This window comes from Streptomyces sp. NPDC004838 (assembly GCF_053600955.1).
Genome location: NZ_JBSGAW010000002.1, coordinates 1 through 226,613 on the forward strand (window position 1 = coordinate 1; position 226,613 = coordinate 226,613).

Below are 226,613 nucleotides of genomic sequence, written 5' to 3' on the forward strand. Positions count from 1 at the left end.
GACGAGGGCGGCCGACTCCCGGCACCGGCAGTCCGTTCAGCAGCCGACCGAGCTGCCGGGTGACGGCCGATCGGCCGTCAGACACACCACCGGGAACGCGGATCACAAGGGCGTACCGGGAAGGCGCACCCGCAGGCCCGCACGGCCATCCCGCGATGCGCGACGAGACGCGCGGCGCGCCCGAGGGACGGCGCGCCGGGAGCCGCCGCTACGCCTCCTCGCCCAGCATCCGCCTGAGCAGATCCCGCAGCACCCTCCGCTCCTCCTCCGACAACTGCGCCAGCGGCTCCCGCGCGAAGCTCATCGAGTCCCGCAGTCTCCGTGCCGTGCTCGCCCCCTCCTCCGTGGGTGCGGCGAGCTTCACCCGCCGGTCGTGCGGGTCCGGCCGCCGCTCCACCAGGCCGCGGACCTCCAGCCGGTCCACGATGCCCGTGACGTTCGACGGCTCGCACTTCAGCTTCTGCGCCACCTGGCGCATCGGCATCGGCTCCAGAACGAGCAGCCCGAGCACCCTGGCCTGTGCTCCGGTCAGGGAGTGCTGGGCCGCGGCCTCCTCGTACTCCGCGTAGTAACGCGCCACCATGGCCCCGATCAACTCCACGACTTCGAGGGTCAGGGGGTCCTTGATTCGTTGAGTGGCCATGGCGTCCAGCGTACTCCGGTACTTGACAGTCTGAAATATTAAGGAGCAATATTATTTCAGATAGTGAAATGAATTGCCGGTGAAGCGGCTCTGACCGTGACGTACTCACTCACAGGAGGCAGCACCGCATGTCCGCACTTCCCCCCAGCAGCCGTGAATGGCACCTCGTGGCCCGTCCGCACGGCTGGCCCGAGGCGGAGGACGTCGCCCTGCGCGAGGTCCCGGTGGCCCAGCCGGGCGAGGGCCGCGTCCTCGTCCGCAATCTGCACTTCTCGGTCGACCCGTATATGCGCGGGCGGATGAACGACGTGAAGTCGTACACCCCGCCGTACCGGCTCGATCAGCCCATGCGCGGCGGCGCGGTCGGCGAGGTCGTCGCCTCCCGCGCCGAGGGCTTCGCCGTCGGCGACCATGTGCTGCACGACCTCGGCTGGCGCGAGTACGCGGAAGTGGACGCCGCGGACGCCGTCAGGGTCGACGCCTCGCTCGCTCCGCTCTCCGCCTACCTCGGCGTCCTGGGCATGCCGGGTCTCACGGCGTACGCCGGTCTCTTCGAGGTCGGCTCCTTCAAGGAGGGCGACGCGGTCTTCGTCTCCGGCGCGGCCGGAGCCGTCGGGAGCCTGGTCGGCCAGTTCGCCAGGATCAAGGGCGCCTCCCGTGTCATCGGCTCGGCGGGCTCCGACGAGAAGGTCGCCCGTCTCACCGCGGAGTACGGCTTCAACGCGGCCTTCAACTACAAGAGCGGACCCGTGGCGGAGCAGTTGCGGAGGGCGGCCCCCGACGGCATCGACGTCTACTTCGACAACGTCGGCGGCGACCATCTGGAGGCCGCGATCTCCTCCCTCAACCTCCACGGCCGCGCCGTCCTCTGCGGTGCCATCGCCCAGTACAACGACACCGAGCCCGCCCCCGGTCCGCGCAACCTCTTCCTCGCCATCGTCAAGCGGCTGCGACTCGAGGGCATGCTCGTCTCCGACCATCAGGACCTGCGGGAGCAGTTCGTCCGGGACGTCGTCGGCTGGATCGCCTCCGGAGAGCTGAAGTACGAGGAGACGGTGGTCCACGGCGTCGAGCACGGCTTCGACGCGTTCATCGGCATGCTTCACGGCCAGAACACCGGGAAGATGATCGTCACGCTCGCCCAGTAGGCGTACCGCTCCCCGGACTTGGGCGTGTACGTCGATCGCGTACGGCGACCGAGCGACCGCGCGCGGGCATGCCGAAGGCCGCACCCCGTACGAACACGGGGTGCGGCCTTCGGGTTCACCGGCTCAGCGAACCGCCTGTTCGGCGACCTACTGGTTCAGCGGCCGGCTCATCGATTGAGCAACGCCCGCGCCACCTGCGCGAACGCCCCCTTCGGGTGGTTGCGGAACAGCGGCTCCGTACCGATGAGCACCACCGGCACACCCGTCGCCGACGTACCGCTGACGATCGACGGCTTGCCCGCCGCGTCCGCCGGACCGCCCGTGCCGCCGGCGTTCGCCCGCCAGTGGCCCGACACCAGCGGGTTGCCGGTGGCGTACGACTGGTCGGCCTTCACACCCGCGCCCAGACCGGTGAACCACACCGGCGAGTAGACGAAGGAGTGCGTCGCCGCGCCGCCCGTGATCGGGCCGCCCGCGTTGCTCACCCGCACCACGCCGTTGGCGTCGCCGTTGCCCGCGACCGCCGTGGCCGCGAGCAGACCGGCCGCGCTGTTGAACGTCGCACCGCCCGTGCCACGGCCGACCACGCCGACACCGCTCGCCCGGAAGGCGTCACGCGCCGCCGGAGTGAGCTGCGCATAGCTCAGCCCGGTCGAGACGAACAGCACATCGACCGTGGACCAGTCGAAGCCCGCGTTGAGGATCGCGGTCGACACCGGCACCACGTCGAAGCCCATCTCGCGCAGCGAGAACTGCTCGCCCGCGTTCCCCGCCGCCGCCACCCGCGTCTTCTTCAGCGGAGCGACACCGCGGTCCTTCGTCGCCGAGAAGGCCACGCCGAACCGGTCCGCGAGCACGGCCGCCGCCTTGCGCGCCGAACCCGGCACGATCGCCGCGCCGTCGTCCGTACGCCGCACCTGGACGCCCTGCGCGAGCAGGGAGTTCAGCGCCGCCAGCTCCTTCGGGTCGTCGAGCCGCAGCTTCAGGTCACCGAACGGAGACACCCAGCCGGTACCCGCGGCCGCTTTGACCGGACGGCTCAGCACCCGAAGGTCACCGCCGGTGGCCTTCTCCACGGTCGCGCCCCACAGCCGGCCCAGGCTCCAGCCCGAGATGTCGTACATGGCCGTGAAGTCGGCGCTGATGTCCCGGCCGTCGGCCAGGAGCACATTGGCGATACCGCGCTTCGGCTGCTTCATGTCGACGACATACGAACCGGGCGCGTACACCTTTCCGCCCAGCTTGAACGGCAGGATCGCCCGCTCGACCCGAATGTCGTTGGCGATCAGGTGGTCCACCAGCCGGCCCGCGGCGGTGGCGCTGCGCTGACCGGGGCCCACCGGGATGACGTACGCCCGCGGGAAGGTGGTCGTGTACACGTCCTCGGGACCGATTCCGGGCACGCCCGGCACGGTCTCCTCGGAGATCGGACGCTGCGCCTCGCCCGCCGCGCCGCGGCGGAACGTCTCGATCTGGTCGGCGATCATCCCCGCGCGGTTGGCGTCGGTGTAGTCGAGGGTCGCGCGCATCGCCGCGCCCGCGATCGCCGTGTTGATCGCGGACCGCCTGCGCAGCTCCTCGACGGGCAGGGTGTCGTACGACCGGTTGTTGACCGTCATCGGGAACTCGATGGTGTGCGAGGCCACCGCGCCCTGGAACGGCATGTACTGCGGGGTGAAGATCGGAGGCCAGTCGTCCCAGCCCTCCGCCTGGTCGCGGAAGGGGATCTCGGCGGGCCGCACCCCGTCCTTCTCGAAGGTGTAGCCGAGCCCGTTGACGGCCTTCTCCATGCCGAGCGCGTTCGCGTAGGCGTTCTTCAGGAAGAGGTCGTACTCGTAGTTCTCGCCGTGCGGCGGGGTCGTGGGCTCGATCAGCGTGCCGTTGACGTAGCCGTGCAGATCGAGCATCATCGCGGGCTGCTTGTCGATGGCGATCTGCCGCATGGCGCGGGTCTCGGGCTGCGACGCGGTGATGAAGTCGCGGTTCAGGTCGAAGCCGTTGGAGTTGGCGCGGGTTCCGGCGATACGGCCGTCGGGGTTGGCCGTGACGTTCAGGTAGATGCGGTTCTTCGCCAACAGCCCGGCCGTCTTGGCGTCCTTGGCCTTCGCCAGCTCCTCGATGAGCTTGAGGGCCGCGTCCGTGCCCTCCCACTCATTGCCGTGGATGTTGTTGTTGATGAAGATCGGCGTCTTGTACTTCGCCTTGATGCTCTTGTCACGTGCCGCGGAGGCGGGGGAGTTCTCTATTCGCTCCCTCATACGCTCCTGCTCGCGGGCCTCGCTGGAGCTCTCCGGCGCGGTGACGGTGACGAGATACAGGTCGTGCCCGGCCGCGGACTTCCCGTGCACCTCCACACTGACCCGGCTGCCGAGCTGCTGAAGCTCGTTCAGCCGCGGGGCTATGGAGTGGTACGGGATGAGGCCGAGCTTGATCGACTTGTCGGCCTCATTGACAGGAGGCGCCTTCAGGGCCGTACGGCGAGGGTAGCCGTCCGTCCTGTGGGACGACGGAGCGTGCCGCTCCAGGGCGTTGCGCGCGGAAGAGAGCGGGGACTTGGAAAGCGCCGAGTCGGTCGGGCCTTCGTCGCGTACGGGATCCGGGTTGCCGCGGCCGGGTGCAGCGGCCGGACCGCCCGGCTGCCCTGGCAGCGCGACCGCGGGCACGGGTGCGAGGAGTACGGCGGCGGCTAGTGCGGCGGTGGTGACCAGAACGGGTCTGGGAATGCCCATGCGTAGATGCCTCCGGGGATCGGGGGTCGACTGACGTCCCAGGCGACGGGTGCCGAGTGACGGGTGGTGCATGAGGTGTCACACGAGCCACGAGTCACGAGTTACGACAATCGGTACGCAGGGGTCTACCGGTTCAACTCTGTAACAATCAAGGGGTATACAGCACGTATCTGGATCGGAATCGTCCGTTCGGCGCCCGGCGGGCCCCGGATAGGGTGGCGCCATGCGTGATCTCGCGGTGGGCTTCGGCTACTTGATGAGGGGCCAGCGCTGGGTCGTGGGCCATGGCCGCTGGTTCGGCTTCGGGCTGCTTCCGGGCCTGCTGACCATGGTGTTGTACGTGGGCGCGCTGATCGGTCTCGGCTACGGCGCGGACGATCTGGTGACCTGGGCGACCTCCTCGTTCGCCGACGGGTGGCCCTCGCCGTGGCTCGGTCTCTTCCGCGGTGTGCTGACCGCCCTGGTCCTCGCCTTCGGGCTCTTCGTCGCGGTGGTCACCTTCACCGCCGTCACCCTGCTGATCGGCCAGCCGTTCTACGAGTCGCTCTCCGAACAGGTCGAACGGAGCGAGGGCGGCCGGGTGCCGCGGTCGGGGCTGCCGCTCTGGCGCGAACTGTGGATCTCCGCACGCGACTCCCTGCGGGTCGTCGCCCGCGTGGTGTTCTACGGGATCGTTCTCTTCCTCCTCGGTTTCATCCCGGTCGTCGGCCAGACCGTCATCCCGGTCATCGGCGTCTGCGTCTCCGGCTTCTTCCTCGCCGAGGAGCTGACCGCCGTGGCCCTCCAGCGCCGTGGCGTCGAACTGAGGGAGCGGCTGGTGCTGCTGAGGGGCCGAAGGACGCTCGTCCTCGGTTTCGGCGTACCGCTGGCGCTCGCGTTCATCGTGCCGTTCGTCGCGGTCCTCCTGATGCCGGGGGCGGTGGCGGGCGCGACCCTGATGGTGCGGGATCTGGCACCGGTCCAGGAGGAACCCGCGCCCGACGACGCGAAGGGGCACCACGGCCCGTCGGCGCCCGGCCCCGCGTACCCGCCGGGTCCCGTTTACCCGCCGGGTCCCGCGCCCGGAATGCCGGGAGCGCCCGGAACGCCCGGATCCGCGGCCGGTCCCGGACCCGGCCCGTACGACTTCCGCCGGTCCTGAGCAGCGGGCCGGTTCCCGCACCGAGGTGCCGTCGGGTTCCACGGCGTCCGGCCGTGCGCGGTCACGCGTGATCCGGCGGCACGCGGTGCGACGGTGCGAGGTCCGGTGGCACGCGGCTACATGCGCTCCGGCAGTGGGAGGTCCGCGACCGCGAGGCCGGGCGTCTCCCGGCCCGCCGTGACGATCAGCGCCCCGTCCGGACCCCAGATCCCGCTGTCGCCGAGGCACTCCCCGACATCGTTGACGCCCGTCGTGTTGGCGAGTGCCACATACAGTCCGTTCTCCCGTGCCCGCGCCGGATAGACCGCCTCGAACGAGTCGTTGCCGTCGTCCAGCACCGAGCTGGCCAGATACACGGCACAGCCGTCCGCGCGGGCGCGCTCGGCCACGGCCGGGAACCGGTTGTCGTAGCAGACGGCCAGCGCGAAGCCCACGCCGTCGAGCCGGAAGCGCCCGTCGCGCGTGCCCGCCTCGAAGAGGTCCAGCTCCCTCCCGTGCAGACGCACCTTGTCGTACCGGGCGACGAGGCCGCCGTCGGGCCCGATGACCAGCGAGGCGATGGCGGGCCGCCCGCCCCCCGGCCGTACCGCGGAGTTCGCGACCGCGGCGTTGACCACGGCGGCGGTCCCGGTCTCCCGGCACGCTTCGCGCACCGGGTCCAGCCGCGGATCGTCCTCCGTGATCACCAGGGCCGGATCCCCGGCGATCCGGGCGGGGTCGTACCCCGTCAGCGCCAGCTCGGCGAAGACGACCAGCCGCGCGCCCCGCCCGGACGCGGTACGGATCAGCTCCCGCACGGTCCGGACATTGGCCCCGACATCGCCGGGCACGGGCGTGAACTGCGCTGTCGCTATCCTCATGCCTTCATCGTCACGCATCGGGGCTGTCCCAGAACCCGGCGGCCCCCGGGCGGCCGCCGGTCACTCCGGCGGCTTCGCCGCCGTGACGTTCCGGTAGGCGATCTCCGCGAGGCGGCCCTGTCCCGCCTTGCTCGGGTGGAACCAGTCCCAGCGGCTCAGCGCATCGGCGTCGAACCGGTAGTCGAACACCGCCCCGCCGTCGTGCCGGCAGCGCGGATCCTTCCCGCACACGTCCTTCAGCACCGCGTTGTACGCCATGACGCGCTCATGCACCAGGTCGCGCCGCGCCTGCGCCGTGGCGCTCAGATCCTCGGCGTCGTTCAGCATCGTGGCGCAGATGCCCAGCTTCCAGATCTGCCGGCTCAGGGGATTGTCCCGCCCGGTCGACCAGAGTTGTTTCAGATCCGGCACGCTCGACACGTACACCTGGGCCTTCGGCGCGGTTCGCCTCAGCTCCCGCATGGCGCCGGTGAAGGACTCCCGGAAGTCCTCCACCGGCGTCATCAGGTCGGTGGAATCCGCGCAGGCGTCGTTCGCGCCGACCATCACCGTCACCAGTTCGGGTTCTCTGGCCGCCGCCTTGGTCATCTGCGCGGGGAGATCGGCGACCTCGGCCCCGGTGCGCGCGTAGTTCCAGGCGCGCTCGGCCAGGGCCGCGGGCTCGCCGAGCAGCCGTAGGGCCAGGCTCCGTACCTTTTCGTCGGTGCCCGTCGCCCAGGACGCCTCGGGGCAGTCGGAGAGCAGCACACAGGTGTCGAAACCGCGGGTGATGGAGTCACCCACCGCGGCGATCGAGTCCGGGCTGCGGTCCCAGACGATGGCGGGAGGCTGCTTCCGCGCGGGAGCGCCCTTGGTCTGAATGTCCGACGGCGACGACTCACATCCTGTGAGTACGCCCGTCGCCAGGAGTACGGCGGCCGTGGTCACGGCCGTCGCGACGGTGTGGGCCCGCCGTGGGCGGACGGCCCCGTACCTCCGGTGCCTCTCGTGCCTCGTGCGCGTCTCGCGCATCCCCGAATCCCCTCCGCGTCGACTGCCCCCGAGGTCCTGCCGAGTGAAAGCTTGGTGAGTACAGCCCTCGGGACCGACATTACGTCACCCCGTGGCCGCCTACGCACGGTAGCTTTTCCCCGTCGGCCCAGACGCGTCGTGCCCGTTGGATCCGGTAAATTACATCACGTCACATACTGTCCCTTTTGCGGAGATTCACTCCTGATGATGTTTACTGAGACCGCTGGGAAGGCGATCCTCGTCCCACACTGGAGGTCCCGGTGACGACACGCGGTGTTCTTTACGTCCACTCCGCTCCTCGCGCGCTGTGCCCGCACGTCGAATGGGCGGTCGGGGGAGTGCTCGGAGTACGGGTTCAGCTCGACTGGATCCGGCAGCCCGCGTCCCCGGGCACCTGGAGAGCCGAGTTCTCCTGGCGGGGCGAGGCGGGCGCCGCGTCCAAGCTCGCCTCCGCCCTGCGCGGCTGGCAGCTCCTCCGGTTCGAGGTCACCGCGGAACCCTGCGCCACGGCGGAGGGTGAGCGCTACAGCGCCACGCCCGACCTCGGCATCTTCCACGCGGTGACCGGAATGCACGGCGACATCCTGATCCCGGAGGACCGGCTGAGGGCGGCGCTCGCGCGCTCCGTCCAGGGCGAGACCGACCTGGAGGCGGAGATCGCCAAACTGCTGGGCAAGCCCTGGGACGACGAACTGGAGCCCTTCCGCTACGCGGGCGAGGGCGCGCCGGTCCGCTGGCTCCATCAGGTGGTCTGACCGGCCCGTACGGACGTACCACCGGGCGAACCCGGTCCGCGTACGGCGGTCGGGCCCAGACGCCCCCGTACCGCGGCACCGGCCGGACCGGCCCGCCCGCGGCGGCCCTCCGGCAGGGCCTCGGGCGCTCGTCGCTCGCACGCCGGGCGGTCCGCTTCCACGCGGTTCAGCCGGTTCTGTCCCCTTCCGGGGGTCGGCCCGGCGAGACCAGCCCCGTCTCATAGGCGAGCACGACGGCCTGGGCACGGTCGCGCAGCGTGAGCTTGGCGAAGATCCGGGCCACATGCGTCTTCACGGTCGCCTCACTCAGTGTCAGCTCCCCGGCCAGCTCACTGTTGGACAGACCGCGGCCCATCAGCGTCAGCACCTCACGCTCACGGGGCGTCAACACGGCGAGATCCCGGTGCACCGCCGGCTCGGCCTCCGGGCGGTCCGCGAATCTCTCCACGAGCCGCCGGGTGATCTGCGGGGCCAGCAGCGCGTCACCCGTGTCGACGAGGCGCACCGCCCGCGCGAGATGCTCGGGTGTCACGTCCTTGAGGAGGAAGCCGCTGGCCCCGATGGACAGGGCCGCGTAGACATAGCGGTCGAGGTCGAAGGTGGTCAGCATCAGCACCCGGCACCGGGGAAGCCCGGCCAGAATGTGCCGGGTGGCCTCCAGGCCGTCCATGTTCGGCATCCGGATGTCCATGAGCACCACATCCGGCCGCAGCGCCAGCGCCGCCGTGACCGCCTCGGCCCCATCGGCGGCCTCTCCCGCCACCTCGATGCCGCGCGCGGTCAGAATGAGCCGGAACCCCGTGCGCACCAGCGCCTGGTCGTCGGCGATGAGGACACGGGGGCTCGGCTCGCCGCCTTCCCGTGTCGTGGGGCCACTGCTGTCTTCCCGTGACGTCGGGCCGCTGCCGTCCCCCCGCGTCGGGTCGCCGGTTCCGCCCGGCGTCGGCTCGGCGGCGCTCATGGCCGGTCCAGGGGAATGCGCGCGCGTACGCGGTATCCGCCGCCGAGGCGGCGGCGGGCGTCGAGATGCCCGCCGTAGACCGCGACCCGCTCCCGGAGCCCCAGCAGCCCGCGCCCCGCGCCGTCACCGGCCTCCGGCCGCCTCGGGCCGGCGTCGCCCCCGGTCAGGACGCTCGGGCCGCTGTTCAGCACCTCCACCCGCAGGGAGTGGTCGGCGTACCGCACGGTCACCTCGGCCGTCCGCCCGTCGCCGTGCTTGAGCGCGTTCGTCAGCGCCTCCTGCACGATCCGGTACGCGGTCACATCGATCCCGGCCGGCAGCGGACGCGGCTCTCCGGCGATCCGTACCTCCACGGGCAGCCCGGCGAAGGCCACCCGGTCGATCAGGGAACTCAGTCGGCTCAGACTCGGCTGCGGCGACAGCCCGGCCTCCTCCTGGTCACCGGCGACCTCCTCGCCGCTCTGCGAGGGCGCCAGCAGCCCCAGCAGATGGCGCAGTTCCGTCATCGTGTCCCGGCCGGCCTTCTCCACCGCGGCCAGCGCCGTCGCCGCCTCGTCCGGCATCGTCTCCAGCACCTCGCGGGCCGCGCCCGCCTGCACCACCATCAGGCTCACGTTGTGGCTGACGATGTCGTGCAGCTCCCGCGCGATCCGCGACCGTTCCGCGTCGACGGCCTGACGCGCCGCGCTCTCCCGCTCCTTCTCCAGCAACCAGCCCCGCTCCTCGATCGCCGTACGGTGCAGCCGCCGCGCCCGTACCAGCGCCAGAGCGAGCCGGCCCATGGCGGCAACCACCGCCACCGCCACCAGCGCCACGACCAGCAAGAGCGTCCCGGAACTCCCCACCCGCACACTCTCCCAGCCCCCGCCGCGAACCGCATCGTCCCCCCGATGCACGGCCGTACATCCCGGGGATGACCCGGCCGCCGCATTGCATCTCCCGGCCGATGCCCGGCCGGGCCGCCGCGTCTAACGTCCCTGCCATGACCAGTGAAGACCGCACCGGAGTGGTGGACGACAACGGCGGCACGGGAGATGTGGTGGTGCGCCTCGACGGCGTACGGAAGGAGTACGGCGACGCTCTCGCGCTCGACGATGTGACCCTGGAGATCCGGGCCGGCGAGGCGGTCGCCGTGATGGGCCCCTCCGGGTGCGGCAAGTCCACCCTGCTGAACATGATCGCCGGACTCGACCGCCCGACGGCCGGGAGCGTGACCGTACACGGCGAGGAGCTGAGCCGGCTGAACGAGACCGGTCTCGCCCTCTTCCGCCGCCGCCGCATCGGCATGATCTTCCAGTTCTTCAACCTCATCGACGATCTGCCGGCGCTGGACAACGTCGCGCTGGCCGCCCAGCTCACCGGAGCGTCCGCCTCCCAGGCCCGCCGCCGCGCCCTCGAACTCCTCGGCGAACTCGGCGTCGCCGACCGCAGGAACGCCTACCCCGCCGTGCTCAGCGGAGGCGAACGCCAACGGGTCGCCGCCGCACGCGCCCTGATGAACCGCCCCGCCCTCCTGCTCGCCGACGAACCGACCGGCGCCCTCGACAGCCTCGCGGGGGAACAGGTGATGGACCTCCTGCTCGACCTCAACCAGATCGGCCAGACCCTGCTTCTCGTCACCCACGACGAACGCATGGCCACCCGGTGCGCGAGCCGCGTGATCCACTTCGCCGACGGCAGGGTCGTCGACGAGCGCAGCCTGGAGGGAATCGCGTGAGCGCCGTATGGGGGGCGGCGCGCGCGGCCATCCGCAGGCGCAGGCTGCAGACGTTCGTCATCACCCTGGTCGTGTTCTCGTCCACGATCTCGGCCGTGGTCGCCCTCGGCCTGCTGGAAGCGGTCTCCGCGCCCTTCGACCGCGCCTTCGCCGACCAGCGCGGCGCGCACTCCGTGGCCGTCTTCGACCGGGCGAAGACAGCGGACGGGCGACTCGCGCGGACGGCCGAGCGCGAAGAGGTCGAAGCCGCCGCCGGTCCCTTCGACCAGGCCACCGTCACCATCCCCGAACTCGGGCGGGAAGAGGCCCCCGGCGTCATGCCCGGACCGGTCATCCTGGTCGGCCGGGCCGATCCGGGCGGTGAGGTGGACCGGGTACGGCTGAGCCACGGCCGCTGGGCCACCGGGCCGGGCGAGGTCGTCCTGAACCCCCGGGGGTTCGTCTCCGACCAGAGCCTGGGCACGAGGATCGACCTCGTGGGAGGGCCCACACTCACCGTCGTGGGATTCGCCTCCAGCCTCAGCGAGTCCGCCGAGGGCTGGGTCACGCCCGACCAGATCAGAGCCCTGAAACCGACCGCGTCCGTGATGCTGTACCGCTTCCACGACGCGGCGACGGACCACGACGTCCGCGAGGGCATGGCCGCCGTCACGGCGGACCTCCCGGCCCGCTCCCTGCTCGGCTCCACCTCGTATCTCACGATCAAGGAGGAAGTCGGCCGCAACGCGTCCGTCTATCTCCCCTTCCTCACCGGGTTCGGCGTCCTCGGCCTGGTCGTGGCGATCCTCATCGTCGCCAATGTGGTCAGCGGCGCGATCGTCGCGGGCTTCCGCACCATCGGGGTCCTCAAGGCCCTCGGCTTCACCCCCAACCAGGTCGTCGTCGTCCATCTCATGATGGTCGTCGCCCCCGCCGCACTCGGCTGCGCCCTCGGCACCGCCGTCGGGGGCCTCGCGTCGGGACCCCTGCTGGAAGAGCTGTTCACCAGCATGGAGAGCGAGAGACTCGTCGTGGGCGTCAGCCCCTGGGTGTACATCGTGACCCTGCTGGGCATGCCCGCGGTCGTCGCTCTGGCGGCGCTCGCGCCCGCCATGCGCGCTCACGGTCTCTCCGTGGCTCAGGCGATCAGCGCGGGCAGCGCACCGCGCTCCGGTCGAGGCCGTCGTGTCCAGCGTCGGCTCGCGGGCACCCGGCTGCCGCGCGCGGTCAGCCTCGGCCTCGGGATGCCCTTCGCACGCCCCGGCCGGACGCTCATGACGCTGGCGGCCGTCGTCCTCGGCGTCGCGACGGTGACGCTGGCGACGGGTCTGTCCCGCACGGTGACCGAGTACGGGGAGGCTTCGGCCCGGGTGGGCCACGTGGACACCGTCGTCTACCTACTCCCTCCCGGCCCCGGTGGGCCGACGGGGCCCCGGCGCGGCGACGCCGAGACGGAAGCGCTGCTGAAGTCCCTGCCGGGCGCGGTCGAGGTGACCGCCGACGCCTGGATCGAACTCCATATCGCCGGATCCCAGCAGCGCGTCCAGGGGCAGTTCTACCGGGGGGACTTCGACAGCAACGGCGAGACGATCGTCGAGGGCCGCCAGTTGAAGCGCGCGGGCGAGATCGTCGCGTCCCCCCGCTTCCTCCAACAGCGCGATCTCTCCGTGGGGGACCGCCTCACCCTCGCGCTCAACGGCAGACAGACCACCGTGACGATCGTCGGCAAGACGATGGACGGCGACGCCGACCGATTCCAGTCCGACTGGTCGACCCTGACCCTCCTGGCCCCGAACCAACGGCCCAACCAGTACGAGATCCGGCTCGCCGCCGGCACGGACGTGCTCGCGTACAACGCGTCCGTACGCAAGGCCGACCCCGGACTCCATGTCGTGCCGATCTCCGTCGGGGGCTCCGAAACGGTCCTCATCATCGGCGTCGCGTCGTTCCTCACGCTCCTGCTGACCACCGTCGCCGCGCTCGGCGTCTTCAACACCGTCGCCCTCAACACCCGTGAACGCCGCCGTGATCTGGGCATGCTGAAGTCCATCGGTATGACGCCACGTCAGGTGAGCGTGATGGTCGTGACCTCCATGGCCGCGCTCGGCACGCTCGGCGGACTCCTGGGCGTCCCCGTCGGCATCGCCCTCCACAGACTCGTCGTCCCCGCGATGACCGACGCCGCCGGCATCTCCCTGCCGCGCTATATGACCGACGACTGGTCCGTCGCGCTCCTCGGGCTCCTCGCGCTGGCGGGTGTCACGATCGCGGTCCTGGGCGCGGTGCTGCCGGCGAGGTCGGCGGCGAGGCTGACGATCGCGAAGGTCCTCCACAACGAGTAGCGCCCCCGGCGCCGACGCGCCGGAGAACGCGGAAGGCGGCGCCACCGGACGAACCGGTGGCGCCGCCTGGCGCTGTGGCCGGAGGAACCGGTGGCGCCGCCTGGCGCTGTGGCCGGACGGTCTGCGGAGCAGACCGGGCCGTCACACCGAGCGGAACGCCAGCACCACGTTGTGGCCGCCGAAACCGAACGAGTTGTTGATCGCGGCGATCGTGCCCTCGGGCAGCGCTCGCGGCTCGCCGCGGACGATGTCGGCGTCGATCTCCTCGTCGAGGTCGTCGACGTTGATCGTCGGCGGCGCGGTCCGGTGGTACAGCGCCAGCACCGTCGCCACCGTCTCGATACCGCCCGCGCCACCGAGCAGATGACCCGTCATCGACTTGGTCGCCGACACGGCCACATGGTCGAGATCGTCACCCAGGACCTGCCGCAGCGCCTTGACCTCGGCGATGTCACCCAGCGGCGTCGACGTCGCGTGCGCGTTGAGGTGGACGATCTGCTCGGGCTTGAGGTCCGTCGAGTCCAGCAGATTGCGCATCGCGGCGGCGATGCCGCGGCCCGTCGGCTCGGGCTGCGCGATGTGGTGGGCGTCCGCCGAGAGACCCTGGCCCAGGACCTCGCAGTACACCCGCGCCCCGCGCTTCGCCGCGTGCTCCGCGGACTCCAGCACCACGACGCCCGCGCCCTCGCCGAGGACGAAGCCGTCACGGGCCTTGTCGTAGGGCCGGGACGCCTTCTCGGGCTCGTCGTTGTTCTTCGACATGGCCATCATGTTGGCGAACGCGGCCACCGGCAGCGGGTGGATCGCCGCCTCGGTGCCGCCGGCGACGACGACATCGGCACGGCCGGTGCGAATCATCTCAACGGCGTAACCGATCGCCTCCGCGCCGGACGCGCACGCCGAGACCGGAGTGTGCACGCCGGCCTGGGCGTTCACCTCCAGACCCACATTGGCGGACGGGCCGTTCGGCATGAGCATGGGCACGGTGTGCGGGGAGACCCGGCGCGGGCCCTTCTCCTTCAGTACGTCGAACTGGTCCAGCAGCGTCGTCACGCCGCCGATGCCGGACGCGATCACCGTTCCCAGCCGGGTCGGTGCGACGGGGCCTTCCTCGTCCGCCGGGCCGGTGTAACCCGCGTCGGCCCACGCCTCCCGCGCCGCGATCAGCGCGAACTGGGCCGAGCGGTCCAGCTTGCGGGCGACCGGGCGCGGCAGGACCTCACCGGGGTCGACGGCCGCGGGCGCGGCGATACGGACCGAGAGTTCGGCGAAACGCTCACCTTCGAGGAGCTTGGCGCCCGAGCGCCCGGCGAGCAGACCCTCCCAGGTCGATGCGCTGTCGCCACCCAACGGTGTGGTTGCGCCGATACCGGTGACGACCACGGTGCGATTGGTCGAGTTCACAGGAATTCTTTCTCCACGTGTAGGGGGTGCTGAATGTTCACGACGCCACCGCGGGGTGGCGACAAGCGCGCCCGGACTCCGGGCTCATCGCATCGCGACCGCTTTTACTTGGCGACCTGGTGCTTCGCGATGTAGTCCGCGGCGTCACCGACGGTCTTGAGGTTCTTGACGTCCTCGTCGGGGATCTTGACGTCGAAGCGCTCTTCGGCGGCGACGACGACCTCGACCATGGACAGGGAGTCGACGTCCAGATCGTCGGTGAAGGACTTGTCCAGCTGGACGTCCTCGACCGGGATGCCGGCGATCTCGTTCACGATCTCCGCGAGACCTTCGACGATCTCTTCCTGCGTGGCGGCCATGTGGCGCTCCTTCGATTCTGTATCAGAGGGTGTGGCGTCCGGAGTCTCCGGCTGCCGGTCCGGAAGATCCGGTTGCCTAGGGGAGGGTAACGACCGTGGCTGCGTAGACGAGACCCGCCCCGAAGCCGATGACGAGCGCCGTGTCGCCGCTCTTGGCCTGACCGGTCGCCAGAAGCCGCTCCATCGCGAGCGGGATCGAGGCGGCCGAGGTGTTGCCGGTGGTCTCCACATCACGGGCGACCGTGACATGCTCCGGCAGTTTCAGGGTCTTCACCATCGAATCGATGATCCGCATATTGGCCTGGTGCGGGATGAAGACGTCCAGGTCGTCCGTGGTGATCCCGGCCGCGTCCAGCGCCTGCTGGGCGACCTTCGCCATCTCGAACACGGCCCAGCGGAAGACCGCTTGGCCCTCCTGGGTGATCGCGGGGAACTTCTCGACCGTGCCGTCGCGGTAATCCGTCCACGGCACGGTCTGCTTGATGGTCTCGGACTTGTCGCCCTCCGAGCCCCAGACGGTCGGGCCGATGTGCGGCTCCTTCGCGGGGCCCACGACGACCGCGCCCGCGCCGTCACCGAAGAGGAAGGCCGTCGCGCGGTCCTCCAGATCGGTCAGATCGCTGAGCCGTTCCACGCCGATGACCAGCACGTACTCCGCCGAGCCGTCGACGACCATGCCCTTGGCGAGGGTGAGTCCGTAGCCGAAGCCCGCGCATCCGGCCGAGATGTCGAACGCCGCCGGCTTGACCGCGCCGATCGCGTCCGCGATCTCGGTGGCGACCGCCGGGGTCTGCTGGAAGTGCGACACGGTGGCGACGATCACGCCGCCGATCTGCTGCGGGGTGATCCCCGCGTCCGCGATCGCCTTGCCCGACGCCTCGACGGACATCGCGCTCACGGTCTCATCGGGCGAGGCCCAGTGACGGGTGGCGATGCCCGAACGGGAGCGGATCCACTCGTCGGACGAGTCGATCGTCTCCAGGATCACGTCGTTCGGCACGACACGGGTCGGACGGTAGCCGCCGACACCCATGATGCGCGCGTAGGGAGCACCCTTGCCGGGCTTGAGCTTCGCCATCTCTACGACTCTCCTTGTCCCTGCTCGTCAGGCTGGTGAGTGAGCGGTGTGCTCGGCGATGAGCGCGCGGGCCGCTTCGAGGTCGTCCGGGGTCTTGAGCGCGAGGGTCTTCACACCCGGCAGCGCCCGCTTGGCGAGACCGGTGAGGGTTCCGCCGGGGCAGACCTCGATGAGCGCCGTGACGCCCCGCGCCGTGAACGTCTCCATGCACAGGTCCCAGCGGACCGGATTGGCCACCTGGCCGACGAGCCGCGCGATGACCTCCTCGCCGCCGGTGACGACCGAACCGTCCTTGTTCGAGACGTACGCGACGGAGGGGTCGGCGACCGTGAGGGACGCGGCGGCCTCGTCGAGCGCCGCGACCGCGGGCGCCATGTGGTGCGTGTGGAACGCGCCCGCCACCTTCAGCGCGATGACGCGCGCCTTCTCCGGCCGGTTCGCGGCGAGCGCGGCGAGCTGCTCCGCGGTGCCCGCGGCGACGATCTGGCCGGCGCCGTTCACATTCGCCGGGGTCAGCCCGAGCCCTTCCAGATGGCCCACGACCTGGTCGGGGTCGCCGCCCAGGACGGCCGACATCCCGGTCTCGGTGACGGCCGCGGCCTCGGCCATCGCCAGGCCGCGCGTCCGGACGAATCCGAGCGCCGCGGCCTCGTCGAGGACGCCCGCGAACACGGCGGCGGTGATCTCACCGACGCTGTGACCCGCTACCGCGCCGGGCGCGATGTCCGCGATGCCGCCGAGCGCGGACGCGGACAGCAGACCGGCGGCCACCAGCAGCGGCTGGGCCACGGCCGTGTCCCGGATCTCGTCCGCGTCGGCCTTCGTGCCGTAGTGGGCGAGGTCGAGTCCGATGGCGTCGGACCAGGCCGCGACGCGGTCGGCGGCGCCGGGAAGGTCGAGCCAGGGGGTCAGGAAGCCGGGCGTCTGAGCGCCTTGGCCGGGAGCGACGAGTACGAGCACCCTCACACTCTCTCTTGTATGCGGTCCCCGACGCCCGTGGGGACAGGGACGAAGAACCGTTGGGCTAATTGTTGGTGTCCGACAAAAGTTTAGGACTGTTGATCTCCGTCGGCCAGACGCCCGAGAATGAGGGCGATTCGCAGCGTAAAGGCCGAACGCACATCGGAGGGTGACCATCCGGTGACGTCAGTCACACGTCGCAGCCGGTAGCGCACGGTGTTGGGGTGGACGAAGAGCATTCGCGCCGCGCCTTCGAGACTGCTGGCCTGTTCCAGATAGACACTGAGAGTTTCCAGAAGCGCCGAGCCCGCTTCTTCCAGTGGTCTGTAGATCTCCTCCACCAACTGCTCCCTGGCGGAGGGATCGGACGCGATGGCCCGTTCCGGAAGCAGATCGTCCGCGAGTACCGGGCGTGGCGCGTCCTGCCAGGCGGAACACGCCTTCAGCCCCGCCGCGGCGGCCTGCGCGGATCGGGTCGCCGCCAGCAGATCGGGCACGACGGGACCCGCGACGACCGGTCCGGCCGCATAGGGGCCGATCAGCGCCTTCGCGACCTGGAGCGGATTGTCGCTGCCGCCCGCGATGACGACCAGCCGGTCGCCGAGCACGCCCGTGAGCACCTGGAGCTTGGCGTGGCGGGCGGCGCGCCGGATCGCCTCCACCGTCAGCTCGCTGTCCCCGTCGGGCGCGGTGCCGAGGATGACGCACACATGATCGGGCGAGTTCCAGCCCAGCGCGGCGGCGCGGGACACGGCCCCCTCGTCGGCCTCGCCCGACAGCACCGCGTTCACCACGAGCGACTCCAGCCGGGCGTCCCACGCGCCACGGGCCTCGGCGGCCTGCGCGTACACCTGGGCGGTCGCGAAGGCGATCTCCCGCGCGTAGACGAGCAGCGCCTCCCGCAGCACCGATTCGTCGCCGGGCGCGGCGACCTCCTCGATCGCCGACTCCATGACCTCGATGGTCGTACGGACCATCTCCACGGTCTGCCGCAGGGTGATCGCACGGGTCAGCTCACGGGGAGCCGTGCCGAAGACATCGGTCGAGATCGCCTGCGGGGTCTCCGGGTGCCGGAACCACTCGGTGAACGCGGCGATGCCGGCCTGGGCGACCAGACCGATCCACGACCGGTTCTCCGGTGGCATCGCCCGGTACCAGGGCAGTGACTCGTCCATGCGCGCGATGGCGTTCGCGGCGAGGCGGCCGGATGACTGCTCCAGTCGTCTCAGGGTCGCGTGGTGCGGGTGGGCGTCGTTCGCTGCTGGTTCGGGCACGAAGACAAGACTGCCTTATCAGGAGCCCGTAACCCATTGCCGGGGTTCGCCGCCACGTCACAGGCGCGATCCGGGGCCCGGCGGCGGGCCCAAGCCTCAGCGGGCCCGAGGGCGCGAAGTCGCCCCCGGTGCCGCCCGGACCGGCCCCCGGCAGAGCCGCCGACGCGACCGCCCGCGCTACCGTGGAGCGCGTGACAGACGTACGCCGCTCACGGGACCGCTACCCCGGCGGGGATCCCGACGGCGGGATCCAGACCTCGCACGCCTTCTCGTTCGGACGGCACTACGACCCGGACAACCTCCGCTTCGGCGCGCTGCTGGCCTGCAACGAGGAGCGACTCCGACCCGGAGCCGGGTTCGCCGAACATCCGCACAGCCACACGGAGATCGTCACCTGGGTGGTGGAGGGCGAGCTGACGCACCGGGACTCCGCGGGGCACGCCACCCTCGTCCGGCCGGGAGACGTCCAGCGGCTCAGCGCCGCCGACGGCGTACGGCACGTCGAGCGCAACGACGGGGACGTGCCGCTCGTGTTCGTGCAGATGTGGCTCGCGCCGTTGCAACCCGGCGGCGACCCCTCGTACGAGATCGTCCGCGGCATCGCCGACGCGACCCCGTACGCCCTCCCGGAGGCCGGCGCGATGCTGCACATCCGCCGGCTCGGGCCCGGGGAGTGCACCGGGGTGCCGGACGCGAAGGCCGCGTACGTCCATGTCGTACGGGGTGGAGTACGGCTCGGCGACGACGTGCTGGAGCCGGGCGACTCGGCGCGGATCACCGACGGCGAGGGGCTGCGGCTGACGGCGTCGGCGACCGGCGCCGCCGAGGTGCTGATCTGGGAGATGTCAGGCTGAGCGGGGGGCCTGGGACAGCGCGGGGCCTTGGACAGCGCGGGGGCCTAGGACAGTTCGGCGAGGACCGCGTCCGTGAAGGGCGGCCACGCCTCGATCGCCCAGGGGCCGAAGTCCCGGTCCGTGAGGACCACGCACGCCGCGCCCGCGTCCGGGTCGACCCACAGGAACGTCCCCGACTGGCCGAAGTGCCCGAAGGTGCGCGGCGAGGACGAAGCCCCGGTCCAGTGCGGCGACTTGGAGTCACGGATCTCGAAGCCGAGCCCCCAGTCGTTCGGCGTCTGGCGACCGTAGCCGGGCAGCAGACCCGCGAGACCGGGATGGACGACCGTCATCGCGTCGAGGACGGTGCGCGGGTCCAGCAGCTGTGGCGACTGCACCTCGGCCGCGAACCGCACCAGATCGTCCACCGTCGACACCGCGTCCTTCGCGGCGGAGCCCTCCAGCGCCGTCGCCGTCATACCGAGCGGCTCCAGCACGGCCTGGTGCAGATACTCGTCGAAGGGGATCTCCGTCGCCTTGGCGACATGGTCCGCGAGCACCTCGAACCCGGCGTTCGAGTAGATCCGCCGGGTGCCCGGTCCGGCGCTGACGCGGTGCTCGTCGAAGGCGAGCCCCGAGGTGTGGGCGAGCAGATGACGGACCGTGGACCCCTCGGGCCCGGCCGGCTCGTCGAGTTCGACCGCGCCCTCCTCGTAGGCGACGAGCACCGCGTACGCCGAGAGGGGCTTGGTGACGGAGGCGAGGGGAAAACGCCGGGCGAGCGGCCCGCGCGCGCCGGCGAGGGTGCCGTCCGCTCGTACGACGGCCGCCGCGGCCGTCGGCACGGGCCAGTTGTCGATCATCGCCAGGCTCTGCAGGAAGGACATGCTCCCGAGCCTATGCGACGCCACCTGCCGTCTTGAGGGTGAGGCGCATCGCGGGGTCCGGGGTCCGTACGAAGCCCAGCGACGCGTACAGCGGCTCACCGTCCGGAGAGGCCCGCAGATCGACCCTCGTCACCCCGCGCTCCCGGAACCAGCCGAGCAGCGCCCCCATACAGGCGCGGGAGTGACCCCGGCGGCGCGCGCCCGGGTCGGTGGCCACGCTGAAGACATAGCCGCAGCGGCCGTCGACAGAGCCGGGGCCGCCGAGCCGGTGCTCGATCGTGCCGATCGCGCAGGCGGCGAGCCCACCCGGCCGCTCCACCACGAAGGCGGCCAGGTCACCCGCCGGATCGCCGAGCCGGGGCCGCAGACCGGCGGCGACGGGGGCCTGCCAGGAGGTGTCCGGATCGGGGAGCGTATGCAGCGAGTCCAGCATCACCGCCCGCAGCCGGATCAGTTCCTCGGCGTCCTCGGGCGTGGCACGGCGTACGGCGCTCATGCCCCCGGAGGGTAGACAACCAGCGCCGGGAGGAGCCACCCGATTCCACTTGCCTGGAGTGCACTCCAAGGTTCTAGCGTGGAGGACATGACGCTGATCCGGAGCACCTCCGCCGAGAAGGATCTCTGCGCACCGGAACGCCCCGCGCACCCGCGAACCGAAGGGCACGACCGCTACACGATCAGCGAGGTCGCCGCCTGGACCGGGCTCTCCGCGCACACCCTGCGCTGGTACGAACGCATCGGGCTGATGCCCCATGTCGACAGGTCGCACACCGGGCAGCGGCGCTTCACCAACCGCGACCTGGACTGGCTCGCCTTCGTCGGCAAGCTGCGGCTCACCGGGATGCCGGTCGCGGACATGGTCCGCTACGCCGAGCTGGTACGGGAGGGCGACCACACCATCGAGGCACGGCGCGAACTGCTGGTGCGCACGCGGGGAGACGTCCTCGCCCGTATCGCGGAACTCCACGGCACCCTCGCGGTGCTGGACCACAAGATCGAGCGCTACGCCGATCACACCACCTACACAGCCGCCCGGCGGGCGCTGGAGAGGGACTGACCTCTGATGACCGACAGCAAGATCGCACAGGTGCGCCTCGGGACCGAAGGGCCGCTGGTCGGCGTGCAGGGCCTGGGCTGCATGGGCATGAGCGAGTTCTACGGGGAGACGGACGAAGCGGCCGCGCGCGAGACCCTGGACGCGGCGCTGGAGGCCGGTGTCACGCTCTTCGACACGGCCGACGTGTACGGGCGGGGGGCGAACGAGCGATTCCTCGCGCCGTTCATCGGCAAGCACCGCGACGAGATCACGATCGCGACGAAGTTCGCCATCGACCGGACCGACGACCGGCACCGGGTCGTGCGCAACGACCCGGCGTACATCCGCCGGTCCGTGGACGCGAGCCTCGAACGGCTGGGCATCGAGACCATTGATCTCTACTACATGCACCGGCGCGATCCGGCCGTGCCGCTGGCCGAGTCCGTCGGGGCGATGGCGGAGCTGGTCACGGCGGGCAAGGTGCGCCACCTGGGGCTGAGCGAGGTCACCGGGGCCGAGCTGCGCGAGGCGCACGCCGTGCACCCGATCGCCGCCCTCCAGTCCGAGTGGTCGCTGTTCAGCCGGGACGTGGAGCGGAGCGCGGTGGGGGCCGCGGCCGAGCTGGGCGTCGCCCTCGTCCCGTACTCACCCCTCGGGCGCGGCTTTCTGACCGGCGCGTTCGCGGACGCGGCGAAGGAACTGCCGCAGGGCGACTTCCGGACCACCCAGCCGCGCTTCACCGGCGACAACGCCCGGACGAACGCCGCGCTGCTGGAGCCCGTGCGCGCGATCGCCGAGGCGCACGGCGCGACCCTCGGCCAGATCGCGCTCGCCTGGGTGCAGCAGCAGGCGCGGGTCCACTCGCTGACGGTGGTGCCCATTCCCGGCACCCGCAAGGCGAGCCGGCTGCGGGAGAACGCCGCCGCGACCCGGCTGACGCTCACCGCCGCCGAACTGGCCCTGCTGGAGCCGATCGCCGGGGAGGTGGCGGGGGCCAGGTACCCGGACATGTCGTCGACGGCGGCGGCACGCGAGTAGAACGCACGCGAGCGGAACACACGTGAGCGGAACGCGCGCGGGTAGAAGGCGACGGGTGGAAGGCGCGGGACGGGACGCACCGCGTAGCAGGCGCGGGGTGGAAGGCGCTGGGTAGAAGCACCGGGGCAGAACGCACGAGCCCGGAACGCGCGATCGCTGAACACAGGGGAGAGCACGGGGGCACACGGGAGAGCACGGGGCGCGGGCGTCCGGGCGGAATTGAACCGGCGGAACGAACCGGCGGAACGTTCCTCCCGGTTCACGCCAGACCCAGGGCGTAGGCCGCGAAGCCCGCCGCGAGCAGTCCGGCGACCGCCCGTGCCCGTGGACCCGTACGCCAGGGGGCCTCGAAGCGGCGCGCGTACCGTCCGATGAGGACGAGCAGCCCGGCGAAGAGCGGTAGCCACGCGATCCGCGCGAGGATCCACCCCACCGTGTCGGGGGCGGTGGTCAGACCGGGGACCGTGCCGAAGTACGCCCCCGGTACGGCCGCCGCCAGCATCGCCGTCTGGTGCCAGCACAGGATGGTCATCGCGGAGAGGTTCACGACGACCACCGGGGCCCAGAGCGCGGGCCGCTCGAGGAGCCGGGCGAGACGATCGCGCAGCAGGATCGCGGCGCCGCTCTGCGCGGCGGCGAGGGCGAGGACCAGGAGGGAAGGGGGATGGGAGTTCGTCCGGCTCTCACCGGGGACGCCCACCATCGACGCCGGGTAGTGGAACACGAGGAGGAGCACCGCGAACAGGGCCGTACCGCCGATGAGCAGGACACGGGCATGCCGCCTGGTGATCTTTCCCTCGCCCCACGCGACGCCGAGCTGATACGCGAAGAGCCAGCCCGGAAGGATGTTCAGCAGGCTGAGCCCGGACGGCATGGCGTCGGCGTACGGGCCGTAGCGCAGCAGGTCGACCACCGCGACCGAGCCGATGAGGGGCGCGGCCGCCCAGGCCCCGAGGCGATCGGCGGCGCGGACGCAGTACGGGGTCAGCGCGGTGACGACGGTGTACACGCCGACGAACCAGAGCGGCTGGATCACCAGCGTCGATCCGGTGCGCAGGGTGGTGCCCGGCACGCCCAGCGCGTACAGCACGGGGATCAGCACCGCCCAGACGGCGGTGACGCCGAGCACCGGGCGGCCCAGGCGGGCGACGCGCTGCCGAAGCCACAGGGCGGTGGTGCCCCGGTGGCGGCGGAAGGAGAGAACGGAGGCGTACCCGCCGACGAGGAAGAAGATCCCGAGCATCTGGAGCACCCAGCTGACCGGTGCGAAGAAGCCGAAGGCGGAGAGCGGGCTGGCGTTGCGGAGCGCGCCGTCCGAGCCGAGGTCGAAGCCGCCGAGGAGCCAGTGCCCGAGCGGAACGGCGAGCAGGGCGAGGGCGCGGAGCCCGTCGACGGCACGGTCGCGGTGGGCGGGGGTCTCCGCCTCGATCCTGTCCCTCAGCCTCATCGGGCCACCTCCCCACGGGCGATGGCGGCGAACGCGGCGAGCGAGTCGGTGCCGGGGGCGAGATAGCCGGTGTGTCCGGCGGCGCGCTCGGCCGGGACGCGGCGCGCGCCGAAACGGGCGTCGGCCGGGTCGTTGCCGTGGCCGAGCCCCAGCAGCCGCACGTTCGGCACCTTGGAGATCCAGTCCGACGGGTCCTTGGCGGCCCAGACGCGGGCGTCGGTCCCCAGGTCGGCGGCCGAGTCGGCGCGCATGCCGGGGGAGCCGAACACGACGATGTCGCCGGCCTGGGCCTCGTCGGCGGCGAGCCCGCAGACGACTGAGCCGTAGCTGTGACAGAACAGGCTCGGCGCGTCCTTCCCGACGGCCGTGAGCCCTTCGGTGAACCGCGCGAGCCGGACGGCCCCCGCCTCGGCGAGGTCCCCCGTGGCGGCGTCCAGCCCGACGCCGACCGGGGTCGTGTATCCCGTCCACGCGATGACGGCGGTCCCCTCGCCCGCGGCGGCGCGCAGGGACTTCGCCATGCCGGCGGGTGTGCCGTAGGGGTCGCGGTCCCGGTCGAAGGAGTGCGCGTCGATGTCCGATCCGGGGACGACCACGGCCACCCGGCGGGCGCGCTCCAGATCCCCGTACACCTCGACGACCTGTCCGCGCCCTCGCGGGTCGAAGGCGAGGATCTGCCGTCCGGGCCGGGCCAGCCGCTCGTGGGAAGTGCCCCGCAGGGCGAGGGAGTTGGCCTGGTAGCGCAGCCGGACGGGTACGCCGTCGAGATTCCCGACGACGAGCGGGTGCCGCCGCACGAGATACTCGCGCTCCGCGCTCTCCAGCCCGCCGAAGAACGCGGCGACCCGCTCCGGCCGGGCGGTCTCCGGGTCGGGCAGCGCCCGACCGAGACCCCGGTCCTCGTTCCACGCGGCGGTGCCGGGCGGTGGCCCGGTGACCGGGCGCTGAGCGTTCCCGGCCGCCCACCCGGTCGTCCCGGTCACCACCGTCGTGGCGAGTGCCACCCCCACGAGGGTCCTCTTGTACCGCCGCATGTCCCTGCCCTTCTCCGCGCCCTGGTCCGAGGGCAGGAAGGTAGGAAGCCGACGTACCGGCGCACATCACGCCGGGGAGCCAAGTGGGACGTACGACCGGGGTAGGGGGTGGGGCGACCGCGGTAGGGGGTGAGCAAGTCCCTCCGGCGCGGGCGGCTGTCCTTTTCGGTACGGGCTTGGGTGCCCGTGCCGTACGGGCCTTCGGCGGCGTCGGCCCGCGTGACGGGGGGCGACCGGGCCCCGCCTCTCCCCGGCGCGGCTCGGCGGCTTGGCCACACGGCGGTTCGGCGGTTCGGCGGGCTCGGCGGGCTCGGCGGCGAACCGAAGGCCCGCCGGACGCCTACACCTGACGGCCGCTCACGCCGTACCCGGCCGTACCAGCCCCGACTCGTACGCGAAGATCACCGCCTGGGCCCGGTCCCGCAGCTCCAGTTTGGCCAGCACTCGGCCGATATGGGTCTTCACGGTCTGCTCCGCGACGACCAGCCGCTCCGCGATCTCCTGGTTGGACAGCCCGCGCGCGATCAGCTCCAGCACTTCGGTCTCCCTCGGCGTCAGACCCGCCAGCCGCAGCGAGGGATCCTTCCGGGGAGCCGGTCGCTGCGCCGCGAACTCCGCGATGAGACGGCGGGTCACCGAGGGAGCCAGCAGCGCCTCGCCCGCCGCGACCACCCGGACCGCCGCGATCAGATCCGACGGAGGCGCGTCCTTCAGCAGAAAGCCCGACGCGCCCGCGCGGAGCGCCTCGTACACATAGTCGTCCACGTCGAACGTGGTCAGCATCAGCACCTTCGGGATGTGCACGACCCCGGCCGGGGGCTGAAGGATCGCCCGCGCGGCGGCCAGACCGTCCATCTCGGGCATGCGCACATCCATCAGGACCACATCCGGATGCGTGGAGCGCGAGACCTCCACACCCGCGCGCCCGTCCGGCGCCTCGCCGACCACGTCGATGTCGGACTGGGCCGCCAGCAGCGCGGCGAACCCCGCCCGCACCATGGCCTGGTCGTCGACGATGATCACACGGATCGTCACCCGGCATCCTCCGAGGTCATGGGTGCGGCGAGCGGCAGACGCGCGGCCACCCGGAAGCCGCCGTCCGGCAGCGGACCGGTGTCCAGCGTGCCGCCGTTCAACCGTACGCGCTCCCGCATCCCGACCAGCCCGTGGCCCGTACCCGACGTCTCCAGGGGCGCAGCCGCCGCGTCTGCGGGGCCGTTGACCACCAGCACCGTCAGATCCGTTCCGTCCGAGACCACGGACACCCGTGTGAGCGCGCCCGGCGCGTGCCGCATCACATTCGACAGCGCCTCCTGAACGATCCGGTACGCCGACAGGTTCACCGCCTGCGGCACCGCACCCGGATCCACGCTCAGCGACAGCTCGGCGGGGACCCCCGCCCGTACCGTCGCCTCCACCAACTGCTGCACCCGCGAGAGCCCCGGCTGCGGGGTCAGCTCCCCGTCCGCGCCCTCGCTCCTCAGCACCGCCAGCAGCCGTCGCATCTCCGTGAGCGACTCCCGAGCGCTCGCCGCGATCGCCCCGAACTCCTCGCGTGCCGTGTCGGGCAGGCCCTCGATCCGGTACGGCGCCGAGTCCGCCTGCACCGTGATCACGGACATATGGTGGGCGACGACATCGTGCAGCTCACGGGCGATCCGGGTCCGCTCCTCCAGCAGGGTGCGCTGGGCCCGTTCCGTCTCGCTGATGGTCTCCTGGGCCGCCAGCCGCCGCTGCGCCTCCCCGCGCTCCCGCAGCGCGCCGGTGAGCACCAGCACCACGCCGCTCAGGACGAGCATCACCACCCAGGTGCCGTCGCTCATATCCGACCGGAGCAGTTCGAACAGCACGCCCGCCGCGCCCGTCAGCAACCAGACCGCCACCAACGCGCGGCGCGACTCCCGCAGTCCGAGGAGGGCCATCAGGATCGCGTAGCCGACGATGACCGCCGGTGGCCACGGCCAGGCCAGCCCGGCCGTCCTGTCCGCGGTCAACAGGGCCGCCGCACCCAGCACATCGGCCGTGAACACGATCCACCAGGCTTGCAGCGGACGTACCAGCGCGAGCAGCAGCGGAGCCGTCTGTCCGATGGCGAGCGCCCCGGCGAGCGGGCCGTTCAGCTGGTAGCCCTCGGTCAGCAGGGAGACGGTGACCGGCAGCAGCACACAGACAGCCGCGAACACGACGACGAACGGCGCCCGCCGCAGCCACGGTTTCGCGGCCGAGGCGAGAAGCGGGGTGGGGGGATGGGACGGCGTGCGGATCGAGTCCGCGAGGAGCCGCAGCTGCTCACGGGCGGAGTGCCGCAACGAGGGCTGGGGCGAGTGCCGGGGCGGGGGCTGGTTCGACGGCCGCGGTGGGCGCTGCGGTGACTGGGGCATGGCACCGCCAGCGTAGGCAACGCGGCGGGACGGCGGCGTCATACTCCGGGGTGGTGGGCATGTCATACCGGGGTACGACGGGTCCGCCGCACCGGGTGCCGGTCCGCCGCACCGATTCCGTATGACACCGCCGTACGGATTCCCCGGTACGTCTCCATACGGCACACGGCCGTGCGGTTTCCGTACGACACCGCCGTACGGACGCCGTAAACGCCGTACGGAAACCGGCGCCGCGGTCCTCACGTCCTCACGGTCCTTACAGCTCCGCGAGCAGCTCCGCCTTCTTGGAGCTGAACTCGTCGTCCGTGACGAGCCCCGCCTGATGCAGCTCGCCGAGGTGACGTATCCGTTCCGCGATGTCCGCCGGGTCGCGCCGCCCCGCCCTCAGCGCCGGCACCGGGGCCGCGGCCGACTTCTGTACGGACGCCAGCACGGCGGCGGCGAAGGGCAGGGACTCATGGACGGGCCCGTTCCGCAGGCCGAAGAGGACCGAGGCCGGATCCTTGTCGATCCGTTCGGGCCGGGCGTCGGACTCCGAGCGCCGCAGCAGCCGCAGATAGCCGTCGAGGGCCTCGGGCGTTCGCCATTCGACGCCGCTCAGCTCGTCCACCGCGAAACTCTGGTCGCCCGCCTTCCACTTGGCGGAGGACGCGCCCGTCCACGACCAGCGGAAGTCGACGCGCCTGCCGTCGAAGGACGCCTTGCCGTCGTACGCCTTGAAGGTCATCGGCGCCCTGGGGGCGGCCACGGCGTAACGCGTGGCGGGGCGGTCGGCGTCCGGGCGCAGCACGGCCCGCAGTTCGTCGCGGTAGTACTCGGCGAGGGTCTCCCGGCCGGCGGGGAGCACCAGCCGGTAGGGATCGCTCTCCTCCTTCAGCTGCCCCGCCGCCGCGTCCATCAGAGGATCCGCGCCGGACCTGGGTGCCGCGTGCAGCACGACGGTCCCCCGCTTGCCCGGGGAGAGTGTCACCGACGCCAACGCCTCGTGAGGGATGCGGCGTTCGCGGAGCGCCTGGAACAGCTTCGGTGTGCGGTGCCCCCGTTCGAAGCGGATGAGCACGGAGTCGGACTCGAACTCCCATGTGGCTTGAATTCCGGCCAGTACATCACCCATGCACATCATCGTAGGGGGCTCGAGCCCGCACGTCGCCCCTTGGCGCAAACCCCGGTTCATGAAGTTCTACGCGCGTCAGGCCCTTGCTTCTCCGGAAATGTCGCTGTGGCACAGGTCGTCCTCGCTCGCGCAGCTCACTCCGTCGTAGGCTCCGACGCCTATCTCCGCGAAGTTGACGAGACTCTCCGTTCCTGGCTCGAAATAGCCGGTGTGGCCGATAGCGCCCGCTGCGGACATCACCCGCGCCCCGAACCCGGGGGACACCGGGTCCTCGCCGTGCCCGAGGCCGCCGACCTCCAGATGCGGTACGTCCTCGATCCAGTCGTCATGGTCGCGCATCGCCCAGACGCGGGCGCGGGCGCGGAGCGCGGCGACGTTCTCGGCGCGCATCCCGGGGCTGCCCGCGACCGCGATGTCGGTCACCCGCTCGGTGAGCCGACGCGCGGCGACCCCGCACACCACGGAGCCGTAACTGTGGCAGATCAGAGCAATCTTGGACGTTCCGGGCAGTGCTTCGGTGAGTGCGGCCAGCCGGACCGAGCCGCTCTCCGCGAGCCTGCCCATGGCCGAGTCCATCCCGATCCCGGCGGGCGCGGTGTAGTCGGCCCAGGCGATGACGGCGGTACGGGTGCGGGGTGAGGCGGCCCGTTCGGCGGCGTACAGGGACTGGGCCATGCCGGCGGGCGCGCTGTACTGGCGGGTCGAGCGCTGGAAGGTGAGCAGATTGGAGTCGACGCCGGGGACGATCACGGAGACGCGTTCGGCGCGATCGAGGTCCCCGAACACCTCCGCGACCTTGCCGGAGCCGGCCGGGTCGAACGCGAGGATCTGCCGCTCCGGGCTCATCAGCGCCTTGAACCGGTCGATGCGCCGGACGGCCTCATGGCGGCCGGCCGCGCTGAGCGCGGTGACGGCCGCCCGCCCGCGCTCCCGCCCCAGGGCGCGGGCGAGCGCCGTGCGGTTGGCGCGGTAACGCAGGGCGACCGGTGCGCCGTTGAGGTTGCCGACGACCAGCGGGAAGCGGTCCGCGAGGTCGGCGCGGTGGTAGCCGCCGATGGAGGCGAAGAACGCGGCAATCCGTTGTGGCGGAGCATCGGTCCGCGGTAGCGGCAGACTGCCGATGCGGGCACTCCGCCAGCCCGCCGACTCGGCGTCGAGCGGACCGCCGGGGCCGTTGTCGTGCCGGACCGCCGTCCATCCGGTCGTCGCCAGCATGACGAACACGACCGCCAGCGCGAGTAGGGCGCGCCAAGCGGTGGTCGTGGGGGACGAGTCGGAGGGGGTCACTGCGGAACAGCCTAGGAGAAGGGGGTGGGGGCTCGTGGGGACCGTGAGGCAGATCACGTGTTCAGAGGGTGTGATCGGGGAAGGTGCTGCGGCGCTTGAGTACGCCGACCGGGTGCCTCCCGTTTCCGCTTCCGCTGTCGCCCCACCCTGGTCCGGCCACCTCTCGGGGCCCGCTCCCTCGTGCCCGCGGCTCAACCGCCGTTGGGATCGGGCGTGTTGGCGGGTCGCGGAGCCGTTCGGGCCTGTACGGCGTCCAGGGGTGGACGCACCTGCGGTGAGGGGGGATGGCGCGGGTCGCGCGTGACTCGATTGGCCGACCGGTCCGGCGTGTTGGCGGGCCGCCGAGCCGTTCGAGCCCGCTCGGGGTTCGACCTCGGACGCCGGTCGCCGCAGTCGGACGCCGGCCGCTACCGTCGGTCGCTGCCGTTGGACGTCGGTCGCCGCCGTTGGGTACCGGTCGCTACCGCGACCCCCGCCAGTCGCCCGCCAGCGCCGGCCTCACATGCTCCAGATAGGTCGCCGTGAGATCCCGGATCGCCTGCGTGCTGTAGTCGTCGCCCTGGCCCCACACCCGTCCCGCCACCCGCATCACCCCGGCGAACGCGGCCACCGCCACCCGTGGGCGCGGATCCTTGTCGATGTCGAGGCCCTCACGGTCGGCGATGAGCCGGGCGATCGCCTCCTCCACCTCCGTGGCGCGGCGCAGATGGGCCGCCAGCAACGCCGGAGTGCTCTCGATCACCATGTACGTACGCATATGGAGCTCGACCGGCACGATCTCCTCGATCGCCTCGCCGATGCTGTCCCACGCCGCGAGCACCCCGTTCCGCATCGCGTCGAACGGGCCTTCCGCCGCGGGCCGTTCGCGTACCGCCGCCACGAACTGGGACTCGATCAGCGTCTGGACGGCGAAGGCGGCCTCCTCCTTGCTGGCGAAGTACCGGAAGAAGGTGCGCTGCGACACCTCCGCCGCTTCCGCGATCTCGTCGACGGTCGTCTGCTCGAAGCCCTTGGTGGTGAACAGCTCCAGCGCCGCGCGGGCCAGCGCGTCGCGGGTCCGCTGTTTCTTCCGTTCCCGCAGTCCGGCGGCCGGCTCGACCGTCACTTCATGGCCTCACTTCATGGCTCCTGGCGGTGCTTTCGCCGCGTCGATCAAGCTCAGCGTACCTGTGAGCCAGATGACAGTTACCGACTAGTGAAATGGTTTGTCAACTGTCAGCGTCTGACTTTAATCTCTTCCGCATGACTAGTCAGACCACCATCGACAAATCGCCGAGGGACCCTCAGGACTCCCCCCCGGCCACGGCCAAAGGGCTTCGCGGCCACCCCTGGCTGACGCTCTTCGCCGTGGCCATCGGCGTGATGATGGTCGCGCTGGACGGCACCATCGTCGCGATCGCCAACCCCGTGATCGCGAGCGACCTCGGGGCCACCTTCGCCGACGTCCAATGGATCACCAACGGGTACTTCCTCGCGCTCGCCGTCACCCTGATCACCGCGGGCAAGCTCGGTGACCGGTTCGGCCACCGGCAGACCTTCCTCATAGGAATCGTCGGCTTCGCCGCGGCCTCCGCCGCCATCGGCCTCTCCGACAGCATCGCCATGGTGATCACCTTCCGGGTGGCCCAGGGTCTGTTCGGCGCGCTGCTGATGCCCGCCGCGCTGGGCCTGCTGCGCGCGACCTTCCCCGCCGAGAAACTGAACATGGCGATCGGTATCTGGGGCATGGTCATCGGCGCCTCCACCGCGGGCGGCCCGATCCTCGGCGGCCTGCTGGTCGAGCACGTCAGCTGGCAGTCGGTCTTCTTCATCAACGTGCCGGTCGGCATCATCGCGGTCGTCCTCGGTGTGATCATCCTCAAGGACCACCGCGCCGAGAACGCGCCGAGGTCCTTCGACATCCCCGGCATCGTGCTGCTCTCGGCGGCCATGTTCTGCCTGGTGTGGGCGCTCATCAAGGCCCCCGAGTGGGGCTGGGGCGACGGCAAGACCTGGGGCTTCATCGCCGTCGCACTCGTCTGCTTCGGGCTCTTCGCGTTCTGGGAGAGCAAGGTCGATGAGCCGCTCATCCCCATGAAGCTCTTCCGTTCCGTGCCGCTTTCGGCCGGTGTGGTCCTGATGGTCCTGATGGCGATCGCCTTCATGGGCGGTCTGTTCTTCGTCACCTTCTACCTTCAGAACGTGCACGGCATGAGCCCGGTCGACGCCGGACTCCACCTCCTCCCGCTCACCGGCATGATGATCGTCGGCTCCCCGCTCGCGGGTCTGATGATCACCAAGTTCGGTCCGCGGATCCCGCTGGCCGGCGGTATGACGCTCACGGCACTCGCCATGTTCGGCATGTCGACCCTGACCACCGGCACCAGCAGCCCTGTGATGTCGATCTGGTTCGCCCTCCTCGGACTCGGTCTCGCGCCGGTCATGGTCGGCGCGACCGAGGTCATCGTCGGCAACGCCCCGATGGAGCTGTCCGGCGTCGCCGGCGGTCTCCAGCAGGCCGCCATGCAGATCGGCGGCGCGCTCGGTACGGCGGTGCTCGGCGCGGTCATGGCCTCCAAGGTCGACAGCGACCTCGCGGGCAACTGGGCCAAGGCCCAACTCCCCCCGCTCGAAGGGGAGCAGCTGGACAAGGCCGCCGAAGCCGTTCAGGTCGGCGTGCCCCCTGTCGCGGAGGGCACGCCCCCGGAGATCGCCGCGAAGATCGCGGATGTCGCGCACGACACCTTCATCTCCGGCATGGGGATGGCCTGTCTGGTCGCCGCGGGCGTCGCGGTCGTGGCCATCTTCGTCGCCATGCTCACCAAGCGCGGCGAGAACGCCGAGGCGGGCGCGGGCGCGGCCCACATCTGAGCCGCCCGTGTCACGGGCCGGGCTCGCCCGGCCCTCACAACTCCGTCCGAAAGCCCCACCGGAACCGCGTCACCGTCCGGTGGGGCTTCCGGCTGTCGGGGCCAACCGTGCCCCGACAGCCACCGGCACATCCACGCCGGGGGAGGGTCAGCGTTCCACCGTGCTCGCAGCGGGCACGGACGCCGTCCCGCCCGGCGCCGGAGGCCCGCCCGAGGGCCCATCCGGGGACGGGGACGGGGACGGGGACGGGGACGGAGACGGGACCGGCACAGGGCCGGGGTCAGGGGTCGGGCCGGAACCGGGCGCCGGGAGCCGGCCCTCGGGGGAGAGCGCCGCCACCTGCTCCCGCAGCGCCTTCACCTCCGCCGTCAGAGCCTCCAGCAGGGCCGTCTGCCGTGCCTCCACCACGTCGTCCCGTTCGAACCGCGCGATGAACCAGGCCGCGATGTTGGCGGTCACCACACCCAGCAGCGCGATGCCTGAGATCATCAGCCCGACCGCGAGCATCCGGCCGAGTCCGGTGGTCGGCGCGTGGTCGCCGTACCCGACCGTCGTCATGGTCGTGAAGGACCACCACACCGCGTCCCCGAGGGTCTTGATGTTCCCGTCCGGCGCGTCCCGCTCGACATGGAGCACGGCCAGCGAGCCGAACATCATCAGCCCCACCACCGAGCCCCCGACATAGGTCGTGAGCGTGATCTGCGGAGCCATCCGGGCCCGCCGGCCCACCAGGAGCAGGGTCGCGAGGATCCGCAGCAGCCGCAGCGGCTGAATCAGCGGCAGGATCACCGCGAGCAGATCCAGCGGGTGTCTGCGGACGAACAGCCACTTGCCGGGGGCCAGCGTCAGCCGTACGAGGTAGTCGGCCGCGAAGGAGCCCCACACCACCCATTCGGTGATCGCGCAGAGCCGGTGCACCCACCGGTCCGCGCCGGGGGCCACGATCGGGACGGCGTACGCCACGCCGAACGCCACCGCGAGCACGAGCAGCGGCATCCGCAGCCGCTCTTCCCACCGGATCTGTGCCGTTCCCTCTTTCATGCCGTGCATCGTAGAGACGCCGAAGGGCGGCGGAACCCCCGCAGGAGTCCCGCCGCCCCTCACCGGCCCCTCCGGCCGGACACCCGTCCGACCGGGGAACCGGGCCGTACTCGTGCCGCGCCAGCGGCTTCATACCGACACTGCCGTACACCGAACACCGGACACCGCCGCCCGGCGACGCTCTCCGGCGACGCGCTCAGGCCACAGAGCCCGTCGCGGCACGCACAGCGCTCACCGCACTACGCGTCGCCGCCCGCCGGACCCGGATCCGCCGCGGCCACATCGAGCAGCTGATACCGGTCCACGGCCTGCTTCAGCACCGAACGGTCGACCTTGCCCTCGCGGGCCAGCTCCGTCAGCACCGCCAGCACGATCGACTCCGCGTCGATGTGGAAGAAGCGGCGGGCCGCGCCCCGCGTGTCCGCGAAGCCGAAGCCGTCCGCGCCCAGCGAGGTGTACGTGCCGGGCACCCAGCGCGAGATCTGGTCCGGGACCGAGCGCATCCAGTCGGAGACGGCCACGAACGGCCCCTCGGCCGTGCCGAGCTTCCGGGTGACATACGGAACGCGCTGCTCCTCCTCCGGGTGCAGCAGGTTGTACCGCTCCACCTCGACGGCCTCACGGCGCAGCTCGTTCCAGGACGTCGCCGACCAGACGTCGGCTCGTACGTTCCACTCCTCGGCGAGGATCCGCTGCGCCTCGACCGCCCACGGCACCGCGACACCGGACGCCATGATCTGCGCCGGGATCGCGCCCGCCTCGGCCGCCTTGTAGCGGTGGATGCCCTGGAGGATGCCCTCCACGTCGACGTCCGCTGGCTCCGCCGGGTGCTGGATCGGCTCGTTGTAGACGGTCAGGTAGTAGAAGACGTCCGGGCTCTCGCCGGGGCGGGCCTCTCCGTACATCCGGCGCAGACCGTCCTTGACGATATGCGCGATCTCGAAGCCGAAGGCGGGGTCGTACGCCACACAGCCCGGGTTCGTGGAGGCGAGCAGCTGCGAGTGGCCGTCCGCGTGCTGAAGGCCCTCGCCGGTCAGTGTCGTACGGCCGGCGGTCGCGCCCAGCACGAAGCCGCGCGCGAGTTGGTCGGCCATCTGCCAGAACTGGTCGCCGGTGCGCTGGAAGCCGAACATCGAGTAGAAGACGTACACCGGGATCAGCGGCTCGCCGTGGGTGGCGTACGCCGAGCCCGCGGCGACCAGAGAGGCCGTGCAGCCGGCCTCGGAGATGCCGTCGTGCAGCATCTGGCCGGTCGGCGACTCCTTGTAGGCGAGGAGCAGCTCCCGGTCCACCGACTCGTACTGCTGGCCGAGCGGGTTGTAGATCTTCGCGCTCGGGAAGAACGAGTCCATGCCGAAGGTGCGGTACTCGTCCGGGGCGATCAGCACGAACCGCTTGCCGATCTCCTTGTCCCGCATCAGGTCCTTGAGCAGCCGGACGAACGCCATCGTCGTGGCGATCGACTGCTGGCCGGAGCCCTTGCGGACCGCCGCGTAGGTCTTCTCCTCCGGCAGCGTCAGCGGCTTCGCGCGCACGACGCGGGTCGGCACATAGCCGCCCAGCGCCCTGCGGCGGTCGTGCATGTACTGGATCTCCTCCGAGTCGCGGCCCGGGTGGTAGTACGGCGGGAGGCCGCCTTCGAGCTGCGCGTCGGAGATCGGGATGTGGAGGCGGTCGCGGAAGCCCTTGAGGTCGTCGACCGTCAGCTTCTTCATCTGGTGGGTCGCGTTGCGGCCCTCGAAGTTCGGCCCGAGCGTCCAGCCCTTGACGGTCTGGGCGAGGACGACGGTCGGCTGGCCCTTGTGCTGCTTGGCCGCCTGGAACGCCGCGTACACCTTGCGGTGGTCGTGACCGCCGCGCCCCAGATGCAGGATCTGCTCGTCGGTCATGTTCTCGACCATGGCGCGCAGCCGCTGGTCGCCGCCGAAGAAGTGCTCGCGGATGTACGCGCCGGTCTCGGTGGCGTACGTCTGGAACTGGCCGTCCGGAGTGGTGTTCAGCTTGTTCACCAGCAGGCCGGAACGGTCCTGCGCCAGCAGCGGGTCCCAGGAGCGGTCCCAGACCAGTTTGATGACGTTCCAGCCGGCGCCGCGGAACTGGGACTCCAGCTCCTGGATGATCTTGCCGTTGCCGCGGACCGGGCCGTCGAGGCGCTGGAGGTTGCAGTTGACGACGAAGGTCAGGTTGTCCAGGCCCTCACGGGCGGCGATGGAGAGCTGTCCGAGGGACTCGGGCTCGTCCATCTCGCCGTCGCCGAGGAACGCCCACACATGCGAGGCGGAGGTGTCGGCGATGCCGCGCGCCTGGATGTAGCGGTTCATCCGCGCCTGGTAGATCGCGCCGAGCGGGCCGAGGCCCATCGAGACGGTCGGGAACTCCCAGAAGTCCGGCATCAGCCGGGGGTGGGGATAGGACGAGAGCCCGTAGGGGGCCTTCGACTTCTCCTGGCGGAAGGCGTCGAGCTGTGTTTCGCTGAGACGGTCGAGCAGAAACGCTCGGGCGTAGATTCCGGGCGAGGCATGGCCCTGGAAGAAGATCTGGTCGCCGCCGTCACCGCCGTCCTTGCCGCGGAAGAAGTGGTTGAAGCCCACGTCGTAGAGGGAGGCGGAGGAGGCGAAGGTGGCGATGTGGCCGCCGACGCCGATGCCGGGGCGCTGGGCGCGGGAGACCATCACCGCGGCGTTCCAGCGGGTCGCGTTGAGGACCTTGCGCTCGATCTCCTCGTTGCCGGGGAAGAAGGGCTCGTCCTTGGTCGCGATCGTGTTCACGTAATCCGTGCTGCGCATCTCGGGCACGGCCACGCGCTTCTCGCGGGCCCGCTCGATGAGGCGGAGCATCAGATAACGGGCCCGCTCCCGGCCCCTCTGGTCGACGGCGGCGTCGAGTGAGTCCAGCCACTCCTTGGTCTCTTCGGGATCGAAGTCCGGGACCTGGCTGGGAAGGCCGCCAATGATGATCGGGTTGCGATCTGATCCGGAAGCCACGCTGTTCCTTCACTGTTCGGAGACTTCGAAGTCCGGAGAGTCCGAAGCGCTCTTGGGGGAGTTACCGGGGCGGTGCCGCACCGCCTCCATCGTGTACCGCGGGGCGGGAAACGTCATCTCTACCGATAGGTAACCCGTGATCTCGCTGACATCCCCTCTCTGCCCCATGACAGGGTGGGCCAAATCGCAACCTTACGCCCAAGCCGGTAAGGAGTTCCGTTCGGGTGTTCGGCCCTGAAGGGTGTGGCGAGTGGACGTAAAGTGGCAAAAGCGGCCGAATGGCGAGTCGGGCGGTCCGAGTCCCGTTGGAACGTGTCAGGGGTTGCGGCGAGACGGACGCAAACGTCACCGTTTCGGCGGTCTGGACGGCCGGGTACTTGCGCGATCCGCCCGGCCCGTGTGGACTACGGCCAACGCCGCGCGTACGCGCGCGGCAGCAGCATCTACCGAACATGATCAGGAGGCAAGCCGTGAGCGCGACCGCGGACCACGCGGAGGAGCGGACCAACCCGGCGGCGAGGCTGGGGTTCGAGCCCGGACAGGTGGTCCAGGAGATCGGCTATGACGATGACGCCGACCAGGATCTCCGCGAGGGCATCGAGTCCGTCATCGGCCAGGATCTGGTGGACGAGGAGTACGACGACGTCGCCGACGTCGTCATCCTCTGGTTCAGGGACGAGGACGGGGACCTGACGGATTCCCTGGTGGATGCCATCGGCCTCCTCGACGAAGGCGGCGTGATCTGGCTGCTGACCCCGAAGACCGGCCGGGACGGCTATGTCGAGCCGAGCGACATCAGCGAGGCCGCTCAGACCGCTGGACTCTCGCAGACCAAGAGCATCAACGCCGCCAAGGAGTGGTCGGGCAGCAGACTGGTGGCCCCCAAGCGCTGAGCAGAACCGGGCGGCACGCCCGGTCAGGGCCCTCCGGATCCCGCCGGACTCCCGGCCCGGATCCGACAGCAGGGCTTACGGCCCCCTCCGACCCATGTCGGAGGGGGTCTCTGCGTAGGGTGGACCCATCACCCGAACGGGGTTCGGCGATCTCGCGGAGCCTCTTCGGGCCGGGTGGTACGGCGCGACGGCGAGAGCGCGGCTCGGCGAGCCGGGCGTCCCCGCACTGTCTCCGTATCCCCGTCCCCTTACATCCCCGTACATCTGTCCCCTACATCTACAGAACCGCGAATCCGCGGAACCGCGACTGCGAAGGGATCCACCCGCATGGCGATCGAGGCCGGCGCCAAGGCCCCCGAATTCGAGCTCAAGGACAACCACGGGCGGACCGTGAAGCTCGCCGACTACCGCGGCGAGAAGAACGTGGTGCTCCTCTTCTATCCGTTCGCCTTCACCGGCGTCTGCACGGGCGAGCTGTGCGCCCTGCGCGACGAGCTGCCGGCGTTCGTCAACGACGACACCCAGCTCCTCGCCGTCTCCAACGACTCCGTCCACACCCTGCGCGTCTTCGCCGAGCAGGAGGGCCTGGAGTACCCGCTGCTCTCCGACTTCTGGCCGCACGGCGAGGTGTCGCGGGCGTACGGCGTCTTCGACGAGGAGAAGGGCTGCGCGGTACGCGGCACCTTCATCATCGACAAGGAAGGCGTCGTCCGCTGGACCGTCGTCAACGCCCTCCCCGACGCGCGTGACCTCAACGATTACGTCAAGGCGCTGGAAACTCTCTGACGTATTTCCGACGTGTCGGTGTCGTGCGGGCGAACTCTTCCCTCGTGATCACGGGCGCGTCCGGGATACATCGGGCGACGTCCCGCGCCGAAGTCTGTTTTGCGCGGGAACCGGTCACTAGGATCCACTCGTTGATCCGACACGAAAGCACGACGGGGGCGCTGCCCCTGAAAACCAATGGAGGGACTCGTGGGAGTCAGCCTCAGCAAGGGCGGCAACGTCTCGCTGACCAAGGCCGCACCCGGCTTGACCGCCGTTCTCGTGGGCCTGGGCTGGGACGTCCGTACCACCACCGGTACGGACTTCGACCTGGACGCCAGCGCTCTGCTGACCAACGCCGAGGGCAAGGTCACCAACGACGGCAATTTCGTCTTCTTCAACAACCTCAAGAGCCCCGACGGCTCCGTCGAGCACACCGGTGACAACCTCACCGGTGAGGGCGAGGGCGACGACGAGGCGATCAAGGTCAATCTGGCCGCGGTCCCGGCGGATGTCGACAAGATCGTGTTCCCGGTCTCGATCTATGAGGCCGAGAGCCGCCAGCAGTCCTTCGGCCAGGTGCGCAACGCGTTCATCCGCGTGGTCAACCAGGCCGACAACAACGAACTCGCCCGCTACGACCTGAGCGAGGACGCCTCGACCGAGACCGCGATGGTCTTCGGCGAGCTGTACCGCAACGGGGCGGAGTGGAAGTTCCGCGCCATCGGCCAGGGTTACGCCTCGGGGCTGCGCGGCATCGCGCAGGACTTCGGCGTCAACGTCTGAGCCGGCACCACTCCGTCCGGCGCCGCACTCCCGAGTGCGGCGCCGGACGTGCCTGTGCGGCTCACGGGGCATGCGCCGCCGCGCATGCGGGCGCATGGGCGAATCCGTTCGAAGGCATGGGACGTCCCGCACCGGGCAGTCTGTGCAAGCGCACCGGACCCGCCACGCCGGGCGGCCGATGCGACACATCGTCATCAGGGGAGGACCACATCATGGGCGTCACGCTCGCCAAGGGAGGCAACGTCTCCCTCTCGAAGGCCGCGCCGAACCTCACGAAGGTGCTGGTAGGGCTCGGCTGGGACGCGCGCTCCACCACCGGAGCCGACTTCGACCTCGACGCGAGTGCGCTGCTCTGCAACAGCGGGCGCGTCCTGGGAGACGAGTACTTCGTCTTCTACAACAATCTCAAGAGCCCCGAGGGCTCCGTCGAGCACACCGGTGACAACCTCACCGGCGAGGGCGACGGCGACGACGAGTCGCTGCTGGTGGACCTCCCCCTGGTTCCGGCCAATGTCGAGAAGATCGTCTTCCCGGTCTCCATTCATGAGGCCGAGAACCGGGGTCAGACGTTCGGCCAGGTCAGCAATGCCTTCATCCGCGTGGTCAACCAGGCGGACGGCCAGGAACTGGCTCGCTACGACCTGAGCGAGGACGCCTCGACCGAGACCGCGATGATCTTCGGCGAGCTGTACCGGTACGGCGGCGAGTGGAAGTTCCGTGCAGTAGGCCAGGGGTACGCGTCGGGTCTGAGGGGCATCGCTCTAGACTTCGGGGTCAATGTTTCGTAAAGCCGCGCACTGAGCGGGGGAAAGCCCGTCATCCGTGCGCGGGGTGAACCTCCCCACGGACTGCCCGGGGGGAATCGGGGGACCCCCACTTACACGATTGGGTAGCAGGTGGTTCTGAAAACCTTCGGCTGGTCGTTCGCGGTCACCGCGCTCGGCTTGGTCGCGGCGGTCTTCTACGGGGGGTGGACCGGCTTCGGGATCGTGGCGATCCTGTCCATCCTGGAGATCTCGCTCTCGTTCGACAACGCGGTGGTCAACGCCGGAATCCTGAAGAAGATGAGCCCGTTCTGGCAGCGGATCTTCCTCACGATCGGCATTCTCATCGCCGTCTTCGGCATGCGGCTGGTCTTCCCCGTCGTCATCGTCGCCGTCAGCGCGAGCCTCGGCCCCATCGAGGCCGTTGAGCTGGCGTTCAACGACGAGGCCAGGTACGAGCAGCTCGTCACCGATGCCCATGCGTCGATCGCCGCGTTCGGCGGTATGTTCCTGCTCATGATCTTCCTCGACTTCATCTTCGAGGACAGGGAGATCAAGTGGCTCGCCTGGCTGGAACGCCCGCTCGCCAAGCTGGGCAAGGTCGACATGCTGTCGGTCTGCATCGCCCTGATCATCCTGCTGGTCAGCGCCCTGTACCTCGCCCCCGAGGCCCACACCCACTCCGGAGCCCAGGACAAGACCGAAACGGTCCTGCTCTCCGGCGTCGCCGGTCTGATCACCTATCTCCTCGTCGGCGGACTCTCCGGCTACTTCGAGAACAAGCTCGAAGAGGACGAGGAACGTGAGCACGAGGCCGAGGAAGCGGCCAGGAAGAGCGGCAAGCAGGTCTCCGTCGTCGCCGTCGCGGGCAAGGCCGCCTTCTTCATGTTCCTCTACCTGGAGGTCCTGGACGCGTCCTTCTCCTTCGACGGGGTCATCGGCGCCTTCGCCATCACCAACGAGATCGTGCTCATGGCGCTCGGCCTCGGCATCGGCGCGATGTACGTCCGGTCGCTCACCGTCTATCTGGTCCGCCAGGGCACCCTGGACGACTACGTCTATCTGGAGCACGGCGCGCACTACGCCATCGGCGCGCTCGCCGCGATCCTGCTGATCACCATCCGGTTCGAGATCAACGAGCTCATCACCGGTTTCGTCGGCGTCTTCCTGATCGGCTGGTCCTTCTGGTCCTCGGTCAGGCGCAACAGGGCGCTCGAGGCTCAGGGGAAGTCGCTCGGCGAAAAGTCGGAGCCACACTCCGAAGCCGGGGTGTGACACCGCGCTTATTGCGGAACGCTCTCTGCGGGGCGGCTTCGGGGCAGGTCCTCGGCGCCGCCCCGCTCACTGCGGGGAGAGCGGGGTGGACGGGTCCAACGACACCACTGGGGGTGGCACGGCATGGGGTTCTGGGACGGGCTCTTGGGCAGTAGGTCGGCACAGTTCGACACGGGCAACGCCGCGTCCAACTCGATTTCGCTGACGAAACGGCATCCGACGGTCTCCCTCACCAAACAGGGCGCGGCCACCGGCCATCTCCGCGTCAACCTCTCCTGGCGCATGCGGACGTCCGACATCGAGGGCAGGTCCCGGCAGAGCGGTCTGCTGCGGCACCCCTTCAAGCTCTTCAAGCCCGACGTGGTCCAGGCCCACACCCAGGGCATGGTCAACGTCGACCTCGACCTCGGCTGCCTCTACGAGCTGGCCGACGGCGCCAAGGGCGTGGTGCAGCCCCTCGGCGGCTTCCTCGGCTCGACGAACGAGCCGCCGTACGTCAGGCTCAGCGGCGACGACCGCTTCGGCTCCGGCTCCGGCGAGACGATCTACGTCAATCTCGATCATCACGCCGAGATCAAGCGGATGCTCTTCTTCGTCTACATCTACGACCAGACGCCGGCGTTCGACCGTACGCACGCGGTGGTGACCCTCTTCCCGAGCAGCGGCCCGCGGGTGGAGATCGAACTGGACGAGCGCGCTCCGCAGGCCCGCTCCTGCGCGGTGTTCTCCATGGAGAACGTCAAGGGAGAACTGATGGTGCGCCGTGAGGTGAAGTTCGTCTACGGCTTCCAGGCGGAGCTGGACCGGCTGTACGGATGGGGCCTCCAGTGGGGCCGCGGTTACAAGACCAAGCTGTAGCGGCTCCGGGGAGGTACCCGCGCGCCCGCTCGGGGGCGTACGCGCGCAGCGCCCGCTCAGGGACGTACGAACTGCGGACCCATCGGAGGCAGCCGGAAGTCCGGGTCCGGCACGAACGCCGCCGCGGGCTGTGGATAGCCGTACCCCTGCTGGGCCGGGGGAGAGGACGGCTGGGGGTAGCCGTACGCGGGCCCACCGGACGCGGCCGCGGCCTGCGGATAGCCGTACGCGGGCCCTGCGGGCGGCTGGGCGGGCGGCTGGGCGACGGTCGCCCCGGGAACGGCCCCCGGATCGGTCTCGTCGACCGAGATGCCGAAATCGGTGGCCAGCCCCACCAGACCCGTGGGATAGCCCTGCGCCACCGCACGGAACTTCCAGCCCTCCCCGCGCCGGTACAGCTCCCCGCAGATGATCGCCGTCTCCCCGCCCGTCTCCGGCCGCACATCGAAGACGGCCAGCGGCTCGCTGTCCCCGAGGGACGCGTCGTACAGCAGGATCCGCAGATCCCGTACATGCTGGAAGGTGTCGCCGTCGGAGGAGGCGGCGATCACGACCTGGTCGACGGAGGCGTCGAGCGCGGAGAGATCCGCCTCGACGGTGTCCGTCAGATGCTCGGCGACACGCTTCTTCGGCAGCCGCCGCACCAGCCCCGAGGGGTGGCGCGGCTGGTTGTAGAAGACGAAGTCCTCGTCGGAGCGCACCCGGGCGTCGGCGCCCAGCAGCAGGGCCGACGCATCCACATCGGGGACGCCCACACCCGGCGTCCAGCGCAGCACGGCTCGTACGGCCGTGGCATCCAGTGGGACGTTCGAGCCTTTCACCATCGCGTGCGTCATGCCCGTCATCCTGCCCTCCCCGGGCCCGCCCGGACAACGTGGGGCACTTGTTATCGGGCCGAGACACATGCATGGTGCAAGCGGGTTACCTCGTGTTCACCGCCACCGGGAACCCCGGACACTTGTTCGTACGTACTATTACCGGCCACGTCAATCAGGCGAGGCACCCAGCCGCACGGGGGAACTGCATGCGTCATTTCGGGCAACTCGCGCCCGCCGTCCGTGAGCGTCTGTTCCACCGGGAGCCGTGCGAGTTCAGCGCCGACTCCTCCGCACGACTGCTCGCGGCGGCCCTGGGGGCCACGCTCTACAGCCCCGCCACCCGCCCGAAGCTGGCCGACGACGTACTCAAGCAGGTCGACCGCGGAGTGGTCTCCATGGTGATCTGCCTGGAAGACTCCATCGACGACGCGGATGTGCCCGCCGCCGAGGACAATCTGATACGTCAATTCGCCGACCTCGATTCACGCGGTGTGGAACTGCCCCTGCTCTTCATCAGGGTCCGCGAACCCGGCCAGATACCGGACCTCGCGAACCGCCTCGGCGAATCCATTCGCAGATTGTCCGGATTCGTACTACCCAAATTCACCGAGGAGCGGGGCATCCCCTTCCTCGAAGCGCTCGCCACCGCCGAGGCCGCCACCGGACAGCGGCTCTTCGCCATGCCCGTGCTGGAGTCCCCGGAACTTCTCCATCTGGAGACCCGCGCCCAGATTCTCAGCGGAATCTCCGCCACCGTCGACAAGTACCGCGACCGCGTCCTCGCGCTGCGGCTCGGCGTCACCGACTTCTGCTCCGCGTACGGACTGCGCCGGACCCCCGACATGACGGCCTACGACGTCCAGATCGTCGCCTCCGTCATCGGCGACGTGGTCAACGTCCTCGGCCGCGCCGACGGCACCGGCTACACCGTCACCGGCCCGGTCTGGGAGTACTTCCGCCTCCAGGAGCGCATGTTCAAGCCCCAGCTCCGCCGCAGCCCCTTCATGGCAGGGCGCGCGGACGAGCTGCGCACCGCCCTCATCGAGCACGACCTCGACGGACTGCTCCGCGAGATCGAACTGGACCGGGCCAACGGGCTGACCGGCAAGACCTGCATCCACCCCTCGCACGTCGTGCCCGTGCACGCGCTGTCCGTCGTCAGCCACGAGGAGTTCAGCGACGCGCGGGACATCCTCAGCCCCGAGCGCGGCGGCGGCGGGGTGATGCGCTCCGCCTACACGAACAAGATGAACGAGGTGAAGCCGCACCGCGCCTGGGCCGAGCGCACGCTGCTGCGCGCGGAGGTCTTCGGAGTGGCGAGGGAGGAGGTCGGCTTCGTGGATCTGCTGACGTCCGGGCTCTCCGGCGAATGAGGCGAATGAGGCGACGACGGCCGGGCACGTACGGTGGGCGGTCGGCTGTGTCGGCGGTCCGTACGGCTTCGCACGCGGCGGTGCCCGTGGCGGTCCGGTCCCCGGTGAGCGGGGCCGTCAGGGGCCGCCGGAGCGGCTGTCCGGTGGGCGGGAAACTCCGGCGAAACGGTTCGCCGGTCAACGAGGGTCTTCGGCGAGAGGAAGAGACGCAGTGACGGTCTGGTCGGGAACATGGGTCGCGGAACGGCTCGGCGTCGGCCTCGAAGGAGACGGGCGGCTGCGCTCGCTCCTGGGGCTCGCCCTCCGCCGCAACCCCCGACGGGCCCATCTGCTCGTCTCGAACGTCCTGGGCAAGCACATCCCCCAGTCGCCCGCCGTCGTGTACGAGGCCGGGCGCGGTCTCGGGGCACGGGTCCGCGCGCTCCTCGGCGACGAGACCGCGGCCCGCTCGGTCGTCCTCGGTTACGCGGAGACGGCGACCGGCCTCGGCCACTCGGTCGCCGACGGCGTCCGGCTCGCGCCCTACCTCCACTCCACCCGCCGCCCGGTCGACGGCGTTCCCCGCGCGGGCGGCTTCGAGGAGTCCCACTCCCACGCCACCTCGCACCTCCTCCTGCCCGAGGACACCGGGCTGCTGGCGGCCACGGGCGCGCTGATCCTCGTGGACGACGAGTTCTCCACCGGCAACACCGTCTTGAACACGATCCGCGCCCTCCACGAGCGCTACCCGCGGGACCACTACGTGATCGTCGCCCTCGTCGACATGCGCTCCCCGGAGGACCGGGGCCGGCTGGAGTCCTTCGCGGCGGAGATCGGCGCACGGATCGACCTGATCGCCCTCGCCTCGGGGACGGTACGCCTCCCGGACGGCGTGTTGGAGAAGGGCCAGGCCCTCGTCGCGGAGCACGAGGCGTCCCCGCCGCGCGAGGAAACCCCCGGCAGCCCGCCGGTACGCCCCACAGGGCCTGCGCATTCCGCGGACCCCGCGGACCCCGCAGGCCCTGCGCGCCCGACGGGTGCCGAGCACCCCACAGACCCTGTGCGTCTCGCGGAAACCACCGGCGCTATGCAGACCGCAGGAACCACAGCGATCACAGGGGTCGCAGGGCTCACGGAGCCGACAGACCCCACTGTCCTTGTCGCTCCTGTCGCCCCCGTCTCCCGCGTCGAGCTGTCGTGGCCCCCCGGCGTACCCGACGGCGGACGCCACGGCTTCCTGCCCGGACACCGGGAGCGGCTGGAGAGCGCCCTGCCCGCGATGGCCGGCCGGATCGCCGACGCCCTCGAACCGGGAGCCCGCCGCGTCCTCGTCCTCGGCTCCGAGGAACTGATGTACGCGCCCCTGCGCCTCGGCACCCAGCTGGAACAGCTCATCGACGCCGAGGTCCGCTACTCCACCACCACCCGCTCGCCCGTCCTCGCCGTCGACGACCCGGGCTACGCCATCCGCACCCGGATCGCCTTCCCCGCCCACGACGCCCCCGCCGAGGGACCGGGCGAGCGGTACGCCTACAACGTCGCCGGCGCCGGGTTCGACGCCGTCGTCGCCGTCGTCGACTCCACCGCCGACACCCCCGAACTGCACGCCCCCGACGGCCTGCTGGCACAGCTCGCCGCCCACACCCGGCACCTGCTGCTGGCCGTCGTCCCCAGCCACATACCGCGAAAGGCCCCCATGGCGTCCACGGCCCCCGAGCCGCCCGAACTGCCCGAGCCGCTGCGCGGCCCCGCGTTCTCCTCGTACGCGCCCGACGACGTCGGCTGGCTGCTCCAGGACCTGTCCGACGCCGAGCTGGAGGCCCCCACCGAGGAGCGCGAGGAGGCGATCCAGAGCGGCGGCGCGCACTACGCCGAGTCACTGCCGGTGGAGTACCAGCCCAGCGCCGAGTACCAGCGGCTCTTCCAGCGGGCGCTCGCCGAATCCGCCGCCCGTATCGCCCGCGCCGTCGGCACCGTCACCGAGACCGTGCTCGCCGAGCGGTCCTCCCGGCCCGTCCTCGTCTCCCTCGCCCGCGCCGGCACGCCCGTCGGCGTACTGATGCGCCGCTGGGCACAGCAACGACACGGCCTGGACCTGCCGCACTACGCCGTGTCCATCGTCCGGGGCCGGGGCATCGACGCCAACGCGCTGCGCTGGCTCCAGCGGCACCACGACCCGGCCGACGTCGTCTTCGTCGACGGCTGGACCGGCAAGGGCGCGATCACCCGCGAACTCGCCGACGCCCTCGCGGCCTGCGACGACCTCACCGGTTTCGACCCGTCGATCGCCGTGCTCGCCGACCCCGGCGGCTGCGTCAGCACCTACGGCACCCGCGAGGACTTCCTGATCCCCTCCGCCTGCCTCAACTCCACGGTGTCCGGCCTGATATCGCGTACGGTCCTGCGCGCCGACCTCGTCGGGCCGCACGACTACCACGGCGGCAAGTTCTACCGCGAACTGGCCGGAGCGGATGTCTCGAACGACTTCCTCGACACCGTCGCCGCCCGCTTCGGCGAGGTGACGGCGGCCGTGGACGCCGACGTCAAGGAACTGCTCTCGGCCGACCGCGCCCCCACCTGGGAGGGCTGGGCCGCCGTCGAGCGGATCAGCGAGGAGTACGGCATCCACGACGTCAACCTGGTCAAGCCGGGCGTCGGGGAGACCACCCGCGTCCTGCTGCGCCGCGTCCCCTGGAAGATCCTCGCCCGCGCCGGAGCCGGAGCCGACCTCGACCATGTGCGCCTGCTCGCCGAACAGCGCGGCGTCCCCGTCGAGGAGGTCGGGGAACTCCCGTACAGCTGCGTCGGGTTGATCCACCCCCAGTACACGCGGGGCGCGACCGGCGCCGACGGCAGGGCGGTGACCGCGCTGTGAGCACGCTCGTCGCCAGTGATCTGGACCGTACGCTGATCTACTCCGCCGGAGCCCTCCACCTCACCACGCCCGACGCGGAGTCCCCACGGCTGCTCTGTGTGGAGGTGTACCAGTCCAAGCCGTTGTCGTACCTCACCGAGACGGCGGCCGGGCTGCTGCCCCGGCTGGCCGCCGAGACCGTCTTCGTGCCGACCACCACCCGGACCCGCGAGCAGTACGGGCGTATCCGCCTCCCCGGCCCCGCACCGCGGTTCGCGGTCTGCGCCAACGGCGGCCACATCCTCGTCGACGGCGTCTCGGACCCGCACTGGCGGCGCCGGGTCGCCGCCCGCCTCGCCGACGAGTGCGCCTCGCTCGACGAGGTGCGCGCCCATCTGATCGCCGTCGCCGACCCCGCGTGGCTGCTCAAGGAGCGCGTCGCCGAGGAACTGTTCGCGTATCTCGTCGTCGACCGCGCCCTGCTGCCCGAGGACTGGCTCAAGGAACTCGCCGACTGGGCCGACGGCCGCGGCTGGTCCGTCTCGCTCCAGGGCCGCAAGGTGTACGCCGTGCCGAAGCCGCTCACCAAGAGCGCGGCGGTCCGCGAGGTCGCCCACCGTGCCGGAACGGACCGGATCCTCGCGGCCGGCGACTCGCTCCTCGACGCCGATCTCCTGGAGGCCGCCGACCGGGGCTGGCGTCCGGGCCACGGCGAACTCGCCGACGTCGGCTGGAGCGCGCCCCATGTGGTGTCGCTGGAGGAGCGCGGTGTCGCGGCGGGGGAGGAGATCCTGCGCAGGTTCCTCGTGGAGCGGTAGCGGTAAACGGGACCGGTACTGGGATCGGGACCGGGGGCGCTGGGGCGCTGGGGCGGACGGGCGGACGGGGTGCGGTGGACCGCGTGCGGCGGACGGGCCGGGCAGGAGGTCCGGCGAGTCGGCCGCGTACGCGCCGCGGACGTCCGTCGGTGGACGGGGCCGGGCTCACAGGGAGACGCGGCGGCGCGACCCGTGCGCGTCCGTCACGCCCTGCGCCTGCCCGTGCCCGCCTTCCGCAGCCGTACGACCACGAACGCCGCCACGGCGAGCACCGCCGCCACGAGCACGCCCCGCGAGTAGGTGGAGACGTAGCCCGCCACCGACTCCCAGTTCTCCCCGAGCGCGTAGCCGGCGAGCACGAAGACCGTGTTCCAGATCGCGCTGCCGAGCGTCGTCAGGGTCAGGAACAGCGACAGCGGCATCCGCTCGACCCCCGCCGGAATGGAGATCAGTGAGCGGAAGATCGGGATCATCCGCCCGAAGAACACGGCCTTCGCGCCATGCCTGGCGAACCATGCCTCCGTGCGCTCGATGTCCGAGACCTTCAGCAGGGGCAACTTCGCCGCGATCGCGACCGTACGCTCCCGGCCGAGCAGCGCCCCCACCCCGTACAGCGCGAGCGCGCCGACGACGGAGCCGATCGTCGTCCACAGCAGCGCCGCGAGCAGATTCATCTGTCCCGCGCTCGAAGCGAAGCCCGCCAGCGGCAGAATCACCTCGCTGGGCAGCGGTGGGAACAGATTCTCCAGAGCGATGGCGATGCCCGCGCCGGGGGCTCCGAGAGTGTCCATCAGGCTGTTGATCCAGCCGGGCGCGCTGCTCTCGACGCCCGCGGCCGAAGCCGCCGCGCTGTTCATGGAGGTGACGATCATATGGTTCATGTGTACCACGCTAGGAAAAATCGCCTGAAGGAAAACTGAAGCCCGCCGCACGCAATCCTGCGGTTCACCGCAGTGTGCGCGGACCGGCCGACCCGTTAGCGTGCCGAGGCATGAAGGCGGACACGAAGGCGGATGTGAAGGCGGACACAAGGGCGGGAGCCGCGGTTGACGCGGTGGGCGCGGTGGGCGGCGGTGCCGTGGACGGGACGGCGCCGAGCCCGGCCAAGGCCGCCGTGGTGCGCGGCGCCCGGTACACGGCCGGTCTGGCCGCCGGATCGGTCACCGCCCTCGTCGAACTGCTCCTGGCCCTGCCCGCGGCCCTGGCGCTGCTCTCCGTCCTCGCCTGGCCGCGCGGCCGGCGCGCCCTGCTGCGCCCCCTGGGCGCGCTCGCGGTCATGATCACCGACATCGAGCGGCGCAGACTCGGCCGCTTCCTCGGGACGCCCACCCCCGCCACCGTCGAAGCCGCCGGCGCCGCCCGCTACACCGCCGCCCGGATACCGCTGGGCCTGCTCGGCGGGCTGATCCTGTCCTGTCTCCTCATCGGCCTGTCCTGGACGCTGTTCGCGCTCTTCGGCTGGATCTTCGTCCCCATCGACTATCCGGCGGCGGTCGCCGCCACCGGCCTCCTCGGGATCTTCATCGTCGTCCTCTGCGCTCAGGGCGTGTACGGCACGGTCCTGCTGGAAGGCCGGCTGGCCCGGCACTTCCTCGGCCCGAGCCACCACGAGGCACTGGAACGGCGCATCGCGCAGCTGGCGACCAGCCGCTCGGAGGTGATGGACGCGGTCGACGGCGAGCGCCGCCGTATCGAGCGCGATCTGCACGACGGCGTACAGCAGCGACTCGTCGCCCTCGGGATGCTCCTGGGCCGAGCCCGCCGCAGCCGCGACCCCGAGCGCGCCGATCAGCTCATCCTCCAGGCCCATGAGGAGAGCCGCCTCGCCCTGGCAGAGCTGCGCGAAGCGGCCTGGCGGGTCTATCCGACGGTGCTGGACGAGGCCGGACTGCACGCGGCCCTGGAGACGGTCGCCGAACGCACCCACCTGCCCGTACGCCTGGAGTACGCCGTGGAGCCGCCGCCCGCGCGACAGGTCGAGACGGTGGCGTACTTCGTCGTCTCCGAGGCCGTCACCAATGTGGTCAAACACTCGGGAGCCACCCGGATCACCGTGACGCTGCGCCGCGACGGCGGGACGCTGCGGCTGAGCGTCGAGGACGACGGCTCGGGCGGCGCGGACCCCGCCGGAAGCGGGCTCACCGGGCTGGCGAGCCGGGTCGCCGCGCTCGACGGCCACTTCGCGGTGCACAGCCCGTCCGGCGGGCCCACCACGATCACCGCGGAGCTGCCATGCGCGTAATCCTCGCCGAGGACTCGACCCTGCTGAGGGAGGGGCTCGTACGGCTGCTCGCGGAGGAGGGCCATGAGGTCCTGGCGGCGGTCGGCGACGGCGCGCGGCTGGTGGAGGCGGTGGAGCGGGAGCGTCCGGACGCGGTGGTCGCCGATGTCAGAATGCCCCCGACCCACACCGACGAGGGCCTGCGCGCCGCCCTGGAGATCCGCCGCCGCTGGCCGGAGGTGGGGGTGCTGGTGCTCTCGCAGTACGTGGAGAAGCGCTACGCGACCGAACTGCTCGCCGGCGAATCGGAGGGCGTCGGCTACCTGCTGAAGGACCGCGTGGTCCAGGTGGACGAGTTCCTCGACGCGCTGGAGCGGGTGGGGGAGGGGCGGGCCGCCTTCGACCCGGAGGTCGTACGCCGGCTCCTCGCCCGCAGCACGCGCGCGGACCCGCTCTCCCGGCTGACGGCGCGTGAGCGGGAGGTCCTCGCACAGATGGCGCAGGGCCACGCGAACGGGGTGATCGCGAAGCGGCTCCATGTGTCACAGAGCGCCGTCGAGAAACACATCAACGCGATCTTCGACAAGCTGGGGCTGACGAGGACGGCGGGCTACTCCCGGAGGGTGGTGGCGGTACTCCGCTACCTGGGCTCCTGACCGCCGGGGCGACCGGGCTCGGATTTCCGGAACCAACCTGGGCCGGGCGGCCTGGCGGCCGGGCCGGGGGTCCGCGCGGCCCAGCGCGGAGTCTCCGCGAGCCCGGATCCGCCGTTCAGCGGCCCGTCAGCCGCAGCAGCCACCACCGCAACAGCCGCCGCCTCCGCCACCACCGCCGCTGGGCGCGGGGCCCGCGGAGCCGGACCTGGCGCTCGCACCGCCGACGGCGACGGCCGAGAGCAGCTTGACCGTGTCGCCGTGCCCGGCGGGGCAGCTCGCGGGATCGGACGACCGGGCCATCGGCCGGTCCACTTCGAAGGTGTCGTCGCAGCTGCGGCAGCGGTACTCGTAACGGGGCATGCGGGTAAGGCTACGGGTTCCCCTGAGGTTCGCGCGCCTGCTGCTCACGAGCCGCCTCATCGGGATGGCGGGCCCGCCAGTACGGATTGTCATGGGGGAGCGTCGAGCTGACCCTTCCGTACATCCCGAAGAACATCAGCAGCAGGCCCACGACAAAGCTGAACAGCACGTTCTGGATGTGGAACGCGAGCGGGTTGAAGCTGGTGTCCAGCAGGGCGAGGTTGATGAAGCCGCTGCCGATGAAGGCGACTCCGAGCACCATGTTCAGCGTCGAGGCGAAATTGCCTCCGACGACCATCCCGGCGAGGAGGAGCCCACCGACGCAGAGGGAGAGGACGCTGAGCGCGCCATTGGTGTTGAGGCCGATGACGGTGTCGCCCGCGGTGCTGAAGAAGCCGATCTTGTTGATCAGTCCCAGAATGCCGAAGGCGATCAGGAACAGGCCCATCAGCCCGGCGCCGACACGGTAGACACGGCTGAGACGGTGATCGACGGGGAGATGCTCGTCCAGCTTGACGCGCTCGCGGTGCACGGCACGCTCGGCATGGGATTTTCTGCTGTGCAGTACGTGTGCGGCCATGTCCGGCCTCCTCGGGGACGTACTCGTACCAACCAGCATCCGCCTGTCCCCGCCCCGGTTCAAATCACCGGGCCCGCGGCCGGGCGGCGGGGGCCGGAACCCGAGACGGCCGAAGCCCTCATCAGGTCGCTCCGGCGCCCCGCTCTTCCCTGATCTGCTCGACGACACGGGCGGCGGTGCGCCGGACGGCCTCCGTCTCGTTGAGGAACCGCCAGTAGTCGGGGTGCCGGCCTTCCAACGCCGCTACGGCCCGGTCCAGCCGGGCGACCGCGTCGTCGAGCGGCCGGGCATGACGGGGGTCCGGGGTGTGACGGCCGGCCATGGCGAGCCGCTGGGCGTCCCGTACGGCGAACCGGGTGCGGTCGATCTCCTGCTGCGGATCCTTGGCGACCGCGTTGAGCCGCTGGAGCCGGTCACCGGCCGCGGAGACGGCTTCGTCGGTGGTGTTGAGCAGGGCGCGCACGGTCCCGAGGAGGGCCGTCGCATCGGCCCAGCGCTGTTCGTCACGGGCCTTGCCCGCTTCCTTCAGCTTCTCCTCCGCCTGGCGCACACTGTCTGCGGCCTGCTCGGGAACGGGCTGGAGGTCCTGCCAGCAGGCGGCGGAGAAACGCCGCCGCAACTCGCTGAGGACCGGCTCGACCGATCCGGCACGGGTGGTGAGGGCCTGGGCACGGGTACGGAGGGAGACCAGGCGCCTGTCGATCTCCTCGGCGCGCTGGGGGAGCCGCTCCGCCTCGGCCCGTACGGCTTCGGCGTCGCGCAGGACGCGGTCGGCCCGCTGGAGGGTCTCGGCGACTCCGTGCTGTCCGGCGCCCTGGTTGAGCCTGGTCAGCTCGGGGCCGAGGGCGGCCAGCCGGGCGGCGAGGTCGTCGGCCCGCATGCCGGAGCCGCGCGCCGTGTCGAGAGCGTTGCTCGCGGCGAGGAGCGCCGCCCGCGCCCGCTCCACGGCGGGTGCGAGCCGGGCGAGCTGGGTCTCCGCCTTGTCGAGCAGCGGCCCGAGCCCGTCCCCGAACCGGTCCAGCTCCGCCTTCACCCGTACCAGCTCGTCCTTGGCCCGGTTCAGCTCACCCCGCGCGCGGGAGGCGACGGACGCCTCCAGATCGTCGCGGTCGAGGTCATGCGTGTCCACCGCGGTGATGTACGTCTGGCTCGCCTCGTCGATCCGCCGTCCGAGCGCCGCGAACCCGTCCACGGCCCGGCGCGCCTCCGGCGAACTGTCCACCGCCGTGATCGTCTCGATCGAGATCCGCAGATCCCGCTGGGCGGTGTCCAACTCGTAGAAAGCCGCGGCGGCGGCGTCCTTCGCCGCCTGCGCGTCGGCCCGCTGGCTCTCTCCCCGGCCGCCGAACCAGCGCCGGGTCCCGCCCCCGGGGAACGTCCCCGACAACGTGGCGACGAGCAACGGCACAGGCGACAGCACCAGTGCGAGGACATCCCGGACGGCACTCGCTTTCGCGCTTGCGTGCGGCCGCGTGTGTGTCGCCGTCACATCCCTCTCCCGTGCTGTGTCGCCGTACCCGGTTCATTCTCCCACCTGGTACCGACGAACACACGGGTCGAAAGGTTCGCGGTTCACCGATCTCCGTACGGCTGCCGGGCCCGCATGGCCCCTGCCCTCCGCGCTCCCGCGCGCCTGCTCCCCTCCCACTCCGGGCCGTTCAACGCCCCGCCGGGGCCGCGCCCGCCGCCCGCCCCGCTCCGTGCCGCCCCACGCGCTGCGTGGTCAGTGCCAGGCGTGGCACCTGGTCCGTACTCGCCCCCGCCTGGTCCGGTCTGTGCTCGGCCCCGGTCCGGTCCGATCCGGTCCGCGTCTACTCCGCGCCCCGTACGGTCACATCCCCGTTCTCGCTCCGGGCGATCACCACATGCGGGGCGGACTCGTCCCGTGGCACGTCCACGTCGACCGACCCGTTGTCGGTCTCCGCGGTGACGGCGTACGGAGCCTTCTCGCGAGCCAGCTCGACGGTGACCTTCCCGTTGTCGCTCGTGGCCTCGATCCGCTCGGCGGCGGTTCCCGCCTTCAGACCGATCCGTACCTTCCCGTTCTGCGAACTCGCCTTCAGGTGCCTCACCGTTACGTCATCGGTGGTCAGGCGGCCGTTGTCCGCCGCGAGATCCAGCTCTCCGGTGGTCTCCCGGACATCCACATCCCCGTTGCCCGACCGGATCTTCAACGGCTGCCCGAACCCGGACGCGGTGACGTCCCCGTTCTCACTGTTCACGCTGACGCTCACGTCCCGAGGCACCTTCACGGTGTGCCGCCCCTCGCAGTCACTCATGACCGCCTCGCACGACAGCCGCAGCGTGAGCTTGCCCCCCTCCAGCTTCCAGGACTTCTCCGGCCCGCTCCCCGCGAACACCCACCCGTCGACCTGCCGCGTCACCTCCACCTCCCGCACATCGGCCGGCACGATCTCCAGCACGGAGTTGTCCGAATCGATCTCCAGGCTCTTCCCCTCCAGCGCGAACGACTTCCGCTCCTGGGGAGCCTCGTCCGCGTTCGCACTCCCACACCCGGTGAGCGCGAGCAGCACCGCACCCCCACCCCCGATCAGCGCGAGCGCGCGCCCGGCACGCCTCCCCGCGGAACGCGAGCCCGCGGGAGCCGAGCCTGTGGCATGCGTACCGGTGCGACGGGCGGTGCTCATGGTGATCGTTCCCTCTGCCGTGTCTGTCCCTGCTCGATCTGCGGGTGTGCCTTCACGCTATGGGCCGCCGGGCACCCCGTACGATCCGGTCGGCCACCGGTTCTGAGGTGGGGATATCCCCACCTTCCCCGCCCACCGAGCCCCAGCCCCGGGCCCGCAGGGCGGGGGAAGCGGGTTTGCGGGGCAGGGCCATCGGCCATGTAGGCTGTTCTCTCATCTACGGGTGCGTAGCTCAGCGGTAGAGCGCTGCCCTTACAAGGCAGATGTCGGCGGTTCGAAACCGTCCGCGCCCACGTGGCTGACCAGCAGCGGAGCCCCCTACCAAGATCGGTAGGGGGCTCCGCTGTGATCGTTTAGGAGAAATTTGGGAGATCAACTCCGGCAAGGAGCTATCCCGCCCCGGCGGGAACAATCGCCTGGCCGCGCCTCCAGCGCTCTTCCAGGCAGTCCAGACGATGCCGCCGCATCTCCGGCGTCACATGCTCGTACACGCCCTCAATGTCCTTCGGGACCCACCCCATTGTCGCGAACCGCAGAGCCCTGTCCACCCGGTCCTCCTTCATCCACGTGTCGTGCGTATGCCGCGCCCCGCGCATCGTGAACCCCGACAGGATCGGCACCCACGCCTCCCGGCCTGCAAACCCACGCTTCCGGGGTATCGCCTCCCGCCCGTCCGCCGCCGGCCTCAGTACCCGGCCGAAGTTCCCGCGCCGCCACCAGTCGCCGCTCGGTGTGGTGAACGGATGGTCGTACGGCCACGACTCGATGTGTGCGCCGATGAGCTTCACGAGGAACGGGGGCACGTCGATCTCCCGCGCGCTGTAATCGTTCTTCGGAGGGCCGAGGTACAGCTTCACGATGGCCGTGGGGACCTTGCGGCGCTTCGCCTTCCAGCCTTTCTCACGGCACACTTCCAGCCGCGCATCCTCCGCGGCGTGCCATGCCGCAAGTCCCTCGTCGTCCAGCTCGAACTCATCCTCGTGGAGAGCCCCGATGAGCGGGTCAATGCGGATGACGTGACGGGTGAACTGCCGTCCGCCCGCTCGATCCACTCGCTTGATCAGGCAGTTGTCCTTGTGAAGCCCGGTCAACTCGCCCCACCGCGGCCCCAGGTAGCAGTCGGCCAGTGCCATCAGGCCGTGCACGCCACCGAGCCGCTGGTACAGGAGGTGCGCCTCGTCCGGCTGGGCCCAGACCTCTTCCTTGGCGGACGCGGGGGAGTGGCTGTTGATGGCAATCTTCCGCCCGTACAGCTTGTTCGCGGCGATGTACCCGGCGTCCTCCGCACCGGTCAGGATGCTGCTCAAGAGACTGCGAGCCTGTCCGACCGTGACTGCGTCATGGGAACCGTGAGGCTTCGCGGCCTTCGTCGCCCACGCCTTCACCGTGAACACGTTGTTGACCTCTACCAGAGGCGTGAACTCGAAGGCGGGCAGAAGGATCTTGTCGAGGAGATGTCGACGCTTGGTGACGGTACCGGGTCGCGGTTTGTTCGCGCCCTTCCAGATCTCGACCCATTCGCCGAAATTGGTCTGAGCCTTTGCGGGATCTATCCAGACGCCCGCGCTTATCGCGGCCTCCTGCGCATTCCCCCAGTTCTCTGCGATCTTCTTGGTGGGGAATCCGGGCTCGCTGCCGTACGTTCCGTCTGGCAGTTTGTACCGGGCGCGCCAAGTGAATTGCTTGGTCTGTTTCCCGTTTTTGACCTTGAAGACTTTTTCGGCGTAGGCCATGGATCATCCTCCGTCGCGTCGCCTCCATGTCTCGGCTCGCCAGACGAGGTGGTCCTCCCACGCCTGCGCACCTGCGGAGGTGATCGCGTACTCATCGAAAAGTATGGTGACAGCGTCGAGATCGTCCTCGATCAGGACCCGCGTGCCTGGGGGCAGAGACACCCGCAGGACCTGGATTTTGGGCGGGGCCACGGCTTCCAGTCGACCCCTGTTGGCCTGCGCCCACCGCTGTGCCTCGATGGTGAACGCGGCGGAGACGTCGTCGGCTGTGGCGGCTGGCATGTCGTCGGGATTGAATGTGGCGACCATTTCGGAAAGGACCCAATTCCGGTCTGCCGTCATGATGTATCTGTCGTCCACGGCCAGTGACCCGGACGGCACCCTGTGGTCGCGCAGCACTATCACGCGCATAGCCAGCCCCCTCTATGCAAGGTGGCCCCCTCGATGAGGGAAACATGCAACCACAGTGTGCGCGGATTGTGCAGGGGCTGCACCAAAATGACGAACGATCAACTCCCTTCGGGCGGCTCTTCATTCTCCAACTGCCTTAGCACGCGCCGACGTTGACGCCATGCGCGCATGAATTCCTTGATCTCGTCAGCCGAGGCCCCCTCCGGGCCGATTGCCACGACGACGATGCGGCTCGACCCGTCCTCGGTGAGGTCGTAGACCCCGTGGTCGAGGATCTCGCCCTCGGACAGCTCGGCACGAAGCACAGCAGGCAGTCGAGGCTCCGCGACCGCCGCCCCCTCTTCGGCCGGCGCTTCCGAGACGTAGACCGGATCCCCGCCGACGAGCACGGCCTCAGTGGATCCATCAGCCCACCCGACGATGCGTGCGTAGCTGCGCATCGTGCCGGTGATCTTGGCGCGGTCGTCGCCCCGCTCGATGGACTGGATGGGTGTGCGGGTGACGCCGATACGTTCCGCGATCTGCACCTGAGTCAGGCTGATCGCGTCGCGCGCAGCGGCCAGCTTCCGCCCGAGCCGTACCCAGTCCTTGGTCATGGCTCACCATCATGCCTCACCTACATGCAACCGGGGAGCCGACATCCGGCCTTGTGACCAGCCGGTTTGGCTCACAAAGCGTGCCTGATGGTTGCACGCGTGCCACTCCAGTACGCCCGACCGCACCCGTAAAGCTCTGAAAGAGTGCCCCTAAAGCGCTCCAAGTGCTTGCGCGATGCTCTCTGCGAGGCTAGCTTCAGAGCGTGAAACCGAACGGCACTGCAATCAGGGCACTCCGTACGGCTCGGAAAACGGGCCTGCGCGCTCTCTCTCGGCACACCGGGCTCGATCGGGGCTATCTGTCCCGGCTCGAACGCGGGCTCGCCGGAGCCAGCGATCGGACCGTAGAGCGCATCGCTCACGCCCTCGAAGTGCCGGTCGCAGCCATCACCCATGAGGAGATCCCGTGAGCAACAGCCCGACGGCGCTGGAGCCGGTTCTGTCGGCCGCCGAGGCGGAAGAGCGCCATTACACGCCGGAAGAGGCAGCCGCGCTGCGCCTGGTCCCGATCGGCGCGCGAATGATCCGCAAGCTCGCCTACGCCCGGCAGATCCCGCACGTGAACAACCGCAAGGCGATCACGCTCCAGCTCCGGCACTGCCGAGCCATCAACGAGATGTACCAGGTCGAGCCGTTCACGAAGCCCGCCGCCTGACGTAGTTCGGAGCCGCCCGGACCTGCCCGTCCGCAGCGACCCCTGCGCATCACCCACCCCATCCGATCCACATCCGATCGAGAGGAGGGGGACGCATGTCCCCATCATCCCCTGAGCCGCGCGAGGTCGTGAAGCTCGACCTGTCCGCCGGTTCGATTCACACGGTCCTGGTCGACGGGCAGCCGCACGTCGTGCTGCGCCCCGCCGTCGAGGACCTCGGGCTGGACTACTCCACCCAGCTCGCGAAGCTGCGGAAGCGGTCGTGGGCAGTCGTGGGTCAGAGCCCCACAACTGGTGCCGACGGCAAGACGTACGAGATGAAGGTCGTCCCGGTCCGTACGTTCCTGATGCTGCTGGCGACGATCAACGAGAACCGCGTCGCCGAGTCCGTCCGCCCGACCCTGGTCGCGTTCCAGAACGAGACTGCGGACGCGATCGAGGCGTACTGGACGCGGGGCGGTGCGATCAACCCGCGCGCCGGCGTCGAGGAGATCGCGGAGCTGCGGCACCAGCTGGACGACGCGGAGCGTGCGCGTACGGCTGAGGCCCGCCTGTCGGCGATGGGCGTGGCGAAGCAGTTCGGCCTCGTGAACCCGTCGTACATCGAGGCGATGGCCCGGCATGAGCTGGCGCGGATGACCGGTACGGAGCCGGACATCGACCCGCTGGACGTGACGATCACCTGTGAGGACTTCCTGACCGAGGCCGGTGTCTCGAAGGGTCAGATGCGGTCGGCGCGGACCCGGCTGGGGAAGACGGTGGCGGCGCTGTATCGGGCTCGGTATGAGCGGGACCCGCAGAAGATCAGCCGTCCGGTCGACGGGGTGTTCCGGGACGTGGCCGTGTACACGCAGCGCGACGTCGATCTGTTCGACAAGGCGTGGTCGGAGCTCGCGCGGCATTACGACGTGCAGTCCGTGATCGCGCTGGGCGGTGTGGCATGACGACGCCGATTGAGCTGTCGTTCGTGGAGGCCGAGCGGCTGCGGGTTCGTGGCCGTCAGGCTGTCGAGACGGAGAGCTGCGTGTACGGCCTGCCGATCCCGGGCCTGACCGCTGACTACGACGCGGTCCGTATCCGCTCCACCGACACCGGGGTGCTGGCCAGGTGGCTGGAGGTGCGCGGCGGCACGGTCACCGTCACCGAGGCAGGCGACAGGTTCCAGGTGTGGACGCTGCGCACCGGGACGCTCGCCGAGCCGGGGTGGCCGTCGGTGCTGGTGCTGGTCTCCGTACTGGTGCCGTGGGATGAGCCGGTGCTGGAGGAGATCCGCGACGCGATGTCCGCTGCCGCTGCTGCTGAGGGGGTGGCGGTGTGAGCACGCTGAAGGATCAGGCTGCCGCCGTCCACGTTCTGTCGCGGCTAGTGGAGGCGTACCCGTATCTGCCGGGCGGGTCTCTCCACATCTCGGAGGTCTATCCGGACCGGGTGTCCGTGATGGTCGAGCTGGAGGGCCTGGAGGCGTGGCGGACGGCGCTGCGCGTGGCTCCGGAGGACGTCAGGCCGGGGACCTCCGCCGACGTCCGTCCGCACTTGGAGATCTCCGCGCCGGTGGACGGTGTGACCGTCTCCGTGTGGGCGATGGGTGTGCCGTATGCCGAGGCTGCGGGCGGTGTGTCGTGAGTACCCGGATCAGCGAGTGCGGCTACTGCGGCGAGACGCAGTTCACCGGCTGGTACAGCAAGAGTGCCCCGCGCGACCGGTACGGGCGTATCGATCGCGACTACCTCGACAGCGAGCCCGTTGCGTACTGCTCGGAGGAGCACCGCGACGCGGCGGACAGCGAGCGTGCGTCGCGTGAGGAGACGGCGCGCGCCGTGGAGGCTCAGGGTGCGCTGCCGGTGCCGTTGGGGCACGCGGGCCCGGGGGACGGGCCGCGCCGTACGCCTGCCGAGGTCCGCCTGGATGAGTATCTGAGCCGTCCGGTGGTTCGTCGTGGCTGCGGCTGCATGACCTCGGTGGCGCTCGGTCAGATCGCGGTCGAACTGCGGGCCGAGCTGGAGCGTCTGCGGGCTCGGGTGGCTGAACTTCGGGCGCATGCCGATTTCCGGATGCGGGACATTCAGCGTCTGCGGGACCGGGTGGCGCAGTTCGAGTCCCTCGATCTCGGTGCTGTCGATGGCAGGGTCTCGGCGGTGTGTTCCGACGGGGCGCACCCGACGTGGCTGCGGGCGGTCGACGACCGGCGGGGCTGCCCGTGGTGCCGGGTGTCCGAGCTGGAGGCGTTGACGCCCACGCCGATCCAGACGTGCCGGGCATGCGGTGCGGGCTACTACTACGGCAAGCCGTGCTCGGTGTGCACCTACAAGGCGCAGGTCGCCGCCGCCGTGGCCCGCGCGGATGAGTTCGGCGAGCTGAAGGCGGACGCTGCTCGGCTGGAGGCTCGGGCGGCTGGGGAGACGGAGACGGATCCGGGGCGGCGGGCCGCGCGACGGATGCTCGCTGACCGGCAGTCCGGGCCGGTGGCGCTCGTCGAGCCGCAGGGGTGCGGAGTGTGCGGCATCCCCAAGCGGGGGCACGCCCGGCAGTGGACGGAGGCCGCCGGGACGCACTCCTGGCAGCAGCCCACGGACGACCAAGTCCTGACCCGGATGCGGGCCCGCCGTGCTGCGCGCAAGGGCGGTGAGCCGTCGTGAGCGTTGTTCGTGACCAGCTCCTGAGCCTGCTCCTCGCCTCGGCTGACCGGCACGCCCTCCCTCTGACCGTACGGCAGGTGCGCGCTCTCGCGGACGACGTGGCGGCCGAGTTCACCCCGCCCGCCGAGGTGCCCGCGCTGAGCCAGCGGCAGATGGCGGTGCTCGCCGGGATCGCTGCCGGTGAGTCCGTGGCTGAGACGGCGCGCCGCTTGGTCGTGTCGGAGTCGACGGTGAAATCCCATCGGGTGGCGCTGTACCGGGTGCTGGGTGTGGGTGCGGCTGGTGAGGCGGTGGCGCGGGCGGTCCGGTCCGGGCTGCTGCACATGCCGGTACCGGCGGGTGAGTCGTCGTGATGCATGCCGCGCTGTGGATTGTCGTGGCGGTGCTGCTGCTCGCCGCCGTCCGGGTGGCGATCGACCGGCTGCCGTCGCGCCCGGTCGACCCGGAGCCTCCTGCCAAGCCGGTGCTGGCGACGTGCATGCAGTGCCCGCGCCCGGTGCCGCCCGGCACGACCTGGTGCAGCTTTGTCTGCCGCTCGTACGACGACCGACACGACGACTCCCACCCCGGCGGTGACCGCGATGCCTGACCGCACCGACTACCTGCCCGATCCGGCTGAGGAGATGACGGCCGCCTGGGAGCAGGCGATGGCGGAGGACGGCCTGTGGGCTGCTCCGGGCCGCTGGCGCGCCACCCGTCCCACCACCGTTCCGGGCTCCGTGCCCGACACCGAGCCCCGGAGGGCCGCCGCATGACCGCCCGAGACGACCTGTACGCAGCGCTGGAGAAAGCCCGTCAGTACGCTGCCGACGCACTCGCCACGCCCGGTACACCCTTCCCGACGTGGCGGGTGATCATCACCGACAGCGAGTCCCCGGACGGCATCGCCCCCGTGTGCACCGCCCCCGGATCCCTGCACATGATCGACAGCCCGGACGATCCGGTCCGCGACGAGGGCGGCGTCTACGACTGCTGCCCCTGGCCGCAGATCGAGACGTGGTCGGTGCCGCTGGCCGCCTATCTGGTCGCGCTGCTGAACGCGGACGTCCCGTCGCAGCCGACCCGCGCCGATGTCCTGCGCGAGGCCGAGGCCCGGCTCCGCGCTCGGGCTGGGGAGCTGTCCGACCTTGCCGACGAGCGGATGAGCCGGGCCCTGGAGGAGCGGGCGCAGGAGTGGCACGACGCCGCCAACACCGTCGCCGCCCTGGCCGCCGAGCCCACCCCGCAGCCCGAGAACGGCCCGGAGCCGGAGGCCAGCCTCGACCGGCTCGCCGCCTGGATGCGACGGAGCCAGCACTGGCGGGGCGACCGGCTCGTCTCCGAACGGACGATCGGCCAGCGTGAGATCCGGCACCTGACCGGGATCCCGCTCACGAAGCCCGCTGAGCACGAGTACCAGTTCTGCGGCGCCGATCTGGGCCGTATGGAGTGGCCGTTCACCTGCTACCGGAGGGTGGCGCACGACGGCCCGTGCGGGCCGGTCCCGGACGAGGACCTGCCGCCCCGACCTGAGGCAGTCGTGCCCGCGCCGGGCACCCCGACAGGCGGTGACACCGCATGACGCCCCTGCTGCTCGACCTGTTCTCCTGCGCCGGCGGGGCCGCGGTGGGCTACCACCGGGCCGGTTTCGACGTCCACGGCTGCGACATCGCCCACCGCCCCCGCTACCCCTTCCCCTACCACCGGGGCGACGCCCTCGAACACCTCGCCCACCTGATCACCACCGGAGAGATCCGCCGGTACCGGCTCGTCCACGCGTCCCCGCCCTGCCAGCACGGATGCGCGCTCACCGTGGGCACCAACGCCTCCCAGGGATGGGGCGGTACGCACGTCGACCTCGTCGGCGCGACCCGGACCCTGCTGGACGCGACCGGTCTTCCGTACGTGATCGAGCAGCCGGGCGGCCGGGCCCCGATCCGCAAGGACCTGACCCTGTGCGGGGAACAGTTCGGGCTCGGAGTCCTGCGGCACCGCAACTTCGAGTTGGGCGGCTGGAGTACGGGGCAGCCGGCGCACCCCCGCCACCGGGGTCCTGTGCGCGGTTGGCGGCACGGTGCCTACCGCGACGGCCCCTACGTCGCCGCCTACGGAACCGGCGGCGGCAAGGCGACCGTCGCGGAGATGCAACAGGCCATGGGCATCGACTGGACCGACGTCCGCGAGGAACTCACCGAGGCGATCCCGCCCGCCTACACCGAGTGGATCGGGACGGCGTTCCTGACCGCCCGGCAGGAGGTGGCCGTATGACGACGACACCGCTGGCCGGGACCACCACCGTCCCGGCCGCCGGCCGACGGGTCACCCCCACCGGCCGCCTCATGCCTGGGGGTGACGAGTGATCGGCTCCCGCCGCCTGCGCGCACTCCTCGCCGCACTCAACCGCCGCCACCAAGCCCGTGTTCCGGCCGCACCCGACAACCAGCCCGGCATCGACGTCCACACCCTGTGGACCTGCCGCCGGATCGCCGCCACACCACCCCGGAAGGACACATGATCGCCACCGGAAGCGACGAGTACAGCGAACGGCTCGCCGAGCGCATCGGCCAGTTCATCATCGACGCCGACAGCAACAGCGCCCGCAGTCTCCAGAAGGCCATCGGCCCGTCCGAGGTAGGCGAGCCGTGCGAGCGGCAGCTCTCCTACAAGATCCTCGACTGGCCTGAAAGCAATACCGCACGGGATCCGATCGCGGCGATCATCGGCACCGGGTTCCACATGTGGATCGGCGAGAAGTTCGAAGCCCGCAACGAGTCGCTCGGCGGCAGCCGGTACAAGATCGAGGACCGGGTCACCGTCCGCGAGGGATACACCCCGCAGGCGACGCTCGCCGGGTCGGCGGACCTGTTCGACCGGATGCTCGCCGCGAACCTCGACTGGAAACTCGTCGGCCAGTCCTCCCTCGACAAGTACCGCCGCCAGGGCCCCGGGGACAAGTACCGCATCCAGGCCCACCTCTACGGCCTCGGCCAGGAGAACGCCGGCGAGACCGTGAACCGCGTCGTCATCGTCTTCATCGCCCGCTACCACGAGCTGCGCGTCCACGTCTGGTCCGAGCCGTACGACCGGACCATCGCCCTCGACGCGCTCGCCCGCCTCGACCGCATCCGAGACCGCGTCATGGACCTCGACCCGGAAGCCCACCCCCAGCGATGGGCCGACATCCCCACCCCGGAGAAGCCGAACTGCCGCTTCTGCCCCTGGCTCAAACCCGGCAGCACCGACCTCTCCCAAGGCTGCCCCGGAGCCCAGCCCGCGAACACGGGCGCCACCCTCCAGGCGTTGATCGCATGACTCTCGAAGAGCGCTTCTGGTCGAAGGTCAGCGGCGGCGATGTCGCGACCTGCTGGACATGGACTGCGGCCATCGCCCCGGACGGTTACGGCCGTTTCTGGGACGGCCGGCAGATGGCCATGGCCCACCGGATCGCTTTCGAGCTGATGCAGGCTCCGATCCCGGAGGGGCTGGTCCTTGACCACCTCTGCCGGACCACCACCTGCGTCAACCCCTGGCACCTGGAGCCGGTAGCGCACCAGGTGAACGTGGCCCGCGGGCACTTTCCGAACTCGGCGAAGACCACCTGCCCCCAGGGCCACCTCTACAGCGACGCGAATACCTATGTGTCGCCGCATGGACGACGGAACTGCCGGACCTGCAAGCGCAGCAAAGACGCCCGTCTCTACGCAGCCAAGAAGCACACCACCAAGGAGAAGCAGTCATGACCGTTCCCGCGCAGCACCAGGTCCCCAGTGCCGATGACTTTCTGATGGGCGGCGGCGTCACCTCCGCGAAGTTCCCCGCCATCGGCAACTCCGTCTCCGGGCGGATCACCGAGCGGCCCACCGTCGAGCAGCAGAAGGACTACACCACCGGCGAGGCCAAGTTCTGGGACGACGGATCGCCGCAGATGCAGCTCGTCGTCACCCTCGCCACCACCGAGCGCGACCCGGCCAACCCGGACGACGACGGGGCACGACGCCTCTACGTCAAGGGCCAGATGAAGACCGTGATCGCCCAGGCCGTCCGCGCCGCCGGAGCCCGCGGCCTGGAAGTCGGCGGCACCCTCACCGTCACCTACGTCCGCGACGGAGAGCGCAAGAACCCCCGCTTCAACGCACCGAAGAACTTCGACGCCACCTACACCCCCGCCGCCACCGTCGCGCTGAACACCCCCGACCCTGGTGTCCCGCAGGCGGCACCGGCGCAGCAGCAGTACACCGCGCCCCCCGCGCCTGCCCCGGCACCCGCCGCAACCGTCCCGGGTCTCACTGCGGAGCAGCTCCAGGCCGCCATGAACAACCCGGCGACCGCGGCACTGATCGCCCAGCAGCAAGCCGCAGCGGCTGCCCCGGGTGACGTCCCCGGGTTCTAACCCGCAATCCCCGCCTGTCGCCGCGCGCCCCTCCCTCCCCTGGCGCGGCGGCAGGCGGACCAACCAGCCCTCAGCAACACCGCCCGGGGCGGCCGGCCACCAGACCCCGCCCCGGGCGAGACACCCGTACCGCACGCGCAAGGAGAACCGTCATCTTGAGCGACACCACCCCGGACACCCTCGCCGCGGCACTCGCCCTGCACGCGGCCGGATGCTCCGTCGTCGCCGTCCGCACCGACGGATCCAAACGCCCTCAAGGCGCGTGGCAGCACCTCCAGACCACACGCCTCGAAGAACACCAGATCCACAGCCTCTTCGCCCACGGACACCCTGGGGTCGGTGTCATCTGCGGCGCTGTCTCCGGGGGACTGGAGATGCTGGAATTCGAAGGCCGCGCCGTCGACGAAGGAGTCCTCGACCAACTGGTCGAGATCCTCACCAACTCGGGCCTCGACCAGCTGTGGATGCGGATCGCCACCGGGTGGCTCGAACGCTCCCCCTCCGGCGGCCTCCACCTCCACTACCGCATCACTGGGGCCCCTGTCCCCGGGAACACCAAGCTCGCATCCCGCCCGGCCCGGGAGGACGAATACACCGAGGCGGAACGCGAACTCCTGGAGAAGCATCCGGGCAAGAAGATCATTCGAGGGCTCATCGAGACCCGCGGCGAAGGCGGCTTCGTTGTCACCGCGCCCTCGCACGGCCCGGTCCACGCCAGCGGCCGACCGTACGAACTCCTCGCCGGTGGCCCGGCGACGATGCCGACGATCAGCACCGACGAGCACAAGGCGCTGCACACCATCTGCCGCATGCTCAACACCGTCCCCACGGACGAGCCGCAGGCCACGACGCCTTCGGCACGCCCCGAACCCCTCGACGAGGCCGCGGCATTCCTCTTCTCCACCAACGACAGCCCCGCCACCGGCGGTATCACCCCCGGGGACGACTTCGAGCAGCGCACCGAATGGTCCGAAATCCTCGAACCCCACGGCTGGCGACGCCTCTTCACCAGCGGGCAGACCACCTACTGGCAGCGCCCCGGAAAGGACGGACGCGAACCCTCGGCAACCACCGGGCGCGCCATGGACCGCGACCGGCTCTACGTCTTCACCACGTCCACCGAGTTCGTTCCGGAACGCCCGTACACCAAGTTCGGTGCCCACACCCTCCTCAACCACGGAGGCGACCACACCGGCGCAGCGCGGGAGCTGCGCCGCCAGGGCTACGGAGCGCCCGCCCCGGAGCCCGTACGCCACCTCACCGCAGTACCCAGCCCGCGCCCGAGCACCGACGGAACGGCCGCCCTCAACATCGTCCAACACCCAGCCGCAGACCCCGACGGGCCGCAGACGTACACCCGCACCGACGACGGAAACGCACTCCGCCTCGTCGACGAACACGAGAGCGGCATCCGCTACTGCCCGCAGCGCAGTTGGCTCGTCTGGGACGGACACCGCTGGAAGTGGGACGAGACCGGAACTGTCTACGAACTGGCTCGCGTCATCGCCCGCGCACTGCCCAACGGCGAAGGAGAAGCGCAGCACCGGGCCCGCTCCCTGTCGGCCCGCGGCCTGGAATCCATGGTCAAGGTCGCCCGTACTGACCCCCGCATTGTCGCCCCGCTGGCCTCTCTCGACGCGAACCCCTGGGAACTCAATACACCGGCCGGGGTGGTCGACCTGCACACCGGGCAGCTCAGCGCCCCCGACCCGGCGTCGCTGCACACCCGCACCACCACGGTGGCCCCGGACTTCGAGAAGCCGGCCGAACGCTGGCTGAAGTTCCTCCACGACACGTTCCAAGGCGATTCCGAGACCATCACGTACGTTCAGCGACTCCTCGGAGTCTCACTCATCGGCACCGTGCTGGAGCAAATCCTGCCCTTCGCGTTCGGCGACGGAGCCAACGGGAAATCGACGCTCGCCGACACCGTCATGCGGATCATCGGAATCGGTGAGACGGGATACGCGATCTCCGCCCCGTCCGAGATGCTCCTCGCCTCTTCGCAGAACTCGCACCCGACCGAAATCGCTCGTCTCGCTGGCGCCCGCATGGTCGTCGCCTCGGAACTGGACGACGGTCAGCGGTTCGCCGAGGCCCGGATCAAACTCTTCACCGGACGCGACATCATCACCGGCCGGTTCATGCGCCAGGACTTCTTCTCCTTCGCACCCACCCACACCCTGTGGCTGCTCGGCAACCACAAGCCCGCAGTACGCACAGGTGGCCCCGCGTTCTGGCGACGCCTGCGCCTGGTGCCCTTCCTCCACACTGTCCCCGAGCACCTGCGAGACCCGCATCTCGAAGAGGTGCTCGTCGACGAGGAAGCCCCTTCCATCCTCGCGTGGCTGATCCGAGGAGCCGCGGACTACAACGCGCACGGGCTGAGCACGCCCGCGTCGGTCCAGGCCGCGACCGAGGCGTACCAGGGCGACCAGGACACCGTGGCCCGCTTTGTCGCCGACATGTGCACTCTCGGCACCCCTGGGGCCCTCGGAATGCAGACCCCCAGCGCTCACCTCCGCGGCGCCTACGAGACCTGGTGCCAGCAGGAAGGCGAAGAGAAGCCGGTCTCGGCGAAGAAGTTCGCTGCCCAGCTCCAGAAGCCACCGTTCAACGTCCAGTTGGACCGCAATAACCGCTGTCGATTCTTCGACGGCATCCGGCTCAACCAGGCGGTCACCGAAGACGACTCCGAAAGCAGGTGGTGAACGTGTCACGCCCTTTCCGATCCGTCACCCCGACCCGTCACCAGAACGACGCCGCAGAAGCCCTGAAGACCACGACCAAGAGTCACCAGCACCGGTGCCGTGACGCATCGGGCCCTATGAGTGACGCATTGAGTGACGCATTGAAACCAGCAAATCCGCAGGTGGTGACGCTTGTGACACTTGTGACGCGTTCTCCCGGGTTCCACCACCACGCGCACGCGCATGCGCCCACGAGCCGCTCATGCCGAACTACGCGTCACAAGCGTCACGCGTCACTCAATGCGTCACCAAGCACTTGGGGCGTCCGATGACCGGCCAGCGTCTCAACCCGGGTGTCGTGGCGAGGATCGCCGCCACCTCCGACCACGCGAGACCGGGCACCTGCCACCGCTGCGGCGCCCCGGTGATTACCGCGAGGGCCGGCCGTACCGCCGCGCTCGACGTGATCGCCGAACCGGAACCGCTCGACCCGATCGAAGAGATCCAGGCCCGCCTCGCCGGACGGCTCACCTGGTGCCTTGTCACCACCGCCCTCGGCACCCGCCGCATCGCCTGGCGCAACCCGGGCTTCACCCCGCATGACCGCCACCTGGTCCTCGCTGATCACGCCTGTCCGCCCCGACCTGTACAGGAGGCACTCCTGTGACCACCGCACCCGTCCAGCTCCGTCGCTTCACCCTCGCGCTACCCCCGGGGCTGCGGCTCCTCAACGCGAACCAGCGCGTCCATCACCGTGTCCGCGCCGAGATCACCAGCAGCATCCGCAACGCCGCGATGAACGCATGCTCCGAGACCCCGGACATGCGGGCCGCGCTCGTTCTCTCCGGGGACCAGCCTCTGATGCAGCGCGCCTATGTCCTCGGAGTGCTCCACCCTCCGTCACGGCGCAGAGCCGACCCGGCGAACTGGTACCCCAGCTTCAAGGCCGCGGTCGACGGGATCGTCGACGCCGGGGTGCTGGACGACGACGACCACACCCGCCTCGTCGGCCCCGACATGCGCATCGGCCCCGTCGCCAAAGGCGGCCGGATCGTCCTCCACATCCAGGAACTCACCCCGGAGCAGCACGCCGCGTTCCAGTGGACCGGACAGGCGGTCGCGTCGTGACCGGCCCGGCCGAGTGGAGTACGGACGCGCTGTGCGCCCGCACCGATCCCGAACTCTTCCACCCGAAATCCGGCGACCGGGGGCTCCCGGCCATGCGGATCTGCCGGGCATGCCCCGTCCGCGAACCCTGCCTCGACTACGCCCTCAAGCACCCCGAAGTCGGGGGTATCTGGGGCGGCCTTACCGCCCGCGCCCGCGGACGCATCCGCCAACAACAAGCCACGCGCCGCCACACCCCCTGAACCCGGTTCCACCAACCCGAAGGACACCCGATGCCCGACACGCCGTACACCGAGGACGACCTGCGAGCCGAGGCCGCCCGCCAGCACCGGGACCTCACCCGGGACCACGACGCCATGGGCGTCGGCGAGCAGATGGACGGCGAAAGCATTCCGTCCACCGTCATCGACCTGGAGCCCGAAACCGGAGAGCCCCTGGAGCTCTGCCGGGCCTGGAGCCACCTCACCGACGATGACTTCGACGCCGCCCAGCGCAGCATCCACGGCCTCATCACCGGCGCGGCCGACACGTCCGCATGGGCCATCGCGCTCGGCGCCACCGGACTCGCCCCCGGACCGTCCCTCGCCTACCAGTCCACAACCGCCGGCACGTACGACGTCGCCGTCCACGTCGCCACCGGCCCGCACCTGAGGGACGCCGCACGCGACGAGCTGCTCGCCGAACTGGCCGACGCCATCAGCGCCACCGTCACCCGCGTGCTGCGCACCACCGTCGTCGTCACCCGGACCGACTGAACCCGCCCCGCCGCGCCCGCTGTACGCCCGCCACAGCCCCGAACACCCGCACGACGCACCCAGCCGCCCCCGACACCGCCCACGCGCCCCACACAGGCGCACAGAGCCCCCAGACACCACAGCACTCAACCACCGTCAGGAGCGCCACATGGCCCGCCGCGAACCCACCATCCACAAGCCGCAGCTCATGGTCGCCTGCCCCGAATGCCGCAGCGTCCCCGGCGCCTGGTGCTACGGCAAGCGAGGCCAGCGCATGAAAGGCGTCCATCCCGAGCGTGCAGAGCTCTACCGCGACCAGCGCGACAACACCACCGAGGAGCCGACCCGATGACCGGCAAGGACGCCGCCAGCCTCCTGCTGAAGCGCAGCGATCAGCGCGTCACCCTGCTGCGGGCTGCACTCGCCAAGCTGCGGGCCGGAACGGCAGCCTCCGCTCAGTCCCACCAGCGGCTCGCCGCCCTGCTCAACCCGCCCGCCACCGAGGAGCCCGCACGATGAGCGCGCCCGCCACCGCCCCGACGCCCGCCGACGAGCTGCGCGACGCCGCCCAGACCCTCCGGCAGCACGTCGCCATCGGCGCCTACACCGCGACCCCGACCGGAGCCGCACTCCTCCGCGCCCGCGAACCCCTCGCCCAGCTGCTCGACTTCACCGCCGACATCGCCAGCCTCTTCAGCCAACTCGCCGACGCCAAAGGCATCCCAGTCGACGACCCCCACCCCGACCCCGCCGTACGCCACGCCCTCACCGTCGCCCGCAATATCAACCGGAGCAGCACATGACCCAGCCCCAGGACGCAGCCCCCACCGCTGCCTACAGCGACGGCAAGGGCTACCTGCGCGTCTACTGCCTGCACTGCCCCCGCCCCACCGACGTGGACACGCCGCTCACGATCGACCAAATCGACCCCATGGAGTGCTGCACACAGTGCGGCCGTCACCTCGTCGACGTCGCCCGGGACACCGCACCCACCGCCACAGGCACCCGCCCCACCGCCAGCACCATCACCGCCGAGCAACTCGACCAGCTAGACCAGCTCATCACGACCCTCGAACACACCGCCGCCAGGAACAAGCAGCACACCGCCCACGCCGTCGCCGAGCTGGAGAAAACCACCGCCCGCGCCGAGCAGGCCGAAGCCGCCCTCGACCGCGTCCGCAACCTCCACCAGCCCGTCGACCACCGCGGAGCCCGCATCTGCACCGAATGCTCCAGCTACGACCCCACCAGCCAGACCACCGACAGCACACCCGTCGCCTACGACCAGTGCGCCACCCTCGCCGCGCTCAACCAGCCCAAGGACACCCCATGACCGACCAGATCTTCCGCTTCGAAGTCCCCGTAGACGACCAGTGGCACGACATCAGCGGATGCGGCACCCCACTGCACGTCGACTGCCGCGCCCCGCGCATCGTCGAGTTCTGGGCCTGGCGACGCGACGACCTGCCCGACCGCCGCCTCCGCGTCTTCGGCACCGGCGACCCCATCCCCGACGGCAGCCGGCACATCGGCACCGCGATCGCCCCCGGCGGCCAGCTCGTCTGGCACCTCCTCGAACAACGCTGAGGCAACCCAGACCCGCGAGCACCTGACCCCGCACACGACGACGGGGCGTCCCCACGATCTCCCCAGACCAGGACGCCCCACCAGTGGAGATCACCATAGCCCCGCACCACCAGGAGCCACCGTGACCACCACCCGCACGCCCGCCGAAAACTTGCAGCACGTCATCACCCACTGGGACCACCTGCGCGAACTCCTCGACACCGCCGGCCCCGGCGACACCTGGCCCCCGCAGCGCCCCGGCACCGCGTACCTCGCCGCTCTCGACCGCCAGGACAGCATCGAGCAGCAGTTCGCCGCCGCCATCGCGCACGCCCTCCACCACCCGCAGCGCCTCGTCACCGTCCGCCACCACACCGGGCAGCTCTACTACCAGTGCGCCCACTGCGAGCACGTCGGTGACGGGCACGCCCACCCCGTCCGCGCGGACCGCGACCACGACCGCCCCGGCGAGTCGCCCGCCCCGATCCGCCTGCACGTCGCCGACGCCTGCCGGGCAATCGAGATCGCGCTCTGCTCGCTCGCCGACTCCATCGCCGTCCGGGACGCGGTCGACGGTGCCGACTGGCACGGCCGCGACCGCGCCCAGCGCACCGCACCGACCGCCGCCCGATGGCTCCTCGACCAGCTCGGCGACGGGAAGCCGTGCTGCCCGGTCCACGACACCGACCGGGCCCGGATCGCCGAGTACGCCCGCGAGGCCGCGGCCCGCATCGACCGGGTCCTCGGCACGCAGAGCACCACGGCCGTCCTGCCCATGGCCTGCCCGTGGTGCAAGGGGCCGCTCACAGCCCAGTTGGAGGCGGGCACGGTGATGAGCGTCGCGTGCACGACCGGCCTGATCGACTGCAACGCCCCGGTGCCGTTCGACATCGACCGGCGGGCCCGCGTCTGGTCGAGCGCCGTGCAACTCGCCGCGCTTCAACGCGCGGTGGACACCGCGGCGCGGGCGCGGGCCGACGCTGAGCGGCGGGCGGGCCGGGCGGAAGCACGACGTGCGCAGCGAGCAGCGGCAAAGGCCCGCGACGCGGCGTAAGCCGCTGTCCGGGCATGACAGGGCCCCCGCCGGATCATCCGACGGGGGCCCTGTCTGAGGCGGCTACCCAGCCTCGGGAAGGCGGGGCTGGTCGAACCTCAGCGGAGCGACCCCGCCGAGCTTCCGGTGCAGATACCGCAGGCCCTGAACGGTCACCCGGATCTGCGGACGCCCCAGCGTCGACTCGCCCGTATGCGGGTGGGTGTACGAGGTGGGCCGTTCCCGCAGGTGCCCGGCGTGCTTGGCGTACGGAACGCCGCGCCGGTCGACCATGCCGAGATCGCGCATGCTGGACAGCAGCCGGTTCTGCCCCGTGCTGATGCTCGGATCACGGTTCAGAATGTGCGCCGCCTCGCGCAGGGAGTAGTCCCCGGACGCCTCAGCGAGCACGTCCCACGCGTTCGCGGACGGCTCCAGCACGCGCACCTGCTGCTCCGCCTCGGCCGCCCGCTGCACGGCGGCTTCCCGCGACTCCAGGGCCGCCACGAGGTCACGCGCCAGCTCCAGCTTCGACGGCTCCGGGCGAGCCACCTCGTACCGGCCGGTCTCGCGGATCTGCCGGAGGATGGCCTTCACGCGGGCCTTGATCGCCTTCGCACCGGGAAGGCTGCTGCGAAAGATCAGCTCCCACAGGCCATCCTCGAAGATGACCTTCATCTCTCGGTTCTGTACGCGGCCGTCGGCGAGGTTGACCCGCACAATCTGCGTACCAACCTCCTCGCTGTCGAGGAGCCGGGTGGCGTCGCTCGCGTCGCGGTAGCCCATGGTCTTGGCGAAGTCCGAGGCAACCGCGTACGGGGTGCCGTCCTCCGTGGTGCCGAAGCGGACTCTGGCACCAGAGATGTCGAACAACTGGATGCTCATTAGGCGGCCTCCCCCGCAGCGAGCGCGACGATGCCGGTCATGATGGCGGCGAGACCGTCCGGGGAGATCTTCTCCGCGAGGGTGGGGACCTCGGCCGCGACGCGGGCGGCGAACTGCGCCCCGATCTCGGTGGCCGTAGCGGTCCGGTCGATCTGGTCGACCAACTGCTCGATCCCGTCGAGGGTGGCCCGCATCCCGGCCAGCCACACCCGAGCCTCGGTGGGGGTCATCTCGGTGCAGTCCCCGGCGTGCCCGATGTAGAGCTGCGGGCGGACGCCGATGGCGGTGTCGTCCAGGCCGACGTTGGCGGACAGCAGCTCGCCGCGCTCGACGTCGAGTCCGGCGGGGATCGGGGCGTGCACGCGGTGGCTGTCGTGCATGAGGTAAGTCTGTCCGTCGTCGTCACGGCCCAGGCGGCAGTCCCCGCACCACGCGTACCGGGAACAGGGGACGCGGACCGACCCCGGCGCAGTCAAGGCAGGGGATGCCAACCTCGCGCACTCTTGAGTGCGTACACTCATGGTGATTCCTCTTTCTAGGGATGGATCACTGATCAGCGAGCGGCAAACTCGCTGGTCAAACTGGCCGAGCGGGGGCTACCGCTCGGCCTTTCCCTTGTAAAGTAGTCTTTAAGTTGGCTTGGTGCAAGGTTTTGTGCCCTCTGGCATCAGGATCTGGCTTCATGCATGATGGGGGCATGGATAAGGACTGGCAGGCGCTCGCAGCAGCCATGAAGAGCGCGAGAGTGGCCAAGGGCCTCACGCAAGCTCAACTGGCTGAGGCGATCGGGGTCAGTCGGGCGACGATCCAGAGCGTCGAGCAGGGGCGCTCCATGGTCAGAGTGACCCGAACCCTGCTGGCTATGGCTCGCGCCCTGGGCTGGCCCGAGGGGCGAGTCGAGGCGATTCTCGATGGGCGCTGGTCGCCCGAGATGGCACCCGGAGAGAAGGCGGCAGCGCTGCGCCCTACGAGCGGGCTCCCGCTGAGCATTGAGCACGCCCTGACAGAAGGAGACCTGATCGACGCCCAAGTGGCGGCCTTCGCGGGCGGGGACGCGCAACTGGTCACCATTCTGATGACAGAGGCGGCGCTGTCGCATGACCAACTGCGCGCCGTACTGGTCAAGTGGCGTGAGCTTCAGGCGCAGATCAATGAGTTCAGCGCCTGACGCGAGAGGGCCATTCGCCGCCTGGTGATCGCGAGTAGCCAGATATAGCGGCCGGACGGGCTGACCGTCCGGCCGCTATATGCGTGCCGCCGCTACTCGGCAGAGCTGTCCTTCTTCGGCCGATGCGACCCCGAGCCGGTGTAGCCCCGGAAGATGTCCTGCACCGTCCCCAGCTTGATCTCCAGGCGCGCGGCAATCTGCCGGTAGGACAACCCCTCGTCATGGTGCATGCGGAGGACCAGCTCCTTCCGCTCGCGCGCCCATGCCCGATTCCGCTGCACTTGATCGGCCATGATCCGGCTCTTCACCCGCACGCGCGCTTCAGGGTCCGCGATCCGCTCGACCTCGTCCAGGGCATCTGACACCCGCTGCACCTCCTCGTCACCCATCCCGGCCCTTTCCCTGGGGGCCGCTTGCCCTGAGCGTAGGGGACCCCTACAGTCGTGAGCAAGCAGTCCGCTGCTGACGTAAAGACCCCCGGCCCGTGACTTTGGCGAGCCGGGCCGGGGGTCAGCCATCCACCTGACTTCACCAGGAGAGATGACCAATGCCTGACTCTAGTCCCGCCACGCCCGCCCCTGAAGTCCCGCCGCCCTCCGAGGCCGAGCAGGTCGCCGACCCGAGCTACGCCGCGCAGGTCCTCACCGCCGCCGCCAACGCACTCGACGAGCACCCCACACACACGCTCTCCGCGTACCAGCTCACGTGCGCCCTCCAGGAGGGCACCGCACACCTCGGCCAGCTCCCGGCGGTCGTGGTGCGCGACGCCGAGAACCGCGCGATCGCCGCCATGCCCAAGGCCCATCCCGCCGAGACGGCGGCCGAGTACGCGGTGCGCCTCCGGACCGCCGCGAAGGCCGCGTGATGAACGCACCCCACTACGAACCCGAGCCCGAACCGGACCGCACCCCGCGCCCCAGCACCGTCACCGACCAGCCCGCGACCGTCGCCCGCTGCGCCGAGGACTACGCGAACGGCGCCGACGTCCGCGCGAACCTCGACCGTCAACTGCGCCGTCGCTGACCACCGACCGGCCGGGCCCGTGCCTACCCCCTCACGGGCCCGGCCTCCTTTTCTGCTCCCGGAGGAGCATCGTGAAGATCCGCAAGCCTCGCGGCCTCCGCCGCCCGCCCGTCCTCTACGGCGCCTGCCTGCTCGCCGTCCTGTCTCTGGTGTGGTCCGCATACGCGATCACCGACCTGATGCGGTCCGGATGGTTCGGCCTGTCGGTCGCCGTCGCCGGTGACATCGGCTGGATCACCGTCCTGTGGGCCGAGTACCGCGACGTCACCGTGCGGATCCAAGGCCGGACCGTCAATGCCAGCATCGCCGGGTGGGCGATCGCCGCCGGTGTCGCCGTGCTCCTCGCCCTCCACGGCCACGAAGCGAACAGCCTTGCGCAGACGATCGCAGGCCCGTTCGTCGTCCTGGTCGGCAAAGCGGTCTGGGCGTTCGCCCTGGCGGCCTTGCGCGACCCGGCCGCCCTCACCGCCGAACAACTCGACGAAATCCACAGCGTGAGGCGGGACAGCGAGTACACCGCCCGGCTCCACAGCGCCCAGCTCGATCACGTCGAGCGCGAGGCCGACGCCGAGATCGCACGCATCCGCGCCGAGGCCCGCGTCACCCTGGCCAGAGACGAGGCCGACTTTCAGATCACGCTGGAGCGCGCCGATATGCGATCCGCGATCGAGCGCCGATCACGGATCGCCATCGCCCCGATCGAGCCGCCGAGCACGCCAATCGGCGCATCGCAGGCACCCGCCCCGAGCAGCACGAGCACCGATCGCGAGCAGCCGAGCATCGCCGAACTCGCCCGCGAGCACGTCGCGATCACCACCGACAACCGCACAGCCGTCGACGGCGTCCTCGCCGCCCGGCCCGACGCGGAACGCGAATCCGTCGCAGCAGCCGTACGCCGAGCCCGGAACAAGATGAACGGAGGCTACGCGTGAGCACAGAGCCCGGCCCGGACGAGCGCCGTATCCGACACCTGATGGACCAGCAGGCACGCGCCCGCGCGTACGAACGCCGCCCCGCGATCACCCCGACCCGGATCATCCCCGCCGGCGTACCGCTGCCTGCCCGGCCGCCTACTCCGGACGATGTTCCGCCGTGGCGCGCCCCCGCCCCAGAGGGGCAGAGCCCCCCGCCGGAGAACCCACCCGCACCGCCCACGGACCCGGAGCCCGAGCCTGAACGGCCGGGGACGATCGAGGTCCGCATCGCCTACGACCCGTACCCGATCACCCCCGATCCGGAGCCGTCGCTGTGGGACCGGATCACCCGGATCGCGCCCGGCTGGAAACTCCTCGCCGCCGTCCTCGGCGCGATGCTCCCGATCCCCGGCGTCGGGTACAGCCTTGCCACCGTATGGGCCTACACCGTCACCCAGGCGCGGACCGAGTTCGGGCCCGGATGGGCCTACGCACTCGCCCTCACCCCCCTCGCGCTCGCCGCCCGCGCCGTACGCCGCACCCGAAGCCTGCTCGCCCTGTTCGCCCTGGTCATCGCCCTGATCGGGCTGACCGGAGCGATCCACTGGTTCGACCCGATCGCCGCCCTGACTGGAGTACGCCCCCGATGACTGCGCCCGCTCTCACCCTCGCCGGACTCGCCCTCACCGCGGTGATCCTGTGGGCGAACCTCCGCCCCTGGTGGACCGGTTCGAGGGACCCGAAGCTCCTCGCCGCGTTCGGGAAAGGCGCCGCGCTCGGCATCCTCGGCGCCATGTGCGCCGGCGGCCTCCTCGGCTGGCTCGCCGGATGCGCACCCGGCGTCGGGAACACCGCCGGATCCAAGGCGGTCGGCGCGGTCACCGGGGCGCAGCCCTCCAGCCCACTCGCCGCCGGCAGCCTCTCCGGCTCCCTGACAGAAGAGGGCGCGATCGTCGTGTTCCTCGTGACGGTCGGCGTCGTCATGGCATGGCGGAAGGCCGGCAAGGACGACAAGAAACGCATGGCCGGCGGCGCGTTCTGCGGCGCGAGCCTGTGCGCCACCGCCGGAGTCGCCGGAGCCCTCACCTTCCTGCCCGGCCTGGTCAACAGCACAGGCGACCAGATCCGGGCCGCGATCGACGGCGTAGGCATCCTGTGACCGGCCGCGCCCGAACTGTCGCCGAACGCCTCGCAATCGGCTCCACAATCGTCGCCCGCCACCGGTCCGAAGCGATCGCCGCGTGGATCAGCGCAGGCCGCCGCGACGACCTCACCGGCTGGCGCGCCGCCCTCGGGCCCACGGTGCGGATGCTGCTGCTCGCCGGGGCCGCGTACGCCGCCCTCGCCCTGCTGCGCGCGGTGCCGTGGCTCATGTGGCTGCTCACCGCCTGGTGGCTCCGCGCCGCCTGGAAGGCCGCCGCCAAGCCCGCCGAAGCGCACGGTGAACCGGCGGACGACGACACCGTCTACGACGCCGCCCTCGACTGGATCCGAGACCAGATCGACGACCGCAACGGAGTCCACCTCGTCGACCTGCTGGAGCACGCCCACACCCACGGAATGCTCACAGAACTCGACCTCCCCGCCTTCCGCGCGGCCATGGAACGGTGGGGCTTCCCGGTCCGCCAGCAGCTCAAGGTCGCCGGCCGAAACCGGCCCGGGATCCACCGGGATGACCTTCCGTCTACCACTTCCCCTACCGCGACCGAGGGCGCCCCGGAAGCGGCCTGATACCCGGCTCTACCTGCGTAAATACCGTCCCGCCTACCGCCCCTACCGCAGGGGTAATCCCGCATCTACCCACGGACGAAGGGCTGACCGCATGACCAACCACCTCAGTGACGACGCCTGGATCGAGACCGGCCAGACGATCAGCAGCGCGGACGAGCTGCGGGAGTACGTCTCCGCACTCCGCGCCCACGTCCACCACATGCAGACCGGCGTGGCCCGCGCCGCCGCGGGCGCGCTCACCGGCCGGTCCTGGCTCGACACCCCCGGCAGCGAGCGGCCCGACCACGCCGACTTCCTGCACGAGCATCTGGACATGACCGTGACCCCGGCCGGGATGACCGCCCGCGATGCCGTGTACCGGCAGTCGCTCGCCGCGCTGATCACCGCCCTGGACGCGGTCGACCGCGCGACGCTCACCGTCTGGCTCGCAGACATCGCCCAGGCCGACCCCGACCGGCGCGCCTGACCCGCAACCCCGGGACGGCCGACTCACTGCCAGGCGAACGGCCGCCCCAGGGTCCCCTATCCCGCGCAGCACGAGACAGGACCCCCGATCATGGCACTCCGACGCCGCAAACCGGCACCCCCCGACGTACGCGAGACCGCGGCCCGCCTCCCCAAGACCATGCCGAGCCGGTTCACGCCCGGCGACCCGCGCGCCGCCGGACACCAGACGACATACCAGAGCAGCCGCGGCGGATGGCTCCGCAAAAAGCCCTGACCCGCGTCCCCCTGTACTCGCGCCCCGTTCGGTACTCGCCGGACGGGGCACGGCCACGAGAGGATGAGACCCATGAGCGAGAAGCCTGACGAATACGAGCTCCGAGCCCGCCTACTCCGCCTCCTCGCCGCCCAGCACCGGGCGCGCGCCGCCGAGTTAGAGATGGCCGCCGCCGCTACCCTCGCCACACGGTCCATGAGGCGGTTCGTGGAGGTGGTGACCGAGGCCGAGGCCCGCGAGATCGCCGAACACCCCGACCTCGCCGAACTGAACGCCCAGATGGACGGCTACTACGACCACCCCGAGGAATGGCGGCCGTGACCGAGTCCACGCCCCGGCCGGACTACACCCGGATTGCCGTCCTCGAACACGACCTCCTGGACATCAGCCCACCGCCCGGGAGCCCGGCCGCGCTCATCATCCACCTCCGCAGCACCGGCACCTGCCTCAACCACACCCCCGTCGCCACCACGACCGTCGGCGCCCCGACACCCACCGCCCTATGCGCCCGCTGCGGACACTGCCTGATCAACCAGGACGGCACCTGGCAGACTGCCACTGCGTGAAGAACGAGCCCTGGTCATACCGGCCAGGGCTCTCCCGTGTCACAGAACAGACACACTCGCCCAACCCCCCAGTCCCCGGCGACATGATGAGCCCTCTCTCATCACCCACACGCCCCAGGGGGGACCGTGTTCGGCTCCAAAAAGACACCCGAAGAAAAAGCAGCCGCGAAAGACCTCCTCGAACTCAGACTCGCAGCATCCGCCATCGGCGGAATGATGGTCCGCAAAGACCCCCTCCGCTTCACCGCCCCCGGCCAAATGGACGTCCCCGTCAAAGGCGCCACCATCACCGTCGACCGAGGCGAAGCAGCCAAACGCATCACCGCCACCCGCGTCGCCCTCACCGGCATCTTCGCCCTCGCCCTCAAAAAGGACAGCACCAAGCTCTTCATCACCATCGAAGGCGCAGACGGATCCGCCATGCTCCTCGAATGCCCGGCCCGAAAGGAAGGCGAAGCCCGCAAATTCGCCCTCCTCGTCCAGACCAAGCACAGCGCATAGCCGGACACCCAGGAGCACAGCCATGACCAACCCTCAGCCCAGCCCCTACGTCACCGCGCCCATCCCCACCGGCCGGCCCCGCATGTTCAACACCACCCTCGCCAAAGTGATCTGGACCCTCGTCCCGATCGTCTCCGTCGGCCTGCTCGCCGCGCTCCCCTTCGTCGTCGCCGCAGTCAAAGGCGTCATCAAAGCCTGGGTCGCCGCCATCTACGTCGCCGTCACCATCACGACCTACGGCATCGGCACCCTCACCGTCGGCCCAGGCGAGGAGTCCCCGTTCATGGGATTCCTGATCACCGTGCTGATCGCGACAGCGGCCACCCACACCGCGCTCCTCGACCACGAGAAGATCCGGATCGGGAAGTAGGGCCATCCGCCAAGGCGCTTGACCTGCGGATGGTGGACAAAGCCCGCGTGCGGCCACTTAACGCCCGTGCTCCGTGGGATACTTGAGGCACGAAAGCACAGACCCCGGCGAGTGCGGCGAACACTCCCGGGGCGCGGCCAACCTGACGAAAGCAGGCTGACATGCACGAGGATAACTGCGGGCGGCTCGACCGCTGCCTCAACCCCTTCCATAATCACGGCGGAGGCATCGACCGTCTCTCCCGGCTCGTCGATCCCGCCGACCCAGCGTTCGACGCCATCGCTACAGTGCTCACCGAGATGAGCGACGCAGGAGTTGACTTCACCGCCGAGGTCGTACAGATCGCCATCACCCTCGGACGGCACCGCCACCGGCAGGACCACCTCCCCCAACGCCTCGCCCCGAGCACCAGTCGCGGCAACCGAACCGCTGGCCCTGTCGTGTACTACATCCGCCGAGGCAACCTGATCAAGGTCGGAACCACCGTGAACCTGCGCGACCGCATGAACGTTCTGATGCCAGACGAGGTCCTTGCTGTCGAACCCGGCGGGCGTGACGTCGAGTCGCAGCGGCACCGCCAGTTCCGGGAGCTGCGGACCAGCTCACGAGGCGAGTACTTCTTCCCCGGCAAGGCTCTGCAGCAGCACGTCCGAAGCGTGCGAGCACAGCACGGAACACCCGATCCGACCCTGCCAACCATGGGGCACGCCTCGCTGTCATGGGCCGCCGATCTTGCCGAATCGGCAGAGTGTCGCTAGTTTGGGCGTAGACAACCCTGCCCGGAAACAGACTCAGCAGAGGCCCCCGCCACACGACGGGGGCCTTTCGCATTCCCGGAGGCACCCCGATGCCCACCGACCCCCGCGCCCACGCCCAGACCCGCGCCCTCGAATGGGCCGCCCAGGCCGACAACCACCAGCACCTCGCCGACCAAGCCGACGACCGCGCCCGCGAACTCTCAGCCAAGCCGTTCGTCACCAAGGAACTCGAACGACACCGCGAGTCCCGGGCCTTGCACACCGACCAGGCAGACCGGGCCGTACGCCTCGCCGAGATGTGGGCCCGCGTCGCCACCGCCTTCTGACCACCAAGAGGAGGCACGGCGTGCGCATCCGCCTCACCGACGGCACCCGCCGCATCGACATCCACGCCGACGGCACACCCCTCGCCCACGTCGAAGCCACCGCCCACCGCCTCCTGGCCGCCCTCACCCCCAGCGACACCGCCCCCGAGCACCCGCCCTTCGGGTTCACCCCCGACGACACGCCCCTCGACGGCACCGCCCTCAGCAGCGACACCGAACGCGCCGAGCCGTACACCGAACCAGGCCCCGACCCCGACGACACCGAGTGGGAGCTGAAGGCATGAGCGGCGGCAGCTACAACTACCTGTGCCACAGCTGGGACCTCGACGACCTGCTGGCAAAGCGCGGCTCACTCGAAGAGATCAGCCAGGCCCTCGCCGCCCTCGGGTACGCCCAGGACGCAGCACGCGAAACCGAGGAACTCCTCGTCCTCCTCCGCCAATGGGAGACCAGAGCAGGCGTACGCCTCGACCGCCTCCGGCCCGTCTGGAAAGCGCTGGAATGGTGGCACTCCAGCGACAGCAGCGAAGACACCTTCAAGGCCGCGCTCGCCACCTACCGCGACACCGAGACCGGGCCACCCGGATGAGCGGCGGATGGGCAGGCAGCAACCGCAGAGCCGAACTCCCACCCAACTGGGCACGCGAGATCCGGCCCGCGATCCTCCAACGCGACCAGTACCGATGCCGATGGGACGAAGCCGGACGCCCGTGCGGACACGCGGCCAACCAGGTCGACCACATCGGCGACAAGCACGACCACCGGCCCGAGAACCTCCAAGCACTCTGCGAACACCACCACGCGATCAAGACGAGCCGTCAGGGCAACGCCGCACGCTGGGCAGAAACCGCAAGACGACCCCCGGAGAAACACCCCGGGCTCATCTGAACCCGAAGATCAATCCCAGAATTTCCCTGACCCTCTGGGGGGTGACTCCCGGTGGTACCCCCGGTGGCCCTCGGGAGGTGCTGCGGCTCGGGTTGTGTACGGGTCTGGGGATTTGGGCCCCGTGGGGGTCTCTGGGCGGCTCGCTGGCGGGCGGGCAGGGATGCGGCGGGCTGTTTTGGTGGCGCGCGGGTGAGGGTTCGCAGAGCGCCTCTCAGCCCGCCGCACCCCCTGGCGTGCGGACGATTTTCGCAGGTCAGATGGCCTCTATGCGTTACAGTCGCTGCTATGATGGGTGCATGCAGAAGACGAAGTGCCGCCAATGCCGCAAGCGCCTCTTCCTGCCCGATGGATCCGAGATCGAGTTCTGCTCGGGGGACTGCCGCGACCGGCACGGTCGGCGCCACGGGGCTCCGTACGTGTGGCCAAGGTTCGAGGGCGAGCCTTGCCCCTACTGCGGCGGCGGCATTGTCAAGTACGGCGTGACGTGCGGGTCCGTGATCTGCACGAAGTCGAATCAGCTCTACCTCGACGCGTACCACCGCACAGGCGGCGAGCTTGAACGGGTCGACTTCGCGGCGATCGTGGCGAAGTCCAACGGCGTGTGCGGCGTCTGTACGCAGCCGCTCGGCGATTCGCCATCAGTCGATCACATCTTTCCGCTGAAGCATGGCGGGGCGCACACGCTCGCGAACGTGCAGCTCTCGCACCTCGAATGCAACGTGGCGAAGGGCGACAAGCTGCCCGAGGTGGCAGCGTGAAGCCGCAGGGGCCCGCCTGCCAGCACTGCGGAGGTCCGATTCCGGCCACGGCCCGCAGCGTGGCCCGGTTCTGCTCAGGGCGGTGCCGGGTCGCCGCGCACCGGGCGCGCCGTACGATCCCGGCCGAGCTGACTCGTCGTCCGCGGTGGATTCGGCACACCGCCCGCAAGGTGCCGCTCACGGTCGGCGGTTCGGTGGCGTCGAGTACGGATCCGTCGACGTGGTCCCGGCATCGTGACGCCGTGGCGAGCGCGGCCGGGGTCGGTGCGGGGTTCGTTCTCAACGGCGACGGGGTCGTGTGCCTCGACCTCGATGGCGCGCTCGACGCCGACGGCGAGGTGCTGCCGTGGGCGCGGCAGATCATCGACGCCGCGTCGGGCTGCTGGGTCGAGATCAGCCGTTCCGGCCGGGGTTTGCACATCTGGGGGTACGGAGTTCTGCCGCATGGGCGGCGGATCGCGGTCGGTCCGGGCTCGGTGGAGATCTACGGAGACGGCCGCTATATCGCAGTGACCGGGCGGACGTGGGGCGGCACGCCTCAGCGGCTCGGGGATCTGCAGCACATCATCGACGCCTTGCTGTAGCGGCCCGGCACGGGTGCGCCTCGGCGGGCACCCGACACGGGAGGTACAGCACATGGCACGCTTGCAGATCCTTGAACTGCCCGAGGGGGCCGCTGATGAGCGGGCGCCGTTCGTCCTTGTGATCGACGAGTACACCCCGCAGCGGGTGCTGCTTGGCGGGGCGCAGACGGATCCGTGGCGTGAGCACTGGGAGGGCGTGGCGGCCCGGACTGGGGCGCGGGCCGTGCTGGTCTTCAGCGAGCGGGTCGATATCCCGGCGAACGCGCTCCGCGGCGGGATTATCGAGGCCGGGTTGTTCCCGGAGTCCACGTCAGTGTCAGTCGAGGCGGACACGAGCCGGTTCGAGCAGGCGCTCGCCGAGGCGGGTCAGGCCGCCGGTCGGGTCGGTCCCGTGCAGCGCGAGGTCGAGCACATGGACGCGGTGACCACCGCGCTGGGGTTCGATCGGCTGCGTGACTGGGGCGAGATCGTTGAGGCGATCAAGACGCGGCGGCAGAAGGAAGCTGGCGGGCATTCGTTCGGCGGCCCAGGGCATAACGATCCGGTGCGCTGCTCACGGTGCCTCAGGGACCGATACGGGTGGGAGACGACGGAACGGCGGGAGTCGTGCGCTGAGGTGCTGGCCCGGCGGATGACCGAGGGCGGGCACGACTTCGCTGTGGATCCGCAGACGTGTCGACTGTGCGGCCTGAGCCGGGCCCGTTGGGTGCTGGGCATCCCGTGGACGTGTGAAGAGCAGAGGGGGGTCGGCTGATGGCCGGGATGGGCCCGCCGCCGAAGGGGCGGAAGGAGCGGCGGAATGCGGACGCGGTGCCACAGACGGTTCTCCGGTGGGAGCGCGCGGAGGCTCCGGAGCTGCCGGATATTCACGTTGAGCGGGACGGCGAGCTGGTGGAGTTCGTGTGGCCGGCGCGGACGCGGGTGTGGTGGCAGATGTGGATCGACTCGCCGCAGGCTGAGCATTTCGGTACGACGGACTGGCAGTTCCTGCTCGATACCGCGCTGATCCATGCTCGGCTGTGGTCGGGCGACCAGTCGGCGGCGGCCGAGCTGCGGCTGCGCGTGGCGGCGTTCGGCGCGACGCCGGCGGACCGGGCCCGGTTGCGGATGGTGTTCGCCGAGGCGGACAACGCCGACCAGGGCCGTGGCAGTTCGGGGGCTCCGTCGGCGCGGGAGCGGTACGGGGCGGCGAAGCTGCGGTCCCTGCCGGGCGGCAAGGAGGCCCGGCCGGACGCGGGCGCGGCTGGTTCGTAGGGGGCGGTCATGCCGTGGCGCGGCCCCGAGTTCGAAGGTGAGCGCCCGACCCTCGGTTGGTACGTCATCGACTGGATGATCCAGAATTTGGCGCAGCCTGGCCGGGACGACGGCGCGCCGTTCCTTCCCACCCAGGAGCAGGCGGACTTCCTGCTCGGGTACTACGAGCTGGATCCCGTCACCGGGAAGCGGATCATTCACCGCGGACTACTGTCCCGCCCGCGAGGCTGGGGCAAGAGCCCGTTCGTGGGCGGGATCGCACTCGCCGAGGCGTGCGCCGACGTCGTTCCGGACGGCTGGGACGCTTACGGCGAGCCGGTCGGCCGTCCGTGGCACTCGGTCCGTACGCCGCTGGTGCGGATCGCGGCGGTCACCGAGCAGCAGACGGACAACACGTGGATCCCGCTGCTGGAGATGGCGCGGGGCCGGTCGCTGTCGACGGACTACGGCCTTGATGTGCTGGACACGGTCGTATACCTGCCCCGCGGGGAGATCAGCCCGATCACCTCGTCGGCGACGTCGGCGAAGGGTGACCCGGCGTGCTTTGCGTCGCTGGATCAGACGGAGGAGTGGAAGGACTCCAACGGCGGGGTCCGGTTGGCGAAGGTGCTGCGGCTGAATGCTGCAAAGTTGGGCGGCAGCATCATCGAGACGCCGAACGCGTACACGCCCGGCGAGGGGTCGGTCGCGGAGCGGTCCGCGACCGACTATCAGGCGATCCTGGACGGCCGGTCGCGGGCGCGCGGGATCCTGGTCGACCACCGTGAGGCGCCGCCCGAGACGGACATGAGCGACGAGGAGTCCCTCATCGCCGGGCTCCGGTACGCGTACGGGGACAGCTCGGATCATCCGGACGGGTGTGTGCTGCACGATCCGCCGTGTGCGCCGGGCTGGTCGCCGATTGACCGGCTCACGAGCGAGTTCTGGGACACATCGAACGAGCCGCAGGATCTGCGGGGCGATCTGCTGAATCAGGTCACGCACGCGTCGGATGCGTGGCTGTCGCAGCCCGAGGTGCGGGCGTCGTCCGACCTCGGCAGGACCGTGCAGCCCGGCGAGCGGATCACGCTGGGGTTCGACGGGTCGCGGAAGCGGGCCCGCGGGGTGACCGACGCGACCGCGCTGATCGGATGCCGTCTCTCCGACGGGCATGTGTTCACGATCGGGGTGTGGGAGGCACCGAAGCGTCCGGTGATCGGGCCGGACGGCAAGCCGGTCGAGTGGCGGGTCCCGGTCCTGGAGATCCTGGCCGCCGTTCACGAGGCGTTCGAGACGTGGGACGTGGTCGGGTTCTACGCCGACCCCGCCAAGTGGGAGTCGCACGTCGCGGACTGGGAGGCGGCGTACGGTCCGCGGCTGAAGGTGCAGGCGACTCGGAACCATCCGATCGAGTGGTGGATGACCGGCGGCCGGTCGACGTTGATCGTCCGGGCGCTGGAGAAGTTCCACACCGCCTTGACCGAGGGGGAGCTCACCCATGACGGGTCGTCGGCGTTGGTGCGGCATCTGCTCAACGCTCGTCGGCGCAAGACCCGTTCCGGGATCCAGATCATGAAGGCCAACCCGGACAGCCCCGACAAGATCGACGCCGCTGTCGCTGCGGTGCTGGCGTGGCAGTGCCGTCTCGACGCGATCGCGAAGGGCATCGCTGTCGAGGAAGAGCCCATGGGTGGCTTCACGTTCTGACCCGGTTCCAGAGAAGAGGGGGGCACTGTCGTGCTCGATGAGACTCCGGAGCTGGACAACCCGGACTTCTGGCTGCTGCGGCTCGGGAGGAAGCTGCGGAAGCGGCGGGGGGTGATGGATGAGTGGTGGCGGTACTACTGTGGCCGGCCGCCGCTTCCGCAGTTGCCGAAGAACGCCACGGACGCGTTCATCGAGTTCCAGCGCCGGTCCCGGACGAACGTGTGCCAGCTGATCGCGAACGCCTCCGTGCACCGGCTGCTTGCCCTGGGTGTGATCGGGCCGGACGGGGAGCCGGATGACCGGGCGTCGCGCTGGTGGCAGCAGAACCGGATCGACAGCAGGCAGAAGTTGGTGTGGAGGCTGGCGATGGCCCGCTCGGTTGGGTACATGCTGGTCGGCGAGCACCCGATCCGTACGGAGGACAATGGCCGGCCCTCGCCGCTGATCACGCCGGAGCATCCGTCGGAGTGCATCGTCGAGCGCGACCCGGAGACCGGTGAACCCTTCGTCGGGCTGAAGGCGTTCCACAACGACATCGACGGCTACGGCTACGCGCACGTCCTCTTCGACGATGAGGCGTTCTCGTACCGGACGAAGGGGCGGTGCGGTCCCGGCCGCCTGCCGTGGGGCCCGGACACGTGGGAACCCCTCGACGACGGCCGGGCTCATGACTTGGGCGGCATGCCGCTGGTCGAGTTCGCGCGGATGCCGGACCTGGGCGAGGATCCGGCCCCGGAGTTCGCCGGGGTGATGGACATCCAGGACCGGCTGAACATGGGCGTCCTCAACCGCATGGCGGCATCCCGCTACTCCGGGTTCCGGCAGGGCTGGGTTACCGGGCACACCTTCGAGAAGTCGGTCGACCCGGCCACCGGCAAGACCACGGCCGTGAACCCGTTCATCCCTTCGCCTCTGGGTATCTGGGCGAGCGAGGGGAAGGACACCTCGTTCGGGCAGCTCGATGCCACTGACCTCAGCGGGTTCTTGAAGGAACACGCGAGCGATGTGCGGGACATGCTGATCCTGTCGCAGACCCCCGCGTACTACTACGCGGGCGACCTGGTGAACATCGGCGCTGACACGGTCGGGGCGCTGGACATCCTGCATGTGGCGAAGATGCTGGAGCACATTGCCACCTTCGGCGAGGGCCTGGAGTCGGTGATGTCGCTGGCCGCGGCGCAGGCCGGCGTGCCGGAGGACTACACCGAGGCCGAGGTGCGGTGGGCCAATCCGGCGCACTCGACCCTCGCGGTCAAGGCGGACGCGGCGACGAAGCTGAAGTCCATCGGCTATCCGCTCGATGTGATCGCGGAGCAGATGGGCGAGACCCCGGCGACCGTCCGGCGGATTACGGCGGGTGCCGCGTCTCAGGCGCTGCTGGCCGCGTCGCTGATTCCCGCCCCGGCCGCGGCACCGTCCGCGGGCAACGTCCCCGACGGCGGTGGTGCGGATGCCCAGTGAGGCGCTGCAGGCGGCGCTCGCCGAGCGGTACGACGCCCTGACCGGGTCGCTGCGGGACCGGCTGATCTCGTTCGTGCTCGCCGCGTTCGAGAGCCTCACCAGCTACCGGGATGTGGACGCGCTGGAGTTCATCGACCGGGTGGTGCCGGTCGTCGTGGCGACGCAGGCGCAGATGGGCGCGGTGACCGATGCGTATCTGACGGCGACGATCGCGGACATGCTCGGCACCAGCGTGGCCCCGGCCGGCGTGCGGCTCGCCGAGAACTTGCGGGGCACGCCTCCGGAGGAGGTGTACCGGCGGCCGTTCGTGCAGACGTGGACCGCGCTCGCGGCCGGGCACGATTTCGTGGACGCCGTGAGGCAGGGCCGTACGCGGCTGCTGTCGATCACGGAGACGGATCTGCAGATGGCTCGGACCCATGCGGCACAGCAGTCGATGGAGCGCGGCGGCGCGCGGTTCTACCGGCGACGGCTGAAGCGCTCGGGGAACAGCTGCGCGCTGTGCACGATCGCGTCGACGCAGCGGTACCGGGTCGCCGACTTGATGCCGATCCATCCGGGCTGTCACTGCAAGCCCGAGCCGATCCCTGGGATCCGGGATCCGGGGCAGGTCATCGATGAAGATCTGCTCAAGGAAGCCCACGATGCGATCGCCCGCGACATCGGCGCGTCGGATCGTGGCGGTCGGACGCCGGACTACCGGCAGATCATCATCACCCGGCAGCACGGCGAGATCGGCCCCCTGCTGGCCGTACGCCGCGACAACTTCACCGGCCCGGACGACATCCCGGCCGCGTGACCGTACGGCGCCGACACGGCGCATCCCCACGAACATCCTTCGCCCCGACACGGGAGACATCACCATGCATAAGCGCACCCTGCCCGCCCTGCCCGGCATCGAGTCGGCCTGGGCACACCCCTACCCCGGGGGCCTGTTCTCGCCGTTCTTCTACAAGGACGGCGGCGACGGGTCCGACAAGGAAGGAGAAGGGGACGACGGCGACGGGGATGACGGCGACCAGGACGACGACGGCGACGGGTCCGACAAGGACGGCGACGATGGCAAGGACTGGAAGGCCGAGGCCGAGAAGCACAAGGCGCTGGCCCGGAAGCACGAACAGCGGTCGAAGCAGAACGCCGCCGACGCGAAGGAGCTCGCGAGGATCAAGCGCGAGGGCATGAGCGACCTCGACAAGAAGGTCGACGAAGCGGTCGCCGCCGCCCGCGCCGAAGAGCGCGTCAAGTCTGGTGTCCGCGTCGCCCGCAGCGCGTTCCTCGCCGCGGCCACGGGCCGGATCGAGAACGCGAAGGACGTCGCCGACGACGTGAACCTGAAGAAGTACGTCGATGAGGACGGTGAAGTCGACGACGACGCGATCGCCGAACTCGTCGACCGCCTGGTCCCCAAGAAGAAGTCCGGCACGGACGACGAGGACGACGGCGAGGAGCGCGACACGCGCCGCCGGCGTCGCCAGGGCGGCGGATACCAGGGCACCCGACGGCGCGGCGGCAAGCAGGGCGGCGGGGTCGCCGAAGGTGCCGAGATGTACAAGACCCTGCTCGGCGGCGGCAACCAGACCTGATCTCTGGAGGGATCACACGATGGAACTCAGCATCAAGACGGAGACGTTCGGCAGTGACGATCAGTCGTGGCTCGGCTCCGAGCACGGCACCCAGGCAACCGAGACGATCACGCTCGACACCTCGACGTTCACCCCGTCGACGCACTACCCGGACGGCTACTTCAAGTCCGGTATTCCGCTCGGGCAGATCACGATCGGCGGGAAGTTCGGGCCCTACGACAACGCTGCGGCGGACGGGCGGGAGAAGCTGGTCGGCTTCCTCTTCGCGGCGGTCAAGGCCCCTGCGGTCAACACCCTCGACCCGTCCGGTGCTCTGTTCACCCACGGCAAGGTCCGTGAATCCCGCCTGCCCGTCGCGGTCGATGCCAATGGCAAGGCCGACGTCGCCGGCTCTATCCGGTTCGTCTGAAAGGAAGTGAAGAGATGAGCTGGACCCTGGACACAGAGTTCATCGAGCCGACGCAGCTCACCGGACTGATCCGGGCAGCACTGCGGGATCTGCAGGTGAACAAGTTCACCCTGTCCCGCTGGCTGCCGAACGTCGAGGTCGACGACATCGCGTTCGAGTTCGTGAAGGGCGGTGGCGGTCTCTCCGAGGCTGCCTCCTACCGGTCATGGGACACCGAGTCGAAGATCGGCCGCCGTGAGGGCCTCGGCAAGGTGATGGGCGAACTGCCGCCCATGAGCGAGAAGCTCCCGCTCAACGAGTACGACCGGCTGCGCCTGCGGAAGCTGACCCGCAATGACGCACTGCCGTTCATCGCCCGCGACGCGCAGCGCCTGGCCGGGAACCTGGCCGCACGGTTCGAGGTCGGCCGCGGCAGTGCACTGGTCAACGCGACCGTGCCGATCACCGAGCTGAAGCAGACCATCGACTTCGGCCGCGCGGCCGGGCATTCAGTCGTCGCCGCCGTGCTTTGGTCGGTGCACGCGACCGCGGCTCCGATCGACGACATCGAATCGTGGGTGGACACCTACGAGGACACCACGGGTGAGAAGCCCGCGGTCATCCTCATGCCGAAGGCGGCGCTCATTCACATGCGCCAGTGCAAGCAGGTGATCGACCAGGTGTTTCCGCTGGCCGCTTCAGGCAGCGCACCGATGGTCAACAACGAACAGGTGAGCAACGTGCTCGAAGGCATGGGTCTGCCGCCGGTCGAGGTGTACGACGCGCGGGTCCGGATCGACGGCGTGTCCACCCGGATCACCCCGGCGAACGCGATCGCGCTGCTCCCGGCGCCTGGATCGACGACCGCGTCGCAGCCGACCGCCCTGGGGGCGACGCTGCTCGGCACGACGGCCGAGTCCCTTGAAGAGGACTACGACCTGCAGCCCGGCGAGCAGCCTGGCATCGTCGCCGGCACGTGGAAGACGAAGGACCCCGTCAGGCTGTGGACGCACGCCGCAGCGGTCGGGATCCCGGTACTGCGGGAGCCGAACCTCACGTTCAAGGCGCAGGTGCTGGCATGAGCCGACGACTGATCGCATACGTGCACGTCGACGGGGTCGCGTACGGGCCTGACGACGAGATCCCGCCCGCAGTGGCGAAGCGGATCGGGGCCCACGCATGGGCAGACGACTCCGAGGCCGGCCAGGAGGACGAGGTCCTCGCCGAGCCTCCCCGGTCCGGGCGCGGCTCGGGTGTCGAGGCGTGGCGGGAGTACGCAGCCCAGCACGTCGACGCGGACCTGGATGTCTCCTCCTGGTCGAAGGAGCAGGTCATCGGCGCGCTCGAAGACGCCGGGGTGATCGAGCCCGAGCAGCCGAGGGAGTAGGCCGTGGCGGATCCGTTCGCGACGATCGTCGAGTACGAGGAGCGGGCCGGGCCGCTCGCCGAGCCCCGAAGGTCGCAGGCGATCGCGTATCTGACGGACGCGTCGGCGCTGATGCGCGGGAAGATCCCCGTCGGGTGGACTCCGGATACGGACACGACCCGTGCGATCTGCATCGCCGTGGTCCGCCGGGTCATGGCCAACCCCGGCGGATACAGACAGAGAACGATCGGCCAGTACTCCGAGACCCTCGGCGAGGACGGCGGCCTCTACCTGACTGAGGCCGAGGTCGACCAGCTGCAGCCCCCCGAGGCGGATCCGGACGCTGATGCCGCATACACCCTGTCCCTGGTGGATCAGGGCCTGCCCGGCTGGCGGAACGACCCGGCGGACTGGGGGCGGTGGTGATTGACGATGCGCTGCTGCCGCACCTGGTCGACGTCGAACACCCCGGCCAGAAGCAGGACCGGTACGGGAACGAGGTCGACGACTGGTCGCCGGGCGCGACGACACACGCCGAGGTCGCCGCGTGGATGCAGCAGACCATAGGCCGTGAGGACATCGACCAGCGGGACGCGCAGATCGGCGAGTGGCTCATGGTCTGCAACCCGCACACCACTGCCGGGGTGCCGCTGACCGTGCACGGGTCGGCCCGGGTGCACTGGCAGGGGCTGCACTTCGAGGTGATCGGGCCGCCGGGCCCTGCGTACACCCCGGGCGAGCTGCACCACTACGAGATCCGGCTCAAGGCCGTGGAGGGCTGACCTATGGCGCGGACTCGGATTGTGCCCAACCGCCGCAACATCGTCCGGTTTCTGAAGACGCCCGCCACCCGGCGGCTGATCGAGGCGAAGACGCGCGAGATCGAGACTGCCGCGAAGGCTGCGGCGGAGTCGGACGCGGGCCAGTTCCGCACCGACATCTCCGAAGAGCCGCGGCGTGTGCGTGGCGCGGTGATCGGTGACTACGGCACGTCCGATCCGGCTGAGTCCCGGCGGGCGCTGCTCCGCGGCCTCGATGCGGAGCGGGGGTCATGAGCGCGCCGCCTGTGCGGATGCCGGATGCGGTCGAGGTCACCTGCGACTACCTGCGCGAGCGGCTCACGGCTCGGGGGATCGTCGTCCCGGTCGGCTCACGAGTTCCTTCGCCCCGGCCGGTGCGGTTCGTGCGGATTGAGCGGATCGGTGGCGTGCAGCACTCCGTGGTGACGGACCGGCCGCGCCTCGATGTGGAGTGCTGGGGCGCGGATGAGTCGGACGCGCAGGACCTGATGGCGGTGTGCCGGGCGTTGCTTGGCGCGGCCCGCGGTACGCACGGCGGGACGACGCTGTATCGCCCGGCGACCGGGGGCCCGCAGTGGCTGCCCGACAAGGAGTCGGGCCAGGCGCGGTTCGCCTTCACCTTCGACGTGACGATGAGAGGAACAGCCCTATGACGAGGGTGACTTTCGCCTATCCACGGACCGTGGACGGCACCGAGTACCAGCCTGACGAGACCGCCGACCTCGACGACATCGAGGCGAAGCAGTTGATCAAGGACGGGTTCGCCCGGCCCGCCGACAAGACGGCCCGCGCCACGTCCAAGACCGTCGCCGCTGGCGGCAGGACCGAGAAGGGAGACAGCTGATGGCTGGTGACACCGACAACCCGAGGCTCTGGGAAGGCGCCGATTTGTATGCGGCCCCGGTGGGGTCAACCGCGCCGACGGATACCACGACGGCATGGGCCGCAGCGTGGAAGGCCGCTGGCCTCCTCAGCGAGGACGGGGCGTCTGAGTCCCGTGATCAGGACTCCACCGACCACTACGCGTGGGGCGGGGTCCTGGTGCGGACCACCAGGGGCAAGCACAAGCGGCAGATCAAGGTCACGTGCCTTGAGGACAATCTGGTCGTCTTCGGGCTGGTGAACCCTGGATCAACGGCGGTCACTACCACCGGCACTACGACTCGTACGGTGAAGGTCCCGACGTCGGACCCACGCGCGTTCGGGCTGGAGCTGCGGGACGGCGACATCGTCAAGCGCAGGGTGATCCCGAAGGGGGAGGTCGACGAGGTCGGTGAGGTGACGCTGTCGGACTCGGAGCTGACGGCGTACGAGCTGACGATCACCGTCTATCCGGCGGCGGACAAGACGCTGTACATCGACATCACGGACGACCCGCAGGCGGTCGTCACTCCGTAGTCCGGGGCACTCTTCAGCGCTCCCCTCAGCGGCGGGCGGTCCGATCTGCGCGGGTCCGGACCGTCCGCCTCCTCAGCCCAGTCGGCCCGCGCGCAGACAGGAGACCCGCGCCATGGCAACTGCCAAGAAGACCACCCCGGCCCGGCGGCCGGACAACGCACCGTTCGACTTCAACCTCGACGCCGTGCCGTGCGAGGTCGAACTGACCCCGTTTGTTTTCCAGCACGCCAAGCGCCGGTGGACGATGCAGCACCTCCAGGCGCTCAACATCATGCCGCTGATGAAAGCCGCACAGGGCGGCGACGCGGCGGCGATGATTGGCGCCTTCCGGGTCGCACTCGGCGACAAGCAGTGGGCGGACTTCGAGGAAGCCGGGCTGCCGCAGTGGAAGCTGGAGCCGCTGTTCGGGGCGTACACGAAGCACTGCGGCGTGGACCCGGGGGAATCGCCGGCCTCGTCCGACTCCTGAGCGAGCACGGCGAGGCTATCGAGGCTGACCTGCGTGAACACTACGGCGTCCGGCTGGGCGATCTGTTCGCCCGGGACGGGAGCGGCCGCCCCCTGCTGACGTGGCGCGAACTCGGGGTCCTGGTGAGGCAGCTCCCGGGCGGGGCACGGACCCGGCTGGCGCTCGGCGACGAGGACAGCATGTGGGGGCTCGGGGAGCATCTGCAGGCGCACACGATCGACGCCCTGAACATGGCGAACTGGCAGCGGGCGAACGAGGGACTCAAGTCGCACGAGCAGTCCCGGCCGCCCGAGCCGGTCGAGCGGCCTGGGGTGAAGCGCAAACGCCGTATCACTGCGGCGGAGCTGCTCGCGCACCGCGAGCGGACCAGGACCCACGCACCAGCGGCATGAGTAGAGCGCCGCCCAACCCACACCGGAAGGGCGGCGATCCGCTGTGACCACTGCTGTCGAAGTCGGCGTCGGCTACGTCTCCGTCGTACCGTCCGCGCGGGGGTTCGCGGCGGCGCTGCAGCAGGAGATCGGCCGGCCGACGGTTCAGGTCGGTGCCGACGTGGGCGAGCAGTCCGGGCAGGCGATGAGCCGGACCATGCTCGCCAACCTGAAGACCGGGCTGCTGGCGGGCGCTGCGGTAGTGGCCGCAGGCGCGGGCGTGCTGTTCGCGGAGGCGTTCACGCAGGCCGTGGAGCAGGACAAGTCCAACGCCCGCCTGGCCGCGTCGCTCGGACTGAGCCCGAAGCAGGCCGATCAGGTCGGCAAGACGGCTGGTGGGATCTATGCCAAGGGCTACGGCCAGTCGATCGACGAGGTCAACACGGCGCTGCGGCAGCTCGCGCAGAACGGCGTCGTGTCGATCAACGCGCCGAAGAAGGAAGTGGAAGGACTCACCAAGAGCGCGCTCAACTTGGCGGAGACGTTCGAGACGGATGTCGGCGCTTCGGCCCGTGCGGCCGGACAGCTCGTCAAAACCGGGCTCGCGAAGGACAGCACCGAAGCGTTCGATCTGATCACGCGCGGTTTCCAGACCGGCGCGGACAAGAGCGAGGACTTCCTCGACACCCTGAACGAGTACGGCACTCAGTTCCGCGATCTCGGTCTGACCGGGTCGCAGGCTATCGGCCTGATCAGCCAGGGTCTCGCGGCGGGTGCCCGTGATGGTGACATCGTCGCCGACACGCTGAAGGAGTTCGCGATCCGGGCGAAGGACGGCTCGGAGGATTCGGCGGAGGGGTTCAAGCGGATCGGCCTGAATGCCTCTGCGATGGCGCAGGCGTTCTCGAAGGGCGGGCCCGCCGCGGCGACCGCTCTGGACACGGTCCTGGACCGGCTGCGCGGCATCGAGGACCCCGCCAAGCGCAGCCAGACCGCGGTGATGCTGTTCGGCACCCAGGCCGAGGACCTCCAGCAGTCGCTGTTCGCACTGGATCCGTCGGCCGCGACATCCACGCTGGGGAAGGTGGGCGGCGCGGCGGACAAGATGGGCAAGACCCTCCACAGCTCGGCGACGAACTCGATCGAGGTGTTCAAGCGGCAGTTCATGCAGGGCCTGGTCAACTTCATCACCGCGCATGTCCTCCCGGCCGTCGCCAAGTTCGGTGACTTCCTCAACCGGTACATCCTTCCTCCCGCCCGGACCGTCGGCGGCTTCCTCGGCGGGATCCTCGTCCGCGCCGTCACTGCGGTCGCCACCGCTTTCATGGCCGGGGTGCGGTGGCTCAAGGAATACGGGGCGTGGCTGCTGCCGCTCGGCGTGGCGATCGCGGGGGTGACAATCACGGTCAACGCGAGCGCCATTGCGACCGCTGCGATGACCGCGGTGTTCTCGATCTACCGCGGTGTCATCATCGCTGCGGCTGCAGTGACGCGCGGATATGCCATCGCGCAGGGCATCGTCAACGCCGTGATGGCCGCGAGCCCCATCGGGCTGATCATCACGGGTATCGCCGCGCTGGTCACGCTCTTGGTCGTCGCCTACAACAAGTCCGACACCTTCCGCGGCATTGTTCAGGCGACGTGGGCCGGAATCAAGACCGGGTGGGACCTGCTGTGGACGAACGCGCTGAAGCCCGGATTCGACGGCCTGATGATCGGGCTACGGGCTATCGGCACGGCAGCGTCGTGGCTGTGGACGACCGTCCTGTCGCCCGTGTTCTCGTTCATCTGGACAGCGGCAAAGATCCTGGTCGCGATCGTAGTGGTCGCCGTGGTCACGCCGATCGTGCTCGCTTTCCGGCTGCTCGCGGCGGTCGCCGGATGGCTGTGGACGGTAGCGATCAAACCGGCTTTCGACGGGATCGCAGCAGCCGCGCTGTGGTTGTGGACCAATGGGATCAAGCCCGCGTTCGACCTGTTCAAGCTGGGTATTCAGACGGTCGGCGACGCGGGCAAGTGGCTGTGGACGAATGTCATTTCACCGGTGTTCGGCTGGATCGCGGAGAAGGCGAAATGGCTGTGGAACAACGGCATCAAGCCCAGCTTTGACCTGCTGAAGTTGGGCATTCGGACCGTTGGTGACACCGGAAAGTGGCTGTGGAACGAGGTCATCAGCCCAGTATTCGGGTGGATTTCAGAGAAAGCGTCCTGGCTGTGGGACAAGGGCATCAAGCCTGCGTTCGACAAGATCAAGTCGGGCGTGGCCCTGGTCGGTGACGCTTTCGGGCTCGCGAAGGACGCGATCGGCAAGGCGTGGAACAAGGTCAAGGACATCGCCAAAGGCCCAGTCAATTTCATCATCGAGTGGGTCTACACGAAGGGCATCAAAAAGGTCTGGGATGGCGTGGCCGGATTCGTCGGACTCGACCCTCTGCCTGCCGCGCCGAAACTCCTCGCCGCTGGTGGCACAGTTGGTAACGGGTGGGGTCCGGCCGCGCCGATGAAGGTGAACCGGCCGACGGCGATCGTCGGCGAGGGCAACCCGCGGCATCCCGAGTTCGTGATCCCGACCGACCCGAGGTATCGGTCGAGGGCGCTCGCATTGCACGCGGCGGCTGGGACGCAGCTGATGGCCAAGGGCGGAATTCTCGGCGACGCGGCCGACTGGCTCGGCGACACGGCGAAGAAAATCGGTGGAGCCGTGATGAGCGGCGTCGATTTCCTTTCAGACCCGTCGAAGATGTGGGAGAAGGCCACCGCCTTTATCCGGGACAAGGTGAAGGAGATCGGTGCGTCGAAGTTCGCGCAGATGATCGGCAAGGTGCCGGGGAAGATGCTGGCCGGTCTCAAGGACAAGGTCCTCTCGGCTGCCAGCGGCTTCTTCGGCGGTGACAGCGGCGGCGGTGGGGGCGGCTCTTGGGGGCGGCCCGTGAACGCCCGGCTTGGGACCCGGTACGGAGTCCGCGGGCGAATGTGGAGCAGCGGATATCACACCGGCACGGACTTCCCCGCGGCCATCGGCACGGCGGTCCGCGCTGCTGCTGCGGGTGTGGTGCAGTCGGCCCGCTCGGGCGGCCCGTACGGCAATCACCTGCTGCTCCAGCACGGCGGCGGCCTGTCCTCGCTGTACGCACACCTGTCCTCGATGGGTGTCCGTACCGGGCAGACGGTCACCAGGGGGATGCGGATCGGCGCGGTCGGGAACACCGGCAACACCACCGGGCCGCATCTGCACTTCGAGGCCCGGCGTGGCGGCCGGTCGATCAACCCCGAGCGGCTGCTCGGCTACGCGGACGGTGGCCGTGTCCGGGCCGGGCAGCGGGCGATCGTCGGCGAAAACGGCTGGGAGATCGTCCAGTTCGGGCGGGCGGCGACCGTGTACTCGCATGAGGACTCGGTCCGGATGGCGGCCGGAGCGGCGGCAGCACGGGCGGCTGCGGGTTCGGCTGCGGCGGCGGGCGTGGCCGGGGTGGCTCCGCCGCAGCAGGCTGTGCCGGTGGTGCGGCTGTATTTCGAGGGCCAGGAGCTGCGCAGGCTGGTGCGGGTCGAGTCCGAGGGCGTGGTCGAGGACACGCTCGGGCAGCTGGTCGACGTCTACAACGCAGGCAGGGGGTAGGGCTGGTGCCGATTCCGGGGAACATGCTGTCGGCGGTCACCGAGCGGGCCGACCCGAGTGTGAGCGGCTGGTGGCCACTGCTGAACTGCTTCATCGCCAAGGGCTCGGGCGGCAGGAACGGTGACGGGACGCTGCGTCTGACCAGCGTGGCGGCGGGTGAGATGCGGGCCCGTACCGTGGGCGCCGTCCCGGTGACCGAGTATGCGGAGTATCAGGCGTTCGCCGACGCGTCCGGGGCGACCGTGCCGGAGCGGATCGGTATCCGCTGGCTCGCGGCGGGCGGCGCGGAGATCAGCATTTCGTGGTCGATGACCACCTCGTCCGCGTCGGCGTCGTGGCACCGGATCGCGGTGACGGATTGGGCGCCGGCCGGTGCGGTCACGGCGCAGGTCGTCGTCTCCGCCATGACGCCGGCCGGGGCCGGTGTGGTCCACCATTTCGAGAACGTGTACCTGGGAGCCCCTCAGCGGACCACGGGGAACTTGCTGTCGGCGTCGACGGAGACGAACGAGAGGGGCGGGTTCTGGGCGTGGGGCGTCCCGGTGAACGCGTCCGTCGCCCGGCAGATGCCGCCGGTGTCGTGGGCGGTGGACGCGTATACGGCCGGGGCGCACGTCGGGGCCCTGACGGTTACCGCGAACGGTGACGCCTCCTGCCGCTCCACGGACTTCCCGGTCGTGACACCGGGAGTCGAGTATCTGGCGTACCTGTATCTGAACCCGCCTGGTGTCGGGGCTGCGTGCTGGGTGGAGCTGCGGTTCTACGACGCCGGGTATTCCCAGGTCCAGGTCACGCGGGCGGCCCTGACGGGTCCTGGGACGGGCTGGTACCGGCAGCGCGTCTCCGCTTTCGCGCCGCCGTCGGCGGCGTTCGCGACGATCGCGCTCGGGGTGGACGGGGCGACAGCTGGGCAGGTGCTGCGGTGGGACGGGGCGGTCATCGTGGCCGCGCCCTCGATCCGCACCGGGAGCGTCGTGCCGTACGCCGACGCCAGCTACGAGCAGGGCGTCGCCGGGTGGACTGTGGTCTCGGGTGTGGCGACGCTCGCCCGGTCGGCGTGGGGGTCGGGCGCGGAGGGCTCGTACTCCCTCATCGTCTCCTCCGCGACGGCGACGGCGAGCGTGATCAGGTCTGCGCGGTTCCCGCTCGCTCCCGGCAGCGGCCCCGGGTTCCGGGCGCAGGTGCTGACCAACGTGACGTCCGGCGGGTGGACGCGCTCCGGCGGGCTGCGCTGGTACGACGCGGGCGGCACCGATCTCGGGCTGACCGCCTCGACGCCGAGCGGCGTTCCCACTCCGGACTGGTGGTCTCTCACCAGCGACCACAGTGCGCCGGCCGGTGCCGCGTCCGTGGAAGTGGAGTGGACGCTCACCGCCACCGCGCCGTCGTCCAGCCTGCGGGTCGACGCGGTGGCGGTCTGGCCCGCGCTCCCGCTCGCCCAGGTGGACGCCGTCCCCTCGTCGGCGTACATCACGCTGACGCTGCGGGAGCTGGATGCAGGCGAACTGCTCACTGTGTGGCGGGTCACGCAGGACGGCCGCCGGACCCTGGTCCGCGGGCCCGGTGGCCTGATCTCGGGTGTCCCCATCACCACGGACCTGCAGGTGGTCGAGGACTACGAGGCCCCCCTCGGGGTGCCCGTGCACTACCTGATCGAGTCGCGGACCCCGGGATCCCCCCTGGTGGAGACCCGGCGCACGGCCACCGTGACCCTGGAACCGGGCGACCCCGAGTACTGCTGGCTGAAAGACCCCGGACGGCCGCACCGGAACATGCAGATCATGGTGGGGCGGGCACCGGACTGGACCGAGCCGATCACGCAGGCCGACCACCGCGTCCGCGGCCGGACGAACGCCGTCACGTTGTCCGATGTCCGCGGCGGCCCCGAGGGTGACCTGGTCCTCTACACCCAGACCGACGACGAACGCGACCGGCTGCGGCTTCTGCTGTCCTCGGGGGCGGTTTTGCTGTGGCAGACCGTGCCGGGCCGCGGCGAACCCGATACCTACGTGAGCGTCGGCCAGGTGGCGCGGCCGCGGGCGGGCGGGGACGCCGAGGATCCGTGGCGGGTGTGGACGCTGCCGTTGCGGCAGGCGGACATGCCCGTCGCCGTCGGTGTCGCCGGGTCCGCCGGGAGGACGTGGCAGGACATCCTCACCGAGAACGCGACCTGGGGCGACGTCCTCGCACGGTTCGCGACGTGGGAGGACGTGTTCCTCAACCGCCCGATCGGAGGCTGAATGTATCCGGTTTCTGCCCGGTTCCTCGCCGCGCTCGCCGAATCCCATGTCGTCGTGACGGAGGCTGTGCTGCTGCGGACCGACGGCACCGCCGTGCCCTTGGAGCACACCGGCGGCGGCGTCACGGTGGACCGGGGGTCATCCTGCCGTCGGACCTGCTCGGTCACGATCGCGGACCCGGCCCTGATCCCCAGGGCTGCGACCGACCAGCTGGCCACGTACGGGGGCCGGCTGCGCCTGGCCCGAGGGATCCAGTTCTCGGACGGTAGCCAGGAACTGGTCCCGCTGGGGGTTTTCCGCCTCGACAGCGTCGGTGGGGATGTCGACGAAGGGCCCGTCACCCTGGCCGGCAAGTCGGAGGAGTGCGTGATCGCCGACGATAAATTCACGGCGCGCTACCGGGTGGCGGGGACAGCGGTCGGTGCGATCACCGCCCTGATCAGGCGCTCCCTGCCGGACGCTGCGGTCGACAGCAGCCGCGCCACCGACGCACCTATCGGGCCGCGGACGTATGACATCGGGGCCGATCCGTGGGCCGCGGTCGTCGAGATCGGGGCGGCGATCGGAGCCGAGGTCTACCCGGACGCCGACGGGACATGGATTATCGCCCCGCTGCCGGACATTCAGACCACCGACCCGGTATGGACTATCGCCGCCGGCGAGGGCGGCGTCTACATCAAAGCCGCCCGCGGCATGAGCATCGACGGCGTCCACAACGGCGTCCTGGCTCGGGGCGAGAACGCCGAGACGAACACGGCGGCGGTGTCAGCCCTGGTCGTCGACAACGATCCGGGCTCCCCGACGTACTGGTTCGGTCCGCTCGGCCGACGGCCCCTCTTCTACTCCTCACCAACGCTGATCACTTCGGGGCAGTGCACCGCGGCGGCCACCCTGAAGCTGCGCGCGTCGCGGGCCCCGAATGCCTCCGCGGACATCGCGAGCCTTCCCAATCCGGCCCTCGAATCAGGGGATGTTCTCCGCATCGTCTATCCGGATGGCAGCAGGGAGTTGCACCAGGCCGCGTCGTTCCCCGTCCCGCTGGGCCCCGACGGAGACTTCACCATTAAAACGATCAGCGCACGGGAGGCCGCATGATTCCGGCCCGCCTTGCTGCTGACCTCGCCGACGCCGCTGTGCGCGCCTCGACCCGGGCAGGCGCCGCTGACCCAGCGGTACGGGGTGCTGACTGGCAGTTCGCGACCGTGGACACCGTGGCCGCGGACGGCACGATCACCACTACGGACGGAATCCCTGTCCGCAGGATGGATACCTACCAGCATCCGCAGCCCGGCGACGAGATCCGGATCACGCAGAATGCGGTCGGGAACTGGGTCACCGACGGGCGCGTGGTCCCGACCAGCGGGGACGGATGGACTGCGCTGCCCCTGCTCGGCGCATGGGTGCCCAACGGCGGCGGCTCCGACCCGGCACCCGCCTGCCGGTACACGCCGGACGGACTCCTGCAGCTCTCCGGAATGATCAAAGGCACCGCCGTGGCAGCAGGGGCGAACGCGAACATCGCGACTGTCCCGGCCCCGCCACAGAAATGGATCCGCGGCCTCGCGCCCACGAGCGTCGCGCAGAACTGGGCAACGGTCGCGATCAACCCCGTATCCGGAACGATCTCGATCACCAACGGACCGGGCCCGTTGCTCGCTACCTCGTGGATCCAACTGGACCCCATCCACGGCCGCGCACGATAGGAGCTACCTGTGGCCACCACTGATGACTACGGGCAGGGCGTCACCATCGCCACCCTGGGCGATCCGCCCGACGCCGAAACCCTGGCAAGGAACCTCGCCAACAAGATCGTCGAACGCAGCGTGATGCGGTTCGCTTCCGCGTCGGCGCGTACCGCTGCGATCACCGCTCCCGTCGAGGGCATGATCACCGACCTTGCGGACGCCAACCGGCTCTACCGGTACAACGGCACCGCCTGGGAGCCGGTCGCCGCACTGGTCCAGCACGGCAAGGCCCTCGTGTCCTTCACCAACCTGGCCAGCTACACCATGACGGTGACCTTCCCCAAGCCGTTCCCGAGCACTCCGTCGGTCACCGTCGGCATCGCCTCGGCCGCGGGCCCCACCGCCAGATGGGACGCACGCGCCGACACCGAGACCGCAACCAATTTCCGCCTGTTCGTGTTCTCCGGCGACAACCCCCCCATGGACGCGACCTGGGCCAACGTCCCGGTGACCTGGACCGCCGTAGCAACCTGACGCCCGGCTCCGGCTCTTCGCCGAAGGAGGACACATGACCGCCGAACCCCCCAACCGGCCCGTGACACCGCGGGTGGACACTGCCGCCGCGGACATGCTGACGCTGGTGGACATGGGCGTCGTCGACCCGCTGCCCGAGCCACCGCCAGAGGCACCCGTGGTTCCCGACCCGGATCCGCCCGCAACCCCCTGAACCCGCAGCCCCGGACCGGACTCGGCCCGGGGCATTCGTATGCCCTGGAGGCACCCCTGCCTCCGTCAACGACCCGTTCCTGATCAGGACGGGCAGGAATCCCCGGCGCTCTCTCTGACGCCGGGGATTCCGCATTTCAGAGAGAGGCACAGCATGCGCGGCAAGAAGGAACCACCGCTGACCCGGCTCCTCGACAAGACCGTCTTCAACACCGAGACCGGCTGCTGGGAATGGACCGGCAGCCGGGGCACGAACGGCTACGGCAGCTTCCCCGTCCCGGGACTCACCGCCCAGGCCCACCGGGCGGCCTACCTCCTCCTGGCCGGACCGATACCTCCTGGCCTGCACCTCGATCACCTGTGCCGGAACCGGCGCTGCGTCAACCCGGACCACCTGGAACCGGTCACCCAGGCGGAGAACAACCGGAGGGCCGGAGCCGCCCGCACCCGCTGCGCACAGGGCCACGCGTACACCGAAGCCAACACGTATCGCCGCCGCACCGGCCGCCGGAACTGCCGGCAGTGCAACCGCGACCGGGCGAATGCGTGGTACCAGTCACGGAAGCAGGCGGTCTCATGAGGCTCGTCACCAGGAAACAGCTCGGCTGGCCCGCATCAGCCGCCCCGGCCCAGGCGACTGCGAAGGGAGTGAAGGTCCACTACCTCGGTACCGCGGTCTCGACGCGGCTCGCCGACGATCACGACCTGTGCGTCACGGAGTGGAAGAACATCCGCAAGTCCCACCTCGCGAACAAGACCGAGAACTACTCGGACGTGGCCTACAACTACGCGGCCTGCGTCCACGGCCACCTCCTGGAGGGCCGCGGGATCCGGCGCCGCACGGGCGCCAACGGCAACCAGACCCTCAACCGCGAGCACTTCGCCATCGTGGCGCTCATCGGGTCGAAGGGCCTCACGAAGCCCACCGACGAGCTACTGCATGCGCTGCGCGACGGGATCGAGCTGCTGCGCGCGAACGGGGCCGGCCTGGAGGTGAAGGGCCACCGCGACGGATACCGCACCGCCTGCCCAGGGGACGCCCTGTACGACTGGGTTCGGCGGGGTGCACCCCGGCCGGGGTCGAAGCCGCCGGCCACCAAGCCTCCGGGGACGCCGAAGCCGACCGTCGACCTGTCGAAGCTCGTGGCCGCCGCGAAGGCGGATCCGCCTCGCCGGGGAACGCCCGTCAGTTACTACGGCGTGAAGACCGTCGAATCCGCGCTCGTCGCTGAGGGGCTGCTCGGTCGCGAGCTCGCGGACGGTCACTTCGGCACCGCGACCGTCGCGGCGTATGCGGCGTGGCAGCGCCGCCTCGGCTACACCGGCGCGGCTGCGGACGGGATTCCCGGCGCCAAGTCCCTGACGGCGCTGGGCAAGAAGCACGGCTTCACCGTCACACCCTGACCACCTCCAGGTGTGGGATTCCCGGTTCTTTTATAACCCCCGATTTCACACCATCTGACCTGTACTGATGAAGGGATTCCTCATGGCTGCTCCTGTGGAAGCGAAGGTCAAGGCGGCTTCCGCCGCTAGCTTTGCGGCCGGTATCGCGGTCGCTGTCCTCAACGCGATCACGGCAGACTCGAGTCTGCTCGGTCCGCTGCCGGGGTGGGTGCAGGCTCCGCTGCTGGCGTTGGTGCCGACGGGGCTGACGTGGCTGGCCGGGTATCAGGCTCGGCACACCCCGCGTACGGGAGGGTGGTGAGCGCGTGGATCTGCTGCTGTGGCTCGGGGGCGGCGCGGCCGCGCTCCTCGCGATCGCCCCGGTGGCCCGCTGGGTGTACCGGATCCTTCAGCGGGTGGATCAGATCGCGGACGACTGGAACGGAGAGCCCGCCCGGCCCGGAGTCCCCGCGCGCCCGGGGGTGATGGAGCGACTGGGCTCGATCGAGGACCGGGTGGCGGCCGTCGAGCACGAGCTCCAGCCCAACGCGGGTGGTTCGCTGCGGGACGCAGTGGACCGGGTGGACGTCACCTTGACTGGCGGCCCGCCGCCCACTTCCTGACCGGGGTGCGGGTAGCTCAACGGCCAGAGCGGCCGGGGTCATGCCCGACATGGACGCCGGTACGAGTCCGGCCCTGCACCCCACGCCCCCTGCCTCTCCTTCGGGAGGCGGGGGGCGGTTTCGTCATGTCCGGACTCTGGCCGTATCGGCCCGGCGGGTGGAGGCTGGGCACCCCATGCAGGTCCGCCCGGACCTCCCCACCGGGCGGACCCGGGGTGGCCGCGGGCCTCCGTACGCTGACCGGTATGACCCCCATACACATCGCCACCCGGCAGGGCATCGCCTCCAACAACGCGGACGCGGCTGCGCGGTTCACTGCCGCAGACGGCACCACCGCGGTCGCCGTCGTCGACATGATCGGCCACGCGCCCGAGGCACCCGCCGTCGGTCGGCTCCTCGCCGAGACCGCCGTACGGATCGGGGCGCAGCGCGGGCCGCTCGCCGGGCTCCTGGCCGCCGCGATGCTGATCGCGGACCCGGGGGCCGGGGACGAGCCGGAACCGGACGGCGTCGCGGTGCTGGCGGTGGCCCGGCCGGGCAGGCCGGTGGAGCTGGGGTGGGTGGGCGACTGCCGGGCGTACGGCTGGGATGGCCGGCGGCTGGCGGCGCGGACGGACCCGCACACTATGGGCGCCTACTTGCGTCAGTACGGGATGCCGCCGGTGGGTGGTGGGGTGCTTGCCGCAGCTCACGATGCCTGGGTGCGGACGACCCTGGCCGCGGCTACGGCCACGTCGGTGGCGCTGGCCGAAGTACCCGCGGGAGAGCTGCTGGTGCTGGTGAGCGATGGGGTGTGGGGGCAGGTCCGGCACGAGGAGATGGAGCGCCTGGCCCGCGAGCACGGGAGTACCCCGGAGCAGCTGGCCGCCACGCTCGTCGCCGCTGCCGTGCCGGGGGCCGACGGGGAACGCGACGACGCCACCGCTGTGATCTGCCGCCCGCCGGTCGGGTGACCCGGCACCCGGTCAGTCGGCGGCGGGCGGTTGCTTGGTGACGTAGATGCCCATCCCGGTGACGGTCTCCACCAGCTGCTCGTCCTTCAGCACCTGAACAGCTTTGCGCAGGGTGTCGCGCGCGACGCCGAACTCCTGCTCCATCTCCACGAGCGAGGGGATGCGCCGGCCGACGGGGATCGTTCCGTCGGCGATCCGGGCCCGGAGGATGTCGGCGATCTGCCGGTACGGCGGTACGGGTCCCTCTCGGTCGATGCTCATGATCGGAAGCTAGGCGGGTGAACCTGGCCTGCCATAGCTAGCCACGGGGGTAGTCAGGGGTAGTACGGTCTATATGAGTGGCATGAATCACCCCCGCGGCCGGTGGCACGGCCCGGGGGGATGGACGACTGGGTGGAGTCGACGATGCATCGTACTGACGACCGGACCGAGCAGGCGAGCCCCGTGCTGCCTGTGCCGCGTATGCGCTGGTGCCACTGGCACGGAGCCCTGGCGCGGACCACGGTGGAGATCGTGACGATCGAGCGGATGTCCGGCCCGCCGGTGACGCTGTACGCGTGCGGGCCGTGCGTCCACGCGCTGCGCCTGACCGTGGCATGACACCCACCTCAACGCTGGCGCGTCTGGGCTGTCGGCTCCGCAAAGTGCCGCCCGCAGCCTCGCTGTCCGGGGAGGCGTACGCGGGCCGGGCCTGCTACGCCTGCGGCCGGACGCTCACACGGGGCGCGGTTCCGTGCGGGTGGGCACGCGGACGATCCGGGGCGCACACGCTGGACGTCGAAGTGTGGGCGTGCCCGTGAGCTACTCGTCGGCGACGAGCTGCGCGAGCGGGACGTCGAGGGCGCGGGCGATCAGCAGCAGGTCGGTGTACCGGGGGTCCCTGCTGCCCGCTTCGTAGCGCTGGATGCTGCGGCGTTCCATCCCGGTGCGGTCGGCGAGTTGGTCTTGGGAGAGTCCGGCTGCTCGTCGGTGGGTGGCGATGCGGTGCCCGAGGCGGGTGCGGGCTGCGATGGCCCAGTCGGGGAGGGGGGTTCGGCGGGACACTCGACACACGGTGTGCGTGGGAGCACTATGAGTCAGTACCCAAACGGTCGCTTTCGATCATGACGCCACGCGAGCGGAATCCACTCTTCCGGGTGATGGTGCCGCCGCCCCAGGCGGGGATACCCTGCCTAGTATCGAACGAAAGTTCGAACATGTGTGCCGGACCCGTGGTGGCCCCCACGTCCGGCACGAGACGACCCCCCTCCAGTGCACGGAGGGGGGTCGCTCTCATTGTGCCTGACCTGCACAAACGACATGATCGTTTAGGGGAGATTTAGGAGACGATCTTCCGTAGTGAACGAGTAGCCGTGATGTAGCCGTGGTGTAGCCAAAGCGCATAATGCTGCGAATCTCAGACGCTTTACGGCTCTGAGCTGCGGCAACACTCGAAGGGGCCGGACCTGCGGGTATCGCCCTCTCGCCGCTCTACCGGCGCATCGCGTCTTACAAGGCAGATGTCGGCGGTTCGAAACCGTCCGCGCCCACCGGAAGTAACTAGCAGGTGAGAGCCTGCTTTTGGCCCTTCAGTCGTGATCGACTGGAGGGCCTTCCTTCGCTCGGAGTCCACATAGAGTCCACATCCCCGGATGCCCGCTCGTGCCGGGCTTGCCACGACCACGGAGACCAGCCTTGCGCGCCCACGCGGCCGCCGTGTGCCGATTCACCCCAGCCGCCCGGGCGGCACCCGAGACGCTGCCGTTCTCCCGGTCCAGCGCCTCGAAGAACCTCGCCTTCAGGGCGCACTCTGGGGTATGGGTGGACTGCCCGTGATCGTCTACCCGCCATCGCCGACGGGGCGGCCGGCGAGTGCGTGTCGTCGGGGAGATCCTCGGCCTCGCCTACGACGTAGGCGACGTGGTGGAGCCTGCGCCGCGCTGATCGAATGGCGAGGGGGCGGCCTCGATGCCTGAGTCCCGCCTGGGTGAGGTTTCCGGAAAAGCCTAGATAGATGTTGAATTCTAGGTCGTTTTCAGTCAATAGCGTTTGACTTGTTTGTAGTGTTGTGTACATTGCAACTATCGATTATCTTTGTCTCGAAACCGCGCAAGATAGTGATTCGCCTAGCTTTCTGTGCAGGATTGCGCAGAATTGAAAGGGGCACTGGTAATGCGTAGGACGTTCAAGGGAATTGCAGTTGCTGCGGCTGCGGCTGTCATAGGGTTTTTTGCGGCAGGTCCTGCCGCTGCGGCACCATACTGGCAGCCCCTCACCTTCGGGCTGGAGAACTGTGGCGCCACCACCAGTCATGAAGATTCCTCGAATCTCCTGTTCCAGACATGCATCCTGATCAACAGCTCGGGAACATACGCGCAGTCCGTTCTCGTAGTGAGGAACAACAACAACTCCGCCATCAACTTGGGTGCGGGCTATGCGAACAATAATTTCGGCGGGGATGCGAGCTGCCTCCCCACCTCGCTGGGGGCAGGTCTAGTGACCACTTGCCTAGGGCCGACAAAGCATGTGGGACCCGGTAGGTCGCTTCACGCGTCCGCAACCCTGATGTTCAACGGATCGCCCAGCTATGCCCCGGTGGCTTTTGCATACACGTAGGTCGCGGTCAGATGAATCCCCGCTCCCCTTCGGAGCGGGGATTCCGCCTTGCCGGCTCCAGGTGCGTCCGCACGCCATGCACCGTACGACTGGGTTCGCGCCGGCCCCTCCGTGCATGTCGAGTGGGCCGTGGCAGTCGGGGCAGAGTGCGGCGAGGCGTGCGCGTTCGTCGCCGATGCGGGGCGAGGATCCGGTCGCGGATGTTCGGAGGGTGCGATGGGCGTGCCCTCAGAGGGTGTCGCCGTAGCGGTTGTCCGGATCGGGCTCGCCCGTGTAGGGATCCAGGCCGGCCTTGAAGCGCCGCTGTTCCTCCAGCCAGTGCACGAAACCCGGCGAGTTCCCCAGATCGATGCTGATGGGATGCGGATCGATGTCCTTGAGGAGCAGTCTGCGGAGGAACTCCACCATGCCGAAAGGGAAGACGGTGAAGTCGTCCCGTGTGTGACGGCCGCAGACCAGGACGGGCCAACTGTCGGGGTCCGCGCCGGCGGTCAGCCAGCACAGGATGTCGGCGCCGGAGGTGCTGCCCCAGGCGAGGATGTGGTCGGGCTCGATGTTCGTGCCTTCCCGGTCGCCCAACTTCTCCCAGACGAGCCGGGCGTTCGCGGTCTCGTCCTCCAGGGTTCCGGGATCCCACTGGATGTACTCCTTGGGGAGTGGCATGAGAATGCCCAGCCCGTCTCCGATGGAGCCTGCCCCGTAGACGGACATGAAGGCCATGTAGTCCTGCGGGAATCTGGTGCCCCAGCGTGCCTCGGCGGTGGGCCAGTCGATCTGTTCGTCGACTCCCAGGCTCGGCGGCAGAACATGCGCGAGTGGTGCTAAAACTACCGAATCCACAGCGTCCCTCCTGTAGAGCATTTCGGTGCGAGCCTAGTTGATCGCACTGACGCGGTGGCTTCGTTGGCGAGCCCGTCCTGAACCTGTGCGTGCCGGGGGAGGGGTGATTCCGTGATCGCTGAGCCGAGGAGATCGCGGGGATCGCGGAGGTCGCGTCCTCGCGAGCGCCACAGGCCCGTGCGTCAGTGTGCGGAGACCGTCAATGAGCGTGCCGGGATCGTCAACATCTGCGCGTGGATCGTCAACGGCATTTTGACCGCTACATGACACAGTTGGGCTATTCCGTCCGTGAGCCGTGCACGAGAGGAAGCACATGCGTCGTCTGAAAAATTCACTGGCCGTCTCAGCGGCTACCGTGGCCGCGCTGGCGATGACGGCCTCGGCCGCACTCGCGGCACCGTCCGTTCACGGGACGGGGTTCCTGTTCGGATGGCTCTCCCAGAACTCTCCCGCCGGTGGATACGGGTCGGCCGAGGCGTACACCCTCACCGCCACCACCGGTTACATCGAGGCGTGCGACCTGGGAGTTCCCGACGGTCTCGATGCCGTCGCGATACTGGAGTGGGGGCCGAACCGGTGGGAAGCCCGTGACGCCAGCGGGAACGGCAGCGCGTGCGCCACCCAGAGCATCACGCTGCCCGCCGAGGGGAGCAACGTCGAAGTCACCATCTGGGCATGCCTGAAGAACGGTCCCTCCGGCGTACTTCAGTACTGCGACAGCAACTACATCGTCAGATAGTGGACCGGGACGGCTGAAACGGTCGGTCGGCCGTTCCGACCATGTTGGCCGTTCCGACCATGTCGGTCGTCGGCCGCGATCCGCGGCGATCCGCTTCGAACCGGCGACGCGGAAGATCCGTCGGCCGGGTGCGGCTCCGAGCAGGGCGACCCGGTACGTACTGCCCCGCTCGCCCTGCCGGGGCGGCATGCCCCCATACGCGACCTGTCTCCCCCAGACGGGCACCCGTCCCGACTCATGGGAACGGGTGCCCCGTCGAAGTCGTCGTACAGAGTTCGCTCCCGGTCTCGCCCGGCCGAAACCCCCTGCCCATTTCCGCCGATTCCCTGTCGGGTACGGGGAGGGGCGGGCATTCTGTAGAGCCTTCTGGGACTCTCCGAAGAGATCCTGCCGAGACTTCCGGAATCCGACTCTGTTGCTCCGTGGGGGGATGCTTCATGTCTGGTGCGCAACGTGGTGCCCTGGGCCAGTTGGTGAGACTGCTCAGCCTGGTGACCCTGGCGACGGTCTACACCGGAAGTCTGCTGATCACCTATCGCCAGCTCCACGCCAAACCCGTGCTGGAAGGCATCATCGGTGCGCCCGACTGGACCCGCGCGGTCCTGGTCATGGGATTGGTGATCGGGGGCGGCCTGGGGACGGCGGCGGCGATCGTCGACGGGCGGCCGGAGCTGTCCTCCTGGTTTCTGACGGTGGTGGGGGTGGTGGCCGCGCTCGCATGGAGCCTGTGGGCCTCGGACAGCGCGGGGGAGGAAGGCGTGAACATGCTGTTCGCCGCCGCCGCGCCGGTGATCAGCCTGCTGGTGTGGGCCGAACTGATGCGGCAGTTCCGCAATCGGCATCAGCAGAGCCCCGCCTAGATCACGCCTGCATCCGACGTGTTCTTCGGGGCCTGCCGTGCGGAGAACCGGCGATGGCTGTGTCATCCACCGGGTTCGCTCTCGGGTGCTTGGTCTACCGTGCGCTCGTGAGCGAGACATGGGATCCAGACGCGCATGGTGTGCTCCGACTGCCTTCCGGGCGGCTCGTCCGCGGTCGCGGCCTCAGATATCCGCTCCCGGAAGGGCCCGTACCCGCCCTCGGGGTCTATCTGCTCGGCAAGGAGCCGCCCGAGGTTCCCTGGAACAGCGACTGGATCCGCTGGCCGGACTTCCGGTTGCCCAGCGACCCGGCGCTCGCCGCCGAGACCCTGCGCCAGGCCCTCGACCGGGCCGGGAACGAGCGGGTGGAGGTCGCCTGCGGGGGTGGCCGTGGACGTACCGGAACGGCCCTGGCCTGTATCGCCGTACTGGATGGGGTGCCGGGCGACCAGGCGGTGGAGTTCGTACGGCGGGGATATCACCGACGGGCCGTCGAGACGCCGTGGCAGCGGCGGTACGTCAGCAGGTTCACCGGCCCCGCGAACGTCACCGGCCCGGATGCGCCCGGTTTGGACGCGCCCGGTCTGGGTGCGCCCGGTCCGGACTCCGTCGTTCCGGATGTCCCGGGCCCTGCGAGCGCCCCGAGCGCCCTGATCGCTCCCGATGATCCGGACGCTCCGGACGGCGCGGATTCCCACCGTCCGCACTGATGAAGCGGGTTTCCCGGACCCCCGCCGAGCGCGCGAGGCACACTGGAGCACATGTGCCGCAGCATCAAGACCCTCCGTCCCCCCGTACTCCCCGAAGAGGCCACCGAGGACGACATCCGCGCCGCCGCCCTCCAGTACGTACGGAAGGTGTCCGGCTTCCGGGCGCCCGCCGCGCACAACAAGGAGGTCTTCGACCAGGCCGTGGACGAGATCGCCGAGGCCACTCGCCGCCTTCTCGACGGCCTGGAGGTCAGAGGAGCGGCTACGCCGTCCCCTTCGCGGGGGCGGCAGGCCGCTGCGCGGGGCGACGCCGCATGACGTAGGCCGCCAGCGCGCCCCCGCCGAACAGCGCCAGTACGGAGACGGCCGCGCCGACCCAGGTCGCGCCCAGCCACTGGCCGCCGAAGTAACCGAGGCCGACGCTGTAGCCCGCCCAGACCAGCCCGGCCAGCGCGGACCAGGGGAGGAACTCCTTGACCTTGCGGTGGGCCGCGCCGGCGCCCAGGGAGACCACCGAGCGGCCGGCCGGGGCGAACCGGGCGATCACGACGAGCGCGCCGCCGCCTCGGGCCAGCGCCGAGCCGAGCCGGTCCTGTGCCTTGGTCAGCCGACGGGAGCGGGCGATCGCGCGGTCGAAGCGTTCCCCGCCGCGCCGGGCCAGCCGGTACGCGAAGAGATCGCCGAGTACGGACGCCGTCGCCGCGCAGAGGACGAGGACCAGCAGCGAGGGCACCTCACGCGGTACCTCGCCCGCCACCGTCGTGGCGGTCGTCGTGCCCGCCGCCGCGGCTGTCGCGGCCGTGATCACCAGGACGCCGCTCGGCAGCACCGGCAGGAAGACGTCGAGCAGGACGGAGAGGGCCACGACCGCGTAGATCCAGGGGCTGCCGGTCAGCGTCCCCAGACTGTCCAGCACCTTGAACTCTCCCCGTTACCCCGTTGAATGAACAGTGCCGAGCCAGTGAGATCGGTCGGTATGCGGTGTACACGGCACTGACAGCTGTACAGCGTACGCCGGAGGTTCGCCCTGGGGTCACCCGGGGGTCGCCGATGTTGTGATCATCACCTCTGCCTCGTAGGCGGCGCGTCGCCTTGGTGGGCGTCCCTGTCGGCTCCCTCACCCCCGCCCGGTGTGGCCGCGCTGACGTTACTCGGGCCGGGCGGCCGCGTGAAGCGCTTCGACGGTGATGGGAATCGGGGTGCCGGTACGAACCGTGTCACCAGCCGCGAACGGTGATGATGTGAGCGCACGCCGTCAAACCGACACGGGGGCGGCGGTCCTTCAGCGCGGATCCGGGGCCGGGAGGTCCCTCAGCGCCAGTCCCCGGTCACCCAGGCAACCAGGCGCGGGTGGGGCGTGCTCGGGTCGCATGGAGCGATCGACGTGGTGGAGACGACCTGGTAGTCGGCGATGTCCACGATCTCCTGGGCGGCTCGGGAGAGGTCGCCGGAGACGTCGCCGGGTTCCCCGACCATCACCGGGTCCTTGGACGCGGTCGCCGGTTCGGAGGTGTCGCAGCCGACGTAGGGGAGGGGCTGGCCGAGGTACCAGCCCGCCACGAAGACGGCGTACAGGGCGGCGGTTGCGCCCAATCGGCGCGGGGTCATCCAAGTGGGCATCCGCAGAGTGTTTCAGCACATCCGGCAGCGTGTCCCGACACATTCTCGTCGCGTGCAGTGGACCCTGCGCTGTCCCGTATGGGGGAGACCCCGCAGTCATGGTCGCGGTCCGCGATGCCGTTCTTGCCGAACCCCCGGTTCGCCGGGGCGGATCGAGGCGAGTGCCCGGACCCCGCGCGGGGTCCGGGCACTCGGCGTCGGCCGGGGGAGCGGCCGTCAGGCGGGGGAGCGGCCGTCAGGCGGCGGCCGTCGCGGTCCCGCGCGCCTCCTCCGGCGAGCGGTCGCCGTTCCGTGTGAACACCTTGTCCAGAGCCAGCGCGCCCGGCCCGGTGAAGACGATCAGCAGGAAGGCCCAGCAGAAGATCGCGGCAGCCTCGCCGCTGTTCTGGAGCGGGAACAGGCCCTCCGGCTGGTGGACCTTGAAGTACGCGTACGCCATCGAGCCCGAGGCGATGAACGCGGCGCTCCGGGCGCCGAGGCCGAGCAGCACCAGCGAGCCGCCGACGAGCTGTATCACCGCGGCGTACCAGTCCGGCCAGGTGCCGGCCTCGACGGTTCCGCCGCCGTGCGCGCCGCCGAGCACTCCGAAGAGGGACGCGGCTCCGTGGCAGGCGAAGAGCAGTCCGACGACGATGCGGAACAGGCCGAGCGCGTACGGCTGGACCCGGTTGAGCTGGGAGGTCAACGAGTTGTTGGCCATGGGGGGACTCCTACGTGTGGGGACGTGGTGGCCCCAAGTTAGGTAGACCTGATTAATGCTTGCAAGTTCAAACATTTGCGTTCGGTGGGATTCTCATAGGACTCTCATCCAAGATCCGGATGCCGGAGTTCCGGTGCCGGACTCCGGACCCGACGCCCGACCTTGAACCTCAGCCCTGTCCGGTCGGCGTGCGGGCCGGTGTCGCTGTCAGTTCCCGGTCGTCCGCCGTCACCAGCCGCACCCCGTCGCCCTCCGCCCGAGCCTGGTCCAGCCGCAGGCCCGCCGAACGCCCGCGCAGCGTCAGCGTCATCAGATGGTTCCCGAACCAGGGGCCGCCGGTCCGGTCCCAGTGCACGGGCGGCCGGCCCGTGCGCCCGTGGCGGGCCAGCAGATGGCCGAGCCGCCGTCCCGTCCGGCTCCAGCCGAAACGGAATCCCCACTGGATCGACCGCGGGATGGAGTTGTGCACGGGGGAACAGGTCAGCTGGAACACCCGGGAGTCCGGCTCCCCGGCCCCGCGCCAGTCGGGCTCGGCGACATACGCGTGGTGGACGTCGCCCGACAGGACGCAGACCGTCGCCGGGGCGCCCTCGCCGGTGCCGGCGTCCGCGATCAGCTCGGTGAGCCACTCGAAGGAGGCGGGGAAGGCGGCCCAGTGCTCCAGATCGGCGCGCCTGCGCACGTTCTCGCCGAACCGGCCCCAGCGCGCGCCCCGTTCGCCGCGGCTCAACGCGGCGTTCCAGCTCTCGGCGTCGTGGATCAGCGGCGGCAGCAGCCAGGGCAGGGAAGTGCCGATGAGGAGATGGTCGTACGACCCCCTCGCCTCCAGGGCCTGCTCGCGCAGCCACCGCGCCTCGTCCGCGTCCAGCATCGACCGGTTCCGCTCGTCGAGTACGCGGGCGGCGCGGGTGTCGACCATCAGTAGCCGGGTCCGGCCGAAGTCACGGCGGTAGCTCCAGCGCGCATAGGCCGGATCGGCGTCCGCGCGGGCGGCGAAGGCCCGCAGCGTTCCGGTGCCGTCGCCGGCGTTCCGTACGGCCGTGAACAGCTCGTCCGACGCCAGCTCGGCAGGGGAGAGATTGCCCAGGTGCTGATAGACCCAGTACGACATCAGCCCGCCGAGGATCCGCTCCTCCCACCAGGGTTCGGCGCGCATCTCGGCCAGCCAGGACTCGCTGGTGTTCCAGTCGTCGATCACATCGTGGTCGTCGAAGATCATCAGGCTGGGGACGGTGGAGAGCAGCCAGCGCACCTCGGGATCGAGCCAGGACTCGTCGTACAGCCGGGTGTACTCCTCGTAGTCCGCGACATCCGGGCCGGGCGGCTCGTTCAGATCGCGGCGCTCGGCGATCCACGCCTGCGTCGCCTTCGACGTCGCGTCCGCGTAGACCTGATCGCCGAGGAGCAGCAGGACGTCGGGGCGGGCGGCCGCCGGGTCGGCGGCGAGCCGGGCGGCGAGGGTGTCGAGGGCGTCCGGGCCGATCGGGTCGTGCCCGTGGAGGGGCGCGGCGGACCAGCGGCAGGAGCCGAAGGAGACGGCGACGCCAGGGGAGGGGACCTCCGGGGCGGTGATCGTGGACGCCGGGAAGCGGGAGCCCTCCGGTGGCCAGACGCGGTCCCCGTCGAGCAGCACCTCGTACGCGGTGGCCGTGCCGGGTGTCAGTCCGGTCACCGTCACCAGCGCGTAGTCGTGGCCGGCGATACGGAACGTGGGCGCGGAGCCGCCCGCCCCGTCCGCGCACCGGACCTCGGCCGTGCACGGCCGGTCGGTCTCGACCCAGACGGTCGCACTTCCGCCGGTCTCCCAGTCCACGTACCGAAGCAGCGGTCCCAGGCGAAGCCCTGCGGCCATGTCGTGTCCTCTCCTCCGTCGCTCCGTACGGTACGGAACGACGGAGGGGTACGGACAGGTTCCGGGGCGCGGACCCGCCGTCCAGGGCGCGGACCCGCCATTCGGGGCGGTGCGGGTCGGGCCGGGGCCGCCGCCGGGATCCGGAGGGCCCGGAGGGATCGGGAAGGATCCGGAGGGATCGGGAAGGATCCGGAGGGATCGGGAAGGATCCGGAGGGATCGGGAAGGATCCGGAAGCCGAGGAAGGCGCGGCTCAGCAGCCGTTGAGGACGGAGGTGAGCGCGTTCTTCTCCGCCGGGTCGACGCTCAGGGCGTAGTGGTGCTTCACCTGGACCCACATCCGGGCGTACACGCAGCGGTAGCCCGTGCGCGGTGGCAGCCACTCGGCCGGGTCCAGATCGCTCTTGGCCTGGTTCACGTTGTCCGTGACGGCGATCAGCTGCGGTCGCGTGAGGTCGTTGGCGAACGACTGGCGGCGGGCCGTGGTCCAGGCGCTCGCGCCCGAGCGCCAGGCTTCGGCGAGCGCGACGACATGGTCGATGTCCACGTCGGACGCCGCCGACCAGGTCGCGCCGTCGTACTCGGAGTACCAGGTGCCTCGGGTCGCCGCACAACTGGAGTTCTGCACGACATCGCGGCCGTCGCGCTTGAGGACGACCTCGCGGGTGTTGCACGTCCCGGACTGGGTGCTCCAGTGCGGGAACAGATCGCGGTTGTAGCCGCTGGAGGAGCCCTCGGCGCGGACCGTGAGCTGGCCCAGGTAGATACGGGCGGTGGCCGCGTTGACGGGGGTGGGCGGGGCGGCCTGGGCGGTGGGGGCGGTGGCGACGAAGCCCGTGGCGGCGAGGGCGCAGGCTGCGGCGACGGTGGACGCACGGCGTATTCGACTGCTGTGACGCGCGTAGATTCCGGACATGCGAACTCCTTCGGAAAGGGGGGAGTCCGGCCATCGGGGCATGGCCGGGCCGGGCGCGGGTGGTGCGAGGGTGGGCGCCGGAATACAGCCTGACGTCATGGACACGTCAGTTCAAGGGGTTCGGGCGACCGGTATGACGGCGGTGCCGTCACCGGCCCTGAGCATCGGCGTGGAGCGTCCGCCGTCACCGGCCCTGACGGATCGGCGTGGAGCATTCGCCGTCACCGGATCGCCATGGGCCACCTGCCGTTGCCGGATCGGCATGGGCCGTCTGCCGCCGCGGGATCGACCGTCGTAGGGTCGGCGGGTGCTGCTGACCGTCGATCCCGTCTTCTTCGCGGTCCTCGCCGTTCTGCTCGCGATAGCCGCGACGGTGGCCGCCGTCGCGCACCTGGGGCGGTCCCGCTCGCGGGAGATCGTGGTGGCGGGGGCGCGGGCCGCGGCCCAACTCGCCGCCGTCTCCCTGGTCATCGGCTGGGTGATCAGCTCCCTGCCGCTGCTGCTCGGGTTCGTGCTGCTGATGTACGCCGTGGCCGTACGCACCGCGGGCCGCCGCATCACCGCCAACCGGACCTGGTGGTGGGCGGCCCTGCCCATCGCCGCGGGCGTCTTCCCCGTCGTCTCCGCGCTGCTGCTCACCGGACTCGTACCGCTCAAGGGCATCGCGCTCGTCCCCGTCGCCGGGATCCTCATCGGCGGCGCGCTCACCGCGACCGTCCTCGCCGGACGGCGGGCGCTCGACGAGCTGAAGCTGCGGCACGGGGAGGTGGAGGCGGGCATGGCCCTCGGGCTCCTCGACCGCGAAGCCCGGCTGGAGGTGGCCCGCGACTCGGCGGCGGACGCGCTGCTTCCCGGCCTCGACCAGACCAGGACGGTCGGCCTGGTCACCCTGCCGGGCGCTTTCGTCGGCATGCTCCTCGGCGGTGCGTCGCCGCTGCTGGCGGGGGCGGTGCAGCTCTTCGTCCTGGTCGCGCTGATGGCGGTCCAGACGATCGCCGTGGCGGTGGTGCTGGAACTGATAGCGCGGGGGCGGCTGTACCGGCCGTAGGGCCCGGTCCCCCCAGTGCGGCGTACGTCTCCGTGTGGCGTACGTCTCGAAGACGGCGGCGGGAAGTGCCGTACCCTGTTACGTGCAGAAGGGGAGTAGCTCTTCGCCGGAACGTCGACATACTGCCGGGCCTCGTGCCCGGCCGGCGCCCGGAGGCGGTTCCAGGGTCCGCAAGGCCCGAGGACCGCCAGCGAGACCTTCGGCCGCAGTGTCCTGTTGACGCTGCCGTGCCGAAGCGACCCCTGGTTCAGGCTTTACGGTCTCTCGGTACGGGCAGCCCGACCGATTGAGGAATCCCACCCGTGATCAGCTTCACCGTCATGGCTATCACCTTCGGCGTCGTCTTCCTCGCCGAGCTTCCCGACAAGACCGCGCTCGCCGGTCTGATGCTCGGTACGCGTTACCGCGCCTCGTACGTCTTCGCGGGGGTCGCCGCGGCCTTCGCCCTCCATGTGGTGCTCGCGATCGCGGCGGGCAGCGTCCTGACCCTGCTGCCGCACCGGCTGGTCCAGGCCGTGGTGGGCGCGCTGTTCCTCGCGGGCGCGCTGGTTCTGCTGCTGCGGAAGCCCGACGGCGACGAGGAGAACATCAAGCCGCCCGCCGACCAGTCCTTCTGGAAGGTCTCCGGAGCGGGCTTCATGCTCATCCTGGTCGCGGAGTTCGGTGACCTCACCCAGATCATGACCGCGAATCTGGCCGCCCGGTACGACAACCCCGTCTCCGTCGGCATCGGAGCGGTCCTCGCGCTGTGGACGGTCGCGGGCATCGGCATCCTGGGCGGCCGCACCCTGATGAAGTACGTCCCGCTGAAGCTGATCACCAAGGTGGCGGCGGCGCTGATGCTGGTACTGGCGGGGTTCAGCCTGTACGAGGCGGTTACGGGGTAGCCGACGCGCTTCTCCCGGCCGGGTTGGGGCGCGTCCGGACCGGTCCGGGGCCGGGTTGGGGCGGGTCCTTGTCCGGTCCGGGACCGGAGCGATCGCGCCTCCGCGCGGATCCGGCCGCCTTCGCGCAGGCAGCGGCCGGTCACCGCTCCGGATCCGGTCCGGGTCGGGTCTGTCCAGGGCGGCTGCGATCACTGGGCCGACCGGCCCGGTGGACCCGGCCCCGGCCGTACGACGCGCCCGCCGCGACCGCCCGGCGGAGCCGGTTCGCGTCCGGCGGGCCGGAGCGGAGTGCCCGAGGCTGCCGCCGCGGAACCCGAGGCCGTCGGCAGACCGCTCGCGCTCAGCGCGGACAAGGCCGCAGCCGTCGGCGTGCCCCATGCGGTCGGCAGGCGCACGGGCGACATCGGCCGACATCCGGGCCCGCGCTCGGCGCGCCGACGGGCGACATCCGCGGTGTGGCCGCGATCAGCGGGCCGCGTCGGTCCGTCCGGGGCCGTCGACGGGCCGGACGTGGACGACATGGATCCAGCCGTCCTGATCCGCCGTCACCTCAAGTTCCGTCAGGTCCTCCACATGCAGATCCGGGCCGAGGGCCTTCGCGCGGGGGCCGACGCCCACCACCCGCATGCCCGCCGCCCGCGCGGCCGTGATCCCCGCTTCGGAGTCCTCGAACGCCACGCACTCGGACGGCGCGAAACCCAGCTGCGCCGCGCCCTTGAGGAAGCCCTCGGGGGCGGGCTTGCTCTCGCCAACGCACTCCGCCGTGACGCGAATGTCCGGCATCGGCAGGCGGGCGGCCGTCATCCGCGCGCGGGCCAGTGCCATGTCCGCCGAAGTCACGAGGGCGTGCGGCAGCCTCGCGAGCGCGGCCATGAAGGCGGGAGCGCCGGCCACCGGCACCACCCCTTCGACGTCGGCCGTCTCCTGGGCGAGCAACACCGCGTTCTCCGCGTGATTCTGCTCCACCGGCCGGTCCGGCAGCAGCGCCGCCATCGTCACGTGCCCCTGCCGTCCGTGGACGACCTTGAGCGTCTCCTCCGGGTCGAGCCCGTGTCCGACCGCCCACCTTCGCCAGCAGCGCTCCACCACCGCGTCCGAGTTGACGATGGTGCCGTCCATGTCGAGGAGAAGGCCCCGGGCGGTGAGAGTGCTTGCCGTCATCGGTGTACTCCAGAGCGGTGGCGCGGAAAATCGGACAGAGCAGGCAGAGACGCAGACGAGAGAGCAGACAGAGACGCAGACAGAGAGCGGACGGACAAGAGTGGCTCCGCCCGTGGTCAGGGGGACGGACGGAGCCACTTTGTTTCAACATGATACAAAGCCGTTCCCGTGAAAGCCACCCCTCGTCTCCGCAGGCCAGAACCGGACATACCCACCAGGATGGAAGGGATTCGGACACGAGGAGATCCGCATGGCCCAAGATGTGCGCACCCAGCCCCTGAGTCCGGCCCCGGGGGAGGGCCAGAACCGGCGGAGCGTCATGGCCGCCATCGGTGCGCTGCTGCTCGGCATGTTGCTCGCCGCCCTGGACCAGACGATCGTCTCCACCGCGCTGCCCACCATCGTCAGCGACCTGGGCGGACTGGAGCATCTGTCCTGGGTGGTCACGGCCTATCTGCTGGCCTCCACCGCCGCCACCCCTCTCTGGGGCAAGCTGGGCGACCAGTACGGCCGCAAGAAGCTCTTCCAGACCGCCATCGTCATCTTCCTCATCGGCTCCGCGCTCTGCGGCCTCGCCCAGAACATGCCGCAGCTCATCGGCTTCCGCGCCCTACAGGGCCTCGGCGGCGGCGGACTCATGGTCCTGTCCATGGCGATCGTCGGCGATATCGTCCCGCCCCGCGAACGCGGCCGTTACCAGGGCCTCTTCGGCGCGGTCTTCGGCGCCAGCAGCGTCCTCGGCCCCCTCCTCGGCGGCTTCTTCACCGAGCATCTCTCCTGGCGCTGGGTCTTCTACGTCAATCTGCCCGTCGGCGTCGTCGCGCTCGCCGTCATCGCCGCCGCACTCCACATCCCCGCCCGCCGCACCAAGCACACCATCGACTACCTCGGCACCTTCCTCATCGCCTCCGTCGCCACCTGCCTCGTCCTCGTCGCCTCGCTCGGCGGCGTCACATGGGGCTGGGGATCCCCGCAGATCATCGGACTCGCCGTCCTCGGCCTGGTGCTGCTCGTCCTCTTCGTCGCCGTCGAGCGCAGGGCCGCCGAACCGGTGCTGCCGCTGCGCCTCTTCCGTATCCGTACCTTCTCGCTCGTCGCCGTCATCAGCTTCATCGTCGGTTTCGCGATGTTCGGCGCGATGACCTTCCTGCCGACGTTCCTCCAGGTCGTCCACGGCATCTCCCCGACCCTCTCCGGCGTTCATATGCTGCCGATGGTCATCGGAATGCTCCTCATGTCGACGGTGTCCGGCCAGATCGTCAGCCACACCGGCCGCTGGAAGGTCTTCCCGATCCTCGGCACGGCCGTCACCGCGATCGGGCTGCTGCTGCTCCACCAGCTGACCGAGAACAGCGCCACCTGGGTGATGAGCCTGTACTTGTTCGTCTTCGGCGCCGGACTCGGCCTGGTCATGCAGGTGCTGGTCCTGGTGGTGCAGAACGCGGTCCGCTACGAGGACCTGGGCGTCGCCACCTCCGGCGCGACCTTCTTCCGGTCGATCGGAGCCTCCTTCGGCGTCGCCATCTTCGGAACGATCTTCAGCAACGGGCTCCAGGACAGGCTCGCCGCCGCGCTCGCCGGGCGGCATGTGCCGCCCGGCGCGGGATCGGGGGAGCTGGCCGCCGACCCCCACGCGATCGCCGAACTGCCGCCCGCGCTCCAGCAGCCGGTGATCCACGCCTACGCGTCGTCCATCACCGCCGTCTTCCTCTACGCCGTCCCCATCGTGCTCCTCGCCTTCGCCGTCGCCTGGTTCCTCAAGGAAGACCGGCTCCGCGGCTCGGTGACCGCTCCCGACCCCAGCCAGACCCTCGCGTCCAATCCGGTGCAGCGTTCGTCCCGCGACGAGGTGGCGCGAGCGCTCTCCGTACTCGGCTCGCGCGAGGGCAGACGCGAGGTGTACGAGAAGATCACGGCGAGGGCCGGTTACGACCTGCTGCCCGCCGCCAGCTGGCTTCTGCTCCGTATCCGGCGCCATGGAACCGTCGAACCCGGGCTGCTCGCCGACACCACCCCCGTACCGCTGAGAGCCGTTACCGAGGCCGCCGCCCAGATCGAGGTACGCGGTCTCGCCCGGCGCGAGGGCGTGCAACTGGTCCTCACCGAACAGGGGCTCGAGGCGGCCATGCGTCTGGCCAAGGCCCGCGAGGAGTCACTCTGCGAACTGCTCGGCGACTGGTGGGGTCCCGACCGGCCGACCGATCTGGTGCAACTGGTCGAGGAGCTGAACGCGGAGCTGTGCGGCTCCGACCAGGAACGGCCGAACGGCCCCCGGCCGAAGGGCGACCACGCGCCCCCGGGACACCTCGACCCGTGAGTACGGGATCCTGCCGGCCCCCCGGGCACCTGCCGCCCGGTCACGTGCCCGCGGCCCGGTCAGTGCCCGCGGTCCGTGAAGGCTCACCGTTCGCTCTCGGAGGGGCTCAGCCCTGGGCCTTGGGACCGGCCGACTGGACCACCTCGAAGGACCACAGCGTGGACCCGGTGGCCGCGGGCTTCGGCTTCTCGCCGCCGCCCTGCTCGCCGCCCTGCGAGGGGGCGTGAGCGCCGCGCATCGAGCCCGCCATCCACGCCTCGAAGTCGGCCTCGCTGCGCCAGCGCGTGTAGACCAGATACTGGTCCGTGCCCTCCAGCGGGCGGAGCAGCTCGAACCACTCGAACCCGTCGGAGTTCTCCACGCTCCCGGCGCGCGCGGCGAACCGCTTCTCCAGCACCTCGCGCTGCTCGGCGGGGACGGTCAGAACGTTGATCTTCACCACACTGGCCACAGGGGCATCCTTCACATAGGAGGGATCTCGACCGTACCCCTCGGGGCGGGCGGGAGTGGCGGCACCCCACGTGGCGCGCGCCCAAGAGGGGGCTCGGCCGCTGACGTCGAGAGCCGTCGCCTTGTGCCGGGCGTTCCGCCCCCGAACCCCCTGAACCCGCCGAACCTCCGAACCCTCGAACCCCGCGCCTCGAACGCCGACGCGGCCGGAGTCCGAGGCCCTGGCGCGGCCGGAGCCTCACGGGACGGTGCGGCTAGGAGACCACGCGCGCCAGCAGGAACCCGTCGTAACCCTTCGAGCCCACCGTCTGCACGGCGGTCGCGTCCAGCCTCGGCTCCCGCGCCACCAGCTCGTACATCTCCCGCGTGCCCACGACCGCCGGATCGGCGCTCGTCCCGTCCACCACCGCTCCGCCGCGTACGACGTTGTCGACGACGATCAGACTGCCGGGCCGGGAGAGTTCGAGCGCCCATTCCACGTACCGAGGGTTGTTCACCTTGTCCGCGTCGATGAAGAACAGGTCGAACGGTCCCGCGCCCGGCTCCGCCGCCAGCTTCGGCAGGGTCTCCAGCGCCGGGCCCGTCCGGATCTCCGCGATGCCGTCCAGCCCGGCGCGGGCGAGATTCGCGCGGGCGACCTCGGCATGGTCGGGGCTGTACTCCAGCGAGATCAGCCGGCCGTTCTCGGGGAGCGCCCTGGCCAGCCAGATCGTGCTGTAGCCGCCCAGCGTGCCGATCTCCAGCACCGTGCGCGCGCCCAGGGTGCGGGCCAGCAACTGGAGCAGCTTGCCCTGATTCGCCGCCACCGCGATCGCCGGAAGCCCGGCCGCGTCACTGTCCGCGAGGGCCCGCGTGAGCGCTTCGTCGGCCGGGGCGAGGAGGCCGTTCACATAGCGGTCGACCGCCGCCCACCGCTCGTGCCACTGGTCCGGTGTCAGCTCCTGAGTCATATGTCCAACCTATGCCGCGAGGGCCCCTCGCGCCCCGCTCCCGCGACGGAACCCGCAGGTGCGGGCGGCCGACGTCTTGTATTTTTGCCCGCATGCCTTCTGTGCGACCGCCCGGGGATGTACGTCACCGGGGTCGGCTGCCGGACATCCGAGCAAAACCGGGTGACTGTCAGGCAAAGAGGGGGTTGCCCGAGTCTTTTCCATCGGGCAATGGCAGGCTTCTTCGGGCGGTGACCGACTTCTTCGGGCGGTGACCGGCTCGGCGGGCCGAAAGTCACGGACACAACGGATCGTAGGGGAGGCTCGCGCGACGTGGCGAACGCGGAGCACAGCGTGCGCGGAAGCGCGACGACGGACACGAGGATGAGTGCCGCCAGGGCCGTGCTGTGGCTCGTGGCCGCCGTGCTCGCCGTACGGCAGTTGACGGCGGTACTCCGCCAACCTCCCGGTGAACGGCTGATGGACCTGGAGACCTGGATCGGCCCGAACGGCGTGCTGCATGTGAACGGCTCGCTGTACGACTCCGACCGGTTCACCGGAACCCCCTTCGCGGGACTGGTCCTCAAACCGCTCTCCCGCTCCGCCGAACAGAGCCTGGGCGTCGCCTGGACCTTCGGCACGCTCCTGCTCGTCGTCGGCATCGGCATGCTCGTCGCACGGGCCCTGCCGGGACCGGTCTCGCGCCGTAGCGGACTCCTCGCCGCGCCCATCGCGATCAGCCTGCTGATGCTGTCGCTGCCGGTGCGCAACAGCTTCTACCTCGGCCAGACCAGCATCATCCCCGTGCTGCTCGTTCTGCTCGGCTGCTTCGCCGCCAGAGGCGAGAGGGCCTCCGGGGTGCTGATCGGCGTCGGCGCGGCCCTCCAGCCGACCGTCCTGCTCTTCGCGCCGCTGCTGTGGTTCACCGGGCGCAGACGCGCGGCCGTCACCTCGGCCGCGACCTTCGCCGCCTGTTCGGCGCTCGCCTGGGCCGCCATGCCGAGCGACTCATGGGCCTACTGGGTCCACCATGTGGCCGGAGCCGGGCTCGGCAGCCGGCCGGACGGGCTCGCCAACCAGTCCCTCCACGGCGCGCTCCTCCGCTTCGGCCTGGAAGGGCCGCTGGAGATCGCGCTCTATCTCGCGCTGGCCGCCGCCGTCGCCTGGTTCGGGCTGCGCCGCGCCATCCACTACGCACGGGACGGCCAACTCCTCCTCGCCGTCGCCGTGACCGGCTGCGTCGCCGTCGCCGTCTCGCCCACCACCTGGCAGCACCAACTGCTGTGGGTGCTCCTCGCCGTCGTCGGCCGGGTCGGCAAGCGGGCCGCCGACCGCGCGCTCTGGCCCGTCATCGTCGTCCTGGTGGTGACACTGCCCAACAAGATGCTGCTGCCGAACATAGGGGTTCTCCACCCCGTACGGGACAACGCCGTGCTCGTCGCGGCGCTCGCCGCGGCCTGCCTGGTGCCGTTCCTCTCCCGTACCGCACCGCACTTCCGGCGTCCGGTGCCCACCGAGTACGCCACGCCGGTCGCCTCCCGGTGGAGCCGTGTTCCGCTGCTGCCGTTCTGGCGGCGCGCGCTGAGCCGGCCCAATCTGCTGCTCGAACTCCTGGTGATCCGCGTCGGCTACTCGATCTACTCCCAGATCCGGCTCGCCGCGACCGCCGACACGGCCACGGCCGAGGAGCACGGCCGGCAGATCGCCTCCATCGAGCAGGCGCTCGGCATCGACATCGAGCACTGGGTGAACCAGGCGACGGTGAACGTGGAATGGCTGGAGTCGTTCCTCGGCTTCTACTACACCTCGTTCCACTTCCCCGTGCCGCTGGCCATTCTCGCCATCCTCTACATCCGCCGTCCCATCGAATACCGCTGGGCCCGCGCCTCGCTCGCGTTCGCCACGCTCCTCGCGCTGGTGGGCTTCTGGCTGTATCCGCTGGCCCCGCCGCGCCTGATGCCCGGCATGGGCTTCGTCGACACGGTCCACGGGACGCAGGACCTCGCCAACCCGGACTTCGGCGCGATGACGGCGGTCACCAACCAGTACGCGGCGATGCCGTCGCTGCACTTCGGCTGGTCGCTGTGGTGCGGGGTCGTCGTCGTGGTGCTCGCCCCGAAGCTGTGGATGAAGGCGCTGGGCCTGATCCACCCGCTCATCACGCTCTACACGATCGTCGCGACCGCGAATCACTGGATCATGGACGCGGTGGGCGGCGCTGTGGTCGTCGGCACGGGCTTCGCCCTGACGTATCTGCTCTCGGGGCGGCGGCAACTGCTTCCGCGGGCGTCCACGAGCACGATTCCGGCGGCCCGTTCGGTCGGCGGTACGGGGCCCGGCGGGACGGGACCCGGCGAACGCGGGGTCACCGGCGGCGGTATGGGGGCCGGGAGCACGACGGTCGACGGCGAAGACAGCGGCAGCCGTACGGAGTCCGCGGTGCCGGCCGCGCCGAAGTAGCCGTACGACCGCCCCCGGCGGGCGACAGTGGTCCCGGGGGGTACGGGACGAGAACGCCCGTACCCCCAGGACCCCCCGCAGCGGATCGCCGCGTCAAGCCAGGATCCGCCGTCACGCGGGATTCCGCCACTCGGGCGGCCGTCGAGCGTCCTGGGGTCTCTCAGCGGCCGTCTCTCCGGCTGTTGCTCCGGCCGTCTTTCCGGCTGTTGCTCCGGCCGTTGCTCCGGCCGTTGCTCTGGTCGGTGTTCGGGGCGAGGGGACCTCCGCCGTGCCGGACTGCCGGGGGCGCGGGAACTCGACGTGAACGCCCTTCATATGTGAGCCGACGCGGAAGGACGATCGCGCCCTCCAACGGCCCGCGCCGTGTTGCGGTAGCGCTGGACGACGGCGGTGCCCAGCGGCGTCCAGAGGGCCGGGTTTGGCGGCGCGTCGGGACGGCGCATGACATGCCCTCCGCACCTGAACTCCCCTGGTGGGGCCTCCTCACCGGCGAGGGGGAGGGAGCTGTCCTTACGGGGGGCAGTGCTCACACGCTTCGCGACACGTCGGCCGTTCCGTGATCAGTCGAGCCCAAGGGCTGTCCAGGCCACCGGGTTGGCGTACTCGTCGACGCGGACCACGTGCCCGTCGGCGATTTCCAGCCGGAAGACATATACATTCCGGTACTTGGTGCCCAGTCGCGTGACCATGTCACCACGAGCATGCAGGTGGACGAACCGGGCATCCTCCGACACCGACCACTCCTGATCGACCATGCGCAACTGCGGCAGATTCGACATCGCGGTCCGCAGGTACCCCAAGGCGTTCCCGATGCCGTCGAACACGAACCACGGCTCCGGTGTTCCCTCGATCGACATCGGGAAGACGATGACCGTCTCGTCGGTGAGCAGCTCGCGCATACCGGATTCGTCATGGGCTTCCCAGCGCTCGAAGTACTGCTTCGCGACCGCCAGCGCCGTCTCGTGCCGCCGTTCCATGACCGCCTCCCTCTCGTTCGTCGTGATGCCGCTCGTACGGCGGCGTCAACCAGAGTGCGGCCCTGCGGTGGAAGTTCCCGAGCCCGCTCATCCCCAGCACTGACAGGGCCAGGATGCGGCGGCAGGCCGGAGGCACACTGGTCGTATGCCGAAGGCCCGTGTCATCAGCTTTGGAGCGCAACTGCGCAAGTGGCGCGACCGCACCCGGCCGGAGGACCTCGGCCTGCCGACCGGACCCCGCCGGAAGGTTCCGGGGCTCCGCCGTGAGGAGTTGGCGGCCTTCGCCGATCTGTCCGTCGACTACCTGACCCGGCTGGAGCAGGGCAAGGCCGCGCACCCTTCGCCCGACGTCGTCGCCGCGCTCGGCCGCGCACTGAGGCTCTCGCGTGCGGAGGCCGACCTGCTGCACCAACTCGCCGGCTACGCACCCCCGTCGGATCTGGAGGTGCCCACCCACCTCTCACCCGGGGTGCGGCGCCTGCTCGACCGCCTCGGTGACGTACCGGTGGCCGCGTACGACGCCACATGGACCCTCACCGCCGCCAACGAGCCGTGGCGCCGGCTCCTCGGCCCCGACGACAGCAGCCCTGGCACGAACCTGGTCAGGGCGGCGTTCACCGGCGCACCCAGCCGAGTGCGCACGACACCCGAACACCGCGACAGGCTCCGCAGGTCCCTCGTAGCGGACCTGCGCCTCAGCGCCACACGCTACCCGCGCGACAGGCGCTTCCAGGCGCTCCTGCACGACCTGCTCACCCACAACGCCGCCTTCGCCGCCATGTGGGCCGAGCGCCGGGCGGAACCCTTCACCGCCGAACCCAAGAACATCGAGCATCCCGAACTGGGCAGCCTGTGGTTCGACTGCGACATCCTGAACGCCACCGACGGCGACGCCCGCATCGTCGCCTACACCGCGCCGCCCGGCTCGGCCGGCGAAGCGGCATTGTCCATGATGCGCGCCGCCCCTCACCCGCCGTGACCAACTGGCAGTGAGCGTTCGGCCGAGACGCCGGCCGCTTCACCGATCCCGTTGACCACCGGCCCGTTCCCGGCGCTTGCGGTGGGCCCGTTGGTCATCGGGCCGAGCGATGGTCGCCTTGACCCCGCGCCGCCACAAGTGGGCGCGCGCCGCCCGGACCAGCGCGGAGCCGTGGCCGAGAGGCAGACCCTGCCGACCGGGTTCCGGATCAGGACCGGCTGGCCGTCGCGGGGAGCCGACCGTTCGTTCGTGCACGAATCGTCAACCAGTGGGGACGTATGGACAAAGCTCATCGGAGCCCTTTCCGGAATACTCGCCCCTGAAGCCAACCCAAGGGGAGTTCGGATGAGTCTTCGGAAATCGCTCTGCGCCCGTGCCGGCACCACAGCCGCCCTGACCGACGCCGGCGTCCTCATGGCGCCGCCCTCCGGCGACAGCAGGCACAGAGAATCCCCTGCCACCCGTCCCGCCGGTTCCGGACACGCGCACGGATGGTGGGAACCCCAACTCGTCGACCCACCTGCTGGAAGCCTGTGACGAGGCGAACCCGACAGGCAGGACGGGGGCGAGTAGCCACGCCCGGTCCGCTGATCGCCCGTTGGCGCGGCAATGGTCGGCCCCGGCCGAGCGCCGGAGCCGGGACCCCTGCACGAAAGTCGCCGTACTACGAGGGCGCTTCGTGGCGGGCCTGGTCCCGGACGGGTGCCTCGCCCCCTGCCGCGGAACTCGGGTCCTCGAAGGCCGCCCGTGCCTCGAAGGCCGCGCGCCGGGTCGCCCGTCGCAGTGCTTTGAGCACGGTCGGGCCCAGCGTGAGCGTCAGCACGACCGTGACGATCGCGCGGCCCAGGTCCCAGCCGAGTGACGTCGTCGTGACGTATGCGAGGAAGCGCACCAGATTCTCGCCGACCGGGTCGCCGGGCTGAAAGGAGACCCCCGTGGCGAGGCCGGCGATGTACGTCCAGCCCTGGAGGTTCATGACCGTCCCGTACGCGAACGCCGCGACCGTCCCGTACACGGCGAGCATCAGCACCTCCGCCCGCCCGCGCAGCCGCTCCGGGCCCGGCAGCAGGCCCGCGCCCATGGTGAACCAGCCCATCGCCAGCATCTGGAACGGCATCCACGGTCCGACACCGCCCGTGAGGAGGGCCGACGCGAACATCGTGATCGAGCCGAGGACGAAGCCGAACCCCGGCCCCAGCACCCGGCCGCTGAGCACCATCAGGAAGAACATGGGCTCAAGTCCCCCCGTGCCCGCCCCGAGCGGGCGCAGGATCGCGCCCACCGCCGCCAGCACCCCGAGCATCGCCACGGCCTTCGCGCCCAGCCCGGTGTCGGCGATCGTCGCCACGGCGACGGCGAGCAGCAGGGGGAGCAGCAGCGCGAACAGCCAGGGGGCGTCCGCCGAGTGCGCGAGGAGCCCGGACTTCTCGTCGGCGAGCAGCGGCCAGCCGAAGGCGACGACGCCGACGCCGCTGACCAGCGCGAGCGCGGCAACGGAACGCGGACCGAGCCGGATCGGCCGTCCCGAGGTGAGGGGCGACGACGTGGTGGAAGAGGTGGTGGACGAGGGGGTCGTCGAGGTGGCGGTCGCCCTTCCGGACGCGTTCGTGGGCGTGCCCACAGCGCGTCCCCGGCCCGGGGCGCTCACAGCGCGTCCCCGCCCTGGGCCGCCGACAGCGCCTCCCTGACCTGGGCCACCGTCAGCCAGCGCCGTGGCGCCAGAATCTTGGCCACCTGCGGTGCGAACGCGGGTGAGGACACGACCACCTCGGGCGTCGGGCCGTCCGCGACGATCTCGCCGTCCGCCAGGATCACCACCCGGTGCGCGAGTTCGGCCGCCAGTTCCACATCGTGGGTCGCCAGCACGACGGCGTGCCCGTCGGCCGCCAGTCGGCGTACGACCTCCACCAGCCGTACCTTCGCCGCGTAGTCCAGACCGCGCGTCGGCTCGTCGAGCAGCAGCAGCGGCGGCCGGCCCGTGAGTACGATCGCCAGCGCCAGCACCAGCCGCTGCCCCTCGGAGAGATCGCGCGGATGTGTCTCGTCCGCCACCCCCGGCAGCAACTCGCTCACCAGGGCCCGGCAGGAACCGGGTTCGGCCCCGGCGTCCGTGTCCGCCGCCGCGCACTCCGCGGCCACCGTGTCCGCGTACAGCAGATCCCGCGGCTCCTGCGGTACGAGGCCGACCTGCCGGATCGTCTCGCGCGGATGCGCGCGGTGCGGGTCGAGCCCGCCGACGGAGACTTTTCCGGAGGTGGGCTCGATCAGGCCGACGAGTGCGGACAGCAGGGTGGACTTCCCCGCTCCGTTACGGCCCATGAGGGCGACCGTCTCACCGGCCGCCACGCTCAGATCGATCCGCCGGAGCGCTTCGATACGCCCCCGGCGGATGTGCAGCCGGTCGACCACGGCCAGCGGCTCACCGGCCGCCGCCCGTACGGGAACGGGCGGCGGCTCCGGCAGACGCTCGCGCAGCCCCGACGCCCGCCGCCGCGCGTCCCGCACCGACAGCGGAAGCGGCTCCCACCCGGCCAGCCGCCCCAGCGCCACCACCGGAGGGTGCACCGGCGACACCGCCATGACCCCGGCGGGCGGTCCCATCACCGGGGCCTCGCCGGGCGCGGGCAGCAGGATCACCTGGTCCGCGTACTGGACCACCCGTTCCAGCCGGTGCTCGGCCATCAGGACCGTCGTGCCGAGATCGTGCACCAGACGCTGCAACACCGCCAGCACCTCCTCCGCCGCGCCGGGATCCAGCGCGGACGTCGGCTCGTCGAGCACCAGCACCTTGGGGTGCGTGGTCAGCACCGAGCCGATCGCCACCCGTTGCCGCTGCCCGCCCGACAGCGTGGCGATGGGGCGGTCCCGCAGGTCGGCCATCCCCAGCAGATCGAGCGTCTCCTCGACCCGGCGGCGCATCACATCCGGGGCGACGCCCAGCGACTCCATGCCGTAGGCGAGTTCGTCCTCGACGGTGTCCGTGACGAAATGGGCCAGTGGATCCTGGCCCACCGTGCCGACGACATCGGCGAGTTCACGCGGCTTGTGCGTACGGGTGTCCCGGCCGTCGACCGTGACGCGTCCGCGCAGGGCGCCGCCCGTGAAGTGCGGGACGAGCCCCGACACCGTGCCCAGGAGCGTCGACTTGCCGACCCCGGACGGGCCGACCAGCAGCACCAACTCACCCTCGGGAACGGTGAGATCGACCTGCGCCACCGTGGGCAGCGGATTGTCGCCATGGGTGACCGAGACGTTCTCGAACCGGATCACGGGGCCTCCTTGGCAGAGCCTGCGGCGTTAGGCCGCTTCTGGTGGATCTTGCTGGGCTCGCGTGCCCTGGCACCGCGCCTCGCTGCGTTGTCGTCGGTCGCCGATGCTCCGCATGGACTCCCTCCTCCGCCTTGCGATCCACGGCACCAGACCCCGCTCACTGATCCAGCCTGATCCACCAGAAACGACCTGGGCGGTACGGGGGCGACGAACGCCGGGAGCAGACCGATGAGGACCGAGAGCGCGGGCCACAGCGGCAGACTGGGAGCGACCAGCGGTACGACACCGGGGTGCAGCGCCTCCGAGTCGTACGAGCCCGCCCAGATCAGCAGCGCGGCGACCGCCGCACCCGACCCGGCCACCAGCCAGGAGCGCGGCCCGAACCGGTCCGGCCGGTACCGGGTGCGCGGACTCCTCCGGCCGCCCAGCCGCAGCCCCGCGACGGCCGCGACGAGCCCCGCGAAGAGCAGGGGCAGCCCGTACGCGGCCCCGGTGGCCGCGAGCAGCGCGTACGAGCCGACGCACACGCCGAGCAGACCGCCGAGGGTGAGCGCGGTCGTGGTGTGCCGTACGGCGGGCGGCACCTGGGCCGTGCGCCCGTATCCTCGCGCGTCCATCGACGCGGCGACCGCGACCGAGCGCTCCAGCGCTCCCTCCAGCACCGGCAGCCCGATCTGCGCGATCGCCCTGAAACCGCCGGTGGACCGGCCTCGCAGCCGCCTCGCGGTCCGGAGCCGGGCCACGTCGGCGACCATGTTCGGCGCGAACGTCATCGCGACGACGACGGCCACCCCCGCCTCGTACAGGGCCCCCGGCAGCGACTTGAGCAGCCGGGCCGGGTTGGCGAGCGCGTTGGCCGCGCCGAGGCAGATGAGGAGCGTCGCCAGCTTCGCGCCCTCGTACAGTGCGAAGACCACCTGTTCCGCGTGGACCCGGCCACCGATCCTGATGCCCTTCGCCCAGTCGGGGAGCGGGACTTCGGGCAGGGTGAAGAGCGGATGCGTACCGGGGACGGGCGAGCCCAGCACCACCGAGAACAGGACCCGGATGGCGATGACGATCAGCCCGAGCTTGATGAAGGCGGTGTACGAACGGGCCCAGGGCGCGTCCGTGCGGCGGGCCGCGACGACGTATCCGGCGACGGCGACGATCAGCCCGAGGAGCAGTGGATTGGCGGTCCGGGACGCGGCGGTCGCCAGCCCGAGGGCCCACAGCCACCAGGCCCCCGCGTGGAGGGCGTTGCCCCGGTCGGCCTCGGGTGCGCGGAATCGCTGTCCGCGCCGTCCCGGTTCCGGTCGCGGTCGCGGTTCTGGTCCCGGTCGCGGCGTCGACGCGGACACGGATGCCGGGCCCGGCGTGGACGCCGACTCCGGGCCGGGCGTGGACGCCGGGACCTGGTCCCCTGAGCCCGCACTGCGGTGCGGCGGAGGCGTGGCGGGCATGGTCATCGCTTGCGGCGGCGCGACTGCCAGACCGCTGCGGCGACCAGTACGAGAATCGCCGCCGCGCCCGCCGCGACACCGATCGAGGGACCCCCGTCCTCGCTCCCGGAACCGTCCGCCTGCCGCGTCCCGTCCGCCTTGTCGGTGCTCCCGGTGCTCCCGGTGCTCCCGGTGCTCCCGGTGTTCCCGGCGGACGCCGCGGGGGTCTCCGTGGAGCGCGAGCCCGAGATCTGTTCGCCGCAGCCCTCGGCCGGATAGCCGGAGATCGCGCAGAGCAGAGCTTCGCTGTTGTACCGCAGGGGCTTCGCCACCAGCGCGAGCGCCTCGGCCGTCGTCGCGTCCTTCGCGACCCGCGCGCACACGCCGCGCCCCGCGGGCGGTGTCTCGCCGCCGGGGGCGTCGGCCGCGGTGCCGGGGTCGATGACCAGGGCGACGCGCTTCTGCCCGGACTTCGGGGGCGTACCGCCGCAGATCGCCTCGAAGTCCGGGGCCGAACGCGGCCGGGCCGCGTCGGAGCTGTCCTCGCTGACCGAGAAACGGAAGCCGTTCACGGAGCCGTCCGCCGGGCGGGCGGTCGCGGGGCCCTCGGTGGCGTACGTCCAGGTGTCGCCGCCGGACTGCCAGAACGACCAGTAGCGGTACCCCGCCGCCTGCGCCGGGCCCGCGCCGACGACCGTCAGCGCGACCCCGAGAGCCAGAAGGAGGGGGAGGACGGAGAGCAGCCGGGCGCGGATCACGACTGGGACTTACGGCGGCCACTGAGCAGGATGCCCGCGCCGACGCTCGCCGCGAAGAAGGCGCCGATGATCCACCACACGCCGACCCCGGAGCCGTCCTTCTTCTCGTCCTTCGCGTCCTGCCGCGTCACGTTCGCCTTGTCCGTGACGACCGTCCGCGGGGCCGGGCCGGTCGCGTTCAGGCCCGCCACCAGATCGGTTCCCCCGAAGCTCTTCGGGTCCGTACCGGTCGCGTGCGCCGCGAGGATCAGCTGTGCGTACGCCGCCGGGCCGGACTCCTTCGCCCAGGCCGCCGCGTTCTGCTCCAGCCAGGCCAGGGGCTTCTTCGTCTGGTCGGTCAGGCCCTGTGCGGCCAGGGCGACGACGGCGTCGGCGGTGTTGCCGAAGTCGGGCTTCTCGGCCGTGTCCGTGGAGCCCGGCATCGGCGGTGTGTTGAGGTGGCCGGTCTTGGCGAGGGCGGTCGCGAGGTACGCCCCGCCGTTGTGGGCGGCTGCCTCGATCGTGGTCCCGGCCTCGCACACGGCGCCCTTGGCGTCCTTCGTGCCCGCCGTCACGACCAGCCCCTTGCCGTGCGCGCCGAGCACGGCCGCGGCCGTGGAGTCGGCGACGATGCCGGGCTGCTTCGGCTGGTACACGAACGCACCGCCGTCCTTGCCGCCGCACGGCCGCGCGAACGTCAGCAGCGCGTCGTACGGCGACTTCCCGCCCTTCGACACGACCGCGTCCGGCTTCTCGCCGGCCGCGGCGAGCGCGCCGATCACGATGGACGTGGAGTTGGCGTCGCTGGCACCGCCGGGGTTGTAGCTCCAGCCGCCGTCCGCGTTCTGTACGGACTTCAGCCAGGTCACGGCCTTCTGTACGGTCTCACTCTGCCCGCCGAGGGCGGCGAGCGCCTGTACCGCGGCGGCGGTGGCGTTGGAGTCCAGCGGCAGCGCGGGGGCGCACGCCCCGGCGGCGTCCGCGCGGTAGGACGGGAACGCGCCGCTGTCGCACTGCTGGCCGGTCAGCCAGTCCACCGCCTTCCCGGCGGGCTTCACACCGACCGTGTCCTGGGCGAGCAGCGCCAGGGACTGCCGCCAGACGCCGTCGTACGCGGGGTCGGTGGTCCCGTACAGACCGGACGGTGTGACGGCTGACGGCGTCGGGGTGGGGGTCGGCGCGGCGATCGCGGCCGGGGCGGCGGCCGCGGCTATGGCCATGCCGACGACGGCGGATGCGGCGAGCGCGGCGACGCCGCGGCGGGCGGTGGTCATGACGGGCGGTGCCTTCCCTGCGGGACCGGGCACGGGCACGCGCGAGCGACCTGGGCTCCGGCTCCGTATTCCTCGACGATGCCGGTCACCGGCGGCTGCCGGTGGCACGAGCCGTCACAGCCGCGCACAGGGCATTCCGACTCACCACCCTGTTTCGCGGGTGGTTCACGGTTGCGGGTCAGTGCCGGATTCGCACCGGCTTCCCCCTGTACGGGTGTGATACGACCTGCTTACTGTACCGGCCCTGTGCAGGCCCCTCGCGGGGGGCGGCCGATGGGCGGCGCACCCGGGGCCGGGGTCCGTCCCCAAGCGCCGGACGGGCCGGAGTCGCCCGCCCGGGCTTCGTGTCCTGCCGGGGCGGCGGGCTCGCGGCCGGGGTCCCTCCTCAGGCGCACCGGCCGGCGTCCTCGCTGATGTCCGGCCGGCGCGTTACGGACGTGGTCATGTCCGGTGGGCCTGTATCGGAGAACCTGTATCGGAGAAGGGGACGCTTCGACGGCTGGACGGCACGCTGTGGCATGGCGGTGACAATCCCTGGACGCAACGAGTACATGGCGCGGCGAACCGGCGGACGCCGAGCGCGTGTCCTTCACCGTGTTCCCGGACTGTCCGGGAACGGCCCAGGGGGAGCAGACCGATGCGCACTGCGAATCGCACCACCAGCCGTACCCGTAACCGTCTTGTCATCACGGCCGCAGCGGCTTTCCTGGCGCTGGTCCTCAGCGGGTGCCGGGACACGGCGGCGATCGATGGCGGGGACACGCCTTCCGGGGCCGCCCCGACGGCGTCAGCGGCTGATTCCGGTGCCGCGGGCGAACCCTCGACGTACCCGAGCGGCAAGCCGACGGCCGTCAAACCGTCATCGCAGGGCACGCCGTCCGGCGCATCCTCGAAGCACCCGAAGCACTTCATCAAACTCACCGAGGGCTACCCCATGCCGAACGACGTGCTGATCAGCGTCACGGATGTCGTGGCAGCCGGGAGTTCGAGCGGGGTGGTCGCGCCCGCGGGCTCTCAGCGCAGGTACGTGCTCATTCAGATCACGAACGAGGGGACCCGACCGCTGAAGGTGGACGGCCGAGTGCACGTCACCGTCAAGCGGCATGACAATGGCAAGTCCATGAAGCAGGTCGACTGGCTTCCCGGGGAGGACTCCGAGGGCGCCGGCTTCTTCATCCTCGACGTGGAGCCGGGCAACCGGGATGACGCCTCGCTCGGATTCGCCTTCGAGGACTCGGGATTCGACGAGGGCTACGAGATCTACGTGACGCTGGACCAGCCCGGAAGCCCCGCATACCCGGCGAAGTTCCTGTACGCGCCCCCGCCCACTTCCTAGCGCGGTGACCGGGGGCGTTCACCGGCCGCCGACGCGCGGTACGGCACTGCCCCACGGCCCTTCGAACGGCCCTTCGGCCGGGGTGGGGGTCCCCGGCGGAGCCAGGGGGAGCGCCCCCGCGCGGTGTCGTCGGACTGTGCGGGTGCGGGTGCGGTCGGGTACGGGCTGCGGGCCTCCGCCTCGCGATACTCCCCCACAGCCTTCGGCGTGGGAGGGACCCCCACCCGCACAGCTTTCGGCGTGGGAGGGACCCCCGGCACCGGACGCCGCGGGCCAACCGGCAAACCTCTCCGGCCACAGCACGGGCACGCGACACGGTAGCGACACGGCAGCGGCGCAGTACTTGGCCGGTCAGGACCGGGGGCCGGGCCGGTCGGGACCCGGCGACGTGAGGTCGATCAGCCGGCACACCGTCTCGATGTCGGTCTTCACCTGCGCGATCGAGGCCCGGCCCGAGAGCCAGGTGATCAGGGCCGAGTGCCAGGTGTGCTCGATCACCCGGACCGCGGAGAGCTGCTCGGGCGTCGGCTTCTCCAGCCCCGTCGCGTCCAGGATGATCGCCGTCGTCTGCCGGGAGACCGTGTCCACCTCGGGGCTGACACCGCGGTCGGCGAACGTCAGCGCCCGTACCATCGCGTCCGCGAGCTGCGGCTCGCGCCGGAGCGCGCGGAACGCGCGCATCAGCGTCTCGGCGACCCGCTCGGCGGCGCTCTCCCCGCCCGGAGGGCGTTTACGGAGGGTGGTGTGCAGGTGCCGGAGCTGGTCCTGCATGATCGCGACCAGCAGATGGATCTTGGACGGGAAGTACCGGTACAGGGTGCCGAGGGCGACGCCCGCCGCCTCGGCCACCTCGCGCATCTGCACCGCGTCGAAACCGCCCCGGCCGGCCAACTGCGCGCCGGCGTGCAGGATGCGGCGTCGCCGGGCCTCCTGGCGCTCCGTCAGGGGCGGCGAACCCGGCCCCGCCGGCTTGGCTTCGGCTGTCATAGTCCCCGATCCACTGTCTGGTGCCCTGCGAACCTCAACGGCGATCTCCAGCGGCGGTCCACAGTGCTCCGTACCCTCGCCGACCGCACAGCATGGCATTGGGCCCGCCGTGGCGCGAATCACCTGATCCGGCCCTCACGGCGGGGCTACCAGCCGGTAGATTCGAAGCTCCTCGCACGATCAAGTCTGAAACTTGTTCTAGATTAGCGCGAGCGGTTACGCTCCGGCGCAAACGCAGTGATGAAGGGGGCGTGAGTGACCGCTGAGGCCATCGAGGCCGGCCCTCACAGGGGTCGTACGGGCGGGCGCTCCAGCGCCGGACCATCCGGTGGCGACCAGTCACTGCGCATCGCGCTCCTCACCTATAAGGGCAACCCTTTCTGCGGCGGCCAGGGCGTCTACGTACGGCATCTCTCGCGCGAGCTGGCCCGCCTCGGCCACAGCGTCGAGGTGATCGGCGCGCAGCCCTATCCCGTACTCGACGACGGCGTGCCGCTCACCGAGCTGTCCAGCCTCGATCTGTACCGCAGCCCCGATCCGTTCCGGACGCCCGCGAGGGACGAGTACCGCGACTGGATCGACGCGGTCGAGGTGGCCACCATGTGGACCGGCGGATTCCCCGAGCCCCTGACCTTCTCGCTCCGTGCCCGCCGTCACCTGATCGCGCGGCGCGGTCAGTTCGACGTCGTCCACGACAACCAGACGCTCGGATACGGGCTGTTGGGCGACCTGGGCGCGCCACTGGTCACCACCATCCACCATCCCATCACCGTGGACCGGCAGTTGGAGCTGGACGCGGCCACGGGGTGGCGGAAGCGCGCCTCCGTGCGCCGCTGGTACGGCTTCACCAGGATGCAGAAGCGCGTCGCACGCCGGCTGCAGTCCGTGCTCACCGTCTCCGGCTCCTCGCGGCAGGAGATCGTCAAAGACCTCGGCGTACGGCCCGAGCGCGTCCAGGTCGTGCCCATCGGCGCGGACACCGGCCTCTTCTCGCCCGATCCGGCGGTCGCCGAGGTGCCCGGACGGATCGTCACCACCTCCAGCGCCGACGTCCCCCTCAAGGGCCTGGTCCATCTGGTGGAGGCGCTGGCCAAGATCCGTACCGAGTACCCGGACGCCCATCTGGTGGTCGTCGGCAAGCGCGCCGAGGACGGGCCGGTCGCCCGGCTCATCGAGCGGTACGGGCTCGGCGGCGCGGTCGAGTTCGTCAAGGGCGTCTCGGACGAGGAACTCGTCGACCTGGTGCGGAGCGCTCAGGTCGCCTGCGTCCCTTCGCTGTACGAGGGGTTCTCGCTGCCCGCCGCGGAGGCGATGGCCACCGGAACCCCGCTGGTCGCCACCACCGGCGGGGCGATCCCGGAGGTCGCCGGAGCCGACGGCGAGACCTGTCTGGCGGTGCCGCCCGGCGACGCGGGCGCGCTGGCGACCGCCATCGGACGGCTGCTCGGCGACGCGGAGCTGCGGGTACGGCTGGGCGCGGCGGGACGGCGGCGGGTGCTGGACCGGTTCACCTGGGCGAGGGCGGCGCAGGGGACGGCGGAGCTGTACCGCGCGGCCGTCTCACGGGCGGTCCGGCGATGATCCGCGTACCGGTTCCGGTCCGGGCCCCGGTTCGGGTCTCGGTCCTGGTCTCGGTCCGGGCCCCGGTTCGGGTCTCGGTCCGGGCCCCGGTTCGGGTCTCGGTCCTGGTCCCGTTTCCCATCCCTGCCGCCTCCGCGATCTTCTCCGCCTCCGGACCCGCCTCCGCCCCTCTCGACCGTGAAAGCAGGACCGCGTGCTGACCGTCGACTTCTCCCGTTTCCCGCTGGCCGCGGGCGACCGTGTCCTCGACCTCGGATGCGGTGCCGGACGGCACGCCTTCGAGTGCTACCGGCGCGGCGCACGCGTCGTCGCGCTCGACCGGAACGGCGAGGAGATCCGCGAGGTCGCCAAGTGGTTCGCCGCGATGAAGGCGGAGGGTGAGGCCCCCGAAGGGGCCACCGCCACCGCCATGGAGGGCGACGCGCTCAACCTCCCCTTCCCCGACGAGTCCTTCGACGTGGTGATCATCTCCGAGGTGATGGAACACATCCCCGACGACAAGGGCGTACTCGCCGAGATGGTCCGCGTCCTCAAGCCCGGCGGCCGGATCGCGATCACCGTTCCCCGCTACGGCCCCGAGAAGGTCTGCTGGGCGCTCAGCGACGCCTACCACGAGGTCGAGGGCGGACACATCCGTATCTACAAGGCCGACGAACTGCTCGGGAGGATCGAGGAGGCCGGGCTCGTCCCGTACGGCACCCATCACGCCCACGCCCTGCACAGCCCGTACTGGTGGCTCAAATGCGCCTTCGGCGTGGACAACGACCAGGCCCTCCCCGTCAAGGCGTACCACCGGCTGCTGGTCTGGGACATCATGAAGAAGCCGCTGGCCACCCGCCTCGCCGAACAGGCGCTCAACCCGCTGCTCGGCAAGAGTTTCGTGGCGTACGCGACCAAGCCGCACTCTCCCTCGCCGTACGGCGAGCCCACCCCGACCGCCCCCTCCACGCGGCACACCCGTTCCTCCACGCGGCACAACCGGTCCGGGGCCGAGGCGTGACCGTTCCGCGCACCGAGCACCTCGTGCTGCCGGGCGTGCTCACCGCCGAGCAGGCCGCCGAGACCGTCGCGGGGATACGGGCGGTACAGCGAGCGGACGGTGCCATTCCGTGGTTCCGGGGCCACCATCTCGACCCGTGGGACCATATCGAGGCCGCGATGGCGCTCGACGCGGCGGGCGAGCACCGAGCCGCGGCCGGGGCGTACGCCTGGCTGCTGCGCCACCAGAACGAGGACGGCTCCTGGTACTCCGCGTACCAGGACGGGGACGCGGAACAGCCCACCGACCGCGGCCGGGAGACCAACTTCGTCGCCTATGCCGCCGTCGGTGTCTGGCACCACTATCTGGCCACCGGCGACGAGACGTTCCTCGACCGGATGTGGCCCGTGGTCCACGCGGCGATCGAGTACGTGCTCACGCTCCAGCAGCCGGGCGGTCAGATCGGCTGGAAGCGGGAGGCCGATGGGACGCCCGTCGACGACGCCCTGCTGACCGGCAGTTCGTCGATCCATCACGCCCTGCGGTGCGCCCTCGCCATCGCCGCCGAGCGTGAGGAGCCCCAGCCGGACTGGGAGTTGGCGGCGGGCGCGCTCGCCCATGCCATCGCCGCCCACCCCGATCGCTTCCTGGACAAGCGCCGCTACTCCATGGACTGGTACTACCCGGTCCTCGGCGGCGCGGTGACCGGCGCGCAGGCCAAGGCCCGTATGGAGGAACGCTGGGACGAGTTCGTCGTACCCGGCCTCGGCGTCCGGTGTGTGACTCCCAACCCCTGGGTCACCGGCGGCGAGAGCTGTGAACTCGCCCTGACGCTCTGGGCGATGGGCGAATCGGACCGGGCGCTGGAGATCCTCCAGTCCATCGGCCATCTGCGCGCGGACGACGGCATGTACTGGACCGGCTATGTCTTCGCGGACCATGCCGTGTGGCCGGAGGAACGGACCACCTGGACGGCCGGATCGCTGCTGCTGGCGGTGGCCGCGCTCGGGGGCGACGAGGCGACCACCGCGGTCTTCGGCGGTGAGCGGCTGCCACGGGGGCTCGCCCCGGACTGCTGTGCGCCGCCCGCCTCTCGCCAGTGCTGATGCCTGACGGGCCGTCGGCGCAAGACGACGGCTCCCCGCCCTTCCGGGCGGGGAGCCGTCGGTCGAACGGGAGGGCGGGTCAGCCGCGCTGGATGCCCGAGGTGTCCTGGAGGACGCCCCGGCGGCCGTCCTGCGTCTGCGCGATCAGACCGGGACCGCGCTGTTCGACGGCCAGGTACCAGGTGCCGGGCGCGAGTTCGGCGATCGGAGTGGGCGAGCCGTCCTCGCCGTACAGCGGACGGGCCACCGGCACGGCGAACCAGAACGGCGCGAACGCCGCCGGTGCGCCGTGCCCGTCGCTCTGCGGTGCGGCCGGGCCGGGCTGCCCGCCGCCGAACTGGGCCTGCTGGCCCTGCTGCCCGCCGAAGGAAGGCTGCTGCTGTCCGCCCGGATAGCCGTAGCCGCCCTGCTGCTGCCCGCCGTACGGCGTCTGCGGAGCCGCAGGGTTCGGTGCGCCGAGGAGCGGGACCTTCAGAGCGGGCACGATCTGCGCGCAGACCGCGCCGGCCGCGAGCAGGAGCGCGGCGATGAAGCCGAGGATCAGACCGCCGCCCGAGTCGGGGGCGAAGCCCTCGGCGTTCAGGGAGCCCGCCGGGTCGAAGATCGCGCCGAGCGCGGACCAGGCGGTGAAGACGGCGACGACGAGACCGATGTGGCCGAGTTCGATTCCCAGGACCTTCGGCGGCCGGGGGAGCAGATGCGAGAGCGCGATGAGCGCGGCGGCGATGATCCCGGCCAGATAGACACCCAAGAGCAGGGATCCGTTGTCCCAGGCGGTCGGCACGTTGCCGCAGGCGCTGCCGGTGCAGTCGAACGTGTCGAGGAACGAGGCGATGAACAGCAACACCGCTGCTCCGATTACCACGCCGTCGCCTCGAGTGAGGGAGCGGATGTTCACGTAAGAATCCTTCGTCGGTGGTCTCAGGTCGTCGCGGGTCGTCATCGGCGCGGTCGTCACTGCCGCCGGGTGGGGCGGTGAGCGCGGCGCGGAGTTCGGGATTCACTCCCTGTCGTAGGGGTGAATCTATCGTCTGGGCCGAGCGATCGTCTGCCCGGTATCAGGAGTTCCCTCTGATCGGAGGCCGGATCGGGACCTGATGGGAACCCTGCCGAGATCCGGTGCGAACCCATTCCCGGCCCCCTTCCGGTCACTTTCCCGGCCCCCCTTCCGCTCTCTTACGGTCTTTCTCCTCCGGCCCCTAGCGGTATCTCCCGGCCCCTCGTGGTCTCTGTTCCCCGTCCCGTCCCTGTCGCTTTCCGTGCTCATGTTGGCACCGGTTCCTGTGTGATATCGGGGGAACCGGATCCGTACCGAACGGAATCCGTGGGGTCCGATCGGGATCCTGTCATCTCTGGCTCAGGAGATGGGCCCGGATGCCTTCCGAGATTCCCCGCGCCGCTTTCTGCCGCCAGGCCGGGTCGGTGAGGAGAGCGGCGTCCCGCGGGTCGCGCATATTGCCGCATTCGATGAAGACCTTGGGCACGGTGGACAGATTGAGTCCGCCCAGATCGGTGCGCACATCGAGGCCGCTCCCGCCGCCGACATAGTTGGAGGGAGCGCTTCCGGTCGTCCGGGCGAACGCTTCCGCGAGCCGCTCGCCCAGATCGCGGGAAGGGCCGACGATCTTCGAGGTGTCCGCCGAGCCCTTGTCGACCAGACCGGGAAGGATCACATGGAATCCGCGGTTGCCCTTGGCCGAGCCGTCGGCGTGGAGGGAGACGACGGCGTCGGCCCCGGCCTTGTTGCCTATCCGGGCCCGCTCGTCGATGCAGGGGCCGAACGCGCGGTCGCCGTCGTGGGTGAAGCGAACCGTCGCGCCCTCCTCTTCCAGCAGGACGCGGAGCCGTTGTGAGACATCGCGGGTGAACGCGGCCTCCGCGTAGCCGTCATCGGTCGACGTCCCCGTCGTATCGCATTCCTTGCGCTGGGTACCGATGTCCACGAGCTTGTTGATCTCGGCCGTATGCCGGAAATTACCGGGATTGTGTCCTGGATCGATGACCACTGTCCTGCCCGAGAGACTGCCGCCCTGCGGGGAGGTCTTCGAGGGCGGTGAGGCCGTGGCCGGTGAGGACTCCGGGCCGGGTCTTCCGTCGTCGGACGGAGCGCCGGCACTGGTGCCGGCGCCGGCGCTCCCGCTCGGCAGAGCCTTCGGCGGCACGGTCTCCTCCGGACCGCCCATCGCCTGCCAGACCAGCCAGCCGGCCAGGGCGCTCGGGACCAGTACGCCGATTCCGACGGCGAGGACGGCGCGGCGGCGGCGACGGCCGCGGCCCGGCGCGGGGCCTTCGCCGGGCTGTCGGCCCCGGTCCGGGTCCCGGTCCTGGTCCCGGTATGGGTCGTGTGGCTGGTTCGGGTCGTACGACACGTCCGCGATGCTAGCCCGGAGGCTCAGATTCCTGGTCCCGTACGCCGAAGCACGCGCAGCGACTCCGTCGCGGACACCTCGGTGAACGCACCCGACGCCAGTGCCCGCAGATAGACGCGGTAGGGCGCCTGGCCGCCGTCGGCCGGGTCCGGGAAGACATCGTGGACGACCAGCAGTCCGCCGTCGGCGACTCGGGGCGCCCAGCCCTCGTAGTCGCCGGACGCGTGCTCGTCGGTGTGACCGCCGTCGATGAACACGAGCCCCAGCGGAGTGCCCCAGAGCCGCGCCACCTGCGGGGAGCGGCCGACCACGGCGATCACATGGTCCTCCAGCCCCGCTCTGTGCAGGGTGCGCCGGAAGGCGGGCAGCGTGTCCATCCGCCCGACCTCCGGATCGACGACCGACGGATCGTGGTACTCCCAGCCCGGCTGCTGCTCCTCGCTGCCGCGGTGGTGGTCGACGGTGACGGCCGTCGTTCCGGCGGTGCGTGCCGCCTCGGCGAGCAGGATGGTGGAACGCCCGCAATAGGTTCCCACCTCGAGCAATGGCAGGCCCAGCGCCGCCGCCTCCACCGCGGCGGCGTACAGGGCGAGCCCTTCGCCGAGGGGCATGAACCCCTTGGCGGCCTCGAACGCGGCGATGATCTCCGGCGCGGGGGTGCCGGGCTCGGCGGGGGTGCTGGGTGTGGGGGTGCCGGGCTCGGCGGGGGTGCTGGGCTCAGGGGTGCCGGGTGCCGAGGATCCCCGCCCGGTGGCCTTCTGCCCGGTGGTCTCCGCTCCCGTGGTCCCCGCCCCGGTGGTCCCCGGACGGGCGGCATTCGGCTGCGGTGCGGCGGTCATGGGGCGGGTTCCTCCTGGTGGTACGGGCATCCGGGCTCCGGCCCGGCCGCCCATGGTGCCGTACGCCTTCGAAGGCGCCGACGGCGGGCGCGGCCGGTGGCGGGAGGGGCGGCCTGGTCCGGTGCCCCTTCTTCACCATCGCCGCACGCGTGTGCGGACGCCGCTCGGGCGATGGTGGGCTGCCGTGGTCGGTGACGGTCCCGCCCGTGCGGATCGATCCCGCGTTCCCCGTGCGCTGCCGCCCTAACCGCACTGACCCGTACGGGAGTTGAGCGGCCTCTCGCGACCCCGTCCTGCACCGGATGCCGGTGTGCTCGCCGCGCCAGGTACCCCGGACAGGGAAGAGCCGCGGGTGATTTTGGAGAACTCATGCTGCGATACATACCCGAGGGGGGTATGCTGCACACCCGAACGAGAGATACCCCCCTCCGGTATAGGAGTGCATCATGTCAACCCCGGCCGCCCCTCCCAATCCGCGCCGCTGGACGGCGCTGTTCCTCATTGCCCTGGCCCAGTTCGTGGTCATCATGGACACGTCCATCATTGGTGTGGCCCTCCCTGAGATGCAGGTTGACCTGGGCTTCTCCCCCGAGGGCCTGTCCTGGGTGTTCAACGCCTATGTGATCGTCTTCGGCGGGCTTCTTCTGCTCGGCGGACGCCTGTCCGACCTGTTCGGCGCCAAGCGGATCTTCGTCGCAGGCTGGATCGTGATGGCCGCGGGATCCCTGGTCGCCGGCATCGCCTCCGAGGTCTGGGTCGAACTGGCCGGCCGTGCCCTTCAGGGCGTGGGCGCGGCGCTGATCGCCCCCTCCGCCCTCACCCTGCTGATGATGCTCTTCGGCGCGCGCCCCAAGGAGCTGACCAAGGCCCTGGCCCTGTACGGCGCCGCGGCCCCGGCGGGCGGCACCGCCGGCGTCTTCCTCGGCGGCGTGATCACCGAGTACGCCAGCTGGCCCTGGGTGTTCTACATCAACATCCCCCTTGCCGTGATCGTCCTGGCCGCCACCCCGGCCGTGATGCCCTCGGTCCCGGTCCAGCGTGGTTCCGTCGACTTCGTCGGAGCGGTCACCGTCACCCTGGGACTGGCCACCGCCGTCTACGCCATCGTCCGCGCCCCCGAAGTGGGCTGGGGCTCCGCCGAGACCTGGCTTGTCCTGGCGGCCGGCGTGGTCCTGATCATCGCGTTCGTCGCCATCCAGTCCAAGCGTCGCGAGCCGCTGATGCGACTGGGCATCCTGCGGGCCCCCAACCTGGCCGGAGCGAACATCGCGCAGCTGCTGATGGCCGCCGCGTGGATCCCGATGTGGTTCTTCCTCAACCTGTACCTCCAGCAGGTTCTGGGACTGGGCGCCTTCGCCTCCGGTGCGGCCCTGCTGCCCATGACGGTCGCCATCATGATCATGATGATCGTCCTGGCGCCCCGCCTGATCGCCCGCTTCGGGAGCAAGCCGTTGATCTTCACCGGCCTGCTGGCCCTCGCGGCGGGCATGCTGTGGCTCTCCTTCGCGCGGGCGGACGGCACCTTCTGGGTCGACGTCCTGCCCGCCTCCCTGCTGGCCGCAGTCGGCATGTCGCTGGCGTTCATCCCCTCCCTCGGCACCGCGCTGTCCAGCGCGCGCCCCGAGGAAGGCGGTCTGGCCTCCGGCATCGTCAACACCAGCTACCAGGTCGGCTCCGCACTCGGCCTGGCCGCGATGACGGCCGTGGCATCGGCGTACGGCGCTGGGGAAGTCGGCAACCCCGACGCCCTCACCGACGGGTTCTCGGCCGCCTTCATCGGCGCGGCGGCTCTCGCCGCCCTCGGTGCGCTCGCATCGCTGGTCACCCTTCGCACCGCCCCCGCACCGGCTCACAGCGGGGATCAGCCGGCCAGGGCGGACGCGGCCTGAGCCCGCCGGGATCACCGCGCTCTCGCGGCACACGTGTCGCCTGACCGGGAGGGAGCCCTGTCAGGCGACACAGGGGTTCAAAGGGCGGGGTCGAGCCGGGCCGGGCAGGGTCAAGCAGGGGCGAGCCGGGCCGAGCAGCGCCGAGCCGAGCAGGGCTGAGCCGGGCAGGGCTGAGCTGGTGTGAGCCGGGCCGAGTCGGATGAGCCGTGACGCCTGGGTCTTTCGTTCGGATCATGCGAGCCCGGCAAGATCCGAACGGGAGGCCCTAGGACTTCCGGCCCCCTCCCGTACACCCAATTCCGGATGTGAGGACCGCACGGCTGCTGAGACCATGACACTCATGGTTCACGCCCCCGCAGACGCCCAGGAATCCCTCCAGGCCGCCCCCGCCGGGCGGCCACCGCGCACCTGGCTGGTGCTGTGGGTCGCATGCGCCGGACATTTCCTCGTCGTGCTCGACGTCGCCGTGGTCAATGTGGCGCTGCCGTCGCTCCGCGCCGATCTCGGGCTCTCCACGACCGGCCTCCAGTGGGTGCTGAACACCTATGCCATCGCGTTCGCCGGGTTCATGCTGCTCGGTGGCCGGGCGGCGGACCTCTTCGGGCGGAAGCGGACCTTCCTGGTCGGGCTCGGGCTGTTCACGGCGGCCTCGCTCGCGGGCGGACTGGCCCAGGAAGGCTGGCAGTTGCTCGCGGCGCGGATCGCGCAGGGGCTGGGCGCTGCCGTGCTCGCCCCGGCGACTCTGACCCTCGTGACCGCCGCCGTGGCTCCGGGGCGGGCGCGTACCCGCGCGATCGGCACCTGGTCCGCGGTGGGCGCGGCGGGCGGCGCGGCCGGGGCCCTCGTCGGGGGAGTCCTCACCGATCTGCTGTCCTGGCGCTGGGTGCTGCTGATCAACGTGCCGATCGGGGCGCTGCTGGTGATCGGCGCGGTGATCTGGATATCCGAGAGCCGCGGCACCGAGAGCCGCCGGCTCGATGTGCCGGGCGCGGTGCTGGTCACGGGCGGCCTCGCGGCGGTCGCGTACGGCATCGTGCAGACGGAGGAGTCCGGCTGGGCCGCCCCGGCGACCCTCCTCCCTCTGCTCGGCGGCCTCGCGATGCTCGGCGTCTTCGTCGCCGTGGAGGCGCGGGCCGCGGCCCCGCTGATGCCGCTCAAGGTGTTCCGGTCGCGGGCCGTGACCGCGGCCAACGTCACCATGATGGTGCTCGGTTCGACGTCCTTCTCCATGTGGTTCTTCATCACGGTGTACGCCCAGAACGTCCTCGACTACAGCCCCATGAGGGCCGGGCTGGCGGTGATACCCAGCGCCGTCAGCGTGGTCCTGGGCTCCAAGCTCGCGCCCCGGCTGATGGCGCGGGCGGGGGCCACCACCATCGCCGTCAGCGGTGCGCTGATCGGCGCGGTCGGCTTCGGCTGGCAGTCGATGATGACCGCCGACGGCACGTTCCTGACGATGATTCTCGGCCCCGGCATCCTGATGGCGTTCGGTATCGGGCTGGCGGCCACCCCGCTTGCCGCCCTCGCCACGGCGGGAGCCGAACCGGGGGACGCGGGACTCGTCTCCGGCGTGATCAACACCTCCCGCACGATGGGTGGGGCCCTCGGCCTCGCGGTCCTGTCGACGGTCGCCGCCTCCCGTACGGGCGGCAGCACGGCCCCCGCCGACCTGGCGGCCGGCTACGCGCTGTCGTTCCGCTGCGGTGCCGGACTGCTGCTGGCCGGGGCGGTGCTGATGCTGTTCTGGCTGCCGCGCCGGACGGAACCCTAACGCCCGTCCGCCGGTCCGTCCGCCGGATCCGGTCCATCCGCCCGATCCGGTCCGTCGCCCAGCGCGGCGGCGGCCAGCGCGGGGTCGATGACGGTCTCGCCGGTCAGTACGCGCCGGATCGCCCGCGCCAGCTCCTCCACCGGCCCGTCCTTGACGAGGAACCCGACGGCACCCGCCTCCGTCGCCCGCCGCAGATATCCGGGCCGCGCCGACGTCGTGAGGATCACCACCCGGCAGTCCGGCACCTCGTCCCGCAGCACGGCGGCGACGTCCAGCCCGCTGCACCCCGGCAACTCGGCGTCCAGCAGCGCCACATCGGGCCGGGTCTGAAGCGCCTTGAACACGATCTCGTCGCCCCGGCCCACCTGGGCGACGACCTGGATGTCCGGCTCCATGCCCAGCAGCATCGCGAGCGCGCCGTGCGCCATGCCCTGGTTCTCGGCGAGAAGAACACGGATGGACCGTGCGGGGCGATGGTTTCGGGGCATTTCTTCCATGGGGTCAGGTTATGGCCGACGCACCCGTTCGGAGCAGCGAAGACCCCGTTCCGTCATCGAGCGTCGCTTTCCGTGTACTGCTCATCCGGGAGTCGTCCTACGGGACAGTCCTTTGGGTCCGAACCGTTCCTCCACGCGCTCCGTCGCGAACGCGTGTCCGGACGGGAGTACGAGATGCGCCCATTTATTTCTGATTGGTGATCAAATTCAGAGCTGGCGCGAAGTCAAATCCCTTCGCGGCTGCTGGGGCCCGCGTTACGCAGAGGCCAACCGACCCTAGTACGCGTTCCGGAAGGGCGCGGGGCCGGTCCCGTACGACCTTGGTGCGGCGGTGAGCCCAACTACGCGGCGGTGAAATTCGACACGACCGAGGAGAGCTTCGGCTATGACGCGCTGGACGCGCATCCGACCCCGCACTTCGTGGAACGCCCGGCGAATGAGACGTTCGGGGCGGCGGAGGCGCTGGGGCTGAGAAGAAGGGGAGCCGTTGATCGTACGGCATGTGAGGCGCGGGGCCGGGCGGCGCCCGTACGACCCGCGCCTCACGCGACCGCAGCTCAGGCGGCGGTGGGCTTGCGGTGCTTGCCGTGGGGTTCCGACGCGGTGTCGTCCGACGCCGCCAGACCCCTGTGCTTGCCCGCGCTCCCGGCATCGGGCGTCGTGGACGACCCCTGTGCCTGCGGGCGTGTCTGGGCCGGGTCGGTCTTTGCTTCGGGCATGTGGGAACTTCCCCCGTCGTAGTCGCTGGATCGGGTGACCGTGCGCAGGGCGGAGAGTTTACCGAGACCCCATGCGCCCCAGAAGCACCGCCTGCTGCAACGGAATCGGCTTGTAGGCGGCGGGCGTCAGAGCGGGCGGCCGGGAGGCGGCCCAGCTCGATGTCACGCTCGATGTCACGCCCGACGTTACGCCTGAAGTCACGCCCGGCATCAGAGCGGGTGTCGCGCCGGAGACCACGCCGGAGATCGCGGCAGGCAGCAGCGCCGGCCTCTCCTCGGCGGGTTCCGCCCGCGGCCCCGCCAGTGCCCCCGCCGGTGCGTCGTCCGTCGATCCGGCGCCCGTGCCCGCACCTGCTCCCGTACCCGTACCCGCGCCGATTCCCGTACCCGTACCCGTACCCGTACCCATGCCCACGCTCATGGCTCGCGCTCCCACGCCCCCGCCGGTGAGGGCCGTGTCCCGCGCGAAGACCTCGTACGCGTCGATGCGCGCGACGCCGCACCCCACCGCCTCCGTCGCGTACGGCAGTCGCAGCACCCCCTCCCGATCCCACCGTCCGGCTCCGGCGAACCAACCTTCGGGCGCGGCCGCCCGATAGAGCCGCCGCTCCGAAGGCCGCCACACCCCCAGCCGGCTCTCCGCGCCCGATCCGATCCGCAGGGCCACAGCGCAGTTCTCCGGCAGCAGCACCTGGCCCGGCTGGACGGCGAACGGAGTCACCTCGGAGCCGGGGAGCCGCAGACACTCGGGGAAGCGGACCGGCAGCAGACTGCCGAGGACCCCCCAGCCCAGACGATCGTCTCCGGGCGCGTTCGAGCGGATGAGGAGAAGGCCGCTGTCGGGGGCCGCCAGCAGCAGCCGGTCGTCGCTGTCCTCGGTGATCTGGAGGAGCGGCGTGACCTCGCCGCCGCGTTCCAGATCCACCGCGACCGCCTTGACCGGACCGTCGTCCCACCGCCGGTCCAACGCCAGCATCCGGCCTGTACGGTCCAGCCACACCCCGCCGGAGCAGTGCCCCGGCACCTCGGCGACGCGCTCCGGGCCGAAAGCGCCGCCCGCCACCTGCCAGATCGCCGTCGACGTGGCTCCCGGCGCGATGGCGTAGGCGCGCACGCCGTCCGGTGACGGGGGAAGGAGCGTCAGCTCCGCCGACTCGATGCCTCCGAGAGGGAGTTCGCCGGTGCCCGGCCCGGTCGGGTACAGCAGGGAGAAGAGATGCCGTTCCGCCGCCCGTCTGCGGATCAGCACACGTCCGTCGGCCAGCGGGAGGACATCGGTGCCACGCTCCTCGGGCTGGTCAAGCGGAAGCGGTACGGCGTAGGGCTCGGGTCCGTCGAACGTCCAGCGCTCCGGGAACAGTTCCCCGCCATCCCCGGCCAGCCGGGCCGCGTACGCGCCGTCCGCGGTGATCGTGATCCCTGGACGTACCGCTGCCCCGCTCTCGACGGCGGCCTCGGCGGGATCGATTGCACAGACTGTCATCGGCTCGTCACCTCCGGCCACGAAGCTAAGTTCGCACTTCCTGCCGAACAACAACAGACCCCTCACTTCACACGGACGGGTGGCCGGGCGGGGATTCGGCTGAGGAAACGGAGTGATTGTGCTGCACAGGGGGGCGATCACTCGTACGAAGAGTGCGGCGCTTAAGGTACTGAGGTTAGGCATGCCTAAGTGGTCGTCGGCGGTCGAGACCCGTTTCGGTGCTTTCTCGGGTGTCCGCCGATCCAGCAGTCCCCGCAGTCCCCGCAGTTCCGTATGTCTCAATATCAGTAGTCGGATCAGGAGTACGTCATGTCCCTTCGCCGCCGCGGCTCAGTCGTCGCCGCCGTCCTCGCCGCAGCACTCACCCTCTCCGCCTGCGGCCAGAGCGGCGGCGACGAGGATCCGGCCGCCTCGGCCACCGGGGCCAAAGCGGGAGGCGACGACAAGAAGGCCGTGGCGCAGGGCGGCAAGGACTTCGGCGACGCGGCGGCGAAGACCGCGGCGATGGGAACCGACGCCGCGCCGGGCCAGTTCCCGCGCACCGTCACCCACGCGCTCGGCAAGACGGAGCTGAAGTCCGCTCCCAAGCGGGTCGTGGTCCTCGACGTCGGCGAACTGGACAATGTCGCCTCGCTCGGCGTCCAGCCCGTCGGCTACGCGCCCACCGAGGGCGACGACGGCATTCCGGGCTATCTGAAGGCGACGGTCGGCAACCCCAAGAGCGTCGGCACGATCAACAACCTCAACCTCGAGGCGATCGCGGCCCTCAAGCCCGATCTGATCCTCGGCAGCCAGCTGCGCGCCGCCGACCGGTACAAGGAACTGTCCGCGATCGCTCCGACCGTCTTCTCCATCCGCCCCGGCTTCACCTGGAAGGAGAACTACCTCCTCAACGCCGCCGCGCTGGACAAGAGCGCCGAGGCGAAGGCGAAGCTCACCTCGTACGAGGAGAAGGCGCGGAAGCTGGGCGCGGACGTCGGCCCGGCCAAGCCCACGATCTCCATGGTCCGCTACATGCCCGGCACGATCCGGCTGTACGCGCAGGCGTCCTTCGTCGGGATCATCCTCAAGGACGCCGGACTGCCGCGCCCGGCCAACCAGCAGGTCAACGATCTCGCGGTCGAGGTCAGCCCGGAGGAGATCGACTCGGCCGACGCCGACTGGATCTTCACCGGAGTGTACGGCGACCCCAAGTCCACCCAGCGGGACACCGCCCTCGGCAACCCGCTGTGGAAGAACCTCAAGGCGGTCAAGGCGGGCCAGGCCAAGAACGTGGCGGACGAGACCTGGTATCTCGGGCTCGGCGTGACGGCCGCGGAGAAGGTCCTCGACGACCTGCGCGGCTTCCTCGTCAAGTAGCGAGGGTCACGTAGCCGTAGCCGTAGCCGTAGCCGGGGCCGGGGCCGAGCGGCCCGGCGGGCCTGCGGGCCCTCGGGCCGTCCGTCCATCGGCGTCCCCGGCCGTCAGTGACTGATCGACAGCCGGCCGGGGCGATCGACACCCGGCCGTCGGTGACTGATCGGCGGTCGGTCGGGGTGGTCGGTGGACAGTCGGCCGGAGTGGCCGATCGGCGGTCGGCTCCCGTGGCCGTTCGGGAGTGCGCCCGAGCGGTTGGTCGACGGTCCGCCCAGCGGTTGATCGGTGATCGGCCAGGGGCTGATCCACTGAGGCATCTTGTCGTACCGGCCTTGTGGACGGTCCAGAACGGTGGGGCGCGGGGCGCGGGTAGCCTGTACCCGTGCCCCGCCTCTCCGAAGTCATCTCCGCCCTCGACTCCCTCTGGCCCCCCGAGCGGGCCGAACAGTGGGACGCCGTCGGCACCGTCTGCGGCGACCCCGACGCGGAGATCGACCGGGTGCTGTTCGCCGTCGACCCCGTCCAGGAGATCGCCGAGGAAGCGATCGAACTGGGCGCGCAGCTGATCGTCACGCACCACCCGCTCTACCTCCGGGGTACGACGACGGTCGCCGCCGGCCATTTCAAGGGCCGGGTCGTCCACACCCTGATCAAGAACGACATCGCGCTCCACGTCGCCCATACCAACGCCGACACCGCCGACCCCGGAGTCTCCGACGCCCTCGCGGGCGCGCTCGACCTCCGGGTCGTACGACCGCTGGTGCCGGATCCCTCGGACGCGTCGGGCCGCCGAGGGCTCGGCCGCGTCTGCGAGCTGGACCATCCCGAGACGCTCGCCCGGTTCGCCGAGCGCGCCGCCGAGCGACTGCCGTCCACCGCGCAGGGCATCCGGCTCGCGGGCGACCCCGAAGCCGTCGTCAGCACGGTCGCGGTGAGCGGCGGCTCCGGCGACAGTCTCTTCGACGCCGTACGGGCAGCGGGTGTGGACGCCTTCCTCACCGCCGATCTGCGCCACCACCCGGTTTCCGAAGCCACCCAGCACTCACCGCTCGGGCTGGTGGACGCCGCGCACTGGGCCACCGAATGGCCCTGGTGCGAGCTGGCGGCCACCCAGCTCGACGGGATCTCCGACCGGCACGGCTGGAACCTGCGGGTCCATGTGTCGTCCACGGTCACGGATCCCTGGTCATCCCGATTCGCCTCATCACATCCTCATCCACTCCCTTCCGATGAGCGCACCGCGCGCCCCTCCTGACTTCCTGGAGCCCCCAACTGAACGCCGCGCCCGCCGACCAGCTCCGACTCCTCGACGTCCAGGCCCTCGACGTACGTCTGTCGCAGCTCGCCCACAAGCAGAAGTCGCTGCCCGAGCACGCCGAGATCGACTCGCTCACCAAGGACCTCACACAGCTCCGCGATCTGCTGGTCGCGGCGCAGACGGAGGAGAGCGACACGGCTCGCGAGCAGACCAAGGCGGAGCAGGACGTCGACCAGGTGCGTCAGCGTGCCGTGCGCGACCAGCAGCGGCTGGACTCCGGCGCGGTCAGCTCGCCCAAGGATCTGGAGAGCCTCCAGCGCGAGATCGTCTCCCTCGCCAAGCGACAGGGAGATCTGGAGGATGTCGTCCTCGACGTGATGGAGCGCCGCGAGTCCGCGCAGGAGCGGGTCACCGAACTGACCGACCGGGCCGCCTCCGTACAGGCGAAGGTCGATCTGGTGACCGCCCAGCGGGACGTGGCGCGGCAGGAGCTGGACGACCAGGCCGCGTCGGCGACCAAGGAGCGGGAGGTCCTCGCGGCCGCCGTCCCCGCCGATCTGCTCAAGCTGTACGAGAAGCTCCGCGTCCAGCAGGGCGGGGTGGGCGCGGCCCGGCTGTTCCAGCGCCGTTGCGAGGGCTGTCGGCTGGAGCTGAACATCACCGAGCTGAACGAGGTGCGCGCCGCCGCCCCCGACGCGGTGCTGCGCTGCGAGAACTGCCGTCGCATCCTCGTCCGTACCGCCGAGTCCGGCCTCTGATGCCCCCCGCATTCGTCGTCGAGGCGGACGGTGGCTCGCGGGGCAATCCCGGCCCCGCGGGCTACGGCGCGGTGGTGATCGACGCGGCGACGGGGGAGACCCTCGCGGAGGCGGCCGAGTACATCGGCGTCGCCACGAACAACGTCGCCGAGTACAAGGGCCTGATCGCCGGTCTGCGGGCCGCGTACGCGCTCGCGCCGGACGCGGCCGTCCATGTCCGGATGGACTCCAAGCTGGTCGTCGAGCAGATGTCAGGCCGCTGGAAGATCAAGCACCCCGACATGAAGCCGCTGGCGGCCGAGGCGGGGCGGATCTTTCCCGCGTCTTCGGTGACGTACGAATGGATCCCGCGCGAGAAGAACAAGCACGCGGACCGGCTGGCCAACGAGGCGATGGACGCGGGCCGGAAGGGCAAGCAGTGGGAGCCCTCGCGCTCCACCGCCGAACTCTCCGCACGGGCCGCCGAGGCCGCCGAGGTCCGGGTCGTCGGGGACGCGGCCGCCGGGGCGGCGAAGGCCCGTGCCGCGCTCACCGGTTCGGCCGGAACCGGAGCGCCGGGGACGACCCGTACGGCTCCGTCCGATGCGACGACGGCGACGGTCCCGGCCGAACCGGCGGCGGGCGCGACCGCCGCGGTCCGCGCCACCGCCGCGACCGGGACGCTCACGAGCGCACCGCCCGTCGGCTGGGCCGCCGCCGACCTGGGCGCGCCCGCCACCTTCGTACTCCTCCGGCACGGCGAGACCGCCCTCACCCCCGAGAAGCGGTTCTCGGGCAGCGGAGGCACCGACCCCTCGCTCTCCCCGGCCGGAGTGCGCCAGGCCGAGGCCGTCGCTGCCGCGCTGGCCGCGCGGGGCACGGTCCAGGAGATCGTCAGCTCTCCGCTGAAGCGCTGCCGTGAGACGGCGGAGGCGGTCGCCGCCCGGCTGAACCTCGGCGTCCGTATCGAGGACGGTCTGCGCGAGACGGACTTCGGCGCATGGGAGGGCCTGACGTTCGGGGAGGTCCAGGAGCGTCACCCCGAGGACCTCGCCGCCTGGCTGGCGTCCCCGAAGATCGCTCCGACGGGCGGCGGCGAGAGCCTGGCGGTCGTCGCGCGCCGGGTCGCCTCCGCACGCGACCGGCTCCTGTCCCGTGCCGCGGGGCGCACGGTCCTGCTCGTCACCCATGTCACCCCGATCAAGACCTTGGTCCGGCTGGCACTCGGGGCCCCGCCGGAGTCCGTGTTCCGGATGGAACTCTCGGCGGCGTCGGTGTCGGCGGTGGCGTACTACGCGGACGGGAACACCTCCGTACGGCTGCTGAACGACACCTCCCATCTGCGGGCCTGACCCACGCGCGGACCTGACCACGCGGGTCCGAACCATGCGGGTCCCAACCATTGGCGCGGGGCCTTGGCCGACCGTCTCGATCACCTCCGGCCGCAGGCCCCTCGCCCGTGTCCCTCGCCCGTGCCCGTGCTTGTGGGCGCGGGCCCCGCAGAGCGCTCAGGGCGAGGGGCGGACCGGGACGGGCGTCAGCGGCCGGGGCGGCACCAGAAGCACCGGGGGGTATGGCCCGCACCGACCCCCGCCGCCGGGGCGCGACCGCTCATCGGTGTGAGCCGGGCGCGCGGAAGGTGATTCAGCGCGGTGGACCCGTGCGGCGATGACGGCTCTCGGGCGGGGCCGTCCGGAACATCGCCCGCCGCAACCGCTGGGGCAGCACGGCTCGTCCGGCCATCACCAGGCCGATCCCGAGCGCCCCGCCCCCTACGGGGATGACACCGGACGAGAGCCAGCCGATCCCCTGCTCATCCGCCCAGCCCCCGATGCCCGCGGCGACGACGAACACCAGCAGACAAACGAAACCGATCAGGGCATACCACCACCGCGAGAGCACGGGTAACTCTCGCATGAGCCCCGACAGTCCTCGATGTCGGGTACACGTAACCCATGTGAGCGACAGCGGAGAGGCGGAGGGCGAAGCCGGGCTCAGCGGCGAAGGCGCGCGGGCGCGGAGGTACGGGCGCGGGCTCGCGGTTCAGCGTCGCAGTGCCGCCGCCTCCGCCGCCAGGGACTCGATCCGGGCCCAGTCCCTGGCCGCGAGGGCGTCCGAGGGCAGCATCCAGGTGCCGCCCACGCAGCCCACGTTGGGCAGCGCCAGATACTGGGGCGCGGAGGTGAGCGAGATACCGCCCGTAGGGCAGAACCGGGCCTGGGGGAGTGGGCTCGCCAGGGACTTGAGATAGGCCGTGCCGCCCGCCGCCTCCGCGGGGAAGAACTTCATCTCGCTCACCCCGCGCTCCAGCAGCGCCACGACCTCCGAGACCGTCGAGACCCCCGGCAGAAACGGTTCGCCGGAATCCCGCATCGCGTCCAGGAGCCGGCCGGTCCAGCCGGGGCTGACCAGAAAGCGCGCTCCGGCGGTCACCGCCGCGTCCACATGGTCCGACGCGATCACCGTGCCCGCGCCCACCATCGCCTCCGGCACATCGGAGGCGATCGCATGGATCGCGTCCAGCGCGGCAGGCGTCCGCAGGGTCACCTCGATCGCCGGCAGTCCGCCGCTCACCAGGGCCCTCGCGAGCGGTACGGCGTCGTCCGCGTCCTCGATGACGACGACGGGAAGGACGGGCGCGAGGTCAAGGACGGAGGTCATGGCCCCATCCTGCCGGTGGCCTCACGTACTGCGCAACGGCCGTTGTGCTGGGTGCAACACAGGGCCTGTCCGCGGGGGCCGCGTCAGTGGATCTCGGTGACCACCACGTCGAGCGCCCATGGCCGCCCGGCTCCCGAGGGCGGTTCCGCCTCCACGACGTACCGCAGGTCCCGCAGCGTATCCACCAGCTCGCGCGGCCCCTTCGGCTTCGCGCCGGAAACCAACAGGTCCCGTACGATCCGGCCCTTCGTCGCCTTGTTGAAGTGGCTCACCACCGAACGCTTCTCGACCCCGCCGACCGTCTGCGAATGCAGCACCCGCACCGTCGCCGTGCGCTCGGCGACCTCTCCCTTGGGCTTCCACGCCGCCGAGTACGCGGACGACCGCAGATCGAGCACCAGCCCTCGGCCCGCTGCCTCCGGCAGCACGGACTCCATGGGCCCGCGCCAGTACGCGCCCAACAGGCCGAGGCCGGGCAGCTTCACCCCCATCGAGCAGCGGTACGGCGGAATCCGGTCGCTTACGCGCACCGCGCCCCACAGACCTGAGAACACCAGCAGCGACCTGCGCGCCCGCCGTCTGGCGTCCGGCTCCAGGGTCGCCAGGCCGAGCGCGTCGTACAGCACGCCCGTGTAGATCTCCCCGGCTGTCCGGGCGCCCGTCGTCCGCAGCCGTACGTTCTTCGCGATCTCGCCGCGCAGCCCCTCGGTCAGCCCGAGGACTTCCCGCGCCTTCTCCTCGTCGGCGGTGCACAGCTCCACCAACTCGTCCAGCACCGCCGCGCGGGCCTCGGCCAGCCCCGGCAGCGACAGGGACTCGGGCTTCAGCGGAGCCCCTCGCCCCGAAGCGGCCTTACCCTCCGACGGCGGCAACAGCACGAGCACGGACGTTCTCCTCACGGCGCGGACGGGAAGCGGGGAAGCGAGGTGGCGCGGCCCCGCGCCAGCGTACGCCGCCAGTGCCCCGGCCCCGCTCCGACCCGGCTCCGGCCTTGGCCTTGGCCCGGCTCCGGCCTTGGCCTTGGCCCGGCTCCGGCCCGCTGGCCCCGCTCGGCTCGTCCCTGACCCCGGCCCCGCCCCGCCCTGACCTGCCCCGACCTGACCGAGCATCGCGGACGGTCGCCGAGCGCCAGATCCCCTCCCGCCATACGCTCGATCCATGCCCCGCCGCCTGATGCACACGACCGGCGCAGCCGAGGCACCGCTGCGGGCCGCTCTGCGCGAACTGCGGACCTCGCTCGGTGTGCCGGACGGATTTCCGGCCGCCGTGCTCGCGGAGGCGGAACGCGCGGCGCGGGAACCCCGCGTGCCCGATTTCGACGCCACCGATCTCCCCCTCTTCACCATCGATCCGCCGGCATCCGTCGACCTCGACCAGGCGATACACCTCTCCCGCCGGGGAAGCGGTCACGGCACCGGCCCCGGCAGCGGCTACCGGGTCCACTACGCGATCGCCGACGTCGCCGCCTTCGTCGCGCCCGGCGGAGCGGTCGACTCCGAGGCCCATCGCCGCGTACAGACCCTCTACTTCCCCGACGGCAAGGTGCCGCTGCACCCGCCCGTGCTCTCCGAGGCCGCGGCCGGTCTCCTGCCCGGCCGAACCGTGCCCGCGCTGCTGTGGCGGATCGACCTCGACGCCGAGGGCCGTACGGTCGCCGCCGACGTACGCCGGGCACTCGTCCGCAGCCGCGCGAACCTGGACCACGACACCGCCCAGCACCGCATCGACACGGGCACGGCCGAGGAACCCCTCGCCCTGCTCAAGGACATCGGGCTGCTCCGCGGAGAACTGGAGCGGGAACGCGGCGGGATCTCGCTCGCCGTTCCCGAGCAGGAGATCGCCCCACGGGACGGCGGCTATGCCATCGAATACCGCGCCCCTTGCCCCGTCGACGGCTGGAACGCCCAGCTCTCCCTGCTGGTCGGCATGACCGCCGCCGACATCATGACCGAGGCCGGCACCGGCATCCTGCGCACCCTGCCGACCGCTCCCGTCGGCGCGGTGGCGAGGCTGCGCCTCTCGGCGAAGGCGCTGGGCGTCGACTGGCCGCACCATGTCTCGTACGCCGAGGTCGTACGCTCCCTCGACCCGCGCGACACTCGCCACGCGGCCTTCCTCCAGGAGTGCGCCACCCTTCTGCACGGCGCGGGCTACGCAGTCTTCACCGGCGGTGAACTGCCCACACCCGCGATCCACGCGGCCGTCGCCCACGAGTACACCCACTGCGCGGCACCGCTGCGCCGGCTGGTCGACCGGTACGCGGGCGAACTGTGCGTCGCGGCCTGCGCGGGCCAGGGGGTGCCGGAGTGGGTGCTCGCCGCGCTCGGCGACCTTCCGGCTGAGATGGCCGAGGGGGCCGGGCGCGCCGACACGGTGGAGCGGGAGTGCGTCGACATCGTCGAGGCCGCGCTGCTCCGACAGCGGATCGGCGAGGTCTTCGACGGCTTCGTGGTCGAGGTGCGGGAGGACGAACCCGCCGTCGGCACCGTCCAGTTGGAGGACCCCGCGATGGCGGCGAAGGTGAGGGGCGACGGGACGCTCCCACTCGGCGAACGGCTGCGGGTCCGGCTCGTCCGGGCGGATCCGGGCACGGAGAAGGTGCTGTTCGCCCCTGCCTGATGCTCAGGGGGCCGCGACGTCGGGAGCAGGCCCGGCGCCCGGCCCCGCCGACCCCGGCCCATCCGCCCGCAGCCCCCTCAGCGCCCGCGCCCCTTCACCCCCCGGCCCGGCCTCCGCCCCGGGCTCAGGCTCCGGAATCCGCCGCCTCGGCGGTCGTCGACGGCTTCGCGGACCCGAGCGCCGCCATCAGAGCCTGGGGATCGTCCGCGTGGAACCGGATCGTCCGCGCGGTCCCGCGCCGCCCCAGCGGCCGTACATAGGTGATGGGCGCGGCCAGTTCCACGGCCAGCGTCGTCTGACCGGCGACGATCAGCTCCAGCGACTCGTCCTCACGAGGCTGCACCAGGGAACCCTGCGGAAAGCGGCGGTCGATCCGTACGCGGACGATGTCCTCCGCCGCGATCCGGAGGTCGAACAGCGCGCCGTACCGCAGCCGCAGCGACCCGTCCGCGCCCGCCACATGGGGCCGGGCGACACAGGCCGCCTGAAGCCCGACCATCAGCACGAGTCCGTACACGCCGATGTAGAGCGTGATGGCGTGCACCAGCGGCCAGGGGATGATCAGCGCGAGCGCGACCGTCTCGACGAGCGAGATGAAGATCCACGCCCACATCATGGCGTTCTGCGGGGCGGTGTACGCGGCCGCGTGGTCGCCGGCCCCGATCCCGTGCCTGCGACGGCGCGCCCAGAACCAGATGCTGTGCAGCGCCCTGACCTCATGGACGAGGAGCCGTCGCACGGGAAGGGGAAGCCGGCCGAAGGCCCGTACGGCAAGTCGCTTCATCACGGCTTCCTCTCGGTGATCGCCGTCAGCATCCGGCGTACAGCGGCGGCCTGAGCGGGAGCGAAGTCGGCGAGGAACGCCTCGCCGAACGCGTCGGCGGCCTCCGTCGGCGCATGACGCACCAGCTCCACCAGCGCGTCGGGCATGACGGCGGCGAAATCGTCGCCGAGCGGACCGATCCGGGGGTCGTCGATGTCGGCTTCCGCGAGTTCGTCGAGGCGCTCGTACAGTGCCTGCACCTTCGCCGCCGACCCGCTGCTCTCGGTGAGCTGCCGCAGCGCGCCGAACAGCCGGTCGCGGTCCTCCGGCGCCATCACCGTGTCCAGCAGGGCCAGATGCGAGCGGTCCGCGGCGGCCATGGGGGAGTCGCTGGGCGCGAGCGCCCCGAGCAGCCCGGCCAGCTCGGACGAGACGGGCCCCTCGGCCGGGAGCAGCCCCTTCCGCGCCTGCTCGATCAGCTCGCCGAGCCGGGCGCGCCGCTCGGCGATCGCCGCCTGCTGGCGGGCCAGATCCTCGTCCAGCTCCGCCAGGACCTCGATCAGCTCCCGCCCCGCGTCGTCGGCGAGCACATCGCGCACCTCGGCGAGCCCGATGCCCAGCTCGGTGAGCCGCCGGATCCGCGCGAGCACGACGGCGTGCCGCAGACCGTAGTCGCGGTATCCGTTGGGCAGCCGTTCCGGTTCGGGGAACAGCCCGAGATGGTGGTAGTGGCGGACGGTACGGGGGGTGACGCCGACGAGTGCGGCGATCTCTCCGATCCTCATGACACCAGTGGAAACCATGACGTTACGACAAGGTCAAGAGGATTCCCCCGTGGCGCGAGAGGGCCGTCCGCGCCGGGTAACATGACCATCACGGCAGACGAGCCGGGCGGACGGCCGCGTGGGGATCTCCGGATCCTCCCGAGGAACGTCCGGGCTCCACAGGGCAGGGTGGTGGCTAACGGCCACCCGGGGTGACCCGCGGGACAGTGCCACAGAAAACAGACCGCCCGGCGCTTCGGCGCCGGGTAAGGGTGAAACGGCGGTGTAAGAGACCACCAGCGCCTGGGGTGACCCAGGCGGCTAGGTAAACCCCACCCGGAGCAAGGTCAAGAGGGAGCACCTCGGTGCTCCTGCGCGGACGTTCGAGGGCTGCCCGCCCGAGTCCGCGGGTAGACCGCACGAGGCCGACGGCAACGTCGGTCCTAGATGGATGGCCGTCTCCCCGGCCGCCGCGAGGCGACCGGGCGACAGAACCCGGCGTACAGCCCGACTCGTCTGCCGCCTAGGTCTTTGACCTGGTGGGAAGGGCTACGTGTCATGATCCGGATCTCTCTCAGGGAGTTCGAGGGGGTTTCCGTGGAAACCGGCCCGGCGCCCACCCATGAGCCGAGGGCCGAGAGCGCCCGCTGCCCCGACGTCGGCATGAAGTGCACGTAGGTCCGCAGCGTGAACGCCGGATCGCTGTGCCCGAGCCATGCGGCCAGCCGGGTCACTGTCTCACCCGACGCCAGCACCACGCCAGCGAGCGTGTGACGCAGCATAATCGCTGTCGTCAGCTTCCACACGCAGCCCGATGCGCGCGGATCCTCTGGCCACGTGCCCGAGCCGTTGAGGCCGACGAGCACGGTGACCGGGCTCAGGGCCGGCTCGACCTGTTCGATTGACCTGTAGCCGCTGATAGCGACGCGTCGAACCCTGCGTGACATGGCCATCAATGTGCCGAGCCAGCGGGGTCAGGCACTGGCGCGCGGCGCCGACGTCCGGTGTGGTGGGCGGGCAGCGATCATCAGTCGGCCCAAGACAGTACCGACCTGATCCACACGGCCGCCTGCTGCGGGGGCGCGAGGGCGTCGACGCCCAGGACGTGGATGCTTCCGAGCGAGCCGTGCGGTCCGCTGACCTGGAGGACTCGGCGGGAGTGCTCGCGGGGACATGGGTGGACGATCACTGCACGCGGGTCGATGCTCGGGGTGTAGCCGATGCTGTAGGTGAGGAGCTGGTGGACGTCGGCGGCACCGATGCCGTAGAGGTCGTAGCGCTTGTACTTGGCATCCACCGGCAGAAGGGTGCGCGCGGACGGGGCATGCCCCGGGAGGCTGAGCAGCACGTCGGGCCGGAAAGTTGAGGTGCTGCCGAGGTCGCCCCGGACGGTGATGCCCGTCGCGCCGCCGCTGGGGACGGTGTGCCCGCCGAGCGGGGCGGCGGCCTCGGTGATCAGGCGCCGGACGACGGCTTCCCAGAGGGCGGGCATGGCCAGGAGGAGCCCGTCCGCCGTCATGCCGTCGTCGGTGAGGAGGTCGGTCACGCCTCCTCCGCGTAGCAGCAGGCGGGCCCAGGTGTGCGCGGTGCGGTAGCGGGCGTTCAGGCGTGTGTATCGGGTGCGGTCCAGGGCACGGAGGGCAGCGACGGGGGTAGGGGCCTGGGGGAATGCGTCGGCGATGGCCTGGAGGTCGCGGGCCAGGTCGGGTTGCGTTGCCAGGGTGCGGGCCACTCGCAGAGCGGTCCCCAGGATGCGGTTGTCCCAGATGTCCGTCTCCCGGTCGAAGGTGCGGACGTGCAGCTGGTCCAGCTGACCGTAGCGCTGGGACGCCTGCGTCGCGACGTCGAGGCGTCCCCGCAGGACGGTTTCCAGGCTCTGGCGGCGTACGTAGTTCCTGCGCAGCCCTCCCCGTACTAGTTGCTCGCACTGCTCCAGCAGGGCCATAGCCACGAGGTCGGCGTAGCCTTCCGGGCCGGTGGCCCAGCGCCGTGCCGTCGCCGGGATCGGTGCTGGTGCGCCAAGGGCGTAGGCGAGCCAGCTCATGAGCTGCTCGCCCGGGATGACGAACTTGGGCTCGATGACCAGGCGGATGCGGTCGAGCACCAGGATGCCGACAGTCGCGTCGGCCTTGAGCCGCCATCCGGCCGGGGCCTGGTCCAGGCTGAGGCAGCCGCCCCTCTGGAGGGCGCGCAGCCGCCCGACGTCCCGGGGCGTGAGCTGGTCAGCCCCCAGAAGTGCGGAACCGTACTCTGCGAGCCGAACCTCTGTGTGGTCAGGCATCGGGGCCCGTCGTGCCGCTTGTGAACTCAGTCGCGAGCGCGCCGGCGAGGTCCTGCGGCGACATCAGCGCGGGACGTCCGGTGTCCGCGTCGACGAGTCCGCCGAGGATGCGGTGCAGCAGGTCGGCGCGGCCCAGGCAGTAGTCCTCCAGGAGCGGGATCACCTCGTGGTGGAAGGCGGCGGCCAGGTCATCCTCGGTGGCGATCGGCTCGCCGTCGCGCAGCAGGTAGGCGTGCCCTATCTGGTGGTCGGCGTCGAGGTGACGAACAATGCGGGTGTTGAGGGACTCGAAGAACTCCGCCAGATCGAGAGGGCCGACGCTGCCGGAGACGGCGTCCGAGTCGGGGCCGACCGGGAGGAAAGCGAAGCGGCGGCGTACAGCGGCGTCCAGATGGCTGATACTGCGGTCCGCCGTGTTCATGGTCCCGATGATCCGCACGTTCGACGGCACCGAGAAGGTGCGCCTGCTGACGGACAGGGCGAGGGGTAGACCGCGCTTGTCGAGTTCGAGAAGAGTAACCAACTCGCCGAAGATGCGCGGCAGATCGCCACGGTTGATCTCGTCGATGATCAGCAGGAACGTCTTGTCCGGGCGAGCGGCGGCCTGGGCACACAGAGTGTGGAACACGCCGTCGGTGAGCGTCAGGGTCAGCCCGGGGCCGGTGGCGCTCAGATCCGGCTTGAAGCCCTCCACGAAGTCCTCATAGCCGTAAGACGGGTGGAAGGTCACCATGTGGATGCGGCCATCCCGCAATATCTCGGCATGGGCCGCGGCCCGCTGGTCTGGCGTGGAGTTGAGCGCGTCCGCATGACCGGCAAGGGCCAGGGCGGCCCCGAGTGCGAGCCGAGTCTTGCCCGTCCCCGGAGGCCCGTGCAAGATCACCTGACCCTTGCGCTCCAGCGCCACCAAGAGACCCGCGACATCCTCGGGCAGTGCGACGGAGCCGCTGGCATACGGCAACGCCGACTCCGTGCCCGACTCGGGGAGGCCCGCGGTGATTCGGGCCAAGAGCGTCGGCTGCACCTTGGCGAATGTGGACCGCCAGCCGTGCTGGGGCTGCGACAGTTTCCGTGCGTGGGAGACGTCCCAGGACACCGGGACGACATGCCGGTACTCGGAGTGGTCGGCCTCGAAGCGGTAACTCCCGCTGACGGTGCCGGTGGCCAAGACCTCGTCCACCCCTCGATTGGCCACGATCCGGTCCCCCGCCTCCAGGTCCCGGAACGCCAGCAGCCGTCGGGCGAGCGTCAGGCTGCCCCCGCTGCTACGCGGCCAGTGTGAGTCGAGTGCCTGCTTCAGCTCGGTGTCGCTCTGGTACTGGCCGAGATCGCCGAGCTCGTCCCACCCTACGCGGATCACCTCGCCGTCACGGCACTCGTCCCACAGCCGCCCTCGTTCACCGGGGGCGATCTTCCAGACGGTGCGCTGCTGCGGACGCGGATCGAACTTCTCGTACAGGAAGTGCATGACTTCCTGCCCGCTCCATCCGTCGAACTCCGCCCGTGAGCTGACCAGTTCCAGCAGTCTGCGGTTGCTGTCCCAGGCGGGTGCATCACTCTGCGCGGTCCCGCCCAGCAAGGTGACGAACTTGCGCAAGTGCTCGCCGGCGTAGATGGGCAGGAAGTGCTCGGGAAAGTAGGTCGCCAGCGATTTGGTCACCAGGGCCTGACCGTAGCGCAGCGCCTGCAGATCGTTCACGGCCTCGAAGTCCCCCGCAGCCACGGCCTCGAAGGCCCGCACGAACCGTCCGCGCAGCTCCTCCCACGAGTCCTGCGGCTCCATCCCGCGCAGCGGAGCGGCCACCCGCCACTCGCCGGAGTTGTGGTGGTACATGATGTGCTTCGCCGCGCTGCCACCCTTGATGCTGCCGAGGTTCGGGGTACCGAACTCCATCAGCCGGCAGTATGTCGGCCCGTTCCCGGACTGCGTGACCTGCCCCAAGGCGTAACGCGACAGCGGTAGGTTCGCCCACTCCTCCAAGGGGAACTGTGACAGCACCTGCTTGCGTTCGCCCTCGGCGGCCGTCGCGGCCTTCGCTGCGGTGCTCCGGTCGAATTCCGCCGCTGGCGCCCGCAGGTCCATATCGTCCGTCATGGCCGTCATGATGCCGGATCACCGGGATTTCGAGCGCTGCACCCAGAAGGGGGGCCGGGCTTGGACATGTCCAAGCCCGGCTCTGGTACTGGTTTCGGATCGTGTGGGGAACGAGGGGCCATGCACACCCGTCCAGGTCGTCACCAGAGCGTTCGAGCTTTCGGGTGCCAGGTGCCTGGACGGGCAGGAGCGCCTTCCAAGTACGGCAGTCAAGGGCCGTCAGTCTGCCTGTTGCCCGGCCGGGTGCAAGGTGAATCGGATGCGCCAGCGAAGTCCGCAGCCGGACGGGTGAGTCCGCCTCCAACTCGGTCCGCAGGTGCGGGCTGCCTCCCTAGACCTCGACGCCGGCCACCCAGGACGCCAGGACGCAGACGTCCAGGACCCGGCCGATCATGCGTGCGGTGAGGCGGGTTTCGTGACGAAGTCGACGGAGTCGGGTATCCCGGCGGCCCGGCAGCGGGCCGTGTCCTGGGTCCAAGAACGCGGGACGTACAGCTCCCGGTCGATCGCCGTGTGCCCGAGCGGGGTGGAGTACGCGAGGTAGACGGCGACTCGGCTGTTCTCGATGCGTCCGTCTCCGCTGTGTTCGATGCGCCCGAACCGCCCGCATACACCGCTTTCGCGAGCTGAAGCATAGCGGAGGGGCACGCGCGGCTGATTGTGCGTCGGGTCCGTGACCTGGCCAAAGCCGCGGTCGAGGGTGAACAGGGCGGGCTGTTCCCCGTCTGGTGCAACGCCCCTTCTTCACCGACAAGCCCGCACAATCCCTCCAGGCCGGGCGGGAACACCGCCATCACGCGGTGGTCGAGCAGGTCATCGCCGACAGCAAGGCCTCTGCCCTGGCTCATCCGCCGTCAGGGCACTTCCACGCCAACGTAACCTGGCTGACTTTGCGGGCGATGACCCGTGCTGCGGGCCGCCGGTGCACCGACCTCGCCCTTCCACACCAAGGTCACCACCGCCACCCTCCGCACCCACCTGGTCCAGGTCCCCGCGGGCCGGTCACGGCGAGGCTTTGTGACCACCGAGGAACCATTCCTTAGTTAACGCTGCACGCATTGGTGAGCTGACCGTAGAATTCCGCGTCCAAGGGGGATCAGCGGGACTTGTGCGGCCACCAGGACAGTACGGACTTCCGTGGCCGCCCTTCGCGTTGGCGGTAGAGGGGACTGCCGTCGACGCCGGTGCTCCGTCGGCCCAGAAGCGACAACATCAGGGACCAGCGTGAAGAACTCGGGTGACTTCGGGGGAACCCAGGACCTTGACCGCCTCAAGACGATGCTTGAGAGCTGGCGCACCTCTCTGGTGGACCTGAGCGGCCGCAACCGGCTGCTCAATTTCCGCCACACCAGGTCGGCGACACTGGAGATCTCGACCCCGTCAGCGCAGAGACTCGTCGAAGGGCTGGCTCGTGGCTGGGACTTCGCGTCGCTCCCGGACGAGGAACCGGAGGCCGACGAGGGCGCGCGTCCCGGCAATGTGGTCCTCGCGAAGAAGGGCGACCGCACGGATGGAATCGTCACCCAGAAGACCACCGCGCCTTCCCTTCTGCGTGCGTTGAACAGCCTGCGCGCCAAAGCGACCCAGGTCTTCAACGACTATGGCCTGTGGACCCTCAACCTCGGCGTCGGCATGCTCCGCTGGCGTGAGGACGGAGCTGAGACGGGCAGCGACGCTCCCCTGGTCCTGATGCCGGTGGTCATCGAGCGCGCGCGCAACGGCCGGATCCGCCTTCGGGCGAGCGATGACGAGGAACCGCGCCTCAACCCGGCGCTGAAGGTGAAGCTGGAGCAATTCCATATCGATTGGACACCAGTCGGCGAACAGGACCCATCCGACCTGCAGGCGGTACTCTCCGCCGCGGCTCGCGCGGTGGTGGGCAAGGCCGGATGGCAGCTCTCCGACCGTGTGGTGCTCGCACTCTTCGCCTCTCACAAGGAGTCGATGTACCAGGACCTGCTGGACAACGAGGGCCGTGTACTCGGCAGTGACCTCGTACGGGCGATGGCGCTCGGCCCGGATGCCGGACTCGCCGCCGACCGCTTCGATTTCGAGGAGATCGAACTCGACCGGATCGACGAACTGAGCCCACCGGAGGACTGCCCGCTGGTGCTCGACGCCGACGCCTCGCAGCGGCAGGCCGTCGCCGCGGCCGTGGCTGGGCGGTCGTTCGTCCTGGACGGCCCGCCGGGCACCGGCAAGAGCCAGACGATCACGAACATGATCGCCGGTCTGATGCACGCGGGCCGCAGTGTGCTGTTCGTCAGTGAGAAGGCGGCGGCCCTGGACGTCGTCCTCGACCGGCTGAAGTCGGTCGGACTCGACTCCTACGCCCTGGCCCTCCACAGCCACAACACCAGCCGCAAAGCGGTGGCCCAGGAGCTGGGCCGGGCGCTCGCGGAGGAGCCGCGTGCACCGCAACTGTCGCAGCAGACCCTGGCGCAGGCCAGGGAACTGCGCCTCGCACTCAGCGCCTACGCCGAAGCGATGAACGAGGTCCGCGGCCCGCTGGGACGGACCCTGCACTACGTGCTCGGTCAGGTCGGCCGACTGTCGGACGCGCCGGTGGCCTATCTGAGCCACGGTGACGACACACCCGACGGGACAGGGGCGACGTTTCGCGCCGAGACGCTCAGCGACGAGGACCTGCGCCTGATCGTCGAGGCGACGAAAGCCATCTCCGACGCCTGGGAGGCGGTCGCTGACCCTTCGTTCCCCTGGCGCGACCTGCGAGCCGGTCTGCCGCATCCACGTCCTGTGCTGGAGCAGGCCCAGGCGGCACGAGTCGCGCTCGCGACGGCGGTCGACCGGTACCGGGATCTCGCACCCGAGGGAATACCCCTGACGGATCAGAGCGGAATCGACCGTCTGATCCTGCTCCTACGGCTGCTCGACGCGCGGAGCCCCGTGCCGGAAGCGTGGCTGACCACGGATGCCTTCGCCGACGAGGTGGACGACCGGGTCGACGCTTTCCTGGCGGAACTGCGCAAGGTGCAGCGTACGGGCGCCGCCGTCCGATCGACGGTGGGCGAGCGGTGGCAGGAACTGTCCACCAGGCTGACGGCTGAGCCGGGGGAGGCCGAGAAGAAGCTCTCGGCGATGGCGCCGCGGGGCCTCGACCTTGCCGGACTCACGGAACAGCGAGCGCGACAACTCGCCGGGGAGTTCGACGCGACCGCTGGTGTGCTGGAGCGGACGCTGCAGAGCCTTGCCTACGTCAGCCAGTTCACCGGGCTCGCGAATCCCGGCAGCCCCGAGAAGGCACGTCATCTGTGTGACGTGATCGCCGTGGCCGGCACCGAACATCGCCCTCCTGAGCAGTGGTTGGTCCCTGAAGGCCCCGCGCGGGCGGAGGAGGCGGCGATCGGCGTCGCTGCCGACGCACTGAGCGACTTCTTCGGACGACGGGACCAGGTACTCTCCGCCCAGGCCCTTGCGACGGACCACATGGGCCCGGGGTGGGCAGAGCTGCGTCCGGAAGTGAGTGCGGAACGACCGGCCAACGAGCAGGCCCTTGCCTCACTGGAACCGTCCGGCGCCGACATCGCGTCGTTGACCGGCCGCGAGGCCGCGGAGCTGGCTGAGCGGTTCGACACGCTCGCCGACACCCTTGAGATGGCAGCCGAGCACGCCGACTCGGTGGCCGAGCGCCTCGGGTGCGGTCGGCCGAAGACGACGTCCGAGGCCGAGGACCTGGCCACGCTCGTAGAGCTGGCCACAGCCTCGGACCGCACGCTCGAAGCATGGCTCGACCCCCGGGCGCTTCCCGGTGTCCAGGCAGCCGTCGCGGAGATTTCCTCGGCCGCCGCGGAACTGGCTGCAGCGGAGGACGCGGCACGTGGCACCTTCCTGACCGAAGTCGTCTCCACGCCCGAACTGCCCGAAACAGTCCATCGGCTCATGGAGGGCCGCCAGGGACTCGCCGGAATGCTGTCCAGCGGCATCCGGGCCGACCGGAAGCTCGTGGCCCGGCTGACGCACGGCGGATCGTGGCGCGGCGAGCTGTACGACAAGCTGCCACTCGCCGACGCCTGGTGGGCCGCCTACCGGAACCTGCATTCGCTGGCCGCGACCCATGCCGAGCTGATAGGCCGCTACCGGGGCACGGCGTTGCCGGACGTCCCAGCACTGCTCAAGGCGCTCGCGCACGCCGAAGCGGTCCACACAATCGCACCGGAAACCGTCGCCGACCCCTGCCGCCGGGGCCTGCTCGCCACTCACCTGGCTGACGGCCGAGAGCCGCAATCCGCACTCGTGGAGCAGGGCACGGCACTGCGCGGCGAACTCGCCACGTGGCGAGGGAACGTGCTCAGCCCGTCGCTGGCACCGCATGCGTCCGACCTCACCAAGCTGCCGCTCGACGACGCCGCCCGCTGGCTGCGCGCTCACCTCGCGCCATCGCGACAGGCCGTCGCGCTGCTGGACACCGTGGCCTCGGTCGGTCGCCGGGAGAGCGTACCCGGTTCCGAGCACACGCTCGCCTCCGCACGTACGGCGGTCACGGTCGCGAACGCGGCACAGAAGGAAACAGCCGCGTTCGCCGCTCAAGCCGTCACCGACCGCAGCCTTCTCGGCCCCTGGTACCGGGGCCTCGACACACAGGCGGACACCCTGCACGACGCCGCGCCCAACGGTGTGACGGGCTACGAGCCGATCGGGCAGCTCCTACGCCGCGCCCTCGACCTGACACGGCAGCGACCGGGCCCGTACGCTACCGAGCGACAGCGCGAGTCGCTGGGTCGGTACGCCCCGGAAGGGCACCCCCGCACCGAGGCATTGCGGGCCGCCCTGGACTCCGCCCGGCTGATCGCCCGTTTCGCACCTGACACGCTCACGGAACCAGCGCGCCGCGCCAGCCTCGTCGAGGCACTGGCCGACGGACGGCCCGAACCGCGCGAACTCCTCGCGCAGACGGACCGGATCCGCCGTGACCTGGACCTCTGGCAGGGGTACACCGGGCAGGCCCACGTCGCGACGGTCGGCACCGCGCTCGCCGCCCGCCCCCTCGAGCGGGCGGCGAGCTGGCTCCGCGCGCACGTGGAGCCCTTCGACGAAGCGGCCGACCTCATCCGCTCAACCGCACGCGTTACGGACGAGGAGACGGATCTCACCCTGTCCCGAGCCAGGGAAGCGGTGGCAGCCGTCGTTTCCGCCCGCGCCGCCGAGTCCTCTTTCGCGGAGAACGACGCCACGTACCGAAGCCTTCTGGGCTCCCTCTACCAGGGCACCGAGACAGACCGTGGTGCGATCCTGGACGCCCTGGACTGGGCCCAGAAGGTCCGTCGTACCGCACACGGCGGCCACTCCGCGCCCCTGCCCCAGGCGGCGGCCCGGCTGATGCTGGCCGCGCCGGCCGACCCGTCCGTCGCGGCGCGCGCCCGCGACTGGCACGGTCAGCGCGAGGCACTCGCCGGGTACTTCGAGCCCGAGCGGGCCGAGGAGCTGCGACGCGAACTCGCCGAATCCCTCACCGCGGCGCAATCGGTCCTGTCCCGCCTCGACCGCGACCCCTTCGGCCCGGAAGCGTGGACCAACTGCGCCGACGCACTGACCCTGCTGCGCCGCTACCGACTCGAGGGGCTGCCCGACCAGCTCGCACGCCGCGAGATCTCCGCCGAGGAATTTCCCGCGGCTATGGAGCGTGCGGTGCTCACCGCGTGGGTCGAGCACCAACTCGCCACCGACCAGAGACTGAAGCCGATGCGGGCCGTGGAACGCGACCAGTTGGTGGAGCGCTTCCAGAGGGCGGACCAGGACCTGGTGGAAGCGGCACACGCCGAGGTCATCGCCGCGTGCAACTCCCGCCGCCCTCGCCGGACATCGGTGGGCCAGGCCGCCGTGATCCGCCGCGAGTCCGAGAAACAGCGTCGGCACATGCCTGTACGGCACTTGCTGCAGCAGACCCGCGACGTCGTACGGCTGGTCAAACCCTGCTTCATGATGAGCCCGCTCACGGTCAGCCAGTTTCTGCCACCGGACTTCGAGTTCGATGTCGTCGTCTTCGACGAGGCGTCCCAGGTGCTGCCCCAGGACGCGGTGAACTCCGTCTACCGGGGCAAGGCCCTCATCGTGGCGGGCGACCAGAAGCAGCTGCCGCCGACCTCGTTCTTCACCGCGGCCGGCGACAGCGACGACGGCGACGAGTGGGACGAGGACAACACCGACGGCTTCGAGTCCATCCTCGACATGTGCAAGGCCAGCGGAGTCCTGCGCGGGCTGCCCCTGCGCTGGCACTACCGCAGTCGGCACGAGAACCTGATCGCCTTCAGCAACCACGACTTCTACGACGACTCCATGGTCACGTTCCCGGGCGCGCTGGAACAGGGACCGGACATCGGCGTGGAGTTCATCAAGGCGGACGGCGTCTACGATCGCGGCGGGAGCAGCGACAACCCACTGGAGGCCACGAAAGTGGCCCAGCGTGTCATCCACCACTTCGACACCCGCCCCGCGCACACCCTCGGCGTGGTCGCGCTGTCGAAGGCGCAGGCGGAGGCGATCGAAGAGGCGGTGCAGAAGGCGAGGGCGGCCCGCCCGGACCTTGACCACCACTTCACGGAGGGCCGGCTCGACGGTTTCTTCATCAAGAACCTCGAAACCGTTCAGGGCGACGAGCGCGACGTCATCATCCTCTCCATCGGCTACGGTCCCGACCACCGGGGCAAGCTGCTGTCGGCATTCGGCCCGATCAACAGGGAGGGCGGCTGGCGACGCCTCAACGTGGCCGTGACCCGCGCCCGGCGCCGCATGGAGGTCGTCGCTTCCTTCCATGGAGGCGATCTGCCGGACAGCGCCAACAAGAGCGTGCAGCACCTCAAGCGGTACTTGCAGTACGCCCAGCACGGTCCTTCCATCCTCCGGACGGAGGCCGCCGATCCGGACGCGGCTCCGGAGAGCCCCTTCGAAGAGGAGGTCATCGACGTCCTGCGGGGCTGGGGATATGAGGTCCAGCCGCAGGTGGGAGTCGCTGGTTTCCGCATCGACATGGCGGTACGGCACCCGGGCGCGCCCGGCACGTACGCGCTGGGCATCGAGTGCGATGGTGCCATGTACCACTCCTCGCGGGCGGCTCGGGACCGCGACCGGTTGAGGGAAGGGGTCCTGCACGACCTGGGTTGGAGGCTGCACCGGATCTGGGGTACGGACTGGTATCGGAACCGGCGGGATGCGATGGCGCGGCTGCGGGCCGCGGTGGAGCAGGCGTGTGCGGAGGATCCGCATGCGGTGCGAGTGGTGCCACCCGTGAGGGTGGACGGCAGCAGCGGCAACCGTGGCGACGGTGACAGCACGGCGGAGGCCGTGGACGACCCCGGGAGCGCACGGCGCGGCGGGTCTGCAGAAGGGGCGGCAGGTGGTCCGGCAGTTCCGCGAGTGGAGTTCGTGACGGTCGACGCCGGCCCCGCGCCTTGGAGCCGTCCCTACCAGGATGTCGACCTTGACCTGTTGGCGGAGGTACGTGACAGGTCGAGCAGTCGGCGGGGCATGTGGGACGTGGAGTTGCAGGACCCGGATGCCCTCGCTGTGGTGGCGGACGTGGCTCTGTGCGTGGTCGAGGTGGAGGGGCCCGTCGAGAAGGAGGTGATCTACAGCAGGGTCCGTCTCGCCTGGGGCCTCGGACGAGCGGGCCCGGTGGTTCGCGACCGCATCGATCGAGCTCTTCGCCGCCTGCTCAAACAGGGCAAGATCGTCAACGTCGGTATAGCCTACGACAGGCCCGGCCGCGAGACGGAGTTCGCCCGCACACCGACGGAACGGTGCGCCCGACGAGTAGCGGAGGTTCCCGTGGCGGAGCGGCAGCTCGTCCTCAGGAACGTGGTCGACGAAGGACCGGGCGTGCAGCGCGAGGACCTGCTGCGGGAGGCCGCTCGCTTCTTCGGGTGGTCGCGGCTCGGACCCGATATCCGGGACGCGCTGACCGGCGACATCGACGTCTTGATCGCCGCCGGACACCTGGTCGAGTCGGAGGGCGGCCTGATGCCGGCGGAGGGTTCTTGATCCGTTGCGGTGAGCTGCCTCGTATCGCCCGGAGAGGCATGTGCGCCCCGACACCGGCCGCATCCGCTGGGATGACGCGGACGCCACCGAGTCCAGCGCGCTGGCTCCGGAGGGCAGAGGCTGTGTATCCGGTATCCGCGGTCACCAGTACGACTGTCCGTACCGCCAGGTACCCTCGGACACATCGTCAACGCGGCCCGACGGGCTTCCGTTCCACTCCGGTGGAGCCTTGAAGGACATGCCCCCACCCGCACGAGTCTCTTCGTGCTGCTTGGGGGAAGTCCTTGCTGTTCCGCGCGTCCGCGAAAACGGTCGCCGTCATGGCATTCGACGGTTCGCTGTTCCTGCACCTCACCGACCAGTTTGTCCATATGCACGGTTATCGGCCCGGCGCTTCGGAGGTGCGTTCCTGGGAGCGCAGCATCCCCGTCCTGGTTGCCGCACTCAACGACGCCGGCCTGGGCGACGTGGAGGTCATGCTGGAGTACGCGCTCCCGCTGAACAGCAAGCGCGCCGACGTCGTCCTCGCCGGAGTGCACCCGGCCACGGGAGAGCCGTCCTACGTCGTGGTGGAACTGAAGCAGTGGAGCCAGGCACTGCCTCACGAGGACGACCCCACCCTGTGCCATGTCGACGCCTATGCCCATCCGGTTCTCAACCCCATCGAGCAGGTCCGCCGCTACTGCGAGTACCTCGTCAACTTCAACGGCGCGGTGGCCGAACACGGGCACCGGGTGGCCGGAGTGGCCTATCTGCACAATGCCACCGAGTTCGGCGTGACCGGGCTGCGGGACATCGAACGTGACGGCCACGGAATGCTCTTCACCGCGGAAGGCCGCGGCGCCTTCCTCGACCACCTCCGTACGAGGCTGAGCGGCGGGCACCCAGGGGCTCAGGCAGCGGACGAACTCCGCGCGGGCGCCACGGTGCCGTCGAAGCAGCTCATGTCCGTGGCCGCCGAGGAGGTGCGCGAGCGCACCCAGTTCGTCCTCCTCGACCAGCAGCAGGTCGCGTACCGCATGGTGCTCAACGCGGTGGAGAAGGCGAAGCGGGCCGACCGCAAGGAGGTCGTCATCGTCACGGGCGGCCCCGGCACCGGCAAGAGCGTCATCGCTCTCCAACTGCTCGGTGAGCTCTATAGGCGTGGGGTTCCGGCGCTGCACGCCACCGGCTCGCAGTCGTTCACGAAGACGATGAGGAAGGTCGCCGGAGCCCGCAAGCGGGAAGTCCAGGACCTGTTCAAATACTTCAACAGCTTCATGACGGCCGAGAAGAACAGCCTGGGCGCCCTGATCTGCGACGAGGCACACCGCATCCGGGAGACCTCGGCCAACCGCTACACGCGCGCCGAGAACCGTACCGGCAGGGCACAGATCGACGAACTCATCGATGTCGCCTACGTGCCCGTCTTCTTCCTCGACGAGCATCAAGTCGTCCGTCCCGGTGAGATGGGCACCGTGGCCGAGATCAAGGCGGCAGCGGCGAAGCGGGGTATCCCCTGCGGTGTCGTCCCGCTGGACAGCCAGTTCCGCTGCGGTGGCAGTGACGCCTACCTGCGCTGGGTGGTCCGCCTCCTCGGGCTGGAGCCGGGCGGGCCGGTCGGGTGGGAACCCGACGGCCGCATGCAGTTGCTGGTCGCCGACAGCCCGCGGGAGTTGGAAGCCTTCCTCGAGGCTCGTCGGACCCAGGGCTACGGCGCCCGTATGTCCGCGGGCTACTGCTGGCGCTGGTCCCCGGAGCCCAGGCCAGGCGACCCGCTCCCGCCCGATGTCGTGATCGGTGACTGGGCCCGTCCCTGGAATCTGCGCGGTGACCGCTCCGTCTCCGGCGCGCCCCCGGCCGCTCTGTGGGCCACCGACCCTGCCGGCTTCGGGCAGATCGGCTGTGTCTACACCGCCCAGGGCTTCGAGTACGACTGGTCCGGCGTGATCGTCGGCCCCGATCTGCTCTGGCGCGGCGACCGCTGGATCACGGACCGCACGGCGTCGAAGGACCCGGTCTTCAGAAAGTCCACGCCCGACACGGACGTGGACCGCCTGATCCGCAACACCTACAAAGTGCTGCTGACCCGGGGCATGGTGGGCACGATCGTCTACTCGACGGATCCGGAGACCCGGGCGAAGCTACGGGAACTGGTGTCCGGCCGACCGGAGCCACGGCCCGCCGCGATTGAGGAGTCCCCTTCCGCGGCGGTGAGCGCGTGACATCCGGCCAGGATGTCCATGCTTTCAGCCGAACCGACGTGTCATATGCGTCGAGGCGGGACGTCAATTCCCTAAGATCCCAAGTGCCATTGCGGTCAGACGGGCTTCCCCACGTGGACATGCCCCCATCCGCACGAGTCATTCGTGCTCTGGGGGATCCACCTCGTGTCCATGCTCCTGCTGAAACTGGCAGCGCGGGATCTGCTGAACCTGAACTCAAGACGTCGTATGGTGCCCCACCTCGCTGCGAGGTGGAAGCACTTCCTCAGCACCGACGCTTCGTTGACCGAACGTTCCGCCTGGGCGGAGAGCCTGGTACATCTTGCCGAGGATCTTGTCGCCGCCGACCGCGGGAACGTCGAGATGGTCGTCGAGTGCGCGGCCACGCTCGACGAGACTGACCGCGTTGGGGACCCGCGGCTTATCGACGTCGTCCTTGTGGGCCGACACCCCGACGAGAACGGACTGTCCGTCCAACTCGTCGAGCTGAAGCGTTGGTCGACGGTGACCCGCGTCGAGCGAGCCACCGCGGAGCTGGTGCATGTTCCCGGCATGGGGGAGAAGAAGCATCCCGCGCTGCAACTGCGTGAATACTACGAGGCGTTCACGAGCGACAGAGGGCCGCTGCACGGACTGGACTTCGAGTGCGGCGGTTTCGCCTATCTGCACAACGCCACCGACACCTCGGTGCTCCCTCTGGTGGGCGTGGACGCGCCGACCGGTTCCTACGCCCGTGTCTACACGAACGATCGCCGCGCCCAACTGCTGTCGGACCTGCGAAGCAGCTTCGCCGTCGACGGCGCCGACTCCGCGGCCGAGGTCCTGTTGCGGAGCATGGGCCTGCGTAACACCCCACTGCTCGACGCCATGATCCGTTCCAGCGGCGAGGACACGGTCTTCACTCTGCGTGGCCGTCAGAAGAAGGTCGCGGACCAGATCCTCGCGACTGCCGCCAAGGTGCTTCCCAATCCCCAGCAGCCAACGCTCCTCCCCGACGAGCGACGGGTGGTGTTCCTCGTCACGGGCGGTGCCGGCACGGGCAAGAGCGCCATCGGTCTCCAGCTCAAGGCTGAACTGGAGGCGGAGGGCCGCATGGTCGAGTACGCGAGCGGTAGCAGGGCCTTCAACGGCGCCCTGCAGGAGCATGTCGGCTTCGGCGACAGGGAGTTCAAGGAGACCTTCACCTACTTCAGCAACTACGTCACCCCGCCCGACCCGCCTCTGGACGTGTTGATCTGCGACGAGGCCCACCGCCTGCGCGACCGCTCCACCAACCGCTTCTGGAAGCCCGAGGACTGGGGCACCAAGCCTCAGGTGGACGAGCTCCTCGATGCCTCCCGGTTGACGGTGTTCTTTCTCGACGAGGGGCAGTCCGTGCGCCCGCAGGAGGTCGGCACCGCCGCTCTCGTGGAGGACGCGGCACGACGCTACGACGCTCACCTGGTCCGTTTCCGCCTGCGGGAACAGTTCAGGTGTGGCGGCAGCGATGCCTACATCCGCTGGGTGCGCGGCGCGCTGGGGGTGTCCGACGCGGAGCCGGAGCCGTGGACCCCGGACGGACTGATGCACGTCGAGGTCGTGGACAGCCCGGAGGAACTTGAGCAGATCATCCGTTCCGAGGCGGGGGCGGGAGCGTCCGCGCGGATGGTTGCCGGATACTGCTGGCCCTGGACGAAACCCTTGGGCAAGGAGAAGCGGCTTGAGCCCGACGTCCGGATCGGTGACTGGCACCGGCCGTGGAACGCGGACAGCGACTCCTTCTGCGAGAACAAGACCGTCCCGCCTTCCAAGATCTGGTCCGTGCACGAGAACGGCCTCGGCCAGATCGGTTGTGTGTACACCGCGCAGGGCCTGGAGTGGGACTGGTGCGGCGTGATCATGGGCGAGGACATGGTGCGCCGGGGCGATCACTGGGTGTTCCGCCGAGGCAAGGAGAGGGCGGACAAGGAGGCGGGTGTCAAGCGGGTAGCTGTTCCCGGGTCGTTCGATCCCAAGGTGAAGCCGAAGAGCGTGGGCGAGGACGAGTTCGCCCGACTCGTCCGGCATGCCTACCACGTGCTGATGACCCGGGCGAGCCGCGCGACCGTGCTCTACTCCCCGGACGCGGAGACCCGGGACTACCTGAAGGGGCTCGTCGGCGACGTCGAGATCCACGGTCTGCGACCCACCTGGGAGAACCTGCCGGAGCAGGCACGACAGCCACATCTGCCCCGGCCCGGCCGAGGACGGCGTCGCCGCAGGAGGCGTCAGAAGAAGGGCGCTCCGCCCGGAGAGATGCGTCTCTTCTGAGACGGTGGAACGGTAGGTGGAGTGGCGGACTCCCGGGTCCGCCACTTGCCGGTCAGAAGACCAGGCGCGCTACCACGGTAGAGGCCGTCACCAGCAGACTGGTGATGACTCCCACCATGACGTCGACCAGAATCCTACGAATCCGATCACGACGTGCAGGCTGGTACTCAACAGGATTCATCGGTTTCCACTCCTGAGCATGAGCTGGGAATGGCAGGGATCGCCCTACCGGGCATCCGCAGTCACACCGCGTGTGGCACGCCGTGGAGACCACTCGTCGCTCATCGCCGAGGACCGGCACCTCGAACACCGCCGACGTACCTTCCGGGAAGGTGCGCAGCGGGTAACCACTTTAGTGCACGCGCAGGTTGGCGCAGATCGATTCGGACGCCGCGGTGTCTTTGCCCTGGCGCCGGACAGGACGGCGTCGATCGCGATGACATCGGCTGTGTGGAGTTTGCGCATTTTCACCTGAAGGCGTTGGCAAGGTTCCAGGATGCCGGCGGACCGTGCACCGCAAGTCGCCGGAATTGAGTGATAAAGGGAGGAAAGTTCCATACTTCCGCCCTTCACTGTCTCTTTTCATGACGCGGTCAGCCACTAGGATCTGCGTCAAGGGTCTGGCCACGGGGAACGGTCGCCCTTGCGGGGAACGAGGAGCGGGGAACAGGCATGCGGGAAGGCCGGTGGGTCACGGTCACCGAGTCCGAGTTCGATCACGAACGCCGTGGCCTGGACGCGATCCGGGAGAAGCTGCCGGACTCCGACCCCTGGCGTGCCTGGTCGAACTTCACCTTCACCGCGAACACCGGTCACGTCCGTGAGGTCGACCTGCTGGTCGTGGCCCCCGGCGGCGTCTGCATGATCGAACTGAAAGACTGGCACGGCTCGGTCACCTCCGAGAACGGCACCTGGGTACAGACCACTCCCCGGGGCCGCCGCCGGACACACGGCAACCCGCTGCACCTGGTCAACCGCAAGGCCAAGGAGCTGGCCGGCCTGCTCGCGCCCGGGGGCAAGCGGGTCTGGGTCGCGGAGGCGGTCTGCTTCACGGACAACAGTCTCCGTGTACGCCTGCCCGCCCACGACCAGAACGGCGTGTACACCGTCCACCAGCTGGTCGAGATGCTGGAGCAGCCCCCACGTGACGAGCGGCGCCGTATCACCGCGATCGGTTCGCGCGAGATCGACGCGGCCCTCAAGAACATCGGCATCCGCAAGAGCGACGCGCAGTACAAGGTCGGCCCGTACGAGCTGGAGCGGAAGTCCTTCGACTCCGGTCCCACCTGGGCGGACTACCTCGCCCGCCACAGCGACCTCCCCGAGACCGCCCGGGTCCGCATCTATCTCAGCGAGCGCGGCTCCGACGCCTCCCTGCGCCAGTCCGTCGAGAACGCGGCCCGGCGCGAAGCCGCGGTGCTCGGCCGTTTCAAGCACCCGGGCGCGGTCGAGCTCAAGCAGTACTTCCCCTCCGGGCACGCCGCCGGCCCCGCGCTGATCTTCGACTACCACCCGGACACCCTGAAGCTGGGCGAGTACCTGGTCCAGTACGGCGAGAAGCTCGACATCCTCGGCCGGATGGCGCTGGTCCGCCAGCTCGCCGAGACCATGCGCTCCGCGCACTCCAGCCGCATCCACCACCGGGCGCTCGCGGCCCGCTCCGTGCTCGTCGTCCCCCGGCCGCGCGGCAGGAAGGGCCGGGCGGTGGGGGAGGAGGCCGCCTGGCTCACACCGCACCTCCAGATCTCCGACTGGCAGATCGCCACCCAGCGCAGCGGCGACTCCTCCCAGGGCCAGGGCATGACCCGCTTCGCGCCGACCGCCCTGTCCGCGATGCACCTGGCCGACGACGCCGACGCCTACCTCGCCCCCGAACTCACCGCCCTCAACCCCGACCCGGTCCACCTCGACGTGTACGGGCTCGGCGTCCTCACCTACCTGCTGGTCACCGGCAAGGCCCCGGCCGCCAGCCAGGCCGAGCTGCTGGCCCGGCTGGAAGCGGGGGAGGGCCTGCGCCCCAGCTCCCTGGTGGACGGCCTGTCGGAGGACGTGGACGACCTGGTGCAGGCCGCCACCGCCTACCGGCCCGGTCAGCGCCTGTCCAGCGTGGACGAGTTCCTGGAGCTGCTGGAGGTCGTCGAGGACTCCCTGACCGCCCCGGCCCCGGCGGCCACCGGCACGGAGGGGCCGGGCGACGAGGGAGATCAGACCGCCGCCGACAAGGACCCGCTGGAGGCCGTCGCCGGTGACGTGCTCGCCGCCCGGTGGGAGATCCGCCGCCGCCTCGGCACCGGCTCCACCAGCCGCGCCTTCCTCGTCCGCGACCTCCAGGCCGAAGCCCGCAGGACCCGCCCGCTGGCCGTGCTGAAGGTCGCCCTCTCCGACAGCCGCAGCGAGATCCTCGCCCGCGAGGCCGAGGCCATGGGACGCCTGCGCCCCCACTCCGGCATCATCCGCCTCGTCGAACCCGAGGCGCTGCACATCGGCGGCCGTACCGTCCTGGCACTGGAGTACGTCGGCGACGAGCGCGACGAGAACGGACAGGGCGCCGACGGCGGCGGACGCCCGCGCCGCCGCGAGGAGACCGTCGCCCGCCAGCTCCGCGAGAACGGCCGCCTCCAGGTCGACCAGCTGGAGGCGTACGGCGACTACCTCTTCGGAGCCGTCGACTTCCTCGAGGGCGAAGGCGTCTGGCACCGCGACATCAAACCCGACAACATCGCCATCCGCATCCGCCCCAACCGCACCCGCGAACTCGTCCTCATCGACTTCTCCCTCGCCGGCTACCCGGCGAAGAGCACCAGCGCGGGCACCGACGGCTACCTCGACCCCTTCGTCGACGTCATCACCCGCGGCTCGTACGACTCGCACGCCGAGCGGTACGCAGTCGCCGTCACCCTGCACCAGATGGCCTCCGGCGAACTGCCCAAGTGGGGCGACGGCAGTGTCCTGCCCCGCATGACCGACGCCAAGGAGTGGCCGCACCCGACCATCGCGGCCGAGGCATTCGACCCGGCCGTACGGGACGGTCTCGTCGCCTTCTTCCAGAAGGCCCTGCACCGCGACGCCGGCCGGCGGTACCCCGAGCTGAAGCCGATGCGGGACGCCTGGCGCAAGGTCTTCCTCGACGCCTCCCAGACCGTCCCGTCCAGCCACCGTTCCCGCCACCCGGCCGCCGCGACCACGGGGGAGGGGACAACGCCCCCCGAGAACGTCGCCGCCGTGATCGCGGACGCCGAGCCGGAGACCGCCGAGCAGCAGCGCGACCGCCTCGCCGCCGAGGTCACCGGCGACACCCCGCTGACCGTCTCCGGCCTCACGCCCGCCGCCCAGTCCTTCCTCTACGGCCTCGGCATCACCACGGTCGGCGAACTGCTCGACTACAGCCGCCGCAAGCTCGTCAACGCCCCCGGACTGGGCGCCAAGACCCGCAACGAGGTCCAGCAGCGACAGCGCGAATGGGGCGAGCGGCTGCGCGAGATCCCCGTATCGCCTCTCACGCCGAAGGGCCGCGCGGAGGCCAAGGAGGAGCTGGAGCAGCTCACCGCCGCCGAGTCCGCCCTCGTCGGCGAACTCGCCACGGGCGGATCGGCGGGCGTCCTGTCCCCCCGCACGCTCCGCTCCGTCAGCCTCGACACCCTCGCCACCGTCTTCGTGCCCGCCGTCAACAACAACGGCTCCAACCGCAACAAGGCGGAGATGGTGCGGCTGCTGCTGCGCCTGCCCGACGAGCACGGCGTACTGCCCGGCATCGGGGTCTGGCCGAAGCAGAAGGACGTCGCGGACGCGCTGACCCTGAGCCATGGCCGTATCCCGCAGATGCTCAAGGAGGAGCGCAAGCGCTGGAAGGCGGAGCCCGCCGTCCAGGCACTGCGCGACGAGATCATCGACCTGCTGGTGAGCATGGGCCGGGTCGCTTCTGCGGTGGAGATCGCGGATGCCCTGGCGGTCCGGCGCGGCACGCATCTCGCGGGGCGTGAACAGCGGCGCGCGATGGCGCTGGCGGCCGTACGCGCTGTGGTCGAAGTCGAGCAACTGCTGCCGCAGGAAGCCGAGTTCCAGCACCAGCCGAACCGCAAGGCGACGGACGAGTCCCTGGGCGCCGGCCTCCTCGCCGTGGACGTACGGGAGAACGACGGCCCGGACACCCCGACCGCGCCCGGCCTGCTCGAGTACGCGACCCGTCTCGGCAAGACGGCCGACCGGCTCGCCAAGCTGGACACCCTGCCGACGGCGGCGACCGTGCTGGCCGAACTGGGCGCGCTGACCGCGCCACCGGGCGCGGTGGACTGGGACGAGCGGCGCATGGTGGAGCTGGCGGCTGCCGCGTCCGTGAACGCCGCAGCCACTCCGCGCCTGGAGATCTACCCGCGCGACCTGTCACTGGTCAGGGCGCTGCGCCTCACCCAGGCCGGGCTCGTCCGCTGGGTCCCGGGCATGCCGGAGGGCCAGCAGCCCGGCCTGACCGGCGAGGCCGTGCACGAACGGGTCCGTGCTCGCTTCCCGGAGATGGTCGTCCCTGACGGGCGCGGCGGCACACACCACGAACTGCCGACTGGCGGCCCGCTCACCAAGGCATTGCGCGACGCCGGCTTCGAACTGTCGCTCAGCATGCACGAACGCGAGGGCGTGCTGCGCTACCTGCCGAAGCGGGTGGACGACGCGTCCAGCTACCTGACGACGGGTGCGTGGCGGCAGTCGACGCGTACGGGCGCGGTGACGCGGTACGCCGACGACCCGCAGCTCGCGGGCGCGGTACGCGCGGAGGAACGGCTGCTCGCGTCGGCCCGCCGGGACGGGTACCGGGTGCTGACCGTACGCCAGCAGCGGGTCCGGGACGCGGTGCGGGAACTGGGTGCCGGGCGGCTGGGCGCGGATGCGGTGTCGGTGACCGAACTGTTCCTTCAGGCCCTGCACGCACAGGTCACACCGGGCACCAAGCCGACCTGGGACACCCTGCTCAAGGCGGACGCCGCCGAGCCGGGCTCGAAGGGCGCGGTGCGGTTCGCGGAGTACGCGCGGACGGCGTGGGGCGCGGTGGAGCCCCGGATCGCCGAGCTGCTGGGCAACGGCGGTGGCGGAGCCGGGGCCGGTCCGGTGCTGCTGACGGAGGCCGGGGTGTTCGCGCGGTACGACGCGATGGGCGTCCTGGACCGGCTGGCGTCGGCGGCCCGGCAGGGCGGGCGCGGCCTGTGGCTCCTGGTCCCGCAGAGTGACCCGTCGCGCGAGCCCCGGCTGGGGCAGGTGGCCGTGCCGTACCAGGCCGGCCTGGGGGAGTGGATTCAGCTTCCGGACACGTGGGTGGGCAACGCCCATCGCGGGTCCGGCGAGGTTGTGGCAAGTGCCGCTGTCGAGGGAGACGCGAAGTGATCGACCGCAGGGCTCTGTTGGACGACCTGAAGCAGCAGGTCAAGGCGGTCGAAGCCGACCTCGGGCGCCAGGTGAAGGCGCTGGGGGACGTCGGCGCGCGTCTGAGGGCCGAGTACGACCAGGCACGGAAGCTCGGGCGTACGGCGGCGACGTGGAACTCGTGGCTGGACGAGCGGGTCACACAGGTCGCGGTGGCGTGGGTGCTGGGGAGTGTCTTCGTACGCTTCTGCGAGGACAACCGGCTGATCCCGGAGCCGTACCTGACGGGGCCGGAGGGTGACCGGCGGGAGCTGGCGGAGTCGCGGTACGACGCGTACGTGGAGTCGGACGACAACCCGACGTACCGGGGGTGGCTGGAGAAGGCGTTCGAGGAACTGGGCCAGGGGCAGGCGGGACGGCTGCTCTTCGACCAGCGGCACAATCCGCTGTATCAGGTTCCGCTGTCGCATGATGGTGCGCGGGAGTTGGTCGAGTTCTGGCGGGGGAGGGATGAAGGTGGAGTCCTCGTTCATGACTTCACCGACCCGCTGAACGAGGACGGTACGGAGGGGTGGGACACGCGGTTCCTGGGTGACCTGTACCAGGACCTGAGCGAGGCGGCCCGGAAGACGTACGCGCTCCTCCAGACCCCGGAGTTCGTGGAGGAGTTCATCCTCGACCGGACCATGAATCCCGCGGTGCGGGAGTTCGGCTACGAGGAACTGAAGATGATCGACCCTACGTGCGGGTCGGGGCACTTTGTGCTGGGGGCGTTTCGGCGGTTGGTGAGGCTGTGGGGGGAGGGGCAGCCGGGGAAGGACGTGCATGAGCGGGTTCGGGCTGCGCTGGACTCGGTGCACGGGGTGGACATCAATCCGTTCGCGGTGGCTGTGGCGCGGTTCCGGTTGCTGGTTGCGGCCATGGCGGCGAGTGGGGTAAGGACGCTGGGGGAGGCGGCGAAGTATGAGTGGCCAGTTCACCTGGCGGTGGGGGACTCGTTGATCAAGGCCCGCCGCTCTCAGCAGGGCAACCTGCTCGACGGGGTGGACGATGATTTCGTGGACGAACTGGCCGAGTTCAAGTACGCCACGGAGGACGTGCACGAGTACCCGGACATCCTGCGGCCGGGGCGGTACCACGTGGTGGTGGGGAACCCGCCTTACATCACGGTCAAGGACAAGACACTTAACGCCCTTTATAGGAAGCTGTATTCGGCGTGTTCGGGCAAGTATGCCCTGTCGGTGCCGTTCGCGCAGCGGTTCTTTGAGCTGGGCCGGCGTGGAGACGCTGAGGGGCGCGGCTACGGCATGGTCGGGCAGATCACGGCGAACTCGTTCATGAAACGGGAGTTCGGGACGAAGCTCATCGAAGGATATTTCGGGCACACCGTTGAATTGACTGAGGTTATCGACACCTCGGGTGCCTATATTCCCGGGCACGGGACTCCGACTGTCATTCTCGTCGGCAGGCAGCGAGGCGGGAGCGGGCGATCACCTGTCATCCGGACCGTCCGCAGTGTGCAGGGTGAGCCGTCCGCGCCGGACAACGCCGAGGAGGGACTGGTCTGGCGGGCGATCGTCGGGCAGATCGACAAACCTGGTTCGGTGAGCCAATGGGTTTCTGTGGACGACTTGGACCGCGAGAAGTACTTCGCCAAACAGCCGTGGGTGCTTGCTGATGGCGGTCAGGAGATGCTGGAGCAGATCAACACTGCTCGGCAGGCGGTGCTGAAGCGTGAACTGCACCGGGTTGGGTTCTACGGGGTCATGGGGTCGGATGACGCTATGAGCGCTGTTCCACGTACCTTCACCAGGGTTGACGCCGAGTCCGAGTACGTGCGGCGCCTCGTGGTGGGCGATGAAGTGCGCGACTTCCAATTCGCAGATGGGGATGACGCTTTTCATCCGTATGACAGGCGACGCGAGCTGGTTCGCCCAGACATCTTCCCCAACCTGGCCGGTTGGCTTTGGCCTTATCGGACCGAGTTGGGAAGTCGCGCGACGTTCTCAGGCGGAACCTACTTCAGCGATGGCCGGTCATGGTGGGAGTGGCATCAGCTTCCCAAGGATCAAGGGGCACACGAGTGGGCCATTACATTCGCGGAAGTGGCCACTCACAACCACTTTGTACTCGATCGAGGTGGAAAGGTCTTTAAGCAGACCGCACCAGTGATCAAGTTGAGGGAGTTGGCGAGTGAGGAAGATCACCTGAAGCTCCTCGGGCTACTTAACAGTTCCACGGCCGCGTTCTGGCTCAAGATGGTCTGTCATAACAAGGGAAGCACGGTGGATTCCAAGGGGGCTCGCCAGTCGACACTGCCGTTCGAGGATTTTTACCAGTTCAACGGAACTAACGTCGCTGAATTCCCCCTCCCCGCCGATTACTCCACCGCTCTAGCTATCGCCCTCGACCCTATCGCCCAGCAGCTTGCCGCCACCAGCCCCGCAACCGTGGCAGCCAAGTCCATCCCCACCGCCACCGTCCTTCGCGAAGCCAAGGCCCGCTGGGAGTCCACCCGCTCCCGCATGATCGCCCTTCAAGAAGAGCTGGACTGGCAGGTCTACTCCCTCTACAACCTCCACCACGAAGACCTCCGCGTCTCCGAAGACCCCGACATCCCCGCACTCGCACTCGGCGAGCGCGCCTTCGAGATCGTCCTCGCGCGCCGCGTAGCCGCAGGCGAGGCCAGCGGCGAATGGTTCAAGCGGCACAACTCCACGCCCATCACGGAGATCCCCGCCCACTGGCCCGCCCCCTATCGGGAGATCGTTCAGAAGCGCATCGACGCCATCGAGTCGAACCGCGCCATCGGCATGGTCGAGCGCCCCGAATACAAGCGCCGATGGGCCACCGAAGGTTGGGACGCCCTCCAGGAGAAGGCCCTACGCTCCTGGCTGCTCGACCGGATGGAGAACCGTGACCTCTGGTTCGACGAGAACGGTCAGCCCGCCATACTCACCCTGGCCCGCCTCACCGACGCGCTCTCCCGGGACGAGGACTTCGTCTCCGTCGCCAAGCTCTACGCGCCCCGCAAAGAACTCGCGAAGGTCGTCGCCGAGCTGATCACCGACGAGCACGTGCCGTTCCTCTCCTCCCTGCGCTACAAGCCCTCCGGCCTGAAGAAGCGCGCCGACTGGGAAGAGGTGTGGGACCTCCAGCGCAAGGAGGACGCCGCGCCTGACGAGCCCGCCAAGCGGAAGATCCGGGACTCCATCCCCGTGCCGCCGAAGTACACCTCGGCTGACTTCCTCCGCCCCTCCTACTGGAAGGCGCGCGGCAAGCTCGACGTGCCCAAGGAGCGGTTCGTCTCCTACGGGCAGACCAACGCCTCCACCCCGGAGCTGTACGGGTGGGCCGGCTGGGACCATCGCGAGCAGGGGCAGGCCCTCGCCACCTACTTCACCAACACCGCGCTGTCCACCGAGGAGATCACGCCGTTCCTCGCCGGCCTGCTGGAACTCCAGCCGTGGCTGTCCCAGTGGCACAACGAGTTCGACATGCTCTACAGCGGCTCCCCGGCGGACTTCTTCGCCGGGTACCGCCAGCAGAAGCAGGGCGAGCACGGACTCACCGACGACGACCTCCGCAACTGGAGGCCCCCGGCCGCAACCCGAGGCCGTCGCGCCGCCGTCAAGAAGTAGCCGTAACCGACTCGGTGTCGTGCCCGTACGCCGATGCCAAGTCTGCCGGATGAGGGGCCGCCGGGTGCGTGCGCGGGTGGCCTCCGGCCGGTAAGCGCAGCTCCGCCCAAACCGTTTTGCCGGGGGCGGCCGGGCGAGGGGTGACGCCCCAGTCGTCCGCGAGGGCGGCGACGAGGTGGAGGCCGCGGCCGGACTCAGATGTGGAGTCGGGGGCCGGAGCAGTGGGCGGGGGTTGCTTCTCTGCGCGGGCGTCGGTCACCTCGATGCGGAAGGTTCCCTCGATCAGGGTGAGTTGGAGGTGGAAGTCCCGGCCGGGGACGTGACCATGGCACACGGCGTTGGCGGTGAGTTCCGCTGTGATGAGGGTGAGTGCCTCGTTGGCCGGGTCTGCGTAGGGGTGGCCCCAGTCGTTCAGGCGGTGCGAGACGAGTCTGCGGGCGAGGCGGGCACCACGTGGCGTTGAGGTGAAGCACATGGTGAACTCGCGTTGCGGTGCGGTGTGCTGTGGCGTATGCCCGTTCGGGGGAGTTGCTGACTTCATGCGGTCAACGGTCGCGGAATCTGCGTAGCGTTGAACAGGAGCGATGTGCTGACGGGTGCGGGTTGTACACGTGGGCGATGCGCTTGTACGTGGTGTGGCGCGTGACCGGTGTCCGGGCCGTACGTTGGCCGGGCGGTGTCCGGTGACTTGATGGTCGTACGGGAGGAGCTGCGGCGTGGACGACGAGGTTCAGCAGCCGGAGTACGAGTTCGGGACGGGCATGCTGTGCGTGTTCGGGCGGCAGTTGAAGCTGTTCCGCGAGCGGGCGGGGATGGACCGCGCGAGGCTCGGATCGCTGACCGGGTACTCGGCCTCGACGATCGCGTCGTTCGAACAAGGGAGACGTATTCCGCCGCCGAAGTTCATCGACCGGGCTGATGAAGTGCTGGAGGCGGGTGGCGTCTTGAGCGCGAGCAAGGAGGAGATGGCTCGCGCTCAGTACCCGGCGTTCTTCCGGGATGCGGCCAAGTTGGAGGCCGAGGCGGTTGTACTGCACGTGTACGCCACTCAGGCTGTGCCAGGACTCTTGCAGAGCGAGGAGTACGCGCGGGCGGTGTTCGCCATGTGGCGCCCGCAGTTGGACGCAGAGGTCATCGAGCAGCGGTTGGCCGCCCGGCTGGCACGACAGGGGATCTTCGACCGGAGGCCCGCTCCGCACCTGAGCTTTGTGATCGAGGAAGCCGTGCTTCTGCGTCCGCTCGGCGGTGAGGCGGTATGGCGGGGGCAGTTGGAGCAACTCCTGCTCATCGAGGAGAAGCGGAACGTGGAGATCCAGGTGATGCCGCTCTCCCAACAGGAACATGCGGGCCTGGCCGGTCCGTTCACCCTGATGGAGATGAAGGATGGGCGCAGGATCGCCTACGCGGAGGTACAAGGCGACAGCCGGGTCCACACAGAGCGTCAGAGGAACCGAGAGCTTGAACGTACGTACGGGTCCCTGCGTGCACAGGCCCACACTCCGGCAGAATCACGTTCGTTGATCGAGAAGCTGTTGGGAGAGAGATGAGCGCGGAAATGACCAGGCTCCGCCTGGACGGACTGGCTTGGTTCAAGAGCAGTTACAGCGCTGGCAACGGCGGTGAATGCGTCGAGGTCGCCGCCACCCCCGGCACGGTTCACGTCCGCGACTCAAAGGACACCACCCGAGCCGCACTAACGGTAGACCCCACCGCGTGGACCGCCTTCGTGGAGTTCGCGGCGCTCTGACACAAGGGCGGCACCGATGGCAGGGCCTTCCGGCGGGCGCGTGCTTGTCGAGGGCCCTGCGCATCCCGCCTCCGCAGCACCTTCAGCGGCCTCGGTGTCTTGCTCGCCAGGCGCCACGTCGGCGTCGGCTGTCATGACGGTCAACATCCGGCCAGGGGATGCAGGTTCTCAGCGGAGGTCGCCTTCCCGGGGAACGGTCGGCACCGTGATGTACCCGGTCCGCGCCCCCGCCGTCACTCATGTAACGAGGTCTCAACGGAGCTGATCTCTGCTGGTCCTTGCAGCTCGGAGCCACTGTAAGTTCCTGCCATGAAACAGGGTAAAGAGGTCGAGAACCCCGAGTCGCGTTTCTTCACGGTGCTGCTGGCAGCGGCGAAACTTCCGGGTGTGCGTATCCACAGGGAGGCGTACCTCCGAAGTGCGCTGGCCCGCCACTGCTCCGAGGACGAGATCCGACGAGCGACAGAAGAGACTCCCGCTGCCGCGGGCATCACTGTCGAACTCCTCGACAAGATCGCCAACGACTCCATCCGCTACGAGACGGCCAAGGTCAGCGCCCTCTCCGCCGCCGCCGGGATACCCGGCATCCTCGCCCTTCCCGCCACGGTGCCCGCCGACATGGCACAGTACGTCGGCCACATGCTGCGCATCGCGCAGAAGCTCGCCTATCTCTACAGCTGGCCCGATCTGTTCTCCGACGAGGGCGACGAAGCCGACGACGCGACCATGGGGGTGCTCACGCTGTTCTTCGGCGTGATGTTCGGTACCCAGTCGGCGAACGCCGCCGTGGGGAAGGTCGCGGGCATGATGTCGGAGCAGGTCGCCAAGAAGCTGCCTCAGAGGGCACTCACTCAGGGCCTCATCTATCCCATGGTGAAGAAGGTCGCTGGCTACCTGGGCGTCAAGATGACGAAGCAGTCGTTTGCGAAGAGCGTCTCGAAGGCCATCCCCCTCGCCGGGGCCGCTGTCTCCGGCGTGCTCACTTTTGCGACCTATCGTCCGATGGCCAAGAGGCTCAAGAGCCACCTCGCCGGCCTGCCGCTGGCGGAGCCGTCGCACCGGGTGGCGGACGGCGAAGTCGTGGAGGACCACGGGCCCTTCGCCCAGGCCACCGCGGAACAGCGCGGCTCAGACGCCCCTGCCGTCAAGGCGGAGGAACCCCGGTCCTGACGCCGCGAGCGCCGCCGTGGCCCCACGGCGGGGGTTCCTGCCTCGCCGGGGCGATCGTCTCCGCGCAGGGGGCTGCTCGTCCTCCCGCCCCGCTGATCACCGCGAACCGCGTGAACCCCTGGGAGCGCCGGTCACCCGGGGCGGGGTCAGTGAGGCGATCTCCCGGTCGAAGAAGCCGTGGAATTCCTCGCCACGCTCATACAGCGCATCGAACCCGGTGTTCGTTTCCCGGATCAGTGAGCTGTCGGTGTAGCGGTTGGCTCCGTCCGCGTTTCCCTCGTCGTCGTACACGACCTCGTACATAACCGCATCACCGAGAATGACGACTTCCGGAACTGGTCGAATCCGCTCGATGTGCGAAATATCGCGGGCGTCGAGAACTTTGATGTCGTCGCCCACCTCCACACGCGCACGCAAGACGTGCAATTCCCATTGCACATACGGCGTCACCGGGAATTCCACGACGCGAAGACGGCGATGCCTGACGCCCGATTGCGACGCCCGACGGAATTCCCGCGCGTAGTCCTCGCGCCTCTCGTCGGCCAGGGCCAGGGCTCCCTCCCAGTCGCCGGCGGCGAAGGCATCCCAACTCGGGAAGCCGCGCTCCTGGAAGTGCTGGCCACGTTCGAGCTTGTTCAGGAAGCCGATCCCGCTGGAGTAGATCCGGCCCAGGTCAGCGTGGTACGTGGGGCGGTCCAGGCGTTCGGAGGCGCCGCCGGGGAAGGAGTCAAACACTGGGGATGTCCGGCTTCGCCGCGATGAGCATGTTCCTGGGGATGACCACGAGGCGTTCGTCCGATCCGATCGAGACCCCGTCGGGCAGGTTCTTGCCGAGTGACTGGGTGAGGTCCCGGCCGATGACGGCGATGTCGCCGTTGGCGAGTTCCCAGATGTCAGGGCAATCGGGAGTTCCGGTGGTGTTGCCGAGTTCCTGGGGTGATTTTCCCAGCCGTCGCTTGAAATGCGTGGCCGGATTCGCTTCCCATGGCCGGGACATCCCCATCGCCTCCTCGATCGGTCGCAACCCGTCACTGTAGCCTGTATCGCGACGTCCTGACCAGGGTCAGACCTGGCATGCAAGGTATTGGCGAGGACTGATTCCTCCTTGTCCCCTGGTGCCCGGGGAGGGAATCATAGGGGCCGCAATGAAGATTGCTTTCATGTCTGGTGAGTTACATCTTTCAGGTCCACTGTCCGGCAATCGGGTGAACGGAGGGGCGGCTGTGGGCGCAGAAGTGGCTTTGCTCGCACAGAGCGCGGGGACCACTCTGGTCGCGTTGATGGCGACCGACGCCTGGCAGCACATGCGTGACGGAATCACCCGGCTCTGGTGCCGGACGCAACCCGAGCACGCCGACACGGTCGCCGCCGAGTTGGATGCCGGTCGCGAGGAAGTGCTGGCCGTCATCGCGACGGATGACCAGGAAGCCCTGGAGGAACTGCGCCTCCAGTGGCAGGGATCGGTGCGCCGGCTGCTCGTCGCGAGGCCCGACGCCGTCGAGGAACTGCGCGCACTGCTGGACCGACTCGATCCCGACGGCTCGGCCGCCCGGCGGATCACCCAGCACGCCACCGCGTCCGGTCGGGGCAGGGTCTACCAAGCGGGACGTGACCAGCACATCACCGAGCGATGACGGGTGGCACGGACGGCCACGCCGAGGACCACGGGCGCGTCTACCAGTCGCGGGGCGACCAGCACATCACCGAGCACCACCACTACGGCGGTGACGGGACGGAACGCGGCGGACCGGACTCGGTGCGACGCCCGGCGGTCGGCCGGTGCCCCGTCGCGCTGCGCGACCGCAGCGAGGTGATGGAACGCCTGCGGAACAGCGTCGGGCCGGAGCGCGGCGGCCAGGTCTACGTGCTGTACGGGATGGGCGGCTCGGGCAAGACGGCCGTCGCCTGTGCCCTGTTCGAGGAGGTCACCGGGGAACAGGGCCGGGTGGGCCTGTGGGTCAACGCCGCCGACCGTGCGAGCCTGCGCGCCGGCATGCTCGCCGTCGCCGCTGACCGAGGAGCGCGCGACGGCGAACTGCTCGCCGCGCGCAACGGCCTCAGACCTGCCGCCGATCTCGTCTGGAGATACCTCGACCGTTCCACCGAACCCTGGTTACTGGTCCTCGACAACACCGACGAACCGGAGATCCTGCGGGACGGCAACTGGCTGCGCACCAGCCCGCGCGGCACCGTCCTGGTGACCACACGGCGGGCGGCGGCCCGGTGGTGGCCCGGGGCCGAGCTGCAGCACATCGGCGTACTGCCCCGTGAGGACGCCGCGCTCGTGCTGCGCGACCTCGCACCGCACAGCGGGACGACGGAGCAGGCGGCACGGGTCGCGGACCGGCTCGGGCGGCTGCCCCTCGCGCTCACCCTGGCGGGGGGCTTCCTCTCCCACCAGGTCATCGACCCCTGGACGATGGACGCCTACGGGGACCAGCTCGACGGCGACGAACGGGTCCGGCTCATCGACCGGGGAGCCGACGCGATGTCCGAAGCGGATCCCCGTCAGCTCGTCGGCCTGACCTGGCAGCTCACCCTTGACGCGTTCGAGGCGCGCGGGCTGCCCGAAGCGACGGCCCTGCTCAGGCTGCTGGCCCGGTTTGCCGCAGAGCCGCTGCCGCTGACGCTGCTCGACCACACCGGCATCGGGGCCGTGCTGCCCCGAGCACGGACCGAGACGGCCCTCAGAGCCCTTCTCGACCAGTCGCTGTCCGAGCTGATCGACGCCGCCGGCGCGCGCTGCGTGCAGAGTCACGGCATCCTTCTCGACAGCGTTTCGGCGGCCACCCCCGCGAACCTGGTGCCCGCACTCGACTCGACCGCCGTCCGGCTGCTCGACGCGGCCGTGCCCGCCGTACCCGACGCGGGGCCGCACGATCCGCGACTGCGCCAGCTGGTACCGCACGCTCTGACCCTGCTGAGGCACATCGACGGGCCGTCCGCCGCCGACGCCCTGGCCGTCGCGACACGGCTCGCCATCGCCCTGCACCGGACCGGTGACTACCTCTCCGCCCGGGAGACCGCCAGCACCGCGGCGGACCTCGGGCAGCGGCACCTCGGCGCGACCCACCGTACGGTCCTCGCCGCACGCTCCAGGGCCGGGCGAGCACTGTTCCGGCTGGGCAGGTACGCCGAGGCCGAGGCGGAGCTCCGCGCCGTCCTGGACGCGCAGGAGCGCCTGTTCGGCGCCGACGACCCCGACACCGCGGACAGCGGCTACGGGCTCCAGCTCGTGCTGGCCAACCTCGGGAGACGTGAGGAATCCGTCGCGCTGCTCCGCGACACCGTCGCCGGGCGGCGCTCGGCGCTCGGCCCCTCGCATCCGCTGACCCTGCGGGCCCGCGCCGGCCTGCTGGAGATGCTGCCCGCCACCGACGTGGTCACCGAGGAAGGCGGCGCCCTGCTCGCGCTGCCGGGCGAATGCGAGCGGGCCCTCGGCCCCGACCACACGGTGACCCTGGGCGCCCGGCACAACCACGCGTGGGCGCTGTACCTCCTGGGCCGCTTCGACGAGGCCGACCGTGAGATCCGGCAGGTCACCGAGGCGTATGCGCGGCGCTGGGGGCCCGACTACCCCATCGTGCTCGCCGCCCGGCAGCTCCTCTCCCGTACCCGGACCGCGCTCGGACACCCCGAGGAGGGGATCGCGCTGATGACCGACGTCGTCGAGCGGCGGGAACGCGGCCTGGGTCCCGAGCACCCCTTCACCGTTGCGAGCCGGCAGCTGCTGGACGCCTACCGATCAGGGCGATGGCGGCCGTAGTGCTTGCGACAGGACGAAGACGGTCGCACGGACGGTGCGTGAGGGTATACGGCAGGTGGCCGGTGGGAGTACGGATGTAGGGTGCTTTGCGCAGGCCGTACGGGTGACGTGCAGGACGAGTCGGACCGGCCTCGGGCCCCGGCGGCGGACCCCGCGCGACACCGAGTTCGAGCAGCAGCACCGAACACCGTCAGGGAGAGCGAGACCCGCAATGGCCCAGCAGCCCCTCCTCCGTGATGTCATCGACATCAAAGAGAACATCTCCACCTCGGACTTCGTGTTGTCCCTCGCCGAGGCGACGACACCCGAGGGCGCCCGGAACGCGCTCAAGGACTACGTCGTCACCGAGCGGCTGCTGGAGAACTTCGACGAGGCGCTGGCGCTCATCAAGTCCTCTCTCGACGGGCACCGCTCCAAGGCGGCCTACCTGCACGGCTCGTTCGGTTCCGGTAAGTCGCACTTCATGGCCGTCCTGTACGCCCTGCTCAGCGGCGACCCGGCCGCCCGTGCCCGTACCGAGTTCGACCCGGTGCTGACCAAGCACGAGTGGCTGACCACGGACGGCAAGCGGTTCCTGCTCGTGCCGTACCACATGCTCGGCGCGAAGGCCCTCGAACAGCGGGTGCTCGGCGGGTACGTCACGCACGTCAAGAAGCTGCACCCCAACGCCCCGACCCCGCAGGTGTACCGGACCGACGGCCTCTTCGACGACATCCGGGCCAACCGTGCCACCTACGGCGACGAGGCGGTCATCCACGGCCTGGGCGGCGGGAGCGACGCGGAGGACGGTGAGGAGGACGAATGGGGCGAGGGCTTCGCCTGGACCCCGCAGCTCCTCGACACCGCCCTCGCCGCCGAGGAGAACCACGAGGGGGGCACCCCGCTCAACCTCCGCAACCCCTCCACCCCGGCCGAGCTGCGCGCCAAGCTGGTCAACGACGCCGGCACCAACCTCTTCCCCGGATTCGCCAGGAACGCCGCCGAGAACGAGCACGGCTTCATCTCCCTGGACGCCGGTCTGTCCGTCATCGCCGAGCACGCCAAGTCGCTCGGCTACGACGGCCTGATCCTGTTCCTGGACGAGCTGATCCTCTGGCTCGCGACCCTCATCCACGAGCAGAAGTTCGTGGCCCGCGAGGCCAGCAAGATCACGAACTTCGTGGAGGGCGGCGACGCCCGGCGCGCCATCCCCGTCGTGTCGTTCATCGCCCGCCAGCGCGACCTGCGTGAACTCGTCGGCGAAGAGGTGTCAGGCGCCGCGGAAGCATCCATCCAGGACACCCTGAACCTGGCCTCCGGCCGGTTCGACAAGATCACCCTGGAGGACCGCAACCTCCCGCAGATCGCTCACGCGCGCATCCTCAAGCCGAAGGACGCCGAGGCGGAACGGCTCGTCGACGCGGCCTTCGAGCAGACCAAACGGGTCGGCACCCAGGTCTGGGACACCCTCCTCGGCTCGGAGAAGGGCACGACCGGCGCGGACGCGGAGTCGTTCCGGCTGACGTACCCGTTCTCGCCGGCGTTCATGGACACCCTCGTCCACATCTCCTCCGCGCTGCAGCGCTCCCGCACCGGTCTGAAGCTGATGGGCCAGCTGCTCGCCGATCACCGCAACGAGATCCGGCTCGGGCAGCTCATCCCGGTCGGCGACCTCTACCCGGTGATCGCGGGCGGCGGCGACAAGCCGTTCACCGACAGCCTGAAGGTCGTCTTCGAGGCCGCCGACAAGCTCTACAAGACCAAGCTCCGGCCCTACCTCCTCAGCTCGTACGACATCACCGAGGACGACGTCGAGCAGTACGCCAACCGGCCCGAGGCCATCACCGACCCGCAGCGCGCCAACCGCTGCCGCATGTTCGTCGGCGACAACCGGCTCGTGTGCACCCTGCTGCTCTCCGCGCTCGCTCCCAGCGTGCCCTCCCTGGCCGAGCTGACCATCCGGCGGCTCGGCGCACTCAACCACGGGTCGGTCCTCGCGCCCATCCCGGGCGCCGAGGTCGGCATCATCACGAACAAGGTCGCCGAGTGGGCGGCCCGGTTCCCCGAGATCAAGGAGACCGGCACCAGCGCCAACCCCGGCGTACGGCTGGAGCTGTCCGGCGTCGACGTGGACTCCGTCATCGCCAACGCCCAGGTCAACGACAACCCCGGCAACCGGGTCGCCCTCGCCCGGCGGCTGCTGTCCGAGGAACTGGGCATCGAGCACGGGCAGTTGACCGACCAGCTCGGCTTCGTGTGGCGCGGCACCGCCCGCACCGCCGAGATCGTGTTCGGGAACGTCGCCGACGAGGACGAACTGCCCGACCACGACCTGATGCCGCAGGAGGACGGCCGCTGGCGTATCGCGATAGACCTCCCCTTCGACGAAGGCGAGTGGGGCCCGGTCGAGGACGTCAACCGCATCCGGCGGCTGCGCGAGCGCCAGCAGGGCGAGCGGTCCCGTATCGTCGCCTGGCTGCCCGCCCATCTGTCCACGCAGCGCTTCGCCGACTTCCGGCGTCTCGTCGTCATCGACAAGGCCCTCGCCGACGAGCACCGCTTCGACACCCAGTACGCGGGCCACCTCAACGCCGACAACCGCAGCCGCGCCAAGGGCCTCCTCGAAACCCAGCGCGAGGCTCTGCTCAAGCAGGTCAAGGGCGCCTTCAAACAGGCGTACGGGCTCGCCCGGAAGCAGGCAGCCGACGTCGTACCCGACTTCGACGACCATCTCGTCCCGCTGCCCGACGTCGACGACCTCACCCTGTCCTTCGGGCAGAGCCTGCACGACGGCATCCGGCATGTCGCGGGCAAGCTGCTCGCCCACCAGTACCCGGCACACCCCGACCTCGACCCCGACGACACCGGCACCGCAGTCAAATCCGCCGACACCCGCAAGGTGTTCACCCATGTGCGGGCCGCCGCCGAGGCGCGTGACGGGCGGGTGGAGGTCCCGGCCGCCGACCGCAGACTCATGCAGCGGATCGCGGGTCCCCTGCGCCTCGGGCAGCAGAAGGAGGCGTACTTCGAGCTGTCCCGCTACTGGGCCGACCACTTCCGCCGGCTCGCCAGCGCCCAGGGCAGCACCGGGGACCTGTCCCTGATCACCCTGACCGACTGGACGGACCAACCCGACCCGCGCGGCCTGCCCGACTTCCTCGCCCGGCTCGTCGTCGCCGCCTTCGCCGAGATGGACGACCGGGTGTGGGTGCGGGGCGGCGCCGTACTCGACCCCGCGCCCGAACTGTCCGCGATCAAGGACCATGACGCGCTGCGCAGCCAGCCGCTGCCCGCCGAGTCGGACTGGGACACGGCACGGCAGCGCTTCGAGACGATCTTCGGGCAGAAGGCTCCTGCCCTCCGGCGCGGCCGGATGGTCAACCAGTTCGCCCGCCAGATCATCGAGGCCGCCCGCGCCCACCGGGACCACGCGGCGGACCTGGTACACCAGTTGGAGACGCACGCCTCCTTCCTCGGCCTCGACCAGACCGCCGACACCGGACGGCTCGCCCTCGCCCGCCGCTCCCTGCAACTGCTGGACGCGCTCACGGCGGAGGCAGGCAAGGGCGCGGCCGGGGCGAAGAAGACCGTGGAAGCCCTCGCCTCCTTCGACCTGGGCGAGACCAGCGCCGACCGGTACGGGACCTCCGTCAAGCAGGCCCGCGGCGTCGCCGAGGCCGTCGCCTCCGCGTCGTGGAGCACCCTCGAACTCGCCGCCGGACTGGGCCCCGAGGGCGCGGCACTGCTCGACTCGCTGCGCAACGTGGCCCGCGACGACCAGCGCACCGCGGACCTGCGCGACGCCCTGGCCCGCACCCAGCGCGAGGTCCTCGCCCTGGTGAAGCGCAGCCAGGCCGCCACCCCGCCGCCCGCGCCCGCAGCGCCGCGGCCCACGGCCGACGACCTGTCCCTGAGCACACCGTCCAGCGACCCGCGCATCCCCTACGCCCCGCCGGAGACACCCACACCGGCCTCCTCCGGCGGCGGCTCCGCGCGAACGGCCGGTGGCCGTCGTACGACCGTGGCACGCGCCGCCGCCGACCTCCAGGCGGAACTGTCCGAACTGGCCGCACGCCACCCCGACGCGACCATCGAGATCACCTGGAAGGTCGTCGAATGACCGTTGCCGCCGCCCTGGACACCGCCGCCGCCCCAGGCGCCGTCCGGCTGAACACCGCGACCGTCACCCAGTACCTGTCCTCGCAGTCCTCCCTCGCCGCCTCTCTGACCGGAGACCGTGGGGGCAGGCGCAGGGTGGTGCTGCTGCGGTCCGCGCCCCAGTGGGACGGGCCCGCCGAACCCGCCTGGGGCGAGGGCCGGACGGCCGGCGTCACGGTGGCGCCCTCACCGCTCGCCGTCCACGAACTCGTCCTCGACCACCTGGCGGGCCGCCGCCCCGGCCCCGTCGTCCTGGTGGTGCTCACCGACCGCGAGCAGAACGAACTCGACCCGGCGATCACCGCCCGCGTCCACAAGCAGCGCATCGACATGGTCGACAGCTGGGACGTCGTGCGGGAGGCGTTCGGCGCCCGGCAGATCGACCCGCGCCTGAAGGACGTCAACTGGGCCGCCGAAGCCCTGCTCGACGCCACCCCGCCCGGCGGCTGGCCGCCGGTGCCCGGCGGCTGGCTGTCCCGGCAGTACGCTCTCACCGCGCTCGCCCAGCGCCGCCTGCGCCTCGGCCGCTACGACACCGAGGGCGGCACGCGACGCCACGGTGTGGACCGGCTCGACGCACAGACCCTGCTGCACTGGTCGACCCGGCCCGGAGCCTCCGAACGGCTGCTGGGCCTGCGTGGTCCCGAGCACGCCGGGCTCACCGCCTTCCTCGGCGAGGAGGACCAGGCCGGTCTCGCCGGACGTGCTCTGCTCGCTCTCGTCGACGCCGAGCGCGGCGCGGACGCCGCCGCCTTCGGCCTCGTATGCGCCGCCCTGTGGCAGCACGCCGAACCCGCCCCCGAGACGTATCAGGCCCGGGGCCGAGCCGAACGCTACCTCGGAGACCGGCCCCCGGCCGTCGGCGAACAACTCGACACCCTCGTGAGCGTCTTCGGGCGGTCCGCCGAAGAGTACGTGAGCACGCTGCTGACGGCCGGACACCGGAGCGGCGGCGCCGACGCCGACCAGGCCCGCGAGGCGCGCCGCACCACCGGCATCGTGCTCGACCGGGCCGCCGTGCTGGCCCGCCAGTTCGGCGCGGAGGCGGCCGTCGCGGCGAGCCCCGTCCTGCGCGGCGGACTGGAAGCCCGGTTCACCGCCATAGGCCGGGCACTCACGGCGGGCGACACGGCGGCGGTCGCGGAGGCCGTGCGACGGCTCGCGGACCACAGGCTCGCCACCGATCCGGACGAGTCCGCCCGCGTCGAACGCGCTCGCATGGGGCAGCGCCTCGCCCTCTGGCTGGCCACCGAACCGTCCGCCGACGCCCCCACCGTCGCCGACGCCATACAGCGGCACATCGCAGAGACCGGCTGGGCCGACCTCGCCCTGGAACACATCGAGGCCGGCGGCGACCCGGACCCCGTGCTCAAGACCGCCTACGACACCCTCGGCGCGCGCGTTAGGGACCGGCGACGGCGGATCGACGCCTCCTTCGCGCGCTCACTGGCCGGCTGGACGCGGGACGGCACCCCACCCGGCGGCATGCTCACCGTCGAGACCTTCCTCGACCGGGTCGCCGGGCCCGTCGTCCGGCGGGGGGAGGAGCGGCGGGTGCTGCTGCTCGTACTCGACGGCATGAGCGCGGCCATAGCGAACGAACTCGGCGAGGAACTCCGCCGCTCCTGGGCGGAGTTCGACCCGCTGGCCGGGGACACACCGCGGCGGCGGGCGATGGCCGCCGCCCTCCCCACCGTGACGGCCGTATCCCGGACGTCGCTCTTCGCGGGCACCCTGACGAAGGGCACCCAGGCCGATGAGAAGAGGCTCTTCCCCGCACTGAAGCTGTGGAGCGGAGCACCGGCCGCCGTCTTCCACAAGGACGACCTGCGCACCGAGACCGCGGGCGACACCTTCGGCCCGGCCCTCACCGAAGCGCTCACCGACGGCAGAACCCATGTCGCCGTCGTCCTCAACGCCATCGACGACCGCCTCGCCAAGGAACAGAAACTCGGCGACGGAGCCTGGCGGGTCGACGACGTACCCGGCCTGCGCGACCTGCTCCGGGTGGCGGCGGCCCAGGGCATGGCGGTCATCGTCACCAGCGACCACGGCCACGTCGTCGACCGGCACGGAACGAAGGCCGACGCGGCCACCGAGCCCGCGTCCGCGCGGCACCGCCTGCCCGGCGGCCCGCTCGGCGAACGGGAGATCGCCCTCTCCGGGCCGCGCGTGGTCTGGCCCGAGCCCGGCGCGTCCATCGTCGCGCTCTGGGACGCGGACTCCCGCTACACCGCCCTCAAGGCCGGCTACCACGGCGGGGCCTCCCTCGCCGAATTCACCGTCCCGGTGCTCGCCTTCCTGCCGTTCGGGGCGGAACCACCCAAGGGATGGCGGGAGCTGGGCGACCAGCAGCCGCCCTGGTGGGCTCCGGAGGAGGCGGCGAGCCCGGCAACGGCCGAGCGTCCGGCTCAGCCGACAGGCGCGGCTCCGAAGAAGGGGACGGCGAAACCCCGGAAGAAGCAACCCGAACCCGGAACGCTGCCCGACGCGCTCTTCGACGTGGCGCTCAGCGCAGGAGGAGACGACGCCCTGCTCACGCCGGTCGTCGTCTCCCGGACTGAGACGCTCGTGACGGCGCTGCTCGACTCGGAGACGTATCAGGCGCAGCTCGACGGTCTGGCGCGCAAGCCGCAGCAGGAACAGGTCCACAAGGCCCTCGCCGCCCTGCTCGACGCGGGCGGCACCCTGCCCGTGACGGCGCTCGCCCAGCGCGCGGGCATGCCCACCGCCCGGGGCGACGGCTTCGCCGCGGTCCTGAGGCAGCTCCTCAACTACGACGGCGTACAGGTGCTGGAGACCTTGCCGGACGGGCGCACGCTACGGCTCCATGAGGCGCTGCTGCGCGAGCAGTTCGCCCTCCGAGCGGGCTGACGGCGTTCGGGGTGCCTCCGGCCTTCGCGTCGAGGCACCCCCGGGCCGCGTCTGGTGGGTCCCGCGCCGGACGGTGGGGCCGCGAGGTGCCGGACAGTGCCGCACAGAGCGCGGGCCGACCAGCGGTCGACCGCCGGTCCCCGTACGGAGGCGGTTACGGAAATGGAAGACTGGTTCTTGTGAGCACCACCGGATCCCAGCGCCCCGCCCAGGTGAGCGCCGCCCGCCGCCGTACCGTCATCGACGCGCTGCGGCGCGGTGCCGTGCCCGACAGCGGACTCGACCTGCTGGCCACCGGACTCGACCGGTTCGAAGCGGCCCTGGACGCGGAACTGGACGCCGTCGCGTCCGGCGGTTCCGTGTTCAAGGCCGTGCGAGGCGAGTACGGGTCCGGCAAGACGTTCTTCACCCGCTGGCTGGGGGAGCGGGCCAAGCGCCGTAACTTCGCCGTAGCCGAGATCCAGGTCTCGGAGAACGAGACCCCGCTGCACCGGCTGGAGACGGTCTACCGGCGGCTCACCGAACGGCTCACCACCTCCAGTTTCCCGCCCAGCGCGCTGCGGCCCGTGGCCGACGCCTGGTTCTACGCCCTGGAGGAGGACGCCCTCGCGGCCGGCGCGACCGAGGAGGAGCTTCCGGGCGAGGTGGAGAAACTGCTCGTCGCACGGCTCGCCGAGGTCTCCCGGCACGCCCCGTCGTTCGCCACCGCGCTGCGCGGCTACCGGGCCGCCCTCGCGGACGGCGAGGAGGCGACCGCCGCGGCCGTCCTGGCGTGGCTCGGCGGCCAGCCGCATGTCGCGGCCTCCGCCCGCCGGACCGCCGGGGTACGCGGCGACCTCGACCACTTCGGTGCGCTCGGGTTCCTGCAGGGGCTCCTCACCGTGCTGCGCGACTCCGGGCACACCGGTTTGTTCGTCGTCCTCGACGAGGTGGAGACGCTGCAGCGGGTCCGGTCGGACGCCCGCGACAAGGCGCTCAACGCGCTGCGGCAGCTCATCGACGAGGTGCACTCGGGCCGCTTCCCCGGTCTCTATCTGGTCATCACGGGCACCCCGGCCTTCTACGACGGTCAGCAGGGCGTGCAGCGTCTGGCCCCGCTCGCTCAGCGTCTGGCCACCGACTTCACCACCGACCCGCGCTTCGACAACCCCCGCGCTGTCCAGATCAGACTTCCCGGCTTCGACCAGGAGTCCCTGGTCGGACTCGGCCTCACCATCCGTGACCTGTACGCCGACGCCGCGGAAGTGCCCGAGCGCGTGCGCAAGGTCGTCGACGACGCGTATGTCGCCGACCTCGCGGTGGCCGTCGGCGGGGCGTTGGGCGGGAAGGTCGGGGTGGCCCCCCGGCTGTTCCTGAAGAAACTCGTCGGGGACGTTCTGGACCGCGTGGACCAGTTCGACGACTTCGACCCCCGGCAGCACTACCGGCTCACCGTCGTCGGCAGCGAACTCACCGACGTAGAGCGGAACCTGGCCGCCACGGTCTCCCAGGACTCGGCGTCGGCCGATGACATCGACCTGGAGCTGTGATGGCGGGCGTCGGACTCCCGGCGGGGAACGAGCCGGGTGACGAGGACGCCGACGTACTGGACCGACTCGACCCCGTCGTCCTGCATCACATCGTGAACACCCTGGGCTGGCCCGATCTGCGCCGGCTGCAGCGTGCGGCGATCACGCCGCTCATGGAGGGACAGGACGCCGTACTGCTGGCCCCGACAGCCGGAGGCAAGACCGAGGCAGCCTGCTTCCCGCTGCTGTCGGCGATGACCGAGCGGAAGTGGACCGGCACATCCGTGCTGTACCTGTGCCCGCTCAAGGCACTCCTCAACAACTTGGTCGGCCGCGTCGACCAGTACGCCCAGTGGCTGGGGCGACGGGCCGCACTCTGGCACGGCGACACCAAGGAATCGCAGCGGCGGCGCATCCGGGCCGAGGCTCCGGACATCCTGCTGACCACGCCCGAGTCGCTCGAGGCGATGCTGATCGGCGTCAAGACCGACCACGCCCGCCTGTTGGGCGGCGTCCGGGCCGTCGTCATCGACGAAGTGCACGCGTTCGCAGGGGATGACCGGGGATGGCACCTGCTCGCCGTGCTCGAACGGTTGGAGCGGGTCACCGGCCGTGCCATCCAGCGCGTCGGGCTCTCGGCGACCGTCGGCAACCCGGCCGAGTTGCTGCACTGGCTGCAAGGCGCGGACGTCGGCAACCGCACCGGCCAGGTCGTCGCCCCCGGAGTGCACCTGCCGGCCACCGACGGCAGCGGACACGGCGACGAAGCGAGTCCCGAGCCCTCCGGCAGACCTGCCGGTGAAGTGGAACTCGACTACGTCGGCTCCCTGGACAACGCGGCGAAACTCATCGCGGCGCTGCACCGGGGAGAGAAGCGGCTCGTCTTCTGCGACTCGCGCCGTCAGGTCGAGGAGCTGGGCGCGGCGCTCCGCGCGCGCGAGGTGACGGTCTTCCTGTCCCACGCCTCGCTCTCCGTCGAGGAACGCACCCGTTCCGAGCAGGCGTTCGCCGAGGCCCGCGACTGCGTCATCGTCTCCACGTCAACCCTCGAACTCGGCATCGACGTCGGTGACCTGGACCGTGTCATCCAGATCGACTCACCGGCCTCCGTCGCCTCGTTCCTGCAACGCATCGGCCGCACCGGCCGGCGTGCCGGCACGGTGCGGAACTGTCTGTTCCTCACCACCCGCGAGGACGCGCTGCTGCAGGCGGCGGGCCTCCTGCTGCTGTGGTCGCGGGGCTGGGTGGAACCGGTCGTTCCCCCGCCGGAGCCGCGCCACCTGGTGGCCCAGCAACTGCTTGCCGTCACCCTGCAACAGCACAAGCTCGGCGACCGGTTGTGGGACCGGCAGTGGAACGGCCTCGCCCCCTTCGACAAGTCGGCCGCCCCCATCCTGCGCTACCTCACCGAGGAAGGCTTCCTCGACAGCGACGGCGGGATGCTGTTCATCGGCCCCGAGGCGGAACGCCGCTTCGGCAAAAGGCACTTCATCGAACTCACCGCCTCCTTCACCGCGCCTCCGCAGTTCACCGTCCTGTTCGGACGCACGGAGATCGGCCGCACCGACCCGAGCGTGCTCACAGAGGAACGCCCCGGTCCGAGGCGGCTGCTGCTCGGTGGACGCAGTTGGCAGGTCACGTATATCGACTGGCTGCGCAAACGCGTCTTCGTCGAGCCCGCCGACGGCGGCGGAATCGCCAAGTGGATGAACGGCGGCGTCGCCGGACTGTCGTACGCCCTGACGCGTGCCATGCGTCAGGTGCTGCTCGGCACGGATCCACCCGTCTCCCTCACGCGGCGGGCGGTGGCCTGCCTGGCCGAACAGCGCGAGACCGACGCACCCGACACCGTCCACCCGGGCGGCACGTTGATCACGCGCGTCGGCTCCGACGTCCGTTGGTGGACCTGGGCCGGCTACCGCGCCAACGCCACCCTGGCAGCCACCCTCCAGTCGATCAGCGACCCTCTGCAACGCCCCACCGACAACTGGCTGCGCCTGAGAGAGAACCTCACCCCGGCCGACTGGCGTACGGCCCGTGACGACGTCGGCGAGAATCTCGTCCTGCCCGATGTGGACCGCCGGGCCGTACGCGGCCTGAAGTTCTCCGCCGCCCTCCCGGAACGGATCGCCGTGGCCACGGTGGCGGCCCGTCTGGCCGACTTCGAGAGCGCACGCTCGGTGCTCGGTGAGCCGGTGCGTTTTCAGCACGGCGGCTGAATCGGAGGAACCGCCGAGCCGCTTTGGACGGACGCCGGGTGTCCCGCCTGGCCGGGGCCCGAGCGTCAGCGCTCCGACCCCGGCAGGGCGTCCGGGTCAGGACGCGGGCAGCTCGCTTCGGACCGTGCGTGCCGCCGCGACCAGGTTCTCCAGGGAGGTGCGGGTCTCGGGCCAGCCGCGGGTCTTCAGGCCGCAGTCGGGGTTGACCCAGAGGCGTTCGGCGGGGATCGCCTTGAGGCCGGTGCGCAGGAGCGCGGCGGCCTCCTCGGGGCTCGGGACGCGCGGGGAGTGGATGTCGTACACGCCGGGGCCGGCCTCGCGCGGGTAGCCGTGGGCGGCGAGTTCGCGGGCGACCTGCATATGGGAGCGGGCCGCCTCCAGGCTGATGACGTCGGCGTCGAGGTCGTCGATCGCCTGCACGATGTCGCCGAACTCGGCGTAGCACATATGGGTGTGGATCTGGGTGTCCGGACGGACGCCGCCGGTCGTGAGCCGGAACGCCTCCGTCGCCCAGGCCAGATACGCCGGACGGTCGGCGGCCCGCAGCGGCAGCGTCTCGCGCAGCGCGGGCTCGTCCACCTGGATCACCGAGGTCCCGGCCGCCTCCAGGTCGCCCACCTCGTCGCGCAGGGCGAGGGCGACCTGGCGGGCGGTGTCGGCCAGCGGCTGGTCGTCGCGGACGAAGGACCAGGCGAGCATGGTGACCGGCCCGGTGAGCATGCCCTTGACCGGACGCGAGGTCAGGGACTGGGCGTACGTCGTCCAGCGCACGGTCATCGGCTCGGGGCGGGAGATGTCCCCGGCCAGGATCGGCGGGCGGACGTAGCGGGTGCCGTACGACTGGACCCAGCCGTGCCGCGTGGCCAGGTAGCCGGTGAGCTGCTCGGCGAAGTACTGGACCATGTCGTTGCGTTCGGCCTCGCCGTGCACCAGGACGTCGATCCCGCTCTTCTCCTGGAAGGCGACGACCTCCCGGATCTCGGCCCTGATGCGCTCCTCGTAGCCCGCCGTGCCGATCCGGCCCGCCCGCAAGTCGGCGCGCGCGGTGCGCAGTTCGCCGGTCTGGGGGAAGGAGCCGATGGTGGTGGTCGGCAGCAGGGGCAGGCCGAGGTGGGCGCGCTGGGCGGTGGCGCGTTCGGCGTACGGCTGGGAGCGGCGCGCGTCGGCGTCGGTGACGGCGGCGGACCGGGCGCGTACGGCGGGGTCACGCGTAATGGGCGAGCCCGCGCGGGATGCGAGGTCGGCGCGGTTGGCGGCGAGTTCGCCGGTGATGGAGTCGGTGCCCTGGGCGAGGCCCGTGGCGAGGGTGACGATCTCGGCGGTCTTCTGGCGGGCGAAGGCGAGCCAGCGCAGGATCTGCGGATCGATGTCCCGCTCGGCAGTCGCGTCGAGCGGGACGTGCAGCAGGGAGCAGGAGGCGGCCACGTCGACGCGGTCGGCGAGCCCGAGGAGCGTGCCGAGCGTGGAGAGCGACTTCTCCAGGTCGTTCACCCAGATATTGCGGCCGTTGACGACACCGGCGACCAGTCGCTTGCCGGGCAGTCCGCCGACCGCCGCGAGGTCGTCGAGGTTGGCGGCGGCGGCCTCGGTGAAGTCGAGGGCGAGGCCCTCGACCGGGGCCTTGGCCAGTACCGGGAGGGCGTCGCCGAGCCGGTCGAAGTAGGAGGCGACGAGCAGCTTGGGCCGGTCGGTGAGAGCGCCGAGGTCACGGTAGGCGCGCGCGGCGGCGTTCAGCTCGGCCGCCGTGCGGTCCTGGACCAGGGCGGGCTCGTCGAGCTGCGCCCACTCGGCGCCTGCCGCGCGCAGGTCGGCGATCACCTCGGCGTACACCGGGAGCAGCCGGTCCAGGAGGGTGAGCGGCTCGAAGCCCGTCGGCACGCCGGGGGCGGGCTTGGCCAGCAGGAGGTAGGTGACGGGGCCGACCAGGACGGGACGGGCGGTGAGGCCGAGCGCCAGGGCCTCCTTCAGTTCGGCGACCTGCTTGGCGGAGTCGGCGGTGAACACCGTGTCCGGGCCCAGCTCCGGCACGAGGTAGTGGTAGTTGGTGTCGAACCACTTCGTCATCTCCAGCGGTGCCACGTCCTGCGTGCCGCGCGCCATGGCGAAGTAGCCGTCCAGGGCGTCGGCTTCGACGGCGGCCCGGTGCCGGGCGGGGACCGCGCCGACCATGACGGTGGTGTCGAGGACGTGGTCGTAGTACGAGAAGTCGCCGGTGGGCACCTCGTGGACGCCGGCCTCGGCGAGCTGCCGCCAGTTCGTACGGCGTAGCGCGGCGGCGGTCTCCTGGAGCGTTTCCGCGGTGACGCGGCTCTTCCAGTAGCCCTCGACGGTCTTCTTCAGTTCCCGGCCCTGTCCCTGACGGGGGTAGCCGTACACGGTGGCCCGTGCTGCCGCGGCTGCGGACTTCGGTGTCACGGAGATCTCCTTCGCGAGATGAATCCCTGAGATCCCGGCGACGGGACGAGAGCGCGAAGGTGTGACGGAACCAGGCGGGCATGATCTCGCGCGGTACAGCGCGGTCGTCCGCTCGGTATGTACGCCGACCCGCCCACGAGGTCACCGGGATGTCCGCGCGCGAGTGGTTCGCGCACGGGCAGTCGGCAGGTCTTCGGACTCACGGGCACGCCCTCCTGACCGGAGGACACCTACTGGCCGTCGCTTCCCAGACCCGGTACGTCGGGTCCAGTGCGTATGACGGCGGTCGTTCCCGTTCACCGCTGCGGGGCAGTCCCGGATTCCCACCGGGTTCCCTCTTACGACGCATCCCGTCTGGCGGACGGGGCGAACCAGCTGCACCGGCCAGCGTAAAGGGCCTGCCAGGAGCGCGGAGCGCCGCGTCCACCATTCGGATGGTGAGTTCGTACCTTTCTAGGCGGTGATGAGTTTGACGGCGGTGAACCGTCATCCCGCACAGGGCCGCGACCACCGGGAGAACGGCCCGCGCCGGGGTCCGCAAAAACAGCACCGTCGTGGCCGCGAAGCCGGACCGAAACACGAAAAAAGCCCCCGCCCGAGGAGGGCAAGGGCGTTCGGCGTCGGCGCGATCAGGCGTTGTTCTCCCGCTCCAAGGCTTTCCGCTGCTCATCGAGGAGCTTTGCCTGCGCCTTGGCGAGCCGCTTGTCGGCGCGAGACGTGCGGGCGGCGGCGTTGGCCACCTTCTCTTTAGGGCTGTGGTATGAGATCAGCCCGACGGAACTGAGGCTGCTCAGCTTGCGGATCATTCCCATGGGTCGCCTCTTCGGGTGTGAGTTCACGGCGTTGGGCAGGCGTAACTACGCCGACACTGGTAGCACGTGTCAACGCAGTGCCGGAGCGGTACTCGTCATCTAAGCACCCCAATGTGACGAGCGGTATACAGGGGGGCATGTGGGACCTGACACCGCAACCGCGTCTGGGGTGACGATTGACGTCGCCTGTCGTAGATGTGACTGGGTGCTGATGCGCTGACGGTCGGCAGGTCGAGTCGTGCGCCGGACCCTCATCCGGCGGCGCGGTCCGGGCCCCTCGGCCCGGTTCGCCGGACTCGGTCGCGGGCCGGGTCCGGGACCGGTGTAACGTGCGAAGATGCCGATCGCGCGCCCAAAAGGCCCGCGCGGCGGGCGGCGCGCCCCCGGGGCCCTGCGTCCCGCACCGCGGTCGCGCCAGACCGTCAGCAGACCGCACCCACCGGTGGAGGAGAATCCGTGGCACGTACGAAGGAGATTCCGCCCGACGGACCGTGGCGGGCTCTCCGGGACATCGGCCGCACCCGGCCGGAGGGCGCGGCGGCGGAGGAGATCGCCGACCGGATCCAGCAGCTGATCCTCTCCCAGGACCTCGCCGACGGTTCGCGGCTGCCCTCGGAACGGGATCTGGCGGCGCTGCTCTCCGCCAGCCGGCCCACCGTGAGCCAGGCCATCCGGATCCTGGTGATCAAGGGGCTCGTGGAGTCACGGCGCGGCTCGGGGGCGTATGTCCGGCTGCGTCCCGAGGCGACGCTGGCGACGGCGATGAACCTGATGCTGGACGTGGACCCCGGCTCGGTCGGCCAGCTGGCGGAGCTGCGCCTGTCGCTGGAGTCGACCGGTGTCGTACGGGCCATCGAGCGGGCCACCACCGAGGAACTGGCGGAGGCGGAGGAGGCCCTGCGCGCGTTCGAGCACACCGGCGGCGACGCGGCGAGCTGGATGAGCGCCGACACCTACTTCCACGCGACGCTGATCAACGCCTCCCACAACGCCTATCTCGCCTCGATGTTCGACAGCGTGCACACGGCGCTCATCAACTACGAGTTCCGCGCCTGGATCGACAGCGGCACATCGCCCGGCTGGCTCGCGAAGGAGCGGATCGCCGCGCTGACGGCCGTCCACGAATCCATCCTGCGGGCCGTGCGGAAGCGCGACGTCGAGGCGGCGCTGTACGCGGTGCGCCACCACCACGAGGTGATGTCGGCGCATCTGCGTATGAGCGGCTGAGTCGCGGGCGTCCCCGGGCCGCGTGATCCCCCGGCCCGGGGACGCCGGGCCGGGGACGCCGGACACGAGAGCAGACCGACGACCGTACCGGAGCGTCTCCGGTACGGTCGTCGGTTTATTCAGCGGACGGGCCGGGCACGGCCGAGGCCGTTGTTGGCCGTGCCCGGCCCGTCCGTTCGGGAGCCCTCCGCCGGGGGGCTCAGTCGGGGGGCTTAGGCCGCTTCTGATGGATCTTGCTGGGCTCGCGTGCCCTGGCACCGCACCTCGCTGCGTTGTCGTCGGTCACCTATGCTCCGCATGGATTCCCTCCTCCGCCTTGCGATGCACGGCACCAGACCCCGCTCCCTGATCCAGCCTGATCCATCAGAAACGACCTAGTCGAAGTTGTTCTTGCGGCCCTCGCGCACGTACGCGCCGGACTTGGCGATGTGGTCCTTGCCGTGGATCGACTTCTGCTTGGCCAGGTGGCCGAACATCTGGATGCCGAAGCCGCCGTCGAGGTCGTCGGTGATGCGCTTGCGCCACGGACGGCGGATGATCTGCGTGGTGAGCCGGCGGGTGATGCGCGGCTGGCCCATGATGTGGTCCGCGATGCGCTTGGCGCGGTCCAGCAGCTGCTCGCGCGGCAGCACCTCGTTGACCATGCCCCACTCCAGCGCCTGCTGAGCGTTGATGGCCTCACCGGTCAGCAGGGCGTAGGCGGCGCGCTTGACCCCGAGCAGCTCCTGGAAACAGCTGTGGATGCCGTCGCCGGGCACGGAGCTGATGTCGAAGTGGAGGTCGTAGAGGACGGCGTCCTCGGCGCAGAGGGTGATGTCGCACATCAGGACGATCTCCGAGTGGAACCCCATGCCGTTGAAGATGCCGATGGTGGGGATCTCGAGGTCGTTGATGAGGGAGCTGACGTTGATCCGGCCGTCCTTGTAGGCGTACTCGTACGCCCAGTGCGGCAGGTCCTCCTCCTCCAGCGCGAACCCGTCGGGGTCCGCGTCCATCATGAACTCGTCGCCGCTGCCCGTGAGGATGAGAACCTCGTTCTCCGGGTCGGCGCCGATCACCTTCAGCATCTGGCCGAGGGCTCGGTGGTTCTGGACGCTCAGCTGGATCGGTCCGCCGAGCGTGTGCGCCTTGGCGACGATGACGCCGTCCTTGCGCTCCAGCAGGAAGAAGTCCTTGAACTGCTCCTTGTAGTCCTCGAACTTCGGCGTGGGGATGAATTCCTGCAAAGACACGGGTGCCCCCTCGGTGGCAGATCGCGTGGTGGGAATCGTGGAAAACAGCTGGAAATGCGGACATCATGTGGCAGGCGTGAGAGGTGGTCGTACGTGGAGCCGGTGGAGCCTCCTCCTGGCGGCACGATGGGACGGCCCTGACGACGGGACGGCCCTGACTACCTCGATTAGTGGCCTATCCACTTTTCACAGTGTGCCTTTTGTCAAAGGGGCGGTCAAGAGTCTGGGGCAGGTGACCGTCAGTGAGTGGGGGCGGACACTCTCGGGCTGCTTCCAGCATCCGTTCTACCTCGTATGAAGCGGCTCGGTGGCGGTCGCTGGAGGTCAGGTTTCCGGGTGGCTGTTCCGCCCTGTGTCCAGCGTTGACAGCCCCTAGGGGCAAACTTAATGTGGCTATGCCACAACTTTCGTGAGAAGGGTTCGCCGACGATGCTGATGCCCACTGCTCACCGGATCTCCGATCCGGGCACCCAATGGACCGTCACCGACCCCGAGGCGCTCGCCGTCGAGATCCGGATGCGCGCCGTACAGATGGTGGCGCCCCAGGGTTTCGGCTACCTGTGTCAGGCACTCTCCTCCGCGGAACAGGTGGCCGCGCTCTTCGCCACCGCGCGCCCCGGCCGGGACCGCCTCGTCTGCTCGCCCGGCCACTACATCATCGCCCCGTTCGCCGCGGCCGTCGCGCTCGGTCTGCTGGAGGAGTCCGCGCTCACCGAGTACGGCAAGAACGGCTCCTCGATCGGGGCGATCGGGACCGAGCGCTCACCGGTCGTCGACTACACCTGCGGATCCCCGGGCCAGGGGCTGTCGGCCGCCGCCGGGTACGCGCTCTCGGACCGGCTGCGCGCCCGTGACAACCACACCTTCGCGATGGTCAGCGACGCCGAGATGGAGGAGGGGCAGATCTGGGAGGCGGCGATGTTCGCCGCCCACCACCGGCTGTCCAATCTCACCGTGCTGCTGGACGCCAACAACCACCAGGTCGACGGGCCCCTCGACACCATCACCACGATCGAGCCCCTCGCCGAGAAGTGGACGTCCTTCGGCTGGCATGTGGCCGACGTCGACGGCCATGACATCACCGCCGTCCAGAGCGCGCTCGACGCCGCGCTGGCCCAGCGCGAGCGGCCCGCCGTCGTCATCTGCCGGACCTCGATGGTCCACGGCATCGACTCCCTGCCGCCCGACTCCGACGGGTACTGCATCAAGCTCTCCCCGGGGGTCGCGGAGCGGGCGCTCGACGAGCTGACCCGCAAGCTGGAGGCGTTGTTCCATGCGTAGGCCGCCCTACCCCGCTCGTCAGAAGCCGTACGGGACGGCACTGCTGGAACTGGCCCGCGAGCGCGAGGAGATCCTGTGCCTGAGCGGTGATCTGACCCGCCAGTGCGAGATCGACCTCTTCCAGGCGGAGCTTCCGCAGCGGTTCGTGAACGCGGGCATGGCCGAGGCGAACATGATGAGCATGGCGGGGGCGCTGGCCCGCTGCGGTCACATCCCCTTCGTCCACACCTTCGGCGCCTTCGCGACCCGCCGGCCCTTCGACCAGATCGCCAACGCCATCGCCTACCCCGCCCTGCCGGTGCGGATCGTCGGCTTCATGCCCGGTGTCTCCACTCCGGGCGGCCCGAGCTACCAGGCCATCGACGACGTCGCGCTGATGCGGGCGCTGCCGAACATGACGGTCGTGGACGTGGCCGACGCGATCGAGGTGGCGCAGGTCGTCCGCGCCATCGCCGATCTGCCGGGACCGGTGTATCTGCGGCTGAAGCGCGGCGAGGTCCCCGTCCTCTTCGACGAGGACCATGTCCTCTCACTCCGGTACGCGCGTGTGCTGAACCACGGCCGCGACGCGGCCCTCTTCGCCAGCGGCATGATGGTCGCGACCGCGCTGGCCGCGGCGGACGTACTGGAGGAGGCCGGGGTCTTCGCCTCCGTGGTGAACGTGACCGCGGTCAAACCCATCGACGCGGCGACCGTGCGAGCGGTGGCGTCCGAGGCGGACGTGGTGGTCACCGCCGAGAACCACTCGATCGTCGGCGGGCTCGGATCGGCGGTCGCCGAGGTCATGGCGGAGGCGGGAATCGGGCGGCGGCTCAGGCGCGTCGGGCTCCAGGACACCTTCGCGGAGGGCTCCCTCTCGGTGCCGTACCTCTTCGACAAGTACGGCCTCTCCACACAGCGTCTGGTCGATGTGGTCTGGGACGCGCTGGACCGCCCCGGCCCGCCGCCCGAGGCGCCCGCCGCCGTCGGCGGGAGCGGGGAGTACGCCCCCGTCTGACCACCGGCGCGTTGTCGTCGGTGCGGTGCGGTGCGGTGTGCGTTGCACGGGCGGCGGACCGAGCCAGGCGTGCGGTCGTACGGGCTGCGCCAGGCGTCCGGGTGGTACGGGCCAGGGCCAGGCGTCCGGGTGGTACGGGCCAGGGCCAGGCGTCCGGGTGGTACGGGCCAGGGCCAGGCGTCCGGTGGTACGGGCCGAGTCAGGTGTGCGGTCGTATGGGCCGAGCCGACGTGCAGGTGGTACGGGCGGCGGCCCGGTGCGGGCCGCCGCGCGGAACGCCCCCGCCGGGACCGGGGCGCTCAGCGGCTCCGCCACTCGCGGCGGGCGTGGACGACCCGGTCGCGGCGGAGCCGCTGATGCGTGGAACCTTCCGGAGAGAGCCCGGGCCGCGAGGCCCGAACGCGGTCAGCCGACCCAGACAGTCTTCATGTTGCAGAACTCGCGGATTCCGGCGGCGCCGAGTTCGCGGCCGTAACCGGAGTTCCGTACCCCTCCGAAGGGCAGTTCCGGGTGGGAGATGGACATGCCGTTGACGAAGACGGCGCCCGCCTGGAGCGCGTTGACGACACGGTCGGCCTGCTCGGTGTCGCCGGTCCACACCGAGGAGCTGAGGCCGAAGGGCGTGTTGTTGGCGATCGCGACGGCCTCCTCCTCGCTGTCGGCCCGGTAGAGCACCGCGACCGGGCCGAACGCCTCCTCCTGGAAGAGCCGGGCCTCCGGGCCGACGCCTTCGAGCACGGTCGGCGGGTAGTAGGCGCCGGTGCCTTCGGCGGGAATCCCGGCCGTGGCGAGCACCCGCGCGCCGTGCGCCAGGGCGTCGTCCACCTGCTCGGCGAGTTCGTCCCGGCCGCTGACGGTGGCGATCGGACCGATGTCGGTCGTCTCGTCGAGGGGGTTGCCGACCTTCAGCGCGGCGACCTTCTCGGCGAAGCTCCGGGCGAACCGGTCGTACACGTCGGTGTGGACGATGAAGCGCTTTCCGGCGATGCAGGACTGGCCGTTGTTGTTCATCCGCGCGGCGACCGCGGTCGTGGCGGCCTGGTCGATGTCGGCGCTCGGGAAGACCACGAAGGGGTCGGATCCGCCGAGTTCGAGGACCGTCTTCTTGATCGCCCGCCCGGCAGCGGCACCCACCGCGCGGCCGGCGCCTTCGGACCCGGTCAGCGTCACCGCCGCGATCCGGGAGTCGGCGATGACCGCCTCGACGGCCCCCGAACCCGTCAGCAGCGTGCTGAACGCCCCGGCGGGGAAGCCGGCGCGGGTGAAGAGCGTGTCGAGGTAGAGCGCCGATTCCGGAACGTTCGAGGCGTGCTTGAGCACACCGGCGTTCCCCGCCATGAGCGCGGGGGCCGCGAACCGCACCACCTGCCAGATCGGGTAGTTCCACGGCATGACCGCCAGGACGACACCGAGCGGCTGGTACCGGGTCAGCGCCCGGCGGGCTCCGACGGTCTCCGGCCGGTCCAGCGGGGCGTCGGCGAGGAACTCCTCGGCGTGGTCGGCGTAGTACCGCATGGTCCGCGCGCTCTTGGTGATCTCGTCGCGGGCCTGGCGGATGGTCTTGCCCATCTCGATGACGACGGTCCGCGCCATCTCGTCGCGGTCGGCCTCCAGCAGGTCGGCCGCCTGGCGCATCCACGACGCACGGGTCGCGTACGTGGTGTCGCGCAGGGTGCGGTCCGCGTCGTGGGCCGCGCGCAGTCGCTGCTCGATCTCCTGCGGAGTGTGGGGCGTGAACTCCTTGACCACCGCTCCGGTCGCGGGGTCGGTCACGGCGATGGAAGAGGATGCGGTCGCGAACGGGGAAGACGTCATCTGAGGTGCTTTCTGGGAAGTCGGTTCAGCTGGGAGGGGAGGACGTGAACAGCTCCGGGTGCCGGGCGAGTTGCATACGCGTCCGGCGGATGTGGCCGCGCGCGACCAGGCCGGCCTGGTCGGCGTCTTGCTCCCGCAGCGCTCTGACCAGCATGCGGTGCTCGTCGTGAACGACCGTGTCGCCCTGCTCCAGGAAGACCTGGGCGAACATCAGCCGGTAGTGATGGGTCATGTTCCACATGCGCTGGACGATTTCGTCGAGCACGACCGTCTTCGCGCCCGAGTACGACAGAACGTGGAACTCGCGGTCCAGTCGCAGGAAGTGCGCGACCTCGGTGGTGCGCGCCATCTCCTCCGCGAGTTCGTCCATCCGGTCGAGCGTCTCGCCGGTCAGGCCCGGCACGCTCGCATTGATCAGCAGCGGTTCGATCGCCTCGCGGATCCGGTAGAACTCCTCGCACTCCCCGAGGTCGAACTGCGACACCCAGGCACCGGAGTTCGTGATCAGCTTCACCAGGCCATCGGACTCCAGGATGCGCAGGGCCCCCCGCACGGGGATGCGGCTGGCTCCGTACTGCGCTGCGATCTCCTCCTGCCGGATCCTGCTGCCCGGAGGCAACTCTCCGGCGAGGATCGCCGTGCGCAGGCCGTCGGCGATGCGCTGGCTGGTCTCCCCGTACCGCGCCTTGTCGGTCCGGCGCGAGGCGCGGGGGGCCGGGGACGCGGAGGTCGCCCCGGTGCTGTCTGAGTGGTGGTCGGTCATGGAGACATGATGCCTAAAGCGCCGGTCGGGCCGGGTGCCACAGGGTCACCTCCGCATCCGCCTCGTACGCCTTGCCGCGGGGGAAGCTGACCAGCTCGAACTGCATGCCCCACGGAGACAGGAAGTAGACCCACCGCTGTCCTTCGCTGGCGTTGCCGCTGGCGACGGGTTCACCCAGCACCCGGACCCCGCGGGACCTCAGATATTCGACGGCGGTGTCCAGGTCGTCCACGTAGAACGCGAGGTGGTGTCCTCCCACGTCGCTGTTACGGGGCTGTTCCCGCTGGTCGCCGTCGCCCGGCTCCCACTGGAAGACCTCGAAGTTGGGCCCGAACCCGCAGCGGTAGAAGTACAGCTTGCGCATGATCGAACGCGGGTGGACGTTGAGCTGCTCCCGCATCCAGTCGCCGTGTTCGTGGATGAAGGGTCCCAGCTGGTAGATGCGCTGACAGCCGAGTACGTCGACGAGGAACGCGTCCGCCTCGTCCAGGTCGGGCACGGTGAATCCGATGTGCTCGGTTCCACGCAGACCAGGCAACGCCATGGCATCTCCTCCGGCTCTGTCTCATCCAAGCTCTCGTCTCTCGTCTCTCGTCGGGCGGCATCGAGCCGAGCGGATCGGATCCGATCGAGTGCGACCCAAGTACGACGAGAGCATTGGATACATTACAGCTCGGGATGAGGGTGTCAATCGAGCATTTCCGTAAGATTCTCTTGTTATTGGATCCCATGATGGGTAGCGTGCAGCACTGGACGCAGTATGTGACGCGTCTGAGATGTACCGACAGCGGCGAGGAAGCCCATGCCACGACAGCGACGTTTGGATCCAATCCGGTCCTGCATACAGCTCAGCACCACCAGTTCCGACTGGCGGAACGCTGACCCGGCCCTGCTGGCCGGCATGCTGGGCCAGCTGCACCTGATCCGTGCCTTTGAAGAGACCGTTCTGGAGCTCGCGTCCGAAGGGCTGGTCCACGGGCCGGCGCATTCGAGCATCGGCCAGGAGGGCGGGGCCGTGGGCTCCGTCATCGGGCTGCGGACCTCGGACGCGATCAACGGCTCGCACCGCAGCCATCACCAGTTCCTCGCCAAGTGCCTGACCCACGTCGCGGGCGGCCGCTCCGACCTCGGCGACCTGGTGAACGGCGACGTGAGCATGGTGCTGCGCCGCACGCTGGCCGAGATCCTGGGGCTCGCCCAAGGTTTCGGCCGCGGGCGGGGCGGATCGATCCACCTGCAGTGGCTGGAGGCGGGCGCCCTCGGCAGCAACGCCATCGTCGGCGGGGGAGTGCCGCTGGCCGCGGGCAACGCCTGGGCCCAGCGGAATGCCGGCACCGACGACGTCAGCTTCACGTACTTCGGAGACGGCGCCGTCAACATCGGCTCCGTCCTGGAGTCGATGAACCTGGCCGCCGCCTGGGACCTCCCCCTCTGCTTCTTCATCGAGAACAACCTCTACGCGGTCTCCACCACCGTCGCCGAGGTCACCCGCGAGGACCGGCTCGCCGCGCGCGGCCCCGGTTTCGGCATTCCCTCGTGGCGAGTCGACGGCATGGACCCCCTCGCGGTGCACCTGGCCACGCAGCAGGCCGAGGAGGTCATGCGCGCCGGTGACGGACCCACCCTCATCGAGGCCGAGGTCTACCGCTACTTCCACCAGAACGGCGCCTACGCCGGCAGCGCCTTCGGCTACCGCACGAAGGACGAAGAGGCCGAGTGGCGCCTGCGCGACCCCATCGCCAGGCTCGAACGGGAGATGCACCGCCTCGACCTGATCGACGAGCCGACCGCGGCCGGGGTGCGCGAGCAGGCCCAGGAGGCCATGCGGCGGATCGTCGGCGAACTGGTCGAGGCCGACCCGGAGACGCCGGACAAGCGGCGGATCCGTCCGGAGCTCTGGCCCGACCCCGTGACCATCGACGAAGGACTCCGCGGCGACGCCGGCGAACTCGCCGGAGCGCGCGTCCTGGACCCCGTCGGCCACGACGGCCCCACCCAGTCCGTCCGCTTCGTCGACGCGGCCTCGAACGTCCTCGGACGCCGTATGGCCGAGGACCCCCGGGTGTTCGTGATCGGCGAGGACGTCCACCGCCTCGGTGGCGGGACCAACGGAGTGACGAAGCAGGCGCTCAAGGTCGCGCCCGACCGGGTCCTGGGCACCCCGATCAGCGAGAACGCGTTCGCCGGCCTCGGCGCCGGTGCCGCGCTCGACGGCCGTATCCGGCCCGTGATCGAGTTCATGTACCCGGACTTCCTCTGGGTCGCCGCCGACCAGGTGTTCAACCAGATCGGCAAGGCCCGGCACATGTTCGGCGGACACAACACCGTCCCGCTCGTGCTGCGGACCAAGGTCGCGATGGGAACCGGCTACGGCTCCCAGCACCTCATGGACCCGGCCGGCATCTTCGCCACCAGTCCGGGCTGGCGGATCGTCGCCCCGTCCACCGCCTCCGACTACATCGGACTGTTCAACGCGGCGGCGCAGCTGGACGACCCCGTCCTCGTGATCGAGCACGCCGATCTGTACGGGACACGGCAGGACGTCCCCCAGGACGACCTCGACTACATCCTGCCGCCCGGACAGGCCGCGCTGCGCCGCACCGGTTCCGACCTCACCGTGATCAGCTATCTGAACATGGTCCACAAGGCGGCCGAGGCGATCGAGCAGACCGGCACCGACGCCGATCTGATCGACCTGCGCTGGCTGGACCGCGCGTCCCTGGACTGGGACACCATCGGGGCCAGCATCCGCAAGACCAACGCCGTGCTGATCGTCGAGCAGGGAGCCCAGGGCACCTCCTACGGCGGATGGCTCGCGGACGAGATCCAGCGCCGCTACTTCGACTGGCTCGACATGCCGGTCGAGCGCGTCACCGGCGCCGAGTCCAGCCCGAGCATCTCCCGTGTGCTGGAGGCGGCCGCCATCGCACAGACCGACGACATCGTGGCAGCGCTGGAGCGCTGCAAGGCCGCGCTCGGAGGTGTCTGATGCCGGCGCTGATCCGTATGCCGGAAGTGCTCACCGGCATGAGCGAAGCCATCCTGCTCGCCTGGCATGTCTCCCCCGGGGACACGGTCACGGTCGGCCAGGCGATCGCCGAGGTCGAGACGGAGAAGGCGACCGTCGACCTCGAAGCCGATCACGAGGGCGTCGTCGCGGGCCTGCTCGTGGAGCCGGGCGTCGCGATCGGGGTCGGGACCCCGATCCTCGTACTCGCCGGCCCCGGTGAGTCGGCGGAGGACGCGCTGGCCTCGGCCGGCGGGGAGGCCGCGGCACCGGAGACGGCCGCCACGGCACCGGCGGAGCCCGAGAGCCGCGCGGCCGACACCGCGCCCGCGGCACCTGCGGCACCCCCGGCCCCCGCGACGCCTGCGGCACCCGCGGCAGCGGTCGTACCGGCACCGCAGACACCGCGGGGCCAGGAACGGCGTTTCGTGACGCCCCTGGTGCGCAAACTGGCCCGTGAGCGGGGGATCGACCTCGACACGGTGACCGGGAGCGGACCCGGAGGACGGGTCGTACGCCGGGATCTCGAACGATACGAGCAGGCCACGGCCCAGACCGCGCCCGCCGCACCCGCCGGGCAGCCGGCGGTGTCTCCGGCACAGGCCCCGGCCGTGGCCCCCGCCAAGGACCCGGTCCCGCCGGTGTCCCAGGGCCCGGCGCCCGGGACCGGATTCACGGACATCCCGCACACGGGAATGCGCCGTGCCATCGCGCGCCGGCTCACCGAGAGCAAGAGCACGGTCCCGCACTTCTACCTGGTGGCGGACTGCCGGGTCGACGCGCTGCTGGAACTGCGCCGCTCCATCAAGGAGGACGGCTCGACCCCGGTCACGCCCTCGGTCAACGACTTCGTCGTCAAGGCGGCCGCGGCGGCCTTCCGCGAGGTCCCCGAGGCGAATGTGATCTGGACCGACGACGCGGTCCGCAGATTCGACTCGGTCTCCATCGCCGTGGCGGTGGCGCTCGACGACGGCCTGGTCACGCCGGTGATCCGCGACGTGGACCGGCGCTCGCTCAGCGACGTCAGCAGCACGGCCGCCGATCTCGTGGCACGTGCCCGTGAGGGACGGCTCAAGCAGGCCGATCTCGAAGGCGGCTCGTTCGCCATCTCGAACCTGGGGATGTACGGGATCGAACGCTTCTCCGCGATCATCTCCCCGCCGCACTCGGGAATCCTGGCGGTCGGGGCGGCGTCCAAGCGCGCCGTCGTCGACGACGACGGCACGATCCACGCGGCGACCATGATGACGGTCACCCTCTCGGGAGACCATCGCGCGCTCGACGGGGCCGTCTCGGCCCGGTGGCTGCGCGCTTTCCAGCAGATCATCGAGAACCCGATGAGAATCCTGCTGTAGACGGCCGAAGGGGCGGGTGCCCGGTACCCCGAGCATCCCGCCCCCTCCGACCGTCACCCCCGGACCGGGCACCCCGGCTCCGCGCGGGCCGGCCCGGTCCGGCCCGGCGGCGCGATGTCCGTCCGGTGCTGTGTCCGTACGGCGCGATGTCCGTCCGGTGCGATGCCAGTCCCGCGCACGAGCCGAAGCCGCCACGGGGGCGGCTTCGGCCAGACGCGCGGTTCAGCCGGCCGTCGCCCCGCCCTCGTGCCCCGGTTCGGGGCGCGGTACCAGGGTGGGCGCGGTCAGCTGCCCGGGCTGCGGCCAGTTGGAGAACACCTCCGCGTAGCTGTGGCTCATGATCTCCAGGACGGTGCCCCACGGATCCGTGGTGTAAGCCAGCGTCCAGGGACGTCCCGGCACGAACGCGTACGGCTCCGAGATCAGGCTGCCGCCCGCTTCGATGACACGGGCGACCATGGCCTCGACGTCCTCGTACGTCAGGCACAGGTGCCACAAGCCGCGGTCGAGATACGGCACCCGCTCCTGCGGGGGCCGGGGTCCGCGGGTCGGCGGGTCGATGAACTGGAACAGTTCCATGCCCACGCCGTTCGCGGTGAGCAGGTGCGCCTGCCACGCCTCGCGGAAGCCGCTCCCCAGCACCGCCGAGGTCTCGGCGTGCCCGGCCGGGGCGAGTACCCGCGGCCCCATGATGCAGCGGAATCCGAAGACCTCCCCATACCAGTCGATGGCGGCGTGGATGTCGGGGACGGTCACCCCTACGTGGTTGACGGCCAGGGCGGCCGCCGGCGCGTTCGGCATGGGCACTCCTCGGTGAGGTCGTGATCTTGATCCGTCGAGTGTATCCAATCGTTGCAATTCAAGTCCTTTTAAGTGAGATAAGTGCGGGATATCGTCTCCGAATGAATCCAATGCTTCGTTCGGGCTGCGATGCCGCCTGGTGCAGGAAGGATCGACGATGACCCGTTTGTACCGAGCCGCGGTCACGACGGTCGCCGGTGCGATGACGTTGCTTCTGACAGGTTGCGCAGACCTGTCGGTCGTGCCGGCGAAGATCACCCACACGGGAAGCCTGGACGGCAAGCGCGCGACGATCGTCGCGTTCATCGTGTCGACGGCGAACCACTACGTGGGAGCCGAGGTCGAGGCCATGAGGAAAGAGGCCGACCGGCTGAACTACCGCCTCGAGGTGATCGACAACAAGTTCGATCAGACCGAGCAGAACCAGCAGGTCCGCCAGTTCCTCGCGTCCGGCAAGAAGGCCGCGGCCTTCATCTACTGGCCCGCCAACAACGACACCGGAATCAACTCGGCCCGCCTGCTGGCCGCGAGGGCTCCCGTGGTCCAGCTCAGCGGAAGGGTCCTCCCGCAGGCGGAGCCGTACGTCACCGCTCGCCCCGGGCAGGACAACGCGGACATCGGGAACACGATGGGCACGATGGCCCTCAAGGCGATGGACGAAGCCCGGGCCGACGGCAAGAAGTTCCGCGGCCCGAACGGCAAGCCCAACCTTCTGGAGATCACCTACCCCTCCGGTTACGAGGCGGGGGTCGTCCGGCACGACGCCTTCTTCAAGCGGGTGGGCGACGACAAGTTCAACGTGCTCTCCACCGAGAACGCGAAGTCCCCCGACGCGCAGGGCGGATTCACCGCCGCCAGCCAGGTCCTGTCCAAGTACAAGAGCCAGGGCATCGACATCGTCGTCGCCGGTTCGAACAACATCGGCACCGGCGTCGTCAAGGCGCTCCAGCAGTACGGCCTGAAGCCCGGCAAGGACGTCACCGTCGTGGTGGGCGACTTCTCCGGCGACCAGCAGCCGCTGATCAGGGGCGAGATCTACTCGGCGGTCCTCCAGTCGCCGGTGATCGAGGGAATGCTCGCGGTCCAGACCGTGGCCCGCCTCCGCGCGACCGGCGAGGTCGTCGACGACACCGTGAAGCTCCCCGCGACACCGGTCCAGCCCCCGGTCGCCGACACCCCGCCGAGCCGCTTCACCTACATGCCGCAGCCGGCCATCACCCCGCAGAACTACGACACGCTGCGGGTGTGGGGCCGCTCCATCCGGGAGTTGCAGTCCTGATGTCAGCAAACACCAGCCTGCGCTTGCAGGCCGAGGGCGTATCGAAGCGCTACGGCGCCGTACAGGCCCTCTCGGAAGCCGCCCTGGAGGTCCGTCCGGGCGAGGTCATGGCCCTGCTCGGCGAGAACGGCGCCGGCAAGAGCACCATCGTCAAGGTGCTCTCCGGGCTCGTCCGCCCCGACACGGGCACCGTCCTCATGGACGGCCGTCCGGTCGACCTGTCGACATCGGCGGCGTCCCAGGCCGCGGGCATCGCCGTGGTGCAGCAGGAGTACAGCACCGTCGGGGCGCTGAGCGTCGCCGAGAACCTGCTGCTCGGCCAGCGCGGCACGCGACTGTGGTGGAACCGGCGGTTCCTGAGCCGGAACGCCGAGGAGCTGCTGGAGCGCGTCGGTCTGGGGCACCTCGACGCACGCACCCCCGTCGAGGAACTCTCCGTCGCGGAGATGCAGCTGCTGGAGATCGCCCGCGTACTGGCCCGGTCGGCCACGCTGATGATCCTGGACGAGCCGACCGCGGCCCTGTCCCAGGCCGAGGCCGGACTGGTGCTGAGCACCGTCCGCTCGCTGGCCGAACAGGGCACCAGCATCATGTACATCACCCACCGGCTCGAGGAGGTCTTCGCGGTCAGCGACCGCGTCACCATCTTCCGCAACGGCCGCAGCTCCGCACCCGAGGAGACCGCGAACCTGGACACGCCGAAGATCGTCCGGCGCATGCTGGGACGCGAACTCGGCGACATGTTCCCCGAACACGGCCGCGCGGACGACACGGCCCCGGTCCGGCTCGCGATCAACGGGCTCACGGCCCCCGGCGTCGAGGCTCCGGTGGACCTGTCCGTCCGGCAGGGGCAGATCATCGGCCTCACCGGACAGCTCGGCGCCGGAGGCTCGGCGCTGCTGAAGGCGCTGGCCGGCTTCGTGCCCACGCTGTCGGGCGGGGTCGAACTCGACGGCGAGTCCGTCGACCTCGGCAACCGCCGCGGCGGCATCGCCGCGGGAGTCGCCTACTGCTCCCCGGACCGCAAGCGGGACGGCATCTTCGACGGCCTGTCGATCGAGAAGAACCTCTCCTCGCCCTGGCTGGAACGCGTCTCCCGGTTCGGCATCCTCTCCCGGCGCGACGAACGCACCGTCGCCGTCGAGTCCGCGAGCAGCTTCGCCCTGGACACCGGGCGGCTCGCATCCTCCGTCGGCACCCTGTCCGGCGGAAACCAGCAGAAGGTCGCGGTGGGCAAGTGGCTGGGCTGCGAGCCCCGCGTACTGCTCGTCGACGAGCCGACGCGCGGCGTGGACGTCGGCGCCCGGGCCGAGATCTACAAGCAGCTGCGGACCCTGGCGGACGACGGCATGGCGGTCGTCGTCTGCTCCTCGGACACCAGCGAGATCTACGGCCTGTGCGACGTCATCGGCACGTTCCACCGGGGCGTGCTCTCCTCGCTCGGCCCCAAGGAGCAGTGGACCGAGGAAACGCTCGTCCGCGAGGTCATGCACAGCGGGAGCACGCAATCCGGGACATCGAGTTCCGAGACATCGAGTTCCGAGACATCGAGTGAAGTGGGCTCGTCATGACTGACACCACCGCCGGCGCGCTGGTCGCGCGCCGGCAAGAAGCCTCCCAGAGGCTGACCCGCTGGGCCATGCCCACCGTGTTCGCCCTCCTGGTCATCGTGGCGGCGGTCACGACATCGGACTTCATGACCTTCGACAACCTGCGTGGTGTGCTGATCAACACCGCGGTGACCGGTATCGCCGCGGTCGGCATGACCACCATCACCCTGTCCGGCAACCTCTTCTCGCTCGGCGCCGGACAGTCCGCGATGCTGGCGTCGATCCTGTTCATGTGGGTCGCCTCCACCGGCGGTTCACTGGTGCTCGGCGCGATCCTGGCGATCGTGGTCCTGGTCGCGATCGGCCTGCTGCAGAGCGCCGCCGTGGCGGCCGGACTGAACCCGGTCGTCACCACCATCGCCGCCGGAGCACTGATCTACGGCGCGGTCGCCGGCTTCACCGGCGGAGCCGTGGTGTCGGCGCCGACCTCGTCCGTCGGCGAGCTGGCGGCCTTCGACATCCTCGGGATTCCGCTGCCGGTCTGGGTGTTCGCCGGCTTCACCGGCGCGGTCTGGCTCTTCGTCGAGCGCACCACCTCCGGCAGGCGTCTGCTCCTCGTCGGCTCCAACCGCGAGACCGCGGTCATGAGCGGCATCTCCGTACGGACCGCCACCGCCTGGGCCTTCGCCATCACCTCGGTCGGCCTCGCCATCGCGGGCATCTTCTCCGCGAGCCAGCTCGGGCAGGTCACCGCCAACAACCTCACGGAACTCACGGTCGACGCCGTCGCCGCCGTGCTCGTCGGCGGAACGGCGGTCAGCGGCGGCGAGGGATCGGCGGTCCGGTCCGCCGTCGGCGCCCTGGTGATCGTCGTGCTCCAGAACGTCCTGCTGCTGCACGGACTGACGACCGGCGTCCGGATCCTCACCGAGGGAATCCTCCTGGTCGCCGTCGTCTCCCTCCTGCACGTGGCCCGTAGGAAGGCAATGCGATGAACGAATCGACCCTGCGGCGGGGCGTGGGCAGAGCCGGCCGTGTCTACGGCGTCCAAGGCGGCGTGCTGCTGGCACTGATCGTGGTCCTGTTCGCCATCGTCCCCGAGTTCACCGTGGGAGCGGCGGTCTTCGGCACCCTCGACGGTGTCGCGCTCATCGGGATCACGGCCGCCGGACTCGCGGTCACGATGATCGCCGGAGAGCTGGACATGTCGGTCGGCTCGATGGCCGCACTGGCCGGTGTCATCTCGATCCGGGCCGGTGAGCTGGGACTCGTCCCCGCCATCCTCATCGGCACCGGGAGCGGACTCGTTCTCGGTCTGGCCCAGGGCCTGTTGATCGCCCGGTTGCAGATCAGCTCGCTCGTCGTCACCGTCGGAACCTGGATCGGATTCAGCGGGCTCGCGCTCGTCCTCGCCGACGACCGGCCCATCGGCCTCGACAAGCTGACCACGACGGACCCCCTGCTGGTGGAGTGGCTGTCGCTGACCCCCGCGACCCTCATCGGGATCGGCGTCATCGTCCTGCTCGGCCTGTTCCTCGGCTTCACCCGCTGGGGGCGTGAGATCTACGCCGTCGGCGGAGCCCGCAAGGAGGCCCGCGCGGCCGGTGTGCCCGTGAACGCCTCGCTGACGATGGCCTTCGGGATCTCCGGGGGCTGCGCGGCACTGGCCGGTTCGATCGCCTGTATGCAGGGCGCGTCCGCCGACCCGCGCGGATTCACCTCGCTCATGCTCAGCGCCGTCTCCGCGTGCCTGATCGGCGGCATCAGCCTGTACGGCGGCCGTGGCAACGCCGTCAACGTGATGCTCGGTGTGCTGATCCTCTGCCTGGTCATCGCCGGTGCGACGGCCGCGGGCGCGCCCACCTACGTCACCGGACTGGTGGCGGGCGCCCTGCTGATGCTGGTGGTCACCATGGAGTTCGTCCTGGACCGCACCGTCGCCGTGCGCAGGCTCAACGCCGCGCGCTCCCGCCACGGCGCCGCGCTCCTGGCCGGGGTGGGCGGGCCCAGCGGCCCCGTCCCGGCGGCGGTCGGCGAACCGCCGTCCGGGCGCGGAAAGGCGGGCTGACGGCGCCGGGCCACAGACCTGTCCGGCCCTGGAGCAGCCTGACCTGCTCCGGGGCCGGGCGGCACCATGTCCGTACGCGCTGCTCCGGACGGCCCGACCGCCCGGAGCAGGCGTTCACCCGCCACGGCGGCGGGTGTCCACGCACGGCCGCGCGATGGCCGGGGCGGGTCTTCGGACCCGCCCCGGCCATCGGCGTTTCCGCAGGCACGGCGTCGTCGTGAACGCCTCCTTCCACGCCACGCGCGGCATCATTCGCGGGAGCGCTCGGGTGCCGCGGCCGGGATACCCGGGCGGGCACGGGTTCCGGCGTGAGGACGCTCCGCCGCGCTCAATGAGCATGATCATCTCTGATGGTTCTTGATCGACGACTCTCGCACCTGCTGTACTCTTGGTCACTTTTTGAGCACGGCTTTACTTTCGTGTTTACTTTTGCGGCGGCGGTGGTCGAAAGTAGTCGCCTGTGTATGACGCACGAGTAGGGCGTGGGGACGCCTGGGCGGATACGCACTTTTTGGGAAGACGCCGGAAGGTGGGGTTCCGGTGTGGGGGAGCGGGAGTGAATGCTCTGTCGCGCCGGTCTCCGGGCCGACCGGTGTCGTTATCGACACGGAGCTGAGCCGCAATGGCACCTAGAGTCGCCGACAGGAGTCGCGTCCACTCGCGTCACAGCGCGAAACTCGCGCAGCGCACCGCGGAGTGGAAGCCGGGCCTCCTGCCGTTTCTGCTGCCGTTCGTTCTGCTCCTGGCGTTCGGGCTATGGGCCTACAAGCCGAGCGACTCCCCGATGAGCTGGGTCCTGACCGTCGTCTGGTCCCTTCCCGTGGTCGGTGTGCTCGTGGGCATCCAGGGCGCCCTGCTGATCCGCCGGCGTGTGCGGCGCAGCGACAACGCGGTGCCGCCCGCTCCGGCCGAGCAGGACTTCCTCATCGTCCTCGTCCCGACGATCGGACGGCACGACACCTACCCCGCGCTGGAACGTTCCGTCATCTCGTATGTGGATCACATGCCCGAGTACTTCCCGTACATGCGCGTGGACGTCCTCACGGAGGAGGGCTGCGAGGCGGCCGAGTCGATCGACCGGCTCGCCGCCCAGAACCCGCTGATCCGGGTGGTGACCGTACCGAAGGCGTACCAGACCCCCAACGGCACCCGCTTCAAGGCCCGCGCCAACAACTACGCCCACGAGCTGCGTATCGAAGAGGGCGAAGCCCTGGACGACGTGTGGGTCCTCCACATGGACGACGACACCGGAGTGGGGCCCGACACCGCCGCCGCGCTCGCGCAGTTCATCAACCGCCAGCGCAGGGCCCACCCGGACGACGCCAAGCACATGGCCCAGGGCATCCTGACGTACCCCCGCGAGAACGCCGTCAACCTCTTCACCTGGCTCGCCGACGCGGTACGGCCTGCGGACGACATCGCGCGCTTCCGGGCCCTCACCGGCCTCGGCACGCCGGCCGCCGGCGTGCACGGAGAACTGCTCGTCCTGCGTGCCTCGATAGAAGCGACCATTGGGTGGGACTTCGGCCCGAAGGCCATCGTCGAGGACGCACAGCTCGCCCTCACGTTCTGCCGCCGCTACCCCGGCCGCAGCGACTGGTTCAACGGACGCTGCTACGGCGCCTCGCCGGCCACGACCAGGGACTTCGTCAAACAGCGGGACCGCTGGGCATGGGGGCTCGTCGCGCTCTGCTTCAACCGGACCATCCCGCTCCGCTACCGGTGGTTCCTCTCGGTCTGCGTGGCGACCTGGATCCTCGGCCCGTTGCAGCACATCGGCGCCGTCCTCTTCATCGGCCTCGTGACGGGCGACCTCAACACCTCACCCGTCACCCAGTCCATCGTCGTGCTCTGGTCCCTCAACTTCGCCTATGTGATCTGGACGTACTGGGAAGGGCTGCGGCTCAACGCCATCGCCTCGGCCAACGGACGGCGCAAGTGGTGGGAGCCGATCGTCGTGGTCGGGCTCATCCCCGTCTTCTCCGTCCTGGAGGGCCTCGGAGGTTTCAAGGGGTTCCTGAAGTTCGTCCGCCGTGAGGAGAACAAGTTCGTCGTGATCGCCAAGCCCGCCTGACGGGACGGTTCCGTACGGCTGCTCGAACGACTCACCACGAAAGCACCCCTGATGAAGCGCTCACGTTCCCGCTCCCGGCTGCCACTCCTCGCAGTCTTTCCCCTGCTCATCCTCCTCGTCGTCGTCGGGACGCCGTTGTTCCTCGGCGACCACCCGGTGCGCTGGGAATCCGGCTCCGTCCTCCCGGACATCGTCCGCGACGGCGCCGAGAAGCCCTCCCAGGCCGATACACCGGCCGGTACCCCGGACGCTCCGGCGAAGGAGGGGGCCGCGACGGAGCCGGTCGGCCAGGTGGCCGACAAGTGGAAGCCGGGCAAGCCCCAGTGGGGCGTACAGATCTACTGGGAGGAGGACCCGAAGCACTCCGACGAGTTCATCGGGAACCAGGCACGCAAGCACGCGGACTACCTCATCCGCCTCGGCGCCAACTCGGTCTCCGTCTCCTTCCCCTTCTACACCGGTGGACGGACCTCCACGCAGCTCAAGAGCGGCCCGAAGACGCCGTCCCCGCAACGCATGGAGCGGGTGCTGTCGGTGTTCCGCGAGGCCGGGCTGCGCACGACGGTCCGTCCCATCCTGGACGAGAAGTCGCTCAATCCCCCCGCGGGATGGCGGGGCAACATCGAGCCGGCGAGCAGGGCCGCCTGGTTCACCTCGTACCGGAAGTTCCTCACGCCGTACCTCAAGATGGCCGAACGGCAGAAGGCGGCCACCTTCGCGATCGGCACCGAGCTCAACTCCCTGGAAGGCGACGCCAACTGGAGTGCTCTGGTGACCGCCGCCGAGAGGCTGTACGGCGGCGAGGTCGCCTACGACGCCAACTGGGACAGCTACGTCGCGGGGCGGATCGACGTACCGGTGAAACACCTCGGTGTGGACGCGTACTTCCCGGTCAAGGTGCCCGACACGGCCTCGATCGACACACTCGTCGACGGCTGGAACACCTGGCTGGACAAGAAGTCCTCCGGCCCCCTCCCCAAGATCGTCCTCGCCGAGGCCGGGATCGGCGCCATGAACGGCGCGTACCACGCACCCGGTGACTTCTACAACAAGCGGGCGCTCAACCCGAAGGTGCAGGCCAACTGGTACACCGCCGTCTGCCGTGTCGTCGAAGAGCGGCGTATGTCCGGCGTCTACTGGTGGTCGATCTACTTCGAGGACGACCCCAACACGCCCCCGGACGACAAGACGGCCTCCCGTCTCGACTTCGCCGGCCGCCCGACGACGGAGAAGGCCATCAAGGACTGCTTCACCTCGGACTACGCGGGCCCCGGAAGCGCCGCCACTCAGTGACCCAGTTTTCCTCCTCTTTCCTCTCCTTCCCCGCTGGACAACCCCTACCGCGACCCAAGGCGTACCCCAATGTCTGAAGCAATCCTCCTCGTCGGTGGCCAGGGCACCCGGCTCCGTCCACTGACCAGTCACACACCCAAGCCGCTGTTGCCGGTGGCCGGCGTGCCGTTCCTCGCGCATCAGCTGGCCCGCGCCGCCGAGGCCGGCGTCACCCGGATCGTCTTCGC

Annotated in this window: 213 protein-coding genes, 1 tRNA gene, 1 other RNA gene, 4 pseudogenes and 2 riboswitches (1 of these 221 running past the window's edge); of the genes and pseudogenes, 142 read left to right on the plus strand and 77 right to left on the minus strand. The window is 70.4% G+C overall.

All coding sequences use genetic code 11. The annotated features are described in order from the left end of the window. Window positions 1-208: 208 nt before the first annotated feature. Window positions 209-643 carry a MarR family winged helix-turn-helix transcriptional regulator gene (locus tag ACWEFL_RS02285; RefSeq protein ID WP_451706203.1) on the minus strand — a complete coding sequence of 145 codons (435 nt, stop codon included), beginning with the start codon at window positions 641-643 and terminating at the stop codon, window positions 209-211. A gap of 128 nt (window positions 644-771) precedes the next feature. Here ACWEFL_RS02285 and ACWEFL_RS02290 point away from each other — a divergent pair, with 128 nt between their 5' ends. Further along, entirely contained in the window at window positions 772-1,791 is a 1,020-nt protein-coding gene (locus ACWEFL_RS02290; protein ID WP_451706204.1) for an NADP-dependent oxidoreductase, read from the plus strand. A gap of 167 nt (window positions 1,792-1,958) precedes the next feature. Here the strand turns inward: ACWEFL_RS02290 and ACWEFL_RS02295 are convergent, their stop codons facing one another. Then, complete coding sequence (locus tag ACWEFL_RS02295) at window positions 1,959-4,520, minus strand: M14 family zinc carboxypeptidase (protein WP_451706207.1); 2,562 nt, start codon at window positions 4,518-4,520, stop codon at window positions 1,959-1,961. 223 nt (window positions 4,521-4,743) lie between these two features. Here ACWEFL_RS02295 and ACWEFL_RS02300 point away from each other — a divergent pair, with 223 nt between their 5' ends. Beyond that, entirely contained in the window at window positions 4,744-5,661 is a 918-nt protein-coding gene (locus ACWEFL_RS02300) for an EI24 domain-containing protein (protein WP_451706209.1), read from the plus strand. Between the two features lie 116 nt (window positions 5,662-5,777). Here ACWEFL_RS02300 and ACWEFL_RS02305 read toward each other — a convergent pair whose 3' ends face one another. Continuing rightward, window positions 5,778-6,521, minus strand: a complete 744-nt coding sequence (locus ACWEFL_RS02305) for a carbon-nitrogen hydrolase family protein (RefSeq protein ID WP_451706212.1) — start codon at window positions 6,519-6,521, stop codon at window positions 5,778-5,780. Window positions 6,522-6,581: 60 nt separating this feature from the next. Next, window positions 6,582-7,532: an SGNH/GDSL hydrolase family protein gene (locus tag ACWEFL_RS02310; RefSeq protein WP_451706215.1), complete on the minus strand. Its 951-nt coding sequence runs from the start codon at window positions 7,530-7,532 to the stop codon at window positions 6,582-6,584. 260 nt (window positions 7,533-7,792) lie between these two features. Here ACWEFL_RS02310 and ACWEFL_RS02315 point away from each other — a divergent pair, with 260 nt between their 5' ends. Then, window positions 7,793-8,287, plus strand: a complete 495-nt coding sequence (locus ACWEFL_RS02315) for a DUF3145 domain-containing protein (protein WP_451706218.1) — start codon at window positions 7,793-7,795, stop codon at window positions 8,285-8,287. A gap of 166 nt (window positions 8,288-8,453) precedes the next feature. Here the strand turns inward: ACWEFL_RS02315 and ACWEFL_RS02320 are convergent, their stop codons facing one another. Together ACWEFL_RS02320 and ACWEFL_RS02325 are read right to left on the minus strand one after the other, a co-directional pair. After that, window positions 8,454-9,248 (minus strand): response regulator, encoded by a 795-nt coding sequence (locus ACWEFL_RS02320; protein WP_451706221.1) that lies wholly within the window; start codon window positions 9,246-9,248, stop codon window positions 8,454-8,456. After that, entirely contained in the window at window positions 9,245-10,093 is an 849-nt protein-coding gene (locus ACWEFL_RS02325) for a sensor histidine kinase (RefSeq protein WP_451706224.1), read from the minus strand. Before ACWEFL_RS02325 ends, ACWEFL_RS02320 begins: the two co-directional genes overlap by 4 nt. Window positions 10,094-10,230: 137 nt before the next feature. On the opposite strand from ACWEFL_RS02325, the gene ACWEFL_RS02330 reads away from it, so the two are divergent. Together ACWEFL_RS02330 and ACWEFL_RS02335 are read left to right on the plus strand one after the other, a co-directional pair. Further along, entirely contained in the window at window positions 10,231-10,965 is a 735-nt protein-coding gene (locus ACWEFL_RS02330) for an ABC transporter ATP-binding protein (protein ID WP_451706227.1), read from the plus strand. After that, window positions 10,962-13,286, plus strand: a complete 2,325-nt coding sequence (locus ACWEFL_RS02335) for an FtsX-like permease family protein (protein ID WP_451706230.1) — start codon at window positions 10,962-10,964, stop codon at window positions 13,284-13,286. Before ACWEFL_RS02330 ends, ACWEFL_RS02335 begins: the two co-directional genes overlap by 4 nt. 141 nt (window positions 13,287-13,427) lie before the next feature. On the opposite strand, the gene fabF is transcribed toward ACWEFL_RS02335, so the two are convergent. The 5 genes from fabF to ACWEFL_RS02360 form a co-directional block, all read right to left on the minus strand. Then, on the minus strand, window positions 13,428-14,690 hold the full coding sequence (gene fabF, locus ACWEFL_RS02340; RefSeq protein ID WP_451706233.1) for a beta-ketoacyl-ACP synthase II: 1,263 nt from the start codon (window positions 14,688-14,690) through the stop codon (window positions 13,428-13,430). A gap of 104 nt (window positions 14,691-14,794) precedes the next feature. Further along, a complete protein-coding gene (locus tag ACWEFL_RS02345) occupies window positions 14,795-15,049 on the minus strand; it encodes an acyl carrier protein (protein WP_389263962.1) in 255 nt (84 codons plus the stop codon). Between the two features lie 76 nt (window positions 15,050-15,125). Then, entirely contained in the window at window positions 15,126-16,127 is a 1,002-nt protein-coding gene (locus tag ACWEFL_RS02350; protein ID WP_451706235.1) for a beta-ketoacyl-ACP synthase 3, read from the minus strand. A gap of 27 nt (window positions 16,128-16,154) precedes the next feature. After that, entirely contained in the window at window positions 16,155-17,087 is a 933-nt protein-coding gene (locus ACWEFL_RS02355; RefSeq protein ID WP_451707289.1) for an ACP S-malonyltransferase, read from the minus strand. Window positions 17,088-17,176: 89 nt separating this feature from the next. Beyond that, window positions 17,177-18,361 carry a PucR family transcriptional regulator gene (locus ACWEFL_RS02360; protein WP_451706238.1) on the minus strand — a complete coding sequence of 395 codons (1,185 nt, stop codon included), beginning with the start codon at window positions 18,359-18,361 and terminating at the stop codon, window positions 17,177-17,179. A gap of 191 nt (window positions 18,362-18,552) precedes the next feature. Here ACWEFL_RS02360 and ACWEFL_RS02365 point away from each other — a divergent pair, with 191 nt between their 5' ends. Continuing rightward, window positions 18,553-19,215 carry a pirin family protein gene (locus tag ACWEFL_RS02365; protein ID WP_451706241.1) on the plus strand — a complete coding sequence of 221 codons (663 nt, stop codon included), beginning with the start codon at window positions 18,553-18,555 and terminating at the stop codon, window positions 19,213-19,215. Window positions 19,216-19,259: 44 nt separating this feature from the next. On the opposite strand, the gene ACWEFL_RS02370 is transcribed toward ACWEFL_RS02365, so the two are convergent. Continuing rightward, window positions 19,260-20,072: a serine hydrolase domain-containing protein gene (locus ACWEFL_RS02370; RefSeq protein ID WP_451707291.1), complete on the minus strand. Its 813-nt coding sequence runs from the start codon at window positions 20,070-20,072 to the stop codon at window positions 19,260-19,262. Window positions 20,073-20,091: 19 nt separating this feature from the next. Then, a complete protein-coding gene (locus ACWEFL_RS02375; protein ID WP_451706244.1) occupies window positions 20,092-20,577 on the minus strand; it encodes a GNAT family N-acetyltransferase in 486 nt (161 codons plus the stop codon). A gap of 87 nt (window positions 20,578-20,664) precedes the next feature. Between ACWEFL_RS02375 and ACWEFL_RS02380 the strand changes: the two genes are divergently transcribed. Both ACWEFL_RS02380 and ACWEFL_RS02385 read left to right on the plus strand, forming a co-directional pair. Beyond that, complete coding sequence (locus tag ACWEFL_RS02380; RefSeq protein WP_451706247.1) at window positions 20,665-21,138, plus strand: MerR family transcriptional regulator; 474 nt, start codon at window positions 20,665-20,667, stop codon at window positions 21,136-21,138. 6 nt (window positions 21,139-21,144) lie between these two features. Further along, a complete protein-coding gene (locus ACWEFL_RS02385; protein WP_451706250.1) occupies window positions 21,145-22,155 on the plus strand; it encodes an aldo/keto reductase in 1,011 nt (336 codons plus the stop codon). A 259-nt stretch (window positions 22,156-22,414) separates the two neighbouring features. On the opposite strand, the gene ACWEFL_RS02390 is transcribed toward ACWEFL_RS02385, so the two are convergent. From ACWEFL_RS02390 to ACWEFL_RS02420, 7 genes are all read right to left on the minus strand, one after another. Then, window positions 22,415-23,602, minus strand: coding sequence for an acyltransferase family protein (locus ACWEFL_RS02390; RefSeq protein ID WP_451706253.1), 1,188 nt, complete (start codon window positions 23,600-23,602; stop codon window positions 22,415-22,417). Further along, complete coding sequence (locus tag ACWEFL_RS02395; RefSeq protein ID WP_451706256.1) at window positions 23,599-24,636, minus strand: alpha/beta hydrolase; 1,038 nt, start codon at window positions 24,634-24,636, stop codon at window positions 23,599-23,601. Before ACWEFL_RS02395 ends, ACWEFL_RS02390 begins: the two co-directional genes overlap by 4 nt. A 357-nt stretch (window positions 24,637-24,993) precedes the next feature. Further along, window positions 24,994-25,671 (minus strand): response regulator, encoded by a 678-nt coding sequence (locus tag ACWEFL_RS02400; RefSeq protein WP_451706259.1) that lies wholly within the window; start codon window positions 25,669-25,671, stop codon window positions 24,994-24,996. Further along, complete coding sequence (locus ACWEFL_RS02405; protein ID WP_451706261.1) at window positions 25,668-27,017, minus strand: sensor histidine kinase; 1,350 nt, start codon at window positions 27,015-27,017, stop codon at window positions 25,668-25,670. The genes ACWEFL_RS02400 and ACWEFL_RS02405 overlap by 4 nt, the downstream gene beginning before the upstream one ends. Before the next feature lie 256 nt (window positions 27,018-27,273). After that, window positions 27,274-28,131 (minus strand): DUF4429 domain-containing protein, encoded by an 858-nt coding sequence (locus ACWEFL_RS02410; protein WP_451706264.1) that lies wholly within the window; start codon window positions 28,129-28,131, stop codon window positions 27,274-27,276. A 75-nt stretch (window positions 28,132-28,206) separates the two neighbouring features. Continuing rightward, window positions 28,207-29,418 carry an alpha/beta hydrolase gene (locus ACWEFL_RS02415; protein WP_451706267.1) on the minus strand — a complete coding sequence of 404 codons (1,212 nt, stop codon included), beginning with the start codon at window positions 29,416-29,418 and terminating at the stop codon, window positions 28,207-28,209. A gap of 460 nt (window positions 29,419-29,878) precedes the next feature. Further along, window positions 29,879-30,523 (minus strand): TetR family transcriptional regulator, encoded by a 645-nt coding sequence (locus ACWEFL_RS02420; protein ID WP_451706270.1) that lies wholly within the window; start codon window positions 30,521-30,523, stop codon window positions 29,879-29,881. Window positions 30,524-30,660: 137 nt separating this feature from the next. Between ACWEFL_RS02420 and ACWEFL_RS02425 the strand changes: the two genes are divergently transcribed. Beyond that, the gene (locus ACWEFL_RS02425; RefSeq protein WP_451706273.1) at window positions 30,661-32,268 is read left to right on the plus strand and encodes an MFS transporter; all 1,608 of its coding nucleotides are present in this window, start codon (window positions 30,661-30,663) and stop codon (window positions 32,266-32,268) included. A 147-nt stretch (window positions 32,269-32,415) separates the two neighbouring features. On the opposite strand, the gene ACWEFL_RS02430 is transcribed toward ACWEFL_RS02425, so the two are convergent. Together ACWEFL_RS02430 and aceE are read right to left on the minus strand one after the other, a co-directional pair. After that, window positions 32,416-33,318 carry a potassium channel family protein gene (locus ACWEFL_RS02430; RefSeq protein ID WP_451706276.1) on the minus strand — a complete coding sequence of 301 codons (903 nt, stop codon included), beginning with the start codon at window positions 33,316-33,318 and terminating at the stop codon, window positions 32,416-32,418. Between the two features lie 230 nt (window positions 33,319-33,548). Then, window positions 33,549-36,293 (minus strand): pyruvate dehydrogenase (acetyl-transferring), homodimeric type, encoded by a 2,745-nt coding sequence (aceE, locus tag ACWEFL_RS02435; protein WP_451706279.1) that lies wholly within the window; start codon window positions 36,291-36,293, stop codon window positions 33,549-33,551. A gap of 470 nt (window positions 36,294-36,763) precedes the next feature. On the opposite strand from aceE, the gene ACWEFL_RS02440 reads away from it, so the two are divergent. From ACWEFL_RS02440 to ACWEFL_RS02465, 6 genes are all read left to right on the plus strand, one after another. Continuing rightward, window positions 36,764-37,186 carry a DUF3052 domain-containing protein gene (locus ACWEFL_RS02440; protein WP_451706281.1) on the plus strand — a complete coding sequence of 141 codons (423 nt, stop codon included), beginning with the start codon at window positions 36,764-36,766 and terminating at the stop codon, window positions 37,184-37,186. Window positions 37,187-37,513: 327 nt separating this feature from the next. Then, window positions 37,514-37,972: a peroxiredoxin gene (locus tag ACWEFL_RS02445; RefSeq protein WP_451706284.1), complete on the plus strand. Its 459-nt coding sequence runs from the start codon at window positions 37,514-37,516 to the stop codon at window positions 37,970-37,972. Between the two features lie 189 nt (window positions 37,973-38,161). After that, the gene (locus tag ACWEFL_RS02450; RefSeq protein ID WP_451706287.1) at window positions 38,162-38,737 is read left to right on the plus strand and encodes a TerD family protein; all 576 of its coding nucleotides are present in this window, start codon (window positions 38,162-38,164) and stop codon (window positions 38,735-38,737) included. 212 nt (window positions 38,738-38,949) lie between these two features. Then, a complete protein-coding gene (locus tag ACWEFL_RS02455) occupies window positions 38,950-39,525 on the plus strand; it encodes a TerD family protein (protein WP_451706290.1) in 576 nt (191 codons plus the stop codon). 108 nt (window positions 39,526-39,633) lie between these two features. Next, window positions 39,634-40,776, plus strand: coding sequence for a DUF475 domain-containing protein (locus ACWEFL_RS02460; protein WP_451706293.1), 1,143 nt, complete (start codon window positions 39,634-39,636; stop codon window positions 40,774-40,776). Between the two features lie 123 nt (window positions 40,777-40,899). Beyond that, window positions 40,900-41,634 carry a TerD family protein gene (locus tag ACWEFL_RS02465; RefSeq protein WP_451706296.1) on the plus strand — a complete coding sequence of 245 codons (735 nt, stop codon included), beginning with the start codon at window positions 40,900-40,902 and terminating at the stop codon, window positions 41,632-41,634. A gap of 56 nt (window positions 41,635-41,690) precedes the next feature. Here the strand turns inward: ACWEFL_RS02465 and ACWEFL_RS02470 are convergent, their stop codons facing one another. Beyond that, window positions 41,691-42,479, minus strand: coding sequence for a TerD family protein (locus ACWEFL_RS02470; protein WP_451706298.1), 789 nt, complete (start codon window positions 42,477-42,479; stop codon window positions 41,691-41,693). Window positions 42,480-42,658: 179 nt separating this feature from the next. On the opposite strand from ACWEFL_RS02470, the gene ACWEFL_RS02475 reads away from it, so the two are divergent. The 3 genes from ACWEFL_RS02475 (at window position 42,659) to ACWEFL_RS02485 (ending at window position 47,476) form a co-directional block, all read left to right on the plus strand. Further along, a complete protein-coding gene (locus tag ACWEFL_RS02475) occupies window positions 42,659-43,825 on the plus strand; it encodes an HpcH/HpaI aldolase/citrate lyase family protein (protein ID WP_451706301.1) in 1,167 nt (388 codons plus the stop codon). Window positions 43,826-44,036: 211 nt separating this feature from the next. Next, window positions 44,037-46,679, plus strand: a complete 2,643-nt coding sequence (locus tag ACWEFL_RS02480; RefSeq protein WP_451706304.1) for a phosphoribosyltransferase domain-containing protein — start codon at window positions 44,037-44,039, stop codon at window positions 46,677-46,679. Then, on the plus strand, window positions 46,676-47,476 hold the full coding sequence (locus tag ACWEFL_RS02485) for an HAD family hydrolase (RefSeq protein ID WP_451706307.1): 801 nt from the start codon (window positions 46,676-46,678) through the stop codon (window positions 47,474-47,476). Before ACWEFL_RS02480 ends, ACWEFL_RS02485 begins: the two co-directional genes overlap by 4 nt. A gap of 203 nt (window positions 47,477-47,679) precedes the next feature. On the opposite strand, the gene ACWEFL_RS02490 is transcribed toward ACWEFL_RS02485, so the two are convergent. Beyond that, the gene (locus ACWEFL_RS02490) at window positions 47,680-48,357 is read right to left on the minus strand and encodes a DedA family protein (RefSeq protein ID WP_451706308.1); all 678 of its coding nucleotides are present in this window, start codon (window positions 48,355-48,357) and stop codon (window positions 47,680-47,682) included. Between the two features lie 110 nt (window positions 48,358-48,467). On the opposite strand from ACWEFL_RS02490, the gene ACWEFL_RS02495 reads away from it, so the two are divergent. Together ACWEFL_RS02495 and ACWEFL_RS02500 are read left to right on the plus strand one after the other, a co-directional pair. Then, a complete protein-coding gene (locus ACWEFL_RS02495; protein ID WP_451706311.1) occupies window positions 48,468-49,718 on the plus strand; it encodes a sensor histidine kinase in 1,251 nt (416 codons plus the stop codon). Continuing rightward, on the plus strand, window positions 49,709-50,353 hold the full coding sequence (locus ACWEFL_RS02500) for a response regulator (RefSeq protein WP_451706314.1): 645 nt from the start codon (window positions 49,709-49,711) through the stop codon (window positions 50,351-50,353). Before ACWEFL_RS02495 ends, ACWEFL_RS02500 begins: the two co-directional genes overlap by 10 nt. A 126-nt stretch (window positions 50,354-50,479) precedes the next feature. Here ACWEFL_RS02500 and ACWEFL_RS02505 read toward each other — a convergent pair whose 3' ends face one another. The 4 genes from ACWEFL_RS02505 to ACWEFL_RS02520 all read right to left on the minus strand — a co-directional run bounded on the left by ACWEFL_RS02505 (window position 50,480) and on the right by ACWEFL_RS02520 (window position 53,941). Beyond that, window positions 50,480-50,713, minus strand: a complete 234-nt coding sequence (locus tag ACWEFL_RS02505) for an FmdB family zinc ribbon protein (RefSeq protein WP_451706317.1) — start codon at window positions 50,711-50,713, stop codon at window positions 50,480-50,482. Window positions 50,714-50,723: 10 nt separating this feature from the next. Then, entirely contained in the window at window positions 50,724-51,293 is a 570-nt protein-coding gene (locus tag ACWEFL_RS02510) for a DUF4383 domain-containing protein (RefSeq protein WP_451706319.1), read from the minus strand. Window positions 51,294-51,414: 121 nt separating this feature from the next. Continuing rightward, a complete protein-coding gene (locus ACWEFL_RS02515) occupies window positions 51,415-52,782 on the minus strand; it encodes a hypothetical protein (protein ID WP_451706322.1) in 1,368 nt (455 codons plus the stop codon). 322 nt (window positions 52,783-53,104) lie between these two features. Further along, the gene (locus tag ACWEFL_RS02520) at window positions 53,105-53,941 is read right to left on the minus strand and encodes a DUF4097 family beta strand repeat-containing protein (protein ID WP_451706324.1); all 837 of its coding nucleotides are present in this window, start codon (window positions 53,939-53,941) and stop codon (window positions 53,105-53,107) included. 221 nt (window positions 53,942-54,162) lie between these two features. On the opposite strand from ACWEFL_RS02520, the gene ACWEFL_RS02525 reads away from it, so the two are divergent. After that, a tRNA-Val gene (locus ACWEFL_RS02525) sits at window positions 54,163-54,234 on the plus strand. A 96-nt stretch (window positions 54,235-54,330) separates the two neighbouring features. Here the strand turns inward: ACWEFL_RS02525 and ACWEFL_RS02530 are convergent. The 3 genes from ACWEFL_RS02530 to ACWEFL_RS02540 form a co-directional block, all read right to left on the minus strand. Continuing rightward, window positions 54,331-55,674: a hypothetical protein gene (locus ACWEFL_RS02530; protein WP_451706326.1), complete on the minus strand. Its 1,344-nt coding sequence runs from the start codon at window positions 55,672-55,674 to the stop codon at window positions 54,331-54,333. A 3-nt stretch (window positions 55,675-55,677) separates the two neighbouring features. Then, entirely contained in the window at window positions 55,678-55,956 is a 279-nt protein-coding gene (locus tag ACWEFL_RS02535) for a hypothetical protein (RefSeq protein ID WP_451706334.1), read from the minus strand. Between the two features lie 227 nt (window positions 55,957-56,183). Then, window positions 56,184-56,681 carry a helix-turn-helix transcriptional regulator gene (locus ACWEFL_RS02540; protein ID WP_451706337.1) on the minus strand — a complete coding sequence of 166 codons (498 nt, stop codon included), beginning with the start codon at window positions 56,679-56,681 and terminating at the stop codon, window positions 56,184-56,186. A gap of 203 nt (window positions 56,682-56,884) precedes the next feature. On the opposite strand from ACWEFL_RS02540, the gene ACWEFL_RS02545 reads away from it, so the two are divergent. The 26 genes from ACWEFL_RS02545 (at window position 56,885) to ACWEFL_RS02670 (ending at window position 71,513) form a co-directional block, all read left to right on the plus strand. Continuing rightward, on the plus strand, window positions 56,885-57,091 hold the full coding sequence (locus ACWEFL_RS02545; RefSeq protein ID WP_451706338.1) for a helix-turn-helix domain-containing protein: 207 nt from the start codon (window positions 56,885-56,887) through the stop codon (window positions 57,089-57,091). After that, window positions 57,088-57,336 (plus strand): hypothetical protein, encoded by a 249-nt coding sequence (locus ACWEFL_RS02550; protein WP_451706341.1) that lies wholly within the window; start codon window positions 57,088-57,090, stop codon window positions 57,334-57,336. The genes ACWEFL_RS02545 and ACWEFL_RS02550 overlap by 4 nt, the downstream gene beginning before the upstream one ends. Before the next feature lie 95 nt (window positions 57,337-57,431). Further along, window positions 57,432-58,280, plus strand: coding sequence for a phage antirepressor N-terminal domain-containing protein (locus ACWEFL_RS02555; RefSeq protein ID WP_451706344.1), 849 nt, complete (start codon window positions 57,432-57,434; stop codon window positions 58,278-58,280). Further along, window positions 58,277-58,654, plus strand: a complete 378-nt coding sequence (locus ACWEFL_RS02560; RefSeq protein ID WP_451706346.1) for a hypothetical protein — start codon at window positions 58,277-58,279, stop codon at window positions 58,652-58,654. The genes ACWEFL_RS02555 and ACWEFL_RS02560 overlap by 4 nt, the downstream gene beginning before the upstream one ends. Continuing rightward, window positions 58,651-58,959 (plus strand): hypothetical protein, encoded by a 309-nt coding sequence (locus tag ACWEFL_RS02565; RefSeq protein WP_451706348.1) that lies wholly within the window; start codon window positions 58,651-58,653, stop codon window positions 58,957-58,959. Before ACWEFL_RS02560 ends, ACWEFL_RS02565 begins: the two co-directional genes overlap by 4 nt. After that, entirely contained in the window at window positions 58,956-59,972 is a 1,017-nt protein-coding gene (locus ACWEFL_RS02570; protein WP_451706350.1) for a hypothetical protein, read from the plus strand. The genes ACWEFL_RS02565 and ACWEFL_RS02570 overlap by 4 nt, the downstream gene beginning before the upstream one ends. Next, a complete protein-coding gene (locus tag ACWEFL_RS02575; protein ID WP_451706351.1) occupies window positions 59,969-60,325 on the plus strand; it encodes a response regulator transcription factor in 357 nt (118 codons plus the stop codon). The genes ACWEFL_RS02570 and ACWEFL_RS02575 overlap by 4 nt, the downstream gene beginning before the upstream one ends. Then, window positions 60,325-60,561, plus strand: a complete 237-nt coding sequence (locus ACWEFL_RS02580) for a hypothetical protein (RefSeq protein ID WP_451706353.1) — start codon at window positions 60,325-60,327, stop codon at window positions 60,559-60,561. The genes ACWEFL_RS02575 and ACWEFL_RS02580 overlap by 1 nt, the downstream gene beginning before the upstream one ends. Continuing rightward, window positions 60,554-60,727, plus strand: a complete 174-nt coding sequence (locus ACWEFL_RS02585; RefSeq protein WP_451706354.1) for a hypothetical protein — start codon at window positions 60,554-60,556, stop codon at window positions 60,725-60,727. Before ACWEFL_RS02580 ends, ACWEFL_RS02585 begins: the two co-directional genes overlap by 8 nt. Beyond that, the gene (locus ACWEFL_RS02590) at window positions 60,724-61,533 is read left to right on the plus strand and encodes a hypothetical protein (RefSeq protein ID WP_451706356.1); all 810 of its coding nucleotides are present in this window, start codon (window positions 60,724-60,726) and stop codon (window positions 61,531-61,533) included. Before ACWEFL_RS02585 ends, ACWEFL_RS02590 begins: the two co-directional genes overlap by 4 nt. Further along, on the plus strand, window positions 61,530-62,219 hold the full coding sequence (locus ACWEFL_RS02595; RefSeq protein WP_451706358.1) for a DNA methylase: 690 nt from the start codon (window positions 61,530-61,532) through the stop codon (window positions 62,217-62,219). The genes ACWEFL_RS02590 and ACWEFL_RS02595 overlap by 4 nt, the downstream gene beginning before the upstream one ends. A gap of 88 nt (window positions 62,220-62,307) precedes the next feature. Next, window positions 62,308-62,466, plus strand: coding sequence for a hypothetical protein (locus ACWEFL_RS02600; RefSeq protein WP_451706360.1), 159 nt, complete (start codon window positions 62,308-62,310; stop codon window positions 62,464-62,466). Beyond that, window positions 62,463-63,263, plus strand: coding sequence for a hypothetical protein (locus ACWEFL_RS02605; protein WP_451706361.1), 801 nt, complete (start codon window positions 62,463-62,465; stop codon window positions 63,261-63,263). The genes ACWEFL_RS02600 and ACWEFL_RS02605 overlap by 4 nt, the downstream gene beginning before the upstream one ends. Continuing rightward, window positions 63,260-63,691 carry an HNH endonuclease signature motif containing protein gene (locus tag ACWEFL_RS02610; protein ID WP_451706362.1) on the plus strand — a complete coding sequence of 144 codons (432 nt, stop codon included), beginning with the start codon at window positions 63,260-63,262 and terminating at the stop codon, window positions 63,689-63,691. The genes ACWEFL_RS02605 and ACWEFL_RS02610 overlap by 4 nt, the downstream gene beginning before the upstream one ends. After that, window positions 63,688-64,341, plus strand: coding sequence for a hypothetical protein (locus tag ACWEFL_RS02615; protein ID WP_451706363.1), 654 nt, complete (start codon window positions 63,688-63,690; stop codon window positions 64,339-64,341). Before ACWEFL_RS02610 ends, ACWEFL_RS02615 begins: the two co-directional genes overlap by 4 nt. 155 nt (window positions 64,342-64,496) lie before the next feature. After that, window positions 64,497-67,052: a phage/plasmid primase, P4 family gene (locus tag ACWEFL_RS02620; protein ID WP_451706364.1), complete on the plus strand. Its 2,556-nt coding sequence runs from the start codon at window positions 64,497-64,499 to the stop codon at window positions 67,050-67,052. Between the two features lie 307 nt (window positions 67,053-67,359). Then, a complete protein-coding gene (locus tag ACWEFL_RS02625) occupies window positions 67,360-67,698 on the plus strand; it encodes a hypothetical protein (protein ID WP_451706366.1) in 339 nt (112 codons plus the stop codon). Next, window positions 67,695-68,159: a hypothetical protein gene (locus ACWEFL_RS02630; RefSeq protein WP_451706368.1), complete on the plus strand. Its 465-nt coding sequence runs from the start codon at window positions 67,695-67,697 to the stop codon at window positions 68,157-68,159. Before ACWEFL_RS02625 ends, ACWEFL_RS02630 begins: the two co-directional genes overlap by 4 nt. Beyond that, window positions 68,156-68,401 carry a WhiB family transcriptional regulator gene (locus ACWEFL_RS02635; protein WP_451706369.1) on the plus strand — a complete coding sequence of 82 codons (246 nt, stop codon included), beginning with the start codon at window positions 68,156-68,158 and terminating at the stop codon, window positions 68,399-68,401. The genes ACWEFL_RS02630 and ACWEFL_RS02635 overlap by 4 nt, the downstream gene beginning before the upstream one ends. A 30-nt stretch (window positions 68,402-68,431) precedes the next feature. Further along, window positions 68,432-68,914, plus strand: a complete 483-nt coding sequence (locus tag ACWEFL_RS02640; RefSeq protein WP_451706371.1) for a hypothetical protein — start codon at window positions 68,432-68,434, stop codon at window positions 68,912-68,914. Window positions 68,915-69,062: 148 nt separating this feature from the next. Continuing rightward, complete coding sequence (locus ACWEFL_RS02645; RefSeq protein WP_451706372.1) at window positions 69,063-69,245, plus strand: zinc finger domain-containing protein; 183 nt, start codon at window positions 69,063-69,065, stop codon at window positions 69,243-69,245. Continuing rightward, window positions 69,242-69,412, plus strand: a complete 171-nt coding sequence (locus ACWEFL_RS02650; protein ID WP_451706374.1) for a hypothetical protein — start codon at window positions 69,242-69,244, stop codon at window positions 69,410-69,412. The genes ACWEFL_RS02645 and ACWEFL_RS02650 overlap by 4 nt, the downstream gene beginning before the upstream one ends. Continuing rightward, on the plus strand, window positions 69,409-69,696 hold the full coding sequence (locus ACWEFL_RS02655; RefSeq protein ID WP_451706376.1) for a hypothetical protein: 288 nt from the start codon (window positions 69,409-69,411) through the stop codon (window positions 69,694-69,696). The genes ACWEFL_RS02650 and ACWEFL_RS02655 overlap by 4 nt, the downstream gene beginning before the upstream one ends. Further along, a complete protein-coding gene (locus ACWEFL_RS02660) occupies window positions 69,693-70,226 on the plus strand; it encodes a hypothetical protein (protein WP_451706378.1) in 534 nt (177 codons plus the stop codon). Before ACWEFL_RS02655 ends, ACWEFL_RS02660 begins: the two co-directional genes overlap by 4 nt. Then, the gene (locus tag ACWEFL_RS02665) at window positions 70,223-70,480 is read left to right on the plus strand and encodes a DUF7352 domain-containing protein (protein ID WP_451706379.1); all 258 of its coding nucleotides are present in this window, start codon (window positions 70,223-70,225) and stop codon (window positions 70,478-70,480) included. Before ACWEFL_RS02660 ends, ACWEFL_RS02665 begins: the two co-directional genes overlap by 4 nt. A gap of 121 nt (window positions 70,481-70,601) precedes the next feature. After that, window positions 70,602-71,513 carry a hypothetical protein gene (locus ACWEFL_RS02670; RefSeq protein WP_451706381.1) on the plus strand — a complete coding sequence of 304 codons (912 nt, stop codon included), beginning with the start codon at window positions 70,602-70,604 and terminating at the stop codon, window positions 71,511-71,513. Window positions 71,514-71,576: 63 nt separating this feature from the next. Here the strand turns inward: ACWEFL_RS02670 and ACWEFL_RS02675 are convergent, their stop codons facing one another. Next, on the minus strand, window positions 71,577-72,377 hold the full coding sequence (locus ACWEFL_RS02675) for a phage antirepressor KilAC domain-containing protein (protein WP_451706383.1): 801 nt from the start codon (window positions 72,375-72,377) through the stop codon (window positions 71,577-71,579). Continuing rightward, window positions 72,377-72,898 carry a DUF6907 domain-containing protein gene (locus ACWEFL_RS02680; RefSeq protein ID WP_451706385.1) on the minus strand — a complete coding sequence of 174 codons (522 nt, stop codon included), beginning with the start codon at window positions 72,896-72,898 and terminating at the stop codon, window positions 72,377-72,379. The genes ACWEFL_RS02675 and ACWEFL_RS02680 overlap by 1 nt, the downstream gene beginning before the upstream one ends. A gap of 176 nt (window positions 72,899-73,074) precedes the next feature. Between ACWEFL_RS02680 and ACWEFL_RS02685 the strand changes: the two genes are divergently transcribed. After that, window positions 73,075-73,545 (plus strand): helix-turn-helix domain-containing protein, encoded by a 471-nt coding sequence (locus tag ACWEFL_RS02685; protein WP_451706387.1) that lies wholly within the window; start codon window positions 73,075-73,077, stop codon window positions 73,543-73,545. Between the two features lie 92 nt (window positions 73,546-73,637). Here the strand turns inward: ACWEFL_RS02685 and ACWEFL_RS02690 are convergent, their stop codons facing one another. After that, on the minus strand, window positions 73,638-73,934 hold the full coding sequence (locus tag ACWEFL_RS02690) for a helix-turn-helix domain-containing protein (protein WP_451706390.1): 297 nt from the start codon (window positions 73,932-73,934) through the stop codon (window positions 73,638-73,640). A gap of 158 nt (window positions 73,935-74,092) precedes the next feature. Here ACWEFL_RS02690 and ACWEFL_RS02695 point away from each other — a divergent pair, with 158 nt between their 5' ends. From ACWEFL_RS02695 to ACWEFL_RS02920, 46 genes are all read left to right on the plus strand, one after another. Next, window positions 74,093-74,410 (plus strand): hypothetical protein, encoded by a 318-nt coding sequence (locus ACWEFL_RS02695; RefSeq protein WP_451706392.1) that lies wholly within the window; start codon window positions 74,093-74,095, stop codon window positions 74,408-74,410. Next, window positions 74,410-74,568: a hypothetical protein gene (locus ACWEFL_RS02700; protein ID WP_451706395.1), complete on the plus strand. Its 159-nt coding sequence runs from the start codon at window positions 74,410-74,412 to the stop codon at window positions 74,566-74,568. The genes ACWEFL_RS02695 and ACWEFL_RS02700 overlap by 1 nt, the downstream gene beginning before the upstream one ends. A gap of 71 nt (window positions 74,569-74,639) precedes the next feature. Continuing rightward, window positions 74,640-75,500 (plus strand): hypothetical protein, encoded by an 861-nt coding sequence (locus tag ACWEFL_RS02705; RefSeq protein WP_451706397.1) that lies wholly within the window; start codon window positions 74,640-74,642, stop codon window positions 75,498-75,500. After that, window positions 75,497-76,132, plus strand: coding sequence for a hypothetical protein (locus ACWEFL_RS02710; protein WP_451706400.1), 636 nt, complete (start codon window positions 75,497-75,499; stop codon window positions 76,130-76,132). The genes ACWEFL_RS02705 and ACWEFL_RS02710 overlap by 4 nt, the downstream gene beginning before the upstream one ends. Beyond that, window positions 76,129-76,641 carry a hypothetical protein gene (locus tag ACWEFL_RS02715; RefSeq protein ID WP_451706402.1) on the plus strand — a complete coding sequence of 171 codons (513 nt, stop codon included), beginning with the start codon at window positions 76,129-76,131 and terminating at the stop codon, window positions 76,639-76,641. Before ACWEFL_RS02710 ends, ACWEFL_RS02715 begins: the two co-directional genes overlap by 4 nt. Next, a complete protein-coding gene (locus tag ACWEFL_RS02720) occupies window positions 76,638-77,213 on the plus strand; it encodes a hypothetical protein (protein ID WP_451706404.1) in 576 nt (191 codons plus the stop codon). Before ACWEFL_RS02715 ends, ACWEFL_RS02720 begins: the two co-directional genes overlap by 4 nt. Before the next feature lie 91 nt (window positions 77,214-77,304). Continuing rightward, window positions 77,305-77,679, plus strand: coding sequence for a hypothetical protein (locus tag ACWEFL_RS02725; RefSeq protein WP_451706407.1), 375 nt, complete (start codon window positions 77,305-77,307; stop codon window positions 77,677-77,679). A 90-nt stretch (window positions 77,680-77,769) separates the two neighbouring features. After that, window positions 77,770-77,934, plus strand: a complete 165-nt coding sequence (locus ACWEFL_RS02730; protein WP_451706409.1) for a hypothetical protein — start codon at window positions 77,770-77,772, stop codon at window positions 77,932-77,934. A gap of 72 nt (window positions 77,935-78,006) precedes the next feature. Continuing rightward, complete coding sequence (locus ACWEFL_RS02735) at window positions 78,007-78,255, plus strand: hypothetical protein (RefSeq protein ID WP_451706412.1); 249 nt, start codon at window positions 78,007-78,009, stop codon at window positions 78,253-78,255. After that, on the plus strand, window positions 78,252-78,500 hold the full coding sequence (locus ACWEFL_RS02740) for a hypothetical protein (protein ID WP_451706414.1): 249 nt from the start codon (window positions 78,252-78,254) through the stop codon (window positions 78,498-78,500). Before ACWEFL_RS02735 ends, ACWEFL_RS02740 begins: the two co-directional genes overlap by 4 nt. A 126-nt stretch (window positions 78,501-78,626) precedes the next feature. After that, complete coding sequence (locus ACWEFL_RS02745) at window positions 78,627-79,001, plus strand: hypothetical protein (RefSeq protein WP_451706415.1); 375 nt, start codon at window positions 78,627-78,629, stop codon at window positions 78,999-79,001. Window positions 79,002-79,023: 22 nt separating this feature from the next. Next, window positions 79,024-79,371 carry a hypothetical protein gene (locus ACWEFL_RS02750; protein WP_451706418.1) on the plus strand — a complete coding sequence of 116 codons (348 nt, stop codon included), beginning with the start codon at window positions 79,024-79,026 and terminating at the stop codon, window positions 79,369-79,371. A 161-nt stretch (window positions 79,372-79,532) separates the two neighbouring features. Beyond that, window positions 79,533-80,129: a GIY-YIG nuclease family protein gene (locus tag ACWEFL_RS02755; RefSeq protein WP_451706421.1), complete on the plus strand. Its 597-nt coding sequence runs from the start codon at window positions 79,533-79,535 to the stop codon at window positions 80,127-80,129. 89 nt (window positions 80,130-80,218) lie between these two features. Further along, window positions 80,219-80,455 (plus strand): hypothetical protein, encoded by a 237-nt coding sequence (locus tag ACWEFL_RS02760; protein ID WP_451706423.1) that lies wholly within the window; start codon window positions 80,219-80,221, stop codon window positions 80,453-80,455. A 20-nt stretch (window positions 80,456-80,475) separates the two neighbouring features. Then, window positions 80,476-80,739, plus strand: a complete 264-nt coding sequence (locus tag ACWEFL_RS02765) for a hypothetical protein (RefSeq protein WP_451706426.1) — start codon at window positions 80,476-80,478, stop codon at window positions 80,737-80,739. Then, the gene (locus ACWEFL_RS02770) at window positions 80,736-81,044 is read left to right on the plus strand and encodes a hypothetical protein (protein WP_451706429.1); all 309 of its coding nucleotides are present in this window, start codon (window positions 80,736-80,738) and stop codon (window positions 81,042-81,044) included. Before ACWEFL_RS02765 ends, ACWEFL_RS02770 begins: the two co-directional genes overlap by 4 nt. Continuing rightward, a complete protein-coding gene (locus tag ACWEFL_RS02775) occupies window positions 81,041-81,343 on the plus strand; it encodes an HNH endonuclease (protein WP_451706432.1) in 303 nt (100 codons plus the stop codon). Before ACWEFL_RS02770 ends, ACWEFL_RS02775 begins: the two co-directional genes overlap by 4 nt. A gap of 296 nt (window positions 81,344-81,639) precedes the next feature. Continuing rightward, window positions 81,640-82,101: an HNH endonuclease gene (locus tag ACWEFL_RS02780; protein WP_451706435.1), complete on the plus strand. Its 462-nt coding sequence runs from the start codon at window positions 81,640-81,642 to the stop codon at window positions 82,099-82,101. A gap of 242 nt (window positions 82,102-82,343) precedes the next feature. Next, entirely contained in the window at window positions 82,344-82,685 is a 342-nt protein-coding gene (locus ACWEFL_RS02785; RefSeq protein WP_451706438.1) for a hypothetical protein, read from the plus strand. 52 nt (window positions 82,686-82,737) lie between these two features. Next, complete coding sequence (locus tag ACWEFL_RS02790) at window positions 82,738-83,439, plus strand: hypothetical protein (protein WP_451706441.1); 702 nt, start codon at window positions 82,738-82,740, stop codon at window positions 83,437-83,439. Window positions 83,440-83,447: 8 nt separating this feature from the next. Next, entirely contained in the window at window positions 83,448-83,939 is a 492-nt protein-coding gene (locus tag ACWEFL_RS02795; RefSeq protein WP_451707293.1) for a phage terminase small subunit, read from the plus strand. A 9-nt stretch (window positions 83,940-83,948) separates the two neighbouring features. After that, on the plus strand, window positions 83,949-85,625 hold the full coding sequence (locus tag ACWEFL_RS02800) for a terminase (protein ID WP_451706444.1): 1,677 nt from the start codon (window positions 83,949-83,951) through the stop codon (window positions 85,623-85,625). A 30-nt stretch (window positions 85,626-85,655) separates the two neighbouring features. Beyond that, the gene (locus ACWEFL_RS02805; RefSeq protein WP_451706447.1) at window positions 85,656-87,086 is read left to right on the plus strand and encodes a phage portal protein; all 1,431 of its coding nucleotides are present in this window, start codon (window positions 85,656-85,658) and stop codon (window positions 87,084-87,086) included. Beyond that, window positions 87,076-87,885 (plus strand): hypothetical protein, encoded by an 810-nt coding sequence (locus ACWEFL_RS02810; protein ID WP_451706450.1) that lies wholly within the window; start codon window positions 87,076-87,078, stop codon window positions 87,883-87,885. Before ACWEFL_RS02805 ends, ACWEFL_RS02810 begins: the two co-directional genes overlap by 11 nt. Window positions 87,886-87,949: 64 nt before the next feature. Beyond that, window positions 87,950-88,669, plus strand: a complete 720-nt coding sequence (locus ACWEFL_RS02815; protein ID WP_451706453.1) for a hypothetical protein — start codon at window positions 87,950-87,952, stop codon at window positions 88,667-88,669. A gap of 19 nt (window positions 88,670-88,688) precedes the next feature. Beyond that, the gene (locus tag ACWEFL_RS02820) at window positions 88,689-89,078 is read left to right on the plus strand and encodes a head decoration protein (RefSeq protein ID WP_451706456.1); all 390 of its coding nucleotides are present in this window, start codon (window positions 88,689-88,691) and stop codon (window positions 89,076-89,078) included. Between the two features lie 14 nt (window positions 89,079-89,092). After that, window positions 89,093-90,139, plus strand: coding sequence for a major capsid protein (locus ACWEFL_RS02825; protein WP_451706459.1), 1,047 nt, complete (start codon window positions 89,093-89,095; stop codon window positions 90,137-90,139). Then, window positions 90,136-90,444, plus strand: a complete 309-nt coding sequence (locus tag ACWEFL_RS02830; protein ID WP_451706461.1) for a hypothetical protein — start codon at window positions 90,136-90,138, stop codon at window positions 90,442-90,444. The genes ACWEFL_RS02825 and ACWEFL_RS02830 overlap by 4 nt, the downstream gene beginning before the upstream one ends. A 3-nt stretch (window positions 90,445-90,447) precedes the next feature. After that, window positions 90,448-90,849 (plus strand): hypothetical protein, encoded by a 402-nt coding sequence (locus ACWEFL_RS02835; RefSeq protein WP_451706463.1) that lies wholly within the window; start codon window positions 90,448-90,450, stop codon window positions 90,847-90,849. Continuing rightward, window positions 90,843-91,205: a hypothetical protein gene (locus ACWEFL_RS02840; protein ID WP_451706466.1), complete on the plus strand. Its 363-nt coding sequence runs from the start codon at window positions 90,843-90,845 to the stop codon at window positions 91,203-91,205. The genes ACWEFL_RS02835 and ACWEFL_RS02840 overlap by 7 nt, the downstream gene beginning before the upstream one ends. Before the next feature lie 3 nt (window positions 91,206-91,208). Next, window positions 91,209-91,478: a hypothetical protein gene (locus ACWEFL_RS02845; RefSeq protein ID WP_451706469.1), complete on the plus strand. Its 270-nt coding sequence runs from the start codon at window positions 91,209-91,211 to the stop codon at window positions 91,476-91,478. After that, on the plus strand, window positions 91,475-91,876 hold the full coding sequence (locus ACWEFL_RS02850) for a hypothetical protein (protein ID WP_451706471.1): 402 nt from the start codon (window positions 91,475-91,477) through the stop codon (window positions 91,874-91,876). Before ACWEFL_RS02845 ends, ACWEFL_RS02850 begins: the two co-directional genes overlap by 4 nt. Further along, entirely contained in the window at window positions 91,873-92,067 is a 195-nt protein-coding gene (locus ACWEFL_RS02855; protein ID WP_451706474.1) for a hypothetical protein, read from the plus strand. The genes ACWEFL_RS02850 and ACWEFL_RS02855 overlap by 4 nt, the downstream gene beginning before the upstream one ends. After that, window positions 92,067-92,621: a phage tail tube protein gene (locus ACWEFL_RS02860; RefSeq protein WP_451706477.1), complete on the plus strand. Its 555-nt coding sequence runs from the start codon at window positions 92,067-92,069 to the stop codon at window positions 92,619-92,621. Before ACWEFL_RS02855 ends, ACWEFL_RS02860 begins: the two co-directional genes overlap by 1 nt. Window positions 92,622-92,733: 112 nt before the next feature. After that, a complete protein-coding gene (locus ACWEFL_RS02865) occupies window positions 92,734-93,090 on the plus strand; it encodes a hypothetical protein (protein WP_451706479.1) in 357 nt (118 codons plus the stop codon). A 122-nt stretch (window positions 93,091-93,212) separates the two neighbouring features. Continuing rightward, window positions 93,213-93,482 (plus strand): hypothetical protein, encoded by a 270-nt coding sequence (locus ACWEFL_RS02870; protein ID WP_451706482.1) that lies wholly within the window; start codon window positions 93,213-93,215, stop codon window positions 93,480-93,482. Between the two features lie 196 nt (window positions 93,483-93,678). Then, the gene (locus ACWEFL_RS02875; protein WP_451706484.1) at window positions 93,679-97,077 is read left to right on the plus strand and encodes a peptidoglycan DD-metalloendopeptidase family protein; all 3,399 of its coding nucleotides are present in this window, start codon (window positions 93,679-93,681) and stop codon (window positions 97,075-97,077) included. A 5-nt stretch (window positions 97,078-97,082) separates the two neighbouring features. Beyond that, window positions 97,083-99,317 carry a hypothetical protein gene (locus tag ACWEFL_RS02880; protein WP_451706487.1) on the plus strand — a complete coding sequence of 745 codons (2,235 nt, stop codon included), beginning with the start codon at window positions 97,083-97,085 and terminating at the stop codon, window positions 99,315-99,317. Continuing rightward, complete coding sequence (locus ACWEFL_RS02885; protein ID WP_451706489.1) at window positions 99,318-100,412, plus strand: DUF5047 domain-containing protein; 1,095 nt, start codon at window positions 99,318-99,320, stop codon at window positions 100,410-100,412. Beyond that, window positions 100,409-101,020: a hypothetical protein gene (locus ACWEFL_RS02890; protein ID WP_451706491.1), complete on the plus strand. Its 612-nt coding sequence runs from the start codon at window positions 100,409-100,411 to the stop codon at window positions 101,018-101,020. The genes ACWEFL_RS02885 and ACWEFL_RS02890 overlap by 4 nt, the downstream gene beginning before the upstream one ends. Window positions 101,021-101,029: 9 nt before the next feature. After that, complete coding sequence (locus tag ACWEFL_RS02895; protein ID WP_451706494.1) at window positions 101,030-101,536, plus strand: H-type lectin domain-containing protein; 507 nt, start codon at window positions 101,030-101,032, stop codon at window positions 101,534-101,536. 34 nt (window positions 101,537-101,570) lie between these two features. Beyond that, a complete protein-coding gene (locus ACWEFL_RS02900; protein ID WP_451706497.1) occupies window positions 101,571-101,729 on the plus strand; it encodes a hypothetical protein in 159 nt (52 codons plus the stop codon). 153 nt (window positions 101,730-101,882) lie between these two features. Then, window positions 101,883-102,308 carry an HNH endonuclease signature motif containing protein gene (locus ACWEFL_RS02905; RefSeq protein ID WP_451706499.1) on the plus strand — a complete coding sequence of 142 codons (426 nt, stop codon included), beginning with the start codon at window positions 101,883-101,885 and terminating at the stop codon, window positions 102,306-102,308. After that, window positions 102,305-103,132, plus strand: coding sequence for an N-acetylmuramoyl-L-alanine amidase (locus tag ACWEFL_RS02910; protein WP_451706502.1), 828 nt, complete (start codon window positions 102,305-102,307; stop codon window positions 103,130-103,132). The genes ACWEFL_RS02905 and ACWEFL_RS02910 overlap by 4 nt, the downstream gene beginning before the upstream one ends. A 305-nt stretch (window positions 103,133-103,437) precedes the next feature. After that, the gene (locus ACWEFL_RS02915) at window positions 103,438-103,734 is read left to right on the plus strand and encodes a hypothetical protein (RefSeq protein WP_451706505.1); all 297 of its coding nucleotides are present in this window, start codon (window positions 103,438-103,440) and stop codon (window positions 103,732-103,734) included. Window positions 103,735-103,979: 245 nt separating this feature from the next. Then, window positions 103,980-104,687 carry a hypothetical protein gene (locus tag ACWEFL_RS02920; protein ID WP_451706507.1) on the plus strand — a complete coding sequence of 236 codons (708 nt, stop codon included), beginning with the start codon at window positions 103,980-103,982 and terminating at the stop codon, window positions 104,685-104,687. A 12-nt stretch (window positions 104,688-104,699) separates the two neighbouring features. On the opposite strand, the gene ACWEFL_RS02925 is transcribed toward ACWEFL_RS02920, so the two are convergent. Then, entirely contained in the window at window positions 104,700-104,948 is a 249-nt protein-coding gene (locus ACWEFL_RS02925; protein WP_451706509.1) for a GntR family transcriptional regulator, read from the minus strand. A gap of 144 nt (window positions 104,949-105,092) precedes the next feature. Between ACWEFL_RS02925 and ACWEFL_RS02930 the strand changes: the two genes are divergently transcribed. Next, window positions 105,093-105,287 (plus strand): hypothetical protein, encoded by a 195-nt coding sequence (locus ACWEFL_RS02930; RefSeq protein ID WP_451706511.1) that lies wholly within the window; start codon window positions 105,093-105,095, stop codon window positions 105,285-105,287. Window positions 105,288-105,488: 201 nt separating this feature from the next. Here the strand turns inward: ACWEFL_RS02930 and ACWEFL_RS02935 are convergent, their stop codons facing one another. After that, the gene (locus tag ACWEFL_RS02935) at window positions 105,489-105,731 is read right to left on the minus strand and encodes a helix-turn-helix domain-containing protein (protein ID WP_451706514.1); all 243 of its coding nucleotides are present in this window, start codon (window positions 105,729-105,731) and stop codon (window positions 105,489-105,491) included. Window positions 105,732-107,510: 1,779 nt separating this feature from the next. Then, window positions 107,511-108,122, minus strand: a complete 612-nt coding sequence (locus ACWEFL_RS02940; protein WP_451706517.1) for an SMI1/KNR4 family protein — start codon at window positions 108,120-108,122, stop codon at window positions 107,511-107,513. 313 nt (window positions 108,123-108,435) lie between these two features. Here ACWEFL_RS02940 and ACWEFL_RS02945 point away from each other — a divergent pair, with 313 nt between their 5' ends. From ACWEFL_RS02945 to ACWEFL_RS02960, 4 genes and pseudogenes are all read left to right on the plus strand, one after another. Next, the gene (locus tag ACWEFL_RS02945; protein WP_451706520.1) at window positions 108,436-108,861 is read left to right on the plus strand and encodes a hypothetical protein; all 426 of its coding nucleotides are present in this window, start codon (window positions 108,436-108,438) and stop codon (window positions 108,859-108,861) included. Between the two features lie 437 nt (window positions 108,862-109,298). Further along, window positions 109,299-109,721, plus strand: coding sequence for a hypothetical protein (locus tag ACWEFL_RS02950; RefSeq protein WP_451706522.1), 423 nt, complete (start codon window positions 109,299-109,301; stop codon window positions 109,719-109,721). A 53-nt stretch (window positions 109,722-109,774) separates the two neighbouring features. Next, window positions 109,775-110,251, plus strand: a pseudogene (locus ACWEFL_RS02955) (protein-tyrosine phosphatase family protein); the annotation flags it as partial. A 231-nt stretch (window positions 110,252-110,482) separates the two neighbouring features. Further along, window positions 110,483-110,749 (plus strand): DUF2277 domain-containing protein, encoded by a 267-nt coding sequence (locus ACWEFL_RS02960; protein WP_451706525.1) that lies wholly within the window; start codon window positions 110,483-110,485, stop codon window positions 110,747-110,749. Here ACWEFL_RS02960 and ACWEFL_RS02965 read toward each other — a convergent pair. From ACWEFL_RS02965 to ACWEFL_RS02985, 5 genes are all read right to left on the minus strand, one after another. After that, window positions 110,694-111,347, minus strand: coding sequence for a DedA family protein (locus ACWEFL_RS02965; RefSeq protein WP_451706528.1), 654 nt, complete (start codon window positions 111,345-111,347; stop codon window positions 110,694-110,696). The two genes, ACWEFL_RS02960 and ACWEFL_RS02965, sit on opposite strands and share 56 nt — an antisense overlap. Before the next feature lie 395 nt (window positions 111,348-111,742). Continuing rightward, window positions 111,743-112,051 (minus strand): hypothetical protein, encoded by a 309-nt coding sequence (locus ACWEFL_RS02970; protein WP_451706530.1) that lies wholly within the window; start codon window positions 112,049-112,051, stop codon window positions 111,743-111,745. Window positions 112,052-112,286: 235 nt separating this feature from the next. Further along, on the minus strand, window positions 112,287-112,736 hold the full coding sequence (locus tag ACWEFL_RS02975; RefSeq protein ID WP_451707295.1) for a DoxX family protein: 450 nt from the start codon (window positions 112,734-112,736) through the stop codon (window positions 112,287-112,289). 184 nt (window positions 112,737-112,920) lie between these two features. Further along, window positions 112,921-114,603 carry an alkaline phosphatase D family protein gene (locus ACWEFL_RS02980; RefSeq protein WP_451706533.1) on the minus strand — a complete coding sequence of 561 codons (1,683 nt, stop codon included), beginning with the start codon at window positions 114,601-114,603 and terminating at the stop codon, window positions 112,921-112,923. A gap of 252 nt (window positions 114,604-114,855) precedes the next feature. Continuing rightward, complete coding sequence (locus ACWEFL_RS02985) at window positions 114,856-115,518, minus strand: HNH endonuclease family protein (protein WP_451706536.1); 663 nt, start codon at window positions 115,516-115,518, stop codon at window positions 114,856-114,858. 307 nt (window positions 115,519-115,825) lie between these two features. On the opposite strand from ACWEFL_RS02985, the gene ACWEFL_RS02990 reads away from it, so the two are divergent. Together ACWEFL_RS02990 and ACWEFL_RS02995 are read left to right on the plus strand one after the other, a co-directional pair. Next, entirely contained in the window at window positions 115,826-116,566 is a 741-nt protein-coding gene (locus tag ACWEFL_RS02990) for an ABC transporter permease (protein ID WP_451706538.1), read from the plus strand. Between the two features lie 302 nt (window positions 116,567-116,868). Further along, a complete protein-coding gene (locus ACWEFL_RS02995; protein WP_451706541.1) occupies window positions 116,869-117,453 on the plus strand; it encodes a TMEM165/GDT1 family protein in 585 nt (194 codons plus the stop codon). 465 nt (window positions 117,454-117,918) lie between these two features. Here ACWEFL_RS02995 and ACWEFL_RS03000 read toward each other — a convergent pair whose 3' ends face one another. Continuing rightward, window positions 117,919-118,614 (minus strand): HAD-IA family hydrolase, encoded by a 696-nt coding sequence (locus tag ACWEFL_RS03000; RefSeq protein ID WP_451706543.1) that lies wholly within the window; start codon window positions 118,612-118,614, stop codon window positions 117,919-117,921. A gap of 250 nt (window positions 118,615-118,864) precedes the next feature. On the opposite strand from ACWEFL_RS03000, the gene ACWEFL_RS03005 reads away from it, so the two are divergent. Next, a complete protein-coding gene (locus ACWEFL_RS03005) occupies window positions 118,865-120,931 on the plus strand; it encodes a DHA2 family efflux MFS transporter permease subunit (RefSeq protein WP_451706545.1) in 2,067 nt (688 codons plus the stop codon). Between the two features lie 106 nt (window positions 120,932-121,037). On the opposite strand, the gene ACWEFL_RS03010 is transcribed toward ACWEFL_RS03005, so the two are convergent. Together ACWEFL_RS03010 and ACWEFL_RS03015 are read right to left on the minus strand one after the other, a co-directional pair. After that, window positions 121,038-121,382 carry an antibiotic biosynthesis monooxygenase family protein gene (locus ACWEFL_RS03010; protein WP_451706548.1) on the minus strand — a complete coding sequence of 115 codons (345 nt, stop codon included), beginning with the start codon at window positions 121,380-121,382 and terminating at the stop codon, window positions 121,038-121,040. A gap of 253 nt (window positions 121,383-121,635) precedes the next feature. Then, a complete protein-coding gene (locus ACWEFL_RS03015; RefSeq protein WP_451706550.1) occupies window positions 121,636-122,331 on the minus strand; it encodes an O-methyltransferase in 696 nt (231 codons plus the stop codon). 363 nt (window positions 122,332-122,694) lie between these two features. Between ACWEFL_RS03015 and ACWEFL_RS03020 the strand changes: the two genes are divergently transcribed. Then, a complete protein-coding gene (locus ACWEFL_RS03020; RefSeq protein WP_451706553.1) occupies window positions 122,695-124,770 on the plus strand; it encodes a bifunctional glycosyltransferase 87/phosphatase PAP2 family protein in 2,076 nt (691 codons plus the stop codon). A 560-nt stretch (window positions 124,771-125,330) separates the two neighbouring features. On the opposite strand, the gene ACWEFL_RS03025 is transcribed toward ACWEFL_RS03020, so the two are convergent. Continuing rightward, window positions 125,331-125,747 (minus strand): nuclear transport factor 2 family protein, encoded by a 417-nt coding sequence (locus tag ACWEFL_RS03025; RefSeq protein ID WP_451706555.1) that lies wholly within the window; start codon window positions 125,745-125,747, stop codon window positions 125,331-125,333. Between the two features lie 145 nt (window positions 125,748-125,892). Here ACWEFL_RS03025 and ACWEFL_RS03030 point away from each other — a divergent pair, with 145 nt between their 5' ends. Next, on the plus strand, window positions 125,893-126,726 hold the full coding sequence (locus tag ACWEFL_RS03030) for a helix-turn-helix transcriptional regulator (protein ID WP_451706558.1): 834 nt from the start codon (window positions 125,893-125,895) through the stop codon (window positions 126,724-126,726). A 664-nt stretch (window positions 126,727-127,390) separates the two neighbouring features. On the opposite strand, the gene ACWEFL_RS03035 is transcribed toward ACWEFL_RS03030, so the two are convergent. The 5 genes from ACWEFL_RS03035 to ACWEFL_RS03055 all read right to left on the minus strand — a co-directional run bounded on the left by ACWEFL_RS03035 (window position 127,391) and on the right by ACWEFL_RS03055 (window position 133,428). Continuing rightward, a complete protein-coding gene (locus ACWEFL_RS03035) occupies window positions 127,391-128,242 on the minus strand; it encodes an ECF transporter S component (protein ID WP_451707297.1) in 852 nt (283 codons plus the stop codon). Between the two features lie 128 nt (window positions 128,243-128,370). Next, on the minus strand, window positions 128,371-129,996 hold the full coding sequence (locus ACWEFL_RS03040; RefSeq protein ID WP_451706560.1) for an ABC transporter ATP-binding protein: 1,626 nt from the start codon (window positions 129,994-129,996) through the stop codon (window positions 128,371-128,373). Continuing rightward, entirely contained in the window at window positions 129,993-131,336 is a 1,344-nt protein-coding gene (locus ACWEFL_RS03045; protein ID WP_451706563.1) for an energy-coupling factor transporter transmembrane protein EcfT, read from the minus strand. The genes ACWEFL_RS03040 and ACWEFL_RS03045 overlap by 4 nt, the downstream gene beginning before the upstream one ends. A 104-nt stretch (window positions 131,337-131,440) precedes the next feature. Beyond that, window positions 131,441-132,175 (minus strand): SCO2322 family protein, encoded by a 735-nt coding sequence (locus ACWEFL_RS03050; protein ID WP_451706565.1) that lies wholly within the window; start codon window positions 132,173-132,175, stop codon window positions 131,441-131,443. Next, window positions 132,172-133,428, minus strand: coding sequence for a prenyltransferase/squalene oxidase repeat-containing protein (locus tag ACWEFL_RS03055; protein WP_451706566.1), 1,257 nt, complete (start codon window positions 133,426-133,428; stop codon window positions 132,172-132,174). The genes ACWEFL_RS03050 and ACWEFL_RS03055 overlap by 4 nt, the downstream gene beginning before the upstream one ends. 112 nt (window positions 133,429-133,540) lie before the next feature. Continuing rightward, window positions 133,541-133,680: riboswitch (cobalamin riboswitch) on the minus strand. Between the two features lie 385 nt (window positions 133,681-134,065). Between ACWEFL_RS03055 and ACWEFL_RS03060 the strand changes: the two genes are divergently transcribed. After that, complete coding sequence (locus ACWEFL_RS03060) at window positions 134,066-134,764, plus strand: hypothetical protein (RefSeq protein ID WP_451706569.1); 699 nt, start codon at window positions 134,066-134,068, stop codon at window positions 134,762-134,764. A gap of 351 nt (window positions 134,765-135,115) precedes the next feature. On the opposite strand, the gene ACWEFL_RS03065 is transcribed toward ACWEFL_RS03060, so the two are convergent. Then, window positions 135,116-135,751: a TetR family transcriptional regulator gene (locus ACWEFL_RS03065; protein ID WP_451706571.1), complete on the minus strand. Its 636-nt coding sequence runs from the start codon at window positions 135,749-135,751 to the stop codon at window positions 135,116-135,118. Window positions 135,752-136,006: 255 nt separating this feature from the next. On the opposite strand from ACWEFL_RS03065, the gene ACWEFL_RS03070 reads away from it, so the two are divergent. From ACWEFL_RS03070 to ACWEFL_RS03080, 3 genes are all read left to right on the plus strand, one after another. Beyond that, the gene (locus ACWEFL_RS03070) at window positions 136,007-137,332 is read left to right on the plus strand and encodes a glycosyltransferase family 4 protein (RefSeq protein ID WP_451706573.1); all 1,326 of its coding nucleotides are present in this window, start codon (window positions 136,007-136,009) and stop codon (window positions 137,330-137,332) included. A 193-nt stretch (window positions 137,333-137,525) separates the two neighbouring features. Next, on the plus strand, window positions 137,526-138,332 hold the full coding sequence (locus ACWEFL_RS03075; protein ID WP_451706576.1) for a class I SAM-dependent methyltransferase: 807 nt from the start codon (window positions 137,526-137,528) through the stop codon (window positions 138,330-138,332). Next, window positions 138,329-139,417: a prenyltransferase gene (locus ACWEFL_RS03080; protein ID WP_451706578.1), complete on the plus strand. Its 1,089-nt coding sequence runs from the start codon at window positions 138,329-138,331 to the stop codon at window positions 139,415-139,417. Before ACWEFL_RS03075 ends, ACWEFL_RS03080 begins: the two co-directional genes overlap by 4 nt. 79 nt (window positions 139,418-139,496) lie before the next feature. Here the strand turns inward: ACWEFL_RS03080 and ACWEFL_RS03085 are convergent, their stop codons facing one another. From ACWEFL_RS03085 to ACWEFL_RS03095, 3 genes are all read right to left on the minus strand, one after another. Further along, complete coding sequence (locus tag ACWEFL_RS03085) at window positions 139,497-140,315, minus strand: DUF5336 domain-containing protein (protein WP_451706579.1); 819 nt, start codon at window positions 140,313-140,315, stop codon at window positions 139,497-139,499. A 448-nt stretch (window positions 140,316-140,763) separates the two neighbouring features. Beyond that, entirely contained in the window at window positions 140,764-141,786 is a 1,023-nt protein-coding gene (locus ACWEFL_RS03090) for an N-acetylmuramoyl-L-alanine amidase (protein WP_451706582.1), read from the minus strand. 23 nt (window positions 141,787-141,809) lie between these two features. Beyond that, window positions 141,810-142,397 (minus strand): class I SAM-dependent methyltransferase, encoded by a 588-nt coding sequence (locus ACWEFL_RS03095; protein ID WP_451707300.1) that lies wholly within the window; start codon window positions 142,395-142,397, stop codon window positions 141,810-141,812. 674 nt (window positions 142,398-143,071) lie between these two features. Here ACWEFL_RS03095 and ACWEFL_RS03100 point away from each other — a divergent pair. Next, a complete protein-coding gene (locus tag ACWEFL_RS03100; protein ID WP_451706585.1) occupies window positions 143,072-144,514 on the plus strand; it encodes an MFS transporter in 1,443 nt (480 codons plus the stop codon). Between the two features lie 331 nt (window positions 144,515-144,845). Beyond that, complete coding sequence (locus tag ACWEFL_RS03105) at window positions 144,846-146,285, plus strand: MFS transporter (RefSeq protein ID WP_451706588.1); 1,440 nt, start codon at window positions 144,846-144,848, stop codon at window positions 146,283-146,285. A 44-nt stretch (window positions 146,286-146,329) separates the two neighbouring features. On the opposite strand, the pseudogene ACWEFL_RS03110 reads toward ACWEFL_RS03105, so the two are convergent. The 3 genes and pseudogenes from ACWEFL_RS03110 to ACWEFL_RS03120 form a co-directional block, all read right to left on the minus strand. Next, window positions 146,330-146,782, minus strand: a pseudogene (locus ACWEFL_RS03110) (response regulator); the annotation flags it as partial. A gap of 557 nt (window positions 146,783-147,339) precedes the next feature. Further along, window positions 147,340-147,501: a hypothetical protein gene (locus tag ACWEFL_RS03115; protein ID WP_451706590.1), complete on the minus strand. Its 162-nt coding sequence runs from the start codon at window positions 147,499-147,501 to the stop codon at window positions 147,340-147,342. A gap of 58 nt (window positions 147,502-147,559) precedes the next feature. After that, window positions 147,560-148,984: a hypothetical protein gene (locus ACWEFL_RS03120; RefSeq protein WP_451706593.1), complete on the minus strand. Its 1,425-nt coding sequence runs from the start codon at window positions 148,982-148,984 to the stop codon at window positions 147,560-147,562. Between the two features lie 309 nt (window positions 148,985-149,293). Between ACWEFL_RS03120 and ACWEFL_RS03125 the strand changes: the two genes are divergently transcribed. The 4 genes from ACWEFL_RS03125 (at window position 149,294) to ACWEFL_RS03140 (ending at window position 153,687) form a co-directional block, all read left to right on the plus strand. Beyond that, on the plus strand, window positions 149,294-150,343 hold the full coding sequence (locus ACWEFL_RS03125) for an ABC transporter substrate-binding protein (RefSeq protein ID WP_451706596.1): 1,050 nt from the start codon (window positions 149,294-149,296) through the stop codon (window positions 150,341-150,343). Between the two features lie 379 nt (window positions 150,344-150,722). Continuing rightward, window positions 150,723-151,595, plus strand: a complete 873-nt coding sequence (locus tag ACWEFL_RS03130) for a Nif3-like dinuclear metal center hexameric protein (protein WP_451706599.1) — start codon at window positions 150,723-150,725, stop codon at window positions 151,593-151,595. Window positions 151,596-151,612: 17 nt separating this feature from the next. Further along, window positions 151,613-152,356, plus strand: a complete 744-nt coding sequence (locus ACWEFL_RS03135) for a zinc ribbon domain-containing protein (RefSeq protein WP_451707303.1) — start codon at window positions 151,613-151,615, stop codon at window positions 152,354-152,356. Further along, entirely contained in the window at window positions 152,356-153,687 is a 1,332-nt protein-coding gene (locus ACWEFL_RS03140; protein ID WP_451706601.1) for a bifunctional RNase H/acid phosphatase, read from the plus strand. The genes ACWEFL_RS03135 and ACWEFL_RS03140 overlap by 1 nt, the downstream gene beginning before the upstream one ends. Before the next feature lie 292 nt (window positions 153,688-153,979). Here ACWEFL_RS03140 and ACWEFL_RS03145 read toward each other — a convergent pair whose 3' ends face one another. The 3 genes from ACWEFL_RS03145 to yaaA form a co-directional block, all read right to left on the minus strand. Continuing rightward, window positions 153,980-154,252, minus strand: a complete 273-nt coding sequence (locus tag ACWEFL_RS03145; protein WP_451706604.1) for a hypothetical protein — start codon at window positions 154,250-154,252, stop codon at window positions 153,980-153,982. A 126-nt stretch (window positions 154,253-154,378) separates the two neighbouring features. Further along, window positions 154,379-154,996: a bifunctional 4-hydroxy-2-oxoglutarate aldolase/2-dehydro-3-deoxy-phosphogluconate aldolase gene (gene eda, locus ACWEFL_RS03150; protein WP_451706606.1), complete on the minus strand. Its 618-nt coding sequence runs from the start codon at window positions 154,994-154,996 to the stop codon at window positions 154,379-154,381. Window positions 154,997-155,079: 83 nt separating this feature from the next. Further along, complete coding sequence (gene yaaA, locus ACWEFL_RS03155; RefSeq protein ID WP_451706609.1) at window positions 155,080-155,880, minus strand: peroxide stress protein YaaA; 801 nt, start codon at window positions 155,878-155,880, stop codon at window positions 155,080-155,082. Between the two features lie 274 nt (window positions 155,881-156,154). Here yaaA and ACWEFL_RS03160 point away from each other — a divergent pair, with 274 nt between their 5' ends. Next, the gene (locus ACWEFL_RS03160) at window positions 156,155-157,615 is read left to right on the plus strand and encodes an RNB domain-containing ribonuclease (protein ID WP_451706612.1); all 1,461 of its coding nucleotides are present in this window, start codon (window positions 156,155-156,157) and stop codon (window positions 157,613-157,615) included. Window positions 157,616-157,739: 124 nt separating this feature from the next. Here ACWEFL_RS03160 and ACWEFL_RS03165 read toward each other — a convergent pair whose 3' ends face one another. Beyond that, entirely contained in the window at window positions 157,740-158,399 is a 660-nt protein-coding gene (locus tag ACWEFL_RS03165; protein WP_451706615.1) for a hypothetical protein, read from the minus strand. Then, window positions 158,399-159,163: a MerR family transcriptional regulator gene (locus tag ACWEFL_RS03170; RefSeq protein WP_451706617.1), complete on the minus strand. Its 765-nt coding sequence runs from the start codon at window positions 159,161-159,163 to the stop codon at window positions 158,399-158,401. Before ACWEFL_RS03170 ends, ACWEFL_RS03165 begins: the two co-directional genes overlap by 1 nt. A gap of 98 nt (window positions 159,164-159,261) precedes the next feature. Between ACWEFL_RS03170 and rnpB the strand changes: the two genes are divergently transcribed. Beyond that, an RNA gene (gene rnpB / locus ACWEFL_RS03175) (RNase P RNA component class A) lies at window positions 159,262-159,661 on the plus strand. A 508-nt stretch (window positions 159,662-160,169) separates the two neighbouring features. Here the strand turns inward: rnpB and ACWEFL_RS03180 are convergent. From ACWEFL_RS03180 to ACWEFL_RS03190, 3 genes and pseudogenes are all read right to left on the minus strand, one after another. Beyond that, window positions 160,170-161,423, minus strand: a complete 1,254-nt coding sequence (locus tag ACWEFL_RS03180; RefSeq protein WP_451706620.1) for an McrC family protein — start codon at window positions 161,421-161,423, stop codon at window positions 160,170-160,172. Next, window positions 161,416-163,518: an AAA family ATPase gene (locus ACWEFL_RS03185; RefSeq protein ID WP_451706623.1), complete on the minus strand. Its 2,103-nt coding sequence runs from the start codon at window positions 163,516-163,518 to the stop codon at window positions 161,416-161,418. The genes ACWEFL_RS03180 and ACWEFL_RS03185 overlap by 8 nt, the downstream gene beginning before the upstream one ends. Window positions 163,519-163,852: 334 nt before the next feature. Continuing rightward, window positions 163,853-164,091 (minus strand): annotated as a pseudogene (locus ACWEFL_RS03190) (transposase); the annotation flags it as partial. 651 nt (window positions 164,092-164,742) lie between these two features. Here ACWEFL_RS03190 and ACWEFL_RS03195 point away from each other — a divergent pair. The 3 genes from ACWEFL_RS03195 (at window position 164,743) to ACWEFL_RS03205 (ending at window position 176,006) form a co-directional block, all read left to right on the plus strand. Beyond that, window positions 164,743-171,513, plus strand: coding sequence for a DUF3320 domain-containing protein (locus ACWEFL_RS03195; RefSeq protein ID WP_451706626.1), 6,771 nt, complete (start codon window positions 164,743-164,745; stop codon window positions 171,511-171,513). Between the two features lie 284 nt (window positions 171,514-171,797). Beyond that, window positions 171,798-173,717 (plus strand): DNA/RNA helicase domain-containing protein, encoded by a 1,920-nt coding sequence (locus ACWEFL_RS03200; protein ID WP_451706628.1) that lies wholly within the window; start codon window positions 171,798-171,800, stop codon window positions 173,715-173,717. A gap of 171 nt (window positions 173,718-173,888) precedes the next feature. After that, the gene (locus ACWEFL_RS03205) at window positions 173,889-176,006 is read left to right on the plus strand and encodes a DUF2075 domain-containing protein (protein WP_451707305.1); all 2,118 of its coding nucleotides are present in this window, start codon (window positions 173,889-173,891) and stop codon (window positions 176,004-176,006) included. 52 nt (window positions 176,007-176,058) lie between these two features. Here the strand turns inward: ACWEFL_RS03205 and ACWEFL_RS03210 are convergent, their stop codons facing one another. Beyond that, window positions 176,059-176,187: a DUF6408 family protein gene (locus ACWEFL_RS03210; protein WP_451706630.1), complete on the minus strand. Its 129-nt coding sequence runs from the start codon at window positions 176,185-176,187 to the stop codon at window positions 176,059-176,061. Between the two features lie 491 nt (window positions 176,188-176,678). On the opposite strand from ACWEFL_RS03210, the gene pglW reads away from it, so the two are divergent. Beyond that, on the plus strand, window positions 176,679-181,376 hold the full coding sequence (pglW, locus tag ACWEFL_RS03215; RefSeq protein WP_451706633.1) for a BREX system serine/threonine kinase PglW: 4,698 nt from the start codon (window positions 176,679-176,681) through the stop codon (window positions 181,374-181,376). Continuing rightward, window positions 181,373-184,996, plus strand: a complete 3,624-nt coding sequence (gene pglX / locus ACWEFL_RS03220) for a BREX-2 system adenine-specific DNA-methyltransferase PglX (protein ID WP_451706635.1) — start codon at window positions 181,373-181,375, stop codon at window positions 184,994-184,996. The genes pglW and pglX overlap by 4 nt, the downstream gene beginning before the upstream one ends. On the opposite strand, the gene ACWEFL_RS03225 is transcribed toward pglX, so the two are convergent. Beyond that, window positions 184,986-185,537: an ATP-binding protein gene (locus ACWEFL_RS03225; protein ID WP_451706638.1), complete on the minus strand. Its 552-nt coding sequence runs from the start codon at window positions 185,535-185,537 to the stop codon at window positions 184,986-184,988. The genes pglX and ACWEFL_RS03225 overlap by 11 nt on opposite strands. A gap of 175 nt (window positions 185,538-185,712) precedes the next feature. Between ACWEFL_RS03225 and ACWEFL_RS03230 the strand changes: the two genes are divergently transcribed. The 3 genes from ACWEFL_RS03230 to ACWEFL_RS03240 all read left to right on the plus strand — a co-directional run bounded on the left by ACWEFL_RS03230 (window position 185,713) and on the right by ACWEFL_RS03240 (window position 187,913). Beyond that, window positions 185,713-186,543, plus strand: a complete 831-nt coding sequence (locus tag ACWEFL_RS03230; RefSeq protein WP_451706640.1) for a helix-turn-helix domain-containing protein — start codon at window positions 185,713-185,715, stop codon at window positions 186,541-186,543. 8 nt (window positions 186,544-186,551) lie between these two features. Then, the gene (locus ACWEFL_RS03235) at window positions 186,552-186,743 is read left to right on the plus strand and encodes a DUF397 domain-containing protein (protein ID WP_451706643.1); all 192 of its coding nucleotides are present in this window, start codon (window positions 186,552-186,554) and stop codon (window positions 186,741-186,743) included. 309 nt (window positions 186,744-187,052) lie between these two features. Continuing rightward, entirely contained in the window at window positions 187,053-187,913 is an 861-nt protein-coding gene (locus ACWEFL_RS03240) for a hypothetical protein (protein WP_451706646.1), read from the plus strand. Window positions 187,914-188,009: 96 nt separating this feature from the next. Here the strand turns inward: ACWEFL_RS03240 and ACWEFL_RS03245 are convergent, their stop codons facing one another. Both ACWEFL_RS03245 and ACWEFL_RS03250 read right to left on the minus strand, forming a co-directional pair. After that, window positions 188,010-188,648: a DUF6879 family protein gene (locus ACWEFL_RS03245; RefSeq protein WP_451706648.1), complete on the minus strand. Its 639-nt coding sequence runs from the start codon at window positions 188,646-188,648 to the stop codon at window positions 188,010-188,012. Beyond that, window positions 188,641-188,910, minus strand: a complete 270-nt coding sequence (locus ACWEFL_RS03250; RefSeq protein ID WP_451707308.1) for a hypothetical protein — start codon at window positions 188,908-188,910, stop codon at window positions 188,641-188,643. The genes ACWEFL_RS03245 and ACWEFL_RS03250 overlap by 8 nt, the downstream gene beginning before the upstream one ends. A 226-nt stretch (window positions 188,911-189,136) precedes the next feature. Between ACWEFL_RS03250 and ACWEFL_RS03255 the strand changes: the two genes are divergently transcribed. From ACWEFL_RS03255 to ACWEFL_RS03280, 6 genes are all read left to right on the plus strand, one after another. Continuing rightward, window positions 189,137-189,547 (plus strand): hypothetical protein, encoded by a 411-nt coding sequence (locus ACWEFL_RS03255; RefSeq protein WP_451706650.1) that lies wholly within the window; start codon window positions 189,137-189,139, stop codon window positions 189,545-189,547. Then, window positions 189,544-191,679, plus strand: a complete 2,136-nt coding sequence (locus ACWEFL_RS03260) for a tetratricopeptide repeat protein (RefSeq protein ID WP_451706653.1) — start codon at window positions 189,544-189,546, stop codon at window positions 191,677-191,679. Before ACWEFL_RS03255 ends, ACWEFL_RS03260 begins: the two co-directional genes overlap by 4 nt. A gap of 211 nt (window positions 191,680-191,890) precedes the next feature. Next, on the plus strand, window positions 191,891-195,778 hold the full coding sequence (pglY, locus tag ACWEFL_RS03265) for a BREX-2 system ATPase PglY (RefSeq protein WP_451706656.1): 3,888 nt from the start codon (window positions 191,891-191,893) through the stop codon (window positions 195,776-195,778). Further along, a complete protein-coding gene (pglZ, locus tag ACWEFL_RS03270) occupies window positions 195,775-198,690 on the plus strand; it encodes a BREX-2 system phosphatase PglZ (protein ID WP_451706659.1) in 2,916 nt (971 codons plus the stop codon). The genes pglY and pglZ overlap by 4 nt, the downstream gene beginning before the upstream one ends. 179 nt (window positions 198,691-198,869) lie before the next feature. Next, window positions 198,870-200,219, plus strand: coding sequence for a BREX system ATP-binding protein BrxD (brxD, locus tag ACWEFL_RS03275; protein ID WP_451706662.1), 1,350 nt, complete (start codon window positions 198,870-198,872; stop codon window positions 200,217-200,219). Beyond that, window positions 200,219-202,417: a DEAD/DEAH box helicase gene (locus tag ACWEFL_RS03280; protein WP_451706664.1), complete on the plus strand. Its 2,199-nt coding sequence runs from the start codon at window positions 200,219-200,221 to the stop codon at window positions 202,415-202,417. The genes brxD and ACWEFL_RS03280 overlap by 1 nt, the downstream gene beginning before the upstream one ends. Window positions 202,418-202,513: 96 nt before the next feature. Here the strand turns inward: ACWEFL_RS03280 and metE are convergent, their stop codons facing one another. Then, window positions 202,514-204,832 (minus strand): 5-methyltetrahydropteroyltriglutamate--homocysteine S-methyltransferase, encoded by a 2,319-nt coding sequence (gene metE, locus ACWEFL_RS03285; RefSeq protein WP_451706666.1) that lies wholly within the window; start codon window positions 204,830-204,832, stop codon window positions 202,514-202,516. A gap of 167 nt (window positions 204,833-204,999) precedes the next feature. Further along, window positions 205,000-205,210: riboswitch (cobalamin riboswitch) on the minus strand. Window positions 205,211-205,461: 251 nt separating this feature from the next. Next, a complete protein-coding gene (locus tag ACWEFL_RS03290; protein WP_451706667.1) occupies window positions 205,462-205,644 on the minus strand; it encodes a hypothetical protein in 183 nt (60 codons plus the stop codon). A 456-nt stretch (window positions 205,645-206,100) separates the two neighbouring features. On the opposite strand from ACWEFL_RS03290, the gene ACWEFL_RS03295 reads away from it, so the two are divergent. Beyond that, window positions 206,101-206,871: a FadR/GntR family transcriptional regulator gene (locus tag ACWEFL_RS03295; protein ID WP_451706669.1), complete on the plus strand. Its 771-nt coding sequence runs from the start codon at window positions 206,101-206,103 to the stop codon at window positions 206,869-206,871. 374 nt (window positions 206,872-207,245) lie between these two features. On the opposite strand, the gene ACWEFL_RS03300 is transcribed toward ACWEFL_RS03295, so the two are convergent. Then, complete coding sequence (locus ACWEFL_RS03300; protein WP_451706671.1) at window positions 207,246-208,103, minus strand: enoyl-CoA hydratase/isomerase family protein; 858 nt, start codon at window positions 208,101-208,103, stop codon at window positions 207,246-207,248. A gap of 429 nt (window positions 208,104-208,532) precedes the next feature. Here ACWEFL_RS03300 and ACWEFL_RS03305 point away from each other — a divergent pair, with 429 nt between their 5' ends. Next, window positions 208,533-209,384 carry a 1-deoxy-D-xylulose-5-phosphate synthase N-terminal domain-containing protein gene (locus ACWEFL_RS03305; protein ID WP_451706674.1) on the plus strand — a complete coding sequence of 284 codons (852 nt, stop codon included), beginning with the start codon at window positions 208,533-208,535 and terminating at the stop codon, window positions 209,382-209,384. Continuing rightward, window positions 209,377-210,381 (plus strand): transketolase family protein, encoded by a 1,005-nt coding sequence (locus tag ACWEFL_RS03310; RefSeq protein WP_451706676.1) that lies wholly within the window; start codon window positions 209,377-209,379, stop codon window positions 210,379-210,381. Before ACWEFL_RS03305 ends, ACWEFL_RS03310 begins: the two co-directional genes overlap by 8 nt. Before the next feature lie 405 nt (window positions 210,382-210,786). Here ACWEFL_RS03310 and ACWEFL_RS03315 read toward each other — a convergent pair whose 3' ends face one another. From ACWEFL_RS03315 to ACWEFL_RS03325, 3 genes are read right to left on the minus strand one after another with little or no spacing between them, the layout of a single operon-like run. Beyond that, entirely contained in the window at window positions 210,787-212,196 is a 1,410-nt protein-coding gene (locus ACWEFL_RS03315; RefSeq protein WP_451706679.1) for an aldehyde dehydrogenase family protein, read from the minus strand. 25 nt (window positions 212,197-212,221) lie between these two features. After that, complete coding sequence (locus ACWEFL_RS03320) at window positions 212,222-212,959, minus strand: GntR family transcriptional regulator (protein WP_451706681.1); 738 nt, start codon at window positions 212,957-212,959, stop codon at window positions 212,222-212,224. A 13-nt stretch (window positions 212,960-212,972) separates the two neighbouring features. Next, window positions 212,973-213,503 (minus strand): VOC family protein, encoded by a 531-nt coding sequence (locus ACWEFL_RS03325; protein ID WP_451706684.1) that lies wholly within the window; start codon window positions 213,501-213,503, stop codon window positions 212,973-212,975. Between the two features lie 357 nt (window positions 213,504-213,860). Here ACWEFL_RS03325 and ACWEFL_RS03330 point away from each other — a divergent pair, with 357 nt between their 5' ends. Both ACWEFL_RS03330 and ACWEFL_RS03335 read left to right on the plus strand, forming a co-directional pair. Next, complete coding sequence (locus tag ACWEFL_RS03330) at window positions 213,861-215,948, plus strand: alpha-ketoacid dehydrogenase subunit alpha/beta (protein ID WP_451706687.1); 2,088 nt, start codon at window positions 213,861-213,863, stop codon at window positions 215,946-215,948. After that, a complete protein-coding gene (locus ACWEFL_RS03335; RefSeq protein ID WP_451706690.1) occupies window positions 215,948-217,321 on the plus strand; it encodes a dihydrolipoamide acetyltransferase family protein in 1,374 nt (457 codons plus the stop codon). The genes ACWEFL_RS03330 and ACWEFL_RS03335 overlap by 1 nt, the downstream gene beginning before the upstream one ends. Window positions 217,322-217,543: 222 nt before the next feature. Here the strand turns inward: ACWEFL_RS03335 and ACWEFL_RS03340 are convergent, their stop codons facing one another. Continuing rightward, a complete protein-coding gene (locus ACWEFL_RS03340; RefSeq protein ID WP_451706692.1) occupies window positions 217,544-218,122 on the minus strand; it encodes a VOC family protein in 579 nt (192 codons plus the stop codon). 157 nt (window positions 218,123-218,279) lie between these two features. Between ACWEFL_RS03340 and ACWEFL_RS03345 the strand changes: the two genes are divergently transcribed. The 7 genes and pseudogenes from ACWEFL_RS03345 to ACWEFL_RS03375 all read left to right on the plus strand — a co-directional run. Continuing rightward, entirely contained in the window at window positions 218,280-219,401 is a 1,122-nt protein-coding gene (locus ACWEFL_RS03345; protein WP_451706694.1) for a sugar ABC transporter substrate-binding protein, read from the plus strand. Next, complete coding sequence (locus tag ACWEFL_RS03350; RefSeq protein ID WP_451706697.1) at window positions 219,401-220,972, plus strand: sugar ABC transporter ATP-binding protein; 1,572 nt, start codon at window positions 219,401-219,403, stop codon at window positions 220,970-220,972. Before ACWEFL_RS03345 ends, ACWEFL_RS03350 begins: the two co-directional genes overlap by 1 nt. Beyond that, window positions 220,969-221,946, plus strand: coding sequence for an ABC transporter permease (locus ACWEFL_RS03355; RefSeq protein WP_451706700.1), 978 nt, complete (start codon window positions 220,969-220,971; stop codon window positions 221,944-221,946). The genes ACWEFL_RS03350 and ACWEFL_RS03355 overlap by 4 nt, the downstream gene beginning before the upstream one ends. Further along, window positions 221,943-223,019: an ABC transporter permease gene (locus ACWEFL_RS03360; RefSeq protein ID WP_451706703.1), complete on the plus strand. Its 1,077-nt coding sequence runs from the start codon at window positions 221,943-221,945 to the stop codon at window positions 223,017-223,019. The genes ACWEFL_RS03355 and ACWEFL_RS03360 overlap by 4 nt, the downstream gene beginning before the upstream one ends. A gap of 622 nt (window positions 223,020-223,641) precedes the next feature. Next, window positions 223,642-225,093 carry a glycosyltransferase family 2 protein gene (locus ACWEFL_RS03365; protein ID WP_451706705.1) on the plus strand — a complete coding sequence of 484 codons (1,452 nt, stop codon included), beginning with the start codon at window positions 223,642-223,644 and terminating at the stop codon, window positions 225,091-225,093. A gap of 51 nt (window positions 225,094-225,144) precedes the next feature. Next, window positions 225,145-226,386 carry a glycoside hydrolase family 113 gene (locus tag ACWEFL_RS03370; protein ID WP_451706708.1) on the plus strand — a complete coding sequence of 414 codons (1,242 nt, stop codon included), beginning with the start codon at window positions 225,145-225,147 and terminating at the stop codon, window positions 226,384-226,386. 69 nt (window positions 226,387-226,455) lie between these two features. Continuing rightward, window positions 226,456-226,613: pseudogene (locus tag ACWEFL_RS03375) on the plus strand (sugar phosphate nucleotidyltransferase); its annotated part runs 913 nt beyond the window's last position; the annotation flags it as partial.

What these genes read in the sequence shown, in the direction of transcription:
- ACWEFL_RS02285 (WP_451706203.1), bottom strand. Translation starts at nt 643, where the DNA reads ATGGCCACTCAACGAATCAAGGACCCCCTGACCCTCGAAGTCGTGGAG.
- ACWEFL_RS02290 (WP_451706204.1), top strand. Translation starts at nt 772, where the DNA reads ATGTCCGCACTTCCCCCCAGCAGCCGTGAATGGCACCTCGTGGCCCGT.
- ACWEFL_RS02295 (WP_451706207.1), bottom strand. Translation starts at nt 4,520, where the DNA reads ATGGGCATTCCCAGACCCGTTCTGGTCACCACCGCCGCACTAGCCGCC.
- ACWEFL_RS02300 (WP_451706209.1), top strand. Translation starts at nt 4,744, where the DNA reads ATGCGTGATCTCGCGGTGGGCTTCGGCTACTTGATGAGGGGCCAGCGC.
- ACWEFL_RS02305 (WP_451706212.1), bottom strand. Translation starts at nt 6,521, where the DNA reads ATGAGGATAGCGACAGCGCAGTTCACGCCCGTGCCCGGCGATGTCGGG.
- ACWEFL_RS02310 (WP_451706215.1), bottom strand. Translation starts at nt 7,532, where the DNA reads ATGCGCGAGACGCGCACGAGGCACGAGAGGCACCGGAGGTACGGGGCC.
- ACWEFL_RS02320 (WP_451706221.1), bottom strand. Translation starts at nt 9,248, where the DNA reads ATGAGCGCCGCCGAGCCGACGCCGGGCGGAACCGGCGACCCGACGCGG.
- ACWEFL_RS02330 (WP_451706227.1), top strand. Translation starts at nt 10,231, where the DNA reads ATGACCAGTGAAGACCGCACCGGAGTGGTGGACGACAACGGCGGCACG.
- ACWEFL_RS02345 (WP_389263962.1), bottom strand. Translation starts at nt 15,049, where the DNA reads ATGGCCGCCACGCAGGAAGAGATCGTCGAAGGTCTCGCGGAGATCGTG.
- ACWEFL_RS02350 (WP_451706235.1), bottom strand. Translation starts at nt 16,127, where the DNA reads ATGGCGAAGCTCAAGCCCGGCAAGGGTGCTCCCTACGCGCGCATCATG.
- ACWEFL_RS02375 (WP_451706244.1), bottom strand. Translation starts at nt 20,577, where the DNA reads ATGAGCGCCGTACGCCGTGCCACGCCCGAGGACGCCGAGGAACTGATC.
- ACWEFL_RS02380 (WP_451706247.1), top strand. Translation starts at nt 20,665, where the DNA reads ATGACGCTGATCCGGAGCACCTCCGCCGAGAAGGATCTCTGCGCACCG.
- ACWEFL_RS02385 (WP_451706250.1), top strand. Translation starts at nt 21,145, where the DNA reads ATGACCGACAGCAAGATCGCACAGGTGCGCCTCGGGACCGAAGGGCCG.
- ACWEFL_RS02390 (WP_451706253.1), bottom strand. Translation starts at nt 23,602, where the DNA reads ATGAGGCTGAGGGACAGGATCGAGGCGGAGACCCCCGCCCACCGCGAC.
- ACWEFL_RS02395 (WP_451706256.1), bottom strand. Translation starts at nt 24,636, where the DNA reads ATGCGGCGGTACAAGAGGACCCTCGTGGGGGTGGCACTCGCCACGACG.
- ACWEFL_RS02405 (WP_451706261.1), bottom strand. Translation starts at nt 27,017, where the DNA reads ATGCCCCAGTCACCGCAGCGCCCACCGCGGCCGTCGAACCAGCCCCCG.
- ACWEFL_RS02410 (WP_451706264.1), bottom strand. Translation starts at nt 28,131, where the DNA reads ATGGGTGATGTACTGGCCGGAATTCAAGCCACATGGGAGTTCGAGTCC.
- ACWEFL_RS02425 (WP_451706273.1), top strand. Translation starts at nt 30,661, where the DNA reads ATGACTAGTCAGACCACCATCGACAAATCGCCGAGGGACCCTCAGGAC.
- ACWEFL_RS02430 (WP_451706276.1), bottom strand. Translation starts at nt 33,318, where the DNA reads ATGCACGGCATGAAAGAGGGAACGGCACAGATCCGGTGGGAAGAGCGG.
- ACWEFL_RS02445 (WP_451706284.1), top strand. Translation starts at nt 37,514, where the DNA reads ATGGCGATCGAGGCCGGCGCCAAGGCCCCCGAATTCGAGCTCAAGGAC.
- ACWEFL_RS02455 (WP_451706290.1), top strand. Translation starts at nt 38,950, where the DNA reads ATGGGCGTCACGCTCGCCAAGGGAGGCAACGTCTCCCTCTCGAAGGCC.
- ACWEFL_RS02465 (WP_451706296.1), top strand. Translation starts at nt 40,900, where the DNA reads ATGGGGTTCTGGGACGGGCTCTTGGGCAGTAGGTCGGCACAGTTCGAC.
- ACWEFL_RS02470 (WP_451706298.1), bottom strand. Translation starts at nt 42,479, where the DNA reads ATGACGGGCATGACGCACGCGATGGTGAAAGGCTCGAACGTCCCACTG.
- ACWEFL_RS02475 (WP_451706301.1), top strand. Translation starts at nt 42,659, where the DNA reads ATGCGTCATTTCGGGCAACTCGCGCCCGCCGTCCGTGAGCGTCTGTTC.
- ACWEFL_RS02490 (WP_451706308.1), bottom strand. Translation starts at nt 48,357, where the DNA reads ATGAACCATATGATCGTCACCTCCATGAACAGCGCGGCGGCTTCGGCC.
- ACWEFL_RS02495 (WP_451706311.1), top strand. Translation starts at nt 48,468, where the DNA reads ATGAAGGCGGACACGAAGGCGGATGTGAAGGCGGACACAAGGGCGGGA.
- ACWEFL_RS02500 (WP_451706314.1), top strand. Translation starts at nt 49,709, where the DNA reads ATGCGCGTAATCCTCGCCGAGGACTCGACCCTGCTGAGGGAGGGGCTC.
- ACWEFL_RS02505 (WP_451706317.1), bottom strand. Translation starts at nt 50,713, where the DNA reads ATGCCCCGTTACGAGTACCGCTGCCGCAGCTGCGACGACACCTTCGAA.
- ACWEFL_RS02510 (WP_451706319.1), bottom strand. Translation starts at nt 51,293, where the DNA reads ATGGCCGCACACGTACTGCACAGCAGAAAATCCCATGCCGAGCGTGCC.
- ACWEFL_RS02520 (WP_451706324.1), bottom strand. Translation starts at nt 53,941, where the DNA reads ATGAGCACCGCCCGTCGCACCGGTACGCATGCCACAGGCTCGGCTCCC.
- ACWEFL_RS02530 (WP_451706326.1), bottom strand. Translation starts at nt 55,674, where the DNA reads ATGGCCTACGCCGAAAAAGTCTTCAAGGTCAAAAACGGGAAACAGACC.
- ACWEFL_RS02535 (WP_451706334.1), bottom strand. Translation starts at nt 55,956, where the DNA reads ATGCCAGCCGCCACAGCCGACGACGTCTCCGCCGCGTTCACCATCGAG.
- ACWEFL_RS02540 (WP_451706337.1), bottom strand. Translation starts at nt 56,681, where the DNA reads ATGACCAAGGACTGGGTACGGCTCGGGCGGAAGCTGGCCGCTGCGCGC.
- ACWEFL_RS02555 (WP_451706344.1), top strand. Translation starts at nt 57,432, where the DNA reads ATGTCCCCATCATCCCCTGAGCCGCGCGAGGTCGTGAAGCTCGACCTG.
- ACWEFL_RS02560 (WP_451706346.1), top strand. Translation starts at nt 58,277, where the DNA reads ATGACGACGCCGATTGAGCTGTCGTTCGTGGAGGCCGAGCGGCTGCGG.
- ACWEFL_RS02580 (WP_451706353.1), top strand. Translation starts at nt 60,325, where the DNA reads ATGCATGCCGCGCTGTGGATTGTCGTGGCGGTGCTGCTGCTCGCCGCC.
- ACWEFL_RS02585 (WP_451706354.1), top strand. Translation starts at nt 60,554, where the DNA reads ATGCCTGACCGCACCGACTACCTGCCCGATCCGGCTGAGGAGATGACG.
- ACWEFL_RS02590 (WP_451706356.1), top strand. Translation starts at nt 60,724, where the DNA reads ATGACCGCCCGAGACGACCTGTACGCAGCGCTGGAGAAAGCCCGTCAG.
- ACWEFL_RS02595 (WP_451706358.1), top strand. Translation starts at nt 61,530, where the DNA reads ATGACGCCCCTGCTGCTCGACCTGTTCTCCTGCGCCGGCGGGGCCGCG.
- ACWEFL_RS02605 (WP_451706361.1), top strand. Translation starts at nt 62,463, where the DNA reads ATGATCGCCACCGGAAGCGACGAGTACAGCGAACGGCTCGCCGAGCGC.
- ACWEFL_RS02610 (WP_451706362.1), top strand. Translation starts at nt 63,260, where the DNA reads ATGACTCTCGAAGAGCGCTTCTGGTCGAAGGTCAGCGGCGGCGATGTC.
- ACWEFL_RS02615 (WP_451706363.1), top strand. Translation starts at nt 63,688, where the DNA reads ATGACCGTTCCCGCGCAGCACCAGGTCCCCAGTGCCGATGACTTTCTG.
- ACWEFL_RS02625 (WP_451706366.1), top strand. Translation starts at nt 67,360, where the DNA reads ATGACCGGCCAGCGTCTCAACCCGGGTGTCGTGGCGAGGATCGCCGCC.
- ACWEFL_RS02640 (WP_451706371.1), top strand. Translation starts at nt 68,432, where the DNA reads ATGCCCGACACGCCGTACACCGAGGACGACCTGCGAGCCGAGGCCGCC.
- ACWEFL_RS02645 (WP_451706372.1), top strand. Translation starts at nt 69,063, where the DNA reads ATGGCCCGCCGCGAACCCACCATCCACAAGCCGCAGCTCATGGTCGCC.
- ACWEFL_RS02650 (WP_451706374.1), top strand. Translation starts at nt 69,242, where the DNA reads ATGACCGGCAAGGACGCCGCCAGCCTCCTGCTGAAGCGCAGCGATCAG.
- ACWEFL_RS02655 (WP_451706376.1), top strand. Translation starts at nt 69,409, where the DNA reads ATGAGCGCGCCCGCCACCGCCCCGACGCCCGCCGACGAGCTGCGCGAC.
- ACWEFL_RS02660 (WP_451706378.1), top strand. Translation starts at nt 69,693, where the DNA reads ATGACCCAGCCCCAGGACGCAGCCCCCACCGCTGCCTACAGCGACGGC.
- ACWEFL_RS02665 (WP_451706379.1), top strand. Translation starts at nt 70,223, where the DNA reads ATGACCGACCAGATCTTCCGCTTCGAAGTCCCCGTAGACGACCAGTGG.
- ACWEFL_RS02675 (WP_451706383.1), bottom strand. Translation starts at nt 72,377, where the DNA reads ATGAGCATCCAGTTGTTCGACATCTCTGGTGCCAGAGTCCGCTTCGGC.
- ACWEFL_RS02680 (WP_451706385.1), bottom strand. Translation starts at nt 72,898, where the DNA reads ATGAGTGTACGCACTCAAGAGTGCGCGAGGTTGGCATCCCCTGCCTTG.
- ACWEFL_RS02685 (WP_451706387.1), top strand. Translation starts at nt 73,075, where the DNA reads ATGGATAAGGACTGGCAGGCGCTCGCAGCAGCCATGAAGAGCGCGAGA.
- ACWEFL_RS02690 (WP_451706390.1), bottom strand. Translation starts at nt 73,934, where the DNA reads ATGGGTGACGAGGAGGTGCAGCGGGTGTCAGATGCCCTGGACGAGGTC.
- ACWEFL_RS02695 (WP_451706392.1), top strand. Translation starts at nt 74,093, where the DNA reads ATGCCTGACTCTAGTCCCGCCACGCCCGCCCCTGAAGTCCCGCCGCCC.
- ACWEFL_RS02700 (WP_451706395.1), top strand. Translation starts at nt 74,410, where the DNA reads ATGAACGCACCCCACTACGAACCCGAGCCCGAACCGGACCGCACCCCG.
- ACWEFL_RS02715 (WP_451706402.1), top strand. Translation starts at nt 76,129, where the DNA reads ATGACTGCGCCCGCTCTCACCCTCGCCGGACTCGCCCTCACCGCGGTG.
- ACWEFL_RS02725 (WP_451706407.1), top strand. Translation starts at nt 77,305, where the DNA reads ATGACCAACCACCTCAGTGACGACGCCTGGATCGAGACCGGCCAGACG.
- ACWEFL_RS02730 (WP_451706409.1), top strand. Translation starts at nt 77,770, where the DNA reads ATGGCACTCCGACGCCGCAAACCGGCACCCCCCGACGTACGCGAGACC.
- ACWEFL_RS02735 (WP_451706412.1), top strand. Translation starts at nt 78,007, where the DNA reads ATGAGCGAGAAGCCTGACGAATACGAGCTCCGAGCCCGCCTACTCCGC.
- ACWEFL_RS02750 (WP_451706418.1), top strand. Translation starts at nt 79,024, where the DNA reads ATGACCAACCCTCAGCCCAGCCCCTACGTCACCGCGCCCATCCCCACC.
- ACWEFL_RS02755 (WP_451706421.1), top strand. Translation starts at nt 79,533, where the DNA reads ATGCACGAGGATAACTGCGGGCGGCTCGACCGCTGCCTCAACCCCTTC.
- ACWEFL_RS02760 (WP_451706423.1), top strand. Translation starts at nt 80,219, where the DNA reads ATGCCCACCGACCCCCGCGCCCACGCCCAGACCCGCGCCCTCGAATGG.
- ACWEFL_RS02770 (WP_451706429.1), top strand. Translation starts at nt 80,736, where the DNA reads ATGAGCGGCGGCAGCTACAACTACCTGTGCCACAGCTGGGACCTCGAC.
- ACWEFL_RS02775 (WP_451706432.1), top strand. Translation starts at nt 81,041, where the DNA reads ATGAGCGGCGGATGGGCAGGCAGCAACCGCAGAGCCGAACTCCCACCC.
- ACWEFL_RS02780 (WP_451706435.1), top strand. Translation starts at nt 81,640, where the DNA reads ATGCAGAAGACGAAGTGCCGCCAATGCCGCAAGCGCCTCTTCCTGCCC.
- ACWEFL_RS02790 (WP_451706441.1), top strand. Translation starts at nt 82,738, where the DNA reads ATGGCACGCTTGCAGATCCTTGAACTGCCCGAGGGGGCCGCTGATGAG.
- ACWEFL_RS02795 (WP_451707293.1), top strand. Translation starts at nt 83,448, where the DNA reads ATGGGCCCGCCGCCGAAGGGGCGGAAGGAGCGGCGGAATGCGGACGCG.
- ACWEFL_RS02800 (WP_451706444.1), top strand. Translation starts at nt 83,949, where the DNA reads ATGCCGTGGCGCGGCCCCGAGTTCGAAGGTGAGCGCCCGACCCTCGGT.
- ACWEFL_RS02810 (WP_451706450.1), top strand. Translation starts at nt 87,076, where the DNA reads ATGCCCAGTGAGGCGCTGCAGGCGGCGCTCGCCGAGCGGTACGACGCC.
- ACWEFL_RS02815 (WP_451706453.1), top strand. Translation starts at nt 87,950, where the DNA reads ATGCATAAGCGCACCCTGCCCGCCCTGCCCGGCATCGAGTCGGCCTGG.
- ACWEFL_RS02820 (WP_451706456.1), top strand. Translation starts at nt 88,689, where the DNA reads ATGGAACTCAGCATCAAGACGGAGACGTTCGGCAGTGACGATCAGTCG.
- ACWEFL_RS02825 (WP_451706459.1), top strand. Translation starts at nt 89,093, where the DNA reads ATGAGCTGGACCCTGGACACAGAGTTCATCGAGCCGACGCAGCTCACC.
- ACWEFL_RS02830 (WP_451706461.1), top strand. Translation starts at nt 90,136, where the DNA reads ATGAGCCGACGACTGATCGCATACGTGCACGTCGACGGGGTCGCGTAC.
- ACWEFL_RS02845 (WP_451706469.1), top strand. Translation starts at nt 91,209, where the DNA reads ATGGCGCGGACTCGGATTGTGCCCAACCGCCGCAACATCGTCCGGTTT.
- ACWEFL_RS02850 (WP_451706471.1), top strand. Translation starts at nt 91,475, where the DNA reads ATGAGCGCGCCGCCTGTGCGGATGCCGGATGCGGTCGAGGTCACCTGC.
- ACWEFL_RS02855 (WP_451706474.1), top strand. Translation starts at nt 91,873, where the DNA reads ATGACGAGGGTGACTTTCGCCTATCCACGGACCGTGGACGGCACCGAG.
- ACWEFL_RS02860 (WP_451706477.1), top strand. Translation starts at nt 92,067, where the DNA reads ATGGCTGGTGACACCGACAACCCGAGGCTCTGGGAAGGCGCCGATTTG.
- ACWEFL_RS02865 (WP_451706479.1), top strand. Translation starts at nt 92,734, where the DNA reads ATGGCAACTGCCAAGAAGACCACCCCGGCCCGGCGGCCGGACAACGCA.
- ACWEFL_RS02875 (WP_451706484.1), top strand. Translation starts at nt 93,679, where the DNA reads ATGCTCGCCAACCTGAAGACCGGGCTGCTGGCGGGCGCTGCGGTAGTG.
- ACWEFL_RS02885 (WP_451706489.1), top strand. Translation starts at nt 99,318, where the DNA reads ATGTATCCGGTTTCTGCCCGGTTCCTCGCCGCGCTCGCCGAATCCCAT.
- ACWEFL_RS02890 (WP_451706491.1), top strand. Translation starts at nt 100,409, where the DNA reads ATGATTCCGGCCCGCCTTGCTGCTGACCTCGCCGACGCCGCTGTGCGC.
- ACWEFL_RS02900 (WP_451706497.1), top strand. Translation starts at nt 101,571, where the DNA reads ATGACCGCCGAACCCCCCAACCGGCCCGTGACACCGCGGGTGGACACT.
- ACWEFL_RS02905 (WP_451706499.1), top strand. Translation starts at nt 101,883, where the DNA reads ATGCGCGGCAAGAAGGAACCACCGCTGACCCGGCTCCTCGACAAGACC.
- ACWEFL_RS02910 (WP_451706502.1), top strand. Translation starts at nt 102,305, where the DNA reads ATGAGGCTCGTCACCAGGAAACAGCTCGGCTGGCCCGCATCAGCCGCC.
- ACWEFL_RS02920 (WP_451706507.1), top strand. Translation starts at nt 103,980, where the DNA reads ATGACCCCCATACACATCGCCACCCGGCAGGGCATCGCCTCCAACAAC.
- ACWEFL_RS02925 (WP_451706509.1), bottom strand. Translation starts at nt 104,948, where the DNA reads ATGAGCATCGACCGAGAGGGACCCGTACCGCCGTACCGGCAGATCGCC.
- ACWEFL_RS02930 (WP_451706511.1), top strand. Translation starts at nt 105,093, where the DNA reads ATGCATCGTACTGACGACCGGACCGAGCAGGCGAGCCCCGTGCTGCCT.
- ACWEFL_RS02945 (WP_451706520.1), top strand. Translation starts at nt 108,436, where the DNA reads ATGCGTCGTCTGAAAAATTCACTGGCCGTCTCAGCGGCTACCGTGGCC.
- ACWEFL_RS02950 (WP_451706522.1), top strand. Translation starts at nt 109,299, where the DNA reads ATGTCTGGTGCGCAACGTGGTGCCCTGGGCCAGTTGGTGAGACTGCTC.
- ACWEFL_RS02960 (WP_451706525.1), top strand. Translation starts at nt 110,483, where the DNA reads ATGTGCCGCAGCATCAAGACCCTCCGTCCCCCCGTACTCCCCGAAGAG.
- ACWEFL_RS02970 (WP_451706530.1), bottom strand. Translation starts at nt 112,051, where the DNA reads ATGCCCACTTGGATGACCCCGCGCCGATTGGGCGCAACCGCCGCCCTG.
- ACWEFL_RS02980 (WP_451706533.1), bottom strand. Translation starts at nt 114,603, where the DNA reads ATGGCCGCAGGGCTTCGCCTGGGACCGCTGCTTCGGTACGTGGACTGG.
- ACWEFL_RS02985 (WP_451706536.1), bottom strand. Translation starts at nt 115,518, where the DNA reads ATGTCCGGAATCTACGCGCGTCACAGCAGTCGAATACGCCGTGCGTCC.
- ACWEFL_RS03000 (WP_451706543.1), bottom strand. Translation starts at nt 118,614, where the DNA reads ATGACGGCAAGCACTCTCACCGCCCGGGGCCTTCTCCTCGACATGGAC.
- ACWEFL_RS03005 (WP_451706545.1), top strand. Translation starts at nt 118,865, where the DNA reads ATGGCCCAAGATGTGCGCACCCAGCCCCTGAGTCCGGCCCCGGGGGAG.
- ACWEFL_RS03015 (WP_451706550.1), bottom strand. Translation starts at nt 122,331, where the DNA reads ATGACTCAGGAGCTGACACCGGACCAGTGGCACGAGCGGTGGGCGGCG.
- ACWEFL_RS03020 (WP_451706553.1), top strand. Translation starts at nt 122,695, where the DNA reads ATGAGTGCCGCCAGGGCCGTGCTGTGGCTCGTGGCCGCCGTGCTCGCC.
- ACWEFL_RS03025 (WP_451706555.1), bottom strand. Translation starts at nt 125,747, where the DNA reads ATGGAACGGCGGCACGAGACGGCGCTGGCGGTCGCGAAGCAGTACTTC.
- ACWEFL_RS03030 (WP_451706558.1), top strand. Translation starts at nt 125,893, where the DNA reads ATGCCGAAGGCCCGTGTCATCAGCTTTGGAGCGCAACTGCGCAAGTGG.
- ACWEFL_RS03055 (WP_451706566.1), bottom strand. Translation starts at nt 133,428, where the DNA reads ATGACCACCGCCCGCCGCGGCGTCGCCGCGCTCGCCGCATCCGCCGTC.
- ACWEFL_RS03060 (WP_451706569.1), top strand. Translation starts at nt 134,066, where the DNA reads ATGCGCACTGCGAATCGCACCACCAGCCGTACCCGTAACCGTCTTGTC.
- ACWEFL_RS03065 (WP_451706571.1), bottom strand. Translation starts at nt 135,751, where the DNA reads ATGACAGCCGAAGCCAAGCCGGCGGGGCCGGGTTCGCCGCCCCTGACG.
- ACWEFL_RS03095 (WP_451707300.1), bottom strand. Translation starts at nt 142,397, where the DNA reads ATGCCCCTCGGCGAAGGGCTCGCCCTGTACGCCGCCGCGGTGGAGGCG.
- ACWEFL_RS03100 (WP_451706585.1), top strand. Translation starts at nt 143,072, where the DNA reads ATGTCAACCCCGGCCGCCCCTCCCAATCCGCGCCGCTGGACGGCGCTG.
- ACWEFL_RS03105 (WP_451706588.1), top strand. Translation starts at nt 144,846, where the DNA reads ATGACACTCATGGTTCACGCCCCCGCAGACGCCCAGGAATCCCTCCAG.
- ACWEFL_RS03115 (WP_451706590.1), bottom strand. Translation starts at nt 147,501, where the DNA reads ATGCCCGAAGCAAAGACCGACCCGGCCCAGACACGCCCGCAGGCACAG.
- ACWEFL_RS03120 (WP_451706593.1), bottom strand. Translation starts at nt 148,984, where the DNA reads ATGACAGTCTGTGCAATCGATCCCGCCGAGGCCGCCGTCGAGAGCGGG.
- ACWEFL_RS03125 (WP_451706596.1), top strand. Translation starts at nt 149,294, where the DNA reads ATGTCCCTTCGCCGCCGCGGCTCAGTCGTCGCCGCCGTCCTCGCCGCA.
- ACWEFL_RS03140 (WP_451706601.1), top strand. Translation starts at nt 152,356, where the DNA reads ATGCCCCCCGCATTCGTCGTCGAGGCGGACGGTGGCTCGCGGGGCAAT.
- ACWEFL_RS03145 (WP_451706604.1), bottom strand. Translation starts at nt 154,252, where the DNA reads ATGCGAGAGTTACCCGTGCTCTCGCGGTGGTGGTATGCCCTGATCGGT.
- eda (WP_451706606.1), bottom strand. Translation starts at nt 154,996, where the DNA reads ATGACCTCCGTCCTTGACCTCGCGCCCGTCCTTCCCGTCGTCGTCATC.
- ACWEFL_RS03160 (WP_451706612.1), top strand. Translation starts at nt 156,155, where the DNA reads ATGCCCCGCCGCCTGATGCACACGACCGGCGCAGCCGAGGCACCGCTG.
- ACWEFL_RS03165 (WP_451706615.1), bottom strand. Translation starts at nt 158,399, where the DNA reads ATGAAGCGACTTGCCGTACGGGCCTTCGGCCGGCTTCCCCTTCCCGTG.
- ACWEFL_RS03170 (WP_451706617.1), bottom strand. Translation starts at nt 159,163, where the DNA reads ATGAGGATCGGAGAGATCGCCGCACTCGTCGGCGTCACCCCCCGTACC.
- ACWEFL_RS03180 (WP_451706620.1), bottom strand. Translation starts at nt 161,423, where the DNA reads ATGCCTGACCACACAGAGGTTCGGCTCGCAGAGTACGGTTCCGCACTT.
- ACWEFL_RS03185 (WP_451706623.1), bottom strand. Translation starts at nt 163,518, where the DNA reads ATGACGGACGATATGGACCTGCGGGCGCCAGCGGCGGAATTCGACCGG.
- ACWEFL_RS03205 (WP_451707305.1), top strand. Translation starts at nt 173,889, where the DNA reads ATGCTCCTGCTGAAACTGGCAGCGCGGGATCTGCTGAACCTGAACTCA.
- ACWEFL_RS03210 (WP_451706630.1), bottom strand. Translation starts at nt 176,187, where the DNA reads ATGAATCCTGTTGAGTACCAGCCTGCACGTCGTGATCGGATTCGTAGG.
- pglW (WP_451706633.1), top strand. Translation starts at nt 176,679, where the DNA reads ATGCGGGAAGGCCGGTGGGTCACGGTCACCGAGTCCGAGTTCGATCAC.
- ACWEFL_RS03225 (WP_451706638.1), bottom strand. Translation starts at nt 185,537, where the DNA reads ATGAAGTCAGCAACTCCCCCGAACGGGCATACGCCACAGCACACCGCA.
- ACWEFL_RS03235 (WP_451706643.1), top strand. Translation starts at nt 186,552, where the DNA reads ATGACCAGGCTCCGCCTGGACGGACTGGCTTGGTTCAAGAGCAGTTAC.
- ACWEFL_RS03240 (WP_451706646.1), top strand. Translation starts at nt 187,053, where the DNA reads ATGAAACAGGGTAAAGAGGTCGAGAACCCCGAGTCGCGTTTCTTCACG.
- ACWEFL_RS03250 (WP_451707308.1), bottom strand. Translation starts at nt 188,910, where the DNA reads ATGTCCCGGCCATGGGAAGCGAATCCGGCCACGCATTTCAAGCGACGG.
- ACWEFL_RS03260 (WP_451706653.1), top strand. Translation starts at nt 189,544, where the DNA reads ATGACGGGTGGCACGGACGGCCACGCCGAGGACCACGGGCGCGTCTAC.
- pglY (WP_451706656.1), top strand. Translation starts at nt 191,891, where the DNA reads ATGGCCCAGCAGCCCCTCCTCCGTGATGTCATCGACATCAAAGAGAAC.
- pglZ (WP_451706659.1), top strand. Translation starts at nt 195,775, where the DNA reads ATGACCGTTGCCGCCGCCCTGGACACCGCCGCCGCCCCAGGCGCCGTC.
- ACWEFL_RS03280 (WP_451706664.1), top strand. Translation starts at nt 200,219, where the DNA reads ATGGCGGGCGTCGGACTCCCGGCGGGGAACGAGCCGGGTGACGAGGAC.
- ACWEFL_RS03290 (WP_451706667.1), bottom strand. Translation starts at nt 205,644, where the DNA reads ATGGGAATGATCCGCAAGCTGAGCAGCCTCAGTTCCGTCGGGCTGATC.
- ACWEFL_RS03305 (WP_451706674.1), top strand. Translation starts at nt 208,533, where the DNA reads ATGCTGATGCCCACTGCTCACCGGATCTCCGATCCGGGCACCCAATGG.
- ACWEFL_RS03310 (WP_451706676.1), top strand. Translation starts at nt 209,377, where the DNA reads ATGCGTAGGCCGCCCTACCCCGCTCGTCAGAAGCCGTACGGGACGGCA.
- ACWEFL_RS03315 (WP_451706679.1), bottom strand. Translation starts at nt 212,196, where the DNA reads ATGACGTCTTCCCCGTTCGCGACCGCATCCTCTTCCATCGCCGTGACC.
- ACWEFL_RS03320 (WP_451706681.1), bottom strand. Translation starts at nt 212,959, where the DNA reads ATGACCGACCACCACTCAGACAGCACCGGGGCGACCTCCGCGTCCCCG.
- ACWEFL_RS03325 (WP_451706684.1), bottom strand. Translation starts at nt 213,503, where the DNA reads ATGGCGTTGCCTGGTCTGCGTGGAACCGAGCACATCGGATTCACCGTG.
- ACWEFL_RS03330 (WP_451706687.1), top strand. Translation starts at nt 213,861, where the DNA reads ATGCTGGGCCAGCTGCACCTGATCCGTGCCTTTGAAGAGACCGTTCTG.
- ACWEFL_RS03335 (WP_451706690.1), top strand. Translation starts at nt 215,948, where the DNA reads ATGCCGGCGCTGATCCGTATGCCGGAAGTGCTCACCGGCATGAGCGAA.
- ACWEFL_RS03340 (WP_451706692.1), bottom strand. Translation starts at nt 218,122, where the DNA reads ATGCCGAACGCGCCGGCGGCCGCCCTGGCCGTCAACCACGTAGGGGTG.
- ACWEFL_RS03345 (WP_451706694.1), top strand. Translation starts at nt 218,280, where the DNA reads ATGACCCGTTTGTACCGAGCCGCGGTCACGACGGTCGCCGGTGCGATG.
- ACWEFL_RS03350 (WP_451706697.1), top strand. Translation starts at nt 219,401, where the DNA reads ATGTCAGCAAACACCAGCCTGCGCTTGCAGGCCGAGGGCGTATCGAAG.
- ACWEFL_RS03355 (WP_451706700.1), top strand. Translation starts at nt 220,969, where the DNA reads ATGACTGACACCACCGCCGGCGCGCTGGTCGCGCGCCGGCAAGAAGCC.
- ACWEFL_RS03360 (WP_451706703.1), top strand. Translation starts at nt 221,943, where the DNA reads ATGAACGAATCGACCCTGCGGCGGGGCGTGGGCAGAGCCGGCCGTGTC.
- ACWEFL_RS03365 (WP_451706705.1), top strand. Translation starts at nt 223,642, where the DNA reads ATGGCACCTAGAGTCGCCGACAGGAGTCGCGTCCACTCGCGTCACAGC.
- ACWEFL_RS03370 (WP_451706708.1), top strand. Translation starts at nt 225,145, where the DNA reads ATGAAGCGCTCACGTTCCCGCTCCCGGCTGCCACTCCTCGCAGTCTTT.